The sequence below is a fragment of the Marinobacter zhanjiangensis genome, assembly GCF_014651935.1.
Classification (GTDB): domain Bacteria; phylum Pseudomonadota; class Gammaproteobacteria; order Pseudomonadales; family Oleiphilaceae; genus Marinobacter; species Marinobacter zhanjiangensis.
In genome coordinates, this window is sequence record NZ_BMXV01000002.1 from 230,687 (window position 1) to 461,372 (window position 230,686).

201 protein-coding genes and 5 tRNA genes (1 of these 206 only partly in view) are annotated in these 230,686 nt (G+C 60.3%); 108 read left to right on the plus strand and 98 right to left on the minus strand.

Going from position 1 to position 230,686, the window contains the following annotated elements; translation table 11 throughout:
* The 6 genes from lon to IE079_RS04560 all read left to right on the plus strand — a co-directional run.
* Positions 1–171, plus strand: partial view of an endopeptidase La gene (gene lon, locus IE079_RS04535; RefSeq protein ID WP_189573488.1) — the final stretch only. 2,244 nt of this gene lie to the left of the window's left edge; 171 of the gene's 2,415 nt are visible here — the last part of the coding sequence; the start codon falls outside the window, past its left edge; the stop codon is at positions 169–171.
* Positions 172–407: 236 nt separating this feature from the next.
* Positions 408–680, plus strand: a complete 273-nt coding sequence (gene hbs, locus IE079_RS04540) for a non-specific DNA-binding protein Hbs (RefSeq protein WP_189573490.1) — start codon at positions 408–410, stop codon at positions 678–680.
* A gap of 282 nt (positions 681–962) precedes the next feature.
* Positions 963–2,810: a SurA N-terminal domain-containing protein gene (locus tag IE079_RS04545; protein WP_189573492.1), complete on the plus strand. Its 1,848-nt coding sequence runs from the start codon at positions 963–965 to the stop codon at positions 2,808–2,810.
* Positions 2,811–2,999: 189 nt separating this feature from the next.
* Positions 3,000–4,478: a glucose-6-phosphate dehydrogenase gene (zwf, locus tag IE079_RS04550; RefSeq protein ID WP_189573494.1), complete on the plus strand. Its 1,479-nt coding sequence runs from the start codon at positions 3,000–3,002 to the stop codon at positions 4,476–4,478.
* Complete coding sequence (gene pgl, locus IE079_RS04555) at positions 4,465–5,184, plus strand: 6-phosphogluconolactonase (protein WP_189573496.1); 720 nt, start codon at positions 4,465–4,467, stop codon at positions 5,182–5,184. The genes zwf and pgl overlap by 14 nt, the downstream gene beginning before the upstream one ends.
* Positions 5,185–5,205: 21 nt before the next feature.
* Positions 5,206–5,862, plus strand: a complete 657-nt coding sequence (locus IE079_RS04560; RefSeq protein WP_189573498.1) for a bifunctional 4-hydroxy-2-oxoglutarate aldolase/2-dehydro-3-deoxy-phosphogluconate aldolase — start codon at positions 5,206–5,208, stop codon at positions 5,860–5,862.
* A gap of 45 nt (positions 5,863–5,907) precedes the next feature.
* On the opposite strand, the gene pyk is transcribed toward IE079_RS04560, so the two are convergent.
* Positions 5,908–7,365 carry a pyruvate kinase gene (pyk, locus tag IE079_RS04565; protein WP_189573500.1) on the minus strand — a complete coding sequence of 486 codons (1,458 nt, stop codon included), beginning with the start codon at positions 7,363–7,365 and terminating at the stop codon, positions 5,908–5,910.
* 118 nt (positions 7,366–7,483) lie between these two features.
* On the opposite strand from pyk, the gene edd reads away from it, so the two are divergent.
* Positions 7,484–9,310, plus strand: a complete 1,827-nt coding sequence (edd, locus tag IE079_RS04570) for a phosphogluconate dehydratase (protein WP_189573503.1) — start codon at positions 7,484–7,486, stop codon at positions 9,308–9,310.
* A gap of 21 nt (positions 9,311–9,331) precedes the next feature.
* On the plus strand, positions 9,332–10,813 hold the full coding sequence (gene glpK / locus IE079_RS04575; protein WP_189573506.1) for a glycerol kinase GlpK: 1,482 nt from the start codon (positions 9,332–9,334) through the stop codon (positions 10,811–10,813).
* 19 nt (positions 10,814–10,832) lie between these two features.
* Here the strand turns inward: glpK and IE079_RS04580 are convergent, their stop codons facing one another.
* From IE079_RS04580 to IE079_RS04595, 4 genes are all read right to left on the minus strand, one after another.
* Positions 10,833–12,083, minus strand: coding sequence for an ABC transporter substrate-binding protein (locus IE079_RS04580; RefSeq protein ID WP_189573509.1), 1,251 nt, complete (start codon positions 12,081–12,083; stop codon positions 10,833–10,835).
* Positions 12,084–12,114: 31 nt separating this feature from the next.
* Positions 12,115–13,371, minus strand: coding sequence for an ABC transporter substrate-binding protein (locus tag IE079_RS04585; RefSeq protein ID WP_189573512.1), 1,257 nt, complete (start codon positions 13,369–13,371; stop codon positions 12,115–12,117).
* Positions 13,372–13,557: 186 nt separating this feature from the next.
* A complete protein-coding gene (locus IE079_RS04590; protein ID WP_189573515.1) occupies positions 13,558–14,331 on the minus strand; it encodes an SDR family NAD(P)-dependent oxidoreductase in 774 nt (257 codons plus the stop codon).
* 48 nt (positions 14,332–14,379) lie between these two features.
* Positions 14,380–16,116, minus strand: a complete 1,737-nt coding sequence (locus tag IE079_RS04595; protein ID WP_189573531.1) for a diguanylate cyclase domain-containing protein — start codon at positions 16,114–16,116, stop codon at positions 14,380–14,382.
* A gap of 158 nt (positions 16,117–16,274) precedes the next feature.
* Between IE079_RS04595 and IE079_RS04600 the strand changes: the two genes are divergently transcribed.
* Both IE079_RS04600 and IE079_RS04605 read left to right on the plus strand, forming a co-directional pair.
* Positions 16,275–16,604, plus strand: coding sequence for a TraR/DksA family transcriptional regulator (locus tag IE079_RS04600; RefSeq protein ID WP_189573534.1), 330 nt, complete (start codon positions 16,275–16,277; stop codon positions 16,602–16,604).
* A 46-nt stretch (positions 16,605–16,650) separates the two neighbouring features.
* A complete protein-coding gene (locus IE079_RS04605; protein ID WP_189573538.1) occupies positions 16,651–18,105 on the plus strand; it encodes an SLC13 family permease in 1,455 nt (484 codons plus the stop codon).
* Positions 18,106–18,121: 16 nt separating this feature from the next.
* Here the strand turns inward: IE079_RS04605 and IE079_RS04610 are convergent, their stop codons facing one another.
* Both IE079_RS04610 and IE079_RS04615 read right to left on the minus strand, forming a co-directional pair.
* Complete coding sequence (locus IE079_RS04610) at positions 18,122–19,144, minus strand: polysaccharide deacetylase family protein (protein WP_189573541.1); 1,023 nt, start codon at positions 19,142–19,144, stop codon at positions 18,122–18,124.
* Positions 19,138–19,818: a DNA-J related domain-containing protein gene (locus IE079_RS04615; RefSeq protein WP_189573544.1), complete on the minus strand. Its 681-nt coding sequence runs from the start codon at positions 19,816–19,818 to the stop codon at positions 19,138–19,140. Before IE079_RS04615 ends, IE079_RS04610 begins: the two co-directional genes overlap by 7 nt.
* A gap of 130 nt (positions 19,819–19,948) precedes the next feature.
* Between IE079_RS04615 and ttcA the strand changes: the two genes are divergently transcribed.
* On the plus strand, positions 19,949–20,860 hold the full coding sequence (gene ttcA, locus IE079_RS04620) for a tRNA 2-thiocytidine(32) synthetase TtcA (protein ID WP_189573546.1): 912 nt from the start codon (positions 19,949–19,951) through the stop codon (positions 20,858–20,860).
* Between the two features lie 128 nt (positions 20,861–20,988).
* Here ttcA and IE079_RS04625 read toward each other — a convergent pair whose 3' ends face one another.
* From IE079_RS04625 to IE079_RS04665, 9 genes are all read right to left on the minus strand, one after another.
* Entirely contained in the window at positions 20,989–21,738 is a 750-nt protein-coding gene (locus tag IE079_RS04625; RefSeq protein WP_189573552.1) for a response regulator, read from the minus strand.
* Positions 21,739–21,918: 180 nt separating this feature from the next.
* Positions 21,919–22,638 (minus strand): sensor histidine kinase, encoded by a 720-nt coding sequence (locus IE079_RS04630; RefSeq protein ID WP_189573557.1) that lies wholly within the window; start codon positions 22,636–22,638, stop codon positions 21,919–21,921.
* On the minus strand, positions 22,631–24,283 hold the full coding sequence (locus tag IE079_RS04635; protein ID WP_189573562.1) for a tetratricopeptide repeat-containing response regulator: 1,653 nt from the start codon (positions 24,281–24,283) through the stop codon (positions 22,631–22,633). The genes IE079_RS04630 and IE079_RS04635 overlap by 8 nt, the downstream gene beginning before the upstream one ends.
* The gene (locus IE079_RS04640) at positions 24,280–27,795 is read right to left on the minus strand and encodes a hybrid sensor histidine kinase/response regulator (RefSeq protein WP_189573566.1); all 3,516 of its coding nucleotides are present in this window, start codon (positions 27,793–27,795) and stop codon (positions 24,280–24,282) included. The genes IE079_RS04635 and IE079_RS04640 overlap by 4 nt, the downstream gene beginning before the upstream one ends.
* 38 nt (positions 27,796–27,833) lie before the next feature.
* A complete protein-coding gene (locus tag IE079_RS04645; protein ID WP_189573569.1) occupies positions 27,834–28,337 on the minus strand; it encodes a hypothetical protein in 504 nt (167 codons plus the stop codon).
* 93 nt (positions 28,338–28,430) lie between these two features.
* A complete protein-coding gene (locus IE079_RS04650; protein ID WP_189573571.1) occupies positions 28,431–30,197 on the minus strand; it encodes a sodium:solute symporter family protein in 1,767 nt (588 codons plus the stop codon).
* A gap of 4 nt (positions 30,198–30,201) precedes the next feature.
* Positions 30,202–30,468 carry a DUF4212 domain-containing protein gene (locus IE079_RS04655; RefSeq protein WP_189573574.1) on the minus strand — a complete coding sequence of 89 codons (267 nt, stop codon included), beginning with the start codon at positions 30,466–30,468 and terminating at the stop codon, positions 30,202–30,204.
* Between the two features lie 320 nt (positions 30,469–30,788).
* Entirely contained in the window at positions 30,789–31,496 is a 708-nt protein-coding gene (locus IE079_RS04660; protein WP_189574656.1) for a 3'-5' exonuclease, read from the minus strand.
* 13 nt (positions 31,497–31,509) lie between these two features.
* Complete coding sequence (locus tag IE079_RS04665) at positions 31,510–33,423, minus strand: putative nucleotidyltransferase substrate binding domain-containing protein (protein ID WP_189573576.1); 1,914 nt, start codon at positions 33,421–33,423, stop codon at positions 31,510–31,512.
* A gap of 191 nt (positions 33,424–33,614) precedes the next feature.
* Here IE079_RS04665 and smrA point away from each other — a divergent pair, with 191 nt between their 5' ends.
* From smrA to IE079_RS04695, 6 genes are read left to right on the plus strand one after another with little or no spacing between them, the layout of a single operon-like run.
* The gene (smrA, locus tag IE079_RS04670) at positions 33,615–34,196 is read left to right on the plus strand and encodes a DNA endonuclease SmrA (RefSeq protein ID WP_189573578.1); all 582 of its coding nucleotides are present in this window, start codon (positions 33,615–33,617) and stop codon (positions 34,194–34,196) included.
* Positions 34,197–34,222: 26 nt separating this feature from the next.
* Positions 34,223–34,462, plus strand: a complete 240-nt coding sequence (locus IE079_RS04675) for a lipoprotein (protein ID WP_189573580.1) — start codon at positions 34,223–34,225, stop codon at positions 34,460–34,462.
* The gene (locus tag IE079_RS04680; RefSeq protein ID WP_189573582.1) at positions 34,459–35,094 is read left to right on the plus strand and encodes a methylthioribulose 1-phosphate dehydratase; all 636 of its coding nucleotides are present in this window, start codon (positions 34,459–34,461) and stop codon (positions 35,092–35,094) included. Before IE079_RS04675 ends, IE079_RS04680 begins: the two co-directional genes overlap by 4 nt.
* On the plus strand, positions 35,091–35,648 hold the full coding sequence (locus IE079_RS04685) for a 1,2-dihydroxy-3-keto-5-methylthiopentene dioxygenase (RefSeq protein WP_189573584.1): 558 nt from the start codon (positions 35,091–35,093) through the stop codon (positions 35,646–35,648). Before IE079_RS04680 ends, IE079_RS04685 begins: the two co-directional genes overlap by 4 nt.
* A complete protein-coding gene (gene mtnC / locus IE079_RS04690) occupies positions 35,648–36,343 on the plus strand; it encodes an acireductone synthase (RefSeq protein WP_189574659.1) in 696 nt (231 codons plus the stop codon). Before IE079_RS04685 ends, mtnC begins: the two co-directional genes overlap by 1 nt.
* Positions 36,321–37,376 carry a DUF3080 domain-containing protein gene (locus IE079_RS04695; protein ID WP_189573586.1) on the plus strand — a complete coding sequence of 352 codons (1,056 nt, stop codon included), beginning with the start codon at positions 36,321–36,323 and terminating at the stop codon, positions 37,374–37,376. Before mtnC ends, IE079_RS04695 begins: the two co-directional genes overlap by 23 nt.
* Before the next feature lie 17 nt (positions 37,377–37,393).
* Here IE079_RS04695 and IE079_RS04700 read toward each other — a convergent pair whose 3' ends face one another.
* From IE079_RS04700 to arsC, 5 genes are all read right to left on the minus strand, one after another.
* Complete coding sequence (locus tag IE079_RS04700; protein WP_189573589.1) at positions 37,394–37,915, minus strand: YqhA family protein; 522 nt, start codon at positions 37,913–37,915, stop codon at positions 37,394–37,396.
* 79 nt (positions 37,916–37,994) lie between these two features.
* Positions 37,995–39,779, minus strand: a complete 1,785-nt coding sequence (tfpB, locus tag IE079_RS04705) for a type IV pilus assembly ATPase TfpB (RefSeq protein WP_189573591.1) — start codon at positions 39,777–39,779, stop codon at positions 37,995–37,997.
* Between the two features lie 31 nt (positions 39,780–39,810).
* Positions 39,811–40,161 (minus strand): DUF2069 domain-containing protein, encoded by a 351-nt coding sequence (locus IE079_RS04710; protein ID WP_189573594.1) that lies wholly within the window; start codon positions 40,159–40,161, stop codon positions 39,811–39,813.
* A gap of 41 nt (positions 40,162–40,202) precedes the next feature.
* Entirely contained in the window at positions 40,203–40,817 is a 615-nt protein-coding gene (gene wrbA / locus IE079_RS04715) for an NAD(P)H:quinone oxidoreductase (RefSeq protein WP_189573597.1), read from the minus strand.
* 37 nt (positions 40,818–40,854) lie between these two features.
* Entirely contained in the window at positions 40,855–41,208 is a 354-nt protein-coding gene (arsC, locus tag IE079_RS04720) for an arsenate reductase (glutaredoxin) (RefSeq protein WP_189574661.1), read from the minus strand.
* Between the two features lie 94 nt (positions 41,209–41,302).
* Here arsC and IE079_RS04725 point away from each other — a divergent pair, with 94 nt between their 5' ends.
* The 17 genes from IE079_RS04725 (at position 41,303) to IE079_RS04805 (ending at position 60,197) form a co-directional block, all read left to right on the plus strand.
* On the plus strand, positions 41,303–41,785 hold the full coding sequence (locus tag IE079_RS04725; protein ID WP_189573599.1) for a TlpA family protein disulfide reductase: 483 nt from the start codon (positions 41,303–41,305) through the stop codon (positions 41,783–41,785).
* Between the two features lie 56 nt (positions 41,786–41,841).
* Positions 41,842–45,324 carry a DNA polymerase III subunit alpha gene (gene dnaE, locus IE079_RS04730; protein ID WP_189573601.1) on the plus strand — a complete coding sequence of 1,161 codons (3,483 nt, stop codon included), beginning with the start codon at positions 41,842–41,844 and terminating at the stop codon, positions 45,322–45,324.
* A gap of 132 nt (positions 45,325–45,456) precedes the next feature.
* Positions 45,457–46,410, plus strand: coding sequence for an acetyl-CoA carboxylase carboxyl transferase subunit alpha (gene accA / locus IE079_RS04735; RefSeq protein WP_189573603.1), 954 nt, complete (start codon positions 45,457–45,459; stop codon positions 46,408–46,410).
* Complete coding sequence (tilS, locus tag IE079_RS04740; RefSeq protein WP_189573605.1) at positions 46,394–47,704, plus strand: tRNA lysidine(34) synthetase TilS; 1,311 nt, start codon at positions 46,394–46,396, stop codon at positions 47,702–47,704. Before accA ends, tilS begins: the two co-directional genes overlap by 17 nt.
* A 140-nt stretch (positions 47,705–47,844) precedes the next feature.
* Complete coding sequence (pyrG, locus tag IE079_RS04745) at positions 47,845–49,470, plus strand: CTP synthase (protein WP_189573607.1); 1,626 nt, start codon at positions 47,845–47,847, stop codon at positions 49,468–49,470.
* Between the two features lie 35 nt (positions 49,471–49,505).
* Entirely contained in the window at positions 49,506–50,351 is an 846-nt protein-coding gene (gene kdsA, locus IE079_RS04750) for a 3-deoxy-8-phosphooctulonate synthase (RefSeq protein WP_189573610.1), read from the plus strand.
* A 71-nt stretch (positions 50,352–50,422) separates the two neighbouring features.
* A complete protein-coding gene (eno, locus tag IE079_RS04755) occupies positions 50,423–51,718 on the plus strand; it encodes a phosphopyruvate hydratase (RefSeq protein WP_189573613.1) in 1,296 nt (431 codons plus the stop codon).
* A 221-nt stretch (positions 51,719–51,939) separates the two neighbouring features.
* A complete protein-coding gene (locus IE079_RS04760; protein ID WP_189573616.1) occupies positions 51,940–52,212 on the plus strand; it encodes a septum formation initiator family protein in 273 nt (90 codons plus the stop codon).
* Positions 52,213–52,245: 33 nt separating this feature from the next.
* Positions 52,246–52,956 (plus strand): 2-C-methyl-D-erythritol 4-phosphate cytidylyltransferase, encoded by a 711-nt coding sequence (gene ispD, locus IE079_RS04765; RefSeq protein WP_189573619.1) that lies wholly within the window; start codon positions 52,246–52,248, stop codon positions 52,954–52,956.
* A 24-nt stretch (positions 52,957–52,980) separates the two neighbouring features.
* Positions 52,981–53,460, plus strand: a complete 480-nt coding sequence (gene ispF / locus IE079_RS04770; protein WP_189573622.1) for a 2-C-methyl-D-erythritol 2,4-cyclodiphosphate synthase — start codon at positions 52,981–52,983, stop codon at positions 53,458–53,460.
* Positions 53,457–54,485, plus strand: coding sequence for a tRNA pseudouridine(13) synthase TruD (truD, locus tag IE079_RS04775; RefSeq protein WP_189573625.1), 1,029 nt, complete (start codon positions 53,457–53,459; stop codon positions 54,483–54,485). The genes ispF and truD overlap by 4 nt, the downstream gene beginning before the upstream one ends.
* A gap of 160 nt (positions 54,486–54,645) precedes the next feature.
* Complete coding sequence (gene surE / locus IE079_RS04780) at positions 54,646–55,395, plus strand: 5'/3'-nucleotidase SurE (protein ID WP_189573628.1); 750 nt, start codon at positions 54,646–54,648, stop codon at positions 55,393–55,395.
* Positions 55,392–56,048, plus strand: coding sequence for a protein-L-isoaspartate(D-aspartate) O-methyltransferase (locus tag IE079_RS04785; RefSeq protein WP_189574663.1), 657 nt, complete (start codon positions 55,392–55,394; stop codon positions 56,046–56,048). Before surE ends, IE079_RS04785 begins: the two co-directional genes overlap by 4 nt.
* Entirely contained in the window at positions 56,045–57,001 is a 957-nt protein-coding gene (locus IE079_RS04790) for a DUF368 domain-containing protein (RefSeq protein ID WP_227712323.1), read from the plus strand. The genes IE079_RS04785 and IE079_RS04790 overlap by 4 nt, the downstream gene beginning before the upstream one ends.
* Positions 57,002–57,342: 341 nt before the next feature.
* Positions 57,343–58,089 carry a peptidoglycan DD-metalloendopeptidase family protein gene (locus IE079_RS04795; RefSeq protein WP_227712324.1) on the plus strand — a complete coding sequence of 249 codons (747 nt, stop codon included), beginning with the start codon at positions 57,343–57,345 and terminating at the stop codon, positions 58,087–58,089.
* 320 nt (positions 58,090–58,409) lie between these two features.
* Positions 58,410–59,417 carry an RNA polymerase sigma factor RpoS gene (gene rpoS, locus IE079_RS04800; RefSeq protein ID WP_189573631.1) on the plus strand — a complete coding sequence of 336 codons (1,008 nt, stop codon included), beginning with the start codon at positions 58,410–58,412 and terminating at the stop codon, positions 59,415–59,417.
* A gap of 207 nt (positions 59,418–59,624) precedes the next feature.
* Positions 59,625–60,197, plus strand: a complete 573-nt coding sequence (locus IE079_RS04805) for a chalcone isomerase family protein (RefSeq protein WP_189573634.1) — start codon at positions 59,625–59,627, stop codon at positions 60,195–60,197.
* A gap of 102 nt (positions 60,198–60,299) precedes the next feature.
* On the opposite strand, the gene nth is transcribed toward IE079_RS04805, so the two are convergent.
* Genes nth through metG form a run of 8 tightly spaced genes read right to left on the minus strand, consistent with a single transcriptional unit; the run spans position 60,300 to position 68,474 of the window.
* Positions 60,300–60,947 (minus strand): endonuclease III, encoded by a 648-nt coding sequence (gene nth / locus IE079_RS04810; RefSeq protein WP_189573636.1) that lies wholly within the window; start codon positions 60,945–60,947, stop codon positions 60,300–60,302.
* A 22-nt stretch (positions 60,948–60,969) separates the two neighbouring features.
* Positions 60,970–61,686 (minus strand): electron transport complex subunit E, encoded by a 717-nt coding sequence (locus tag IE079_RS04815; protein WP_189573638.1) that lies wholly within the window; start codon positions 61,684–61,686, stop codon positions 60,970–60,972.
* Position 61,687: 1 nt separating this feature from the next.
* A complete protein-coding gene (rsxG, locus tag IE079_RS04820; protein WP_189573641.1) occupies positions 61,688–62,380 on the minus strand; it encodes an electron transport complex subunit RsxG in 693 nt (230 codons plus the stop codon).
* 4 nt (positions 62,381–62,384) lie between these two features.
* Complete coding sequence (rsxD, locus tag IE079_RS04825; protein WP_189573643.1) at positions 62,385–63,431, minus strand: electron transport complex subunit RsxD; 1,047 nt, start codon at positions 63,429–63,431, stop codon at positions 62,385–62,387.
* Positions 63,428–65,242, minus strand: a complete 1,815-nt coding sequence (gene rsxC / locus IE079_RS04830; protein ID WP_189573645.1) for an electron transport complex subunit RsxC — start codon at positions 65,240–65,242, stop codon at positions 63,428–63,430. The genes rsxD and rsxC overlap by 4 nt, the downstream gene beginning before the upstream one ends.
* Positions 65,242–65,820, minus strand: a complete 579-nt coding sequence (gene rsxB / locus IE079_RS04835; RefSeq protein ID WP_189573647.1) for an electron transport complex subunit RsxB — start codon at positions 65,818–65,820, stop codon at positions 65,242–65,244. Before rsxB ends, rsxC begins: the two co-directional genes overlap by 1 nt.
* 13 nt (positions 65,821–65,833) lie before the next feature.
* Positions 65,834–66,415 carry an electron transport complex subunit RsxA gene (gene rsxA / locus IE079_RS04840; protein WP_189573650.1) on the minus strand — a complete coding sequence of 194 codons (582 nt, stop codon included), beginning with the start codon at positions 66,413–66,415 and terminating at the stop codon, positions 65,834–65,836.
* A 19-nt stretch (positions 66,416–66,434) separates the two neighbouring features.
* A complete protein-coding gene (gene metG / locus IE079_RS04845; protein WP_189573654.1) occupies positions 66,435–68,474 on the minus strand; it encodes a methionine--tRNA ligase in 2,040 nt (679 codons plus the stop codon).
* A gap of 181 nt (positions 68,475–68,655) precedes the next feature.
* On the opposite strand from metG, the gene apbC reads away from it, so the two are divergent.
* From apbC to IE079_RS04865, 4 genes are all read left to right on the plus strand, one after another.
* A complete protein-coding gene (gene apbC, locus IE079_RS04850; protein WP_189573657.1) occupies positions 68,656–69,756 on the plus strand; it encodes an iron-sulfur cluster carrier protein ApbC in 1,101 nt (366 codons plus the stop codon).
* A gap of 126 nt (positions 69,757–69,882) precedes the next feature.
* Positions 69,883–70,449 (plus strand): dCTP deaminase, encoded by a 567-nt coding sequence (gene dcd, locus IE079_RS04855; RefSeq protein WP_189573660.1) that lies wholly within the window; start codon positions 69,883–69,885, stop codon positions 70,447–70,449.
* Positions 70,450–70,608: 159 nt separating this feature from the next.
* The gene (locus IE079_RS04860) at positions 70,609–71,220 is read left to right on the plus strand and encodes a YjaG family protein (RefSeq protein WP_189573663.1); all 612 of its coding nucleotides are present in this window, start codon (positions 70,609–70,611) and stop codon (positions 71,218–71,220) included.
* A gap of 58 nt (positions 71,221–71,278) precedes the next feature.
* On the plus strand, positions 71,279–72,574 hold the full coding sequence (locus IE079_RS04865) for a valine--pyruvate transaminase (RefSeq protein ID WP_189573666.1): 1,296 nt from the start codon (positions 71,279–71,281) through the stop codon (positions 72,572–72,574).
* Here the strand turns inward: IE079_RS04865 and IE079_RS04870 are convergent.
* The 3 genes from IE079_RS04870 to purM all read right to left on the minus strand — a co-directional run bounded on the left by IE079_RS04870 (position 72,538) and on the right by purM (position 75,149).
* Entirely contained in the window at positions 72,538–73,302 is a 765-nt protein-coding gene (locus tag IE079_RS04870) for a DUF3108 domain-containing protein (protein WP_189573669.1), read from the minus strand. The two genes, IE079_RS04865 and IE079_RS04870, sit on opposite strands and share 37 nt — an antisense overlap.
* Before the next feature lie 111 nt (positions 73,303–73,413).
* A complete protein-coding gene (gene purN, locus IE079_RS04875; protein ID WP_189573672.1) occupies positions 73,414–74,079 on the minus strand; it encodes a phosphoribosylglycinamide formyltransferase in 666 nt (221 codons plus the stop codon).
* A 5-nt stretch (positions 74,080–74,084) separates the two neighbouring features.
* Positions 74,085–75,149, minus strand: a complete 1,065-nt coding sequence (gene purM / locus IE079_RS04880) for a phosphoribosylformylglycinamidine cyclo-ligase (protein ID WP_189573675.1) — start codon at positions 75,147–75,149, stop codon at positions 74,085–74,087.
* A gap of 239 nt (positions 75,150–75,388) precedes the next feature.
* On the opposite strand from purM, the gene IE079_RS04885 reads away from it, so the two are divergent.
* From IE079_RS04885 to IE079_RS04900, 4 genes are read left to right on the plus strand one after another with little or no spacing between them, the layout of a single operon-like run.
* Positions 75,389–76,525: a DUF2066 domain-containing protein gene (locus IE079_RS04885; RefSeq protein WP_189573679.1), complete on the plus strand. Its 1,137-nt coding sequence runs from the start codon at positions 75,389–75,391 to the stop codon at positions 76,523–76,525.
* 24 nt (positions 76,526–76,549) lie between these two features.
* On the plus strand, positions 76,550–77,107 hold the full coding sequence (locus IE079_RS04890; protein ID WP_189573682.1) for a CDP-alcohol phosphatidyltransferase family protein: 558 nt from the start codon (positions 76,550–76,552) through the stop codon (positions 77,105–77,107).
* Complete coding sequence (gene hda / locus IE079_RS04895; RefSeq protein ID WP_189573686.1) at positions 77,104–77,799, plus strand: DnaA regulatory inactivator Hda; 696 nt, start codon at positions 77,104–77,106, stop codon at positions 77,797–77,799. The genes IE079_RS04890 and hda overlap by 4 nt, the downstream gene beginning before the upstream one ends.
* 48 nt (positions 77,800–77,847) lie before the next feature.
* A complete protein-coding gene (locus IE079_RS04900; protein WP_189573689.1) occupies positions 77,848–78,183 on the plus strand; it encodes a YqcC family protein in 336 nt (111 codons plus the stop codon).
* On the opposite strand, the gene IE079_RS04905 is transcribed toward IE079_RS04900, so the two are convergent.
* Complete coding sequence (locus IE079_RS04905) at positions 78,170–80,251, minus strand: putative bifunctional diguanylate cyclase/phosphodiesterase (protein ID WP_189573692.1); 2,082 nt, start codon at positions 80,249–80,251, stop codon at positions 78,170–78,172. The genes IE079_RS04900 and IE079_RS04905 overlap by 14 nt on opposite strands.
* A gap of 82 nt (positions 80,252–80,333) precedes the next feature.
* The gene (nadC, locus tag IE079_RS04910; RefSeq protein ID WP_189573695.1) at positions 80,334–81,179 is read right to left on the minus strand and encodes a carboxylating nicotinate-nucleotide diphosphorylase; all 846 of its coding nucleotides are present in this window, start codon (positions 81,177–81,179) and stop codon (positions 80,334–80,336) included.
* A gap of 292 nt (positions 81,180–81,471) precedes the next feature.
* Between nadC and IE079_RS04915 the strand changes: the two genes are divergently transcribed.
* Both IE079_RS04915 and ampD read left to right on the plus strand, forming a co-directional pair.
* On the plus strand, positions 81,472–83,829 hold the full coding sequence (locus IE079_RS04915) for a DUF1631 domain-containing protein (RefSeq protein WP_189573698.1): 2,358 nt from the start codon (positions 81,472–81,474) through the stop codon (positions 83,827–83,829).
* Between the two features lie 93 nt (positions 83,830–83,922).
* A complete protein-coding gene (gene ampD / locus IE079_RS04920) occupies positions 83,923–84,501 on the plus strand; it encodes a 1,6-anhydro-N-acetylmuramyl-L-alanine amidase AmpD (protein WP_373296175.1) in 579 nt (192 codons plus the stop codon).
* Positions 84,502–84,508: 7 nt separating this feature from the next.
* Here ampD and IE079_RS04925 read toward each other — a convergent pair whose 3' ends face one another.
* The 5 genes from IE079_RS04925 to IE079_RS04945 all read right to left on the minus strand — a co-directional run bounded on the left by IE079_RS04925 (position 84,509) and on the right by IE079_RS04945 (position 91,063).
* Positions 84,509–85,066, minus strand: coding sequence for a cob(I)yrinic acid a,c-diamide adenosyltransferase (locus tag IE079_RS04925; RefSeq protein WP_189573701.1), 558 nt, complete (start codon positions 85,064–85,066; stop codon positions 84,509–84,511).
* An 18-nt stretch (positions 85,067–85,084) separates the two neighbouring features.
* A complete protein-coding gene (locus IE079_RS04930; RefSeq protein WP_227712326.1) occupies positions 85,085–86,044 on the minus strand; it encodes a ketopantoate reductase family protein in 960 nt (319 codons plus the stop codon).
* Positions 86,045–88,897 (minus strand): valine--tRNA ligase, encoded by a 2,853-nt coding sequence (locus IE079_RS04935; protein WP_189573704.1) that lies wholly within the window; start codon positions 88,895–88,897, stop codon positions 86,045–86,047.
* 203 nt (positions 88,898–89,100) lie between these two features.
* Positions 89,101–89,583 (minus strand): DNA polymerase III subunit chi, encoded by a 483-nt coding sequence (locus tag IE079_RS04940; RefSeq protein WP_189573709.1) that lies wholly within the window; start codon positions 89,581–89,583, stop codon positions 89,101–89,103.
* A complete protein-coding gene (locus IE079_RS04945) occupies positions 89,570–91,063 on the minus strand; it encodes a leucyl aminopeptidase (protein ID WP_189573711.1) in 1,494 nt (497 codons plus the stop codon). The genes IE079_RS04940 and IE079_RS04945 overlap by 14 nt, the downstream gene beginning before the upstream one ends.
* A 192-nt stretch (positions 91,064–91,255) precedes the next feature.
* Here IE079_RS04945 and lptF point away from each other — a divergent pair, with 192 nt between their 5' ends.
* Both lptF and lptG read left to right on the plus strand, forming a co-directional pair.
* Entirely contained in the window at positions 91,256–92,365 is a 1,110-nt protein-coding gene (gene lptF, locus IE079_RS04950) for an LPS export ABC transporter permease LptF (RefSeq protein ID WP_189573713.1), read from the plus strand.
* Complete coding sequence (lptG, locus tag IE079_RS04955) at positions 92,352–93,413, plus strand: LPS export ABC transporter permease LptG (protein WP_189573715.1); 1,062 nt, start codon at positions 92,352–92,354, stop codon at positions 93,411–93,413. The genes lptF and lptG overlap by 14 nt, the downstream gene beginning before the upstream one ends.
* Positions 93,414–93,421: 8 nt before the next feature.
* On the opposite strand, the gene IE079_RS04960 is transcribed toward lptG, so the two are convergent.
* Positions 93,422–93,958 carry an RDD family protein gene (locus IE079_RS04960; protein ID WP_189573717.1) on the minus strand — a complete coding sequence of 179 codons (537 nt, stop codon included), beginning with the start codon at positions 93,956–93,958 and terminating at the stop codon, positions 93,422–93,424.
* A gap of 144 nt (positions 93,959–94,102) precedes the next feature.
* On the opposite strand from IE079_RS04960, the gene alaS reads away from it, so the two are divergent.
* The 7 genes from alaS (at position 94,103) to IE079_RS04995 (ending at position 101,598) form a co-directional block, all read left to right on the plus strand.
* Complete coding sequence (alaS, locus tag IE079_RS04965; RefSeq protein WP_189573719.1) at positions 94,103–96,733, plus strand: alanine--tRNA ligase; 2,631 nt, start codon at positions 94,103–94,105, stop codon at positions 96,731–96,733.
* Positions 96,734–96,940: 207 nt separating this feature from the next.
* Positions 96,941–98,176, plus strand: coding sequence for an aspartate kinase (locus IE079_RS04970; RefSeq protein WP_189573721.1), 1,236 nt, complete (start codon positions 96,941–96,943; stop codon positions 98,174–98,176).
* 184 nt (positions 98,177–98,360) lie between these two features.
* A complete protein-coding gene (csrA, locus tag IE079_RS04975; RefSeq protein WP_189573723.1) occupies positions 98,361–98,561 on the plus strand; it encodes a carbon storage regulator CsrA in 201 nt (66 codons plus the stop codon).
* Between the two features lie 169 nt (positions 98,562–98,730).
* Positions 98,731–98,820, plus strand: a tRNA-Ser gene (locus IE079_RS04980).
* 158 nt (positions 98,821–98,978) lie between these two features.
* A tRNA-Arg gene (locus IE079_RS04985) sits at positions 98,979–99,055 on the plus strand.
* A gap of 387 nt (positions 99,056–99,442) precedes the next feature.
* A tRNA-Arg gene (locus IE079_RS04990) sits at positions 99,443–99,519 on the plus strand.
* 615 nt (positions 99,520–100,134) lie between these two features.
* Entirely contained in the window at positions 100,135–101,598 is a 1,464-nt protein-coding gene (locus IE079_RS04995) for an alpha/beta hydrolase (RefSeq protein WP_189573727.1), read from the plus strand.
* A 161-nt stretch (positions 101,599–101,759) separates the two neighbouring features.
* Here the strand turns inward: IE079_RS04995 and IE079_RS05000 are convergent, their stop codons facing one another.
* A complete protein-coding gene (locus IE079_RS05000; protein WP_189573730.1) occupies positions 101,760–102,299 on the minus strand; it encodes a DUF2058 domain-containing protein in 540 nt (179 codons plus the stop codon).
* A gap of 105 nt (positions 102,300–102,404) precedes the next feature.
* Between IE079_RS05000 and dbpA the strand changes: the two genes are divergently transcribed.
* From dbpA to IE079_RS05020, 4 genes are all read left to right on the plus strand, one after another.
* On the plus strand, positions 102,405–103,781 hold the full coding sequence (gene dbpA / locus IE079_RS05005; RefSeq protein ID WP_189573733.1) for an ATP-dependent RNA helicase DbpA: 1,377 nt from the start codon (positions 102,405–102,407) through the stop codon (positions 103,779–103,781).
* 240 nt (positions 103,782–104,021) lie between these two features.
* A complete protein-coding gene (locus tag IE079_RS05010; RefSeq protein WP_189573736.1) occupies positions 104,022–104,273 on the plus strand; it encodes an OadG family protein in 252 nt (83 codons plus the stop codon).
* A 42-nt stretch (positions 104,274–104,315) separates the two neighbouring features.
* Complete coding sequence (gene oadA / locus IE079_RS05015) at positions 104,316–106,121, plus strand: sodium-extruding oxaloacetate decarboxylase subunit alpha (protein WP_189573739.1); 1,806 nt, start codon at positions 104,316–104,318, stop codon at positions 106,119–106,121.
* Between the two features lie 13 nt (positions 106,122–106,134).
* A complete protein-coding gene (locus tag IE079_RS05020; RefSeq protein WP_189573741.1) occupies positions 106,135–107,457 on the plus strand; it encodes a sodium ion-translocating decarboxylase subunit beta in 1,323 nt (440 codons plus the stop codon).
* A gap of 61 nt (positions 107,458–107,518) precedes the next feature.
* Here IE079_RS05020 and IE079_RS05025 read toward each other — a convergent pair whose 3' ends face one another.
* From IE079_RS05025 to imuA, 3 genes are read right to left on the minus strand one after another with little or no spacing between them, the layout of a single operon-like run.
* Positions 107,519–110,638: an error-prone DNA polymerase gene (locus IE079_RS05025; protein WP_189573744.1), complete on the minus strand. Its 3,120-nt coding sequence runs from the start codon at positions 110,636–110,638 to the stop codon at positions 107,519–107,521.
* Positions 110,639–110,650: 12 nt separating this feature from the next.
* A complete protein-coding gene (locus tag IE079_RS05030; protein ID WP_189573748.1) occupies positions 110,651–112,069 on the minus strand; it encodes a Y-family DNA polymerase in 1,419 nt (472 codons plus the stop codon).
* A gap of 3 nt (positions 112,070–112,072) precedes the next feature.
* Positions 112,073–112,771: a translesion DNA synthesis-associated protein ImuA gene (imuA, locus tag IE079_RS05035; RefSeq protein ID WP_189573752.1), complete on the minus strand. Its 699-nt coding sequence runs from the start codon at positions 112,769–112,771 to the stop codon at positions 112,073–112,075.
* A gap of 108 nt (positions 112,772–112,879) precedes the next feature.
* Between imuA and IE079_RS05040 the strand changes: the two genes are divergently transcribed.
* Positions 112,880–113,221: a 4a-hydroxytetrahydrobiopterin dehydratase gene (locus tag IE079_RS05040; protein ID WP_189573755.1), complete on the plus strand. Its 342-nt coding sequence runs from the start codon at positions 112,880–112,882 to the stop codon at positions 113,219–113,221.
* A 46-nt stretch (positions 113,222–113,267) separates the two neighbouring features.
* Here IE079_RS05040 and IE079_RS05045 read toward each other — a convergent pair whose 3' ends face one another.
* The gene (locus tag IE079_RS05045; protein ID WP_189573758.1) at positions 113,268–114,056 is read right to left on the minus strand and encodes a universal stress protein; all 789 of its coding nucleotides are present in this window, start codon (positions 114,054–114,056) and stop codon (positions 113,268–113,270) included.
* 154 nt (positions 114,057–114,210) lie between these two features.
* Complete coding sequence (locus IE079_RS05050) at positions 114,211–115,071, minus strand: AraC family transcriptional regulator (protein WP_189573761.1); 861 nt, start codon at positions 115,069–115,071, stop codon at positions 114,211–114,213.
* Between the two features lie 279 nt (positions 115,072–115,350).
* Between IE079_RS05050 and IE079_RS05055 the strand changes: the two genes are divergently transcribed.
* Complete coding sequence (locus tag IE079_RS05055) at positions 115,351–118,497, plus strand: hypothetical protein (RefSeq protein ID WP_189573764.1); 3,147 nt, start codon at positions 115,351–115,353, stop codon at positions 118,495–118,497.
* Between the two features lie 93 nt (positions 118,498–118,590).
* Here the strand turns inward: IE079_RS05055 and IE079_RS05060 are convergent, their stop codons facing one another.
* Complete coding sequence (locus IE079_RS05060) at positions 118,591–119,337, minus strand: substrate-binding periplasmic protein (RefSeq protein WP_189573768.1); 747 nt, start codon at positions 119,335–119,337, stop codon at positions 118,591–118,593.
* An 81-nt stretch (positions 119,338–119,418) separates the two neighbouring features.
* On the opposite strand from IE079_RS05060, the gene IE079_RS05065 reads away from it, so the two are divergent.
* Positions 119,419–119,874 carry an acyl-CoA thioesterase gene (locus IE079_RS05065; RefSeq protein WP_189573771.1) on the plus strand — a complete coding sequence of 152 codons (456 nt, stop codon included), beginning with the start codon at positions 119,419–119,421 and terminating at the stop codon, positions 119,872–119,874.
* A 9-nt stretch (positions 119,875–119,883) separates the two neighbouring features.
* Here the strand turns inward: IE079_RS05065 and ggt are convergent, their stop codons facing one another.
* Positions 119,884–121,608 (minus strand): gamma-glutamyltransferase, encoded by a 1,725-nt coding sequence (gene ggt / locus IE079_RS05070; RefSeq protein ID WP_189573774.1) that lies wholly within the window; start codon positions 121,606–121,608, stop codon positions 119,884–119,886.
* Between the two features lie 163 nt (positions 121,609–121,771).
* Between ggt and purU the strand changes: the two genes are divergently transcribed.
* From purU to pyrF, 12 genes are all read left to right on the plus strand, one after another.
* Positions 121,772–122,626, plus strand: coding sequence for a formyltetrahydrofolate deformylase (gene purU / locus IE079_RS05075; protein WP_189573777.1), 855 nt, complete (start codon positions 121,772–121,774; stop codon positions 122,624–122,626).
* 75 nt (positions 122,627–122,701) lie between these two features.
* Entirely contained in the window at positions 122,702–125,323 is a 2,622-nt protein-coding gene (gene gyrA, locus IE079_RS05080) for a DNA gyrase subunit A (protein WP_189573780.1), read from the plus strand.
* Positions 125,316–126,398 carry a 3-phosphoserine/phosphohydroxythreonine transaminase gene (gene serC / locus IE079_RS05085; RefSeq protein WP_189573783.1) on the plus strand — a complete coding sequence of 361 codons (1,083 nt, stop codon included), beginning with the start codon at positions 125,316–125,318 and terminating at the stop codon, positions 126,396–126,398. Before gyrA ends, serC begins: the two co-directional genes overlap by 8 nt.
* A gap of 2 nt (positions 126,399–126,400) precedes the next feature.
* A complete protein-coding gene (pheA, locus tag IE079_RS05090) occupies positions 126,401–127,498 on the plus strand; it encodes a prephenate dehydratase (protein WP_189573786.1) in 1,098 nt (365 codons plus the stop codon).
* Positions 127,499–127,556: 58 nt separating this feature from the next.
* The gene (gene hisC, locus IE079_RS05095; RefSeq protein ID WP_189573789.1) at positions 127,557–128,678 is read left to right on the plus strand and encodes a histidinol-phosphate transaminase; all 1,122 of its coding nucleotides are present in this window, start codon (positions 127,557–127,559) and stop codon (positions 128,676–128,678) included.
* Positions 128,668–130,917 (plus strand): bifunctional prephenate dehydrogenase/3-phosphoshikimate 1-carboxyvinyltransferase, encoded by a 2,250-nt coding sequence (locus IE079_RS05100; protein WP_373296178.1) that lies wholly within the window; start codon positions 128,668–128,670, stop codon positions 130,915–130,917. The genes hisC and IE079_RS05100 overlap by 11 nt, the downstream gene beginning before the upstream one ends.
* Positions 130,917–131,606: a (d)CMP kinase gene (cmk, locus tag IE079_RS05105; protein ID WP_189573792.1), complete on the plus strand. Its 690-nt coding sequence runs from the start codon at positions 130,917–130,919 to the stop codon at positions 131,604–131,606. Before IE079_RS05100 ends, cmk begins: the two co-directional genes overlap by 1 nt.
* A 172-nt stretch (positions 131,607–131,778) precedes the next feature.
* Positions 131,779–133,470 carry a 30S ribosomal protein S1 gene (rpsA, locus tag IE079_RS05110; RefSeq protein ID WP_189573794.1) on the plus strand — a complete coding sequence of 564 codons (1,692 nt, stop codon included), beginning with the start codon at positions 131,779–131,781 and terminating at the stop codon, positions 133,468–133,470.
* A 200-nt stretch (positions 133,471–133,670) separates the two neighbouring features.
* Complete coding sequence (locus tag IE079_RS05115) at positions 133,671–133,967, plus strand: integration host factor subunit beta (protein ID WP_189573796.1); 297 nt, start codon at positions 133,671–133,673, stop codon at positions 133,965–133,967.
* A gap of 104 nt (positions 133,968–134,071) precedes the next feature.
* Complete coding sequence (locus IE079_RS05120; protein WP_189573798.1) at positions 134,072–134,374, plus strand: lipopolysaccharide assembly protein LapA domain-containing protein; 303 nt, start codon at positions 134,072–134,074, stop codon at positions 134,372–134,374.
* Complete coding sequence (gene lapB, locus IE079_RS05125; protein WP_189573800.1) at positions 134,374–135,543, plus strand: lipopolysaccharide assembly protein LapB; 1,170 nt, start codon at positions 134,374–134,376, stop codon at positions 135,541–135,543. The genes IE079_RS05120 and lapB overlap by 1 nt, the downstream gene beginning before the upstream one ends.
* 65 nt (positions 135,544–135,608) lie before the next feature.
* Positions 135,609–136,313 carry an orotidine-5'-phosphate decarboxylase gene (pyrF, locus tag IE079_RS05130; protein WP_189573802.1) on the plus strand — a complete coding sequence of 235 codons (705 nt, stop codon included), beginning with the start codon at positions 135,609–135,611 and terminating at the stop codon, positions 136,311–136,313.
* A 500-nt stretch (positions 136,314–136,813) separates the two neighbouring features.
* Here pyrF and IE079_RS05135 read toward each other — a convergent pair.
* Both IE079_RS05135 and IE079_RS05140 read right to left on the minus strand, forming a co-directional pair.
* Positions 136,814–136,889: transfer RNA gene (locus IE079_RS05135), tRNA-Asn, on the minus strand.
* 123 nt (positions 136,890–137,012) lie between these two features.
* Positions 137,013–138,197: a pyridoxal phosphate-dependent aminotransferase gene (locus IE079_RS05140; protein ID WP_189573806.1), complete on the minus strand. Its 1,185-nt coding sequence runs from the start codon at positions 138,195–138,197 to the stop codon at positions 137,013–137,015.
* 143 nt (positions 138,198–138,340) lie between these two features.
* On the opposite strand from IE079_RS05140, the gene uvrB reads away from it, so the two are divergent.
* The 3 genes from uvrB to IE079_RS05155 all read left to right on the plus strand — a co-directional run bounded on the left by uvrB (position 138,341) and on the right by IE079_RS05155 (position 142,333).
* Positions 138,341–140,368: an excinuclease ABC subunit UvrB gene (uvrB, locus tag IE079_RS05145; RefSeq protein ID WP_189573809.1), complete on the plus strand. Its 2,028-nt coding sequence runs from the start codon at positions 138,341–138,343 to the stop codon at positions 140,366–140,368.
* Positions 140,369–140,482: 114 nt separating this feature from the next.
* A complete protein-coding gene (locus IE079_RS05150) occupies positions 140,483–141,289 on the plus strand; it encodes a hypothetical protein (RefSeq protein WP_227712327.1) in 807 nt (268 codons plus the stop codon).
* Positions 141,290–141,316: 27 nt separating this feature from the next.
* On the plus strand, positions 141,317–142,333 hold the full coding sequence (locus tag IE079_RS05155) for a peptidoglycan -binding protein (RefSeq protein ID WP_189573812.1): 1,017 nt from the start codon (positions 141,317–141,319) through the stop codon (positions 142,331–142,333).
* On the opposite strand, the gene rimI is transcribed toward IE079_RS05155, so the two are convergent.
* The gene (rimI, locus tag IE079_RS05160) at positions 142,330–143,463 is read right to left on the minus strand and encodes a ribosomal protein S18-alanine N-acetyltransferase (RefSeq protein ID WP_189573816.1); all 1,134 of its coding nucleotides are present in this window, start codon (positions 143,461–143,463) and stop codon (positions 142,330–142,332) included. The genes IE079_RS05155 and rimI overlap by 4 nt on opposite strands.
* Before the next feature lie 191 nt (positions 143,464–143,654).
* On the opposite strand from rimI, the gene IE079_RS05165 reads away from it, so the two are divergent.
* Positions 143,655–145,148: a RimK family ATP-grasp domain-containing protein gene (locus IE079_RS05165; protein WP_189574682.1), complete on the plus strand. Its 1,494-nt coding sequence runs from the start codon at positions 143,655–143,657 to the stop codon at positions 145,146–145,148.
* Between the two features lie 4 nt (positions 145,149–145,152).
* Here IE079_RS05165 and IE079_RS05170 read toward each other — a convergent pair whose 3' ends face one another.
* A complete protein-coding gene (locus IE079_RS05170) occupies positions 145,153–146,298 on the minus strand; it encodes a cation diffusion facilitator family transporter (protein WP_189573818.1) in 1,146 nt (381 codons plus the stop codon).
* 444 nt (positions 146,299–146,742) lie between these two features.
* Here IE079_RS05170 and IE079_RS05175 point away from each other — a divergent pair, with 444 nt between their 5' ends.
* Complete coding sequence (locus tag IE079_RS05175) at positions 146,743–147,816, plus strand: quinone-dependent dihydroorotate dehydrogenase (protein WP_189573822.1); 1,074 nt, start codon at positions 146,743–146,745, stop codon at positions 147,814–147,816.
* A gap of 283 nt (positions 147,817–148,099) precedes the next feature.
* Here IE079_RS05175 and rmf read toward each other — a convergent pair whose 3' ends face one another.
* Positions 148,100–148,312: a ribosome modulation factor gene (rmf, locus tag IE079_RS05180; protein ID WP_189573825.1), complete on the minus strand. Its 213-nt coding sequence runs from the start codon at positions 148,310–148,312 to the stop codon at positions 148,100–148,102.
* 330 nt (positions 148,313–148,642) lie between these two features.
* Between rmf and rlmKL the strand changes: the two genes are divergently transcribed.
* The gene (rlmKL, locus tag IE079_RS05185) at positions 148,643–150,820 is read left to right on the plus strand and encodes a bifunctional 23S rRNA (guanine(2069)-N(7))-methyltransferase RlmK/23S rRNA (guanine(2445)-N(2))-methyltransferase RlmL (protein ID WP_189573853.1); all 2,178 of its coding nucleotides are present in this window, start codon (positions 148,643–148,645) and stop codon (positions 150,818–150,820) included.
* Between the two features lie 6 nt (positions 150,821–150,826).
* Here the strand turns inward: rlmKL and IE079_RS05190 are convergent, their stop codons facing one another.
* Positions 150,827–151,369, minus strand: coding sequence for a hypothetical protein (locus IE079_RS05190; protein WP_189573855.1), 543 nt, complete (start codon positions 151,367–151,369; stop codon positions 150,827–150,829).
* A 620-nt stretch (positions 151,370–151,989) separates the two neighbouring features.
* On the opposite strand from IE079_RS05190, the gene IE079_RS05195 reads away from it, so the two are divergent.
* On the plus strand, positions 151,990–153,285 hold the full coding sequence (locus tag IE079_RS05195) for a M18 family aminopeptidase (RefSeq protein WP_189573857.1): 1,296 nt from the start codon (positions 151,990–151,992) through the stop codon (positions 153,283–153,285).
* A 106-nt stretch (positions 153,286–153,391) separates the two neighbouring features.
* Here IE079_RS05195 and IE079_RS05200 read toward each other — a convergent pair.
* A tRNA-Asn gene (locus tag IE079_RS05200) sits at positions 153,392–153,467 on the minus strand.
* Between the two features lie 82 nt (positions 153,468–153,549).
* Here IE079_RS05200 and IE079_RS05205 point away from each other — a divergent pair.
* On the plus strand, positions 153,550–154,560 hold the full coding sequence (locus IE079_RS05205; protein ID WP_189573859.1) for a YheT family hydrolase: 1,011 nt from the start codon (positions 153,550–153,552) through the stop codon (positions 154,558–154,560).
* A 24-nt stretch (positions 154,561–154,584) separates the two neighbouring features.
* On the opposite strand, the gene IE079_RS05210 is transcribed toward IE079_RS05205, so the two are convergent.
* On the minus strand, positions 154,585–155,262 hold the full coding sequence (locus tag IE079_RS05210; protein ID WP_189573861.1) for an arylesterase: 678 nt from the start codon (positions 155,260–155,262) through the stop codon (positions 154,585–154,587).
* Positions 155,263–155,329: 67 nt separating this feature from the next.
* On the opposite strand from IE079_RS05210, the gene IE079_RS05215 reads away from it, so the two are divergent.
* Positions 155,330–156,049: an ABC transporter ATP-binding protein gene (locus IE079_RS05215; RefSeq protein ID WP_189573864.1), complete on the plus strand. Its 720-nt coding sequence runs from the start codon at positions 155,330–155,332 to the stop codon at positions 156,047–156,049.
* Positions 156,049–158,535, plus strand: coding sequence for an ABC transporter permease (locus tag IE079_RS05220; RefSeq protein ID WP_189573867.1), 2,487 nt, complete (start codon positions 156,049–156,051; stop codon positions 158,533–158,535). The genes IE079_RS05215 and IE079_RS05220 overlap by 1 nt, the downstream gene beginning before the upstream one ends.
* 70 nt (positions 158,536–158,605) lie before the next feature.
* On the opposite strand, the gene IE079_RS05225 is transcribed toward IE079_RS05220, so the two are convergent.
* The 4 genes from IE079_RS05225 to IE079_RS05240 all read right to left on the minus strand — a co-directional run bounded on the left by IE079_RS05225 (position 158,606) and on the right by IE079_RS05240 (position 162,850).
* Entirely contained in the window at positions 158,606–159,400 is a 795-nt protein-coding gene (locus IE079_RS05225) for a substrate-binding periplasmic protein (RefSeq protein ID WP_189573870.1), read from the minus strand.
* Positions 159,401–159,624: 224 nt separating this feature from the next.
* Complete coding sequence (locus IE079_RS05230; RefSeq protein WP_189573872.1) at positions 159,625–160,809, minus strand: iron-containing alcohol dehydrogenase; 1,185 nt, start codon at positions 160,807–160,809, stop codon at positions 159,625–159,627.
* The gene (locus IE079_RS05235; protein ID WP_189573875.1) at positions 160,806–161,366 is read right to left on the minus strand and encodes an SCP2 sterol-binding domain-containing protein; all 561 of its coding nucleotides are present in this window, start codon (positions 161,364–161,366) and stop codon (positions 160,806–160,808) included. Before IE079_RS05235 ends, IE079_RS05230 begins: the two co-directional genes overlap by 4 nt.
* A gap of 215 nt (positions 161,367–161,581) precedes the next feature.
* Positions 161,582–162,850 carry a M48 family metalloprotease gene (locus IE079_RS05240; protein WP_189574685.1) on the minus strand — a complete coding sequence of 423 codons (1,269 nt, stop codon included), beginning with the start codon at positions 162,848–162,850 and terminating at the stop codon, positions 161,582–161,584.
* Between the two features lie 221 nt (positions 162,851–163,071).
* On the opposite strand from IE079_RS05240, the gene IE079_RS05245 reads away from it, so the two are divergent.
* The 9 genes from IE079_RS05245 (at position 163,072) to IE079_RS05285 (ending at position 174,670) form a co-directional block, all read left to right on the plus strand.
* A complete protein-coding gene (locus IE079_RS05245) occupies positions 163,072–163,554 on the plus strand; it encodes a PaaI family thioesterase (protein WP_189573878.1) in 483 nt (160 codons plus the stop codon).
* Positions 163,551–163,985 carry a PaaI family thioesterase gene (locus IE079_RS05250; RefSeq protein WP_189573881.1) on the plus strand — a complete coding sequence of 145 codons (435 nt, stop codon included), beginning with the start codon at positions 163,551–163,553 and terminating at the stop codon, positions 163,983–163,985. The genes IE079_RS05245 and IE079_RS05250 overlap by 4 nt, the downstream gene beginning before the upstream one ends.
* A gap of 163 nt (positions 163,986–164,148) precedes the next feature.
* A complete protein-coding gene (gene htpG / locus IE079_RS05255) occupies positions 164,149–166,041 on the plus strand; it encodes a molecular chaperone HtpG (protein ID WP_189573884.1) in 1,893 nt (630 codons plus the stop codon).
* Positions 166,042–166,224: 183 nt separating this feature from the next.
* On the plus strand, positions 166,225–166,446 hold the full coding sequence (locus IE079_RS05260; protein WP_189573887.1) for a DUF2835 domain-containing protein: 222 nt from the start codon (positions 166,225–166,227) through the stop codon (positions 166,444–166,446).
* A gap of 402 nt (positions 166,447–166,848) precedes the next feature.
* Entirely contained in the window at positions 166,849–169,020 is a 2,172-nt protein-coding gene (gene katG, locus IE079_RS05265; protein ID WP_189573890.1) for a catalase/peroxidase HPI, read from the plus strand.
* A gap of 111 nt (positions 169,021–169,131) precedes the next feature.
* On the plus strand, positions 169,132–170,097 hold the full coding sequence (locus IE079_RS05270) for a tRNA dihydrouridine synthase (RefSeq protein WP_189573893.1): 966 nt from the start codon (positions 169,132–169,134) through the stop codon (positions 170,095–170,097).
* A 199-nt stretch (positions 170,098–170,296) separates the two neighbouring features.
* Entirely contained in the window at positions 170,297–171,640 is a 1,344-nt protein-coding gene (locus tag IE079_RS05275; protein ID WP_189573896.1) for an acetyl-CoA C-acetyltransferase, read from the plus strand.
* Positions 171,641–171,692: 52 nt separating this feature from the next.
* Positions 171,693–173,810 carry a 3-hydroxyacyl-CoA dehydrogenase NAD-binding domain-containing protein gene (locus tag IE079_RS05280; protein WP_189573899.1) on the plus strand — a complete coding sequence of 706 codons (2,118 nt, stop codon included), beginning with the start codon at positions 171,693–171,695 and terminating at the stop codon, positions 173,808–173,810.
* Between the two features lie 146 nt (positions 173,811–173,956).
* Positions 173,957–174,670: an SIMPL domain-containing protein gene (locus IE079_RS05285; protein WP_189573901.1), complete on the plus strand. Its 714-nt coding sequence runs from the start codon at positions 173,957–173,959 to the stop codon at positions 174,668–174,670.
* Here the strand turns inward: IE079_RS05285 and IE079_RS05290 are convergent, their stop codons facing one another.
* The 4 genes from IE079_RS05290 to IE079_RS05305 all read right to left on the minus strand — a co-directional run bounded on the left by IE079_RS05290 (position 174,671) and on the right by IE079_RS05305 (position 178,253).
* Complete coding sequence (locus tag IE079_RS05290) at positions 174,671–175,666, minus strand: patatin-like phospholipase family protein (protein WP_189573905.1); 996 nt, start codon at positions 175,664–175,666, stop codon at positions 174,671–174,673.
* An 87-nt stretch (positions 175,667–175,753) separates the two neighbouring features.
* On the minus strand, positions 175,754–176,146 hold the full coding sequence (locus IE079_RS05295) for a PaaI family thioesterase (protein WP_189573907.1): 393 nt from the start codon (positions 176,144–176,146) through the stop codon (positions 175,754–175,756).
* Between the two features lie 243 nt (positions 176,147–176,389).
* Positions 176,390–177,070: a YrhK family protein gene (locus IE079_RS05300; protein WP_189573910.1), complete on the minus strand. Its 681-nt coding sequence runs from the start codon at positions 177,068–177,070 to the stop codon at positions 176,390–176,392.
* Positions 177,071–177,152: 82 nt separating this feature from the next.
* A complete protein-coding gene (locus IE079_RS05305) occupies positions 177,153–178,253 on the minus strand; it encodes an endonuclease/exonuclease/phosphatase family protein (RefSeq protein ID WP_189573913.1) in 1,101 nt (366 codons plus the stop codon).
* 407 nt (positions 178,254–178,660) lie between these two features.
* Here IE079_RS05305 and IE079_RS05310 point away from each other — a divergent pair, with 407 nt between their 5' ends.
* Positions 178,661–179,395, plus strand: coding sequence for a PRC-barrel domain-containing protein (locus tag IE079_RS05310; RefSeq protein ID WP_189573916.1), 735 nt, complete (start codon positions 178,661–178,663; stop codon positions 179,393–179,395).
* 170 nt (positions 179,396–179,565) lie between these two features.
* Here the strand turns inward: IE079_RS05310 and IE079_RS05315 are convergent, their stop codons facing one another.
* Positions 179,566–180,876 carry a DUF2254 domain-containing protein gene (locus IE079_RS05315; protein ID WP_189573919.1) on the minus strand — a complete coding sequence of 437 codons (1,311 nt, stop codon included), beginning with the start codon at positions 180,874–180,876 and terminating at the stop codon, positions 179,566–179,568.
* Between the two features lie 217 nt (positions 180,877–181,093).
* Here IE079_RS05315 and IE079_RS05320 point away from each other — a divergent pair, with 217 nt between their 5' ends.
* On the plus strand, positions 181,094–181,681 hold the full coding sequence (locus IE079_RS05320; protein WP_189573922.1) for a nucleoside 2-deoxyribosyltransferase: 588 nt from the start codon (positions 181,094–181,096) through the stop codon (positions 181,679–181,681).
* 4 nt (positions 181,682–181,685) lie between these two features.
* On the opposite strand, the gene IE079_RS05325 is transcribed toward IE079_RS05320, so the two are convergent.
* The 5 genes from IE079_RS05325 to IE079_RS05345 form a co-directional block, all read right to left on the minus strand.
* Complete coding sequence (locus tag IE079_RS05325) at positions 181,686–182,603, minus strand: hypothetical protein (RefSeq protein ID WP_189573925.1); 918 nt, start codon at positions 182,601–182,603, stop codon at positions 181,686–181,688.
* A gap of 137 nt (positions 182,604–182,740) precedes the next feature.
* Positions 182,741–183,049 (minus strand): BON domain-containing protein, encoded by a 309-nt coding sequence (locus IE079_RS05330; protein WP_227712329.1) that lies wholly within the window; start codon positions 183,047–183,049, stop codon positions 182,741–182,743.
* Positions 183,024–186,734 (minus strand): AsmA family protein, encoded by a 3,711-nt coding sequence (locus IE079_RS05335; protein WP_189573931.1) that lies wholly within the window; start codon positions 186,732–186,734, stop codon positions 183,024–183,026. The genes IE079_RS05330 and IE079_RS05335 overlap by 26 nt, the downstream gene beginning before the upstream one ends.
* Before the next feature lie 136 nt (positions 186,735–186,870).
* The gene (locus tag IE079_RS05340) at positions 186,871–187,374 is read right to left on the minus strand and encodes a Mut7-C RNAse domain-containing protein (protein ID WP_189573934.1); all 504 of its coding nucleotides are present in this window, start codon (positions 187,372–187,374) and stop codon (positions 186,871–186,873) included.
* Complete coding sequence (locus IE079_RS05345; protein ID WP_189573937.1) at positions 187,371–188,048, minus strand: hypothetical protein; 678 nt, start codon at positions 188,046–188,048, stop codon at positions 187,371–187,373. Before IE079_RS05345 ends, IE079_RS05340 begins: the two co-directional genes overlap by 4 nt.
* A gap of 365 nt (positions 188,049–188,413) precedes the next feature.
* On the opposite strand from IE079_RS05345, the gene IE079_RS05350 reads away from it, so the two are divergent.
* On the plus strand, positions 188,414–188,833 hold the full coding sequence (locus tag IE079_RS05350; protein WP_189573940.1) for a universal stress protein: 420 nt from the start codon (positions 188,414–188,416) through the stop codon (positions 188,831–188,833).
* Between the two features lie 156 nt (positions 188,834–188,989).
* Here the strand turns inward: IE079_RS05350 and IE079_RS05355 are convergent, their stop codons facing one another.
* The 9 genes from IE079_RS05355 to IE079_RS05395 form a co-directional block, all read right to left on the minus strand.
* Positions 188,990–189,685, minus strand: a complete 696-nt coding sequence (locus IE079_RS05355) for a hypothetical protein (RefSeq protein ID WP_189573943.1) — start codon at positions 189,683–189,685, stop codon at positions 188,990–188,992.
* Positions 189,686–189,854: 169 nt separating this feature from the next.
* Positions 189,855–190,634, minus strand: a complete 780-nt coding sequence (locus tag IE079_RS05360) for an SDR family oxidoreductase (RefSeq protein ID WP_189573946.1) — start codon at positions 190,632–190,634, stop codon at positions 189,855–189,857.
* A gap of 130 nt (positions 190,635–190,764) precedes the next feature.
* Positions 190,765–191,430, minus strand: a complete 666-nt coding sequence (locus tag IE079_RS05365) for a cupin domain-containing protein (protein WP_189573949.1) — start codon at positions 191,428–191,430, stop codon at positions 190,765–190,767.
* Between the two features lie 148 nt (positions 191,431–191,578).
* Positions 191,579–193,774 (minus strand): OsmC domain/YcaO domain-containing protein, encoded by a 2,196-nt coding sequence (locus IE079_RS05370; protein WP_189573952.1) that lies wholly within the window; start codon positions 193,772–193,774, stop codon positions 191,579–191,581.
* A 148-nt stretch (positions 193,775–193,922) separates the two neighbouring features.
* On the minus strand, positions 193,923–194,384 hold the full coding sequence (locus IE079_RS05375) for a universal stress protein (protein WP_189573955.1): 462 nt from the start codon (positions 194,382–194,384) through the stop codon (positions 193,923–193,925).
* On the minus strand, positions 194,356–195,975 hold the full coding sequence (locus IE079_RS05380) for a BCCT family transporter (RefSeq protein ID WP_189573958.1): 1,620 nt from the start codon (positions 195,973–195,975) through the stop codon (positions 194,356–194,358). Before IE079_RS05380 ends, IE079_RS05375 begins: the two co-directional genes overlap by 29 nt.
* A gap of 93 nt (positions 195,976–196,068) precedes the next feature.
* The gene (locus tag IE079_RS05385; protein ID WP_189573961.1) at positions 196,069–196,926 is read right to left on the minus strand and encodes a universal stress protein; all 858 of its coding nucleotides are present in this window, start codon (positions 196,924–196,926) and stop codon (positions 196,069–196,071) included.
* Positions 196,916–199,312: a Lon protease family protein gene (locus tag IE079_RS05390; protein ID WP_189573964.1), complete on the minus strand. Its 2,397-nt coding sequence runs from the start codon at positions 199,310–199,312 to the stop codon at positions 196,916–196,918. The genes IE079_RS05385 and IE079_RS05390 overlap by 11 nt, the downstream gene beginning before the upstream one ends.
* Before the next feature lie 99 nt (positions 199,313–199,411).
* The gene (locus tag IE079_RS05395; protein WP_189573967.1) at positions 199,412–199,891 is read right to left on the minus strand and encodes a GNAT family N-acetyltransferase; all 480 of its coding nucleotides are present in this window, start codon (positions 199,889–199,891) and stop codon (positions 199,412–199,414) included.
* A gap of 292 nt (positions 199,892–200,183) precedes the next feature.
* On the opposite strand from IE079_RS05395, the gene IE079_RS05400 reads away from it, so the two are divergent.
* Genes IE079_RS05400 through IE079_RS05410 form a run of 3 tightly spaced genes read left to right on the plus strand, consistent with a single transcriptional unit; the run spans position 200,184 to position 205,928 of the window.
* Positions 200,184–201,605, plus strand: a complete 1,422-nt coding sequence (locus tag IE079_RS05400) for an efflux transporter outer membrane subunit (RefSeq protein WP_227712330.1) — start codon at positions 200,184–200,186, stop codon at positions 201,603–201,605.
* The gene (locus IE079_RS05405) at positions 201,602–202,819 is read left to right on the plus strand and encodes an efflux RND transporter periplasmic adaptor subunit (RefSeq protein WP_189573974.1); all 1,218 of its coding nucleotides are present in this window, start codon (positions 201,602–201,604) and stop codon (positions 202,817–202,819) included. The genes IE079_RS05400 and IE079_RS05405 overlap by 4 nt, the downstream gene beginning before the upstream one ends.
* The gene (locus IE079_RS05410; protein ID WP_227712331.1) at positions 202,812–205,928 is read left to right on the plus strand and encodes an efflux RND transporter permease subunit; all 3,117 of its coding nucleotides are present in this window, start codon (positions 202,812–202,814) and stop codon (positions 205,926–205,928) included. Before IE079_RS05405 ends, IE079_RS05410 begins: the two co-directional genes overlap by 8 nt.
* A 70-nt stretch (positions 205,929–205,998) precedes the next feature.
* On the opposite strand, the gene IE079_RS05415 is transcribed toward IE079_RS05410, so the two are convergent.
* From IE079_RS05415 to IE079_RS05425, 3 genes are all read right to left on the minus strand, one after another.
* On the minus strand, positions 205,999–206,271 hold the full coding sequence (locus IE079_RS05415) for a TIGR02647 family protein (RefSeq protein ID WP_189573981.1): 273 nt from the start codon (positions 206,269–206,271) through the stop codon (positions 205,999–206,001).
* A gap of 85 nt (positions 206,272–206,356) precedes the next feature.
* Positions 206,357–207,322 (minus strand): zinc-binding metallopeptidase family protein, encoded by a 966-nt coding sequence (locus IE079_RS05420; protein WP_189573984.1) that lies wholly within the window; start codon positions 207,320–207,322, stop codon positions 206,357–206,359.
* A 123-nt stretch (positions 207,323–207,445) separates the two neighbouring features.
* Positions 207,446–209,035, minus strand: coding sequence for an ABC-F family ATPase (locus IE079_RS05425; protein ID WP_189573987.1), 1,590 nt, complete (start codon positions 209,033–209,035; stop codon positions 207,446–207,448).
* Positions 209,036–209,396: 361 nt separating this feature from the next.
* Between IE079_RS05425 and IE079_RS05430 the strand changes: the two genes are divergently transcribed.
* Complete coding sequence (locus tag IE079_RS05430) at positions 209,397–210,062, plus strand: hypothetical protein (protein ID WP_189573990.1); 666 nt, start codon at positions 209,397–209,399, stop codon at positions 210,060–210,062.
* A gap of 8 nt (positions 210,063–210,070) precedes the next feature.
* Positions 210,071–210,223 carry a YdhR family protein gene (locus tag IE079_RS05435; RefSeq protein WP_265013630.1) on the plus strand — a complete coding sequence of 51 codons (153 nt, stop codon included), beginning with the start codon at positions 210,071–210,073 and terminating at the stop codon, positions 210,221–210,223.
* Between the two features lie 65 nt (positions 210,224–210,288).
* Here IE079_RS05435 and IE079_RS05440 read toward each other — a convergent pair whose 3' ends face one another.
* The 3 genes from IE079_RS05440 to IE079_RS05450 all read right to left on the minus strand — a co-directional run bounded on the left by IE079_RS05440 (position 210,289) and on the right by IE079_RS05450 (position 212,118).
* Positions 210,289–210,552 (minus strand): CsbD family protein, encoded by a 264-nt coding sequence (locus tag IE079_RS05440; protein WP_189573993.1) that lies wholly within the window; start codon positions 210,550–210,552, stop codon positions 210,289–210,291.
* Between the two features lie 136 nt (positions 210,553–210,688).
* Positions 210,689–211,873: an AI-2E family transporter gene (locus IE079_RS05445; RefSeq protein ID WP_189573995.1), complete on the minus strand. Its 1,185-nt coding sequence runs from the start codon at positions 211,871–211,873 to the stop codon at positions 210,689–210,691.
* 14 nt (positions 211,874–211,887) lie between these two features.
* Complete coding sequence (locus IE079_RS05450) at positions 211,888–212,118, minus strand: DUF3185 family protein (RefSeq protein WP_189573997.1); 231 nt, start codon at positions 212,116–212,118, stop codon at positions 211,888–211,890.
* Between the two features lie 476 nt (positions 212,119–212,594).
* Between IE079_RS05450 and IE079_RS18765 the strand changes: the two genes are divergently transcribed.
* The 3 genes from IE079_RS18765 to IE079_RS05465 all read left to right on the plus strand — a co-directional run bounded on the left by IE079_RS18765 (position 212,595) and on the right by IE079_RS05465 (position 214,050).
* The gene (locus IE079_RS18765) at positions 212,595–212,909 is read left to right on the plus strand and encodes a matrixin family metalloprotease (RefSeq protein WP_227712332.1); all 315 of its coding nucleotides are present in this window, start codon (positions 212,595–212,597) and stop codon (positions 212,907–212,909) included.
* A 303-nt stretch (positions 212,910–213,212) separates the two neighbouring features.
* Entirely contained in the window at positions 213,213–213,419 is a 207-nt protein-coding gene (locus tag IE079_RS05460) for a cold-shock protein (protein WP_189573999.1), read from the plus strand.
* A 424-nt stretch (positions 213,420–213,843) separates the two neighbouring features.
* Positions 213,844–214,050: a cold-shock protein gene (locus IE079_RS05465; RefSeq protein WP_189574001.1), complete on the plus strand. Its 207-nt coding sequence runs from the start codon at positions 213,844–213,846 to the stop codon at positions 214,048–214,050.
* A 92-nt stretch (positions 214,051–214,142) separates the two neighbouring features.
* Here IE079_RS05465 and IE079_RS05470 read toward each other — a convergent pair whose 3' ends face one another.
* The 4 genes from IE079_RS05470 to IE079_RS05485 form a co-directional block, all read right to left on the minus strand.
* Complete coding sequence (locus IE079_RS05470; RefSeq protein ID WP_227712333.1) at positions 214,143–214,658, minus strand: DUF2141 domain-containing protein; 516 nt, start codon at positions 214,656–214,658, stop codon at positions 214,143–214,145.
* A 93-nt stretch (positions 214,659–214,751) separates the two neighbouring features.
* Positions 214,752–215,876 (minus strand): NAD(P)/FAD-dependent oxidoreductase, encoded by a 1,125-nt coding sequence (locus IE079_RS05475; protein ID WP_189574005.1) that lies wholly within the window; start codon positions 215,874–215,876, stop codon positions 214,752–214,754.
* Positions 215,876–217,195 (minus strand): SAM-dependent methyltransferase, encoded by a 1,320-nt coding sequence (locus IE079_RS05480; protein ID WP_189574007.1) that lies wholly within the window; start codon positions 217,193–217,195, stop codon positions 215,876–215,878. Before IE079_RS05480 ends, IE079_RS05475 begins: the two co-directional genes overlap by 1 nt.
* Positions 217,196–217,385: 190 nt before the next feature.
* Complete coding sequence (locus tag IE079_RS05485) at positions 217,386–218,372, minus strand: fatty acid desaturase (protein WP_189574010.1); 987 nt, start codon at positions 218,370–218,372, stop codon at positions 217,386–217,388.
* A gap of 365 nt (positions 218,373–218,737) precedes the next feature.
* Here IE079_RS05485 and IE079_RS05490 point away from each other — a divergent pair, with 365 nt between their 5' ends.
* Positions 218,738–219,148, plus strand: a complete 411-nt coding sequence (locus IE079_RS05490) for a hypothetical protein (protein ID WP_189574012.1) — start codon at positions 218,738–218,740, stop codon at positions 219,146–219,148.
* A 129-nt stretch (positions 219,149–219,277) separates the two neighbouring features.
* Here IE079_RS05490 and IE079_RS05495 read toward each other — a convergent pair whose 3' ends face one another.
* The 7 genes from IE079_RS05495 to IE079_RS05525 all read right to left on the minus strand — a co-directional run bounded on the left by IE079_RS05495 (position 219,278) and on the right by IE079_RS05525 (position 225,429).
* On the minus strand, positions 219,278–219,955 hold the full coding sequence (locus tag IE079_RS05495; RefSeq protein ID WP_189574014.1) for a glutathione S-transferase family protein: 678 nt from the start codon (positions 219,953–219,955) through the stop codon (positions 219,278–219,280).
* Positions 219,956–220,003: 48 nt separating this feature from the next.
* A complete protein-coding gene (locus IE079_RS05500; protein ID WP_189574016.1) occupies positions 220,004–220,420 on the minus strand; it encodes a phosphoglycerate mutase family protein in 417 nt (138 codons plus the stop codon).
* A gap of 60 nt (positions 220,421–220,480) precedes the next feature.
* Positions 220,481–221,794 carry a D-amino acid dehydrogenase gene (locus IE079_RS05505; RefSeq protein WP_189574019.1) on the minus strand — a complete coding sequence of 438 codons (1,314 nt, stop codon included), beginning with the start codon at positions 221,792–221,794 and terminating at the stop codon, positions 220,481–220,483.
* Positions 221,795–221,866: 72 nt separating this feature from the next.
* Positions 221,867–223,051, minus strand: a complete 1,185-nt coding sequence (locus IE079_RS05510) for a M24 family metallopeptidase (protein WP_189574021.1) — start codon at positions 223,049–223,051, stop codon at positions 221,867–221,869.
* A 319-nt stretch (positions 223,052–223,370) separates the two neighbouring features.
* Complete coding sequence (locus IE079_RS05515; RefSeq protein WP_189574023.1) at positions 223,371–223,529, minus strand: PFL_1563 family small protein; 159 nt, start codon at positions 223,527–223,529, stop codon at positions 223,371–223,373.
* A 185-nt stretch (positions 223,530–223,714) separates the two neighbouring features.
* Entirely contained in the window at positions 223,715–224,005 is a 291-nt protein-coding gene (locus IE079_RS05520) for a hypothetical protein (protein WP_189574026.1), read from the minus strand.
* A 224-nt stretch (positions 224,006–224,229) separates the two neighbouring features.
* Positions 224,230–225,429 carry a serine hydrolase domain-containing protein gene (locus IE079_RS05525; protein WP_189574029.1) on the minus strand — a complete coding sequence of 400 codons (1,200 nt, stop codon included), beginning with the start codon at positions 225,427–225,429 and terminating at the stop codon, positions 224,230–224,232.
* Between the two features lie 363 nt (positions 225,430–225,792).
* On the opposite strand from IE079_RS05525, the gene IE079_RS05530 reads away from it, so the two are divergent.
* A complete protein-coding gene (locus tag IE079_RS05530; protein WP_189574032.1) occupies positions 225,793–226,116 on the plus strand; it encodes a thioredoxin family protein in 324 nt (107 codons plus the stop codon).
* 206 nt (positions 226,117–226,322) lie between these two features.
* On the opposite strand, the gene IE079_RS05535 is transcribed toward IE079_RS05530, so the two are convergent.
* The gene (locus tag IE079_RS05535) at positions 226,323–226,931 is read right to left on the minus strand and encodes a Crp/Fnr family transcriptional regulator (RefSeq protein WP_189574034.1); all 609 of its coding nucleotides are present in this window, start codon (positions 226,929–226,931) and stop codon (positions 226,323–226,325) included.
* Between the two features lie 104 nt (positions 226,932–227,035).
* Here IE079_RS05535 and IE079_RS05540 point away from each other — a divergent pair, with 104 nt between their 5' ends.
* From IE079_RS05540 to IE079_RS05550, 3 genes are all read left to right on the plus strand, one after another.
* Complete coding sequence (locus IE079_RS05540) at positions 227,036–227,656, plus strand: hypothetical protein (protein ID WP_189574038.1); 621 nt, start codon at positions 227,036–227,038, stop codon at positions 227,654–227,656.
* A 397-nt stretch (positions 227,657–228,053) separates the two neighbouring features.
* Complete coding sequence (locus IE079_RS05545; RefSeq protein WP_189574041.1) at positions 228,054–228,488, plus strand: hypothetical protein; 435 nt, start codon at positions 228,054–228,056, stop codon at positions 228,486–228,488.
* Positions 228,485–228,964: a hypothetical protein gene (locus IE079_RS05550; RefSeq protein ID WP_189574043.1), complete on the plus strand. Its 480-nt coding sequence runs from the start codon at positions 228,485–228,487 to the stop codon at positions 228,962–228,964. The genes IE079_RS05545 and IE079_RS05550 overlap by 4 nt, the downstream gene beginning before the upstream one ends.
* A 201-nt stretch (positions 228,965–229,165) precedes the next feature.
* Here IE079_RS05550 and IE079_RS05555 read toward each other — a convergent pair whose 3' ends face one another.
* Positions 229,166–229,705: a cytochrome b gene (locus tag IE079_RS05555; protein ID WP_189574045.1), complete on the minus strand. Its 540-nt coding sequence runs from the start codon at positions 229,703–229,705 to the stop codon at positions 229,166–229,168.
* Positions 229,706–230,271: 566 nt separating this feature from the next.
* Here IE079_RS05555 and IE079_RS19080 point away from each other — a divergent pair.
* Positions 230,272–230,511, plus strand: coding sequence for a T6SS effector amidase Tae4 family protein (locus tag IE079_RS19080; RefSeq protein WP_227712335.1), 240 nt, complete (start codon positions 230,272–230,274; stop codon positions 230,509–230,511).
* Positions 230,512–230,686 lie beyond the last annotated feature (175 nt).

Consider the following 230,686-nt stretch of genomic DNA (forward strand, 5'->3'; position numbering starts at 1 on the left):
AACATCAAGGAGTCGCTGGAGATTCTCCCGGCGAAGTGGATCGACGAAGTGCTGGATATTGCGCTGGAATACACACCGGAGCCGCTGGCCAGCACCACACCGTCCCAGGGCCAGGGTGCGACCAGCCGCGATGACGACAGCGAATCCGGCGAACGGATAAACACACATTAAAAGCTGCGTGCTTTGTTGACATGCCGGAGAGCCCGTTGGTATAACTGTTTCGCCGTGAAGCAGCCATTACCAAGGGCTCCCGCGCAATCACAACCTATTCCGTGGACCGGTTAACACCCGCAGGGAATAACGAAAGCGAAAAATGGCATTCCCCGACCGCTTGTGCGATAGTCGGGAACGTTTCAGAAAAATAAACAGACCGAGAACTCTCCAACCTGAAATCGAAGGGGTTTAGTGTGAACAAGTCCGAACTTATTGATGCAATTGCAGAGTCCGCCGATATTTCCAAGGCCGCCGCAGGCCGTGCACTGGATGCCATGACCGGCTCCATCACCGGCGCTCTGCAGAAAGGCGACCAGGTCACCCTGATCGGCTTTGGTACGTTCTCTGTGAAAGAGCGTGCCGCCCGCACTGGTCGTAACCCGCAGACTGGCGCTGAGATCAAGATCCCGGCTTCCAAGGTGCCCGGGTTCAAGGCAGGCAAGGCTCTGAAGGACGCCGTCAAGTAACGGACTCCTTCGGCAGGTGGTGCCGGCATTTCATGACCCGTGCTGCCCTGCTTGATTCAAGGCGCATTCCATTCCGGGTGCGCCTTTTTACGTTCAGTCAGCTAACGACTCCTGGTCAGGTTGTGGTTTGAAAGGGCCGGGACGATTCAGAGGCTCCCTCGGCCGGGCAGTTCCGACAGGCTGCCAGCTGACTGATTTTCCATACGAACACTGAAAGAGGCCTGACGCCGAGCCTGATACCAGCGGGATGGTACAAGCGGGTGCGAGCGATCCGGGAGGAACATGCTTCAAGACATTCGGGACAACGCCCAGGGCACCATCGCCAAGATTATTATCGCCGTATTGATTGTTTCCCTGTCCATCTGGGGTATGGATGCCATCGTTGGCGGTTTCAGGGGGGAGCCGGAAGTGGCAACCGTAAACGGTGAGGAAATCACCGAGCGGGAATACCGGCGTATGGTGCAGATCAACACCCAGCAGCAGCTAAGGCAGATGGAAAACCCGGATCCGACCCTGCTGGACGAGGACCAGATCCGTAAAGACGTCCTGGAAAGCATGATTCAGGCCGAAGTACTTGCCCAGGAGGCTGGCGACCAGGGGCTGGCGCTGAACAATGCCAGTGTTGACCAGCTCATCGTGGGTATGTCCCAGTTCCAGGTCGGCGGCGAGTTCAGCCAGCAGCGCTTTACCTCGTTCGTCAGTAACCTCGGCATGAGCCCTACCGAGTTCCGTGAACTGCTCAAGCGCGACTATATCAGCAACCAGATCCGTACAGCGGTGGTTCGCGGCGGTATTGCGCCGGCGGAGTCCGCCCGTCGCTTACTCGCCATTCAGGGCCAGAGTCGTGATTTCCGCCTGTTGCGTCTGGACGGCGATTCCGTGGCTGATCAGGTCGATGTCACCGAAAGCGATGTGGAGCAGTGGTACGAGGAGAACCAGTCGCAGTTCATGCAGCCGGAGTCGGTGGATGTGGAGTATCTGGTGCTGTCCCTGGATGACGTGATGGATGATGTCGATGTCCCGGAGGACGAAGTGCGTCAGCGTTTCGACCAGATGACCGACCAGCTGGCCGGGGAAGAACGCCGTAGCGCCCATATCCTGATTGAAGACGGCGACAACGCCCGGGAGCGTATCGAGACCGTCCAGCAGCGCCTTGAGGAAGGTGCAGATTTTGCCGATCTGGCACGGGAGTTCTCCGACGATCCGCTGTCGGCGGAGCAGGGCGGCGATCTGGGTTACCTGATGGAAGGGGACCTGGGCGGTGACTATGATGAAGCGCTGTTTTCACTGGAGGAAGGTGGCGTGGCCGGCCCGGTGGAAACCGATTACGGCACCCATTTCATCAAGTTGCTGGACATACGCCAGGGCGACGCGCCGGACTTCGAGGAGCAGGCTCCGGAAATCCGCGAGCAGCTTGCACAACGCCGGGCCGGTGAGGGATTCTCCCGCCAGCGAACCGAGCTGGCAGACCTGGCGTTCTCCTCGGAGGATCTGGAATACCCGGCGGAGCAGTTTGATCTGGAGCTGCAGACCCGTAGTGGCGTGACCCGTGAGATCAATCAGGCGCCGTTTGACCACGCCGGGCTGATTCGACAGCTTTTCTCCGGTGACGTGCTGGAAGACGGTTTCAACACCGAGCTGATCGATGTCAGTCAGACAACGGCGGTCGTCGCCCGGGTGACCGAGCATCATCCGCAGAAACCCCGGCCACTGGCAGAAGTGGCGGGCCAGATTCGCGATCGCCTTGAGCGGGAGCGTACTCTGGAGCTTTTACAGGAGGACGCCCTGTCAATCCTGAGCCAGCTGCGCAACGGCGAGACGGCGCCGGAGGGTGAAGGCTGGACCTCATACGATGATATGGTCCGTGACCAGGCTGATCTGGCACGACCGGTTCTGTCGGAGGTGTTTTCCCTGCCGGCACCCGGCGAAGATGCATTCACATTCGGTTCCGCCGAGGTGGGCTCGGACATGGTGGTTATTGCCCTGTCCGGCGTCAGCGACGGTGAAGTGGATGAGAACAGCGAAGAGGTGAAGAACATGAGCCAGTTCCTGGCCCAGATGAACGGCCAGCAGGAATACCAGGCCTATGTCCAGACGCTTCGCAACCAGGCGGAAGTCGAGCGCCCCTGACGGCTGGAGATCTGACCACGGCAAGTGAAAAAGGCCCGCCCCGGAAGGTTCCGGTGGCGGGCCTTTTGTTATGGGGATACGCTGATGTCATCGTGAACTGGAAATCGGGCAAGACGGTTGTCATGATTTTTGTATGGTAACTGTGAAAAACATGACAACTGTCGGCCCGGAGCCGAAGGAGGCACCACTATGGTGAGCCCGGACACTGCTTGTGACCTGATTCTGTTCGGGGCCATGGGAGATCTTGCCTCGAAGAAGCTGTTTCCCGCGCTGTACCAGCTTCATCGTGCCGAACTGCTGTCTCCGGGCACCCGTATACTGGCGTTGGCGCGACGGGACTATACGCTGGATGAGGCCAGACAGGCGATCCGCGAGCGGCTGTCGGAAAAGCTGGATCCTTCGGAGATCTCTCCGGCGACCATGGAGGCTTTCCTGGCCCGCGTATGCTATGAAAATTTCGACTTCTCCAGCCGTGAGGGGTATACGGCAATGGCGCAATGGCGCAGTGAGGGCCCAACGGAAAATACCCTGATCCTGTATTACGCCACGCCACCGGGCCTCTATGCCACCATTACCGGCCACCTGGCCAGTCTCGACTGCTGTGATCAACACACCCGCGTGGTGGTTGAAAAACCCATCGGCCATGATCTGCCTTCCTCCCGGGAGTTTAATGACCAGCTGGCCTCGGTCTTTCGCGAAGAGAATATCTTTCGCATCGACCACTATCTGGGCAAGGAAACCGTCCAGAATCTGATTGCCCTGCGCTTTGCCAATAACCTGTTCGCCTCCCAGTGGGATCAGAACCATATTTCCCATATCGAGATCACGGTGGCGGAGAGTGTGGGTATCGAAGGCCGCTGGTCCTATTTCGACAGCACCGGCCAGTTACGGGATATGTTGCAGAGCCACCTGTTGCAGCTGTTATGCCTGTTGGCCATGGACCCACCGTCGGACCTGTCCTCGGACAGCATCCGCGACGAAAAGGTCAAGGTGCTCAAGGCGCTCTCGCCCCTGACCCAGGAGCGCATTCCGACCCATCTGGTCAGGGGGCAGTATACCGCCGGCACTGCCGATGGCCGGCCTGTGCCCGGCTACCTGGAAGAGGAAGGTTCGGCAGGCCACAGCGATACCGAAACCTTTGTGGCCCTCAAGGTGGAGATCGAAAACTGGCGGTGGGCCGGCGTTCCCTTCTATATCCGCACCGGCAAGCGGCTGCCGGAAAAACGTTCGGAAATCATCGTGCACTTCAAGCCGGCGCCGCACTATATCTTCGACCCGGACCAGAAGCATCTTGCCAATAACAAGCTGATTATCCGCCTGCAGCCGGACGAGGGCATGGCCCTGCAGATCCTTACCAAGGCCCAGGGGCTCAGCCGGGGTATGCGCCTGCGCCAGGGCCCGCTGGATCTCTCGTTTGCCAAAGCCTTTGATACTGACCGGATTCCGGATGCCTATGAACGGCTGTTGCTGGAGGCCATGAAAGGCAACCAGTACCTGTTTGTACGCCGCGATGAGGTGGAGCATGCCTGGCGCTGGATAGACCAGCTGCTGGACAATTGCGAGGAGTGTGGCGCTCATACCAAACGCTATGCGGCGGGAACCTGGGGGCCCGTCGCTTCTATTGCCATGATCACCCGTGACGACCGGAGCTGGTATGAAGACGCCTGAACAGACACTGCTGCCAGGGGTCACCCTCCATGCCAGTGACGACCCGGTAGTGCTGGCAACGGAGCTGGCCGAACAGGTGGCCGCCCGCCTGCGTCAGTCAATCGGGGCGAACGGTGGTGCACTGATGGTGGTTTCCGGCGGGCGCACGCCGGTGGACTTTTTCCAGGTGCTTTCCGGCCTGGCTCTACCCTGGGAACGGGTGACCATTCTGCCCTCGGACGAACGCTGGGTATCCGCTGACAGCGATGAGCGCAATAGCCGGCTGATCCGGCAGCAGTTGTTGCAGGGGGCGGCGGCCAGTGCCCGGCTGATCGAGCTGGTGGAAGACACCGACCGGTCGCCGGATCAGTCTGCGGAGCGGGCCTCTGACCGGCTTTGCCTGCTCGACTGGCCCGCAGACGTGGTGGTACTGGGTATGGGCGAGGATGGACATACAGCGTCACTGTTCCCGGACGCGCCCGAACTGGCGCCAGCTCTGTCGGACAACGCTGCGCCGGTACTGGTGACAACGCCGCCCTCCCAGCCCACGGCAAGGTTGACCCTGAGCGCCAGGGCCCTGTCCGGGGCGGCAATGACCGTGCTCCTGATACAGGGCGAAGGTAAACGAGCCGCTCTGGAGGAAGCCGTTTCCATACCGCTGGCCATCGGACCCATGCCGGTTCGCTATTTCTTCCAGCAGCCATTGCAGGTTTTCTGGAGCCCCTGACCCCGAAAAGAGGACCATACCATGCCCGGACCGCCACAAGACCCGTTGCAACGCATTCACGCCGTGCTGGCCATGGGGCCATTGGTGCCGGTGATCACCATTCACCGTAAAGAGGATGCCCTGCCTCTGGCCGAGGCTCTGGTAGAAGGCGGCATCCGGGTGCTGGAAGTGACACTGCGCACGCCGGAGGCGTTGCCCGCCATCGAGATACTATGCAAGCATCTGCCGGCGGAGGTGGTGGTGGGGGCCGGCACCGTGACCGATCCGGACAGCTATCGGCAGGCGGAAAGTGTGGGTGCCCGGTTTGTGGTCAGTCCGGGCATCACTCCCCGGCTGCTGGATTATGGACTGAGAGCCAATGCGCCACTGCTGCCAGGGATAGCGACCGTATCGGAACTGATGCTGGGGTATGAGCTGGGGTATCGTGCCTTCAAATTCTTCCCGGCGGCTGTGGCAGGGGGGCTGGAGGCCCTGAAAGCAATGGCGGGGCCATTTCCGGATGCGGTCTTCTGTCCCACGGGGGGCATTCGCCGGGATACTGCCAGGGAGTATCTGGCCCTGAGTAATGTGATGGCGGTGGGCGGCACCTGGCTGACACCGGAAAATCGGGTCAGCGAGAGTGACTGGCCGGGTATCGCCAGACTGGCCCGGGAAAGCCTGGCCAGCTGCCTGAGCTGAAGCGTACCGGAATAGCCGGTTGGTTCCGGCCATTCCACGGCGCCATCAGCGGATATCATCGTTCACGCGAACGATTTTCATGGTGTTGGTGCCACCCTGGGCATTCACATAGTCACCCTTGGTCAATACCACCAGGTCTCCCGGGCTGACGATGCCCCGGTCCTGCAGTTGCCGGACAGCCAGGGCATTGGTCTGCTCCGGCGCCACTTCAGCGGAGTCGAAAGGCACCGTCTGCACGCCCCGGTAAAGGGTCACCTTGTGCTGGGTGGTGAAGTGGCGGGAAAACGCAAAGATGGGCATCGCCGACTTGATACGGGACATCAACAGCGGTGTGGCCCCGGTTTCGGTGAGGCAGATAATGGCAGTGACACCCTGCAGGTGGTTGGCTGCATACATGGCGGACAGGGCAATGGCCTCGTCCACCCGTTCCATGCTCTCGTGCATCCGGTGGCCCGACTGGCGCATGGAAGGATGACGTTCGGCCCCCTTGCAAATTCGGTCCATGGCTTCCACCGCCTGCACGGGATAGTCACCGACGGCGGTTTCGGCGGACAGCATGACCGCGTCGGTATAGTCCATGACGGCATTGGCCACGTCGGAGACTTCGGCACGGGTCGGCATGGGATTGTCTATCATGGACTCCATCATCTGGGTGGCGGTGATGACCACCCGGTCCAGGGCCCGGGCACGGGCGATGATGTGTTTCTGCACCGCGACCAGTTCGGCGTCGCCGATTTCCACCGCCAGGTCACCGCGAGCCACCATGACCGCGTTAGAAGCGGTGATCACGGCATCCAGGGCGTCGGTATCGTGAGCCAGTTCAGCGCGCTCGATCTTGGCCACCAGGCCAGCCTGGGAGCCGGCTTCCCGCAGCAGCTGGCGGGCGATGTGCATGTCCTCGGCGGTGCGGACAAAGGAAACCGCCACATAGTCTGCACCCAGTCTGGCCGCGGTGACGATATCTTCCCGGTCCTTGCTGGTGAGGGCATCGGCGGAGAGGCCGCCGCCCCGTTTATTGAGACCCTTGTTGTTGGACAGGGGGCCACCGATGAGCACGGTGGAGGTGATGCTGCGCTCATCAACAGCGGTGACTTCCATCTCGATGCGACCGTCGTCCAGCACCAGGGTGTCGCCGGGGGTGACGTCCCGTATCAGCTGTTCGTAGTCGATGCCGACACACTGGGCGTCGCCGGCCTCCTTGTCCATGGCGGCGTCCAGCACAAAGGTCTGGCCGGCCTTCAGGGTCACCTTGTTGTCGCGGAACCGGGCGATCCTGAGCTTGGGGCCCTGGAGGTCCGCCAGGACGGCCACGAAACGCCCGCAGCTGGCTGCCGTCTCCCGTACCCGGCGGGCCCGTTCACAGTGCTCTTCGGCACTGCCATGGGAAAAATTGAGACGGCAGACATCCAGGCCGGCGTGAATGATCCGCTCAAGAGTTTCAGGGGAATCGGTGGCGGGGCCGAGGGTGGCGACAATCTTGGTGCGCCGTAGCTGCTCTGGCATAGCGTATCAGTTCCTTTTCTGGGGCCTGCCCGGAAGGGTGACCTGCAGGTGATTGCTGTTGGTCATCAACCCTTCATGGTAGTGTCAAATTGTAACAGAATGGTGAAGGAGAGCATCGATGCACCCCACCGTACAGCAGGTAACCGACCGGATTATCCATCGCAGCCGCGACAGCCGGCAAGACTACCTTGGGCGTATGCAGGATCTGGGTCGCCAGTCACCGCACCGGGCGGCGCTGTCCTGCGGCAACCTGGCCCATGGTTTTGCCGCCTGCCAGCCCGGTGAAAAGCAGACCCTGAAGCTGATGAATCAGGCCAACGTAGCCATTGTATCGGCCTACAACGACATGCTCTCCGCTCACCAGCCCTATGCCGGGTTTCCGGACGTGATCCGGGAGGCGGCTCACGGCATGGGTTCCGTGGCCCAGTTTGCCGGCGGCACCCCGGCCATGTGTGACGGGGTTACCCAGGGGCAGCCCGGCATGGAAATGAGCCTGGTCTCCCGGGACGTGATTGCCATGAGCACCGCCGTCGCCCTCAGTCACAACATGTTTGATGCCACCCTGTTGCTCGGGATATGCGACAAGATTGTGCCGGGACTGCTGATCGGTGCACTGAGCTTCGGCTACCTGCCCACGGTGCTGGTGCCAGCGGGCCCCATGCCGTCGGGCCTGCCCAACAAGGAAAAGCAGCGTATCCGCCAGCTTTATGCCGAAGGCAAGGTGGGCCAGGACGAATTGCTGGAAGCGGAAAGCCAGTCCTATCACAGTCCGGGTACCTGTACCTTCTACGGCACCGCCAACAGTAATCAGTTATTGGTGGAGGTCATGGGGCTGCACCTGCCCGGTGCGGCCTTTGTGAACCCGGGGACTCCCCTGCGGGAGGCCCTGACCCGGGCCGCCACCGAACAGGTGGTGCGGTTGTCCCGGCCCAACGGCGGTGAGCTGGGTCTGGCGCACATGGTGTCGGAAAAGACCATCGTTAATGCCCTGGTGGCGCTGCTGGCCACAGGGGGTTCCACCAACCACACGCTGCACTGGGTCGCCATTGCCCGGGCCGCGGGTATCCTGATCGACTGGGATGACTACTCGGAACTGTCCCGCGTCACTCCACTGCTGACCCGGATGTATCCCAATGGTCAGGCGGACGTAAACCATTTCCATCAGGCCGGGGGCACGGCCTTGCTGATCCGCGAACTGCTGGATGCGGGCCTGTTGCACGAAGACGTGGAGACAGTGGTGGGCCATGGGCTACGTGCGTATACCGAAATACCCACTCTTGAACACGGCCAGCTGGTCTGGCGGCCGGCACCGGCGGCCACCAGGGACGCCGGCGTACTGCGTCCGGTATCCGAGCCCTTTGATAAGGAAGGGGGGCTGACGGTGGTGCAGGGCAATCTGGGGCGGGGCATAATCAAGACATCGGCGGTCGCGCCGGAACACCGTGTGGTTGAGGCGCCAGCCCGGGTGTTCGACGACCAGTCCGCGGTGGCCGATGCGTTCGACCGGGGTGAGCTGGATAAGGATTTTGTGGCGGTGGTCCGCTGGCAGGGGCCGGCCGCCAATGGCATGCCCGAGCTGCACAAGCTGACACCCTACCTGGGCAGCCTCCAGGACCGGGGTTACAAGGTTGCGCTGGTTACCGATGGCCGCATGTCCGGGGCCAGCGGCAAGGTACCGGCGGCGATCCACGTCTATCCTGAAGCGGCCCGGGGTGGTGTACTGGCACGAGTGCGCGATGGTGATATGATCCGGGTGGATGCCAGCAGCGGCGAACTGTCGGTGCAGGTGTCCGACCAGGAACTGTCTGCCCGCGAGCCGGCGACGGCGGACCTGTCCGCCAACCAGCAGGGGCTTGGCCGGGAACTGTTTGCCTGGTTCCGTACCGGGGCTTCGGAAGCGGAGCAGGGAGCGACCCTGTTTTTTCAGCCTCAACCATTCCGATAACAAGAAGGAGAAAACCCGCACATGACCCAATATCTGCTGTCGATCGACCAGGGGACTACCAGTTCCCGGGCCATTCTGTTCACCCTGGAGGGGCGCATACATGCCGTGGAGCAGCAGGAGTTCGAGCAGATCTATCCGGACAGCGGCTGGGTGGAACATGATCCCGAAGCCATCTGGGAGTCGGTGAAAGCCACCTGCCAGGCGTTACTCGACAACAGTGGCGTGGACACCAGTCAGATTGCCGGCGTGGGCATTACCAACCAGCGCGAAACCACGGTGCTGTGGGACCGGCAGACTGGCAAGCCCGTCTACAATGCCATTGTCTGGCAGGACCGGCGCACCGCCGGATTTTGCCAGCAACTCAAGGCTGATGGTCACGAGCCGGAGGTGACCGGTCGCTCGGGCCTGATTATCGATCCCTATTTCTCGGCCACCAAGATCCGCTGGATACTGGACAATGTCGAGGGCGTCCGTGAACGGGCGGAACGGGGTGAGCTTGCCTTTGGCACCATCGACACTTTCCTGCTCTGGCGATTCACCGAAGGTCGCTCATTCCTGACCGATGCCACCAATGCCTCCCGCACCATGCTGTTCAATATCCATGAGCAGCGCTGGGATCCGCAGCTGCTGAAGCTGTTCGGTGTGCCGGAAGCATTGCTACCGGAGGTTCGGGACTGCGCCTCGGACTTCGGCACAATTGCCGGGGGCCTGCCGGCAGCGGGCGCAACCATTGGTGGTGTTGCCGGCGATCAGCAGGCGGCGCTGTTTGGTCAGACCTGCTTTGCCGAGGGCACCGCCAAGAGCACCTATGGCACCGGCTGCTTCCTGATTCTCAATACGGGCGAACGGGCCCTGAAGTCGGAACACCGGCTGCTGACCACGGTGGGCTACCGGCTCAATGGCAAGACCACCTACGCCCTGGAGGGCAGTATCTTTATAGCCGGTGCGGCGATCCAGTGGCTGCGGGACGGCCTCAGCCTGATCCGTATGGCGGATGAATGCGAAATGCTGGCCGAGCAGACCCCTGTGGACCATGGCGTCTACCTGGTGCCGGCGTTTACCGGTCTGGGCGCACCCCACTGGGACCCCAAGGCCCGTGGCGCGATGTTCGGGCTGACCCGGGACACCGGCATCAAGGAGATAGTCACCGCTGGCCTGCAGTCCGTCTGCTACCAGACCAAGGACCTGCAAAAAGCCATGGAAGATGACGGTGAACGTCCGGTGGCCCTGCGTGTGGACGGCGGCATGGTGGTCAATAACTGGGTGCTGCAGTTCCTGGCGGATATTCTCGGTGCCACCGTGGACCGGCCCGAGGTCATCGAGACCACGGCGCTTGGGGCCGCCTTCCTCGCCGGCCTGCATGCCGGTGTTTACCAGGGGCTGGACGACATCAAGCAGCTCTGGCGTTGCGAGCGGCGGTTCGAGCCGACCATGTCCAAGGTGGACCGTGACCGGCTCTATGACGGCTGGCTGGAGGCGGTGCGGCGGCTGCAGGCGAACTGAGCCGCCGCCGGCAAGGGAGTTACTGCAGCGTCAGGGGCGCGCCGGCCTCCCGTCGGGCTTCCTGCCACTGCTCCAGCGTCCTGGCGGCCTTTTCCCCGGGCACTGTATCGAGGATCTCGTAGAAGCCGCTGTTGTATTCGTCTGCCAGTACCTCCTCCCGGGAGGTCATGCGCACAAGATACACCGACTGGACGTTCTGGTGATCAAACGTACGCCACTGCTGTTCGTCTTTCAGTAACGAGTAGCGATGGCCCTCCAGTGCCTTGATCACATCGGCCGTGTTGGTTGTGCCGGCCCGCTCTACGGCATCCCTGTACTGATACACAATACTGTAGGCCGAAGCCGCTGCCGATGACGGTCGCATGCCGTTTTGCCGGGAAAAAGCCTCGACGAACCGGATGCCACGTTCGTAGTCCTTCTCATAGGGCAGGTTCCAGAACCACGGCGCCGCACCGATAATGCCCTCCATCAGTGATGGCCCCAGTTGCAGGGCCGTCCCCAGGCTGGTGTTGGGCCAGACGATCTGCATCCTGTCCTTCAGATTCATGTCGTGGGCGATGTTCACCGCGCGGACCATGTCGCCGCCCCCGAGGATAAGCACCAGCACGTCCGCATCACTGGCTTCGGCCTGCTCGAGGGCGGCCTGGAAGTCACGTGATGTCGCATTGGGGAAGGGCGTGCGGGTGATGGGGTGACGTTCGGTGTCTTCTGTGCCGGATGCGCGGCGCATGGACTTTTCCACCGAGCGGCCCCAGGAATAGTCGGCCGCAATGTAGAAATAGTCTTTATCCCGGAACTGCTCGGACAGGTACTGCCCCATGGCACTGGCGGTCATCCAGGCGTTGTAGGATTCGCGGAACATGTGGGTGTGGCCGGCGGCTCCGGTGGTGGCATTGGCATAGGTGAGCGTGCCGAAATAAATTCTGTCCTTCTCCTTTGCGGCTTTGCCTGCTGCGATGGCGACAGCCGAAGATACCCCGCCGAACAGCATCTGGACATTTTCCTCGTCCACCATTTCCCGCACATTGGCTGCGCCTTGTCCGGGGTCGAGCCGGGTATTGCGGATCACCAGCTCCAGAGGTCGTCCGAGGACACCCCCGGCTTCATTGATTTCATCAACGGCCAGAAAAGCCCCCATCCGTTGCTGCAGGCCCAGGTATTCATAGCGGCCACTGGCGGGGTAGTTCAAACCGATCTTGAGTACGTCCTGTGCGCTGGTGATCTGGCTGGCGCAGAGCAGCGCCAGAGCCATGAGAAAGCGTTTGGTCATGTGGTCTTCCATCTCCTTGCATGGTGGGTTTTTACTGCAGTGTCAGGGGCATACCAGCTTCGCGACGGTCGGCTTGCCACTGCTCAAGGGTTCGTACCGCTTCTGCACCCGGCAGGGTGTGAACGATTTCGAAGTAGTCGCTCGAGAACTCGTCGGCCAGCACCTGTTCACGTGGGCGGATTCGTACCACATAGGTGGATTGCACGTTCTGGTGATCAAACGCCCGCCATTGTTGCTCGTCCTTCAGAAAGGTGTAGCGGTGGCCCTCAAGCGCCCTGATAACCGCATCGGTACGGGTGGTTCCGGCGCGCTCCACCGCATCCTTGTACTGGTAGACAATACTGTAGGCGGATGCCGCTGCCGATGACGGACGCATCTCGTAGCGGCCGGAGAAAGTGTCCACAAAGGTCTGACCACGTTCGTAGCCTGCCTCGCCTGGAAGATTCCAGACCCAGGGCGCGGCACCGATTACCCCTTCCATGATGCTGGGGCCGACCTGGTTGGCCATGCTCAGGGTGATATTGGGTACCACGATCTGCATCTTGTCATGAAGGCCCATGGAGTAGGCGATGTTAACGGCTCGTACCATGTCGTCGCCGAACAGCACCATTGCCAGCACATCGGCATCACTGGCGGCCGCTTCCTCAAGGGCAGCCTGGAAGTCACTGGTCAGGGCATTGGGGAAAGGGGTCGTTACGCCGGCGTGCTGGCTGGTATCTCCGGTACCGGTGAACTGTCGCAGGGATTTTTCCACCGACCAGCCCCAGGTGTAGTCGGCGGTGATGTAAAAGAAGTTCTTGTCGGAGAAATTCTCGCTCAGGTAGCTGCCCAGCGCCTTGGCGGACATCCAGGCATTGAACGGCTCGCGGAACATGTGGGTGTGGCCCGCGCTGCCGGTGGTGGCGTTGGAATAGGTCAGGGTGCCGAAATAGATCCGGTCCCGTTCTTTCGCGGCTCTGCCGGAGGCAATGGCCACCGCAGAGGAGGATCCGCCAAACAGCATTTCCACGCCGTGATTGTCGATCAGGTCAGCGGTGTTGGCAGCGCCACGATCCGGATCACCGCGTGTGTTACGGATGACCAGCTCCACCTGCCGCCCGAGAATACCGCCCGCGGCATTAATCTCTTCCACCGCCAGGAAAGCGCCCATGCGTTGTTGCAGTCCCTGGTCCTGGTAACGCCCCGACTGGGGATAGTTCAGTCCGAGCTTCAGGACCTCCGCCATCGCGGGCAGGCTGGTCAGTAATAACGCGAGGAGGACAGGTAGTGAACGAACCCTGATCGGCATAAAGACATCACCTTTTCTGTTGTATTTGTCAAAAAATGCAAAATACCCGGACGGCACACCAGTGTTATCGCTGGCGGGAGGATTGGCAATGTGACCATCGTGGCAAATTGTGGCTGACTGTTACTGTCGGTAAGCAAGCGTAACCCGGTCATTGCAACCGGATTACGCAGGGCACGGCATGAGGTGCTAGCCGTGAGCCCCCATACCGCCATCCACACGGTACTGGGCGCCGCTGATAAAGGTTGACTCATCGGATGCCAGGAACAGCACCAGGTTGGCGACGTCGATGGATTCACCGTAGTGCCCGAGGGGAATATCCTTTTCGAGGGCAGCCTTGGCCTCTTCCCCGTGGCCGGGCTGGAAACCCTCTTCCAGAGATCTCATCATGCGGGTGTTGATGGGGGAGGGATGCACCGAGTTCACCCGCACGCCGAATGGCCCCATCTCCAGGGCGGCGGATTTGGTGACGCCAACAACGGCGTGTTTGGAGGCGACATAGGGAGATACCCCCGGACTGCCCATCAGGCCCGCCACAGAAGACATGTTGATAACAGAGCCGCTGCCCTGTTGCTGCATGACCTTGAGAACCTGTTGCAGGCCGAGGAACAGACCCCGGACATTCACCGCCAGCACCTGGTCAAAGTCCTCGATCTTCTGATCGGTGATCGGGGCGACCTTGCCCTCGATGCCCGCGTTGTTGAAAAACACGTCGATGCGACCGAAGCGCTCCATGGCCTTGCTGACGTAGCTCGCCACGTCGGCTTCCTGTGATACGTCGGCGGCCACCGTGAGCACGTCGCCCAGGTCCTTCAGTTCCTCGGCTGCTGTATCGAGATCCGCCTGCTTCAGGTCCACCAGCACCACGCTGGCGCCTTCCTCGAGAAAGCGTCGGGCGGTCACCTTGCCGATGCCGCCGCTGCCTCCGGTAATGATGGCTACCTTGTTCTTTAATCGTGTCATACCTTGTTCTCCTCTGGTTTACGGCGTCTGGTGGCTGTCCGGTCTGGCTTAACCTGACTCCACCTCTGTCTGCTCGGGCTCCGGTCCGGTCAGCCGGAACCGGTTTCGGCCGGCAGCCTTGGCCCGGTACATGGCCTCGTCGGCGGCTTGCATCAATGGTTCCACTTCCTCGCCATCCAGGGGGTAGAGGCTGATGCCGATACTGGAACCGACTGGCAACAGGGCGTCGCCATGCCGGTAAGGGCGCGCGTTCACCTCGATCAGGCGCGAGGCAACACGCCGGGCATGGTCAACACTTTCCAGCTCCGGCAGCAATACGATGAACTCGTCGCCACCCAGCCGGGCCAGGGTGTCATCTTCCCTCAGGCAGCTTTTCAGCCGGCGTGACAGTTCGGTCAGCAACAGGTCACCGACGGCATGACCATGAGTGTCGTTCACCTGCTTGAAATGGTCCAGATCGATAAACATGACCGCCAGCATCTGTTGCTTGCGGTGGGCATGGCGAATGGCGTGCTCCAGCCGGTCTTCCAGCAGTCGCCGGTTGGGGAGACCTGTCAGGGCATCATAGTACGCCAGCTGACGGATATGCTCCTCGTTCTGTCGGTTCTGGGTGATGTCGGTAAACAGGCCCGCATAATGGCTGACCTGGCCGTCGTCATCGCGGATAGCGGTGATGGTGAGCAGCTCCAGGAAAAGCTCACCTGTCTTGCGACGGTTCCATATTTCGCCGCGCCAACACCCGGTACGCTCCAGGGTCTCCCACATGGCGCGGTAGAAGGCGGTATCGTGACGACCGGACGACAGTATGGCGGGGCTTCGGCCAATCACCTCTTCCGGCTGATACCCGGTGAGCTGGGTAAAGGCCGGATTGACGAACTGGATGCGCATTTGCGGGTCGGTAATCAGGATGCCTTCCAGGGAGGCATCGATAACCCGCTCGGCCAGCTGAAGGTGTTGCCTTGATTGGGCCAGCGCCTTGTCACGTTGCTCCAGGGCCTCACGCAGGTCCTCCAGGTACATGTGTTCTGCCCCGGCGATCAGGTCTGCGAAGCCCAGCAGGCCGGTGAGGTTGCCTTCGTCGTCGGTCACCCCCAGGTGCCGGATACGGTTGTCCAGAAGCAGATCCCTGGCCCGGATCAGCGGTTCATCCTGGCCAACGGTCAGCAGCGGCCGGCTGGCCAGGCTGGAAACGGGCGTGTCGCCGGGGTAGTTGCTGATGAAACGCAGTATATCCCGTTCCGTCAGCACGCCGGCGCCACTCTGGTCGCAGAGGATCAGGGCCGCGTCGTGATGGGTCCGGTGCATGCGGCGGGCCGCCTCGGACAGCTTCAGTTGCCCCTCAAGCATCAGCGGGCTCTGGCGCAGGGCAGAGTGCACTTCACGCAGTCGCAGGTAGGGCTCCAGGCCCTGGTTCATGGCAATATCACTCTGGGTAAGGATGCCGATAATCTGGTGCTGGTCATCCTGAACCAGAAAGTGTCGCAGATTCTCCCGGCGAAAACGCATGGCGGCTTCGGCGATACTGGTGCCTGGGGTGAGCGTGGCCACGGGTGTGCTCATGGACCGGGCGATGGGCAGTTGCATGGAATCCGGATCGGCAAAGTTCACCAGCAAGGCATCGTGTTCGGTCCAGATCCCTACCGGTTGGCCATCTGCCATGATCACGATCGAGCTGCAGGCATGCTCGGACATCCGCCGTGCTGCCTCACGTAAGGGTGTCTCCGGGGAACAGTGCACCGGTTTGCCGGATCGCATGATGCTCTCGATGGGAAGGTGGTTGGCCATGATGGTTCCGCTCTGGTTGTCGTTGTTGCCTTGGTTGAGACTAGTGTGTGGCCACCTGGATGAACGGATTTTGACGGCTATCAATTGCTCAGCCATTCTTTGGGGTAAGCTTGCAATCTTTTACGTTCTCCGGGCATCGAACAGGAGGTACCAACCTGATGGCCACTACCCGTAAAGAAGAACTGGAACGCCTCAAGCAGGAACTGACTGCTCGGCTGGAGCGCTATGAGGCCCATCAGCACCGTGAGGACGGCAAGCTGGAGGCGGATTTCTCCGAGCAGGCGGTACAACGCCAGAATGACGAGGTGGTTGACTCCCTGGAGTCCGAGGTCCGGGAAGAGCTGCGGCAGGTGATTCATGCTCTCGACCGGCTGGAAGACGGCGAAGGGGACCTGTGCCAGCGCTGCGGCAACACCATCAACCCGGAGCGGCTGAAGGTTCTGCCCTGGGCGTCACTGTGCGTGCGCTGCGCCGAGGAGGATGAGTAGCTCCGGCCAACCTGTGCTTTCAGTTCCGGAAGGAGTGTCTTGAACTATGTCCCAGACAGGCGACGATACCGACGAAAGAATGCCCCGAAGCCAGCTTATCGGTCTGTTTGTCGGGTTGGCTCTGCTGGCCGTGACCCTGATTCTGCCCCCGCCCGGCGACCTGTCCGGTTCCGCCTGGGCGGCGCTGGGCCTGATGATGCTGATGGCCGCGTGGTGGGCCACGGAAGCCATTCCCATACCGGCAACTTCGCTGGTACCCATCGTGCTGATCCCGGCTCTGGGGCTGGGCACGGTCAGGGATGCCACCACGCCCTACGCCAATCCGATCATATTCCTGTTCCTGGGTGGTTTTACCCTGGGGCTGGCCATGCAGCGCTGGAACCTGCACCGGCGTATCGCCTTGCATATTCTGCTGATGGTTGGCACCAGTCCCCGGCGCCAGATCGGTGGCTTCATGCTGGCCACCGCGTTTCTGAGCATGTGGGTGTCCAATACCGCCACTACCATCATGATGATGCCCATCGGTCTGTCCGTACTGAGCATGATGGACACGGGGGATGATGACAGCAGACACCGGTTTTCGGTGGCATTGCTGCTGGCAATTGCCTACTCGGCCAGCGTGGGCGGCATCGCGACCCTGATCGGTACGCCGCCAAATGCCTTGCTGGCGGCTTATCTCACAGATCAGCAGGATATTCCGGTCGGCTTCGCCCAGTGGATGATTATCGGCGTGCCCATCTCGCTACTGATGTTGCTGGTGATCTGGTGGTGGCTGACCCGGACGGACTTCCGGATGGACAGCTCCGCCAGCGCGGGCAAGGCGATCAGGGAAGAGCTCGGCACTCTCGGGGCCATGAGTCAGGCCGAAATACGGGTGGCTATTGTGTTCGGGCTGACCGCTGCCGCCTGGATATTCCGGCCCCTGCTGGCGGATACCCTGTCGTGGGTGAGCGATACGGTGATCGCCATATTCGCCGCGGTGATGCTGTTCCTGCTGCGTTCGGGGCAACGTGACGGCCAGGCATTGATGGATTGGGACACTGCCCGGGAACTGCCCTGGGGTGTATTGCTGCTGTTCGGTGGCGGCCTGGCACTCGCCGGCGTGATCAGCAGTTCCGGGTTGGCGGAGGCCATCGCTACAAGTCTGTCCGTGCTGGAGGTATTGCCGGCCCTGTTGATGGTGGGGCTGGTGGTTGCGGTGATCATCTTCCTGACCGAGGTTACCAGCAACACCGCCACCGCGGCCGCCTTTCTGCCGCTGCTTGGCGCGCTCGCGGTAGGCCAGGGCGTTTCGCCCCTGCTGCTGACAGTGCCGGCGGCGATTGCAGCCAGTTGCGCCTTCATGATGCCGGTGGCGACGCCCCCGAACGCCATCGTCTTCGGCAGTGGGCATCTTGCCATCAGCGATATGATACGGGCCGGCCTGGTACTGAACCTGATCGGCATTGTGCTGGTCACCCTGTTGGGTTACCTGTTACTGGGCGTGGCCTTCTCCATGTAGTCGGCCCGCAGGGCGTTCAGTCCTCGGGCTGGCTCAGGTCGACCCACTGCTGGGACAACCAGTAGAACCGGCCCTGTCCCGCCGGATAGGTACAGTTGTAACGAAAGCGTCGGGTGTCGAATGCTTCGGGAGCCTGCACTGATACGGTCTGACCTTCGATATCCGCCGGAATGCGACCCTGACCGGAGGCAAAACAGGTGAGGGCGGAAGCGTTCAGTTCTTCCGGCAGGGTCAGGGTGAGCCGGGGCGGGTTGTCTGCCACGATGCCATCCGGCAGTTTGCTGAAGTCCACCGGCAGGGCCCGGCTGCGGAGCTTGTTGTCCAGACTCTCCAGCTGGCCATAGGCCGTCGCCATGGGAAAGCGTGGCAGGCGCCCGGGGTCGGAGTCAGCACCGATGGCGCCGGACTGCTGGCCGTACCCGAACCACTCCCGCTCCTCCACAAGCGTTTCGACACCGGCGTCATATTCACCGTAAGGGTAGGCAAACATCGGCTCGTTCACGCCCAGCCTGTCCTGCAGCATGCTCTGGGCCTGGTCCAGGGAGTCTGTGACGCGCCGGCGCCAGTGTTCCCGGGTTTCCTCCGGCCGTTGCGGCAGGTGACCATGATCATGGCTGTGGTTAGCGATAACTACGCCCGGCTGCTGGCTGGCCTGTGCCAATTGGTCCCAGGTCATGTAGCCCTCGCTGCCAACGGCCCGGGTATTGACGAAGATGGTATAGGGGTAGCCGGATTCCTCCAGCATCGGCATGGCCGTGCTCCATACCGATTCATAGGCGTCGTCGAAGGTGATGGCCACCTGCTGCTGGTCCTTCAACTCTCCCGCCAGAGCGGCTTTGGTGGCTGAGTCCAGCGGCACCACCTCCAGCTCCAGTTGCTGTATTCGCTCCAGTTGCTTGCGGAAAAGGTCCACCTCGGTGCTGGTGCTGGCCGGGGTCTGGTCGCTGACGTGGTGGTACTGGAGTACCACCAGATCCGCTCTGGCCGGCAGGGCCGCGATGGCAAGAAGGGAGGCAGTGGTCAGATATCGGCTCAGCATGGGGTCTCTCCGTAGCGGAAGTAATGGCGCAGAGTGGCGAACGCCTCGTTCAGTTGCTGGACCTGTTCCGTATCGCCGCCCCGGTCCGGATGGGATTGCATCACGGCGCGACGGAAACGGTGCTTGACCACCGAAAAGTCGGCCGGCAGGGCGTCGAAACCCAGTACGCTGGCAGCGTCTGCCGCGCTCTGCCGTACCGGGTGCTGTTTGACACGCCCGGCCCAGAAGTCATCCACCATGCGCAGGATGTCGCTCTCCGGCATCTCGTACTGGTTCAGGTCGAGGTAGAAGGCCCTCAGAGGGTCACCCCGGTCGGGCAGGCCGGTGCCTGACACCACGTCGGATTCTGTCAGTGAAATGGACAGCGGTGAAATGGTCAAAGTTTCACCCCTTTCGGCCAGCTCGTCCCGCAGACGGTAGAGCACATGAAACAGCAGAAAGTGGACCGGGTAGAGGGCCGCCGGGTTGGCATAGTCCACGGCTTCCAGAATCTGCCAGGGCGGTGCCTGCAGTTGCCGGATCAGTTCCAGTTCCGACAGGCCGCCACGGGCTTTGCGCAGGCACGCCTCAACTGCCGCACCGAGCAGCTGGATATGGCCCTCCAGTGCCTCGCGCGTGGCCTTGCTGGTATCCATCGGGGCATGGTCATGGGGGGTGTTGTTTGGCTGAGTCATGGCAACATGGTATGCCAGCGGTGAATCAATCCCAAGTATCGTGGCTTTTACGGGTTGGCGAAACCTGACGGGGAAGGGTTGCCTCCGGTATAATCGCCGCCTGTTTATTAACCATGACCACAGGTTCTCTATGTCTGATGTGACAACGGCGGAAGCGGTATCCACGGCGCCGGCCAGCGAAGCCGAACGCAAGCGCAAGCTGGAGATGAACAAACTCCAGAAACGGTTGCGGCGGGACGCCGGGCAGGCCATCCAGGATTTCCGGATGATCGAATCCGGTGACCGGGTGATGGTGTGCCTGTCCGGTGGCAAGGATTCCTACACCATGCTGGATATCCTGATGAATCTGCAGAAGAGCGCCCCGGTGAACTTCGAGCTGATTGCCGTCAACCTGGACCAGAAGCAGCCGGGTTTCCCGGAGCATGTCCTGCCGGACTACCTGTCAAAGCTGGGCATCGAATACCACATCATCGAGAAGGACACCTACAGCATCGTCAAAGAGAAGGTGCCCGAGGGCAAGACCACCTGCGGTCTTTGTTCGCGTCTGCGCCGGGGCATCCTCTACAACTTTGCCGAGGAACATGGCATCACCAAGATTGCCCTGGGCCACCACCGGGACGACATGCTGGAAACCCTGTTCCTGAACATGTTCTACGGCGGCAGGATGAAGTCCATGCCCCCCAAGCTTTTCAGTGATGATGGCCGTAACACGGTGATCCGTCCGCTCGCCTACAGCCGCGAGAAGGACATTGCCCGCTATGCGGCGCTGCAGGAATACCCGATCATCCCCTGCAACCTGTGCGGTTCCCAGGAGAATCTCCAGCGCCAGGTGGTCAAGGACATGCTCCAGCAGTGGGACAGGCAGCACCCCGGTCGCATCGAAACCATGTTCCGGGCCATGTGCAATGTGGAGCCTTCGCACCTGGCCGATACCAGCCTGTATGACTTCGAGAATGGGCGTTCAGTGGCGGGGTCCCAGCCGGCGGTGCAGACCGCCGAGCCGGAACGGGACTATGGCCGTCTGGATGTGCTCAACCTCTGACGGTCAGCCGGGCGAGCTTTCCGTCACCAACTGTCCGTCACCAACTGTCCATCACCAAAAAAGGGCGACCACTGGTCGCCCCTTTTGTCATCGCCAGATAGCGGCCAATGGCTGCCCTGATGCCGCGCTCAGCCACCCCCATTGCCACCAATCAGCTCCATCAGCCCGCCAATCATCTGGCTGATCAGGCCCAGCTGGGTGTTCAGCCCGTCGACGGTTTCCGACACGCTGTTGATCTGCAGGCCAAGGAACAAGGCCACCAGCACGAACACCAGGGTGGTGAGCATCCATAGCCGGCGCATCCTGCCAACACGGGTTTCCAGTTCTTCCTGGAACCGGGCGTCCACACGGGCCATGTGCTGTTTCATGGCGCGGATGTCCTCGTTGGCTTCCTCGTAGGCGATTTCCAGGGTGGACAGGCGGCCTGTCAGGCGTCGCAGGTAGGACTGGTCGGCCACAGTCTGGTAGGGGCTCAGCTCAGTGGTGGCAAAATCCTGCTCGTCGTCACTGTCGGCCAGGATGGTGTCGATCATCTGGACCAGCTGTTCCCGCTCCACCTGCTTGCCGATCACTCCGGCGGCGCCCCGGGCCTTGGCGTCCTGCAGATAGCGGTCGGCGTTCTGGGAGGTGTACATGAACACCGGGATATTCTTGCTGTCCGGTCGGCTCTTGAATTTTTCCAGAGCCTCGAAGCCATTCATGCCTGGCAGCAGGTGGTCCAGGAAGATCAGGTCAAAGTGCTCGTGCTGCACCATGCTCAGAGCTTCTTCAGCCGAGCTGGCGCCCTTGCTGGTGAGATCGGCTTTTTCCAGCAGCCGGGCAAGGATGATCCTGGCGGTGGAGGAATCATCGACGATAAGTGCGTTGCCACGGGGCATTGTGTTCTCCCTGTCTGTACGAGGGCCCTCGTGTTGCTGCAATGTGCAGCGTTAGCGGATCCTTGAGGGCTCGCCACACGTTAATGGGCGCTGACGGGCAATTCAAGTAGCCGGTTGCCAAATTGTGGCACAGGTCGGTGAAAGCTGCCCCCACCCGCTGGCAGCGTGTTACAGGGTCCTTCAGGGCAGCCATACCTCGAACACGCCACCGCCCAGTTCGCCATCATTGTGAAGCCGGATCTGACCCCGCCGGCCGCCGTTGTGATGCAGGTTGGCAATGGCGGAGGCGAAATAGAGGCCAAGGCTGGTGGAGCCGGTGCTGAAGTCGGGGGCACGCAGCAGTGCCTCGCCGGTTTCCCGCATGGATTGCGGATAGCCATTGCCGTCATCCTCGATGCTGATCACCAGCCAGCCATCCTGCTCCCGGGCGCCCAGGCGCAGCCGGCTGCGGGTGTAGCGAATGGCATTGTTGAGGGAGCTGGTAATAACACCAGCGATCAGTTCAGCGTCGAAGAAGCCCACCGCACTGTCATCCGCCACGATCTCGTAGTCGATACCGTAACCGTCCAGCAGTGCCTGGTGGCGGGCAAGCTGCTCGTTGAGGAAATCGCCCACATAGTGCTCATCACTGTGTGCGGAGAGTCGTTGTTCCCCCAGTCGGTAGACCCCCAGTAACTGTACCAGGTCGCTGTGAACCCGTTCCGCCTCGTACTGGAGAATGTTCAGCTTGGGGTGCTCTTCCGGTGACCCCTGTTGTTCCTTTCTCAGGTCGTCCAGAGTGCTGAGCAGCATGCCCAGGGAGTTTTTCATGTCATGCACCGCGGAGGCGATGACCATGGAAAAGTCCGGAACTTCGATCTCGCGCCGGTTGTTGGCGCCGGAGTGCGACTGATCACTCATTCAGATTCTCCACCTTTCGTTTCATGGCCTGATAGCGACGGTACTGGCGATGCTGGGGGGGCAGGTTCTCCAGGGCATCCATGCAGCGACGGCACTGGGCAACGGCGTGCTGTGGGTTGATGGTCGTATCCTTGCTGTCCAGTTGTTTCATGCGTATCTGGATCAGGTTCAGATTGAGAGCGGCATGATTGGGTACCACATCCAGCGCCTGCTCGAAATGCCGGGCCGCTTCCCCCAGGGCACCCTTTTCGTAGGCCTGTATACCCTCACGGTTCTGGGTTCGGGCCTGCAACCTCTGCTGCAGGCCGACCGGTTCGTCAATCAGGCTTTCAATCTGTTCGATGATGTCGGTCTGCCCTTCGAACTTCTGGGCCAGAGTCCCCAGCAGTTGCTCGGCCTCACGGTTCTGGCCGACCCGGTACATGGTCTTGGCCAGGTCGAGCCCGGCGTCGGCGGACAGACTGTCCTCCGGTAACGCCTCCCGGGCCTTTTCCAGGAAGGCCATGGCCTTGGTGCGGTTACCCCGGGCCGCCACGATACGGGCACGGACCAGCATCGAGCGGGGTCCGATATCCGGTGTTTCAGGAAACCTGCGCTCCAGATTCTTGAGCACATTCACCGCCTCGTCGGCGTATTCCTTGCCTTCGCCGGTGGGATCGCCTTCGCTCAGGTCGGTCAGGGAGCGACCCAGTTCCAGATGATGGTCGGGGTTGTCGTGAACCGACCAGGTGCCCAGGTTGACTGTGCGGCGCCAGGCGTCGGTGGCGGTGTCAATATCATGGTTTTGGGTGGCCAGTTTTGCCAGGTCCCGTTGCCTCAGCAGGGCATTGGGTGAGAGTTCCGCCGCCCGTTGCAGGATCTTCTGGGCCTGGCCGGGCTTGCCGGTGCGCTGCAGGCTTTCCGACAACAGGTCGTAGGCTTCCAGGAGATCAGGGTGGTCTTCGATCAGCGATCGCAGCGCGGTGATGGCCTCGTCATGGAAGCCCTCGGCGACCATGACGCGGGCCTTGCCGAGCCGTGCCCAGGACAGGGAGCGCTGGTCCAGAATCTCGTCGTAGATCCTGCGAGCCTGGCCATAGTCACCCACCTTTATGTAAAGCTCCGCCAGAGTCTTGTAGATCCAGGAGCGATGGCGATGGTGATGAGGCAACAGGGCGTGACATTGCTGTATCGCCTCGGGATAGTCCTCCAGGTCCATGGCTTTGGTGATTGGCAGCAGGGCCTCCCGGCGCTCCGCCAGGGCACCGAGACGTTTGGACAGCATGGCCTGGTTGATGGGCTTGGTGAGATAGGCGTCCGGGTGATATTCCCGGGCGCCCATTACCATTTCCCGGGAGGTTTCCGCCGTCACCATCAGAAACAGCGAGGAATGCCGAAGCAACTTGCGGTGGCGCAATTCCTCCAGCACATGCTGGCCACTCTTGCCGTCACCCAGGTTGTAATTGCACAACAGCACGTCGAAATGGTCGTAGGCGCAGCGCTGCACCGCAACGGAACCATTGTGGACCATATCAATCTTGTCTGCCCCCATGGAGCGCAGCATCTGGCGCATGGAATTGCGGAAGTTTTCGAAGTCATCCACCACCAGAAAGCTGAGTTTCCTGAAGCTGGCGGGGACGCTGGTTTCACCGAACGGGTTATTCATGAGCGCTTCTTGATCAGTTTGTTGACCAGAGCCCGGAGTGCGGCGGGCTTAACTGGTTTGTAGAGAATATGGTAGCCACGATGGCTGGCATCTTCACGGGCTTCCTCACCAAGATAGCCGGTAATCAGTATTCCCGGTACCGGTTGATCGAAATCCGTCCTCAGGCTGTCCATGGCATCCAGGCCGTTGCGGTCATCATCGAGCTGGTAGTCCCCGAGCATCATGTCGGGTATTTCGCCGGCCAGTGCCTGCCGTGCACCTTCCAGGCTGAGGGCAGTGGTGACGCGGCAGTCCCAGTTGCCCAGCAGCGCCTGCATGCCCTCCAGTATGTGGGGGTCATTGTCGATACACAGGACATGCAACCCCTTCAGTGCCGACAAGCCACGGCTGCCGCTGCGGCTGGGGGCGGGCGGGGCCTGCCGCTGCTGCGGTGCTGCCCTCGGCACGGTGACCGTGAAGGTGCTGCCCCGGCCGACCTGAGAGTGGACGTTGACCGGGTGGCCCAGCATCCCGCTGATGCGGTCGACAATGGCCAGCCCCAGACCCAGGCCCTTCTTGTCACGACCCTGACGCAGGCGCCGGAACTCCTCGAAGATGTGGGCCAGCTGGTCTTCCGGAATGCCGGGGCCGGTATCCCATACCTCGATGCGCAGATAGCCCTTGAGGCGACGACAGCCCATGAGGATGCGGCCACCACTCTCCGAATAGCGGATGGCATTGGACAGGAAATTCTGCACCACCCGCCGTAGCAGTTTGGCATCCGAGGTTACCCAGGTGGAGCTGGGCACAACGGTGAGGGTGAGATTCTGCTCGGCGGCGATGGCACTGAACTCGGTGGCCAGGTGGCGCAGCATGTCATTCACCGGGAAGCTGGTGATATCCGGCTCCAGGGCTCCCGCGTCAAGCTTCGAGATGTCCAGCAGGGTGCTGATGATTTCCTCGGCGGCGCCCAGGGAGCTATCCAGGTGGCTGGCCAGCTCCCGGGCCTCATCGGTGATCACCTTGTTCTGCAGGGCCGAGGCGAACAGGCGCGCGGCGTTCAGGGGCTGCAGCAGATCATGGCTGGCGGACGCCAGGAAGCGGGTCTTGCTCTGGTTGGCCTGCTCCGCCACTGACTTGGCTTTCAGCATCTGTTCGTTGATGACCTGCAGCTCCTGAGTGCGCTCCTTGACCCTTTGCTCCAGGTAGATATTGGTTTCCTTGAGCGCCTGCTCAGTCCGGCGCATGGCGGTAATGTCCTGGAAGGTGGTGACATAGCCACCGCCGGGAATCGGACTGCCCTCGATCTTCAGCACCGTGCCGTCCGGGCGGTGCCGCTCGTTGGACATGGGGCGTCCCTGCCTCATGGCGTTGCACCGGTGCTCGATGATTTCATCGATACGCCGGGCTGGCAGGTTCGCGCTGGTCAGGTTGTACCGCATAAGATCCTGCACCGGTCTTCCGGTCCGCACATAGCCCTTGGGATAGGAAAACAGCTCCAGGTAACGGCGATTCCACACCACCAGCTGCTGCTGGTGATTGACCACGGAAACCCCCAGGCTCACGTTTTCGATGGCAGACTGCAGTAACTCGCGGCTGAAGGTCATGGCCTGGGAGGCTTCATCGACGATGCTGACTACATCTTCGATCTGCATGTCGCGGCCGGTGAGCGTGGACTCCAGCACTACCCTCGCAGTGGAAGCGCCGATCACCGATGCCAGCTGACGCTCGATATGGCGCATCAGATGGCTGCTGGCCGGCCGTTGTGGTGACAGCCGCATGGCGTTACGACGTTCGTAGTTGGTGAACAGTGCCTTGGCCCGTTCCTCACCCATAAACCGTTCCGTGAGCGCCTGCAGGTCGGCGGTGAGTACTTCGCCCTGCCAGACCTGCTGCTGGGAGGTCTCCGCCCGTGGATCGGGCTCGTGAAAGAAGGAGGCGATCTGGATCTTTTCCCGTACCCGCTGGCGGGTGGTCAGGGACAGCAGCACGTAGACCAGGGTGTTGATGCCCAGGGACCAGACGATGCCGTGGCTGGTGGGGTCCAGCTCAAGACCCAGCAGGGCGGTGGGACGGGTCCAGCTCAGGCCCCACAGCCCCTGATCGATGAGGGTGTCGCCGAGCCAGCCGGTAGAGGCGAGGGCCGGAATCAGCAGGGTATAACACCACATGGCAAAGCCCAGGGCCAGGCCCCAGATGGCGCCGTTGTAGTTTCCCCGTCGCCAGAGGATGCCGCCGATCAGGGACGGCCCGAACTGGGCTGCTGCGGCAAAGGAAAGCAGGCCGAAGGCGGTCAGGCTGTAGTCGGCACCGGCAAGGCGGTAGAAGCCATAGGCGGTCATCAGCACCAGGAAGATGGTCACCCGGCGGATGCTCAGCAGCAGGCGGCTGAGATCCGCCCGCCGGCTCATGCGGGGTTGAAAGAACTTGAGCAGCCCCGGCATGACGATCTCGTTGCTGACCATGGTGGCGATGGCCACCGAGCACACAATGACCATGGCGGCGGCTGCGGAGCCGCCCCCGAGGAAGGCCAGTATGGCCAGCCACGTCTGTTCCTCCACAATCGGCAGGGTGAGGATCAGCATGTCCGGGTTGACGCCCTCGGTGCCGGAGTGAAGCAGTCCGGCAGCTGCGATGGGCAGTACGAAGGCGCTGGCGATCATCAGGTAGGCCGGCATGGCCCAGCGTGCGGTGTTGAAATCCCGGTAGTCGGCGTTTTCCACCACCATGACGTGAAACTGCCGTGGCAGACACAGGATCGCCAGCATGGCCACAATGGTCTGGGTGATGAAGGCAGGTGCTTCCACGCCATCCCAGGTCAGCTGGCCTACCAGGTCGGCGCTCTGCACGCGGCTCAGCAGGTCGCCAAACCCGCCGAACATGCCATAGCCAACGAACAGCCCCACGGCCACGAAAGCCACCAGTTTGATCACTGACTCGAAGGCCACGGCCTGGATCATGCCCCGGTGATGTTCCGTGGACTCGAGATGCCGGGTGCCGAACAGCACCGTGAATGCCGCCAGTACCAGGGTGATATACCAGGCGGAATCGCTCCAGGCGGCCTGATGCACCGAGTTCCCGGCGCCGCTCTCGGACAGCACGCTGAAGCCCAGGGAAATGGCTTTCAGCTGCAGGGCAATATAGGGCACGCTGCCGACCAGGGCGAAGATGGCGATCAGTGCCGCCAGTGACTGGGATTTACCATAGCGGGAGGCAATAAAGTCGGCAATCGAGGTGCTGTTGCTGCGCTTGCTGATGGTAATGATCCGCCGCAACAGCGGCGTACCGAACAGAAATACCAGCAGCGGGCCGAGATAGATCGGCAGGAAACCGAAGCCTTCCTGGGTGGCGCGACCCACGGCGCCGTAGAAGGTCCAGGAGGTGAAGTAGACCGCCAGCGACAGAGCGTAGATATGGCGCCGGGCAATCCGGTTCCGGTAAAGGCCCGGGTGACGGTCACCGGCCCAGGCAACCGCGAACAGCAGGGAGATGTAGGCAATGGAAATGACTACCAGCAGCCAGACACTGATCATCTCCGGTTACTCCCTGGTGTAGAGGGGCATTGACAGGTTCAGTCGCATACTTCCTGCAGCAGGGTCTCGTCCGTTCCCAGGCGACGGGCCTCGCTGGTATTCGGGCTGCCGTCTTCGTTCAGGGCCACCAGTTCGCGGCTGGGGCAGTTCAGCAACCAGCTTCCTCTGGAGACACGGTCACCATAGGTCTGCCGGAAATAGTAGAGCTGGAAGCGAACGGTATCAGGGTTGGCCCGGTTGCGGGTGATGCTGCTGGTATCCAGCACCGTGATGCGATTGATCTGGGGGAACGCGAAGCTCCAGGGGCGCCAGAACTCCGCCTTCGATTCGGTGGCCACGACCACGGATTCCGCCGGCATGCGGGCGGTCATCTGGTCGTACCAGTTGTATTCCATATAGATCTGATAGCCCATCATGCCCAGCCCGGCGAACACCGGGATCAGCCAGCGGGGGGCCTTTTTGGCGGTCGCCGCACGGATGGTCATGGCAATGCCCGCGGCTGCCAGACCACAGACAACGGTTGCGACAAGATTCCAGAACATAGTGTTTCCTTAAAAAAACGGGCCTCCTGAATAGGAGGCCCGTTCCGGATCAACCCGTTCAGATATGACTCTGAATACGGGGCTTATTATGTCTTAGTGATCCACTGCCTTGCCAGCACCGCGCGGATAGCGAACGCTTTCCACCAGTTCCTGGATTTCCACCGGCGGCTCGTCAGTGGCGTTAGACACCACGAAGGCCACGATGAAGTTCACCAGGGCACCAATGGCGCCAATGGACAGCGGGGAGATACCCAGTATCCAGGCGTCGGCGGTATCCGGCAGGTTGTTGGTGCCCGGAATGAACAGCCAGCCCTTGTACATGAAGATGTACGTCAGGGTGAAAACAAGGCCGGCCAGCATACCGCTGATAGCACCCACGTTGTTAACCCGCTTGGAGAAGATACCCATCATCAGGACCGGGAACAGCGAGGCGGCGGCAATACCGAAGGCCAGTGCCACCACCTGCGCCGCGAACCCTGGAGGGTTGGCACCGAGGTAGGTGGCCACCACTATGGCGACGGCCATGGATATCCGCGCCGCCAGCAGTTCCCCTTTCTCTGTTATGTTCGGGTTGATCGTTCCCTTGATAAGGTCATGACTGATCGCCGACGAGATAGCCAGCAACAGGCCTGCCGCCGTAGACAGGGCTGCCGCCAGACCGCCGGCAGCGATCAGGCCGATCACCCAGCCGGGCAGATTGGCAATCTCCGGGTTCGCCAGCACCAGGATGTCCCGGTTGTAGGAGAACTCGTTGCCTTCCCAGCCGCGCTCCTCTGCTTCCGGAGCAAAGTCTTCGGTCGGGTTGTAGTACTGGATGCGGCCATCGTTGTTTTTGTCCTCATAGGTGATCAACCCGGTGACCTCCCACTCCTGGATCCACTGCGGACGCTCATCATATTCGATGGGCTGCGCCGAGGTGCCTTCCGGATAGATAGTGGTCATCAGGTTCAGGCGTGCCATGGAAGCCACAGCCGGAGCGGTCAGGTACAGCAGGGCGATGAATACCAGGGCCCAGCCAGCGGACCAGCGGGCGTCAGCCACCTTGGGTACGGTGAAGAAGCGGATGATGACGTGGGGCAGACCCGCAGTACCGATCATCAACGTCAGGGTGAACAGCATCATGTTGAGCTTGTTCGGCACATCCGTGGTGTAGGAATCGAACCCAAGATCGGTAATGACCTGGTTCAACTTCTCCAGAATCGGCAGGCCGGACTGGGTGTGCTCCGAGAACATTGCCAGCGGCGGAATCGGATTACCGGTCAGTTCGATGGCAATGAAGATCGCCGGAATGGTGTAGGCAAGAATCAGCACACAGTACTGGGCCACCTGGGTATAGGTGATGCCTTTCATGCCACCCATTACCGCGTAGATGAAGACCACAACTGCGGCGATCATCAGGCCGGTGGTGGAGTCCACCTCCAGGAAACGTGAGAAGGCAACACCGGCACCGGCCATCTGGCCGATAACGTAGGTTACCGAGGCCACAATCAGGCATACCACCGCTACCAGCCGTGCATTACTGCTGTAGAAGCGATCGCCGATGAATTCCGGCACCGTGAACTTGCCGAACTTGCGCAGGTAGGGAGCCAGCAGCATCGCCAGCAACACGTAACCGCCGGTCCACCCCATGAGGAAGGTGGAGTTGGCGTAACCGCCGGCGGCGATCAGACCCGCCATGGAGATGAAGGATGCCGCTGACATCCAGTCCGCGCCGATGGCGGCGCCGTTGGTGATGGGGTGTACGCCACCACCGGCCACGTAGAAATCGCTGGTGCTGCCGGCCTTGGCCCACACCGCGATCGCGATATAAAGGAGGAACGAGCCCCCGACGAAGATTAGGTTAATCGTAAATTGATCCATCGGGTTATTCCTCCTCTTCCAGGCCAAATTGCTTGTCGAGCCTGTTCATACGCCAGGCGTAGAAGAAGATCAGCGCAATAAAGGTCAGGATGGAGCCCTGCTGGGCAAACCAGAACCCGAGATCAGTGCCACCGATGGGAATGCCGGCGAGCACGGGGCGTAGCAGAATGGCGAAGCCGTAGGATACGAGGGCCCACACGATCAGGCATCCCAGTATCAGACGCAGATTCGCCTTCCAATACTGAACAGCATTGCTGTTTGCGTCAGACATAACAGGTCTCCTGTTTTGTTTTTGTAGGGTTTAGACGCTTGTAAATTGAAGAAGAGTCAAAGCCATTACGACCAACGTCCTGCTCGCGAGCGATCAGGCCCTGGCCGAAGCTTTCCTTGCACTGCAACCAGGAGAAATTGTTATTCAGGGTTTATTCTCCTGCTGGTTACCAACACCGACTTTACCTGTCAGGAAGTTAATGGATATTGGCAAAAGGTCTAAGTGAGTGGGAGAGGCCCGCAAGTTGTTGTCGTGCGGCCATTTGTCGGAGTACATAAAGGGCCGGCGGAGGCGGCATATTGGCCTGAGTGCGAACTCTTTCACATGCGGTGGAGGGTTTTCAGGCGCTGGTAGTATCGGAGCTTCTGGTGGAGCTCATCCAGCGTGACCACACCTTGCCGGCGGGCCTCGCGAAAGGCAATCAGGGTCAGTTCGGCGGTAGCCAGGGCATCGGCGGCGGCGTGATGTCGGGCGGCAATGTTCAGGCCGAAGTGTTCGGCCCAGTTGTCCAGCCGTTTGATGCCCTCCCGGGCCTTGGGGAAAAAGGCCGGCATCAGTTCCGCCACGTCCAGCCACTGATGAGTCTGGGTGTAGCCCAGTTGCTGGCGCAGGGCCTTTTCCAGAAACTTGCGGTCAAAGGCAGAATGGAATGCCAGAATCGGGTCGCCATTCATCCATTCCAGCAGCCTCAGCAGGGCATCACGGGTTTCGTGCCCCCGGGTCAGGGCTTCGGGGCCGATGCCGTGGATAAGCACGGTCTCGCGGATATCCAGCTCGGGCCGTCGCAGGATCAGGTCGAACTGATCCGACAGGGGGATGGCCATGCGGTCAACGGCAACCGCGCCAATGGCGATGACCTTGTCCTTCGCCGGGTTCAGTCCGGTGGTTTCCAGGTCAAGGACAATGAATCGCAGGTCGTCCAGGTGCTGACCTGACGCGGTTTTGGGTGCCGTCAGATGGTCGAGGTCGTGGTGCTCGGCCGGTCCGGTCAGCTTCTCGTTCAGCCATGCTTTCAGGTCGTCCAGCATCGTATTTGCCATCCTACAGCTGGTAAGTGACTTCCAGCTTCTGCTGGAGGCGCTGTGCCTGGCGGAAGGATTCCCGCAGGATGCGGCGGTCCAGGGGGTTCAGGTTGTCCGGGTTGATGTAGTTCGACAGTTCCTCGCCCTGTTGCAGCTGTTCCTGATGGGCCCGCATGCGGATGGCCTGGATCAGGCTGTACGCCTCCTGCCAGGCATTGGCGTCCTTGGCATCGAAGACGCCCTTTTTGGCCAGTTCCTCCATCCGCCCCAGGGTGTTGGCGGTCGCCACACCATTGGCCAGGGCAAACACCCGCACCGATTCCACGAAGGGAGCCAGGCCCTGGCGTTTCAGGTCAAGGCTGCGGCGGTCACCGTCAGGGGCATAGCGGAAGCCCCGGAAAATAGTCAGCGGTGGCTTACGCTGGAATGCGTTGCCGGCCAGCATCTTCTGGAACAGGGCATTCTTGCGGATACGGGTCAGTACCTTGTCCAACAGGTCCTGCAAGGGCTCTATCGGGCCATAGATCGCGCGCATATCCAGGAAAATCGATGAGTACACCAGATTCTGCGGGGTCGAGGCGTCGATGAACCTCAGGAACCATTCGTCCCACTCCTCGGTACTCAGGCACAGCTTGGGATTGCTGGCCATGATGTTGCCCTTGCACCAGGTAAAGCCGCACTCGGCCAGCTCCCTGTTGATGGTTTCCGCGAAAGGCAGGAGTTTTTCCCTCACCTGATCCGCGGTCATGCCCTCCGGTGTGGTGAACAGTATGCCGTTGTCCTGATCAGTGAGCAGGGTCTGCTCCTGGCGGCCTTCACTGCCGAAGGTGAGCCAGGTGAAGGGAATGCCGGGGTCGTTCTTTTTGAGGTTGAGTTCCAGCACCCGGCGCACGGTAATGTCGTTGAGAGTGGTAATGATCTTGACCACCTGACCGGAGTCGGCACCATGGGCGAGCATGGCGTCCACCAGGCGGGACACATCCTCCCGCAGTGCCACCAGTGTCTGCAGCTGGGGCGCGGTGCCTATTGCCCGGGCCAGGTGCACCAGATCGACCCGCTGCAGGGCAAACAGGTCCCGCTCGGAGACTACGCCGATCAGGCGGTTGTCCTCATCCACCACGCAGATATGGGCAAAATGGTGCTCCGCCATCAGCATGGCCGCCTCGAAGGCATCGGCAGTGGCGGGCAGGTGGTGCGGGTTGGTCGTCATGACCTGGCCGATGGGGGTCTCAAGAGTGCAGGTTTCTTCCGCCACCAGCGTACGCAGGTCGCGCAGGGTGAATATCCCTTTCGGGAAGCGCTGGTCGTCGGTGATGATGATGCTGCCTACGCTGTTGTCATGCATCTTGGCGACAGCCTTGCGTACCGGCATGTCCGGCGAGCAGACGATGGGGTTGCGCAGGGCATAGCGCTCCAGCGGCGTGTCCAGGGAATTGGAAGACCCCAGCGATGCCATGGCTCCCGACTGGATACGCTGGTTGACCTGATCCAGCAGGCTGCTGACACCCCGCAGGCAGAAGTCCCGGAAGTTGGCGCTTTCCGAGAACAGGGTGACGAATTCCTTGTGGTCCAGGCTCAGGCAGAAGGTGTCCCCCGCCGCCCGGTGCAGGGTCTGGGTAGGCCGCTCCCCGACCAGTGCCGCCAGGGGAAAGCATTCGCCCTGGCTGATCTCGAAGGTGGTTTCCGGCTCGCCGGTCTTGGCGTTGATTCGCTCCCCCTGAATCCGGCCCTGCTTGACCACATTCAGGGTACGGACCGGTCCGTCCTCCGGCGACAGCACTGTATCGCCGTCGGCAAAGAAGCGGAGCACAGCGTGTTCGGCAAACAGGGCCAGATGGTTGTCATCCATGCCCGAGAACGGCGCGTGTTCCCGGAGAAAGGCCATGATCGACCGGGTGTTCTGGGGCAGTGAGGCTTCCTGTTCCTGGGTCATGAACTCGACTCGCTTTTTATTGTCATTCCTGAAAGTGTAACCGATTACCGGGTGGCTCCGATGTCGGTCTTTGGTCGTATTATAACCAGACCCTTCGGCTGTCGTCCGTTGCTGCTTTATGCCATTGATGCCCAGTGGTAAAGTTCTGATCAACCGTGCTCAGCGAATTAGCCAAGCGGGACACTGGTACCATGACGTCAAAAGATGAGCGACTGCTGTTCCTGGAACAGATGAAAGATGTCCGCCGCATCCGGCGACCCAACCGGGCGCAGGTGTCCACTCCGAAGGAGCTGACCCCCGGGCACCTGGAGCGCCAGCGTGCCGCTGTGGATGCCCGGTCCCCTGACGCCAACCCACTGACAGCGTCGGACGTTGACCCCCTCACTGCTCAGGATATTCTCAGCTGGCAGCGGCCAGGGGTGCAGCACGGGGTGTTTCGCAAGTTGCGGTTGGGCCAGTATCCAATTGAAGCGCGCCTGGATCTGCACCGCATGACAGTGGAGCAGGCCCGCCGGGAAGTATTCGGTTTCGTCAAGGATTGTGTCAGGTACGGCCTGCGGTCGGTGATTATCCTGCACGGCAAGGGTGAGCGGAATCCGGACGGTATTGCCCAGATCAAGAGTTACCTGGCCCGATGGTTGCCGGAACTGGACGACGTGCTGGCGTTTCATTCGGCCCAGAAGCATCACGGCGGAACCGGCGCGGTCTACGTTATGGTCCGCAAGAGTGATCAGCAAAAGCAGCGTAACCGGGAAATCCACGGGGCGCGATAAAGGTTGTTCTGACAGGTGAGAGTGGTATGAAAAAACTGTTTGTTGCGGCATTGGCCGTAGTGGTACTGGCCGGTTGCCAGGGCCGTGCGCTCTGGAATGACAATGGCAAGGTGGAAGAAGCCACCACTGACCGGGAGGTCTGGGATGACAAGGGGCAGGTGGAAAGATCCACCAGCAACCGGGAGATCTGGGACTCCAACGGCAAGATGAATACCGAAGGCCGCAAGATCTGGCACGATTCCGAAGGCAACCCGGTGATCCAGTGACCGGATCCTTTGACGTAACCCGCTACAGCCGGGCGGCCGGGGAGATCTGCCGGGCGGGTCAATTCCTGTACCAGCGGGGCTGGTCGCCGGCCACCAGCAGCAATTATTCGAGCAGAGTCAGTGATCGCCATGTGGCCATTACCGTCTCAGGCCGTCGCAAGGGCCAACTGACCGGAGCCGATATCATGGTGGTGGACCTGGATGGCAGCCCCGTTCAGAGTGACTGCCGCCCGTCGGCGGAAACCCTGCTGCACACGGTGATCTATCGTGACCGCCCTGACATTGGCGCGGTGCTTCACACCCACTCGGTCAAGGCCACCGTGCTCAGTCGACTGGTGGCAGAAGGTGAGGCCGTGGTGCTGGAAGACTACGAGCTGCAAAAGGCCTTCGCCGGCGTCGACACCCATGAGGGCAGGGTGACCGTGCCGGTGTTTGCCAACACCCAGGACATGACCTCCCTGGCCGCGGATACCAGCCGCTGGCTGGCGGATAACCCCGGCCAGCCGGGCTATCTGATCCGTGGCCATGGCCTCTACACCTGGGGGCGGGACATGCCCGAATGTCTGCGTCATGTGGAAGCTTTTGAATTTCTGTTTGAATGCGAACTTGAAACCATGAGGGTCCGTGGATGACTACCCTGAGTATCTTTGACCAGAACCAGCCGGACACCCCGGAACAGGTGGTGGAAAATCCCGCCGATATTGCCCGCCTGCTGGGAGAGCAGGGCATTCGTTTCGAGCGCTGGCCGACCCGGGCATTGCCGTCGGACGCCAGCCAGGACGATATCCTCGACGCCTATGCCGATGAGGTGGAACACCTGAAGCGCGATGGCGGGTTTGTCACCGCAGACGTGGTCGGGCTGACACCGGATAACCCACAGAAGGACGCCTTCCGCCAGAAATTCCTGGATGAGCATACCCACAGTGAAGACGAGGTGCGCTTCTTTGTGCACGGTCAGGGGCTGTTCTATCTTCATCTGGGTGAACGGATCTATGCGATTTTGTGCAGGCGCAATGATCTGATCAGTGTGCCCCACGGCACCCGTCACTGGTTCGACATGGGGCCTGAGCCGGCATTCACCTGCATTCGCCTGTTTACCAACCCGGAAGGCTGGGTGGCGGAGTTCACCGGTGAAGATATTGCCAGCCGGTTGCCCCGATACGAGCAACTCGCCGGAGCGGCATGATGATTCGCGTGATCCTCACCGATATTGAAGGCACCACCAGTTCCATCTCCTTCGTACACGAGGTGCTGTTTCCCTATGCCCGCAAGCACATGGGTGAGTTCGTCCGTGACTGGCGGCACGAAGACCCGGCGGTGGGCGAGCAGCTTGATGTGGTGGCGGAAGTGTCCGGTTGCGATCGCGACGATATTGATCAGCTGGTTCAGACCCTGGAGCAGTGGATCGACGAAGACCGAAAGGAAACCGCCCTCAAGACCCTACAGGGAATGCTGTGGGAGCAGGGCTACCAGCATGGTGCTTTCGATGGCCATGTCTACCCGGACGCCGCTGAATACCTGCGCTTCTGGCATGACCGTGGCCTGCGGCTCTATGTGTATTCATCAGGCTCGGTGAAGGCCCAGAAGCTGATTTTCGGCTTCTCCAGCGAAGGCGACCTGACTCCCTTTTTCAGTGGTTATTTCGATACCAGCGTCGGTGGCAAGAAGGAGAGCGCCTCCTATCGTAATATCATCGACAGGCTGGGCGTGGAGCCTGAAACGGTTCTGTTCCTGTCGGATGTGGATGCCGAGCTGGAAGCCGCCGAGGCCGCTGGTCTGAAAACCTGCTGGCTGGTGCGGGAGGGCAACCTGCCGGAAACCGACCGTCGCCCGGTGGCCCGGGATTTCCGTGAGGTTGATGCGCTGCTCCAGCGCCATTGAGCGCAGCCTCCCGGCGCTGCTCATGACGCTGGCGCTGGCGGGTTGCAACCCGTTCAGCGCCCCCGAATCCATGATGGACGAGTACGTAGAGCGAACCGCCCGCGTGCTCGACCAGTCCTACCAACTGACCCCCATCCCCGCCACCGATCCACTGCCCCGGCGCCGGGAGCGCGTGCTCGACATGCCCGCAGTGGAATTGGGGATGCTCGATTTCCTGTCTCTGTTCGGCTGCGAATTGCAGGTGGTGGCGGGTGAGCGTGCCTCCGTACTCGGCCGGGTGATGCAGCCAGCCAACCGCCTGCGCTACGAGGTGCGCTTTATCAACGCGGCTCAGGAATGCCTGCCGGAAATCGACGATAAGGAGCTCAGGTCAGACGTCGCGAAGGCTGTCGAAAGCAAGCGCAAATCGCTGCCCGTGGCTATCTGGAATGCCACCTGGGGCGTGGAGGAAATAGAGGGCCTGTTCACCCGAACGGAAGGGCTATACCCGCTGGCGCCGGGCGCGGGAACCGCCAACCTGTCGACGGACCTTGAGTCACTCAATGCCATGCTGATGCCTCTCTGGCAGGGCCATACGGATGTCAGCCTTGAGCAGCTGGGCGCTATCCACCAGCAATGGCAGAGCCACCAGGCCGCCGGGCAACTGATCCTGGCTGCCCGCATGCTGATCACCCGTCTGGATGACACCAGCGACGTGATCGAATCCCGCCTGAACGGACGGCCCCTGTGCCTGGACGGCAAACCCAACAACCAGTCGGATATTGTCCAGAACACGTTCTTCAGCGTGTTCATCGAGCGGGTCCAGCCCTACCTGGCCCGGGTACGCCGGGGCCGGGATGACATTATCCGGCCCCTGGAAGAACTGGCGGAACAACAAAAGACCGTCATGCCTGAGGCCTTCGGGAGCTGGTATGGGCAGTACCTGAAACTTGATGGTGACTCGCTATGGGCCCGGCTCGACGCCAGTCAGCAACGGCATGTTGAACTGTGGCAGCGGCAACTGGAGCAGTGTGGGTTACGGCCCGGGATGTAGAGTTCCACCTTACCCGATTATTTGTGACCGCTGTTGTGACTTTTCCCCATCAGAAACAGGGACGCGGCCAACGCCAGTACCGACAGGGCCAGGTAGATACCGTCCAGCGGGGTCAGGAAGCGGATATCCACAACGGCACGGAAGAATTCGATAATCACCGCCAGGATAACCACGCGAACGATCTTGTCCTTCAGCTCGTCAAAGGACTGAACATTGAAGGGGTGGCTCCGGCCGTCCTCTTCCGAGGCTTCGATGGGCGAGATAAACAACCGATAGATACCCAGCCCGAAAATCAGCAGTACCACGGCGATCAGATAGATGTCGACTGCAATGATAATGTCCGTCACCAGGAACTCATGGATGTCAGTCGCACCCGATCCCAGGTAATAGTTAACGGTGGCGATAACCAGCTGGACGATGTCCAGGGTGCCGACAATAAACAGCGTCAGTGCACCGAGAAGGCTGGCCATTACCGCGATGAGCACCAGAAAGCGGGAATTCCACAAAAACTGCTCAAACTTCTTCTCCAAGGGATTCATCGATGGTTGCTCCTGGGGGCGCCGCTATTAGGTTTCTGTCTGTTGAACTGGCTGCGTCTCAGCTCAGCTGGATACTTCACTACCGCTGACTCTCCGGCGTAACCCGCAGAATCTCCTCAATGGTGGTCAGTCCCGCGGCCACCTTTTGCGCCCCGCTCAGCCGCAGTGACTTCATGCCATCCTTGTAGGCATCCAGCCGCAGCTGTTCCAGCTCGCTGCGGTCGTTGATCTGGCCGGCGATGGTGCGGGACAGGCCCAGGATCTCGTAGACGCCGGCGCGGCCGAGGTAGCCGGTGTCCCGGCACTCCAGGCAGCCTACGGGCTGGTAGACCCGCTTGGGTTTGGGTGCCTTCCATGGGCGGGTCAGGGCGGTCCAGGCTTCCTCCTCCAGTGGCCCGGGCTTCTTGCAGTGCGGGCACAGCAGTCGCACCAGGCGCTGGGCCATGGCGCCGATGACCGTGGCGCGGATCAGGTAGGGCGGTATGCCCAGTTCCAGCATCCGGGTGAACGCACTGGGGGCGTCGTTGGTGTGCAGGGTGGACAGTACCAGGTGGCCGGTAAGGGCGGCCTGTACGGCCATTTCCGCGGTTTCCAGATCGCGGATCTCGCCGATCATGATGATGTCCGGGTCCTGCCGTAACAGGGCACGCACGCCGGAGGCGAAGGTCAGGTCGATGTTGTGCTGTACCTGCATCTGGTTGAACGCCGGCTCCACCATCTCGATGGGATCCTCGATGGTGCAGATGTTCTGGTCCGGCGAGGCCAGCTGCTTCAGCGTGGAGTAGAGCGTGGTGGTCTTGCCGGAACCGGTGGGCCCGGTGACCAGTACGATGCCGTGGGGGCGGCTGGTCATCTCGTGCCAGCGCTCCCGGTCCTCGGCGGAGAAGCCGAGCTGTTCGAAGGTCTTGAGCAGCACTTCCGGGTCAAAGATCCGCAGCACCATCTTCTCGCCAAAGGCCGTGGGCATGGTGGCCAGGCGCAGTTCAACTTCACTGTTGTCCGGCTTGCGGGTCTTGATACGGCCATCCTGGGGGCGGCGTTTCTCCGCCACGTTGAGGCGGCCGAGGATCTTCAGGCGACTGGTAACCGCCACGCCCACCTGTTCCGGAAACTCATAGACGTTGTGCAGCACGCCATCAATGCGGAAACGCACACGGGTGACCTCCCGCCGGGGCTCGATATGGATGTCGCTGGCCCGCTGTTCGAAGGCGTATTGCAGCAGCCAGTCGACAATCTTGACCACATGCTGATCGTTGGCGTCGTGGCTGGTGCCCTGGCCGATATCCAGTAGCTGCTCGAAGTTGTGCAGGTTGCCGGAGCCACGAGCCTGCTGGCCGCCGGCCTTGTTGACCGAGTTGGCAAGCTGATAGAACTCCACCGTGTAGCGGCGGATGGACTCCGGGTTGGCCACCACGCGCTTGAGGGGCCGCTGCAGCACGTGGCGCAGGTTGGCTTCCCAGTCGCGTTTGAAGGGTTCCGCGCTGGCAATTACCGCTTCATCGTCGGTCACCTCCACGGCCAGGATGTGATGGCGCTGGGCAAAGGCGTAGGACATGGCCCGGGCGATGGCCGGGGCATCAATCTTGAGGGGGTCAATGTGGTAGTAGGGCTGGCCGGCCCATTCCGACAGCCAGCGGGTCAGCCGTTCCAGGTCCAGGGTGCGATGGTCGCGCAGGCTGGTGAGCCCGGCAATGGCGATCACTTCCAGCGGGTGCCTGGCCTCCACGCTGGCGCCCAGGTTGGCAGACAGTACGCGCTCGGCGTCTTCGCGGTCGACTTCACCAGTGTCCGCCAGGGCGTTGCACAGTTCCCGCAGGGTCAGGGTGTGCTCCGGGCGGGTCTCGCGGGCCAGGGTTTCTGCCATGAACTACCTCATGTCTGGGGTCAGGGAGCGATCAGGGCCGGTTCACCTTAAGGTGAACCATGGCGACAGTAAACAGTGACCCGCTGAGCACGGCCATCACTACGGGCATCGGCGCCCCTTCGCTCAGCCAGGCGCTGACCACCGCCTGAGTAAAGTAGAAGATCAGCACAAAGCTCATCCAGATATAACCGCGGTTGTGGCCTCTGAACACCACCCCGGCAAAGGGCAGCAGCGGCAGCAGTTTTACCGCCAGCATCAGCGGCACCGATACGTCGTCCACCTGGTCGGGCCAGAAAGTGGTAACAACCAGCAGCACCAGGAACAGAGTATAGAGCCCGGCGGACAGGGCACGGGTCTTTTTTGCGTTTTCAGAATACAGCATGGAATGTCCTGACAGGGTAGCAGGTGGTTGGTTCCGGCGGATCAGTCCGCAAGTTTGGTGGCCAGCCGGGCGAGGCGTTCGCCGAAGGTCTGGCAGATGGCCTTTTCATCATCCGTTAGTGGATTCTCCGCTTCGGTGCCACCCCAGTGGGATGGCCCGTAGGGCGTGCCGCCCGCACGAGTTGTGGCCAGTGCTTTCTCACTGTAGGGCACGCCGCACAGCACCATGCCGTGGTGCAGCAGCGGCATCATCATGGTGAGAATGGTCGACTCCTGACCGCCATGGAGGCTGCCGGTGGAGGTAAAGGCACCGGCGGGTCGTCCGGCGAGTGTGCCACTGGCCCACAGATCACCGGTACCATCGAGAAAGTACTTCAGCGGTGCGGCCATATTGCCGAACCGTGTCGGGCTGCCGATGGCCAGTCCGGCGCAATCGGCCAGATCGGCGCGGGTTGCCCAGGGGGCGCCGTCATCCGGCACGGCCGGTTGCGAGGCCTCGGTATCCGGTGATACCGACGGCACGGCGCGGATCCGCGCTTCGATACCGTCAACCCGTGCAACGCCCCGGGCAATCTGACGGGCCAGGGCTGCGGTCTGGCCCGTGCGGCTGTAGTAAAGGACGAGTACGTAGGGCAGCTCTGGCTGGCCGTTGGGCATGATGGACTCCTCGAGTCAGGGCGGTGAGTGCGAAACGTCAGAGCAGGGTGAGAACCTGCTCCGGTGGGCGCCCCATGGCAGCCTTGCCCCGATGGGTGACAATGGGGCGCTCAATCAGCTTCGGGTTCGCGCTCAGAGCCTGCAGCAATTGCCCGTCGGTCAGCGACGGATTGTCCAGACCCAGTTCCTTGTATTCGCTTTCCTTTACCCGGATGATATCCCGCACGGAGCAGCCCAGGGCGTCCACCAGTACCGCCAGTTCGTCAGGCGTCGGTGGGGTTTCCAGATACTTCAGCACCTCCGGCTGGAGACCGTTTTCCTTCAGCAACGCCAGGGTCTGGCGGGACTTGGAACAGCGAGGGTTGTGAAAGATGCGGGTGTGTTCAGGCAAGGTTCTGGTGTCAGCCATGTCGGTTTTCTGTTCTCTGCCAGTGGTAACCATGGAATACATACGCGAAAGGCTGCCAAGTCTATCAGGAGGAGTGATGGGGAAGCACCCTGTTGTCCGGATTCTTGCCTCTGTTCTGGCGCTGGTGCTGGTGGGGTGCAGTGAGCCGGAGCCGCCATCCGCTGCCGGCGCCGGTAACCCGGCGTTCGCCACCGCGGCGGGAGAGTCCATCGAATGGGCCTCATTGCGGGGCGAGTGGGTACTGGTCAACTACTGGGCCGAGTGGTGCAAGCCCTGCCTGGAGGAAATTCCGGAACTGAACGACGTTGACGCCCACGAAGGCATCACGGTGCTGGCCGTGAACTTTGATGGTGTTTCCGGCGAAGAGCTGGTGGAGCTTGGTCAGCGCATGGGCATCGGTTTCACCATGCTGGCGGATAATCCGGCGCCGGCACTGGGCTGGGATATGCCCCAGGGGCTTCCCGCCACCTTTGTGGTAGCGCCGGACGGCGAGCTGAAGGACACCTTGATGGGGGCGCAGACAGAAGCGGATCTGATGGCCCTGATGAAACGGGACTGAACGAGCCCCATGCGATAGAATCCCCCTTTGGAACGATCACCGGGAACACGAGTTTTATGAGCCAGAATTTTGTCCACCTCCGCGTCCACTCCGAGTATTCCATGGTGGACGGGCTGATCCGGGTCAAACCATTGATCAACCGGGTGAAGGAGCTGGGCATGCCCGCCGTGGGGCTGACCGAGCAGTCCAATATGTGCTCGCTGGTGCGCTTCTACAAGGCCGCCATGGGCGCTGGTGTCAAGCCCATCCCGGGGGCGGACCTGTGGCTGGAGAATCCGGACGAGCCGGACAACCCCTTCCGTCTGACCCTGCTGGCGCAGAATCAGGACGGCTACCTCAACCTCACCGAAATCATCTCTCTGGGCTATACCGAAGGTCAGCGCTTCGGGAAGCCGATTATTCGCCGGGAGTGGCTGGAAACCCGCCGTGACGGCCTGATCGCGATCTCCGGTGGCAAGATGGGCGACGTCGGCAAGGCCCTGCTGGCGGGCAAGCCGGAACTGGCCCGGGAACGCCTGCGCTACTGGATGGAGCTCTACCCGGACAGCTACTACCTGGAACTGCAGCGCACCGGTCGCGCCGGTGACGAGGATTGTCTGCACGTCTGTGTCGAACTGGCGGCGGAAGCCGGCTGCCCGGTGGTGGCCACCAACGACGTGCACTTCCTTGACCAGGAAGACTTCGAGGCCCATGAGGCCCGGGTCTGCATCGGCGAGAGCCGGACCCTGGCGGACCCGCGCCGGGATCGCCGCTTCAGCGATCAGCAGTACCTGCGCAGCGCCGAGGAGATGGTCGAGCTGTTCGAGGACATTCCCGAAGCCATCGAAAACACCGTGGAGATTGCCCGCCGCTGCAGTGTGCCGGTGCGCATGGGTGAGCACTTCCTGCCCAACTACCCGATTCCCGATGGCATGACCATGGACGAGTTCTTCCGCAAGGTGTCGGAAGAAGGCCTGGAGGATCGTCTTGCCACCTTCCTCAGCCCTGATGACCCGGAGTATGACGAGAAGCGGGCCACCTACTACAAGCGGCTGAATTTCGAGCTGGATATCATCATCCAGATGGGGTTCCCGGGCTACTTCCTGATCGTGATGGACTTCATCAAGTGGGCCAAGAACAACGGCGTACCGGTGGGCCCGGGCCGGGGTTCCGGTGCCGGCTCGCTGGTGGCCTATGCCCTGCTGATTACCGACCTGGACCCGCTGCAGTATGACCTGCTGTTCGAGCGCTTCCTTAACCCGGAGCGGGTCTCCATGCCCGACTTTGATGTGGACTTCTGCATGGAAGGCCGCGACCGGGTCATCGACTATGTAGCCGACAAATACGGTCGCGAGGCGGTATCCCAGATCATCACTTTCGGCACCATGGCCGCCAAGGCGGTGGTGCGGGACGTGGCGCGGGTACAGGGCAAGTCCTACGGCCTGGCCGACCGGCTGTCCAAGATGATCCCCTTCGAGCCGGGCATGACCCTGGAGAAGGCCCTGGAGCAGGAAGAACCGCTGCGTGATTTCCTGGGGCAGGACGAGGAGGCCCAGGAAATCTGGGAAATGGCCCTCAAGCTGGAAGGCATCTGCCGTAACGCCGGCAAGCACGCCGGCGGCGTGGTCATCGCGCCCACCAAGATCACCGATTTCTCGCCCCTGTACTGTGATGATGAGGGCGGCAGCCTGGTAACCCAGTTCGACAAGGGGGATGTGGAAGACGCCGGCCTGGTGAAGTTCGACTTCCTGGGGCTGCGGACCCTGACCATCATCGACTGGGCCCTGAAGATGATCAATCCCCGCCGTGAAAAGCGGGGTGAACAGGCACTGGACATCAATGACATTCCCCTGGACGACGTACCGTCCTTCGACATGCTGAAAAAGGCGGAAACCACCGCCGTGTTCCAGCTGGAATCCCGGGGCATGAAAGACCTGATCCGGCGCCTGCAGCCGGACTCACTGGAAGACATGATTGCCCTGGTGGCGCTGTTCCGTCCCGGCCCGTTGCAGTCCGGCATGGTGGATGACTTCATCGACCGGAAGCACGGTCGCCAGCCGGTGTCATTTCCCCACCCGGACTACCAGTATGAGGGCCTGAAACCGGTGCTGGAGCCCACCTACGGGGTTATCCTGTACCAGGAGCAGGTCATGCAGATCGCCCAGGTGATGGCCGGGTACACCCTGGGCGGCGCCGACATGCTGCGCCGGGCCATGGGCAAGAAGAAACCCGAGGAAATGGCCAAGCAGAAGGCCATCTTCCTGGACGGCTGCGCCAACAATGGCATCGACAAGACCCTGGCGGAGAACATCTTCGACCTGGTAGAAAAATTTGCCGGCTACGGCTTCAACAAGTCCCACTCGGCCGCGTACGCCCTGGTGTCCTACCAGACCCTGTGGCTGAAGGCCCACCATCCCGCGGAGTTCATGGCGGCGGTGCTTACCGCTGATATGCAGAACACCGACAAGGTGGTGACCCTGGTGGAAGAGTGCCGGGCCATGGGGCTCGACCTGGTGCTGCCGGACGTAAGCACCTCCGAGTACACCTTCACGGTCAATGACGAAGGCCAGATTGTTTACGGTCTCGGCGCCATAAAGGGATTGGGTGAAGGCCCCATACAGAGCATTGTGGAGGCTCGCCAGGAGGGTGGTGCCTATAAGGACCTGTTTGACTTCTGTTGCCGGGTGGACCTGAAAAAGGTCAACAAACGCGCCCTGGAAGCGCTGATCCGCGCCGGTGCGGTGGACAAGCTGGGCCCCGGCCGGTCGCAGATGATGGCCAGCATCGACAAGGCCATCCAGCAGGCGGGGCAGCAGTCACGCAATGAATCCGCCGGCATGACCGACATGTTCGGCGATATCCTTGGCGGTGACGAAGGAGTCGATCCCTTTGCCGACGTGGCCCATGTGCGGGAGTGGACGGAGAAGGTACGGTTGAAGGCTGAAAAAGACACCCTCGGTCTTTACCTCACCGGTCACCCGTTCGACGAATACGAGAAGGAAGTGCGCCGTTTCGTGCGCTCGGCGATCGCCGATGTCCAGCCAGCCCGGGCGCCGCAGCGGGTGGCGGGCCTGATCGTGGCCCAGCGCACCATGAAGACCCGCACCGGCTCCACCATGTGCTTTGTCACCCTGGACGATCGCAGTGGCCGCATCGAGGCGACCCTGTTCTCGGAGGCGTTCAACGAGAACCGGGAGCTGCTGCAGTCGGACCAGGTGATCGTGCTGGAAGGGCAGGTGAGCCACGACGACTATTCCGGGCAGATAAAGATGCGGGTCAGTTCCGTGATGGACGTGGCCACGGCCAGGCAGTCCTTCAGTCGGGGGCTGCAGCTGCGACTGGACGCGAAGCAGTTGCAGAATGGCCTGCTGGACAAGCTCGACAGCACCCTGCGACCGTTCCGCAGTCAGGGTAGCCCGGTGTGGATCGAGTACGTGAGCGATAACGCCAGTACCCGTATCGAACTGGGGGAAAACTGGCGTGTGCAGCCGGACGACAACCTGCTGTACGAGCTGAAATACCTGGTGGGAGATAACCAGGTGGAACTGGTCTATGATTAAGGCTGACTGAAGGTCAGGTGTCACACTCAGACCAAGGTCCGCTTTTTTAACGGCCCCTGCGTTGTTATCGTTACCCTAAATTCCAAGCTGGTGCCTCTAGCTGGCGCTGAACAAAAAAGTTGATGGAACACCATGAACCCTAATTACCTGGACTTCGAACAGCCCATTGCCGACCTGGAAGCCAAGATTGAAGAGCTGCGGATGGTGGGCAACGACACCGAAATCAACATCACTGACGAGATCAACCGGCTCAGGACCAAGAGCGTCAATCTTACCGAGAGTATCTTCTCGGACCTGAAGTCGTGGGACGTGGCCCGTCTGGCCCGGCACCCCCGTCGCCCCTATACCTTTGACTACCTTGACATGATGTTCGAGGATTTCGACGAACTGCATGGTGACCGCACCTATGCCGATGACAAGTCGATTGTCGGTGGTACCGCCCGCCTTGACGGCAAGCCGGTGATGGTGATCGGCCACCAGAAGGGCCGCGAGGTTCGCGAAAAGGTGCGCCGCAATTTCGGTATGCCCCGGCCCGAGGGCTACCGCAAGGCCCTGCGCCTGATGGAAATGGCCGAGCGCTTCCGCATGCCGGTACTGACCTTTATCGACACGCCGGGAGCCTACCCGGGTATCGGTGCCGAGGAGCGCGGCCAGAGCGAGGCCATCGCCCGCAACCTGGCGGTGATGTCACGGCTGAAAACCCCGATCCTGTCCAGCGTGGTGGGCGAGGGTGGCTCCGGGGGCGCCCTCGCCATCGGTGTCTGTGATCATCTGTACATGCTGCAGTATTCCACCTACGCGGTTATTTCCCCGGAGGGCTGTGCCTCCATCCTCTGGAAGAGCGCGGACCATGCCTCAACGGCCGCCGAGGCCATGGGTGTGACTGCCAACCGTCTGAAAGAACTGGGTATCGCGGACACGGTTGTCAAGGAACCGCTGGGTGGCGCGCACCGTAACCCCCAGGAAATGGCCGACAATCTCAAGGAAGAACTGCTCAAGGGACTGCACGAATTCGGCAGCCTCAGCCAGGAAGAACTGGTGGCCCGGCGCTACGAGCGCCTGACCCGCTATGACACAGGGCGGTAAACAGCCGCCCGACGCCTTTCCGCCGGAATTGCTGGCGCCCCTGGAGGCGCTGGCGGCTTCCGGGCCCGTCAGGGTCGCCCTTTCCGGCGGCCTCGACTCCATTGTCCTGCTCCACCTGGCCTGTCATGTGTTTGCTCGTCGGCCGGAAATCCTGTCAGCGATTCATGTCAATCATCAGCTGCAGCCCGATGCGTCACACTTCGAATCCCGGTGCCGCCAGATCTGCGAGCAGCTGGGTGTGCCGCTGGAGGTGGTCCGTGTCCGCGTGGACGACAGCCCGGGCAGTATCGAAACCCGGGCCAGGGACGCCCGTTACCGGGTGTTTTCGGAGCGGCTGGTGCCGGGTGAAGTCCTGTTGATGGCGCACCACCAGGATGATCAGGAAGAAACCCTGCTGTTCCGTTTCCTGCGTGGCTCGGGTGTGCGCGGGCTGGGGGGGATGCCGGCGGAGCGGACCCTGGGGCGTGGGCGGCTGGTCCGGCCCTGGCTGCAGGTGCCCCGCCGGCTGCTGCGGCAACAGGCCCTGAGTGCATGCTGGTCCTGGGTGGAGGACCCCACCAATGCCGACGACGGGTTCGATCGCAACTTTCTGCGACACCGGATTCTTCCGGTGCTGCGTGAACGCTGGCCGCAACTGGATCGCCGCCTGCTCGCGACCGCCCGGGCCTGTCGCGAGAGCGCCGAGCTGGCAGATCTGCTGGCGGAGTCCCACTATCAGCAACTGGAGGCAGGCCGGGACCGGCTCAGCCTGTCCGGGGTCAGGGCGTTGCCGTTGGTGGCCTGCCGCAATCTGTTGCAGTGGTGGCTGGGTGACTCTCTGGACCGGTCACTGGGGGACAGCGAGATCCGTGACCTGCTGGACTCATCGGACGACGCCAGCCCGGAGATCCTGGCGGGTGAATTTGCCCTGCGTCGGTTTCAGGACCATATTTACCGGGTGCCCCGGGTGCGGGCGCCACTGGTGGGCGATCAGCCGTTGCTGGCGAATGAGTGGGTGACGGATGGCGATTACTGTCTCTGCCTGCGTTGCCATGGTGATATTGATAAAGTCCCGCAACTGCGGCTCGGCCACCGCCGTGGTGGCGAGCGACTCAGGCCGGGTCCGGAAGGTCAGAGCCGGCCCCTGAAGAAATGGCTTCAGGAGCAACAGGTGCCGCCCTGGGAACGGAACCGGTTGCCACTGGTGTTCCAGGGCAACGGTGAACTGGTGGCGATCGCTGACCTGTGGTCTGCCCCGGACGTGGCGGGAGACGAGCCGGAAAATGGCTGGTGGCTGGATATACGGCAACAATGAGGGAGTCGGTCCGGTGGGCGCCTGGATAACTTTTTGCGTCCGCCGCGGATTGAGCAGCCGGGGGCTTTCTGGTAATCTGACGTCCCATCTCGAGATGACAATCTCCCTCCGATACTGAACCTGATAATCACGGAATCTGCATGACGCGTTATATTTTCGTCACCGGCGGTGTTGTGTCCTCATTGGGGAAAGGGATCGCGTCAGCCTCCCTGGCGGCAATCCTGGAAGCGCGTGGCCTGAAGGTCACCATTCTCAAGCTGGACCCCTATATCAATGTGGACCCGGGCACCATGAGCCCGTTCCAGCATGGTGAGGTCTTCGTTACCGAAGACGGTGCAGAAACCGACCTGGATCTGGGCCACTACGAGCGGTTTATCCGCACCCCCATGACCCGCCGCAACAACTTCACCACTGGTCGGGTATACGAAGAGGTGATCCGCAAGGAGCGCCGGGGGGACTATCTCGGTGGAACCGTGCAGGTGATTCCCCATATCACCGATGAAATCAAGCGTCGTGTGGTGGAAGGCGCCGCTGGCGTGGATGTGGCGCTGGTGGAAATCGGTGGCACCGTGGGTGATATCGAGTCGCTGCCCTTCCTGGAAGCCTGTCGTCAGCTCAAGGTGGAAGTCGGCCCGCAGCGCGCCCTGTTCATGCATCTCACCCTGGTGCCCTATATCGCCACCGCCGGCGAGATCAAGACCAAGCCCACCCAGCACTCCGTGAAGGAGATGCGCTCCATCGGCCTGCAGCCGGATATCCTGCTGTGTCGTTCCGAGCACGAGGTGGATGCGGGTTCCCGCCGCAAGATCGCCCTGTTCACCAACGTGGAAGAGCGGGCGGTTATTCCCCTTGAGGACGCCAGTTCGATCTATGCCATACCACGCAAACTCCATGATTTCGGTCTGGATCAGCTGATTATCGAGCGTTTCAATCTCAAGGCCGGTGAAGCCGATCTTGGCGAGTGGGACGCGGTGATGGACGCCATTACCAATCCCCAGCAGGAAATCACCATCGCCATGGTGGGTAAGTACATGGAGTTGCTGGATGCCTACAAGTCGCTGATCGAATCCCTGCTGCACGCCGGCATCAAGACCCGCACCAAGGTTCGCATCGAGTACATCGACTCCGAGGACATCGAGCACAATGGTACCGGCGTGCTGGACAGGGCCGATGCCATCCTCGTGCCGGGTGGCTTTGGCGAGCGGGGCGTGGAAGGCAAGATCACCACCGTGAAGTACGCCCGGGAAAACAAGGTGCCGTATCTGGGCATCTGCCTGGGTATGCAGGTGGCAGTGATTGAATATGCCCGTAATGTCGCTGGCCTGGAAGGCGCCCATTCCAGCGAGTTCCGCGAAAATTCCCCGGCACCGGTGGTGGGCCTGATCACCGAATGGCTGGACTCGACCGGCAAGCGCGAGGAACGCACCGAGGAATCGGATATCGGCGGAACCATGCGACTGGGTGCACAGGACTGTGTAGTGACCGAAGAGTCCACCATCGGCCAGTGTTATGGTCGCAAGATTATTCGCGAGCGTCATCGCCATCGCTATGAGGTGAACAACCATTTCGTGCCTCAGCTGGAGCAGGCCGGCCTGAGAGTGGCCGGTCGTTCCACCGATGGCAAACTGGTGGAAGTGGTGGAAGTGCCGGATCACCCCTGGTTCGTCGCCTGCCAGTTCCATCCCGAGTTTACCTCCACCCCCCGTGACGGACACCCGCTGTTCACCGGGTTCGTGGAAGCCGCACTGAAACACGCCGGGCGCTGAGGCCCCGGCGCTGGCCCATTCAAGGACACGCTGCCATGGCTCAGAACACCGTTTCGGTCGCCGATCTCTCCATCGCCAATGACCAGCCGTTCGTGCTGTTCGGCGGCATGAACGTACTGGAGTCCCGGGACCTGGCCTTCGAAGTGGCCGACGCCTATGTTGATATCACCCGGCGCCTGGGCATTCCCTATGTGTTCAAGGCGTCCTTCGACAAGGCCAACCGGTCATCCATCAATTCCTTTCGTGGACCCGGGCTCGAGCAGGGCCTGCAGTTGCTGGCCGACATCAAGGCGAAATACCGGGTTCCTGTCATTACCGATGTCCATGAGCCGTGGCAGGCGGAACCGGCCGCAGAAGTCTGTGACATTATCCAGCTACCCGCCTTCCTCAGTCGTCAGACCGATCTGGTTGTGGCCATGGCGAAGACCGGCGCGGTCATCAATATCAAGAAAGGCCAGTTCCTGGCGCCCCGGGAAATGGCCCACATCATCCGCAAGTGCGAGGAAGCCGGCAACGACCGGCTGATTCTCTGTGAGCGCGGCACCAGCTTCGGCTACAACAACCTGGTGGTGGACATGCTCGGCTTCGGTCAGATGAAGGCGCTGGGTGTGCCGGTGTTCTTCGACGTGACCCATGCCCTGCAGATGCCCGGTGGCCAGTCGGATTCCGCTGGCGGTCGTCGTGCCCAGGTGGTGGATCTGGCCCGGGCAGGCATGTCCCAGGGGCTGGCGGGACTGTTCCTGGAGGCGCACCCGGATCCCGACAGGGCCCTGTGCGACGGCCCCTGTGCCCTGCGACTGAACCAGCTGGAGCCGTTCCTGAAGCAGATGAAGGCCATGGATGAACTGGTCAAGGGCTTTGAACCCCTCGATACGGCCTGAGGTTGCCCGCGGGCAAGGCCATGATTTTCTGTTTGATACCTTAAGTCAGATATTTCCGGAGATTGAAAAGCATGACCAAAATCGCTGATATCAAGGCCCGCGAGATCCTGGATTCCCGCGGCAACCCGACCGTGGAAGCCGACGTAATCCTCGAGGATGGCACCCTCGGCCGGGCCTGCGCGCCTTCCGGTGCCTCCACCGGTTCACGGGAAGCGCTGGAGCTTCGCGATCAGGACAAGGGTCGCTATCTGGGCAAGGGTGTCACCAGGGCGGTGTCTGCCGTCAAGGGTGATATCCGCAACGCACTGGTAGGCCGGGACGCGGCAGATCAACGGGCGCTCGATCAGATCATGATTGATCTGGACGGCACTGACAACAAGGCCAACCTGGGCGCCAACGCGATCCTCGCGGTCTCCCTGGCGGCGGCCAAGGCAGCTGCCATCTCCCTGGGCAAGCCCCTGTACGAGCATATTGCCGATGTGAACGGGTCTGCCGGCCAGTACTCCATGCCGGTACCCATGATGAATATCCTCAACGGCGGCGAGCATGCCGACAACAATGTGGATATCCAGGAATTCATGGTGCAGCCGGTATCGGCCACGAACTTTGCCGAAGCCCTGCGCATGGGCGCCGAAATTTTCCACAGTCTCAAGAAGGTACTGAAGAGTCAGGGCCTCAATACCGCCGTGGGTGACGAGGGTGGCTTTGCTCCCGATCTGCCGTCCAACGAAGCCGCACTGGCGGTGATCCAGGAGGCTGTGGAGGCCGCCGGCTACAAGCTGGGCACGGATGTGACCCTGGCTCTGGACTGCGCCTCCTCCGAGTTTTACAGGGATGGCCAGTATCAGCTTGCCGGCGAAGGCAAGAACTTCGACTCCGCCGGTTTCACCGACTACCTGGCGGGTCTGTGTGAGCGTTATCCCATCGTCTCCATCGAGGATGGCATGGACGAGAGCGACTGGGACGGCTGGAAGGTGCTCACCGACAAGCTGGGCAGCAAGGTGCAGCTGGTGGGCGACGACCTGTTTGTGACCAACACCCGCATTCTCGAGGAAGGCATCGGGAAGGGTGTCGGCAACTCCATCCTGATCAAGTTCAACCAGATCGGCAGCCTGTCCGAGACCCTGGACGCCATCAAAATGGCGCAGGATGCCGGCTACACCGCGGTGATCTCACACCGCTCCGGTGAAACCGAGGACACCACGATTGCCGATCTGGCCGTGGCGACCTGTGCCGGACAGATCAAGACCGGCTCGCTGTGTCGCTCCGACCGCGTAGCCAAGTACAACCAGTTGCTGCGTATCGAGGAAGCTCTTGGCGGAAAGGCCGCCTATCGTGGCCTTAGCGAGATCAAGGGTCAGGGTTAACATGAAATAACAGTCGTTAGTGCATGATTGCGCTGACTAGGCTAGACTCTTTGAGCCGTCGGTGGTTGCGGGTTATCCTGCTGCGCCGACGGTTTTGTGGCTTCAGGGCAGGGAAGTGCCGGAGTAAAGGGCCAAGCGTCCTTTGCCACCGCATGGCCCGTTGGCACACTGGTAATAATGGCGAATAACGCTCCGGACCAATGGAATAACGGAATCGTACAATGAAGGTGCTCTGGTCCATTATGGTGATACTGATTGTCCTGCTACAGGTGCGCCTGTGGGTAGGAGAAGGCAGTTATGCCCAGGTCTGGGGCCTGAGCGAAACCATTGACGAGCAACGCCGTGAAAACGCCAGGCTTGCGGCCCGGAATGAACGTCTCTTTGCCGAAGTGCGCAACCTGGGCTCGGCTCAGGGCGCCGTAGAGGAACGTGCCCGCAAGGACCTGGGGCTGATCCGCGATGATGAAACCTTCTTCCTGGTCTTGGAGCCCTAGTGTTAAGGCACACTAAAAGGTTCCCTGTTGTCTATGAATGCCCACCGTTTCTGGTTGGTCGTGCCTGCCGCCGGCATTGGCCAGCGCATGCAGTCTGCCGTTCCCAAGCAATACCTGACCCTCGCTGACCGATTCCTGCTGGATGTCACGCTTTCACGCCTGCTTGCCGCCTGTGCCTGGGAAGGCTGCGTGGTGCCGCTGCATCCGGAAGACCGGTGGTGGCGCCACAGTGAGAGTGCAGCGGACGGCCGTATCGAGACCTGCGCCGGTGGAGCCGAGCGGGTTGACTCGGTGATCGCGGCGCTGCGTCATCTGGAGGGCCGTGCCGGCGACCAGGACTGGGTGCTGGTACACGATGTGGCACGGCCCTGTGTTCACCGGAGTGACCTGCACCGACTGAGAAACGAGCTGGCTCCGGATAGCGTTGGTGGACTGCTGGCGGCTCCGGTCTCCGATACCGTCAAGCAGGTGGCGCCTGGCTCTGACCGGGTCAGTGGAACGGCGGATCGACGCCAGTTGTGGCGAGCTTTTACGCCTCAGATGTTTCGTTACGGTGATCTGCTGCCGGCCCTGGAAACGGGTGCGCGCGAGCATGCCGGAGCTATCACCGATGAAGCATCCGCCATGGAACTGGCCGGCTGGCGGCCCCGGGTTGTGGCGGGGCGTACCGACAACATCAAGATTACCGTACCGGAGGACCTGGCGCTGGCCGAGTTTATTCTCGCCCGCCAGGACGCCGGGTAACTCCATTCAGTTCAGGCAGGTGTCATGAGAATAGGCCAGGGTTTTGATGTCCATGGGTTCTGTGAAGGCTCACAGATCATCATCGGTGGTGTCCCCATCGCGCACGATAAGGGCCTCAGGGCTCATTCCGATGGAGACGTACTGCTCCACGCCGTTGCCGATGCCCTGCTCGGGGCGGCGGCACTGGGTGACATTGGCCATCTGTTTCCGGACACCAGTGCCGAGTGGGCAGGCGCCGACAGCCGGGTCCTGCTGCGGGAAGTACGCCGACAGATCGCCGAGCGCGGCCTGAGAGTGGTTAACCTTGATAGCACCATTATTGCCCAGGCGCCGAAGATGGCTCCCCACGTGGATGCCATGCGCCAGCACATTGCCGAGGACCTGGGCATCGCCATGGACCATGTCAGCGTCAAGGCAACCACCACTGAAAAACTGGGCTTCACCGGCCGCGGGGAAGGCATTGCCTGTCAGGCCATCTGTCTTCTGGATGAGCAACGTTCATGAGTGGCTGGCAGCTCGAGTGGCCTGTTCCGGGGGGGAAGCCCGAAGCTTCGGCCCACCTCAAACATTATCCCGGGGACTTCCGGGTGACCGAATTGCTGGATACCGGTGGTCCGCTAAAGGAGCTGGAGACTCAGCAATCCCTGACGGTCCCGGGGCAGGGCGAGCACCTGTTGATCTACCTGGAGAAGACCGGCGACAACACGCCCTGGGTGGCCCGGCGTCTGGGTGAGCTTGCCGGCTGCGGTGATAGCGGCGTGGGCTATAGCGGGCTCAAGGATCGCCATGCGGTGACACGCCAATGGTTCAGTGTGCAGCGCCCCGGCATGGAGGCGGAGGATGAGGCCTTTATCCGGACGCTTCAGTCGCACTGGCCGGTGCTGGCGGTGGCCCGCCGCGGTCGCAAGCTGCGGCGGGGAGAGCATCATGGCAACCACTTTGATATACGCCTGCGAGCGCTGACCGGCGACCCGACGATACTGGAACAACGGCTCAACATGGTGTCCCGCCAGGGTTGCCCCAACTATTTCGGTCTGCAGCGGTTTGGTCACCACGGCAGCAACCTGGACAGGGCAGTGGCCATGGCCGAACGGCCTGTCCGTCGGCGCCGTGGGCGCAAGTCGGTGGGGGGCCGGGACGGGCTGTATTTTTCCGCTGCCCGTTCCTGGCTGTTCAACCAGGTTCTGGCCGAGCGGGTCAATCAGGAAAACTGGTTACAGCGACTGGATGGTGAACCCGACGAGGTTCCCACCGGCCCCCTGTGGGGTGACGGCGGCACGGTAGCCGGGGGAGCACAGGGCATGCTCGAGCGTGAAGTGGTCGCCCGCTCTCCGGCCGTCGAGGCAGTATTTGCGAGCACACGGATGGCCCCGGAGCGCCGCCCGCTGATTCTGATGCCGTCGGACCTGGCGTGGTCCCTGTCGGAGCAGGAGGGCGACCGGTTTCTGGATCTGTCGTTCACCCTGGCCCCCGGTCAGTACGCCACTACCATGCTCTCGTCCGTGGTCACGCTGCTGTCAGGGTCCTGAGCGAGTTACCCGTTTTTTTGCGAGGCAATTTGCCAGAACGGCAGGTTCATGACACAAATGTCATCGTTTATCCGTTAGAATCCTGACCTGGGTTTTTACACTATTGCGGTGCCAGCAGCCACAGGCGCCAACACAACATTATGCGGAGAGACTGGAAATCGTGCGTATCTTGCTGTCGAACGATGATGGGGTTTATTCCCCCGGCCTGGTGGCCCTCCATGCAGGCCTGGAAGGGCTGGCGGACATGGAGGTGGTTGCACCGGACCGTGACCACAGTGGTGCCAGCAATTCCCTGACCCTGAATCGTCCGCTGACGGTGGATCAGCACCCTGGCGGTTTCCGCTCCGTGGACGGTACGCCCACTGACTGCGTGCACCTGGCGGTGAATGGCCTTTTTGACGAGCCCTTCGACCGGGTGGTTTCCGGCATCAACACCCACGCCAACCTGGGTGACGATATTATCTACTCCGGCACCGTTGCCGCCGCCACCGAGGGCCGCCACCTGGGCCTGCCGGCTATCGCGGTTTCCCTGGTCAACAATGGCCACTTCCACTACGAAACCGCCGCCCGGGTGGTACGCACCTTACTGGAGCGGGATAACTGGCCCGATCTGGGTGGCCGCTGCATTCTGAACGTGAATGTGCCGGATGTGCCCTGGGAGTCTATCGCCGGGTTCCGGGTAACGCGCCTTGGCCATCGGGGTCGTGCCGAGGGGGCCGTCCCCATGACCTGTCCCCGGGGCAAGGCCCGCTACTGGATCGGCGCTGCGGGCGAGGGCGCGGATGCCGGGCCGGGCACGGATTTTCACGCTGTCGGCGAGAACTACGTGTCCATTACGCCAGTCCATATCGACATGACCAAGCATGATGCCTTGTCATCATTGAGGAGCTGGGTGGAGGCCGGAAGCTGATGGTGGCTATCGACGGAATCGGTATGACTTCACGCCGCACCCGCCTGCGGCTGATTCAACGGTTGCGGGAAGCCGGCATCCGGGACGAACGGGTACTGGGTGTGATGGAGGAAGTGCCGCGACATATCTTTGTGGATGAAGCCCTGTCCCACCGCTCCTATGAAGATACCGCACTACCCATCGGTAACAACCAGACCCTTTCTCAACCCTACATCGTGGCACGCATGACCGAGGTGCTGATGAGCGCCAACCCGAAAAAGGTGCTAGAGCTGGGGACCGGGTCCGGTTACCAGACCGCCATCCTGGCCAGGCTCTGTGACGAGGTGTACAGCGTTGAGCGGATCAAGGCCCTGCAGGATCAGGCGCGGGAGCGGATGCACCTGCTGAAGCTGCGTAACGTGATGCTGCGGCTGGCCGACGGCCCCATGGGCTGGCCGGACCGGGGCCCGTATGACGGTATTCTCGTTACCGCAGCGCCCCGGGTGTTGCCGCAGGAACTGCTGGACCAGCTGGCAGACGGCGGTGTCATGGTGGCACCGGTCGGTGAGGAACGGCAGGTACTGGTCAAGGTAACCCGGGAGGGGGATCAGTTCCACACCGAGGAAATGGAACCGGTGCGGTTCGTCCCTCTGCTGGGTGGAGTGGTTCGTTGAAAGGACTCCGGCAACATGCAGGAATCTTTATCCGCGGCGTGGCCATGGGCGCCGCTGATGTGGTGCCGGGGGTGTCCGGCGGTACCATCGCCTTCATTACCGGCATCTACTTCCGACTTCTCGGAGCCATTGGTGCGGTGCCTTCCGCGTTCTTTCTGTCCTTTGTCAGGGGGCATTGGCGCCGGTTCTGGCACGAGATCGACGGAACCTTCCTGGTAACGCTTCTTGCCGGCATACTGGTCAGTATTGCCACCCTGGCCAACCTGATTACCCGCGCCCTTGATACCTATCCCGTTGCCCTGTGGAGTTTTTTCTTTGGCCTTATTGTGGCGTCTGTGTGGCATGTGCTGGGGCAGATGAATGAACGTCGCTGGTGGCTGGCCATTCCGGTGGCGCTGGGGGCGGCCTTTGCCTGGTGGGTAACAACCCTGTCGGCCAGTCAGGTCGACCCCGGGGCACTGGTGTTTTTTCTCTCCGGTGCACTGGCCATCTGCGCCATGATCCTGCCGGGGTTGTCCGGCAGTTTCATCCTGTTGATTCTGGGTATGTACGGGCCGGTTCTGGCCGCGGTGCGGGAAGTGGATCTGGCCCTTATCGGGCTGTTCCTGGGGGGCTGTCTGGCCGGGTTGCTCAGCTTTGCCCGTTTGCTGGGCGTGGTCCTGCGCAAGGCTCATGATCTGGTGTTGGCGATATTGACCGGTTTCATGGTGGGGGCCCTGAACCGTGTCTGGCCCTGGCAAGAGGTGGTCCGCTGGCGCACCAGCAGCGGTGGAGATCAGGTACCCCTGGAGCAGGTCAGTGTCTCGCCAATGCGTTATGCAGAAGTGACAGGCGAGCCTGCACAGATTACCGTAGCCATTGTGGCGGTACTGGCCGGTCTGGCCATTGTTCTGGCTGGTGAGTGGTTGTCCAGGCGTACCGCCCGGACATCATTGGCAGCATCAGGCATGTGATTTGCTGCCGCTTTTTGCGAAATCCGGGCGATGCAGTTGTGCGACTGGTCACGCAAGGTCTGAGATGAGTGTTACTTTATTGGTGCTTTATCTGTTTCTTTCGGTAACACCCTGCGGCTCCCGGTAACCTGGACATGTTCACAAAAGATGCAATAAATTAAAGGTTTACGGGACCATTGAGAGGATTGTTCCGGCCTGATAGATAATTTCGAGATAAAAACGATATCAATATATCCGTGAATTATAGCATCAGTCAGTGCAAGCCGGGTTCAGCCACCTGCCCGTGCCCTCGCGCCGTATGGATACGAGCCCTTCTGCTGCTGATCCTGGCATCTTTTGCAGTGACCACCCTGACAGGGTGTAACACCTCCGCTATTTATGGTGATCGCAATTACAACCCGCCCGTTTACTGGGGTCGCCACGTGGTCGAGAAGGGAGACACCCTGTACAGCATCGCCTGGCGCTATGGGCGTGATTACCGGGAGCTGGGCAATGCCAACGACATCGACCCGCCATACACCATTCACCCGGGCGAGGTGATCCGTCTTGACCGCAAGGGGCGTGTTCCGGCCAATGCGCCCAAGGTTGCCTCTCGCCCCTCTTCTTCTTCCGGCCGTTCCCGGCCTGCCCCGAGCCCGGAACCGGAGCCCCCACCAAAGGTTACCCGGCAGCCGGATCGTAGTGCCGACCTGTCGACGCAGAGCCAGACCGTGTCCGACATCAACTGGCGCTGGCCACACGTTGGCACCGTAATTGCAAAATATTCCACATCCGGGAAAGTCAATAAAGGTATTGATATTGCCGGTAATTCCGGCGACCCGGTCCGGGCCGCTGCTGAAGGAAACGTGGTTTACGCCGGTAACGGCCTGCTCGGGTACGGTAACCTGATTATCATCAACCACAATGAGCACTACCTGAGTGCATACGCCCATAACCGGCGCATCCTGGTCAAGGAAGGGGAGAATGTGAAGCAGGGGCAGACCATCGCCGAACTGGGGAGTACGGGTACTGATGGCAACAAGCTTCACTTCGAGATCCGCAAAAGCGGTAACCCGGTGGATCCGTTACCCTACCTTCCGCCGCGCTAGGGGACCAGCCTGTTGACAGCGGCGGGTTGATAAAGCTTAACCTGTGATAATGTTGGGAGGTAGCAGAACGTGACATAGTGGGCTTGTTCTTTCTGCGAGATCGGACGAAAGCACGGAGCCACAGAAGAACACAGTGAATTGTCAGTCGCTAACCGGCTGGCCCGAAACGAATTGTCCTGAATCCAGAAGAATCGGAATCGATAACAACGGGGCCCGCAACAAGAAGAATGAGCGGGCGACAATCTGGCAGGCCCGGGAGTGTGAGCATTCCGGTGTCGGGAACTTGCTGACAGGATCATTTGAAAGGCGGGGCTAGAGTTATGTCTGCAGAACCTGAAGAGATGATAATCGATCGTGTTGCTGATGTAGAAGATACCGACGAAGAAGCGGAAACTCAGGAGGTTTCCGCGGAAAACACCTCCACTACCGAGACCACTGCCGCACCTGCGGCCGAGCAGGACTTCACCCCTCACGGTCGATATTTCGGTAACCAGAAGCAACTGGATGCCACCCAGCTTTACCTCAATGAAATCGGTTTCTCGCCATTGCTGACCCCCGAAGAGGAAGTCTACTTCGCGCGTCTGGCCCGCAAGGGAGAGGAGTCTGGCCGCAAGCGAATGATCGAGAGCAACCTGCGCCTGGTGGTCAAGATCGCCCGCCGCTATGTAAATCGGGGGCTGACCCTGCTTGATCTGATTGAAGAAGGCAATCTGGGGCTGATCCGTGCCGTGGAAAAGTTTGACCCGGAGCGAGGTTTCCGGTTTTCCACCTATGCTACCTGGTGGATCCGTCAGACCATTGAGCGGGCCATCATGAACCAGACCCGCACCATTCGCCTGCCCATCCATGTGGTAAAGGAGCTGAACCTTTACCTGCGTGCGGCCCGGGAACTGACCCAGAAGCTGGACCACGAGCCGTCGGCGGAAGAGATCGCCAACCTGGTGGACAAACCGGTCAGTGACGTGGAGCGAATGCTGGGGCTGAACGAACGCGTTGCCTCAATGGATACGCCCATCGGTGCGGGCGGCGAAAAATCCCTGCTGGATACGGTGGCGGATGAGGGCGCCCATGATCCGGCGGACATGTTGCAGGACAATAACCTGTGTAGCTGTCTCGAGAACTGGATTGACCAGCTCAGTGACAAGCAGCAGGAAGTCCTGTCCCGCCGCTTCGGCCTGCGGGGCTATCCCACCAGTACGCTGGAAGAAGTGGGTCGTGAAATCGGACTGACCCGGGAGCGTGTACGGCAGATCCAGGTGGAAGCCCTGCGCCGGCTTCGGGAGATCCTCGAGAAGGAAGGTCTGTCGAGCAACCTGCTGTTCAAGTAATGCCCGACTCAGTATCGTAAAGCCGGCCACGGGCACGCCCGTGGCCGGCTTTTTTGTGATGGAAAATTTGTGATCCGGGTTACTTCAAGTAGTCTCGGACAGGTTTGAATCTCGGTTATCATATCAGCACTATCCCGATGGGTGGGGTACCCCCTGAGGTTTGCGTCTTACCGCTTGTCTCTCAATAATCAAAAACAGGAGTTAACGATGGTTTCACGTTTGATGGCCGTGCTGTGCGGGCTTTGCCTGAGTGTTCTGGTTGCGACCAATGCCGCCGCCGTGGAAGTTGAAGGCGTCAATGTCAGCGAATCGAAGACCGTGGGTGGCACCAGTCTCGTACTGAATGGCGTCGGCGTCAGATCCAAGTTCTTCATTGACCTGTATGTGGCGGCGTTGTACCTGCCGTCAAAGTCATCTGATGAGGCTGCTATCCTGACCGCCGACGAGACCCAGGCAATCGTCCTCCACGTGGTTTCCGGACGCATCAACAGCGACAACATGACCGAAGCGACCCTTGAGGGCTTCGAGAACGCTACCGACGGTAACGTGGCACCCATTCAGCAGGAAGTGGACGAACTGCTGACGGTTTTTGCTGACGAGATCAATGAGGGGGACACCTTTGAACTGGTCTATGTGCCGAACGATGGCGTTCGTGTGATCAAGAACGGCCAGTTAGGCAAAACCATCGGCGACCGCGCCTTCAAGGAAGCCTTGTTCGGTATCTGGCTGGGTGACGAGCCGGCCCAGGGCAGCCTGAAGGACGATATGCTGGATGACTGACTGTTGAATTCTTGTCAGGCCAGAAGAAAGGGCGACCGATTGGTCGCCCTTTTTCGTTCCGGTGCCCCATGGCTACCCGGATATCGGGCATCGAGGCAGTCGTCAGGCCTGCTCCAGGTATTCCCGCTTGTACCTGAACTCGCACAGATCCTCGATAATGCACGCTCCGCACTTTGGTTTGCGAGCGGTGCAGGTGTAGCGGCCATGAAGAATCAGCCAGTGGTGGGCGTCCAGCAGGAATTCTTTCGGCACCAGGCGCATCAGGCGTTTTTCCACTTCCAGTACGTTCTTGCCGGGGGCGATACCGGTGCGGTTGGATACCCGGAAAATGTGGGTGTCCACCGCCATGGCCGGTTCGCCGAAGGCGGTGTTGAGCACCACGTTGGCAGTCTTGCGGCCGACGCCCGGCAGCGCCTCCAGCTCCTCCCGGGTAGCGGGCACCTCGCCGTTATGGCGGTCGATCAGTGCGCGGCAGGTTTTGATAACGTTCTCCGCCTTGCTGTTGAACAGCCCGATGGTCTTGATGTACTCCTTCAGGCCATCAACGCCCAGGGCCAGGATGGCTTCCGGGGTATTGGCCACCGGGTAGAGCCTGGCGGTGGCCTTGTTGACGCCCACATCGGTGGCCTGGGCTGACAGGATAACCGCAATCAGCAGCTCGAAGGGCGTACTGTAGTTCAGTTCCGTGGTGGGGCTGGGGTTGGCCTCCCGCAGCCGGGTAAAGATCTCGATACGTTTTTGTTTGTTCATGGATAACAGTGATAATGGGTGATCAGGAAATATGGCCGGTCACGCGCACGCGTTTGCTGCCTGCGGTGATGGCATCGGTATCGCGGGCCTTGCGCCTTTGCTCAAGTTTGTTGTCGATGCCGTTCTTCAGGGCAATCAGCAGCCCCAGGCCCACAAACGCGCCTGGTGGCAGCACCATGAACAGCATATCCGGATAGTCACGGAAGATGTTGAGGGTCCAGTCGGCAGCCGTCGGCCCGAGCAGCAGGTCCATGTCGGTAAACAGGGTGCCCTGGCCGATCAGCTCTCTCATGCCGCCCAGCACAATCAGCACCGCAAGGAAGCCCAGCCCCATCATGGCGCCGTCCAGCAGCGCCGGCACGGGGGAGACCTTGGAGGCAAAGGCGTCCGCGCGCCCGAGGATCGCACAGTTGGTGACGATCAGCGGGATGAAGATGCCCAGTATCTGATACAGCTCATAGGTGTAGGCCTGCATAAGCAACTCCGCGCAGGTCACGAACGAGGCGATGATCATCACGAAGGCGGGCAGACGCACCGATTCGCTGACAAAATTGCGGATCAGCGATACCGCCAGGTTAGACCCCATCAGCACCAGCAGCGTGGCAATACCCAGGCCAAGCGCATTCACCACGGTGCTGGTCACCGCCAGCAGGGGGCACAGCCCCAGCACCTGCACCAGGGCGGGGTTGTTGGTCCAGAGACCGTCTCGAATGATCTCGGCGCTGGTCTTGGTGCTCATGTCAGCGTTGCTCCCTGATCCGTTGGCGCTTGCCCTGGCCCTGGCCCTGCGGCACGGAAGGTAGAGTTGCTCCGGCCATGGACAGAATTTCCCGGCGATTCTTGCGGAAGTAGATCAGCGTATGCTGGACCGCCTTGACCACGGCTCGCGGAGAGATGGTGGCGCCGGTGAACTGGTCAAACACTCCGCCATTCTTCTTGACGTTCCATTTGCGCGGTTCCGGGTTGCCCAGGGAACGTCCTTCAAAGGACAACACCCAGTTGGATTTCTTCAGTTCAATGCGGTCACCGAGGCCGGGGGTTTCCCGGTGACTGGTTACCCGTACGCCAAGAACCTCGCCCTGAAGGTTAACACCAACCAGCAGTTTGATGTCGCCGGAATACCCATCCGGCGCCACGGCAGGGAAGATAAGTCCGATTGGATCCCCGTCACGACGCGCAACCCAGGCCTTCATGGGGCCCTCGATAGCCAACCGCTCGCCCGGCGGCAAGGTAATGGTGTCTTTCAGTAACTGGTTGTCATGTTCCGACTCCGGAATAATCTCGTAAAGCGCGGCGGCTTCGACCCGGGCAACCTGTTCCTGGATGCGACCTTCCGTCAGCTGGTGAGTGAGGGCAATTGTGCCCCCGGTGACAATGGCGAAAAGGCCCAGACCAATCGCGCTGCGCCGGATCGATTGTGCCAGTGCTGCCATGGAGTTACCCCGTCTTGCCCGGAATGCCACGCCGGGGCTTATGGTGGCCGTAGGTGCGTGGTGGCGTGTAGTGGTCGATAAACGGTACCGCAAAGTTCATCAACAGAACGCTGAACGCCACCGCGTCCGGATAATTGCCCCAGCTGCGGATGGTGTAGATCAGCACGCCGATACAGGCGCCATAGATTAGCTTGCCCTGGTGACTGGTGGCGGCGGAGACCGGGTCGGTGGCGATAAAGAACGCCCCCAGCATGGTGCCGCCCGCCAGAAGGTGCAGTGACAGGGGCGTGTACACATCCTCATTGGCGCCGAAAGCGAGACTCATCAGGGCCAGCCCGGCCAGCAGGCTGACAGGAATGTGCCAGGTGATGATGCGCAATGCCACCAGCGCCAGGCCGCCCAGCAGAAAGGCGCCATTCACCCACTCCCAGCCTCTGGCCACACCGGCGCCGAAGGTGGGGTGTTGCAGTACTTCCTGTGCAGTATGACTGGCGATCTTGTGCTTGTACTCGTCCAGTGGTGTGGCCATGGTGTAGGCGTCCACAGCGGTTTGCTGACCGGCAAAGATGATATTGAGGGTTTCGCCGAAGCCCGGGGCATTGGCCAGCATGGCCGCCTCGGCCCAGTTGGTGGTCATGGCCACCGGAAACGCTACCAGCACCAGCGCATAGCCGACCATGGCGGGGTTGAACGGATTGGCCCCGAGCCCGCCGTAGAGTTGTTTGGCAAGCACGATGGCGGAAATAACGGCCACGGCCGATACCCACCAGGGCGTGAACTGCGGCAGCGACAGCCCCAGCAGCAGCCCGGTGACAGCGGCGGTGTTGTCCTTCAGGAAAAAGCTCACCGGCTTGCCACGCAGCATCAGCATCGTGGCTTCCGCCCCCAGGGCGAGCAGCACACACCAGACCACATTGATCAGGTTGCCCCAGCCAAAGAACAGGGTCTGTGCCAGTAACCCGGGCAGGGTCGCCAGCATCACAATCAGCATTACCTGTGAGGTGGATCGTGCCCGGTGGGCATGGGGTGATGACTGCTGCACCAGGCTCATTCGCCGGCCTCCGTTTCCAGCTGTTGGCGGGCCTCGGTCAGGGCTTCCTCGGCGCGCTTGACCCGGTCGACGTTCTTGGCGACGGCCCGCTCCAGCTTCTCCACATTGTCAGCCTCGGCGACCCTGGCTTCTTCCAGCATGCTCTCCATGGTTTCCAGTTTGCCACGGGCCTGGTTCAGCTGTTTTTCCAGCGCGCCGATATCGGGCTTCTCTGCCGATGCTTCCGCGGTGGTGGCAGCCTTTGCGGCCGTGCCCGCGCCGGCTTTCTTGCGGTCCAGGGCCTGCTGGACCATGGCAGTCCTCGCCGAACGCTCGTCTTTGGCATCACCGTCGGCCACGGGCTTCTCCGCTTCGGCCTGTTTCCTCTGTTGGGCCTCGGCAGCGGCACGGGCGCGTTCCTGGCGGCGTTGTTCCTTCTCTTCCTGCTCCCGTTCCAGACGAGCCTGGCGTGCCTCGAAACGCACCCGGGCGCGGTCCGCTTTCAGCTGTTCCGCCTGCTGGGTGCGGATCTCGCCCTTGGCGTAGCGGTAGTACTGCACCAGGGGAATAGAGCTGGGGCAGACGTAGGAGCAGACACCACATTCAATGCAATCGAACAGGTTCAAATGCTCGGCACGGTCGAAGTCCCGGGCCTTGGCGTGCCAGAAAAGCTGTTGTGGCAGCAGCTCCATGGGACACGCCTCGGCGCACATGCCACAGCGGATACAGGGCTGCTCCGGGGGCGGTGTGGACAGCTCCGGTTCGGTGGCGGCGATCACGCAGTTAGTGGTCTTGACGACCGGAACGGCGGTGTCCTCCAGGGTGTACCCCATCATCGGGCCACCCAGAATCAGCCGGTTGATACGCTCAGGGTCAAACCCGGCCAGTGTCAGCAGGTGGCTGATGGGTGTGCCGATCAGGGTGTCAAAATTGCCGGGCTCGGAGACGCCGTCGCCGGTCACGGTGGTTACCCGGGAAATCAGCGGCTCGCCGCGGAATACTGCCCGGGATACGGCGACCGCGGTACCCACGTTCTGGCAGATGACACCAATATCCGCCGGGATACCGCCACTGGGCACCTCCATGCCGGTGAGGATCTGAATCAGCTGTTTTTCGCCACCGGACGGGTATCGGGTGGCGATCACCACCACCTCCGTGTGGGTGCCCTCGGTGGCCTTGCGCATGGCCTCGATGGCCTCGGGCTTGTTGTCCTCGATGGCAACCACGCAGCGCTCCGGGCGCAGGATCCAGGCCATGATCTTTAGGCCCTTCTGGATCTCGTTGGCCCGTTCGCGCATTGTCATGTCGTCGGCGGTAATGTAGGGCTCGCACTCCGCGCCATTGAGTATCAGAGTGCTGACCTTGCGGTCCCGCGGTGGTTGCAGCTTGACGTTGGTAGGGAAGCCGGCGCCACCCATCCCGCTGATGCCGGCCTGGCGGATCCGCTCGAGTACGGCCTCCCGGTCGAGGGAGTGGTAGTCGGCCACCGGGCTGAGCTCGCACCAGGTATCGTTGCCGTCAGGCTCCAGCACAATACACCAGTCCGCCATGCCCGAAGGGTGGGGGACCGGCAGGCGCTCGATACCGGCGATGGTACCCGAGGTGGGAGCATGGACGGGAACGCCGATGCCGGCCATCACGTCGGCAATCTTCTGGCCCTTGAGTACCTGATCGCCAGGCTCGACGACCGGTTCCGCGGGCTCTCCGATGTGTTGCTGCAGAGGCAGCACCAGCCGCTCCGGCAGGGTTGCCGGGCGGATCGGCCTGCTCGTGGACTGATGCTTGTTCTCTGCCGGGTGAATGCCCCCGGGAAAACTCCACAGCTGGGTCATCAGGCACTGGCTCCGTGGCGGTCGGTGGCAATAAGGCCTGGCCCGGGTGGCTGCCAGGTCCAGCTGCGGATATCTTCGTTCACTGTCACCATGTCAATGCAGTCTACCGGGCAGGGCTCCACACACAGGTCACAGCCGGTGCATTCGCTCTCGATCACGGTATGCATGTGTTTGGCAGCGCCGAGTATGGCGTCCACCGGGCAGGCCTGGATACATTTGGTGCAGCCGATGCACTCGTCCTCGCGAATCACCGCTACCCGCTTTTCCTGCTCCACGCCATGCTCGGCATCCAGTGGTTGCGGCTCAATGTCCAGCAGGTCTGCAAGAGCCTTGATGGTGCCTTCGCCCCCCGGCGGGCACTTGTTGATGGCATCCCCCTGGGCAATGGATTCGGCATAGGGACGACAGCCGGGGAAGCCACATTGCCCGCACTGGGTCTGGGGCAGCAGGGCGTCGATCTGGTCGACGAGGGGATTACCTTCCACCCGGAAGCGTTCCGCCGCAAACCCCAGCAGGGCACCGAACACCACGGCAAGAGCAAGCAAAACCACAACGGCTATGAGAATACCGGTCCACATGACATCCACTCCGTCAGACGCTTACCAGGCCTGTAAAACCAAGGAACGCCAGCGACATCAGGCCCGCGGTGACCATGCCGATGGCGGCACCCTGGAAGGCAACAGGCACATCCGCAACCGCAATGCGCTCCCGCATGGCGGCGAACAGCACCAGCACCAGAGAGAAGCCGGCAGCGGCGCCAAAACCGTAGAGCACGGATTCCACGAAATTGTTCTGCCGGTTGATGTTCAGCAGGGCCACGCCCAGTACCGCACAGTTGGTGGTGATCAGGGGCAGGAAGATGCCCAGCACCCGGTACAGCAGCGGGCTGGTCTTGCGTACCACCATCTCGGTGAACTGTACCACCACGGCGATCACCAGAATAAAGGTAATGGTGCGCAGAAACGTCAGATCAAGGGGTGCCAACAGCCAGGTGTAGGCCAGGTAACTGCACACCGAGGCCAGGGTCAGGACGAAGGTGGTGGCCAGCGACATACCCATGGCGGTTTCCAGCTTCCCGGACACGCCCATGAAGGGGCACAGGCCGAGAAACTGAACCAGCACGAAGTTGTTCACCAGTATGGTGCTGACCAGGATCAGCAGGTATTCGCTCATCCGCCCTTTGCTCCGCTATTCACATGACCCGCATGCCGGGCGTGGCGCCGGAATCGGGTGACAGAATGAAAATGTCCTTGCCGCCAGGGCCCGCAGCCAGAACCATGCCTTCCGACAGCCCGAACTTCATCTTGCGGGGCTTGAGGTTGGCGACCATGACCGTCAGCCGGCCTTCCAGTTCCTCCGGCTTATAGGCAGACTTTATACCTGCAAACACGTTGCGCTCGCCATGCCCCATATCAAGGGTAAGGCGAAGTAGCTTGTCGGCGCCTTCGACGTGCTCCGCTCTGACAATTTTTACCACCCGCAGATCCACCTTCGCGAAGTCGGGAAACTCGATTTCGTCAGCCACCGGTTCCAGGTTGCTGGCGCCGGCAGTTTCGGCGGGTTGACCGGTCGCGGCGGCCAGTTCCTCCTTCGAGGCGTCGATCATTTTCTCGATCTGGGCCATGTCCACCCGGTTCATCAGCGGCTTGAACTTGTCGATGGGGTGGTCTTGCAGAAGCTCGTCGCGGGTGTTCCAGGTCAGCCGGACGTTGAGGAAGCTTTCCGCACCCTCGGACGTTTTCGGCAGTACCGGCGCGAGGTAGGTCATCAACAGGCGGAACATGTTGATGGCATTGGTGCAGATGGCCTGGAGCTTCTCATCCTGGCCTTCCTGTTTCGCGATGACCCAGGGCTGCTCGTCGTTGACATACTGGTTGGCGATATCCGCCAGTTCCATGATGCGACGCATGGCGCGGCCAAATTCCCGGGCCTCGTAGAAGTCCGCAATTTCCTCGCCGGCCGCGATAAAGGTGGCCAGTTTGTCGGTTTCGGTGACCCGGCCCAGGCGGCCGTCAAAGCGCTTGGTGATGAAGCCGGCACTGCGGCTGGCGATGTTCACCACCTTGCCCACCAGGTCCGAGTTTACCCGTGCCGCGAAATCCTCCAGGTTGAGGTCCATGTCATCCACGCCGGAGGTGAGCTTGGCGGCAAAGTAATAGCGCAGGTATTCCGGGTTGAGGTGGTCCAGGTAGGTGCGGGCCATGATGAAGGTGCCGCGGGACTTGGACATCTTCTTGCCATTGACGGTGACAAAGCCGTGGGCCCAGACCGCTGTAGGGGTGCGCAGGCCGGCATCGTGGAGCATGGCGGGCCAGAACAGGGCGTGGAAATTGATGATGTCCTTGCCGATGAAGTGGTACACCTCGGCCTCGGAGTCCGCCTTCCAGAAATGCTCGAAGTCGATGCCCTGACGGTTGCACAGGTTCTTGAAGCTGGCCAGGTAGCCGATGGGGGCATCCAGCCAGACATAGAAATACTTGCCCGGGGAGTCCGGAATCTCGAACCCGAAATAGGGCTTGTCGCGGCTGATGTCCCATTCCTGCAGGCCGGCGTCCAGCCATTCGGCCAGCTTGTTGGCGACCTGCTCCTGCAGGGTGCCGCTGCGGGTCCATTTGCGCAGGAAGTCCTCGAAGTCCGGCAGTTTGAAGAAATGGTGCTCGGACTGTTTCTCCACCGGGGTGGCGCCGGATACTGCAGAGCGCGGATTGATCAGCTCCGCCGGGGTGTAGGTGGCACCACAGGCCTCACAGTTGTCACCGTACTGGTCCTCGGTCTTGCACTTGGGGCAGGTGCCCTTGATGAACCGGTCCGCCAGGAACATTTCTTTCTCCGGATCGAAGAACTGGGTGATCTGGCGGGTGGCAATGTGACCGTTTTCCTGGAGCTTCCGGTAGATGAACTCGGCAAACTGCCGGTTCTCATCGGAATGGGTGGAGTAATAGTTGTCGAAGCGGATATTGAAGCCGGCGAAATCCTGCTGGTGCTCATCCCGGATCCGGTCGATCAGCTGTTCGGAGGTGATACCCTCGCGCTCGGCACGCAGCATGATGGCGGTGCCGTGGGCGTCATCGGCGCAAACGTAGTAGCAGTTGTGGCCACGCATCTTCTGGTAGCGCGCCCAGATATCCGTCTGAATGTATTCCAGCAGGTGGCCCAGGTGGATCGGCCCGTTGGCATAGGGCAGGGCGCTGGTAACCAGAATATCGCGCTGTTTGGCACTCGCTTGCGTCATGGTGATATCCGAACCTCGGTGATCTTTGTGAGAAAGCTTGCGGGATTCCTTCAGTGGTTCCCCGGTGAAGCTCCGTATGGTCAGAAACGGGCACAAATGATACCTTTCATGCCGTTACTTTTCATCTTCCCGGGCGGTGTTTTCCCTGTCGTGCCCGGAACTCTGATCCACGGAGCAGACCATGGCCGAGATTTCCCGTACAGCTCTTGAAGCGGCGGTTCGCCAATACCGCGATCCCTACCTCGAGAAAGACCTCTATGAGCTGAATGCCGTCAAGGCCCTGGAGGCTGATGAATCCGGCCAGGTCAAGGTTACCGTGCAGTTGCCCTATGCCAGCCAGGGCATTGCCGGCGGGCTGAAACAGATTGTCGCCACCAACCTGGAAAATGTTGAGGGGGTTACCGGTGCGGACGTGCAGGTCAGCCAGCATATCCACGCCAACAAGGCCCAGCGGGACCTGCAATCCATCGGTGGTGTGAAGAACATCGTTGCCGTGGCTTCCGGCAAGGGCGGCGTCGGCAAATCCACCACCGCCGTCAATCTGGCCCTGGCCCTGGCCGCCGAGGGTGCCCGCGTGGGCATCCTCGATGCCGATATCTATGGCCCCAGTGTGGGCATGATGCTGGGCATTCCCGAGGGTCAGCGCCCGAAAACCGAGGGTGACAAGTACTTCCTGCCGGTGGAGGCCCATGGCGTTCAGGCCATGTCCATGGCGTTCCTGGTCACCGACAAGACTCCCATGGTCTGGCGCGGGCCGATGGTCAGCGGCGCGGTTCAGCAGTTGCTGACCCAGACGTTATGGAAAGAGCTGGACTATCTGATTGTCGATATGCCCCCGGGCACCGGTGACATCCAGCTCACCCTGGCCCAGAAGGTGCCGGTGACCGGAGCCGTCGTGGTGACCACACCCCAGGATATTGCCCTGTTGGATTGCAAGAAGGGCATCGAGATGTTCCGCAAGGTGGATATCCCGGTGCTGGGTGTGGTGGAGAACATGAGCGTCCACATCTGCAGCAACTGCGGTCACGAGGAAGCCCTGTTTGGTCATGGTGGCGGTGAGCGGGTCGCCGAGGACTATCAGACCGAGCTGCTCGGCCAGTTGCCCCTGCACCTGACCATCCGCGAGCAGACCGATGGTGGCACGCCCACCGTGGTGGCGGAGCCGGATTCCGAAGTGGCTCGCCGCTACCGGGATATCGCCCGCCGCCTGTCCGCAGGGCTTTCGACCCGTGCCCGCAACGACAGTGGCCCTATTCCCAGCATTTCTGTCAGTGACGACTGACGCCAACAGCGTTCTTTGCCGCCGGGGAAACAGACAGGTAAACTATGGCGCCCGGATTCAGGGGGTGTTTGGCGGTCCCCCGGGGCCCGTACGCATCAGCGCACTGACAGGAAAGAGACGGCATCAATGAGTATCAAATCCGACAAGTGGATTCGCCGCATGGCGGAACAAGAGGGCATGATCGAGCCCTTCGAGCCCGGCCAGGTGAGAGAAACGTCCCGCGGGCGGGTGATTTCCTATGGCACCTCCAGCTACGGCTACGACGTGCGCTGCAGCAACGAATTCAAGATCTTTACCAATGTGCACTCCGCCACGGTGGACCCGAAGAACTTCGACGACAACAGCTTCGTCAATTACACCGGTGATGTGTGTATTATCCCGCCCAATTCCTTCGCGCTGGCGCGCACGGTGGAGTACTTCCGTATTCCCCGCCAGGTGCTCACCATCTGCCTGGGCAAGTCCACCTACGCCCGCTGCGGTATCATCGTGAACGTCACGCCGCTGGAGCCGGAGTGGGAAGGCCAGGTGACCCTGGAGTTCTCCAACACCACCAACCTGCCGGCCAAGATCTATGCCGATGAGGGTGTGGCGCAGATGCTGTTTTTCGAGTCCGACGAGGAATGCGAGACCAGCTACAAGGATCGTGGCGGCAAGTATCTGGGGCAGACCGGAGTGACCCTGCCCAAGACCTGAGCCCTCGGCTGTGGTTGTTTCTGGCGGGCCCCGGTGGCCCGTTTTCTGGTTGTAGACTGCCGTATTGTCGGGCGGCGGGCGATTCATGGTCTTTAATGAAACAGTGCGCCATCTGGTCAGCGAATTGACCAAATCGGGCACTAGCAACGGGAGTCGCACGTGAACGCAAACCAGTTTCTGAAAGCGGTGGAACAGCTCCAGGGCTGGCGTCAGACGGCCTTCCTGCTGGCGCTGGCGGAACGGGCATTCCCCAACTATGCGCTGTTCAGTGAGGCTATCGGCACCAAGGCCGGTGGCAAGATGCGCCAGTTGCTGGATACCGGCTGGGAGCTGTTCGAGGAGAAATCGACGGAAAACACGATTCCGCGGTTGCTGGCCAGGTTGGAGAACCTGAGCCCGGAGGTGGACGCTTACGATGCCTATGGTGTGTATCCGGCTTTCGATTTCTGTGTATTGCTGGAAGAAGCCCTGCTGAGTCGTCTGAATCCGTCAAAGCACCGGGCCACCGAAGCCTCCCGGGTAGCAACCGGCACGGTGATGAACTTCATTATTTTCTCCGAAGGTGACGACCTGGACGATAGCGAGCTGGTGCGCCTGCTGGACAGTCACCCGCTGATGAAGGAAGACAAGATGTTCCAGCGGGACCTGATTCTCGGCCTGAAGCGTCAGCGGGTCCCGAAAGAGCACTATCTCCGGGAACTGCAGGATCTGGCGGCCAATGACGGTGTCAGTAATCTCGGCATTACCCTGGCGGATGATGAGATGGAATAGTGGCGCCATTCAGGGCTGCGGACGTGTAATCAGTTACAGAACAACCGGGTAAGTTGTCATGAAACTCTCTGCTTTTGGTCGCAAGTTTACCGCCGATGCCGGCATTACCTCCCTTATGGATGACCTGGGCAACGCCCTGGCGTCCGGTGACGACATGATCATGATGGGCGGCGGCAATCCCGGCCAGGTGCCGGAGATGCAGCACCGGCTGACGGAAATCCTGGCGGACATGACCCGCGACCCCGAGTCCATGAAACGACTGGTGGGCATTTACGACCCGCCCCAGGGTGAGAAGCGGTTTATCGCCTCGCTGGCGGAGTTGCTGAACCGGGAGTATGGCTGGCAGCTGACCGAAGACAACATTGCCCTGACCAATGGCAGCCAGGCCGCCTTTTTCATGCTGTTCAACATGTTTGGCGGTGACTTTGGCGACGGGGTACGCAAGCAGATACTGTTGCCCCTGGCGCCGGAGTATATCGGCTACGCCGATGCCGGTATCGCCCCGGAGCTGTTCCGGGCGGTGGAGCCGGAGATCAGTTTCACCGGCGCCCACGAGTTCAAGTACCGGGTCGACTTTGATGCCGTGGAAGTCACTGGCGAAACCGGCGCCATCTGCGTATCCCGGCCCACCAATCCCACTGGCAATGTGGTGACCGATGATGAGCTGGCAAGGCTGGAACAGCTGGCCCGCAGTCACGACATTCCGCTGATCGTGGACGGCGCCTATGGCACGCCGTTCCCCAGCCTGATGTACGTGGATGCGGAACCCCGCTGGAATGACCAGATGATCCTCTGTCTGAGCCTGTCCAAGCTGGGGCTGCCAGCCGCCCGCACCGGCATCGTGATTGCCGCCCCGGAGATCATCAGCGCCCTGTCAGGCATCAACGCCATCATGAATCTGGCCACTGGCAGCTTCGGCGCCATGCTGGCGGAGCCTCTGGTGAGGAGCGGTGAGATCCTGTCACTGAGCCGTGACGTGGTCTGTCCCTTCTATCACGCCAAGATGAAGCGGGCGGTACAGGTGTTTACCGATGCCCTGGGGGACGACTGCCGCTGGTACGTTCACAAGCCGGAAGGGGCGATGTTCCTCTGGTTCTGGTTTCCGGACCTGCCTGTGTCCAGCCTCGAGCTGTACCAGCGGCTGAAACGGCGTGGTGTGCTGGTGGTGTCCGGCCACTACTTCTTCCCGGGCCTGCCGGAGAATGACTGGCGGCATCGCCATGAGTGTATCCGCGTGACCTATTCCCAGGACGACGACCGGGTGGCCGAAGGCTTGCGCCTGATCGCCGACGAGGTCAAAACCATCTGGGCGGAGCATCAGGGCAGTTCGGCATCTTCCAGGTTGACCTCGTAACGGCTGCCATCCGGCTCCACCTGCACCAGCCGGACCAGCAGGTAATCCAGTTCCGGAGCGAACCACATCAGGGTTTCCCGCTCGCTGTCTTTGTCCCGGACCTTTTCCACCTTGAGGGTGGCCATTTCGCCCAGTGGTGTGTCCGTGGCTTCCTCTCCGATCACCGCAAAGCGGTCCTGGTCATAGTCCCCGTCGTCGGCAACGGTGTAGGACATCTCCCGCTTTCCGGCTTTCAGGTCCTGTCGCATCTGCAACTGGAACCCCAGGGGATCCAGTGCGTTCTCCGCCATGTCCATGGTGAAGCTGTCACCTTCGTAACTGCCGCTGATGCTGTCTGCTGCCCAGTTGAAGTTCATGGCACGGCTGCGGTTGGACACCATGAGGCCTTTCAGGGCATAGCGGTATTCCAGGGGCCGGATACGGCCATTTTCCCAGCGGAAAGTGACCGACTCGGTGATGTCGGCAATGAAGGAGTCCACGTCAAACCGGTAGAGCCAGGTGCCGTCCGCCTGCTGTTCAAGGGTGCGGATGGCCGACCCGTCGATGGAAAGCCCCTTGTCCATGCTGGCGCCGTAGGTGGCGGACATGGGTGTTAGGTCAGGCTGCTGAGAGCCGGAGGAGCTGTGTCCGGTGGTTTCCGCCAGTGCGCTACTGCTGATGCCAAGCAGCAATACGGCACACGTTACCAGGATTTTTCCGGGGTGAGGGCGATTATCGACTGCGGTCACTGAGGACTTCCTCTACTGCCAGGGTTTCCCCGAGTGTATCGATTGTCCCCCGGTGTTCCCATGACCATTCTGTCACCCGCAATGGTTATCCGGAACACGGGGTTGTCGTACTCAGGCGGCGGGTAGCGTGAGTGCCTCCGGCACCGGGACGTCGTCGAACAGTATGCGGTCGTTGCCGGCCAGCTGCAGGCGGCCTTCGCAGAACCATCGGATAACGATGGGGTAGAGTAAATGCTCACGAGCCTGTACCCGCTCTGCCAGGGTCTCCGCGGTGTCGCCAGGCCTGACGGGCACCTCGGCGCGGGCAATCACCGGGCCACCATCCAGATCTTCCGTCACGAAATGAATGGACACGCCATGCACCTCATCCCCGGCATCGAGCGCCCTTTGATGGGTGTTCAGGCCGCGGTATCTGGGCAGCAGGGAGGGGTGTACGTTGATCATGCGCCCCTGGAAGGCGCGTACGAAGTCTTCGGTCAGGATGCGCATGAAGCCGGCCAGAACCACCAGATCCGGCTGGCGACGCTCCAGTTCGAGTCGCAGAGCGTTATCAAAGGCCTCCCGGGTCTCATATCGGGTGTGATCCACGGTGAAGGTTTCGATGCCTGCCTGCGCGGCGCGCTCAAGGGCGAAGGCCTGAGGCCGGTTACTGCCCACGGCGACAATGTCTCCGGGGAAGTCCCGCTCCCGGGAGGCTTCGATCAGCGCCTGCAGGTTGGTGCCGCTGCCGGATGCAAGAACCAGGATGCGGGGCTTGTCTACCGGATCTGCCTGCATACCGCTCATTCCTCCATCAGGCCCGGAGCATAGCGCACCCGCGCCGGGTCAGAGGCATCACCCCCCGCCTCGATGGTGCCGATCTGCCACGCGTTCTCACCCAGGGCGCTGAGGGTATCCAGTGCCAGCGCTTTCTGATCTTCGGGTACGCAAACAATCATGCCTACACCGCAGTTGAAGGTGCGGTACATTTCCGCGTCCGCCACGCCACCGTTGTCCTTCAGCCACTGGAACACTGCCGGCAATTGCCAGCTGGTGGTATCGATGGCGGCAATGGTGCCGTCGGGGAGTACCCGGGGAATGTTTTCCGGAAACCCCCCACCGGTGATGTGAGACATGGCGTGAACATCAACGGTTTTAATCAGTTGCAGAAGGTTTTTGACGTAAATTCTCGTCGGTGCCATCAGGCATTCTGCCAGGGTCTCATCGCCCATGGGCTGATCCAGGTCGGCATTGGCCACGTCCAGGATCTTGCGGATCAGTGAATAGCCATTGGAGTGGGGACCAGAGGAGGCCAGGGCAATCAGGGCATCGCCGGGCTGTACCCGGGTGCCATCGATCACGTCGTCCCGCTCTACCACACCAACGCAGAAGCCGGCCAGATCATAGTCATCACCTTCATACATGCCCGGCATTTCCGCTGTTTCACCACCCACCAGGGCGCAGCCGGCGAGCTCGCACCCCTTGCCGATACCCTCTACCACATTGGCGGCCACCTCCACATTGAGCTTGCCGGTGGCATAGTAATCCAGGAAAAACAGCGGTTCGGCACCACCGACGACCAGATCATTGACACACATGGCCACCAGGTCGATGCCGATGGTGTCGTGGCTCTGCAACTGCATGGCCAGACGCAGCTTGGTGCCGACCCCGTCCGTGCCGGACACCAGCACCGGCTCCCGGTAACCGGTGGGCAACGAGACCATGGCGCCGAAGCCACCTAGGCCCCCGAGCACTTCCGGACGGCGGGTACGCCTTGCCGTGTCCTTGATGCGGTCTACCAGATCGTTGCCGGCGTCAATATTCACGCCGGCATCGCGGTAGGTGAGGGAGGGCTTCTGTTCGCTCATGTTAGGATCAGCCATGTTGGTCGGTAATGGTAAGCGCGGAATTTTACCAGTTGCCGTGAATGGCTCCAAATATGATTGGCCGCACGTCGGGGCTTTCCCGGATACTGCGCCGGCGTCTGGTTGCTACTCAGGCTATCGGCCTTCGTGTATTCTAGTGTTCCTTCTCACAGGCCCGCTGACAATCGAAAAACATGTCTGAAGGGACACTGGTGTCCCGTCCGTGTATTGCAGGGAGAATCATGGCTGTAACGCATAAAGAGAACCGTCTGTTTCGGGGTGTCGTCATCGTGGTGGCCCTGCTGTGGTCATTGGTGCCGGTTTCCGGGGCCCATGCTGTTGTCGTCAGCGACCTTTACCAGGCGACGGTCCCGGTTTCCGGGCAGAGCGAGTCTCAGCTGGCAAAGGCCCATCAGGCTGGCCTTGAACGGGTACTGGTGCGGGTTTCCGGTGACCGGAATGTGACCGGTCGGGACGGTATGGAAGCTCACCTGGAGGATGCCCGGTCGCTGCTTGAAAGCTCTCAGATGGTGTCCGGCGACAATAACGATGACCGTCTGCAGATGACCTTTTCAGCCCGGGCCGTGAACCGTGTTCTGGCCGAAACCGGCGCGCCGGTGTGGGGTATGAACCGACCGCTGACCCTGGCCTGGATTGCCGTTCAGGATGGCGGCGACCGGGGCCTGCTGGTAGAGACCGGCGAGTCGTCGGAACAGGGCTGGTCGGCACTGATCAGGGATCGTGCCAGCGTCCGCGGCCTGCCGCTGGTGTTGCCACCGGCGGACCGGGCTTCCGATCGCACCTTGTTGTCCGAGGTCTGGGGTCAGTTCATGGGGCAGATTTCCCGGGCTTCCTCCGGCATTGATCATGATCTGCTGGCGGTGGTGCGTGTCATTCGTCGCAATGGTGGCTGGCAGGCAAGCTGGCAGTACCGGGGGCGGGGCATTGAGCAGTCCGGTTCGGTGACGGCCGACAACCCGTCAGCGCTGGCCAGTGCTCTGGTGGATACCCTGGCCGGAGAGCTGGCTTCCCGCTATGCGGTGACAGGTGGTGCCATCAATACCGGCCCCTATCTTCGCCTGGCGGTGGAGGGTGTTCGTTCACCCTCGGACTATGCGGCCATCAAGCGTGCCCTGTCACAGCTGAATCCGGTGGAGTCCGTGGGAGCCATGACCGTGACCCCGGACAGGATCGTGTTTCGCGTAGAACATACCGGGGAAGTCGCCCAGCTCCAGCAGAACATCGCCCTCGACGATCGTTTCCGGGCACTGGATGGCGACAGCGGTGACCGTTCCGGGCAGGAAGCTGATACGTCGCCAATACTGAGCTATCGCTGGCAGAGTGCCGCAGTGGCACCCTCCGGAGAGGCAGACCAATAAACCGGAGTCAGGAAGAAGGACCCGATGTTGAATCGCTGGCGGTGGATACCCAATGGACTGACTTTTCTGCGGATTCTTCTGGTGATCCCGTTCGCCTGGATGCTGGCGGACGACAATCACCAGGCCGCTCTGGTGCTGTTTTTCGTGGCGGCCGCCACCGATGGGCTGGATGGTCTCCTGGCGCGGGTATATGGCTGGAAAAGCCGGCTGGGGGCGATCGCCGATCCGTTGGCCGACAAGCTGCTACTGGTTGTCGCCTACCTGATGCTCAGTGTTACCGGCGTGCTTCCCATGTGGTTGTTCGTGCTGGTTCTGGGGCGTGACCTGTTGATTGTCGGAGGCGGATTGCTGTTCCACCGTCTGATCGGTCCGTTTGAGGTCCGGCCCAGCGTGTTCGGCAAGCTGAACACGCTGGTGCAGATTCTCGCGGCTCTGGCGGTGATGTTCTGGGAGGCCGGCCTGGATCTGCCCGCCAGACCCCATGAAGTCGCCATCTGGGCGGTGGCGTTCATGGCCCTGGTGAGTGGGCTCCACTACGTTGGTTCCTGGGGTATACGCGCGGCCAGGAGCAGGGTGTCATGAGCGGTACACAGCTGGCGCTGGGGGTGCGTCTGAGAGACGATGCCCGCTGGGCCAATTTCCACGGCGAACGCAACGCCACGGCGGCATCGCTGATTCGTGCTGCCTGTGGTGACCCGGCGCATCCGCTGCTGGTGATCTGCGGTGATGAGGATACCGGCAAGAGCCACCTGCTGCAGGCGGCCTGCCATGAATACGAAAACACCGGGCGCAGTGCCTCGTGTTTCAGTCTTGCCGAATTGCGGGAGCTGGGGCCACAGGCGTTGTCCGGGGTTGAAGCCATGGAACTGATCGCCCTTGATGATGTGCATCTGGTTATTGGGCTGCCCGAGTGGGAGGAAGCCCTTTTCCACCTCTATAACCGGGCCAGGGACCTGGGCCATCAGATAATGATTACCCTGAACGACACTCCGGCCGCTCAGGCGTTCAGCCTGGCGGATCTGCGCTCACGCTTTCAGGAAGGGTTGCTGGTCCAGCTGGGCACCTACCGGGATGACGATCGGGTGACCATTGTGCAGGCCAGGGCTGAACAGCGGGGGCTGGTGCTGAACGACGAGGTGGCCGGTTTTATCATGCGTCGTTCTTCCCGGCGCCTGGGGGTATTGTTATCCATTCTTGACCAGCTTGACGAGAACTCCCTCCAGGCTCAGCGGCGGCTGACCATCCCTTTCGTGAAGTCGGTCATGGGGTGGTAAGATGCTTGCCGATTGTCCGTGCCGCCTACCGAGAGAGGAACCCCGCCCATGAGCGCATCCACAGAGCTGTTTTCAGAAGTGGCCGATCGCCTTCTGGGTGTCGAAATAGAAATGCGCCGGATCGAGGTGTGGTCCACCGAGCCACCCTCCGCAGAGGCTCTGGCCAGCAGCCAGCCATTCTGCATTGATACCCTGGAATTCACCGAGTGGTTGCAGTTCGTGTTCCTGGAGCGCATGCGCTTCATCGTGGAGCAGGGGCATGGGCTACCCGGGGTTTCCGGTATTGCGCCGATGGCGGAAGAGCACTTTCGTGGCCGCTCGGAATCCGGTGATGGCCTGGTTCGTGAGCTCGAAGCTATTGACACACTGCTCAGCGATTCCTGACCGCCGGGTTGTCCGGTATTTCCGGCAGTAGCCGGCGCCCCTGACGCACTTCGGCGAACAGGTCGGCGAGTTGGTCGCTGGATACCGGTGGGCTGAACCGGTGCCCCTGGAACAGATGGCACCCCGACTGTCGCAGGAAACGATCCTGCTCCTCGCTCTCCACGCCGGCGGCCGCCACCGTCAACGACAACTGCCGCGCCAGGCTGATCAGCGTGTGAGTGATGGCTGCGGTGTTCTCGTCGCCGGGCGCCCGATGTAACAGGGCGGAATCAATCTTGACCTGATCGAACGGCAGCTCCCTCAGCAGGGTAAGCGATGACAAGCCGCTGCCGAACCGGTCCAGGGTCAGGCCTATACCAATGGCCTTCAGCTTGTGCAGCACCGCCGCCGTTTCCTCCAGGCGGTCCGACAGGATTCTTTCATCAATCTCGACCATCAGCAGAGCCGGATCAATACGGGTGTCGGTAATCGTGCGCTGCAGTTCATCCGCCAGGTGAGGGTGATTGTACTGGCGGGAGGACAGGTTGATGCTGATGCGCACCGGGGTGCCGCTCATGGTCTGGATGGCGCGGGCCTGCAGGCAGGCATTGTTGCAGATCCACTCACCGATGGCGTGGAGCTGTCCGCTCTGTTCCGCCACTTCCAGGAAGTCTTTCGGCGTCAGCAGGCCGCGCCCGGGATGATTCCAGCGCAGCAGGCTTTCCAGCCCTACAATCTCGCCACTGCGGGCATCAAGCACCGGCTGATAATGCAGCACCAACTCGCCCGCACGGATACCGGCACGCAGCTCCTGTTCCAGGGACATCTGTCGCTGAACTTCCTGGTTCATTTCTTCGCTGAAGAACTGGATATTGTTGCGGCCGGCCTTCTTGGCCCGGTACATGGCCATATCGGCGTTCTTGAGCAGCCGCTCGTAGCTGGTTCCGTCATCGGGGGCCACGGTGATACCGATACTGGAGGTAATGACCAGTTCACCGCCGGGCACGGTCACCGGCTCGGTGATGGCTTCGAGAATACCTCTGGCAACCTTTTCGCAGCCCTCCGCTCCACTGACATGGCGAAGCAGCACGGCGAACTCGTCGCCGCCAAGGCGGGCGATGGTGTCTTCCTCACGCACATTCTCCTTCAGCCGCTGCGACAGGGTTTTCAACAGAGTGTCGCCGGCATCGTGGCCCAGGGTGTCGTTGATGCGCTTGAAGTGATCCACGTCCAGGCCGATCAGCGCACAGTTGTGGCCATGACGGTCGGCGCTGGCCAGGGCCCGGCGGCAGCGGTCCTCGAACAGACGGCGGTTGGCGGTACCGGTCAGCACGTCGAAGTGGGCCAGGTAGTGCAGCTGATCCTGGGTCTTGCGGATCTCGGATATGTTCTGCCCGATCAGAATCAGCTGCTGGCGGTCATCTTCCTCATCGTGCAGCAGGTTCAGGTTCCAGAGAATGATGTGGTCGGTGCCGTCGTAGGCCTGTATACCGGTTTCCAGGATTTCCCGGTTATTGGCGCCCGCGCCCAGCGTCTTGAGGATTTTCCAGCTCATTTCGTCCCGGTATTCCTCCGGGATAAAGGTCTCGATCAGGTGACGGCCCACGGCCTCGTCGCGGCTGTAACCGAACAGTGTTTCGGCCGAGGCGTTCCACTGGCGGATGCGGAAACCGGAATCGATCAGCATGATGGGGGTCGCCGCGGTATCGAACAGCGCCCGGAAGTGCCGCGAGGACCGACGGAACGAGCGCTCTGCCTGCTGGCGTACGAAAATTTCGTCGCGGAGTTCCTGGTTGATGGCCTGCAGTTCGCGGGTGCGCTCCTCCACCACGTCTTCCAGGCGAGACTCGATCCGGCGGCGTTCCCGCAGCAGTGCGCGTACGTAAACAAAGGTGCCGGCCAGAATCAGCATGGCGGGCCCGGCGGACCACAGGAACTGCATCAGGGCTTCCCGCTCGATAGGCACTTTCGGTGCCGTGAGGAGCATCAGGGGGCTCAGAGCCAGTGCCAGTACCACCAGGCTGACAAGGCTGTCGGCAACGATGGCTAACCATCGTTCTCGGTTTTGTATAGTCCTGGATCTGTTCACGTATCCCTACCTGTGCCCGGCTTTTCCGTTTCGCCCGATTATCATTTGACGTCAGCCCGGGTGAGGGCTGGCCGAGTGTCCCTTAGCGAAGTCTCATGGACAGATCGATGGCTTCCACATCCTTGGTCAGTGTCCCTATGGATATATAGTCGACACCGGTTTCTGCAATGGGTACCAGGGTGTCCCGATTGATGCCGCCGGACGCTTCCAGACGACAGGTTCCCGCGGCCATCCGCACGGCGGTTTTCATGTCCGCCAGGGAAAACTCGTCCAGCATGATCACATCCGCACCGGCCTCCATCGCCTGCTGCAGCTCGTGCATGTCTTCCGTTTCCACTTCCACCGGCCGCCCCGGGGCTATCTGCCGTGCCTGCCGGACCGCTTCGGCAATGGAGCCACAGGCGGCAATGTGGTTTTCCTTGATCAGGAACGCGTCCCACAGGCCTATACGATGGTTATAGCAGCCTCCGCAGGTCACTGCGTACTTTTCTGCCAGACGCAGCCCCGGCAGGGTTTTGCGAGTATCCAGCAGCCTCACTCCGGTATGGGCCACCTGATCGGCGAACTGCTGGCACCGGGTGGCAACGCCGGACAGGGTCTGCAGCCAGTTCAGGGCCGATCGCTCACCGGTGAGCAGACTGCGGGCCGGACCTTCGCAGGTGAACAGGGTCTGATCCGCTGACACCTGCTCACCGTCCGACACATGCCAGGTGACCGTGACCGCCGGATCGATCTGGCGGAAGACTTCGTCGACCCATGCCTGTCCGGCAACAACCGCCGGTACCCGGGTGATGACCCGGGCCTGGGCCAGCCGGTACTCCGGGATCAGGGCTGCGGTAATGTCACCATCACCGATATCTTCCCGCAAAGTCAGGGCCACGGACTCGATACGGGACTGACGCAAAAGCTCGTTGGACAGGGGTGTCATGGCAAAGGGTTTCCGGTTGGTCGAATCGGGCCGCTGATTGTATCGGCCGGGCCGTTCACTGGAAACACCCTGTGGCTTTTTCGAGCGTTCCAGGCGGTGACGTTGTACGTCAGTTCTTGTTGAATGGCGACCAGTCAGATCACTTCTGAGGCCTGGAATACGGAGCCGCCTGTCAGAATTGTGATGCCGTTCCGGTGTTCACAAATGGTGACAAAAACTGACACATATTGACGGAGTGTAAGCCTATGATAGCAAGTGAAGTGTTAACCAATGTTAAACGGGGCCTGATGTCATGGCACAGCAAAGCAAGGTAGTCAGTCTCAGAGAAGCGCAGGGACCGCGTGTCGAGTTACCCCCTGCGCTGATTCGTCTGAGGGATGCCTCTGCGCGCACCCTCAGCACGGTGATGTCGGAATTTTTCGACAGTGCTGATGATGTGCTGTTCGGCATGGCGGATCGCGCCGGCTCCAACCAGGACCAGATCGCCTACTTCGACGCCATGCGGGAGTTGCGCCTGCGTCGCAAGGCCATGACCAACACCATGCTCGGCTGGGTGGCACGGGCTTTCAACGAAATCGGCCGTTTTGATCCCATGCCCCGTAGTCGGGGTCTGGAGGAGGTGGACCAGGATTCGCTGTCACTGCTCGATGACGGTGAACTGGAACAGAAAGTGGCCATTGACAGCCTGATCAACAAGCTGGCTACCCGTTACGCTGAGCCGGTTCGTCTGCTCAGCGTCCGGTTTGCTCATGTTTCCGGACACCGTGAGCTTGCCGACCGCCAGATGCCCCTGAGCCCGGAAGTGATCTGTACAGGCCTGGGTGAAGCCAGTGGCGAGCTGGACATCGACATCCGTGCCCGCCTGGTGGTTCTCAAGCTGTTCGACCGGCTGTTGGTGGATCGCCTGAGCAGCCTCTACCAGGATGCCAACCACCTGCTGGTGGCTGAGGGTGTGCTGCCGGACCTGAAGCGCCCGCCTGCCGCAACGCCGCAAAACCGGGCGGCTCCAGGGCGCTCGGTGCCGCCGTCCCGCTCTGGTGGTGCCACCAATACTGGCGTTACCGGCGCCGACCGCGCCGAGGGTGAGTCCTCGGTGACTTTCTCCGAACTTACCGCATTGCTGCACGGCAGTGATGGCGGTCAGGCGGGTTCGGGCCATGGCGTGTCCCAGGGAGCCAGTGGTGCCGGAGAACTGGGCACCGGCGACCTGATGAGTCAGTTGGGGGGGCTGCAGGGCTCCGCCATGACCAGCGAGAATGGCCAGGTGGTCCCCCTGTCTGAACTGCTGGCGCGGGCACTGAATCGTGGGCCTGGCCGCAGCTTGCCGGTTAACCAGGTGGATGGCGATGTCATTAACCTGGTGGCCATGCTGTTCGAATTCATCCTGGACGACCGCCAGTTGCCTGCGGTGATGAAGATGCTGATCGGCCGTCTGCAGATTCCGGTGGTCAAGGTCGCCCTGATCGATCGCAGTTTCTTCAACCGTGGTGGTCATCCCGCCCGCAAGCTTCTGAACGAGCTGGCCATGGCGGGTATTGGCTGGACACCCCGTGGCGACAACCAGCGTGATCCGCTGAAGGAAAAGGTTGAAAGTGTCGTTGAGCGGTTGCTGAACGAATTTACCGACAATGTGGGCCTGTTCGACGAGCTGCTCAAGGATTTCCAGCACTTCATGGACCTGGACCGTCGTCGCCGTGAACTGGTGGAACAGCGCCTGCGTGACGCGGAAGAAGGCAGGGCACGGCACGAGCTGGCCCGCGAGAAGATCAGAACGCTGCTGGATGGTCTGCTGGAGACCTATGACGTGCCAGACCGTGCCCGGGCGATTGTCAACGAGCCCTGGCGCAAGTACCTGGAGTGGTTATTCCTGCGGGAAGGCGAGAAGTCGGTGGCCTGGCAGGAAGCCACCGACCTGACCATCCGGCTCGCCTGGAGCCTGGACCCGCAACCGGTGGAAGAGTCCACCCGGGATGATCTTCTCAAGGCGATTCCCGGCATTACCGATGCCCTGCGCAACGGGCTTCATGAAATCTCCTGGGACCCGTTTGCCATTGATGCGGCAATTCGTGATCTGGAACTCGCTCATGTGGACGTACTGCAGGGGCTGGTGACGCGGCCCCCGCAAACGCCCCCCGAGGAAGAGCTGCCTTCCGGTCCGGCGGATGAAGTGGCCGCCGATCCGCTGCCGGAAAACGCCGGGGCGGACATGGCACCGGTTGCCGAGCCGGATCAACCTGCAACGCTGAAGGCAGACGAAGCCCCGCAAACGTCAGATCCGGTTACCGAACCGGCTGTTGCCAAGGCCGGTACCACCGAGGTACCCGAAAAGCCGGCGGAAACCGCACCAGCCACAGCCGCTGGGGAACCAGACCCGGTGTGGATGGAAAAGGCCGCCGGCCTGCGGGTGGGCTGCTGGATGGAAATGCCCCGGGACAATGGTCGTCTGCGTTGCAAGCTGGCGGCGATTATCCGGGCGACCGGCAAGTACATCTTCGTCAACCGCAACGGTGCCAAGGTAGCCGAGTATCTCCAGGGTGAGCTGGCCCAGACCTTGTCGGAAGGCAAGATCACCCTGCTGGATGATGGCCTCATTTTCGACAGGGCGCTGGAGTCGATTATCGACAATCTCCGTCACAACCGCCGGGACTGACTGAGCTGAGCGTGAGGGCGAACTGCACTCGCCTCGGCGGGACCTTTGTGGTTCAATCCGGGGATCCATTTCGTCGTAATCCGCAGGAACTCCGTGTCTGAACCCGAATACCCCCGCTTTCCTTCCGAGCTGAGGCAATCCGGCCGCCTTCCGCAGGCCCGCTGGTGCCCGTCACCCAATTTCGGCCCCCGGCCGGATCAGGACGACATCTCTCTGCTGGTGGTTCATAACATCAGCCTGCCGCCGCAGCAGTTCGGTGGTTCACACATCGAGGACTTCTTCTGTAACCGGCTGGATACGTCAGCCCACCCGTACTTTGAGGAAATCGGCGGCATGAAGGTGTCGTCCCACCTGCTGATTCGTCGTGATGGTGAGTTGCTGCAGTTTGTCAGTCTGCGGGACCGGGCCTGGCACGCGGGGCGATCGGTGTTCTGCGGGCGGGAGGAATGTAATGATTACTCAATCGGCATTGAGCTGGAAGGGGCGGACCATATTCCCTACACGGCTGACCAGTACCGTCAGTTGACGGAGGTCACCCGTGAGATCATGGCCGCCTGGCCGGCAATAACGGAAGACCGCATAGCCGGCCACAGTGATATTGCCCCCGGGCGCAAGACGGATCCCGGTCCCGCCTTTGACTGGCGGCATTTCCGCCGGTTGCTGGGCAGCTGAGCAGCGCTCAGATTTCGGAGCGTTGCTGTTCCCAGAGTATTTCATCGCGGCCATTGCGCCGTGCCAGTACCCTGGCCACCACGAACAGCAGGTCTGAAAGACGGTTCAGATAATGACGGGCATCGGGGTTGATCGAGTCTTCATGACTGAGAGCCACCACCACCCGTTCCGCCCGACGGCAGACAGCCCGGGCCAGGTGGCATTGAGCCGCAGCCATTGAGCCCCCGGGCAGCACGAAGTTCCTGAGCGGGGGCAGGTCCGCGTTGTGGCCGTCCATGGTGTCTTCCAGCCACTGGATATGTTGTTCACCAATCACCCTGCTACCGGGGATGGCGAACTCGCCGCCCAGGTCGAACAGGTGGTGCTGGATGCGGCGCATGGCGTCAGCCAGTTGTTCCTCACCGTCCAGTTGCTCGACCAGCAGGCCGATATGGCAGTTGAGTTCGTCAGCGGTGCCCATGGCTTCCACCCGCTGGGCATTCTTGGCGATGCGGTTGCCGTCGGCCAGGCCGGTGGAGCCATCGTCACCGGTGCGGGTATAGATCTTCGAAAGTCGGTTGCCCATGAAGGAACTCCGGAACGGTCAGTGGGAAGGATGAGATACCAGCTGTTTTACTCTGTCGGTGAGCATCTGGTTCACTGGTGCCGCCAGCCCCAGCTCCCGGGAGCGCCTGGCCACATAGCCGTTAATGTAGTCGATCTCGGTAGCACGGCCGCCCTGGAAGTCGCCGCGCATGGACGAGGTATTGGCAGACGTATTCCTGGCGACCCGTTCGATGTCGTCCCGCAGTTCCTCGGGCGAGTGGGGCGGCAGCCCCTCGGCCCTGATCAGGTTGGCCAGTTCTTCGCAAAGGGCGTCGATGTGGTCGAGGAACAGCGATGACTCGAGTATGTCGCCATTGCGGCAGTCCAGAATCGCGGTGAACGGGTTGATGCCGGCGTTCACCGCGAGTTTGCCCCACAGCCGTTCCAGAATGCGTTCTTCCCCCCGCACTTCCAGGCCTGACCGGGACAACTGACGGATGACCGTTGCGGACAGGCCGACGGCGTTCCCGGTCAGGGCACCGATCCAGGTATGCCCGCGGGCAGCGTGGACAACCCGGTCCGGCGCCGGGCGATTGGCCGCCTCGGTGGTGCTGGCGGCCAGCACGGGGCGTCGGGGCCAGCGGTCGGCGACTTCCTGCTGGCTGCCCAGGCCATTCTGGAACAGCACAATGGGACAGGATTCGGGCAGACGGTCGATGATCTCCGCCAGGGCGTCGACGGTGTCTCCCGCTTTGGTGGTGACCAGTAACAGCGTGGTCCCGGACAGCCCGGTCAGCCAGCGGCGAACGATGGTGTGTTCCCGCCCATCGCTGTCCTGGAGGCGGTAGTTGAGCCTGAAGGAGGACAGGGTGGTGGCGTTGCGCGGCACAAAACCGGTGGTGTCGGCGGGCAGGTAAGCGGCCCACAGGCGACCGAGGGCACCGGCGCCGAGGATGGCGATGTTTTCATCCTCGACACCGGACTGGGAAGGCTTGCTGGACGTGCGTGAAATTGGCACCTATATGGCCTCGATCTCGCGCCGCTGCTCACTCAGGCGCCGCTGGCTGCCCCGGGCATCGTGGAGTTTTTCCTGCTCCTTCTCCACCACCTCGGCCGGCGCCTTGGCGGTGAACTTTTCGTTGCCCAGCTTGCCTTCCAGGCGGCCGATTTCCTTCTGCAGGCGTTCCAGTTCCTTGTCCAGGCGCTTGAGCTCGGCATCCTTGTCGATCAGGCCGGCCATGGGCACCAGTACTTCCATCTCGCCCACCAGCTGGGTAGCGGACATGGGGGCCTTGTCGCCTTCGAACCACTCCAGTTTCTCCAGCTTGGCCAGGGACATCAGGAACTGACTGTTGTCGTTCATGCGCCGGCGGTCTTCGTCGTCCTGCCCGCGCAGCAGTACCGGAATCTGTTTCGCCGGGGAAATGTTCATTTCGCCGCGGATATTGCGCACCGCCACGATCACGCCCTTGAGCCACTCAATGTCCTTGGCGACGGCGGCATCCTGCTTGCTGCTGTCCGGTTCCGGGAAGGGCTGCAGCATGATGCTGTCGCCGCTCTTGCCGGCCAGGGGCGCGATGCGCTGCCAGATTTCCTCAGTGATGAACGGCATGATCGGGTGGGCCAGCCGCAGCACGGCTTCCAGCACCCGCACCAGGGTACGGCGGGTGCCCCGTTTGGCCTCGGCACTGGCGTTGTCGTCATTCAGCGCCGGCTTGGACAGCTCCAGGTACCAGTCGCAGTATTCGTTCCAGATGAACTCGTACAGGGCATAGGCCGCCAGGTCGAAACGGTACTGGTCCAGATGACGGATAACATCCTGCTCGCAGTTCTGCAGTTCGCTGGTGATCCAGCGGTCTGCCAGGGAGAGCTCAACCGGCTCGTCGTTGACGCCGCAATCCTGGTCCTCGGTATTCATCAGCACATAGCGGGCGGCGTTCCACAGCTTGTTGCAGAAGTTGCGGTAGCCTTCCAGGCGCTTCATGTCCCAGTTGATGTCGCGCCCGGTGGTCGCCATGGCGGCCAGGGTGAAGCGCAGGGCATCAGTGCCGTGGGCGGAGATACCCTCCGGGAATTCCTTCTTCGTACGCTTGCTGATTTTCTCGGCCAGTTTCGGCTGCATCAGATTGCCGGTGCGCTTGTCCAGCAGGTCATCCAGGCCGATACCGTCGATCATGTCCAGGGGGTCGATTACGTTGCCCTTGGACTTGGACATCTTGTCGCCATGCTCGTCACGGATCAGGCCGGTGACATAGACGGTATGGAAGGGCACCTGGGGCGTGCCGTCTTCGTTCTTCATGAAGTGCATGGTCATCATGATCATGCGGGCGACCCAGAAGAAGATGATGTCGAAACCGGTGACCAGTACATCCGTGGGGTGGAAGGTTTTCAGGCGTTCGGTGATTTCCGGCCAGCCCAGGGTGCCGAAGGTCCAGAGGGCGGAACTGAACCAGGTGTCCAGTACGTCCTCGTCCTGCTGCAGTGCCAGATCGTCGGCCAGGCTGTACTTCCGGCGCACGTCGGCCTCGTCGCGGCCCACGTAGATGTTGCCTTCGCTGTCGTACCAGGCTGGAATCCGGTGCCCCCACCACAGCTGGCGGGAAATGCACCACTCCTGGATGTCCCGCATCCACGCGAAGTACATATTCTCGTACTGCTTGGGCACGAACTGGATGCGGCCGTCTTCCACCGCCTCGATGGCGGGCCTGGCCAGGGTTTTGGCGTCCACGAACCACTGATCGGTGAGCATGGGTTCGATAATCAGGCCGGACCGGTCGCCCCGGGGCACGCTCAGAACATGGTCCTCGATCTGCTCCACCAGACCCAGGGCTTCCATGTCGGCCACAATCCGGTTGCGGGCGTCCTCGCGGGTCAGGCCGGCATAGGCCTGGGGCATGGTGCCGTCCAACTCGGTGTTTTCGGTGCCATCGGCATTGAATATTTCCGCCACCGCACGGATGTTGGCGTCGTGACTCATGACGTTGATCAACGGCAGGTTGTTGCGTTTGCCTACTGCATAGTCGTTGAAGTCGTGAGCCGGGGTGATCTTGACGCAGCCGGAGCCCTTTTCCGGGTCCGCGTGGTGGTCGGCCACAACAGGAATGCGGCGATTCACCAGCGGCAGCATGACATGCTTGCCGATCAGGTGCTGGAAGCGCTCGTCGTCCGGGTGCACGGCTACGGCGGTGTCACCGAGCATGGTTTCCGGGCGGGTCGTGGCCACGATCACGTAGTCCTTGCCGTCCTCGGTCTTTTCGCCGTCGGCCAACGGATAACGCAGGTGCCAGAAAAGACCTTTCTCTTCCTTGTTCTCCACTTCCAGGTCGGAGATCGCAGTGTGCAGTTTGGGATCCCAGTTCACCAGCCGCTTGCCACGGTATACCAGGCCGTCGTCGTGGAGGCGAACGAACACTTCCTGCACGGCCTTGTAGAAACCATCGTCCATGGTGAAGCGCTCGTTGCTCCAGTCCACGGAGGTGCCCAGCCGGCGCATTTGCCCGGTAATGGTGCCGCCGGACTGTTGCTTCCAGTCCCAGATGCGTTTGACAAAGGCTTCGCGGCCCAGGTCGTGGCGGGTCTTGCCTTCCTCATCAGCCAGTTTGCGTTCCACTACCATCTGGGTGGCTATACCGGCGTGGTCGGTGCCTACCGTCCACAGGGCGTTACGACCCTGCATCCGGCGATAGCGGGTAAGGGTATCCATGATGGTGTGCTGGAAGGCGTGCCCCATGTGCAGGCTGCCGGTCACATTGGGCGGTGGGATGGCGATACTGTAGGGCTGGCCTTCACCGCTGGGGCGAAAATACCCCTTGGATTCCCAGTTTTCGTACCACTGGCGCTCGATGTTTTCTGGCTGGTAGGTTTTTTCCATGGGTGTCTTCTGGTGACCGTCTGGTTGATTCGCGAGGGAAATTGGAGGGCACGATTATACATGCTCGCCGGGGTTGCGGCGAATGGGCCAAAGCTGTGCATTGGCGGGCGTTTGTAAGGTCTCACTGCGCACGTCTGTGCCGGTAGAGCCGGACCCGCGTGCTTCAGCTGCGGTGCAGGCCCCGCAGACAGGTGTGGTGGGCTTTATGTTTTTCTTTGATCATGAACCCTCGGTTCAATACCCAGGGCCCTGAGCTGTTTGAATTGCGAACGAGCCGTATTCAGGGTTTCCGGGTCATTGTGCGCTACCAACGCCAGTCGCCTGAACCGGTCAGCGTCTGCGGGGAGCTTTGCTGACAGGACCACCACGGTGTCCCAGTCATCGGCCACAGGCTCGCATAACAGGATGCCCACCGGGTCGGAGCAGCGGGTGGCAGAGTCGGGGACAATGCTGTGGGGAATGAACGCCTCCGGGGCGAAGTTCCACAGCAGATCGTCCAGCTCCTCGGCGTGGCCGTACTGGTCGCAGACAATACAGACCCGGTCGCCCTGCTGCCAGGCCTTGTCCACCAGGCGGACCGCATGGAGGTTGCGGTCCGCCGGAGTGGCCCCGGCGAGGATGTGAAACCAGTAGGAACGGTTTCCCTCCTTGCCCGCCGTTCCGGATGGGCCGTTACTTTCCGGCATGGGACATCAGGTAGTCGACCAGCAGAGGCACCGGACGCCCAGTGGAACCCTTGGCCTTGCCGGATAACCATGCCGTGCCGGCGATGTCCAGGTGTGCCCAACGGTAGTCTTTGGCAAAGCGGGACAGGAAACAGGCGGCGGTAATGGTGCCCGCCGGGCGACCGCCGATGTTCTGCATGTCGGCGAAGTTGCTGTCCAGCTGGCTCTGGTACTCGTCCCACAGGGGCAGGCGCCAGGCCCGGTCACCGGCCCGCTCGCCAGCGGCCAGCAGCTCGTCAGCCAGGTCGTCATTGTTGGCCAGGAGGCCGGTGGCCTGGTGGCCCAGGGCGATAATGGCAGCGCCGGTAAGGGTGGCCATGTCCACCACCACTTCCGGGTCGTACTTCTTGACGTAGGTGAGGGCATCGCACAGCACCAGGCGGCCTTCGGCATCGGTGTTGAGAATCTCGATGGTCTGGCCGGACATGGAGGTGACAATGTCGCCCGGACGGGTGGCAGTGCCGCTGGGCATGTTCTCGGCGGCGGCGACAACGGCGACCACGTTGATTTTTGGCCTGGTTTCGGCGATCGCCTGCATGGTGCCGAACACTGCTGCGGCGCCGCCCATGTCGTATTTCATCTCATCCATGCCTTCGCCGGGCTTGAGGCTGATACCGCCAGTGTCGAAGGTGATGCCCTTGCCGACCAGTACATAAGGCTTGTCTTTCGCCTTGCCGCCCTTGTATTCCATCACGATCAGGCGCGCGGGCTGGGCGCTGCCGGCGGAAACCGAGAGCAGACTGTTCATGCCCAGTTTCTTCATCTGTTTTTCGTCCAGCACTTCGGTCTTGATGACCTCATGCTCCCGGGCCAGATCCTTCGCCCGGTCGGCCAGCCAACTGGGGTGACAGACGTTGGGCGGGGTGTTGCCCAGGTCGCGGGTGAAGTTCATGCCCCGGCCGGTGGCCAGGCCCAGGTTAAACGAATCCTTGAGGGCCTTGCCGGCGCCTGAGGCCAGCACGGTGACTTTGGCCAGCTTGCGCTTTGGCGGCTGCTCACTCTTGAACTCGGTGAAGGTGTAGAATTGTTCTTCCAGGGTACGGCCAATCAGGCTCAGCCTGGCGCCTTCGGAGGTTGTGGCCTCCTCGCCGTTGAGTGGTGTGTCGGCAAGCGCGACGATCGCATCTTTGGCCGGGCTGTCCTTGAGGACACCTGCCGCCGCGATAAGGGCCTTGCGATAATCGGCGGGTTTCCGGTCCTGGTCCTTGCCGGTACCGACCACCAGTAACCGGCTCCAGGGGGCGTCTGGAGTGGGAACAAGCAGCGTGCTGGCATTCTTGCCGGATATATCACCGTTATTGTGCAGGGCCTTCAGCTGTCCGCCCATGATCTCGTCGGCCTGAGTGGTCGAGGCGGGCCAGTCGCCTTTTTCCGGTACGGCCACGACCAGACATTCGGTTCTGGCACTGCTGATTGCTTTGCTGCTCAGGGTGAAACTCATGGCGACTCCTGATGGTTGTCGGCAGGTTGAAAGGGATATTCCTATAGCATCGGGGTCTGCTCCCGATTTATCAAGCGTGTAGATGCATTTCCCGATTTCGGGGAGTTGCTCTGTACCCTGTCATTTGTGGTGCAGGTTCCATAGAATAGCGCCCATTCATTACGCTGGTCACAGCCCATTGCGAGGCCTTTCTTGAGCATCATTTTTCGCTACCTGACCCGCCAGACCCTGGCCACCATGCTTGCCGTTTCCGGTGTGCTGCTGATGGTGTTCATGAGCGGCCGGTTCATCAAGTACCTGGCTGAGGCAGCCGCCGGCGAGCTGTCGGCTGACGTGCTGTTTGCGATCATGGGCTATCGTTTTCCCGGCTTTCTCGAGCTGATCCTTCCCTTGGGTTTCTTTATCGGCATTCTGCTTGCCTATGGCCGGATGTATCTGGAAAGCGAGATGACGGTGCTGTTTGCCTGCGGCGTCAGCGACCGGCAGGTGCTTGGCCACACTCTGGTTGCGGGGTTCGTGGTCATGCTGCTGGTCGGTGCCATGAGCCTGTGGGTAACCCCCTGGGGCATGAAAAATGTCGATCGCATCTTCAACGAACAGAGCCAGGCCACAGAGTTCGAGATGCTGACGCCGGGGCGCTTTCAGAGCCTGGATGATGGCGGGCGGGTGACCTACACCCGGTCGCTCAGTGATGACAGGCGCATGCTCCAGGGTGTCTTCATCGCCGAGTATTCGGAAACCGATGAACAACTGAGCCTGGTGGTGGCTGACGAGGGTTCGCAGTTCGTGGACGATGAAACTGGCAGCCGCTTCCTGGTGCTGGAGAACGGAGCGCGCTTCCAGGGACTGCCCGGCGAACTGGACTACTCGGTGACGGAGTTCGAAGCCTACGGGCTCAAGATAGCCGAACAGGACGCCCGGGGCAGCATTGACGAAGAGGGGCTGAGTACCGCGGCGCTGATGCGATCCGATGACCCGGAACTGCGGGCGCTGCTGCACTGGCGCTTTTCGCTGCCACTGATCGTACCGGTGGTGACCCTGCTGGCGGTGCGGCTGAGCCGGGTGAATCCGCGCCAGGGGCGGTTCTTCCACCTGCTGCCGGCCATGATGATCTATATCCTCTACCTGGGCCTGCTGATTGTCGCGAGGGATGCGCTGGCCTCCGGCAGGGTGCCTGAATGGATCGGCATGGCCTGGGTACATGTGCTGTTCCTGGCGCTCGGCCTGTGGCTGCAGTTTGGTCCGGCCTGGCTGCGCCGGCGCCGGCTTGAGCGTGAAGGAGGTGCCCGTGCGCAGGCTTGACCGTTACATCATGGGCAACGTGGGTGGCGCCATGTTTCTGGTGATGCTGGTGGTGTTGTCGCTGGACCTGATATTCGGTTACATCGCCGAGCTAGAGGATACCCGCAACGATTACCAGGCGTTCGAGGCGGTCATCTATATGCTGCTGACCCTGCCCCGACGCATCTACGATTACCTGCCCCTGGGCGCCTTCATGGGTTGCCTGGTGGGGCTGGGGGCGATGGCCAGCTCATCGGAGCTGACCGTGATACGGGCCGCGGGAGTCTCCATCAAGCGGATTGTCTGGTCGGCCATGAAGCCGGCGCTGGTGGTGGTGCTGATTGGCCTGGTTATCGGTGAGTATGTGGCGCCCCCGGCGGAGCGCATGGCCCAGAGCCAGAAGGCGGTCGCCCGGGGCGGGGCCGGCAATATTGCCGATTCCGGCGGCGTCTGGCACCGGGAAGGGGATACCTTTATCCATCTCAATGCTGTCAGGCCCGGAGGGGAGCTTCAGGGGGTCGCGCTATTTCGCTTCAACGACGACCGCTGGCTCGTATCCGCCAGTTACGCGGAGTCCGCGACGTACCAGGGCGGTTACTGGCAGTTGCAGGATGTCCGCAAGACCTACCTGTCCCGGGACAATACACGCCAGGAGCGGGTGGCGCAGGAACGCTGGGAAAGCGGCCTGACCCCGGATGTGCTCAGCGTGCTGGTGGTCAAGCCCGAAAACCTGCCCCTGAGCGGGTTGTTCACCTACGCCAGTTACCTGGATGAGCAGGGACTCAACTCCGGCCAGTACTGGCTGGCGTTCTGGAAAAAGGTGCTGATGCCATTGGGCACCGGGGTGATGGTGATTGTCGCCATTTCGTTTATCTTCGGCCCGCTGCGTTCCGTCACCATGGGGTTCCGCGTGTTCACCGGGCTGATTGTTGGCCTGCTGTTCAAGTACATGCAGGATCTGCTGGGGCCCATGAGCCTGGTGTTCGGCTTCAACCCGGTGCTGGCGATTCTCATACCCATTCTGATCAGCGGTGCCGTCGGCGCCTGGCTGATGCGCCGGGCGGGCTGAGCAGGTTTTCAGGCCTTGTTCTGCTTTGGTGTTGCTACTACTACGCTATTGGACGCCCGGTCAGTCAGGGACAGGCCGTTGATCGGGTAGAACAGTGCGATGATCGCGGGAGCGGTCAGAAGCAGGGTGACAGAGCCGATGTAATAGCCGGCCAGCATGGCAAGAAAAATGACGGCCGCCGCCGTGCCATACCGAAGCAGCGCCTGGGTCCAGCTCACCGATGTGCCGTCGAGGTTCTCGATGCGAATGCGCCAGACCTGCATGCCCAGGGTCTGGCCGACACGGGTCCAGAAATAGGCAAAGAACACGTAGAGCACCAGGAACAGTACGAAGGTCAGCCCCGGGTCACCGGACAGCTGACCGGCTTCCGCCATCTTTTCGTAACGCTCCCAGCCGGTCACCCAGCCCGCGATCATGGTGTAGATCCAGGTGGCTACCAGCAGCACGGCGATGCAGATCAGGCCGTCATAGATGATGGCCAGTGCCCGCTTGAGCGCGGAGGCGGGTGGCGGCAATTCCTCGGCGTCATGAAAGCGACGGGGCATGGGGGCTCCTGTGTGGTTTCACGTTTTTCCTGATTTCGGCGTGTGCTAGAGTAGCGGATTTGCACATGCATGTAATCAATTGCGGCCCCGGGGACGATTGCCCCGTGTTTCTGGCCCATGTCTCTCGAAAGGTATCAAAGGTCTATGAAAACCGCAGAGTTGCGTCAGGCGTTTCTCAAGTATTTTGAACAGCAGGGGCATACCATTGTGCCCAGCAGTTCGCTGGTTCCCCACGACGACCCCACGCTGCTGTTCACCAATGCGGGTATGAACCAGTTCAAGGATGTCTTCCTTGGTCGCGAGGAGCGCGATTATGTTCGTGCCACCAGCTCCCAGAAGTGCGTCCGGGCCGGGGGCAAGCACAATGATCTGGAAAACGTGGGTTATACCGCCCGTCACCATACCTTCTTCGAGATGCTGGGCAACTTCAGTTTCGGCGACTATTTCAAGCGTGAAGCCATCCACTTTGCGTGGACCTTCCTCACCGGGGAGCAATGGCTGAAATTGCCTCAGGAGAAGCTCTGGATCACGGTCTACGCGGACGACGAGGAAGCCTTCAATATCTGGAATCAGGAAGTCGGTGTTCCCGCCGAGCGCATTATCCGCATCGGTGACAACAAGGGTGCCCGTTTCGCTTCCGACAACTTCTGGCAGATGGGTGACACCGGCCCCTGCGGCCCCTGCTCGGAAATCTTCTACGACCATGGCCCCGATGTGGCCGGCGGCCCCCCCGGCAGCCCCGAGGAAGACGGCGATCGCTACATCGAGATCTGGAACGTGGTCTTTATGCAGTACAACCGTACCGCCGACGGCGAGATGCTCCCGCTGCCCAAGCCCTCGGTGGATACCGGCATGGGTCTGGAGCGCATTACCGCCGTGCTGCAGGGCGTGCACAGCAATTATGAAATCGACCTGTTCCAGGACCTGCTGAAGGCGGCGTCCGACGTGTTGGGCGGTGTCGCCACCACCGAGGCGTCCCTGCGGGTAGTGGCGGACCATATCCGGTCCTGTGCCTTCCTTATTGCCGATGGCGTCATGCCGTCCAACGAGGGCCGTGGTTCCGTGCTGCGCCGGATCATTCGCCGTGCCGCCCGTCACGGCAACAAGCTGGGTGCGTCCGGCCCGTTCTTCCACAAGCTGGTGGGCGCGCTGGTGGATCTGATGGGGGATGCCTACCCGCAACTGCGCAGCAGCCAGAAGCAGATTGAAAAGGTGCTGCTGCAGGAAGAAGAGCAGTTCGCCAAGACCCTCGACAAGGGGCTGCGCCTGCTGGAGCAGGATATCGCCGGCCTCAAGGGTAGCGAAATTCCCGGGGAAACCATCTTTACCCTCTATGACACCTATGGCTTCCCGGTGGACCTGACCAATGACATTGCCCGCGAGCGTGGCCTGACCCTGGACTACGAGGGTTACGAGAAGGCCATGGAACGCCAGCGTGAGCAGGCCCGGTCGGCGAGCAAGTTCGGTATCGATTACAACGCCGCCGGCATCAAGCTGGAAGGCAAGACCGAATTTACCGGTTATGAGCATATCGACGGCCACGAAACCATCCGTACGGTCCTGGTGGGTGGTGAGGAGAAGGCTGCCGAGGCCGGTGACGAAGCGGTCATCGTGCTGGAGCGAACACCCTTCTATGCCGAGTCCGGTGGTCAGGTAGGTGACACCGGTCTGCTGACCTGGAGTGGTGGCCGCTTCCAGGTGAATGATACCCGCAAGGAAGGTGACAACCACCTGCATATCGGCACCGTGGTAGAAGGCGACTTCACCCCCGGGCAGGAGGTGGACGCACGGATTGATCACAAGCGTCGTGAAGACACCAAGAAAAATCACTCCGCCACGCACCTGATGCATGCCGCGCTGCGCAATGTGCTGGGCGAGCACGTGAGCCAGAAGGGCTCGCTGGTGGATCCGGACAAGCTGCGCTTCGATTTCTCTCATTTCGAGCCGCTGACGGAGGAGCAGCTGTCGGAGATTGAGCGTCAGGTTAACGAGGAAATTCTGGCCAACACGCCGGTCCAGACTGAGCTGATGGATATCGAAAGCGCGAAGGACAAGGGTGCCATTGCCCTGTTCGGCGAAAAGTACGGCGACACTGTTCGGGTGCTGAGCATGGGTGCCGACGATTACTCGGTCGAGCTCTGTGGCGGCACTCATGTCGCACGTACCGGTGATATTGGCCTGTTCCGCATCACCTCTGAAAGCGGCGTCTCCGCCGGCGTCCGCCGTATCGAGGCGGTGACCGGATTTGGTGCCCTGCGCTGGGTCAGCAAAACGGAAGAAACCCTGGATCGTGTCGGCAAGCTGGTCCGGGGTAACCGTGACACCGTGGTGGACAAGGTACAGGCGGTCATCGATCGCAATCGCCAGCTGGAAAAAGAGGTCGAGCAGCTCAAGGGCAAGCTGGCCAGTTCTGCCGGTGCCGATCTGGCGGGCTCCGCGGTTGACGTCAAGGGGCTGAAAGTGGTGGCTGCGCAGCTTGATGGCGCTGATCGCAAGTCACTGATGGAAACCGCCGATCAGCTCAAGAACAAGCTGGGCGAAGGCGTCGTGGTGCTGGCCAGTGTTGAGGATGGCAAAATTACCCTGGTGGCCGGGGTCACCAAGTCCGCGACGTCTCGTATCAAGGCCGGCGACCTGATGAAGCACCTTGCCGGACAAGTGGAGGGCAAGGGCGGCGGCCGCCCCGACATGGCCCAGGGTGGCGGCAACAACCCGGCTGCGCTGCCGGCTGCACTTGAGGGCGTGGCCGGCTGGGTAGAGGAAAACGCCGGCTGATTGAAATGTGAAATCGCCGGCTCGCGGCTGTCTTTTGATCGACAACCGTGTGTATAATTCGGCGGTTTTTTCGGCCGGGCACGCGGATGCCCGGCCTTCGGGGCGGCCCGATTCCGACACTGGTGTTCCGTATAGGCAAGTCGCACACGGAACACTGGCCGGGGTCGGGCCGCTTGGTATCCCTGACCGGATAATTTCAGGAAGAACATGGCTCTGCTGGTTCAGAAGTTCGGAGGTACATCCGTCGGCTCGGTCGAGCGGATCGAGGCGGTTGCGGACAGGCTCTGTCGTTCGCGGAATGACGGCCACGATGTCGTGGTCGTGGTGTCTGCCATGAGTGGTGAAACCAACCGCCTGATCGCCCTGGCTAACGATATCATGGAGGAACCCACTCCCCGCGAGATGGACGTGCTGGTGTCTACCGGCGAACAGGTCACCATTGCCCTGCTGTCCATGGCCCTGCAGAAGCGGGGCTGCGAGGCCCGCTCATACACCGGTTCCCAGGTGCGCATCCTTACTGACAGCGCCCACACCAAGGCCCGCATCCAGGACATAGACGAGCGCAATATGCGTGGCGACCTGGACAAGGGCCGAGTGGTAGTTGTGGCGGGCTTCCAGGGTGTGGACGAACACGGCAATATTACCACCCTGGGCCGCGGCGGGTCGGACACCACGGCCGTGGCACTGGCTGCGGCGCTGAAAGCGGACGAGTGCCAGATTTACACCGATGTGGATGGTGTCTACACCACCGATCCGCGGGTAGTGGACGCCGCCCGTCGGCTGGATCGCATTACTTTCGAGGAAATGCTTGAAATGGCGAGCCTAGGCTCCAAGGTCCTGCAGATACGGGCCGTGGAATTTGCCGGCAAGTACAATGTGCCTTTAAGGGTGCTATCTTCCTTCAAGGAGGGCGAGGGCACCCTGATTACCTTTGAGGACGAAAGCACCATGGAACAACCGGTTGTTTCCGGCATTGCATTTAACCGAGACGAAGCCAAACTGACCATTTCGGGCGTACCTGATACACCCGGCATTGCGCTTCGTATACTCAAGCCGGTGAGCGATGCGAACATCGAAGTGGACATGATTGTCCAGAACGTCGGTGCGGACAATCACACGGATTTTACGTTTACCGTGCATCGCAACGATTTCCGTCGTACCCGCGAGATTCTCGACAAACTGGCCAGTGAACTCGGTGCCCGTGAAGTGGCCGGTGATGACAGAATTGCCAAGGTCAGTATTGTCGGTGTTGGTATGCGGTCTCACGCCGGTGTGGCCACTCGCATGTTTGAAGCGCTGTCCAATGAAGGCATTAATATCCGGATGATCTCCACCTCTGAAATCAAGATATCGGTGGTGATTGACGAAAAGTATCTTGAGCTGGCAGTCAGGGCGCTACACAGCGCGTTTGAGCTGCATACAGCCGAGTCAGAGGCCCGATAAAAGGGCGGATAAACAGGTCGGTCCGCCAGGGTCTCGTTATAAAAAGGGAACCAAAGTCGCTCTTGAGTCGTCATACTGTTGCCTGTAAGGGATTGTTCGACTTTTGAGCCGGTAGATTCCCGTATAAATTAGTAACTAATTGTTCAAGTCGGAACAGGTAGCTCTGGAATAGGGAGTAAAGGACATGTTGATCTTGACCCGCCGCGTAGGCGAAACCCTGATGGTCGGTGACGAAGTCACCGTGACTGTGCTGGGTGTGAAAGGAAACCAGGTACGTATCGGTGTGAATGCCCCGAAGGAAGTGGCTGTACACCGTGAAGAAATCTATCAGCGCATCCAAAGTGAAAAGGGCGATCCGGAAGGCCCGGAACCCGGCAATAGCTGATTGAGGTACCGGGGCCCGCAGGGGCCCTTGCCCTACGGATAGCCGCCGCGACCTCAGGGTGTGGCGGCTTTTCCGTTGTGGTTTCAGGGGATGGCTCAGGCAGTCAGAAAAAATCTGTGTCAACCCTATGAAAACAGAAAAATTATGGTAGTATACGCGCCGTTGTCACGGAGAGGTGGGTGAGTGGCTGAAACCAGCTCCCTGCTAAGGAGCCGTACGAGCAATCGTACCGAGGGTTCGAATCCCTCCCTCTCCGCCATTTCCTTTTTGGTCAATAAAGGAAAGAATGATGGCAGGTTGAGATAGCAATCAACAGATGCGCGGCTGTAGCTCCCCGGAGCGCCGGCCGGCTGGATAAAGCACCTGGCCACGAACCAGGCGGTCGGAAACCCGACCGAGAAGAGCAGAGTTTGATGCGCGGCTGTAGCTCAGCTGGATAGAGTACCTGGCTACGAACCAGGCGGTCGGAGGTTCGAATCCTCCCAGCCGCGCCATTTATTTGCACAGTCTCATCGTAAACCCGGAGAACGCGACATACTCCAGAGCACGATGGGATTCGAACCGAAAGAGGTTCGACCGTAGTGCGCGGCAGCGCACGGAGGAACGCCGGAGCAACGCGACGGCGGCCCCGATAGGGGTGAGGGCCGAAGGCCCGCATAATCCTCCCAGCCGCGCCACTTATTAGCACAGTCTCATCGTAAATCCGGAGAACGCGACATACTCTGGAGCCCGATGGGATTCGAACCGAAAGAGGTTCGACCGAGATTTAACAAGTTTTGATGCGCGGCTGTAGCTCCCCGGAGCGCCGGCCGGCTGGATAAAGCACCTGGCGACGAACCAGGCGGTCGGAGGTTCGACCGACATTGCTAAAGTTTTGATGCGCGGCTGTAGCTCAGCTGGATAGAGTACCTGGCTACGAACCAGGCGGTCGGAGGTTCGAATCCTCCCAGCCGCGCCACTTATTTGCATAATCTCATCGTAAACCCGGAGAACGAGACATACTCCGGAGTTCGATGGGATTCGAACCGGAAGAGGTTCGACCGTAGTGCGCGGCAGCGCACGGAGGAACGCCGGAGCACAGCGACGGCGGCCCGTAGGGAAGGGCCGAAGGCCCGCATAATCCTCCCAGCCGCGCCATTTATACAAAGACGCCTCAGTCTGGAGCTCCCCTCCTGCTGAGGCGTTCTTCGTTGTGCACTGGGAGGATTTGAACCGATAGAGGTTCGACCGGAGTGCGCGAAGCGCACGGAGGAACGCGGGAGCGTAGCGACGGCGGCCCGAAGGGAAGGGCCAAAGGCCCGCATAATCCTCCCAGCCGCGCCATTTACATAAAGACGCCTCAGTCTGGAGCACCCCTCCTGCAGAGGCGTTTTTCGTTGTACCCGGGAAAAGTTGTCCACAGCCCGCCCACCTCTGCCTATCGTTTTCGCCTGCCAGTACGAACTGAACTCTATGACAATGAATTGCTTCTTGCGCCGTTAACAAACATATCCTACTTTGTTACACACGGTTACAAAATCGTGTTCCGCTGAGCAAAATAAGATGAACTACAACAAAAATGTGGAGTAACGAAATGGGCTATAACAAACACGTACTGGCGCTAGCCTGTGCCGCTGCAGTAGGACTTGCGAGCCCTGTACTGCAGGCCAAGAACGCCAACGACAACCAGGGCAAGGGCATTGGCTGGGGGGTCAATAAAGACCTCGTTCGGGACCATGACAGCCGGGAGTTTACGGTTGCGGAAGATCTTTCATTTGATGCGCAACCAGGGGCTTCCGCTTATTCGGGAACCTATGAAGGCGTTCAGGGTCCGGCTGTCTATGCAGCTGAGATTCCTGATGGCTGGGATGGCGATGGCCTGGTTATGTATACCCATGGTTATCGTGGTGAAGGCGAGACGCTCGGGGTTTCGGTACCGGATCTGGCGTGGCGTGCAACGGTTCTTGCTGCGGGCTATGCGTGGGCAGCCTCTTCATATTCTGCCAATTACTATGATGTGCGCGCAGGTATCGAAGACACCAACAAACTGGCCCTGGAGGTCATGGATTACATTGAAGCTGACTTTGATACTGGCTATTTGGCTCCCGACCAGATTCTGATCTCCGGTTATTCCCTGGGTGGTCACACAGCGGCAGCGGCCGTTGACCGGGAGAACATGGAGAGGACGGCCTATCCAGTGAACTATGAAGGCGCGCTACCGTTCTGCCAGGCCGAACAGAATCAGTTTCAATGGCTCGGCGATTACACTCGCGTGATTCAGGAGCTTTCTGGCTTCGGTGATACACCCCCCGAAGAGTATCAGGATACCTTGCCCAGCATGCTGGTAGCACTTTTCGAGACTGACGGTGGAGGCAATATTACCTGGGAGCCAGCGAACCAGAATGGCGAACGAGCCAAGCAGATCGCCATGGATCTTACCGGTGGCGAGCGTCCAATATTTTTCGACCATGGTTTTCCCAATCCTGGCCTTCAGTACGCAGTGCTTGGCACCGGCGGTCGGGAAGGTGATATCAATGGAATTCTGGCCCGAAATTACTACGACAACACCGATCGGGTTTATCGCTGGACTGACGGTCCGCGCTTTACCGGACAGGAACGGGCGTTTACCGCGAAAGTCGGTCGCTTCCAGGCAGATCTGGGCGTTAACCCGCTCCAGGACGACGGTGTTCGCTGGCTGCCTCTGGTGCAAGGGGATTTCGATGTTCCCGTTCTGACCATGCACACACTAGGTGACTTCTATGTGCCTTTCGTCCACCAGCAGTTGTACCGTGAGGGTGCGATCGAAAATGGCGCTGAAGACTTGCTTGTTCAGCGGGCTATCCGTGCGCCAAGTCACTGTGACTTCACAGCAAGTGAAATCAGTACTGCACTGGTTGATTGGTTGAGTTGGGTTAACGAAGGCGAAGCGGCCAAACCGGATGGAGATGAGGTTCTTGATCCTGCAGTTGTCGCCGATCCGGAATATGGCTGTAAATTCACTGTCAACGACGGCACTCAAGGGCGGGCTGCCCTTGGGCTTCCGCCCTGTGGAAGCTGATCAGCGAATTCCTTCACCGGAATGAACCGGACAGGGACGCTGACTGCGTCCCTGTCTTTTCAGCGTAAATACATCAAAATGACCAGAATTTCGTCATCTTTATCGGGGCCTCTTTGGACGCTGATCCCTATAGATGTAAACTGCCCCTTAAGGCCGGTTGATTACCACATCAAATCATCCGGAATCTCATATCCCGCGTACGGATCGTCCTCATCCTGATCCGCCTGCTGCGCCCGATCATGCAGCACCACCACGGCGTCTGCATCCCTTTCCATAATCTTGCGGGCCACCGGCTCCGGGACCACTTCATAGCGTTCATCCATGAACACCACGGCAAGGCGTCCCCGTGACAGCTGGTCAGTCATGGTGTCGTCCACCAGGATTTTCTTGATCTTCTTGCCGTGGACAAACTGGTAATCCGTCTGGCAACGACTGCGATCAAGGCGGTTGGTTTCCACCAACTGACGGATCTGGGCGGTAATGGCCTTGCGGCGGGCTTCCTCATTGCGTTGCTCGTTGAGCTGGCGATCCCTTTCGGCTTTCTCCTCGCGGGCCTGCTGGGCACGGAGTTTGGTTTCGTCCTGCTGGACAGCGCCCTTGGGTTGTTGCTTGCGCTGCTTCTTCTTCTCTTTCTGATGGGCCTTGAGCTTCTTTTCGTCCGCAAGGCCCGCCTTGAGTAGTTGGTCCTGGAGTGATGCCATGTCTGCTTCCGTTGTCGGCGGTTCTGAATTGAAGGCGAGTTTCCGGTATTATAAGCGGCTCAAGGCCCTTGCCGTAACCTCCATTCTCGCTATCCGGATTTTTCCATGACTGCATTTCAGATACCTGGCCTGTCCAGCGCCATGCTCGACAACCTGACGGCGCTCGGTTTTGAAGCACCGACACCGATACAGCAGGTGACGATTCCTGCGGTGCTGGAAGGTCGTGACGTGATTGCCATGGCCCGAACGGGTTCCGGTAAGACCGCCGCCTTTGGTATCGGGATGGTTGAGCGGCTTGATGTAAAGCGTTTTGCCGTACAGGGACTGGTGCTGTGCCCGACCCGTGAACTGGCAGACCAGGTTGCCAGTGCACTCAGGGAGCTGGCCAGGGCCCGGCATAACATCAAGGTGCTGACCCTGTGCGGGGGTACGCCGATCGGCCCGCAGATTGGCTCCCTCAGTCATGGCGCCCATATCGTGGTGGGTACACCCGGGCGAATTCAGGACCACCTGGACAAGGAGACACTGTCCCTTGACCAGGTTCAGATGCTGGTGCTCGACGAGGCAGACCGCATGCTGGATATGGGCTTCCAGGATGCGGTGGAATCCATCGTGTCCCGTTGCCCGCAGCGGCGTCAGACCCTGCTGTTCTCTGCCACCTGGCCAGACCAGATTCGCCGGTTGAGTGGCCGCTACCAGCGTGATCCGGTCAGTCTGACGGTTACCGACGATAAAGAGCTCGCGCCCGCCATCACCGAGCGGTTCTATGAACTCTCTTCCGGCCAGGAGCTGGACGCGCTCAGCGGACTCCTGTCCGAACAGCAGCCTTCGGGGTGCCTGGTGTTCTGCGCTACCAAACAGGACTGCGATACGGTTGCGGCGGGGCTTGTGTCGAAGGGGTTCAGTGCCAGTCCGCTCCATGGTGATATGGACCAGAAGGAACGGGATCTGGTGCTGATCCGTTTCGCCAACCAGAGCTGCACGGTGCTGGTGGCGACGGACGTGGCGGCCCGCGGGCTGGATATTGATGACCTGCCGCTGGTGGTCAATCTGGAGCCGGCGCGTTCGCCGGAAACCCATACCCATCGCATCGGCCGCACGGGTCGTGCCGGCCGGGAGGGGTTGGCGGTGACCTTTTTAACGCCTGCCCATGCCCACAAGATCACCCGGCTGGAGCAGGCAACCGGTGAGGCGATCGAACCGCTTCCGGCCGATGAACTACTCAATGTTCCGGTTGCACCCCCGGCCACACGATACGTCACCCTGTGCATTTCCGGCGGCAAGAAAGACAAGGTAAGGCCGGGAGATATTCTGGGAGCCCTTACCGGGGAGGCGGGCCTGCCCGGTAACGTGGTGGGCAGGATCAATATTCAGCCGTTCCAGAGCTTTGTGGCAGTGGAAGCCGCGATGGCTGAAAAGGCCCGCAGGCGTCTGGAGGAAGGTCGTGTGAAAGGCAGGAAATTCCGGGTAAAAGTCGTGTAACCGGGGGCTTTGATCACCAGAGTCATCATGCAACACTGATACGTGGTTTTGCCAATTGCATTTTGTGAAGTGCTGAAAAAATGCGGTTTTGCTGGGGGCGAGTTTGTTGCCCCCCTGTGAATAAAACGGTAAATTACGCAGGATTTTGCCTCCGGCAATGGTTTTCATTCTGGCCTGGACAGGGCCTGAAAGCCACTGCCAGAGGAAAAATCATCTAAATCAACACAGGTAGCACATGTTATGAGTGAGCTGATGTCACAGGCGATCGACCTGATGATCGCAGGCATGGGTTTCGTGTTCGTATTCCTGGTTATCCTGGTATTCGCAACGCTGCTCATGTCGAAAATCATTGGCCGATTCGCGCCGCCCGAGCCGGCAACCCCGGCCAGGACGCCACGTGCCAAAGCGTCTGCACCCGCCGCGGTTGATCCCGACACGGCGGAAGCAATCAAGAAAGCCATTGCACAATACCGGTCACGCCACAAGAAGTGACCGGCGCAGAACACTAGAACCTTTTTACAGAAGGCTGACACGATGACTGACACCAAGAAACCACTGGGGATTACCGACGTTATCCTGCGGGATGCGCACCAGTCCCTGCTGGCAACTCGCATGCGCCTGGACGACATGCTGCCGATTGCCGAGAAGCTCGACAAGGTAGGCTTCTGGTCATTGGAATCCTGGGGTGGAGCAACCTTTGACTCCTGTATCCGCTACCTGGGCGAGGATCCGTGGGAGCGGATCCGTGAACTGAAAAAAGCCATGCCGAACACGCCACAGCAGATGCTGCTGCGCGGTCAGAATCTGTTGGGTTACCGCCACTACGCAGACGACGTGGTAGACCGGTTCTGTGAACGTGCCGCCGAGAATGGCGTCGACGTGTTCCGGATTTTCGACGCCATGAACGATCCCCGTAACATGGACCGTGCCATTCAGGCCGTTCGCAAGACCGGCAAGCATGCCCAGGGTACCATCGCCTATACCACCAGCCCGGTGCACACCGTTGACATGTGGGTAGAGCTGGCGAAAGAAGTGGCCGACATGGGCGCGGACTCCATCGCCATCAAGGACATGGCCGGCATCCTCAAGCCTTACGTGGCTTACGAGCTGGTCAGCCGCCTGAAGAAAGAGCTGGATGTTCCCATCCACATGCAGTGCCACGCCACCACCGGCATGTCTACCGCCACGGCCGTCAAGGCCGCCGAGGCCGGTATCGACAACGTGGATACCGCCATCTCTTCCATGAGCATGACTTATGGCCACTCGCCCACTGAGGCAGTGGTAGCCATCCTCGAGGGCACTGAACGTGATACCGGGCTGGATCTGGAATTGCTCGAAGAAATTGCCAGTTACTTCCGCCAGGTTCGCAAGAAATATGCGAAATTCGAGGGCAGCCTGCGCGGCACTGACTCCCGTATCCTGATTGCCCAGGTGCCAGGTGGCATGCTGACCAACATGGAGAATCAGCTCCGCGAGCAGAACGCTACCGACAAGTTCGATGAGGTTCTGGCGGAAATTCCCAAGGTTCGTGAAGACCTGGGCTTTATCCCGCTGGTAACCCCCACCTCCCAGATCGTTGGTACCCAGGCGGTACTGAACGTGCTGACCGGTGAGCGCTACAAGTCGATCTCCAAGGAAACCGCCGCCATCCTCAAGGGTGAGTACGGTGCGGCGCCGGCCGATTTCAACAAGGAACTGCAGGAGCGTGTGCTGGATGGCAAGGAGCCTGTTACCTGTCGTCCGGCTGACCTGATCGAGCCGGAAATGGACAAGCTGACCAAGGAACTGAAAGAGCTGGCCGAGGAAAAGAACTTCAAGCTTGCGGAAAACGAAGTGGATGATGTTCTGACCTACGCCCTGTTTCCACAGATTGGCCTGAAGTTCCTGGAAAACCGCGGCAACCCGGATGCCTTCGAGCCGGTACCCTCCGCCGAAAGTGCTGCCGCTGCCTCCGCGCCGGCGAAGTCTGCCGACGGTCCGGAAACCTATACCGTGTCGGTCAACGGCAAGGAGTATGTGGTCGGGGTCACCGAAGGTGGTGAAATCAGCCAGATTGAAGCCAAGGGTGGTGCCGCCGCCGGTGGTTCTGCACCTGCTGCAGCCGCTCCCGATCCCGCTGCCGGTGAGGGCGAGCCCCTGCTGGCACCGCTGGGTGGCAACATCTTCAAGGTTCACGTTTCGCCGGGTGATCAGGTAGAAGACGGCGATGTGGTGATTATCCTCGAGGCCATGAAAATGGAAACCGAGGTTCGCGCCAACAAGTCCGGCACCGTCGGTGAAGTCTTCGTCAAGGTCGGCGATGCCGTATCTCCTGATGATGAAATGCTGACAATCGCATAAGGGCCAGCATTCCATGGATAAATTACTAACGCTCTGGACAGGCAGTGGCCTGTTCAACATAACGGCCGGCCAGGTGGTGATGATCGCCATCGGTCTGCTTCTGTTGTTCCTTGCAATTCGCAAGGGCTTTGAGCCGTTGCTGCTGGTGCCGATTGGCTTCGGCGGCATTCTGGCGAATATCCCGGAGGCGGGCCTGGCCCTGTCTGCGGCGGAAAATGCGGTTCATATCGCCAAACCGGAAGTGCTGGCCGCTATCGCTGGCATTCTGGATGTTTCCTATGAAGCGGGTCAGGCGGTGACGCCGGAAATCCGGGACGCCTTCAAGGCCGCCTTCAAGGATGCGGACTATTCCACCCTGAGTATGGCCAATGCGGCCGCCCAGGACTTCGGCTATGCCAACGGTATGCTGTACAACTTCTATACGGTTGTTATTGGCAGCACCATTGGTCCTCTGCTGATCTTCATGGGCGTTGGCGCCATGACCGACTTTGGTCCGCTGCTCGCCAACCCGAAAACCATGCTGCTGGGTGCGGCGGCGCAGTTCGGTATCTTCGGTACCGTGATCGGCGCGGCGCTTCTGGACTGGTTTGGCATTCTGGATTTCACCATTCTGGAAGCTGCGGCCATTGGTATCATCGGGGGCGCTGATGGTCCTACGTCCATCTATGTATCCAGTGTTCTGGCCCCGCATCTGATCGGCGCAATTGCGGTCTCCGCCTATGCCTACATGGCGTTGGTGCCGATGATCCAGCCGCCCATTATGAAAGCGTTGACCTCCGAGAAAGAGCGGGCCATCAAGATGAGTCAGCTGCGTCCGGTGAGCAAGAAGGAGAAGATTGTCTTCCCGCTGGTGGTGCTGATTGCGGTGGTTCTGTTCCTGCCGGATGCGGCGCCGCTGCTGGGTATGTTCTGCTTCGGTAACCTGATGAAGGAATGTGGCGTGGTGGAGCGTCTGAGCGATACCGCCCAGAATGCCCTGATCAACATTGTCACTATCTTCCTGGGGCTGTCCGTTGGCTCCAAGCTGATGGCGGACAAGTTCCTGGATGGCCAGACTCTGGGTATCCTGGCGCTGGGTATCGTGGCCTTCGGTGTGGGTACTGCCTGTGGTGTTCTGATGGCGAAGCTGATGAACGCGATGGTAAAAGAGAAGATCAACCCGCTGATCGGTTCTGCCGGTGTATCTGCGGTGCCGATGGCAGCGCGGGTATCCAACAAGGTTGGCCTTGAGGCCAATCCGCAGAACTTCCTGCTGATGCACGCCATGGGTCCGAATGTGGCTGGTGTTATCGGCTCTGCGGTAGCGGCCGGTGTGATGATCAAGCTGCTTGGCTGATTGTTGACTGGCAGTGGATTGAAAAAACCGGAAGGCTTTACGCCTTCCGGTTTTTTTTGGCCTACTGAAAATCACGGGAACCCACTGGCAAGGTACTTATAAGATGACTCAGGTCCGTCAGCTTCCCGGCCATGACATGAACAATATCGCCTTCCCGTTCCACAATGCCTTTCACATGCAGTAACCGTGAGGTCAGCAAAGGCTTGCGCTGCTGGCGGGCAGTATTGAGCCAGACCACCACATTGATGTTGCCGAACTCGTCTTCCAGGGTGACAAAGGTGACACCGGAAGCGGAACCCGGTCGCTGGCGGCCGGTGACCAGGCCGGCGACCTGGACCGGGCGGTTGGGTTCGGCGGTTTTCAGTTGTTCGGCGTTCAGGCAGTTGCGCAGCTGGCCCTGTTCCCGTAGCAGGGCCATGGGGTGGCGCTGCAGGCTCAGGCCCTGACTGGCGAAATCCGCCAGAATGTTCTGGCCTTCCGAGGGGGCGGGCAGATCGGTATTGTCGCCCTCCGCCAGATAGCCAGGGTCATCATCGGTGTCGGACACCCACAGGGGTGCGGCGGCTTCATGCCCCAGCAACTGCCAGTAGCTCTGGTGGCGGTGGCCGCTGATAGTCTCAAGGGCATTGGCGCCGGCCAGCAGTTCCAGGTCCCGCTGGGGCAGGGCGGTGAGCTGGCGCAACTCCCTTATGTTCCGGTAGCCCCCGGATGGTCGCTGCTGGCACAGGGCCTCGGCACTTTGCCGGTTCAGACCTTTTATTTGCCGCAGGCCGACACGTAAATGCTGTTGAGGGCCCTCCAGGGTGTAGTCCCATTGGCTGTGGTTTACATCCGCCGGCAACACGACCACGTCATGACGACGGGCGTCCTGGATCAACTGGGAGGGAGAGTAGAACCCCATGGGCTGGCTGTTCAGCAACCCGCAATAGAAAGCCGCCGGGTGATGACGTTTGAGCCAGGCCGAAACATACACCAGCAGCGCAAAACTGGCGGAGTGGGATTCCGGGAAGCCGTAGCCACCAAAGCCGCAGATCTGCTGGTACAGCCGCTCGGCGAAGTCTTCACTGTGCCCCTTGGCCAGCATGCCGTTGATCAGTTTGTCCCGGAAGGGGGTCAGGTCGCCGTGGGACTTCCAGGCTGCCATGGCCCGGCGTAGCCTGTCCGCTTCGCCGGCGGTAAAGCCGGCGGCCACCATGGCCAGCTTGATCACCTGCTCCTGGAAGATGGGCACTCCCAGGGTGCGTTCCAGCACCCCCCGGACTTCCTCGTTGGGGTAGCTGACCTCTTCCAGGCCATGTTTGCGTTTCAGGTAGGGGTGCACCATGTCCCCCTGAATGGGGCCGGGGCGAACAATGGCCACTTCGATCACCAGGTCGTAGAACTTCTCCGGTTTCAGTCGGGGCAGCATATTGATCTGGGCCCGGGATTCCACCTGGAACACGCCGATGCTGTCCCCGGTTTGCAACATGCCGTAGGTCTCGTCGTCTTCCCGGGGGATTTCCTGCAGGGTAAGGGGCTGGCCGTTCTCCCCGGGAATCAGCGCCAGCGCCTTGCGAATGGCAGTCAGCATGCCCAGGGCCAGCACATCCACCTTCATCAACCCCAGGCTTTCCAGGTCGTCCTTGTCCCACTGGATCACCGTGCGGTCTTTCATGGCGGCGTTTTCGGTGGGCACCAGGTCCGCCAGTGGGCCCGAGCCGATCACGAAACCGCCCACATGCTGGGACAGGTGGCGGGGAAAGCCCAGCAGGGTATTCACCAGGGTGAAAAACTGGTTGGCAACACGTTCGTGCCGGGTCAGGCCCTTGTCGAGAATCTGCCCGCGCCAGTCGGTTTCCCGGTCCCGCCAGTCTATGCCGTTGAGCAGCTGTTCCACCTGTGCGGGATCAAAGCCAAGGGCCTTGCCCACGTCGCGGATGGCGCTACGGGGGCGGTAGCGGATCACCGTGGCGGCCAGGGCGGCCCGTTCACGACCATAACGCTGGTAGATGTACTGGATGACCTCCTCGCGGCGTTCATGCTCGAAATCCACGTCGATATCCGGGGGTTCGCCACGATCTTTGGAAATGAAGCGCTCGAACAGCAGCTCCACCTGCCGGGGATCCACTTCGGTGATGCCCAGGCAATAGCACACCGCCGAGTTGGCGGCCGAGCCGCGGCCCTGGCACAGGATGCCCTGGCTGCGGGCGAAGCTGACGATGTCGTGGATGGTGAGAAAGTAGTGTTCGTACTGCATCTCATGGATCAGCGCCAGCTCCTTGCGGATCAGGGCCTGGACGGGCAGTGGTGTGCCCGCCGGAAAGCGCCGCTGCTCCCCCTGGCGGGTCAGTTCCTGCAGCCAGCTGGCGGGCGTCTTGCCCGGCGGCACCAGCTCTGACGGATATTCGTAGCGCAACTCAGAAGGACGGAAGCCGCACTGATCGGCAATGATCAGGGTTTCCTCCAGCCAGGCCTCGGGAAACAGGCGTTTCAGCACAGGCAGTGGCCGCAGGTAGCGCTCTCCATTCTGGAACAGGTGATGCCCGGCCTGTTCCAGACAGGTGTTGTGACGGATCGCGGTCAGCACATCCTGCAGGGGCTGGCGTTGCCGGCAATGCATGTGCACGTTACCGGTGGCAACCACGGGGCGCTCCAGTTGTAGTGACAGGGCCCGGATACGCTGGATGGTTTGCTCCTCGCCGGAGGCCAGGGTCCGGCTGGCCGCCAGCCACAGCCGCTCCGGAAACAGGCCGAGCAACCATTCGCCGGTACGCCGTGCGTTGGCAAATCCGGCTTGCTCCGGTGCCGGTGGCAGCCACAGGCACAGGCAATGGTCCAGGGCGTGGTTCTCCAGATCCTCCGGTAGCAACTGATAACGGCCTTTTGGGGCCCGCCGTCGGGCAGTGGTGATCAGCCGGCAAAGCTGACTGTAGCCCAGCCGGGTGCGGGCCAGCAGGATCACCCTGGCCGGGGTCATGTCCGGGGTGGTTGGTTCCAGCTGGAAATAACTGCCGGTAATCAGGGCGACGGGGCTGCCCTTCAGGGCCTGACAGGCTCTGGGGATGCCGGCCACGGAACAGGCATCGGTGATGGCCAGAGCCCGGTATCCCAGCGCCAGGGCCCGCTCCGCCAGTTCGTGGGGGTGGGAGGCTCCGGTGAGGAAGGTGAAGTTGCTGAAGCAGTGCAGTTCGGCGTAATTCATGGTTATCCTGCGTTATCCGAACCAGCCATGAACGAACCAGCTCTGCTGGTCGTCCCGGTAGACCCAGGCCAGTTGCCCGCTGGGCAGGCGGGCAATGTAGTAGTCCCGTAGCACCCGGGCTCCGTCCCACCAGCCCCCGCTGATGCGCTCCGGGCCCCCGAGCCACGCTTCCGGAGTGGCTTCCAGGGGGGTGGGTTGGGGCAGCAGCCATAATGGGCGCAGGGGTAGCTGATCCGAGCCCTTGCTGTGGTGATGGGGCCCGGCGGTCAGGCTGCGGGCGCTCCAGGCTCGTTCCGGCCGGTGATCAGCCGCCGGAGCCAGATGTTGCAGGGCCGACTCTCCCAGGCGGGCCTGCAGGCGGCTGACCAGGGTGTGCCAGGCTTCCCCCTGATCGGTGGTTTCACCCAGCAGGTCGGTGTGGCTGGTTGCCTGCCGGTCCAGAAAACGGGTGACTTTCAGCTCCAGGGTTTCCACCGGTGCCTGCAACGGGTGCTGTTCCAGTCGTATCCGGAGCAGGTTGATAAAGGCTTCTGCCCGGTGCTCCGGCCCGGTGGTGCGTACCCGAAGCCGGCTGGGTTCCCGTCGGTAGTGGTGCAGTATCAGCAACAGGCTGTCGGTGTCCTGCTGCCGCCACTGCAGGTCACTTTCCAGTTCCGACAGCATTCGTTGCAGGGCGAACAGCAATCCCTGGGCCTTTTCCACCGGCAGCCCGAAGTCGGCTCGCTGCCGGAAGTAATGGGGCGGCCGCCAACTGGTTTGCGGGTCCGGGCGCTGCCCCTGCAGTCGCTGCACATAAGCCAGGGTTTCCGGTGTCAGGCGGCGGGCCAGCTCCACCGCGGGCAGGTGGAAGACCTGGCCCAGTGTGGTCAGCCCCAGGCGGGTCAGGCGTTGCAGGGTACGATCGTCAAAACCGGCGTGGGGCAGTGGCAGCGCCTCCAGCTGCCGGTGCATCTGCGACGTTTCCCCGGTACAGCATTGCATCCCGGCCCGGGCGAGCAGGCGGGCAGACAGGGGTGTCGGGCCGGTGGTCAGGGAGGCGTTCAGCTGCCTTTCCTCCAGGGCCTGTTGCAGCTGCTTTTGCAGTGGTTCCAGGCCGTCATACAGCCGCTGGACACTGCCGGCTTCCGCCAGCAGGCCATCCGGGGGGTAGAGGGTAATGCGGTCCATGTAGCGGTAAAGCCAGTGGGCCTGCTGCTCCAGGATGCCGGCCTGACGGGTATCGTCGGCGTGGACCATGACCAGTTCCGGGGCCAGGTTAAGGGCAGTTTTCAGGGCCGTGCCGGGATGCACGCCCAGTTGCCTGGCCCGGGGGCAGGCCTGTATCACCTGCCGTGTGCCATGGGACAGCACCGCCAGTGGTGACGGGTCCTGGCGGGAGCGGGCAACATGGTCCAGCAGCAGGTGCCGGAAGTGCAGATACAGCCAGATCATGGTTTACCCCGGTGCCGGTCCGCCGGACCAGGGGCCGCGAATAACCAGGGCGGAGCCCTCCTGGGCAACGCAGCCCGATCGTGCCTGCAATGGCAGGGTGCAGCCCTGACCGGGCCAGCCCCCACGGCGCTTGAGGACATGGATTCGCAGGCCCAGCTGGTGGTCAGGCTCCAGCGCCAGGCGCAGGGCTGCAGGTGAACTCTGGCAGGCCTGTCGCCGGGACTGGAACAGGATGCAGCTGCCATGCCCGGCCTCAGCTGCCAGCTGAAGCCGGCGCACATCCCGTGCTGCCAGGGTGTCCGGCCAGGCCATGACCAGTCCGGTAACGGGGGATCGCAGGCAGTTTTCCAGGGTCCAGAGCAGGTCCGGGCGGGTATCGGCCCGGACCATGATCAGCTGGTCCAGATCGACGCCTTCCCGGGCCAGGGCCGGCGCATAGGGCGTCAGGGGAGGGTTGACCCAGAATACCGTCTGTTTGCGGGTAGTCACCCGCCTGAGCAGGGGAAGTACCAGTTGCAGTTCGCCAATACCCGGTGCATCCAGCAGGCACTCACTGAGAGCGCCCCGAGGCCACCCCAGGCCATCGAGCTGGTTGTCCAGCGCTTCAAAGCCGGTCTGTTCCGGGTCGGGTATGGTTGCAAACTGGCGATGGCCTCGCCACAGGCGGGCATCATCGAGCAGGGTGTTCAGCAGGTCACTCATGGCTTAATCCAGTACTGTTTAAATATACAGTATTATTAACTGGAGAGGATTTCAACCATGGTGCTGAGCTGTTACCGTGCCAGATAACACCAACACAAGGAGTTGCTTATGACCGCACTGGAAAAGCAGCAATGCGAGGCCTGCCGGGCCGATGCACCGACCGTGTCTGCAGACGAACAGAGCGCCCTGTTGAGGGAGGTGCCCGACTGGGACATTACGGAAGTGGAGGGTGTTCACCAGTTACGCCGGGAGTTCCGGTTCAAAAACTTCGTCCAGGCTCAGGCTTTTACCAACAAGGTGGCGGATCTGGCTGAGGAGGAGGGGCACCACCCGGCCATACTGCTGGAATTCGGGAAAGTGACGGTACGCTGGTGGACCCACAAGATTGGCGGTTTGCACCGCAATGACTTCATCATGGCGGCCCGCACTGACAGGCTGTTCGAAGGTTAGGGGATTTCCGGCCGGTGCCAGGTAGCTGGCACCGGTACATTCCCGATTACGGTATCAGCAGCACCGGGTGATGGCTTTCCCGCACCACGGTTTCCGAGGTGTGGCCGAGAGGGAGTTGTTCCACGGGCGTGGTGCCACGCTTGCCAATCAGCGTCAGCGCCGGCTGGCTGTCCCGGATCAGTTGCAGCAACTCCCGGGCCGGATGCCCGTTGAGGACCCGGGCATGCACCGAGGACTTGCTGTTGGCGATATCGTGAACCTTCCTGTCCACCTCGTCCGCTTCCGGAGGGGCGTCATCCGGACGTACCCAGAGCACCCGTCCTTCCTGGTCACCACTCACCAGTTCCCGGAACAGTTCTTCGCAACGTCCGGCGTTCTCCGAACCGTCGGTCGCCAGAAAAACCGGAGCCTGGGGCGAAGAGGGTTTGCCCTCCACCGGCAGGATCAGCAGGGGCCGTTTGGTCATACGAGCCAGGTTCATGGCGTTGTTGCCCATGAACAGTTCGCGACCGGCCGAATGATGCGTGCTGCAGCAGATAACGCCATCCGCGTTCTTGTGTCGTGCCAGTTCCAGAATGCAGGAAGCGACAAAACCGTGGCGGACCTCGAAGTCTGTCTCAACCTTCCACTCTTCAGCGTACCGCCGGGCCAGTTCCCTGAGCTTACCTTCAACGGCACCGTCACTGTCTTCAATGTGTTTGCGGGTATGGGGTTCAATGACATAGGACAGGGTCAGCTTCCTGGTCCCAAGCCTTTCCAGTAGGGGAGGCAGCTGTTTGACGGCCTGCTCCCAGTTGTCGGAATAGTCCACGCTCAGAATCAGATGGCTCAGCATTTACGGTGCTCTCCCTAAAGGTTGTCAGGTATGAATGCCTGGCAGAAGACATAAAGAGTATTTTCAAAGGCTTTCCGGGGTCAAGGCCAGTGTCGCGCAGTAGATCAGCGAATTAACCGCACGGCACACCAGGGCAACTTTCTTACAGGGAACACTAGCAGATTGTCGGGGCAGCGCTATTGATTCCGGACAAAGTACTGAACCCCTGGGCTGACAACCAGGGGTCGACATAAAAATGCACACCCCCGTTGGCCCTGAGCAGGCGGGACGGCATGATGCCGATCATGCTGTGAAAGGTATTGGAGAAGTGAGCCAGGTCGGAAAACCCGGAGGCGACTGACGCCTGGGTAAATGTCTGCCCCTGAGCAATGGCCAGGGTGGTTGCGTGCAGGCGGTGCCACTGGCGGTACTTGCCGGCGGAAATGCCCAGGTACTGGCGGAAAAGCTGGATGACCCGGGGCACGGACAGGCTGACGGTGGCTGCCAGGTCTTCCGTGGTAATGTTCCGGGTGCGGCCACCGCGGAGCATGCTGACCGCCCGGGCCACCCTGGGATCGACACCTTCCGGCTCCAGCCGGCAGGTGTCCGGCAACCCCAGTTTCACCAGTATGCCCGATACCGTCTGAGGTGACAGGGGGGTCCTGAGGATCTGTCGGGCCAGGTCAACCAGCTGATCTTCCCCGGAGAGGGGCCAGAGAATACCGCAGGTCTGCTGGCCCGCGGTTGTCGCCAGCGCCTTCAGGTCGTGCTGGAAAGGGTCGAGAAACAATACCATAAGTGATGGACTGTCACTCTCGAGCCAGACCGGCAGACCGGGCCTGATCAGGCAGGCACGGGTTTCCACTACCTCATGGGCATGGGTCTGCCGGTGAACCCGCAGATTGCCCTCCACACCTACCAGCAGGGCGGCACTGCCGTAGCTGCGATAGCGTGGTTCAATGCCGGGGCCGGCGTAGAGGACGCGATTGTCCCAGATATAGATGTGTGCAGGCACATTGCAGGCCGGAGATTTCACAGGGGTCCCTCCATGGGATAAAAGCGGTTCCGAACTCCCTTGAATATCTTCATATCCTACCCGGTATTCGCAGAAAGTGAGGTCACACCCACGTGACCAAGTGCTCAGATGGTACTGAATTATCATTGCGCACAAATGATGCGGTAATCCCCACGGGTATCCTGCAGGTTCCAGTATCAAGGCGGTGCCACACACCGCTTTCAGAAGTATGGATAAGCAAATCAAGGTGGCCAGGGAGCAGTAGGCTGCCTTTCAGGGAGAGTTCAATGGAGAGTTCCAATGAATAAAACAATCAAACGACCGCTTATGAAAGGGCGGGCCTCGGCATGCCGTTACTATATGTCGGGCCTGGCCCTGGCAATGGCAGCTGCCAACGCACCGGCAGCAGTTCTGTTCGAAGAAAATTTCTCGGATGGCCTTGGCGCCTTCACTGATCAGGGGCGGGTCTACACCATGACCGCGGGCGAGGCAGCCATGCGTGGTGGCGGTTCCAGCGATACCCTGGTCCGCTCCGGTCCGATCGCGATCAATGGCGCCAGTGATCTGACCCTGTCGTTCTACCGTGACATTTCCGGCTTTGACACGGGCGAATCACTGACCGCCTTTGTGTCCACCGATGGCAGCACCTTCCAGTCCATTCAGTCCGTCGGCAGTGGGTCCGGCGTGGTTACCGTTGATATTGGTGACGTGGCGGGTGGGCAGGACCAGATCTACCTGCAGTTCGCTATCAATGCCTCGAGCTTCTTCGAGCGAGCTGGCCTTGGCAGCATCCTGCTTGAGGGCAGTGGTTCCGGGAATCCCGACAATCCGGATAACCCCGACAACCCCGACAACCCCGATAATCCCGATAATCCCGATAATCCGGGGGGTGACGACGAGCCCATGCCAGAGGCTGGCGATTTCGTGACCTTCGAGTCCGGCCACGTCCGTCCCATGGCGCTGTCTTCCGACGGCAACCGTCTTTATGTCGTCAATACACCGGATAACACCGTTCAGGTGTTCGATGTATCCGGGGCTTCCCCGGCGCCGGTCGAAACCATTCCGGTGGGCATGGAGCCGGTTTCCGTTACCCTTCGCAACGACGGTGAGCTGTGGGTGGTCAACCACTTGTCCGACAGTGTCAGCATCGTTGATGTATCCGGTTCCACTGCCCGCATCAGGAACACCCTGCTGGTGGGTGACGAGCCCCGGGATATTGTATTTGCCGGCGCTAACGACCAGTGGGCCTTCATTACCGCGGCTCACCGTGGCCAGAATGTTCCGTTTGATCCCGAGCTGACCACCCCGGGCATCGGTCGCGCCGATGTGTGGGTGTTCGACGCCGACAGCCCTGGCACCCAGCTTGGCGGTGAACCAGCCACCATCCTCAACATGTTTGGCGATACCCTGCGCGGCCTGGCCCGTAGCCCGGATGGCAGCAAGGTCTACACCGCCGTGTTCAACTCCGGTAACCAGACCACGGTTCTGGACGAGGAAATCCCTGATGGTGGCCTGGACAAGCCGGGTCCCCGGCGGGCCGCGGATGGTACGGAACAGCCCCGCACCGGCCTGATCGTCGAGTACGACGGCCAGAACTGGATGGGTCCGGGCGATCCCGTCAATGGTGACGCCCCCCGGGCATGGAATGAGTACGTCAAGCTTGAACTGCCGGACTATGATGTGTTCGAGATCGATACCACCGGTTCCGTACCCCGTGTGGCCTCCCGCACCAGTGGCGTAGGCACCACGCTGTTCAACCTGGCGGTCAACCCGAGTAACGGCAACGTCTATGTCTCCAACCAGGAAGCCAATAACCTGACCCGTTTCGAGGGCCCCGGCCTGGCCTCCACCACCGTCAATGGTAACTTCGTGCAGAGCCGCATTACCGTGGTGGATGGTAACAATGCCCGGCCGCGCCATCTGAACAAGCACATCGACTACACCACGGCGCCTGGCAGTGGTACGGCGAGCGAGAAGGAGCGCGCCGTCGCCATTCCGCTGCAAATGGCGATATCGTCCGATGGCGATGAACTGTTCATGGCCTCCATGGGTTCCGGCAAGCTGGTGCGCTATGACACCGGCGCCCTGGAAAGCGACAGCTTCCAGCCCGAAACCAACGATCAGCTGGTGGTCAGTGGTGGCGGTGCCACCGGCGTGGTGCTGGATGAAGCCCGTGGCCGAGCGTTCGTGACCACCCGCTTCGACAACGGCGTGTCGGTGGTGGACGTGGATGGCACCATGAGCGAGCTGGCCCACGTGACCATGGCCAACCCGGAACCCCGGGAGGTGGTTGAGGGCCGTCGCTTCCTGTACGACGCCACCTACACCTCCAGCCGTGGCGATTCTTCCTGTGCTGGCTGTCACGTCTTCGGTGACATGGACCATCTGTCCTGGGACCTGGGTAATCCGGACATAGCATCCAGGGACAATCCCAATGAGTATAACGAGAATGTACCGGCCTTCGGTCGCAACCTGACCTTCCATGCCATGAAAGGCCCCATGTCCACTCAGAGCCTGCGTGGCCTGAAGGGCAATGGGCCCATGCACTGGCGTGGAGATCGCACCGGCGAGGACAGGCCGCGGGGTGAAAGCCTGGAAATGGCGGCCTTCAAGGAGTTCAACGAGGCTTTCCCGGGGCTGGTGGGTCGCGACTCCGAGCTGACCGAGCAGGAAATGACCCGGTTCGCCGAATTTGCCCTGGAACTGACCTATCCGCCCAACCCGATTGCGGCGTTGGACAACAGCCTGAGCCCGCGCCTGCAGGAGGCCATGGAGGTCTATAACACCGTGAACTCCGACTTCGTGACCAACTGTAATGGTTGTCACACGCTGGATGCCGACCGGGGCATGTTCGGTACCGACGGGACCATGTCTGCGGAAGGTGGAGATGTTGATGAAGACATGAAGATCCCGCATCTGCGGAACATGTACCAGAAGGTCGGCATGTTTGCCAAGAATGGTGCGGATCGTCCGGAAAGGGGGCCCCAGATTCGTGGCTTCGGCTTCGATAATCAGGGCGCTTCCGGTTCCATCGACAACTTCCTGAGCGCGCCGGTATTCCTGTTGCTGGGTGAAGAGCGTCGTCTGATGGTTCAGGACCTTTCCCTGGCGTTCCCGTCAGAAATGAACCCCATCGTGGGTCAGCAGGTTACCCTGAACCCGGACAACCGCAATCGCCCGGATGTTCAGGCCCGCCTGGACCTGCTTATTGAGCGGGCCCTGGTGACCAGTCCGCGTCCGGAGTGTGACCTGATGGCGACGGCGGTACTCAATGGACAGACCAGACGTTGGGTGTTCAACGCCAACGAGAAGTTTGTACCGGGTGATCGTGCCACACCGTCTTTGACACGCAGTGAACTGCTGGCTCAGGTGAACGACGAGAACACCCCGGTGACCTTCACCTGTACGCCTCCAGGCAGTGGTGTTCGCAACGTGGCAAGCAACTGACCCACCGGTCAGCTTACTCTCAGGCAAAGGCCTGAACGACAAACCCCGGCCATTGTGCCGGGGTTTGTCGTTGTAGAGTGGGGCATCTGCACGCTATTCCTGCCCGATGGTCTCCGCTTCATCCTGCATGTCTCGCCAGGCTCTGTTCAGGTCTTCGATCATTTTGCCGGTACCACCAGCCTTCCGCGAGAAAACCAGTGTGAGCGGCCATTTCAGCAGGTCATCATGCCTGAGCCCGGACATGGGCGACGTTTCCAGGATGTTGTCCATGGGCGACTGGAAATTGATAAGGTAGTCCCCCCGCTTGAAGGCCAGCATGCGGATAGCGGAACGGTGACCCGGCGCGATGGTGACCAGGGTGTCCGGGTCGTCTTTCAGGTGATCGAGCAGGCGCCAGTAGGTGTAGCCCCGGATCAGGATCAGGCGCTTGCCCTGGAGGTCCTCAAGGCCTGAAACGGGAGTCGCGTCCGCCCGGGAGTAGGCGTTGAGACGGATGCTGCCGGTATGGAAGTCGGTTTCGTGGGTGTAGGGTGCAAGTTCGGGCACACCCGCGGACCCCAGCCACATATCGATATCGCCTTGCTCGAGGTAAAGGTAGACCCGCTCGATGGGCAACTCCTGCCAGCGGATGCCATACCCGGCCCGGTCGGCAATGTCTTCGGCGAGGTCGATAAAGGTGCCTTCCGCCTGTCCGGAATCGTTGGTGTAGGCCAGGGGCGGGAATTCGATAAAGGAACCCCGGATCACGGGGCGATCCGCGCCATGGGCAGCGGGTACCAGGCAGCCGGACATAGCCGCCGCGAAAGTCACGGCATTCAGGATGGTACGGAGTGTGTTCATGCAAGGAACGAAATCATTGGACTTGTTGTATGGTTAGGGTGGCGACATTTCCCGGATTTGTAAACTATTGGAAAAAGGCTAATGACTACAGAGATTTTGCGTAAACGTACGGCCTATGCATCGTTTGACGAGATTACCACACGCTGGGCGGACAACGACCTTTATGGACATGTCAATAATGTGACCTATTACGCCTGGTTTGACAGCAGTGTGAACCGGTACCTGATCGAGGAGGGTGGGCTGGACATCCACAATGGAAGGGAAATCGCCTATGTGGTGAGCTCCTCCTGTGACTATTTCAGTCCCATTGCCTACCCGGAGCGGGTAGAGGCGGGGCTCAGGGTGGAAAAGCTCGGCAACAGTTCGGTGGTCTACAACATTGGTATCTTCCGTCAGGGCGAGAGGGAAGCCTGTGCGGTCGGCCGTTTTGTTCATGTATTCGTGGATCGCACAACCGACCGTCCGGTGCCGGTTCCCGGAGGCGTCCGGACCGCCCTGGAAAAGCTGACTGCTGAGGCAGACAACAACTCTGGCTAGCCCCGGGCTTCAATAGCCCCGGGCGCTGGAGGTGCTGCGCCGCGGATCTGCCGCCCCCCACAGTGCCCCGTTTTCGTCAATCAGGACGCTCTGGATGGCGCCCATGGCAGAGCCGGGCGCCACTGTGTGCCCCATAGCCTCCAGCAGGTCGATGGTGTCGGGACTGATGCCCTGTTCGATACGGATTTCATCCGGCAGCCACTGGTGATGGATACGGGGCGCCGATACTGCCGACTGGATGTTCAGGCCATGGTCGATCACGTTCATGATGACCTGCAGTGTGGTGGTAATGATCCGCGAACCGCCGGGGCTGCCGGTTACCAGCAGGTTTTGCCCGTCCTTGCGCACGATCGTGGGCGACATGGAGCTGAGCATCCGCTTTCCGGGCTCGATGCGGTTGGCTTCACCGCCAATCAGGCCATAGGCATTGGGTATGCCCGGTTTGGCGCTGAAATCATCCATTTCATTGTTCAACAGGAAGCCGGCTCCGGCCACGGTAATACCTGAGCCATAGCTGAAGTTTATGGTGTAAGTGTTTGAAACGGCGTTGCCCCACCGATCCACAATGGAGAAGTGGGTGGTTTCGTTGCTTTCATAAGGCAGGGGGTCGCCGGGGGCAATCCGGTCAGACGGAGTGGCCCGCTCCGGATCGATGCCATCTCTCAGGGCCTTTGCATAGCCCTTGCTGGTAATGCCGTCCAGGGGCACTTCCACATAATCCGTATCCCCCAGGTATTCGGATCGGTCCGCGTAGGCCCGCTTCATGGCCTCGGCCATCAGGTGGATGGTGCGGGCCGAGTTGTGGCCGTAATTGCCAATCGGGTAACCCTCGAGAACATTCAGTATCTGCACAATGTGGGCGCCGCCGGAACTGGGGGGCGACATGGAAAAGATGTCGTAGCCCCGGTAGTTACCTGCGACGGGCTCCCGGGTCACGGGCTCGTAGGCGGCCAGGTCTTCAAGGGTGATCAGGCCACCCCCGCGCTCCATTTCCTCAACAATCAGGCGGGCGGTCTCACCCTGGTAGAAATCCCGGGCGCCGTGATCCGCAATCCGTTGCAGGGTGGCGGCCAGGTCCGGCTGCCGGAAACGCTCGCCGGGCTGCGGGGCGCTGCCATCGTCGCGGTAGAAGGTGGCCCGGGTGGCAGGCCAGGGCTGCAGCCGATCGCGGGCCTGTTCCAGCCCCTCGGTGAACCGGTGTGGCACCTCGAAGCCGTCTCGGGCCAGAGCAATGGCTGGCTTCAGGGCTTCGGCCAGAGTAATGGTGCCGTATTCCTCCAGTGCCAGGGCCAGCCCCGCCACCGTGCCGGGAACACCAGAGGCCAGATGGCTGAAGCGGCTGCGCCGGGTAACCACGTTGCCTTCACTGTCCTGGAACATGGTGCGGGTGGCCGCCGTTGGCGCGGTTTCCCGATAGTCAATGGCCTGCACCGGACCCTCATCTCCGGGTGCGTAGAGCATGAAGCCACCGCCACCGATATTGCCGGAACGGGGTTGGGTAACGGCCAGGGCAAAGCCGGCGGTCACTGCGGCATCTACTGCATTGCCGCCGTTTTTCAGCACCGTCAGTGCTACCCGGGTGGCGGTGGGGTGGCTGGTGGCTACCATGCCATGGCTGCCGGGTACCGGGTGGTGGCGCTCTCCCTCCAGAATAGCCTGGGCGCTGCAGGTGCCGGAGAACAGGGCCACCAGCAGGGTGAGCCACGGAAAGTGACGGTGCAGAATGACAAGCATGGTGCAGGCTCCTGGGCTGTTGATCGGTTGTGAGCCCGGAGCAGAAGCTGACACCTTCGTTCCGGGGCTGGTTTAGGCTATGATAGCCGGTCATTTTCCAATACGGGTAACCGGTGACTCTGAAACCGGCCCGCTGTTTTCAGTATTCCGACAGGACAGGTTCATGGAACACACATACCGTCTGGTGATTTCCTGCCCGGACCGGGTAGGTATTGTGGCAAAAGTCAGTAACTTCTTGTCCACCTACAATGGCTGGATCACCGAAGCCAGCCATCATTCCGACAACCAGGCCGGCTGGTTCTTCATGCGGCATGAAATCAAGGCCAGCTCGATGCCGTTCGGTCTGGACCAGTTTCGTGCCGCGTTCGAGCCCATCGCCCGGGAATTCGAGATGAGCTGGCATATTGCCGACTCGGCCCAGCCCAAGAAGGTCGTGCTCATGTGCAGCAAGGAATCCCATTGTGTGGCCGACCTGCTGTATCGCTGGCACAGTGGCGATCTGAATGTGGATATCGCGGCCGTGATCTCCAATCATGAGGACCTGCGCCGGATGGTGGAGTGGCACGAGATCCCCTACCACTGTATCCCGGTCAGCAAGGAGAACAAGTCGGAAGCCTTTGCGGAGATTGACGGCCTGTTCCGCAGCTACGGGGCGGACGTCATCGTGCTGGCCCGCTACATGCAGATCCTGCCTGCCGAGGTGTGCGAGAAGTACAGCGGCAAGGTGATCAACATTCATCATTCGTTCCTGCCGTCCTTTGCCGGCGCAAGGCCCTACCACCAGGCCTACAGTCGCGGTGTGAAGCTGATCGGCGCCACCTGTCACTACGTGACCCAGGACCTGGATGAAGGCCCCATCATCGAGCAGGACGTGATCCGCATCAGCCATAGTGATGCCATTGAGGATATGGTGCGTCTGGGCAAGGATGTGGAGAAGAATGTACTGGCCCGGGGTCTGCGTGCCCATGTCGAAGACCGGGTCATTACCTACGAAAACAAGACCGTGGTTTTTGACTGAGCCGATGACCCGATTGTGGTAGAATCGGCCGCTTGAATCACAAGACTTCCAGCAAATTCAAAGGAACCATTCTCGATGGGTGAGTTAGCCAAAGAGATCCTGCCGGTCAATATCGAAGACGAGCTCAAGCAGTCCTACCTGGACTACGCCATGAGCGTCATTATCGGCCGGGCTCTTCCCGATGTCCGTGATGGCCTCAAGCCGGTGCACCGGCGTGTTCTCTTCGCCATGTCCGAGCTGGGCAACGATTGGAACAAGTCCTACAAGAAATCCGCCCGTGTGGTGGGTGATGTTATCGGTAAATACCATCCCCACGGCGACTCTGCGGTCTATGACACCATTGTACGGATGGCTCAACCGTTCTCCCTGCGATATCCGTTGGTGGACGGGCAGGGCAACTTCGGTTCCATTGATGGCGACAACGCCGCCGCCATGCGTTACACCGAAATTCGCATGGAAAAGATCGCCCATTCACTGCTGGCGGATCTGGACAAGGAAACGGTTGACTACGTCGACAACTACGACGGCACCGAGCGCATTCCGGAAGTGTTGCCCACGCGGGTGCCCAACCTGCTGGTCAATGGCTCCAGCGGTATTGCCGTGGGCATGGCCACCAACATCCCGCCCCACAACCTGACGGAAGTGGTCAGCGGCTGTCTGGCACTGATCGACAACCCGGACACGACCATCGATGAGCTGATGGATATCATTCCCGGGCCGGATTTTCCCACCGAAGGCATCATTAATGGCCGTGCCGGTATCGTCGAGGCGTACCGCACCGGCCGTGGCCGCGTCTGGATCCGTGCCCGTCACGAGATCGAGCACGACAAGAAGACCGGTCGTGACGCCGTCATTATTACCGAGCTGCCGTACCAGCTGAACAAGGCCCGGCTGATCGAAAAGATCGCCGAGCTGGTGAAGGAAAAGCGTCTGGAAGGCATCACCGAGCTGCGGGATGAATCCAACAAGGAAGGCATCCGCGTGGTGATCGAGCTGCGCCGGGGCGAGAACCCCGAGGTTATCGTCAACAACCTGTTCGCCCAGACCCAGCTGGAAACCGTGTTCGGCATCAACATGGTGGCGTTGCTCAATGGCGAACCCAAGACCCTCAACCTCAAGCAGATGCTGGACGCCTTCGTGCGCCACCGCCGGGAAGTGGTTACCCGCCGCACCATCTACGAGCTGCGCAAGGCTCGCGAGCGGGGCCATATCCTGGAAGGCCTCACCGTTGCTCTCGCCAATATCGACGAGATCATCGAGCTGATCAAGGCTTCCCCCTCCGCCGCCGAGGCGAAGGAAAAGCTGATGGATCAGGGTTGGGGCCCGGGCGATGTGATGGCCATGCTGGAGCGGGCCGGCGAAGACGCCTGCCGTCCGGACGACCTGCCGGAAATCTATGGTCTGCGTGGTGGTCTGTATCACCTGTCTCCGGAACAGGCCCAGGCCATTCTTGACCTGCGCCTGCACCGCCTGACTGGTCTGGAGACCGAAAAGCTCCAGAATGAGTACAAGGACATCGTCGAGAAGATCGCCGATCTGCTGGACATCCTGGGTGACCCGGAGCGCCTGATGCAGGTGATCCGTGATGAGCTGGCGGCCATTGTCGACGAGTACGGCGACGAGCGACGCACCGAAATCATCAGCTCCCGCCGTGACCTGACCGTGGCCGACCTGATCGACGAGGAAGACCTGGTGGTCACTATCTCCCACAGTGGCTACGCCAAGACCCAGGCTGTGGAGGACTACCAGGCCCAGCGCCGTGGTGGTCGCGGCAAGGCGGCCACCTCGATGAAGGATGAAGACTTCATCGAAAAGCTGCTGGTGGCCAACTCCCACGACACCATCCTGTGTTTCTCCAACCGCGGCAAGGTGTACTGGCTGCGGGTATTCGAGATTCCCCGGGCCAGTCGTGGCTCCCGTGGTCGGCCAATGGTGAATATCCTGCCGCTGGGCGACGATGAGCGTATTACCACCTTCCTGCCGGTACGTGACTATCCGGAAGACCATTACGTGCTGATGGCCACTTCCAACGGCGTGGTCAAGAAGACGCCGCTGCCGAACTTCTCGCGGCCCCGCTCCAATGGCCTGATCGCGCTCAATCTGGACGAGGGTGACACCCTCATCGGTGCGGCCATCACCCGGGGCGACGCCGAAGTCATGCTGTTCTCCACCGCCGGCAAGGCGGTCCGCTTCAACGAACAGGCGGTCCGTGCCATGAGCCGGACAGCCCGTGGTGTTCGTGGTATCCGCATGCCGGAAGGTCACCACGTGGTGTCGCTGATCATCCCGGAGGAGGGTGGCGTTCTGCTGACCGCCAGTGAGCATGGCTATGGCAAGCGGACGTCCATTGACGAGTTCCCCACCTACAGTCGTGGCAGCCAGGGTGTTATCGCCATGCAGTGCTCCGAGCGGAACGGCAACCTGGTGACGGCCCTGCAGCTGTTCAACGGCGACGAGATAATGCTCATCTCCGACAAGGGCACCCTGGTACGTACCCGTACCGACGAAGTGTCCGTACTCAGCCGTAACACCCAGGGTGTGCGCCTGATCAAGCTCAGCCAGGAAGACGAACGCCTGGTGGGTGTCGAGCGGATCGCCGAGAGTGATGACGAGGACGTAGAAGAAGCCGAAGCCGGCGAGGGCAGCGCACCGGAAGCCGGCAATGGTGAAAGCAGCGGAGAGTCAGTTGATGAGTAGGGCGTACAACTTCTGCGCCGGCCCGGCGACCCTGCCGGAGCCGGTGCTGCGACAGGCCAGGGACGAAATGCTGGACTGGCGGGGCACCGGCATGTCGGTGATGGAAATGAGCCATCGCAGTGACGAGTTCGTGGAGATCGCCGACACAGCCGAGAAAGATCTGCGTGAACTTGCTGGTATTTCAGAGGATTACAGCGTACTCTTCATGCAGGGTGGCGCTTCCAGCCAGTTCGCCACCGTACCACTGAACCTGCTGGGTGACACTGGCAGAGCGGACTACATCAATACCGGTATCTGGTCGAAGAAGGCCATTGCCGAGGCCAGCCGCTACGCTGACGTGAATGTGGCGGCCTCCAGCGAGGACAGCGGCTTCACCACGGTGCCGCTGCAGGAAACCTGGAATACCCGGGCGGATGCGGCCTACCTGCACTACACCCCCAACGAGACCATCGGCGGACTGGAGTACGACTTTGTCCCGGACACCGGGTCAGTGCCCCTGGTGGCGGATATGTCCTCCACCATGCTGTCCCGTCCGGTGGATGTGTCGAAATTCGGCCTGATCTACGCGGGTGCCCAGAAGAACATCGGCCCTTCCGGTCTGGTCGTGGTCATTATCCGCAAGGATCTGTTGGGCAAGGCGCGGGCGGAAACGCCGACAATGATGAATTATCAGGTGCTTGCCGACAACGGCTCCATGTATAACACCCCGGCCACCTATTCCTGGTACCTGGCCGGACTGGTGTTCAAGTGGCTGAAAGAGCAGGGCGGAGTTCCCGCGATGGAAACACTCAACCGTCGCAAGTCGGGCAAGCTGTATGATTTCATTGATAACAGTGAATTCTATGCCAACCCCATCGAGCCCCGTTTCCGGTCCTGGATGAACATACCCTTTACCCTGGCGGACGAAGCTCTGAACGGCGCCTTCCTCGAAGGGGCCGAGGCCCGTGGGTTGCTTAACCTGAAAGGCCACCGCAGTGTGGGTGGCATGCGTGCCAGCATCTACAATGCCATGCCGGAAGCCGGCGTGGACGCCCTCATTGACTATATGGCCGGATTCGTGAAGGAGCATGGCTGATCATGAGTGATGAGCAGACCCGGCTGGCCGAGCTACGGGACCGGATTGACAGCCTTGATCAACAGATCATGGATCTGATCAGCGCCCGGGCAAGCTGTGCCCAGGAAGTGGCCCATGTAAAAATGGCTTCCCGGCCCGGCGACGATATCTTCTTCTACCGCCCGGAGCGGGAGGCTCAAGTACTGCGCCGTATCAAGGAGGCCAACCCCGGCCCACTGGCGGATGAGGAAATGGCGCGCCTGTTCCGGGAAATCATGTCTGCCTGCCTGGCGCTGGAGCAGCCCATGCGTATTGCCTTCCTGGGGCCTGCGGGCACTTTTACCCAGGCGGCGGCGCTCAAGCACTTTGGTCATTCGGTGATTTCCCAGCCCATGCCGGCCATTGACGCGGTGTTCCGTGAGGTGGAGTCCGGTGCCGCCCAGTACGGCGTGGTACCGGTGGAGAATTCCACCGAGGGTATGATCAACCACACCCTGGACATGTTTATCTCGTCGCCGCTCAAGATCTGTGGCGAGGTGCAGCTGCGTATCCATCATCATCTGATGAGCTCCCCGGGCAGTGGCAACCAGCCGCTAACCCGTATCTACTCCCATCAGCAGTCCTTTGCCCAGTGCCGGCAGTGGCTGGATGCGCACCAATACGGGGTAGAGCGGGTAACCGTGAGCAGCAACGCGGAAGCGGCCCGTCGCGCGGCGAGCGAGCCGGGTACCGCAGCCATCGCCGGTGACATGGCGGCCGAGCTGTATGGTCTTGAAATCATGGCCGGCAAGATCGAGGACCGGCCCGACAATACCACCCGTTTCCTGATTGTAGGTCGGGAGGCCGTGGGTCCCAGCGGGCAGGACAAGACCTCCATCCTGGTGTCCATGCGCAACCGCCCCGGCGCCCTGTATCAGTTGCTGGAGCCGTTTCACCGGGCCGGCATCAGCCTGACCAGGATCGAAACCCGGCCCTCACCCAGCGGCACCTGGGCCTATGTGTTCTACATTGATTTTGAAGGCCACATGGACGATGCCGCCATCAGCAAGCTGCTGGAGGATCTGGAAGAGGATGCCGTTGAACTCAAACGACTGGGGTCCTATCCCGCCGGAGTACTCTGACCGGCACAGGGCCGGTTGGAATCAGGATGCCCAGGGTACTGACCCGGAGGATTTGGACATGTCTATCGACTATCAGACGCTGGCGGTGGAGGGTGTGCAAAGCCTGACCCCCTATCAGCCAGGCAAGCCCATCGAGGAATTGGCGCGGGAGTATGGCCTGGCGCCGGACGAGATCGTCAAGCTGGCCAGTAACGAGAACCCGTTGGGCCCCAGTCCCGTAGCCCTTGAGGCGGCCCGGGAGGCGCTGGAAGAGATGTGCCGTTACCCGGACGGCAACGCCTTTGCCCTCAAGCAGGCCCTGGCCCGCTACCTGGAGGTGGCGCCGAGTCAGTTGACCCTGGGTAACGGTTCCAATGATGTCCTGGAAGTTATCGCCCGTTGCTTTGCCGGGCCGGGAACCGAAGTCATCTACTCACAGCATGCTTTCGCGGTATACCCTCTGGCCACCCTGGCCATTGGTGCCAGCGGCGTGGAAGTGCCCGCGAAGAACTGGGGGCATGACCTGGATGCCATGGCCGATGCGGTCACCGACCAGACCCGCCTGATCTTCGTGGCCAATCCCAATAATCCCACCGGTACCGTGGAAGGGGAGGCTGCCATCCGGGCGTTTCTCGACAAGGTGCCGCCCCGTGTGCTGGTGGTGCTGGATGAAGCCTACTGCGAATATCTTCACGGCTCAGACGACGAGGTGGATGGTATTGGTCTGCTGCAGCAATACCGCAACCTGATCGTTACCCGTACCTTCTCCAAGGCCTGGGGGCTGGCCGCTCTGCGGGTGGGTTATGCCGTATCGTCGCCGTCCATCGCGGATATCCTGAACCGGGTACGTCAACCGTTCAACGTGGATACCGTTGCCCAGGCTGCTGCCACGGCGGTACTGGGTGACCAGGACTACCTGGAGCGCTCCCGGGAAGTGAACCGTCTGGGGCTCCAGCAGCTTGAGGCAGGCTTCTCAGAGCTGGGGCTGGAGTGGATTCCCTCCGCCGGTAACTTTGTTGCGGTGGACGTGGGCGACAAGGCCCAGGACGTGTTTGAAGGTCTGCTGGAGCAGGGCGTTATCGTCCGTCCGGTGGCGGGCTACGGCATGCCCCGTCACCTGCGGGTGACCGTGGGGCTACCCGAGGAAAACGAGCGTTTCCTCCGGGCCCTGGCGCGGACGCTGGCCAACCATGGAGCCTGAGGTGTCAGCACCATCAGCCCGGGTAATGCCGTTGTTTGATCGTATGGCCGTTATCGGCCTTGGCCTGATAGGTGGTTCCCTGGCCCGTGCCGCCCGGGAGTCCGGGTTGGTCGGTCAGGTCCTGGCTGCTGACCGCAGTGAGGACGAGCTGGCCCGGGGCACCGAACTGGGCGTTATCGACGGCTACGGCCCCATAGAGGAGGTTGTATCCGGCGCAGATCTGGTCGTGGTCGCGGTTCCGGTGCGTGCCACCCATGAGGTGCTGGAACAGATCCGGCCTTTCCTTGCACCGGGTGTGGTGCTCACGGATGTGGGTAGTACCAAGGGCAGTTTCGTGGCGGCTTTGCACGAAGTGCTGGGCGGGTGGTCGCCCAGGGTCATACCTGGCCACCCCATCGCCGGTTCCGAAAAAAACGGCGTTAGCGCGGCACGGGCCGATTTGTTTGCCGACCATAAGGTCATCCTGACGCCGCCGGAGGATGTCGATGCCGACGCCCTGGCCAGACTGACCTCCTTGTGGCAGGGCTGTGGCGCCACAGTACTCACCATGTCGGTGGCACGTCATGATGAAGTACTGGCTGCCACCAGTCATTTGCCCCATCTTATAGCGTTTTCCCTGGTGGATACCCTGGCCGGGGAGGATCAGAACATGGAAATCTTCCGTTATGCGGCGGGGGGCTTCCGGGACTTCACCCGTATTGCCGCCAGTGACCCGGTTATGTGGCACGATATCTTTCTGTCCAACCGGGAGGCTGTGCTACGGGTGATTGATCATTTCAATGACGATCTGGCGCAGTTGCGTGACGCCATCGATACACAGGATGGCGACTCGCTGCTACGGGTTTTCAGTCGTGCCAGAGCGGCACGTAACCACTTTTCCAAAATGCTTTCAGGGCAGGCCTACGTGACAGATATGAGTCAGAAACCGGTGAGGTTCCGGCTTCAGCCGGGTGGCAGTGTGACCGGAGACATCCGGGTGCCGGGAGACAAATCCATCTCCCATCGTTCCATCATGCTGGGGGCGCTGGCCGACGGCATCACCGAAGTGGAAGGCTTTCTGGAGGGCGAGGACAGCCTGGCCACCCTGCAGGCGTTCCGGGATATGGGCGTGACCATCGAGGGACCTGAAAACGGTCATGTACGTATCCATGGTGTTGGCATGACGGGCCTACAGGCACCCCGTGGCCCCCTTTACCTGGGCAACTCCGGTACCGCCATGCGCCTGTTTACCGGGTTGCTGGCAGCGCAGCCTTTTGATTCCGAGTTGACCGGTGATGCCAGCCTGTCCCGCCGGCCCATGGGCCGGGTGGCCGACCCGCTGCGGGCCATGGGTGCGGTGATCGACACGGGTGAGGGCGGAACACCGCCTCTTAGAATCCGGGGCGGGCAGAAGCTGTCCGGCATTCACTACGACATGCCGGTGGCCAGCGCCCAGGTGAAATCCTGCCTGTTACTGGCGGGGCTCTATGCCGACGGCATGACTTCCGTGCATGAGCCGGCGCCCACCCGGGATCATACCGAGCGCATGCTGGAAGGTTTCGGTTATCACGTTCACCGGAATGCCGCCACCGCCAGTGTTAACGGTGGCGGCAGGCTCACCGCAGGCGCGATCGATGTGCCTGCGGACATCTCCTCCGCGGCCTTCTTCCTGGTGGCCGCCAGTATCGCCGAGGGCTCGGACCTGACCCTTCGCCACGTGGGCATGAACCCGACCCGCACCGGGGTGATCAATATCCTGAAGCTGATGGGCGCGGACATCGAGGTCTCCAGCCAACGTGAAATTGGCGGTGAGCCGGTGGCAGACCTGCGGGTGCGCAGTGCACCGCTGCGGGGCATCGATATTCCCGAGGATCAGGTGCCCCTGGCCATTGACGAGTTCCCGGTGCTTTTCGTCGCCGCTACCTGTGCCGAGGGCCGGACGGTTCTTCATGGCGCTGAAGAGCTGAGGGTGAAGGAGAGCGACCGCATCCAGGTGATGGCGGATGGCCTGAGGGCCGTCGGAGTGGAAACCACCGTAACCCCTGACGGTATTGTTATCGATGGTGGCCAGACCATTGGCGGCGGGGTGGTGGACAGCCATGGCGATCATCGCATTGCCATGGCCTTCGCGGTGGCCTCCCTGCGTGCCACCGGCGAGATTCAGGTCAATGATTGCGCCAATGTGGCGACCTCGTTTCCCGGCTTTGTCGAGCTTGCCCGGCAAACCGGCATCCGCATCGATGCCCAGGAGGAACAATAATGCAGTCCGTTTCCGACAACACCGTGCCGGTGGTCACCGTGGACGGTCCGGGCGGTTCCGGCAAGGGCACCATTACCCAGATGCTGGCCCGCCGGCTTGGCTGGCACCTGCTGGACAGTGGTGCCCTGTACCGGCTGACGGCACTGGCCGCCCTGCGACAGGGGGTCGCCCTGGACGACGAGCCCGCTCTGGTCAATGTGGCAGCAGGGCTTGATGTGACATTCGAGCCGACCCCGGAAGGGGAGCCCGTACGCGTGATCCTTGATGGCGAAGACGTCACCCGGGACATCCGTACCGAGCGCACCGGCGACGGCGCCTCCCGGGTGGCGGTGATCCAGGCGGTGCGGGATGCCCTGTTGCAGCGCCAGCGTGACTTCCGCAAGGCTCCCGGGCTGGTGGCCGATGGCCGTGATATGGGTACGGTGGTCTTTCCTGACGCACCGGTGAAGGTGTTCCTGACCGCCAGCGCCGAGGAAAGGGCACAACGGCGCTATCTCCAGTTGAAGGAGTCCGGTGCTGATGTTAATATTGACCATCTTTTAGACGAGATCCGGGCTCGTGATGAACGGGACATGAACCGTTCCGCAGCCCCGCTTAAACCTGCAGAAGATGCGCAAGTCATTGACTCTACGGGTTTAAGTATCGAAGAGGTGCTATCAAAGGTTATGGCCCTGATGGGTCAGGCCTGATTGCACCTTTTTGCTATTTCTGTTGTATATCCGAGCAGTTTACGGCGGAGATAGCGGTTTAAGGATCCGGCAATGGTGTGAATGCCAGCCCCTTGCCATGACCGGGTTTTTGCTAACAGACCGTGCTGCTGGCCGTGCGGATGAAACTTGCGTTGAATACATAGGACACATAATGAGCGAGAGCTTTGCTGATCTTTTCGAAGAAAGCCTGAAAGAAATTGACATGCAACCAGGTTCCATCGTCCAGGGAACCGTGGTGGATATCGACAACGACTGGGTCACCGTTAACGCCGGGCTGAAGTCCGAAGGCGTTATCCCCGCCTCCCAGTTCCTGAACGAAAAAGGCGAGTTGGAAATTGCTATCGGCGATGTTGTCGATGTAGCTCTCGACGCGGTCGAGGACGGTTTCGGTGAAACCCGTCTGTCCCGCGAAAAGGCCAAGCGCGCCGAAGCCTGGAAGGTACTGGAAAAGTCCTTCGAGGCCGAAGAAGTTGTCAAGGGCATGATCAATGGCAAGGTCAAGGGTGGTTTCACCGTCGACCTCTCCGGTATCCGTGCCTTCCTGCCGGGCTCCCTGGTAGATGTTCGTCCGGTTCGCGATACCGCGCACCTGGAGAACAAGGAACTGGAATTCAAGGTTATCAAGCTGGACCAGAAGCGTAACAACGTGGTGGTTTCCCGCCGCGCCGTTCTGGAAGCTGAAAACAGTGCCGAGCGTGAAGCGCTGCTGGAAACCCTGACCGAAGGCATGACCCTGCAGGGTATCGTCAAGAACCTGACCGACTACGGCGCGTTCGTGGATCTGGGTGGCGTTGACGGCCTGCTGCACATCACCGACATGGCCTGGAAGCGTATCAAGCATCCGAGCGAAATTGTTAACGTTGGCGACGAGATCACCGTCAAGGTTCTCAAGTTCGACCGTGAGCGCAACCGTGTATCCCTGGGTCTGAAGCAGCTGGGTGAAGATCCCTGGGTTGATATCAAGGGTCGTTATCCGGAAGGTACCAAGGTTACCGCCCGCGTCACCAACCTGACTGACTACGGCTGTTTTGCCGAGCTGGAAGAGGGTGTTGAAGGTCTGGTACACGTGTCCGAAATGGACTGGACCAACAAGAACATCCATCCGTCCAAAGTCGTTCAGGTAGGCGACGAAATCGAAGTCATGATTCTGGACATCGACGAAGAGCGTCGTCGTATCTCCCTGGGCATCAAGCAGTGCATCCCCAACCCCTGGGAAGAGTTCTCCGCGAACTTCAACAAGGGCGACAAGGTATCCGGCAAGATCAAGTCCATCACTGACTTTGGTATCTTTATCGGTCTGGATGGCGGCATCGACGGTCTGGTTCACCTGTCCGACATCAGCTGGAACGAAACTGGCGAAGAAGCCGTTCGCGAGTACAAGAAGGGTGATGAGGTTGAAACCGTTATCCTGTCTGTTGATCCCGAGCGTGAGCGTATCTCCCTGGGCATCAAGCAGCTCGAGAGCGATCCGTTTGCCGAGTTTGTACAGCTGAACGACAAGGGCTCCATCGTCCGCGGTACCGTGTCTGCGGTAGACGCCAAGGCGGCCACGATCGCTCTGAACGAGGAGGTTGAAGCCGTACTGAAGGCCTCCGAGATCAGCCGCGACAAGGTGGAAGATGCCCGTAACGTGCTGAAGGAAGGTGAAGAGGTTGAAGCGAAGATTATCAGCATCGATCGCAAGAACCGTGTTATCAACCTGTCCGTGAAGTCCAAGGACGTGGAAGATGACAAGCAGGCGCTGGAAGGCGTCCGCGCGAAAGCAGCTGACAGTTCCAATGCGACCACCATTGGTGATCTCATCAAGGAACAGATGCAGCAGCAGAACGCCAACAAAGAGTGATTAAATCCTCTTGAAGGCAAAAAAACGGGCTCTAAGGGCCCGTTTTTTTTGTCTTTTTTTCAGTATTAGCTAAACTGGGAATGTCCCTGCCTGTTGCCCAATTCATTGGTCGGGTTAGCTGGAACCCGGTTGATCAGGGCGGGTGGGATCAGGAAGCTGAACGGCGGGCTTCGTAATAAAAATGAAAAGGGATGGGCCTCATGACAAAGTCTGAACTGGTCGAACTGATTGCTTCGAAGCAGACTCAGCTGTCTGTGAAAGACGTGGAACTGGCAGTAAAAACGATTATCGAGCACATGTCGCAATCACTGGCGGACGGGCAGCGGATAGAGATTCGCGGATTTGGCAGTTTTTCCCTCCATTATCGGGCGGCAAGGACTGGCCGGAACCCGAAAACCGGAGAGGCGGTTCAATTACCGGCAAAGTTTGTTCCACACTTCAAGCCGGGCAAAGAGCTACGTGAGCAGGTCAATGACAGCATGAAAAAGGGCTTTTGACGGTTTTCTCTCTTGCTTTACGTGTGGCAAGCCACCCGAACCCCGAATTCGGGTACAATTGGTGTGGTTCGATTTGAATTCCCAATACCTGGAGCAGGGGTGCTATGGCAGGGTTTCAGAAGATTATTCTCCTTCTGGTTGTGATACTGGTTGCCGTTGCGGTGCTGGTGTTTTCCATGAACAACCAGATGGCCGTCTCCCTCAATTTCCTGTTCTTCGAAACCCAGCCCAGGGGCGTTGCCGTCTGGCTGATTCTTGGTTTCATATTCGGCCTGCTCCTCGGGGTGGTCCTCACTCTTATGGCAACCGTCCGTGTTTCCGTTTCACGGCGCCAGCTACGTAAGCGCCTGGACAAGGCCGAGCGGGCCCTGGAACAAAACAGAGCCCCTGATGACCGGGCGATCTGATGGATATGCTGTTTCAGTGGCTGCTACTGACAGCGGCCGTTGCCGCTGGCTGGTTTATCGGGCGTTATTTTCGTTCGGATCAGGGCACTGTGCGGGACATCTCGGACGAGACCTCTGTCCGCGAGCGGCTTCAGTTCCTGTTTACCAACTACTCTGACCAGGCCGTTGAAAACTTTGTCCAGTCTCTGGCTGTCAACAAGGACACGGTTGGCCTCCACCTGTCCATCGGCGCTCATTTCCGCCACAAGGGCGAAACCGACCGGGCCATTCTGATCCACCAGAACCTTCTTGCCCGTCCGGAGTTACCCGGACACTTTTCGCCCCAGGTCACGTTCGAGCTGGCCCGGGATTACCTGGCGGCTGGCCTTCTGGACCGTGCCGAGGCGCTGTTTCATCAGCTGATGGATGACCGTGACTATGGCGAGCGCGCCGCCCGTCAGCTGATCGAGCTGTACCAACAGGAGCGGGAGTGGGGCAAGGCCGCTCAGGTGGCCCGCACTCTGATGAAGGGGACCCTGGATCCTCAGTTGGCACGTCAATTGGCCTACATCACCTGTGAGCTGGCGAATGAAAGTCTGCAGAAGGATGACCGTTGGGGTGCCCAGAAGCAGGCTCGCGAGGCCCTGGCCATCGACCCTGACTGTGTCCGCGCCAGCTTTATTCTGTCGAATCTGCAGGCCCGTCAGGGCAATTACCGCGAGGCGGCCAGCATCTGCCTGAAGGTGTTTGAGCAGAATCCCGAGTTCGGACCCGAGGCCATTGATCGTTTCATGAAGCTGGAGCGGGCCCACGGTGATGTGGGCCGTAATGTGAAGAAACTTCGCAAGCTCTATGAACTGCACCAGGGCGCCAGCCTGTTACTGGCGCTGGCGGAAGCGGTAGAGCAATCCTCCGGCCGTCAGGCGGCCATTGATCTGCTGAGGCGTGAACTTGAGGCCAGGCCCAGTGTCCGTGGTTTGCTGAGACTGGTGGAGCTTTCCGGTTACGAGCGCGGGCTGGCGACGGGCGAGGGGCGTCTGGTCAGCCGTATCGGCCAGCTGATCCTTACCAATCGCCCTGTCTACCGTTGCGTGAACTGCGGTTTCTCCGGCCAGCAGCTGCACTGGTTGTGTCCCAGCTGCAAGGAGTGGGAGACGGTCCGTCCGATTCAGGGAGTGGAGGCAGAGTAGGGCGTTTTCTGCCATAATCCCCGCCCCCACCGGAGTTTTCCACCGTTCGGACAAAGGAGCCCTTGATGACCGCTGCCCTCGGCCCCCGCATTGTCGTTGCCCTCGATTTTCCTTCTGAAGCCCCGGCCCTGGCCCTGGTGGACACCCTGGACCCGACTCTGTGCCGCCTGAAGGTAGGCAAGGAGCTGTTTACCCGCTGCGGTCCGGAGCTTGTGCGCAAGCTGCAAGACCGGGGTTTTGAGGTGTTCCTGGATCTGAAATTCCATGATATTCCCAACACGACATCAGCTGCTGTGGCGGCTGCGGCGGAGCTGGGTGTGTGGATGGTGAACGTCCACGCCTCCGGTGGCGAGAAGATGATGTTGGCCTGTCGGGAGCGGCTGGAAGCCTTTGGTGAAGATCGTCCGCTGCTGATTGCGGTAACGGTGCTGACCAGTATGGGCGCTGATGACCTGGCAGGTATCGGTATCTCGGGCTCACCGGCGGATCAGGTAAGCCGCCTTGCAACGCTGACCCGCAACTGTGGTCTGGATGGGGTGGTGTGTTCGGCTCAGGAGGCGCCGGTTCTCAAGCGTGAGCAGGGTGCGGATTTCAGGCTGGTCACACCGGGGATCCGGCCTGCAACGGCAGAGCGTGGGGATCAGCAGCGTGTTATGACGCCTGCTGAGGCTGTTGCTGCTGGTAGCGACTATCTGGTGGTTGGTCGGCCTGTTACCCAGGCTGCTGATCCTTTGGCTTCATTGCAGGCTATCGTTTCTGAGATTTCCTGAATTCTGGTGTTGGATCTCGTAGCCTGCTTTTCGGTGCCATGCGGGCCAGGTCGAGACCCTTTTCCGGGGGACGCCCGGCAAGTACGTCCCTGTAGGGCTTGACGAAAACCGTCCCTGGTTTTCGACACCCCCGGAAAAGGGTCTCAACTTGCCCCTTGCGAACCCTCGGTGATAACGCCTTGGGAAGTCGTCTTCAATAACTCTTCTGACATCGTTCTTGTCACTTTACTTGGGAATTCCTCCTTCCCTTGAGAAGGTTTTCCATAGCGATATCTGTAAGGTCCGAGCAGGACAGGTTGAGAACACTTTCCGGGAGCGTCGGCAGCCAGGGATGGCTGCCGTCGAGCCCTACATGGACGTACTTGCGGGGCGTCTCCCGGAAAGTGTTCTCAACCTGGCCGAGTCTGGCACCATATTGGAAGGCTGCAAGGCCGAACTCCATAAAAAACAGACAATAAAAAAGCCGCGTCTGAATAATCAGAGGCGGCTTTCCGGAATAATGGCTCCCCGAGCTGGGCTCGAACCAGCGACAAACGGATTAACAGTCCGTTGCTCTACCAACTGAGCTATCGGGGAACAGTCGATGTCGACGAGGCGCGTATATTAAAGAGCCGTTACCACCCCGTCAACCTTTTCAGCGGACTTTTTGGTGACCCCCGAGGAACCCCTCAGCTGCCACCGGTCAAACCGCAATAACGATCAGGACAGCGCCTTCTTCAGGCGGGCCACCGCTTCCTTCAGCACATCCATGCCGGTGGCAAAGCTCAGACGCATATGGCCCGGAGTGCCAAAGGCCGACCCCGGTACCAGAGCAACGCCGGCGCCCTTGAGCAGGACTTCCGCCATTTCCACATCGGTGGTCACATTCGGGGTCTTTTCGATGGCGCCCTTGAAGCTCGGGAACACATAGAAAGTGCCGTCGCCCTCCAGGCATTCGACACCCGGAATCTCGTTCAGCGCCTTCACCAGATAATCGTGCCGCTCCCGGAACGCCTTGACCATCTCGCCCACGCAGGCCTGATCACCTTCCAGCGCTGCCAGGGCTGCAGCCTGGGAGATAGACGCCGGGTTGGAGGTGCTCTGGGACTGGATCTTCTTCATGGCGCCGATGATCTTCGCCGGGCCCGCGGCATAGCCGATACGCCAGCCGGTCATGGAGTAGGCCTTGGAGACACCGTTGAGCACGAACGTACGGTCGTAAAGCTCCGGCGTGGCATTGAGAATGTTGCAGAACTCGTGACCAGTCCACAGGATCGGTTCGTACATGTCGTCGGTGGCGATCATGATATCCGGGTGCTTCTTCAGCACCTCGCCAATGGCCTGCAGTTCCTCCAGGGAATAGGCCATGCCGCTGGGGTTGGACGGGCTGTTGATCACAAACAGCCGGGTGCGGTCGGTGATCGCGTCTTCCAGTTGCTTGGGGGTGATCTTGAAACGGGTGTCGGCACTGGTCTCGAGGATCACCGGCTTGCCTTCCGCCACCAGCACCATGTCCGGATACGAAACCCAGAAGGGGGCCGGGATAATGGCTTCGTCACCGGGGTTCAGTGTGGCAAGTGCCAGGTTGAAAAAGCTCTGTTTGCCGCCACTTGATACCAGTATCTGGTTGGGCTCGTAGTCCAGACCATTGTCCCGCTTGAACTTGGCAATGATCGCTTTCTTCAGGGCGGGAGTACCATCCACGGCGGTGTATTTGGTCTGACCATTACGGATCGCCTCAATGGCGGCTTCCTTGATGTGATCAGGGGTATCGAAATCCGGCTCCCCGGCGCCCAGGCCGATGATGTCCTGGCCGGCTGCTTTCAGCTCGGCGGCCTTGTTGGTAACGGCAAGGGTGGGGGATGGCTTGATGGCCTGTACACGGGTGGAAAGTTGAAGGTCCAAACTTGCGCTCCTTAAAGATGCGTCTGAGAGGGCTGCAGCGGTGGTAAGCGGGCCTTACTCCGCTTACACGAGCTGTTTAACCCATGGATGTTACCATGAGAGTTTGGCAACGATAAGTTTCCCGCGAGGGTGGAGGTAATTCAGTGCCCAGGTTCAGAGTGGATTCTCCCTATCAGCCAGCCGGCGATCAGCCTGCCGCGATTGAGGGGCTGGTGGATGGTATCGAGTCGGGGCTGGCCCACCAGACCCTGCTCGGGGTAACGGGATCCGGCAAGACGTTCACCGTTGCCAAGACGGTGGAGAGAATCCAGCGCCCCACCATCGTGATGGCTCATAACAAGACCCTGGCGGCGCAGCTTTACGGGGAGTTCCGGGAGTTTTTCCCGGACAATGCCGTGGAGTATTTTGTCTCCTACTACGACTATTACCAGCCGGAAGCCTATGTGCCGTCCTCCGATACCTTCATTGAGAAGGACGCCTCGGTGAACGAACACATCGAACAGATGCGGCTGTCCGCCACCAAGGCGCTGCTGGAGCGGGACGATGCCATTATCGTGGCCACGGTGTCCTCCATCTACGGCCTGGGTGATCCCCAGTCCTATCTCAAGATGATGCTGCACCTGGATCGTGGCGACGAGGTCGACCAGCGCACCATCCTCCATCGTCTGGCGGAACTGCAATATACCCGCAACGACGTGGAGTTCCACCGGGCCAACTACCGGGTGCGGGGGGACGTGATCGACGTGTTCCCGGCGGAATCCGAGAAGGAGGCCATCCGTATCGAACTGTTCGATGACGAGGTGGAAAACCTCAGTTACTTCGATCCGCTGACCGGGGAAGTACTGCGACGGGTGCCCCGCGTCACCATCTACCCCAAGACCCACTACGTAACGCCCCGGGAAACCGTGCTCGGGGCCATCGAGCACATCAAGGTGGAGCTGGACGAGCGCCTCAAGCAACTGCGGGACAACAACCGCCTGGTGGAAGCCCAGCGACTGGAAGAGCGCACCCGCTACGACATCGAGATGATGCTGGAACTGGGCTACTGCAACGGCATCGAGAACTACAGCCGCTACCTGTCGGGGCGGAATCCCGGGGAGGCGCCGCCTACGCTGTTTGACTACATTCCCCCTGACGCGCTGCTGGTGGTGGATGAGTCCCACGTGACCATTCCCCAGATCGGTGCCATGTACAAGGGTGACCGCTCCCGCAAGGAAACTCTGGTAGAGTACGGCTTCCGGCTGCCATCGGCGCTGGATAACCGGCCCATGCGTTTTGACGAGTGGGAGCGGATTGCCCCCCAGATGATCTTTGTGTCGGCAACGCCATCGAAATACGAAGCAGAACACGCCGGCCAGGTCGTGGAGCAGGTAGTGCGTCCCACCGGGCTGCTGGATCCGGAAATCGAGGTTCGTCCTGCCTCCAATCAGGTGGACGACCTGCTGGGCGAGATTCACGACCGGGTGGCGGTCAACGAGCGGGTGCTGGTCACCACGCTGACCAAACGCATGGCGGAGGACCTCACCGATTTCCTGATGGAGCACGACGTGCGGGTTCGCTACCTGCATTCGGACATCGACACCGTCGAGCGGGTGGAGATCATCCGCGACCTGCGCCGGGGCGAGTTCGATGTGCTGGTGGGTATTAACCTGCTGCGGGAAGGACTGGACATGCCAGAGGTCTCCCTGGTGACCATTCTGGATGCGGACAAGGAAGGCTTCCTGCGGTCCGAACGGTCCCTGATCCAGACCATAGGCCGGGCCGCCCGAAACATACACGGCAAGGCCATCCTCTATGGCGATGTAATTACCGGCTCCATGCAGAAGGCGATCGACGAAACCGCCCGCCGTCGCGCCAAGCAGCAGGAGTTCAACGAGGAACACGGCATTACGCCCCAGGGTCTGAACAAGAAGATCGCCGATATCATGGAGGGTGCCCAGGGTGGCGGCCGCGGCCGTCGTCGCGCCGAAAGACCGGGCCAGAAAGCCGCCGAAGAGGCGGAACACTATCAGGTCAAGGCCAAGGGCCGATCGCCCGAGGAACTGCTCAAGGAAATTACCCGGCTGGAGGACGACATGTACAAGGCTGCCTCTGATCTGGACTTCGAGGCCGCCGCCCGGCTTCGGGATGAAATTTCCGAACTCAAGGAGGCAGCGGTGCGCCTGGGATAATGGCGCCATCGTAATCTTGCATTCCTGTCAATCACTTGTCAGTCTTGAATGACAGCCCCGGCAGCATGTCATGGGCTGACTTCCCTGATCCCTCAAACAGCCAGACGGAAGACCATGAGTAACCTCAAGCGCACGCTTTTCTGGATGACCCTGTTCCTGGCAGTGGTAGTGGCGGTTTGTGCCGCGCTCTACCGGCCACTGCAGACGGCCTTTATGGCCAACTGGGTATTCAACCTGTTGATTGTACTGGTACTGCTGATCGGTATCGTATTGACCTACCGACAGGTGCTGGTGCTGCGGCCGGAGCTGCGCTGGGTGGCCCAGTTCCGCACCGGCCACTCCGGACTTTCCGTGCTTGAGGAGCCCCGCCTGCTCAAGCCCCTGGCCCGGCAGCTGGGGGAGGACGCCAAGCGAGACCAGTTCACCCTGTCCACCATGTCATTGCGAACGGTGCTCGATGGCATCCATAGCCGCATGGACGAGCAGCGGGAAATCACCCGTTATTTCATCAGCCTGCTGGTGTTCCTGGGCCTGCTGGGTACTTTCTGGGGCCTGCTTGGCACCATCAACGCCGTGGGCGCCGTGATCACCGGGCTGGACATGGGGCAGGAGGACTTCGGAAAGGTCTTCGGGGATCTGCAGGCCGGTCTGCTGGAGCCGCTGCAAGGCATGGGCACCGCCTTCAGTTCCTCCCTGCTCGGGCTGGGCGGTTCACTCATTCTCGGCTTCCTGGATATACAGGCCGGCCACGCCCAGAACCGCTTCTATGACAGTCTGGAAGAGTGGCTCACCGGTGTTACCAACCTGGTGGATGCCGCAGACGGTGGCGATGAGAGCAGCGCGGCCCAGCGCGAGGAACTCCGGCGGGTGTTGGCAGAGAACCAGGACCTCAAAGACCAGTTGTCCGACAGGGAGCAATAATATGGTGGCTTCCGGGAGCAACGCGCCATGATCGGCTCTCGCCGCCGCGCCCGTTCGCCCATCAACATCTGGCCGGGCTTCGTGGACGCCCTGTCGGCGCTGTTGATGCTGGTCATCTTCATGTTGCTGGTGTACGTGGTCAGCCAGCTTTACCTGTCCCAGACCCTGTCGGACAGGGACTCGGAGCTTGCCCGTCTCAATAGCCGGCTGGCGGAGATTTCCGCCATGCTTGGTCTGGAAGAAGACCGCAACGACGCCCTGACACAGGAAATGCAGCGGGTCCAGCAGCAGCTTGGCGAATCCCTGGCGCTGAATGATCAGTTGGAGGTGGAGCTGGAAGAAACCCGGGAGCAGGCCATGGGCCGGCAGAATGACCTGGAGGCGGCTCTGGACCAGGAAGAGCGCCTGGCGGCCAGTCAGCGCGCGCTGCTGCAGCAATTGTCGGATCGTATCGGCGCGTTGCAGACCCAGCTTCGGCAAATCACCGCAGCGCTGGAGCTTCAGGAAGAACTGACCGCAGAAAAAGAGGCGGAGCTGGAGGAAGTCGGCCGACGGCTCAATACCCTGCTGGCGGAGCGGGTTAACCAGTTACAACAGTATCAGTCCGAGTTCTTTGGTCGTCTGCGGGAAATTCTGCAGGATAACGAAAATATCCGGGTGGTGGGGGATCGCTTCCTGCTGCCCTCGGAACTGCTGTTTGCCTCCGGGTCCGCCAGTCTCGGACCATCCGGTCAGCAGGAACTGGACAAACTGGCTCAGGTGCTGCTGGAGGTCGTGGAAAAGATTCCGGACGACATCGACTGGATCCTGCGGATCGATGGCCATACCGACCGTATTCCCATCAATACACCGGCCTTCCCTTCCAACTGGGAGCTGTCCACGGCCCGTGCCGTGGCGGTGGTACGTTACCTGGCGGAGCAGGGTGTCCCGCAAGACCGCATGGCAGCGGCCGGGTTCGGTGAGTTTTTCCCGGTGGCCGAGGGTTCCTCCGAGGAGGCCCTGAGGAAGAACCGTCGTATCGAGATCAAGCTGACCGACCGCTAACGCGCAACCTCCTGGGCGGTTCTTTTCGGGCCGACAATCACCGCCGCTTGTAGCGGCTGATTGCGCCCGTACCGGGACATGCGGTCGAACACCTTGCGGTCCACCGGCACATACTGCTTGTCGGCAATGGTCTCGCCGTCCTCCACGTCCACCTCGGGGTCGTGGAGGTACACGAACTGGTCGTCCACGGCACAGACCGTGACCCAGTGAGGCACGCGGCTGCGGTTGAGCTGCCAGGTGCTGATCAGGATCACCGGTACCTGCCCCCTGAGCAGCGCCCGCTCGAGCTCTTCCAGGGTCAGGGGGTCATGGTGCAGTTCGATGCCAGTCTCGCCGATATCCTGCAGGAACCCTTCGTGCACAAGCTCCAGTACCCGTTTCTTGTCGTTGCTGCGGACGGTTTCCCGGAACAGCGGGCCCTCCTGGCTGACCCAGGCGATGGCCTCGAAGCCGCGCTTCCAGGCGGCCAGCGCCAGCCCGTGGGGGCCACAGCCCCCGTGCCCGGCGAGCATGAAAATGGTGGTGGCTTCCCGCCACATTCGCAGTTCTTCCAGCGTGGTCATCGGTTGCCCGTCGTGCACTGCCGCCATGGCCATGATCAGTGACGCCGGCCCGCAGGTGAAATCCGTGGTCTGGGGGTAGTAGGGCACTTCAGGAAACCGCCCCTGAGGCTCGTAAAACAGGATGCGCCGCTCGAACCGCAGGGCATCGGCATGATCCTCGTAATAGTCCCGCAGGGTACCGAACTCCCGGTAGCCCAGCCGACGATACAGCGCAATGGCGCCGTGGTTGTCGGTACGCACTTCCAGCCGCATGATGATCCGGTCTGCCTCCGCCGCCTGCTGTTCCGATTCGTGGATCAGGGCCTCGCCCAGACCACGGCCACGCATTTCCGGTGCCACGGCGATGGAGTAGATCCGCGCCAGGCGGGTATTCGCCTTCATCAGCACCAGGCTGTAACCCACCAGTTCGCCTTCGGCCTCCGCCAGGATGACCCGGTCCCGGGGCATGTCGATGAACCGCCGGAAACTGCGACGGGAGATACGGTCGTCGTCGAAGCATCGGTTTTCAAGGCTTACCAGGGCATCGGTATCGGCCAGGGTGGCGTTGCGAAAGGTCAGGTCAGCCATATCGGTTAACAGCTCGGACTGTGGATGGTGGTGGCGCGACGATTATGGGCCACGGCAACGCCCGGGAATAGCGTTCGCCCATGCGTAAAATCACGCACATGGTGGCAATTGTGGTCCGCTTTGTCTGGCTATACTGTAGCGCGATTCCGGCAAGTCTGTGGCCGGTCACCCTGTTTGGCCGGAGGGCCTTCATGTCACGTCTGCTGCTTGTGGTTGACCATGCCCGGGACTGGGCACCCTATTATCCCAGCGAGGATCTGCTGACCTTCGATCAGTACCTGCAGTTTTCCGCCCCGGCCCACAGCCGGGTACGGGTGATCAATCTGTGTCAGAGCGCCCGCTACCTGAGCCGGGGATATTACTGTTCACTGCTGGCGGAGGCCCGCGGTCACCATGTCGTGCCTTCGGTGATGACGCTCAATGACCTGGGGCGCAAGGGGCTGTTCTCGCTGCAGCTGGAGGAGCTGGACCCGTCGGTGATCCAGTGGCTGGATGGCGCCGCGCCGGTGGAAACCGGCAGCAAGGGTGGTCGCAGCATCCGGGTCAGTACGTTTTTCGGGCAGGCGGAGGTGCCGGAACTCAAGCCCGTGGCCCGGGCGCTGTTCGATCGCTTTCCCTGTCCGATCCTGTCGGTGGAATTCCGCCACCGCCGGGGCAAGGGCTGGCAGATCGAGTCCATGAAACCGGCGGCACCGGCTGACCTGACGGAGCCGCAGCAGGACCTGTTTGCCGCTGCTCTGGACAGGTTCAGCAGTGTGGTCTGGCGCAAACCCCGGACCCGTCGCCGCTACCGGTTTGATCTGGCCATGTTGGTCAACCCGGAGGAAGAAATGCCACCCAGCGACCAGGTGGCACTGGCGCGTTTCGAAAAGGCCGGGCGCAAGCTGGGCATCAATGTGGAACAGATCGGACGCCGGGACTACATGCGCCTGCCGGAGTATGATGGCCTGTTCATCCGGGAAACCACGGCGATCGATCATCACACCTATCGCTTTGCCCGCAAGGCGGAAGCGGAAGGTCTGGTGGTGATTGATGACCCGGTGTCGATCCTGCGTTGCACCAACAAGGTGTTCCTCGCGGACCTGCTGCGGACCAACCGGGTACCGACGCCGAAGACACTGATCCTGTCGAAGGACCAGAAGGATGCTGTGGCTCAGGTAGTCGAGCAGCTTGGTTTTCCCGCAGTGGTGAAAATCCCCGACGGCGCTTTTTCCCGGGGCGTGCTAAAAGCGAAGGACGAAAAGGAGTTGAAGGAAGCCCTGAAAACCCTGTTTCGCCAGTCTGCCCTGGTGCTGGCCCAGGAATACCTGTACACCGATTACGACTGGCGCATCGGGGTGCTCGGTGGGCGGGCGATCTACGCCTGCAAGTACTACATGGTGAAAGGGCACTGGCAGATCTACCAGCATGGCGAGGCCAGGCAGGTGGACAGCGGCGACTTTGATACCCTGCCCACCTACGAGGTGCCCCGCAATGTGGTGCAGGCGGCGCTGAACGCCACCCGGCTGATCGGTAACGGCCTGTATGGCGTGGACATCAAGCAGTCGGGCAATCGCGTGGCGGTGATCGAGGTGAACGACAACCCCAGTATTGATTCCGGTGTTGAGGATCGTTTCCTGGGTGGGGAACTCTACACCCTGGTGATGCAGGAATTCCTGACCCTGATGGAGGCGAAGCGGCGTTAGGCTATCATTTTCCAACCGGTTGCCAGAGTTTCAGGCTCGCCAGCCAGGATGGGTGCCCGAGCCTGTCCATGACAACGTCGTGGGAGGGGATCGCGTGCCCTGGCTCGTCAACGAAAATCTCCACATAGAGCTGGTTGTCCAGGTAGTGAAGGCGCAGGTGATGCCGGACCCGGGCCAGTTCCGGCAGATGCTCGCGGAACAGCTCGTGGACTTCGCGGCGGGCTGGCAGCTGCTCGCTGGTGATGATGCCCTGCTGGTCGTTTTCGGCATCGATATGGAAGTTGATATCGCGGATCTGTGGTTGTGCCTCGCGCAGGCGACGAACAACCTGCATACCGATCTGGTGGCCTTCCGATACGCTGATTTCCGGTTTCACCACCAGATGTATGTCCACCAGGATGTCACTGCCCATCCGGCGGCTGCGAAGGTCATGCACATCGCGAACCCCCTCGGTACCGCAAGCGACGGCCCTCAGGCGATGGGTATCCTCGTTCGAGAGCCCGGTGTCCACCAGTTCCCGCACACTGCTCCAGGCAAACTGAAAGCCGACATGGGCAATGATGACGGCAATGATCACCGCGGCCACCGCATCCAGCCATGGGAAGCCTGCCATCGCACCGACCGCGCCAACCAGCACAACAATGGAGGAAAATGCATCCGTGCGACTGTGCCAGGCATTGGCGATAATAAGATCGGAGCGGATACGTTCACCCACCTTTCTGGTGTAGCGGAAGATCCATTCCTTGCTTGCCACCGATAGCAGGGCAACGACCAGTACCGGCCAGCCCGGAACGGCCAGTTCTCCGGAGGCAATGATCCGCCAGAGGTTATCCCAAGCCAGCGCCCCGCCGATGGCAATCAGGAAGCTGCCAAGAATCATGGTGCCGAGGGTTTCGAAGCGCTGGTGCCCATAGGGGTGGTCCGAATCCGGTTCACGCCGGGACACCTTCATTACCGCCAGCACCACCAGGTCGGACGCCACGTCGGTAAATGAGTGGATACCATCCACAAACAGGGCCTGGGAATGAAACAGCCAGCCACCGATGCATTTCAGCAGTCCCAGCACCGCATCCAGTACCATGCCGATAATGGTGACGCGGGAGGCGGCGCGGAATTCCCCATCGAGTCGATGCTGGTGGCTGGACGACATGTAAACTCCTGTAAAAGGGTCCCGGCAATGTGTTCCGGATCACAGACCTGTGTTTGTTTTATGCACAAGAGGTGGGCGTTACCAGTGCATGACGAAATCTTAGCCTAACCGTCTGTTTTTTGCTTTGACATCTATAAATAACTGAAAATAAAGACAAATATAACTGTACAAAAAATGATCAATTTGCAGGGGGCGGCTTGAGCCAAGGGATCTGATCGGTTGAAAGGGGATTTTCAACAGGGTTATCCACAGAAATCGTGGAAAAGGTCACAAGACCTTCACCATACAGTCATTTAGGTGACACCAGTATGCAACAGAAGCGACTGTGGAAAAGTTCCGCTATACTCGCAGCTCGTTTTTGGGGCGCGAAATAGTACCGGAGGTTTCCAGCTGTTCACGCTCTTTGGTTGTTTTTGACGACGCCAGGTACATTCAGGATCACAAATGTATACGCTACTTCGCAAGATACTGTTCGCTTTGCCACCGGAAACCGCCCATCGGGTTGCCCTGACCGGTCTTGATCTGGCGGCGGGCAGTGGGCTGCTGAAGCCACTGGTTCCGCCCCCCGCGGATCTGCCGGTAAACGTAATGGGGCTGGACTTCCCCAACCCGGTGGGCCTGGCGGCAGGGCTCGACAAGAACGCCGACCACCTGCAGGGGCTGGGTGCCCTGGGCTTCGGCTTTATCGAGGTGGGCACGGTGACGCCACAGCCGCAACCGGGCAATCCGGCACCGCGCATGTTCCGGCTGCCGGAGCACGAGGCCATCATCAATCGTATGGGCTTCAACAACGAGGGCCTTGACCATCTGGTCGGTAAAGTGGCGAACCGTCGCTATTCCGGTGTGCTGGGCATCAACGTGGGCAAGAACAAGATAACGCCGGCGGAAGAGGCGGAGGCCGACTACCGTAAGGGCATTGCCGGGGTCTATGACCACGCCGACTATATTACCGTTAATGTATCCTCGCCCAACACACCGGGGCTGAGGGACCTGCAGTTTGGTGACTCCCTGAAACGGCTTCTGGAGGCTATCAAGCAGGAGCAACGGAATCTGCATGGCCAAAGCGGCCGCTATGTTCCGGTGGCGGTGAAAATTGCACCGGACATGGACGACCAGGAAATCGTGTTTGTTGCCAACGCTCTGCGGGAGGCCGGAATCGACGGCGTAGTCGCCACCAACACCACGGTTTCCCGGGACCTGGTCAAGGGGCATCCCCATGGCGAACAAGCCGGTGGGCTCAGTGGGAAACCGGTGCGTGAGGCCTCACTGAGGGTTATCCGGGGGCTTTATCAGGAGCTGGGCGAGGACATCCCCATCATCGGCGTAGGAGGGATCAGTGACGGTGAGAGTGCGGCCGAGAAGATCCGTGCTGGAGCAAAGCTGGTTCAGATCTATACCGGCTTCATCTACCGTGGTCCCGGACTGATCGGGGAAGCCGTGGAAGCAATCCGGGTGCTGCGTGATCAGGCGAGCCGAGAAGGGATCAGGCAGGGAGCAGAAAAAGAAAGGGCCCGCTGAGCGGGCCCGTGCGGGGAATAAACCCCGTGGCGACATAACGGCTTTCTATTTTCGGGTCGGGTGGACCCGATTTGAGTTTCCGGCGTTTGTTGGAGGGGAGCCGGTGCGCCCCTGTACTAAAGCCAGATTTTCAATATGTTTTCGTCGTCTCGTCGACGACCCTGGAAGTTCTGGTTTTGTGTCCGCCTGAAAGCGGCTTGTCTCTGGTGTTGCTCGAAAAAACGTCCAGTAGAGACACTCTTCCAGCCCGGAGCACGCGGGGTATTTCTGATCAGGGTAACCTTCAGGTCGTTCCGTTGGCGGCGAGCCTGTGAATACCGGAAACGCCGGTCATGCCCTCCCAGTTGTCGGTGCGTCCTTCCCGCCAGCCATTGAGCCACTCCTGTCGGGATTCTGGCTGATCCAGCGGGCAGCTGTCCTTGGATTTACCGGACACGCCGGCCTGATATCCCCGCTTGAATGCGCGAGCGTACATGTCTCTTTTCTGTCTTTTCATGCTGTTCCTCACCTACATGGATTTACAGAACAAGCGTGTACACGTCTGTCGTTGCTGGCTTTCGAAACCCCTTTAAAAACAAATCATTGTTGATTTGTGGGCTTTCGGTCCCGCACTGACAGTCAGGATCCTGAGACGGGGAACCCTTTCGGTTTTCCCCTTGTTTGACGCGTCAATTACACCCTATGACGAATGCGGCAACCGAGTACAGTATTTATTTCATCTATATGACCCGATCTTTATGTTTATGTGAAATAACCCGCTGTCGGTTACCATGCGCTACCTTGAAAACAGGCGCGCTGGCGCCGGGTCGACTTTCCGGAGGTTTCCGTGGCTGAGCACTATGAGTATTTCGTAACCTGTCCCCGGGGGATCGACGGTCTCCTGCAGGATGAACTGGAGTCTTTTGGCCTGAAGCCCCTGAAGACAGCGCCCGCCGGCGTGTGGGTGCAGGGCGGCCTGGCAGAGGGCTATCGCGCCTGTCTGTGGTCGCGCCTGGCGAACCGGGTGCTTTTGCACCTGGCAACCGTGGATGCGCGCTCCAACGAAGCCCTGTATCAGGGCGTCTACGATATTCCCTGGGAAGATCATCTGAAAGTGGACGGCAAGTTCCGGGTGATGTTCGCCGGCACCAATGAACTGATCCGCAATACCCAGTATGGCGGCCAGAAAGTGAAGGACGCCGTGGTCGACCGGTTGCGGGGCAAGGGCACCGTCCGCCCCAGCGTGGATTCGAAGGACCCGGATATCACCCTGTCAGCACGCCTGCATCGGGGGCAGATGGAGCTGGCCATCGACCTGAGCGGCGACAGTCTTCACATGCGGGGCTACCGGACCGAGAAGGGTATTGCCCCAGTGCGCGAGAACCTGGCGTCGGCGCTGCTGTTGCGGTCCGGATGGCCGAAGATCGCGGATAATGGCGGTGATTTTATCGACCCCATGTGTGGCTCAGGCACGCTGGTGATCGAAGCCGCCCTGATGGCCCTGGACCAGGCGCCTGGCCGGTTACGCCCGCGATTTGGCTTCGAGCGCTGGCTGGGGCACCAGCCGGAGCTCTGGCTGGAACTGCGTCAAGAGGCGGAACGCCGGGCCTGGGAAGGCAAGCAGGGCCGGCTTCCCCGCTTTACCGGTTATGACCAGGACAGTCGGGTGATCGCTACCGCCTGGCGCAACATCGCCCGCGCCGGGCTGGAGGGGCTGGTGCATGTAGAAGCGCGACCGGTGGAGGATTTCCACCGTGACAACGAGTGGGGCAACGAAGGGCTGGTGCTGGTCAATCCGCCCTACGGTGAGCGCCTGAGCGACCGCAAGGAACTGGGTGTGCTCTACCAGCAACTGGGGGAGCGTGTCCGTGAACATCTGCCTGGCTGGCGCCTGGGGGTATTTACCGGCGTGCCGGAACTGGGCCACGCCATCGGCCTGCGCAGTCACCGCCAGTACCGTCTCTTCAACGGCAAGCTGCCGGCCCAGCTGTTGTTGTTTGAGATCAATGACGACAATACGGTACGACCCAGGGATGTGACGCCTCCGGGAGAGGTTCGGGCGAAGATCAGCCACCCGGAGCGGGCGCAGATGCTGGAGAACCGGCTGAAAAAGAACCTGAAAACCCTGGGCCAATGGGCCCGCAAGCAGAACATCCAGTGTTACCGGCTTTATGATGCGGACATGCCGGAGTTTGCCCTGGCCATCGATGTCTATGGCGACCATGTGCACGTGCAGGAGTATGCGGCGCCGAAATCCATCGATGAGAAGAGTGCGCAGGAGCGTCTGTCGGAGGCCATGGCGGTCATTCCGGAGGTGCTGGGTGTGCCGGTGGACCGGGTGATCTGCAAACAGCGTCAGCGCCAGACTGGCACCCGCCAGTACGAGAAGCAGGATGCCAGTGGCGAGTTCATGGAGGTGGATGAGCTGGGCAGCCGCCTGAAGGTGAACCTGCGGGACTATCTGGACACCGGCCTGTTTCTGGACCACCGCCCGGTTCGTCGCTGGATTCGCGACCATGCCCGCAACAAGCGCTTCCTGAACCTGTTCTGCTATACCGGCGCGGCCACGGTGCAGGCAGTAGCCGGGGGCGCCAGCCGTTCGCTGAGCCTGGACATGTCCAACACTTACGTGGAATGGGCCCGGGACAATCTGGCGCTGAACGGCGCTGATCCGGACAGGCACCGTGTAGAGCCGGCCGATTGCGTGAAGTGGCTGGCGGACAAACCGTCGGCGGACCAGCGTTTCGATCTGATTTTCATGGACCCGCCAACGTTTTCCAACTCGGCGCGGATGCGGGGCGTGCTGGATGTCCAGCGGGACCACGGCATGCTGATCCGTCAGGCGATGGCGAGGCTGACCGGTGACGGCTTGCTGATTTTTTCCACCAATTTCCGTCGTTTCAAGCTGGATGAGGATCTGGGCGAGCTCTATGAGCTGGAGGACGTCACGGCGTCAACGCTGGACCGGGATTTTCAGCGTAACAGCCGGATACACCAGTGCTGGCATATCCAGCACAAGGCCTGACCGGCTTTACCACTCTTCTTCGTCTATGCTGCCATCGCCGTCATTTTCGGGAGGGTGCTCCTGTGCCTCCACAAGCCCTTCCTGTTGCGCCAGCAGGAGCAGGGCGTAGACGCCGTTTTCCGGCAGCTGGGGTTCCAGGCTTTGTTCGAACATGAGGTCCCTGCGCTGGTCTTCCAGGGTTTCCCGGTCGATGCCGGGGATCAGTTCTTCCACGGGGGCCAGTTCAAAGGGCACGGGCATCTGGATGGCATCGAAGATGAGGTCGACGAGGGTTTCATCGGGATCGAGGCCGTCGGTGTAGACGGTCTTGTCGGGCAGGTCTTCGTGCAGCGCCCGCGCGAGTTCGATCAGCGGCACGCCCTGTTCCCGCAGATAGAGAAGCTCGTCATCGGCCAGTTCGGCGTCCTGGGGTAGCCAGCTTTCGTCCGGTTCAATCACCACGGTTTTCATGCGGCCATCTTCGAGGCTCCAGGCGATAGCCGTGGGGAAGAACAGCTCGTCGTTCTGGAAGAACTCGATATCGAGAAAGTTGGGGATGCCCTGCGGCATACAGTCTCCTAAGTATTAAAAAATCAGCGACTCTGGACGAGAATTCTACACGAGAGTTGAAGTGGGGTATCGGTCGCCGTACTCGGATCGTCGAGCTCTATGACCGCCATGGAAGGCGGGAATGCCGATTTTGCAGGAGCAAAAATCGGCCTTGGACGTACTTGCGGGGCGTGTCCGGGGAAAGGCTACCCAATAGCGGGCCGACAGGGAAGCATAGAGCGGAAGTTCCTTGGAAACCCACTCTAACTCAAGACTGATGATTGGGTGCATTGGGCCTGGAGCCGGTATAATTTTCCGGGACACGCCGTGAATACCTCCGTGTAGGCTCTTCAAAAACCTTTACGGCTTATTGCTCCTGCGTCGCCGTAAAGGTCCAGGGCTGGCCATCCGTGGCCAGCCCGTGAAACGCTCTCGCGTTCCACCCCTGTTTTTGAAGGTCTCGAAAAATCGTCCCGCCACCTGCGCCCCCAGACTTTGTGATAACTCGAACATTGTCTGCCCCCTCAGGTCCTCTGACATTTTCGGGACTCGGGATACGCTAAAGCCCTCGGTAGAGAGGGCACCGGTTCTCGTGCGATACTTCGGCCAACTGAATTCCCGCTACGAGTCTTTAAGAACCTATGGAACACACCAGCTTCAACCAGAATTTGCTCGACTTCCTCTCCACTTCGCCAACACCCTGGCATGCCACCCGGAACATGGCCAGAACACTGGACAAGGCCGGGTTTCAGGCGCTGGACGAGCGAGAAGAGTGGGATCTCAAGCAGGGGCAGGGCTACTACGTGATTCGTAATGGCTCATCCATTGTGGCCTTCCGTACCGGCAAACGCTCGCCCCTGGAGGCCGGCATTCGCATGGCCGGGGCCCATACGGACAGCCCCTGCCTGAAGGTGAAGCCCAACCCCGAAATGCGCCGCAAGGGCTTTTATCAGGTAGGCGTGGAAGTCTACGGTGGGGTGCTGCTTAACCCCTGGTTCGACCGTGATCTGTCTCTGGCTGGTCGGGTCACGCTGCTGGACAAGCAGGGCCGGGTGCAGGACTGCCTGGTGGACTTCCGGCGGCCGGTTGCCTTTATCCCCAGTCTGGCTATTCACCTGGACCGGGAGGCCAACAGCAATCGCACCATCAATGCCCAGACGGATCTGCCACCGGTGCTGATGCAGGCGCCTGAGGATGACAAGACGGCTTTTACCGAGCTGCTGGAAGCACAGGTCAAACAGGAGCATCCGGAGCAGAAGATCGGCAAGATTCTGGGTTACGAGCTCAGTTTCTACGATGTTCAGCCGGCCAGCCTGTCAGGTCTGCGGGATGAGTTTATTACCTCCGCCCGGCTGGATAACCTGCTGAGCTGTCACATTGGCGTGCAGGCCCTGCTGGAAGCCTCAGGTGACGAGCCCGCGCTGCTGGTCTGTAACGATCACGAAGAAGTGGGCAGCATGTCGGCGGAAGGTGCTCAGGGGCCATTCCTGTCGTCGGTGCTCGATCGTTGGTGCGGGCCGGAGAATCGTAGCCGGGTGATTGCCCGGTCCATGATGATTTCAGCCGACAACGCCCATGGGGTGCACCCGAATTACATCGACCGCCATGACGAGAACCATGGCCCGCTGTTGAACCAGGGCCCGGTGATCAAGGTAAACCACAACCAGCGCTACGCCACCAACAGCCGCTCGGCGGCACTGTATCGTCATATCAGCGACGAACTGGGTGTGCCTCACCAGACCTTTGTGGTGCGCAGCGACATGGGCTGTGGCAGCACGATCGGACCCATCACCGCTGGTAATCTGGGTGTGACCACCCTCGATATTGGCGTGCCCCAGCTGGGTATGCACTCCATCCGTGAGCTGTGCGGCACCCGGGACGGCTATACGCTGTACCAGGTGCTCACGGCCTTTATGGGCTGGCCGGAGGTGAACTGAGTCCGGGCACCCTGCGATAGCCCCGGTTCTGCTATGGGCTGATAGCGGGTAGTCCGGACATAAAAAAAGCCGCCAACCTTGTAAAAGGCGGCGGCTTTCCTGAATATGGCTCCCCGAGCTGGGCTCGAACCAGCGACAAACGGATTAACAGTCCGTTGCTCTACCAACTGAGCTATCGGGGATTGGCGTCGAGATGGCGCGCATATTAAGGGCTTTGGGGGGTGGGGTCAAGCCCCTGAAAACACAGGAATCGAAAAAGTATCCATGTCTGAATCAGCGGTCTCTGACAGCGACGAAACGGCCTTCACTGAGCCATCACCGGTGGCTTCCTATCGGGCACCATTGTGGCTCAGAAGTGGTCACGCCCAGTCCATCTGGCCGAGCCTGTTTCGGCGGGTGGCGTTGCGTGATCCGTTGGTCGAGTCCATACCGACACCGGACGATGATGAACTCTGGCTGGACTGGTATCGCCAGGGGTCCGACCGGCTGGTGGTGATTTCCCACGGGCTTGAGGGTCACAGCCGCAGGCCTTACGTACTGGGGCTGGCACGGGCGCTGTTGTCCGAGGGCTGGGATGTGCTGGCCTGGAATTTCCGCTCCTGTGGCGGGGTGATGAATCATCAGCCGCGCTTCTACCACAGTGGCGCCACAGGCGATCTCGGGGTTGTGGTGCGGCACGGCCTGGCTCAGGGCTACGGCGCCGTGGCCCTTGCCGGGTTCAGCATGGGCGGAAACCTGACCCTGCAGTACCTGGGTGAACAGGGCGAGCAAGTGGACAGCCGCATCGCCGGTGCGGTGACCTTCTCCGTGCCTTGTGACCTGGCCGGGGGGGCCGATGTGCTGGCCAGGCCCAGCCGTCGTCTGTATATGTCACGGTTCATTAATGACCTGAAGCCGAAAATGGCTGAAAAGGCGCAGCGTTTCCCGGACCAGATCTCTATGGACGGGTATGACGATATTCGTAATTTCCACCAGTTCGACGAACGCTACACGGCACCCCTGCATGGTTTCGAGAGCGCCCGGGATTACTGGTGCAGGGCGTCCTCGCTGTATCGCCTGAAACATATCCGGGTTCCGGCGCTGGTGGTTAACGCCGCCGACGATCCGTTTCTGTCGGCGGACTGCTTCCCCACCTCCCGCGAGGTGCTGGGCCCCTTTACCGCACTGGAGGTCCCCCGGCACGGCGGGCATGTCGGCTTCGTGCAGCATCATCGGGATGGCTGGTACTGGTCGGAGCAGCGAGCGGTGGATTTCCTGCGGCCGCTGGCTGACTGAATCCAACTTACCCGAAATTAACGGTTACCGGCTGGCTGCAGTGGTTTCTTCCAGCAGTGGTTCCAGGTGGGGCCACACATTATCCAGCAGCCGGGGCTGTGCTTCTCCGGTAGGATGGATGCCATCGTTCTGCATCAGGTTGTCACCGTTGTAGATGCCGTCCAGGAAGAAGGGAACCAGGGCGGTGTCATACTGGTCGGACAGCTCCGGGTACATGTCAGCGAACAGACGGGTATAGCGGGGGCCGTAATTGGGCGGAATCTGCATGCCCACCAGTAACACCCGGGCACCGGCATTCTTGGATGCCTCGATCATGGCCGACAGGTTGTCGCGGATGACTGGCGGCTGGAAGCCCCGCAGACCATCGTTGCCTCCCAGCTCGATAATGACAATGTCCGGCTGGTGCTTGTCCAGCAGGTCCGGCAGACGGCGGACGCCGCCATCGGTGGTCTCGCCGCTGATACTTGCGTTGACCACCTGCCAGTTGTCACGGCCCTTTTCGTCCAGGCGTTTGCGGAGCAGGTTCACCCAGGCGGTGTCGGTTTCGACACCGTAAGCGGCGCTGAGGCTATCGCCCATCACCAGCAGGGTATTGGCGGTGGCGCCAGCGGGCAGGGCGACGGCCAGGATAGCTAATAGCCAGAAAACGAAAACCGTTGATCTCTGGCCGGAAAATACCGTACCAATAGGCTTAGCGAACATTGAACGTCCTTTCTTCGGCAAATGCAGGGTAAGAGGGGCAAACACCAAAACAGTTCCCGGAGTACTCGTGACCGACCTTTCCAGCCGATACAGCCAGCCTTCCGAAGTCATCCTGACGGCAAGCAACCTGACCCAGCGTGTTGACCTGGGTAGAGATACGCTCACCATCCTGCAAGGGGTCACCCTTGAAATCAAGCGTGGTGAATCCGTGGCGATTGTCGGTCGCTCCGGCTCCGGCAAGACCACGCTGCTGGGTCTGCTGGCCGGCCTGGATACGCCTACAGAGGGCGAAGTGGTACTGGAAGGCAGGGCCATCAGCCGCCTCAGTGAGGATGACCGAGCGGCCATGCGGGCCCGCCGGGTCGGATTTGTGTTCCAGTCGTTCCAGCTTCTGCCGGCGCTGACGGCACTGGAGAATGTGATGCTGCCCCTGGAGCTGGCGGATTTTGACGATCCCGCAGCCCGCGCCCGGGAACTGCTGGAACGGGTGGGTCTGGGTGACCGGCTGACGCACACGCCCCGCCAGTTGTCCGGCGGCGAACAGCAGCGGGTGGCCATTGCCCGGGCCTTTGCCTGCGAGCCGGTGATCCTGTTTGCCGACGAACCCACCGGCAACCTGGACAACCAGACCGGCCAGGAGATTCAGGACCTGCTGATGGCACTGAACCGGGAGCAGGGCACCACACTGGTCATGGTCAGCCATGACGAGACCCTGGCGGCCCGTTGTCAGCGCCGTCTGACCATTGAAGCCGGGCATCTGGATACCGGGCAGGAGGTGTCAGCCTGATGTCTGTCAGAAAATCCATCGGTTCGGTGGCGCGGGACTGGCGCCAGCGGGATGTCAAAGTAGTGCTCAGTGCCCTGGTGATTGCCGTTGCAACGGTTGCCATTATCGCGCTGTTTGCCAGCCAGCTGCAGCGCACGCTGATCACGTCTGCCAGTTCATTCCTGGCGGGGGATCGCCAGCTGGAAGCGGAGCACGGTGAGCCAATCCCCGCCGAATGGCGCCAGGAGGCCCGTTCCCGGGGGTTGGGAACCGCCAGGATGGTGGAGTTTTCCACCATGCTCAGCGGCGGCAACCGCTTTCAGCTGGTCTCCATCAAGGCAGTCAGTGATGCCTACCCGCTGCGAGGCCAGGTTGAAGTCCAGAAGACGGCCGATGGAGAGCGGCAACAACTGGAGAGCGGGCCGGGCCCGGGCGAGGTCTGGGTGAATCCACGGCTGATGCGCCTGCTGGAGCTGGAAGTGGGTGACAGCGTCGAGGTTGGCAACCTCACCCTGACCGTATCCGGGCTGTTGCTGCGGGAGCCGGACGGTGGTTTCAACATGAGTGCTCTGGCACCCCGCGTGATGATGCACGCGGACGACGTGCCGGCCACTGGCGTGATCCAGGAAGGCAGCCGGGTGGAGTACGTTAACCTGTTCGCCGGTGATGAGTCGGCGCTGGAAGGCTATTACCAGTGGCTACAGCCCCGTCTCGGGCCCTCCCACGAATGGGAGAGCATCCGGGACGGTGCCACCTTGTCTGACTCGCTGGAACGCGCTGAGCGATTCCTGCTGCTCGGGGGCAGTATCGCGGTCCTGCTGGCGTCGGTCGCCGTGGCGGTGGCCAGCCGGCAGTATGCTGTGGGCCAGCGCGACACGGTCGCGCTATTGAAAACCCTGGGGCTTCCGGGGCGGCACATTGGCCGCATGTACCTGGGGCGGCTGCTGGTCTGGGGCATAGTTGGCACGCTCGGAGGCCTGCTGGTGGCGCTGCCGGTGTATGCTTTCCTCAACAACCTGATGGCCAGGGTGCTTGAGCAGGATGTGCCCTTTACCGTGGATGTACCGGCCCTGGCGCCGGCACTGGCCACGGCCGTGGTGTCGCTGTTTGCCTTCGCCTATCCGCCCATCCGCCGCTTGCGGCATGTGCCCGCCATGCGGGTGTTGCGGAGTCAGCCGGGTGAGTCCGATGGTCGGGCCTGGGTGGACATTGCCATCGCCGTGGTCGCCATTTTCGGTCTGGTCTGGCTATACGCCCGCGAGGTCATGCTGGTGTTGTCGCTGATCGGCGGGCTGGTGGCTTTGTTGGGCATCCTGGCCCTGTTGGGCTGGGTGATGGTCATGAGTCTGCGCCGGGTAAAAGGAGGCGGCAATGCCTGGCGGCTGGCGCTGGTGGGACTTTATCGCCATCGTCGCTCGACCCTGGCCCAGATCGCCGTGTTCGCCATGACGCTGATGCTGGCCAGTACCCTGATTCTGGTGCGCTCTTCGCTGCTGGCGGACTGGCAGGCGCAGTTGCCGGAACAGACTCCCAACCATTTCCTGATCAATATTGCCCCGGACGCCGTGGATGAGGTGGAGTCGTTCTGGGGAGAACGGGGCCAGGAGCTGGACACCCTGTATCCCATGGTCCGGGGCCGCCTCACGGAAATCAATGGCGAGCCCGTGCGCCAGGTGGTAAGCAAGGATGACAGCGTCAACGCCCTCAACCGCGAGCTGAACCTGACGTGGATGGATGAAATGCCGGAGGACAACCGGGTTGTGGAAGGTGCCTGGCGCAATGACCAGCAAACAGACGGTGTCTCGGTAGAGGCGGAACTCGCATCGGAGCTGGGTGTGGAAGTGGGCGATGTGCTGGGCTTTACGGTGGGATCGGAAACCATCGCCGAGCCCATCACCAGCATCCGCACCGTGCAGTGGGAGAGCATGAAGCCCAACTTCTATATGGCATTCCCGCCCGGGGGCGCTCTGGAGGGTCTGCCAGCTACCTGGATAACAAGCTTCTACCTGCCACCGTCGCAGAAGTCAGCCCTGAACGACTTTACCCGGCAGTTCCCGACGGTGTCCCTGCTGGAGGTGGACCATATCATCGAACGTATACAGCAGATCGTGCGGCAGGTAACCCAGGCCATCGAGGCCATACTGGCGCTGATCCTGGCGGCCTCGCTGGTGGTGATGGCTGCGGTGGTCAGTGCCACTCTGCAGGACCGTCAGCGGGAGGGCGCGCTGCTCCGTACCCTCGGCGGGCGACAGTCGTTGCTGGTTCGCAGCACCATGCTGGAATTTGGTCTCGCCGGTCTGTTCGCGGGCATCCTGGGGGTGATGGCGGCCGAAACCGCGGTATGGGCCCTGCAGTACCGGATGTTCGGCGGTGACTTTCGCTGGCACTGGCAGGTGGCGCTGCCAATCCCCCTGATCAGCGCCGTGGTGCTGGCAATCCTGGGGCGTTGGCAACTACGGCCGGTGCTGCAGGTCAGCCCGATGTTGTTGCTGCGGCGGCTGGAGTAACAGTGTCCCGTCTGTCGAATTCGTTAGTCTACTGCGTGACGGGACACCAGGGGCGCGTGTGCGCCCCCGGTCAGCGGTACTGGTCGAGAATTTCGTCCAGTTCCCCGCTGGCCTTCATCTCCGCCAGCTGCTCATTGAACGTCTCCGCGAATGAGGACCAGTCAGGTCGCACCATGAGACGGTAGCCGAACTCGCTGATGGCCTGGTCGCTGTGCCGGAATTGGCCCTGCCAGTCGTTCTGCCGAATGATCCACTGACCGACGAGCAGGTCGGCCACCCCCGCGTCGATGCCCCGGCCATGGAGAAGAAACGTGAAGATATCCCGATCCTCGGACACTTCGTACCGTTTCAGGGTGCCGTTTTTGAACAGCGGTTCCAGCTGAGGGTACTGGTACCCCAGTGGCGTTACCAGCGTGACGTCGCTCAGCTTGTCCAGACCCTGAAACCGGAAGTCTGAATCCCTGGTGGTAAAAAATACCTCGCGCACGGGCACGATGGCGTCCGTGAACACGAACTTCTCGGGATTCTCCGTCCATTCGCGGGCCCGGGGGGTGGCATCGATATGGCCCTCCAGGAGCAGACTGTCGACCCGTTTACGGGGAATCTCCAGGGCTTCCACCCGGTAGCCCATGCGCTCTGCGATACGGGTGACGACATCGTAGGCGATGCCGCTGTATTCGCGATCCGGACTGACGATCAGGTAGGGTGGGTAGCCGCCGGTTGACACGTTCAGCCGTAGTACAGGTGCCTGACTGTCTGCCCCGTCATCGGCCTTCTGGCTGGCTGGTTCGGCGGACGCTGCAGTGGTGCACAGCAGAGAGAATGCGGTGGCGGCAAGCCAGCGTTGCAAAAAAGGTCGGCACATAGGCGGCAAATACCCTGTGGAGGCCAGTATTCCCTACGAGGGGAACCGTTTCCTCGTTGTGGTCTGACATCCGTGCCCGGAGTTCTGACTGAGTGCGTCCGTACAAACAATCGATGGTTGCAGGCTTCTGGTCGGGTATTGACGCGGAACCTGACCTTTGCGCGAAAGGGGCAATTGTTGCCGCTTTCGCTGTGCGGATCAAGGTCAGGAACGGGTTGGCAATGCTATCCCCAGGCTTTTTTGAGTATTTCCTGGATATCTTTCAGCGATGCCTCCCGGGGATTGTAGATGATGGAACCATCATCCAGTGCCTGCCGGGCAATCTGGTCAAGCTGACCCTCCTGTACCTTGCCGGTTTCCCGCAGGGTTCGCGGCAATTCGCAGTGATGGTGCAGCTCGTCCCTCAGGTGCCGGATCGCCGAAATGGTGGCTTCGGCACGGCGGGAGGCAGGAGTGGCAGTCCAGACCTCTGGGCCTTCCAGGAACAGCAACAGCTCGGACAGGGGCTCGCGAATCTCCTCCAGGTTGTATTCCAGCACATAGGGCAGGTACAGGCTCATGCACAGGCCGTGGGGCAGGTGGGTGAGGGCCCCGGTGGCGTGGCCGAGGGCGTGGACCAGCCCGACCATGGAATTGGAAAAGGCTATGCCGGCCATGGTGGAGGCTTCCGCCAGGTCCAGGCGACCCTGTTCGTCTCCGGGGTTGTCCATCACCTTCATCAGGGATTGGCCGATCTTTTTCACCGCAGCGGTCGCGTAGGCGTCGCTTAGCGGATTCTTGGACAGGCAGGTGTAGGCCTCGGTGGCATGGGTCAGCGCATCCATGGCGGTGGCTGCCGTGATGTGTGGCGGCAGCGTGAGCGTCATACGCGGGTCGATAATGGCCGCGTTGGGCAGCAGGAATGACGACGTGAACGGCAGCTTTACGGAGCGCTCCCGGTCCGCGATGACCGCCACCGAGGTCACCTCTGAACCGGTGCCCGCCGTGGTGGGGATGACAAAGAACGGCCGCAGGGGGCGGGTCAGCACGCCGGCACCACTGTACGCGGCTATATCATCGCCGCCTTCCGAAACCAGGATGTTGACTGCCTTGGCGGTGTCAATGGAAGATCCGCCACCAATGGCAATCAGGGCGTCGCATTGCTGCTGACGGTAGAGATTGGCGATGTCACGGACAATGGTAGTTGAGGAATCTGGCGGAACCTCGTCATAGATGGCCGCAATGGTGACCTCGCTTTCCTGGCAGGCACTGATCACCGGATCCAGCAGGCCGGCCGCCCGCACACCCTGATCGGTGACGATCATTGGCCGGGTGGATTCGATGGCGGTCAGCTCGTAGGGCAAGTGTTCCAGGGCGGCATGGCCAGCAATGACCTTGACCGGACAGAAGAACTCGTAATAGCGGCTCATATCGGTAGTGCCTCCTTTCTCAGGTCGCGGAGCATGCTGAAGGCAACGCGACGGTAGACGCCAATGGCACCGGGCACCTTCTGCAGCAATCCCAGATCATCCGGGTATTCTTTCACTGCCCGGCTGGCGATCAGCCGGGGCAGGATGATGGACTCCATCCGGTCAAGAACCCGTGTCATGCGTACAGCGAGGCTGATATCACCGTCCACCACCATACGGTCGTTGGCGAAGGCCTCGGTGGTCTTCTCCTGGAACGACAGCACCAGGAAGGCGTGGGCCATGTGCTTGAAGCGTATGGACAGATCCACCTCGCCGTCATAGTTGGGCCCCAGGTAGCGCAACCGGCCTTCGCCGGTGTGCTCGAGCACCAGTGAAGGGCCGGATGGCAACACCATCATCTGAAAGATGAGGCCGTTCGGCAGCAAACGGGCATCATCCATTACCTTCCGGTCCACCTGCGAAATGGCCTCCAGGGCGTGGCCCATGAACCGGAACATTGCCTGGACATAATGTCGCCGCGCCCTGAGGCCGGCTGAGCGGGAGAGCTTTTCGAACATGGGCGGTACCTGTGCAGAAGAAGAGGAGGAACCAACGGGAATACCGGAAGGAGTCCCCCAGACTTTTCAGAATAAGGTAATCTCCTTTTAGAGTGATTGGCCCGCCAAGTCAATGGGCGGCAACCAGGTCTGTTCCCCAGCGGTGAGGGTAAGAAGATTCTGCTGAGAACAGCTCCGGCAGGGCCCACGGCCCCACCGGACATTGTTTAGTGGCATTACTGCAGGTTGGAGAGCTTGCGACGAGCCTCGTTGCCCAGCTCGCCCTCGGTTTTGGCCACTTCATTATAGTAGGCCGCTGCCTTGTTCCGATTGCCCCGCTGGGCGGCAATGTCGCCCAGGCGCAGGATGGCAATGGTCGTTGGCACCACTTGGGCAGACGCTTCCAGATCGGCCTGGGCCCCGTCGAGGTTACCGCCATCCAGGCGGTTCAGGCCCCGAAACAGGCGGTAGCTGAACATTTCCGGATATAGCTCCACGGCGCGGTCGAGGTCTTCCTTCGCTTGCCCGGGATTGTCCAGTGCATCCTGAATGCGCCCCCGTGTTGCATAGAACGCGGCTTCACGGGGTGCCATTTCGAGGGCCTCGTTCACCTTGGCAAGTGCTGTCTGGTAGTCCTCGTCGACAGCCAGTTTGATGGCTTCATCGTGCAGATCGTAGGCCGGCTGCAGGCGTTTGGCTTCCGCGATCATGCGCTGATATTTTTCCTGGCCACGATAGCCGCCATCGTATTTCGCGGCCAGCTTGCGGTTTGCATCGACCCGGGCCTGAGACGGCGGGTGCGTGGCAAACAGGCCTTGAATGAAGCCTGGATTCTGGCCCTCGGAAAGCCTGACAAAAATTTCCTGCAATTCAGCCGCTGCCATCGGATCGTAGCCGGCTTCGACCATGTACTCGATACCATAGCGATCCGCTTCCAGCTCGTGGGACTGACTGTACTGGGCCAGGGCCACCTGGCTGCCGACAGCGGCACCGCCCATGATCAGGCCACCCCACTCATTGTCACTCAGTGCCATGCCAAGGCCAGCCATGCCGGCGCTAAGCAGCATACCCTGCTGCATACGCTGGACACTGTGGCGGGCGGCGGCGTGGACAATCTCGTGGCCAAGCACGGATGCCAGCTGCGCTTCGTTCTCCAGCTCGGTCAGCAGGCCCCGGTTGATGGCGATCTTGCCACCGGGCAGGGCCCAGGCATTGGGCACGCTGCTGTTCAGCACGGCGAACTCGTAGGGCAGATCGGGGCGATCACTGACGGCCGCCAGCTTGTCGCCCACTTCCTGCACGTAATCGGTCAGTTCCGGGTCCAGATAGAAACGACCGCCCTGGGTCTGGATGGTGGGCTGGTAGTTTTCCTGCCCCATTTGCTGTTCCTGGCCCTCTCCGATCAGCGAGAGTTGTGATTCACCGGTCACCGGGTTGGTGGCACAGCCGCTGACCAGCGTCACCAGGGCGATGATTGTGAATACAAAGGCCGTCCTGGCTTTCATGAGATATTGTTGGATCACTTGGGTCTCCTTGCCTGTTTACTTCTATTATTGACCTGTGAAAGGGTCCTGGCCGTGCATTTCCGGGCCCTGTGTGTGCCAGGGACATCAAGGAACGGTTCCCCGTCATGATAGCGGAAACTGTCGCCTTGGGCAGGCCCCATGTTCAGGGCGCTTGCGAAATGGGGTATGATCCGCGCGTTTTGCAGACCACAAGGATTGCTATGACTGATGTTGTGACAGATAAAGTACTTGGGGATCGCGTGGAGCGGTTCATCAAAACCCTTAATCAGGCTCAGGAACTGGGGCTGACCGTGGTCGATGCTTCCAGTGGGCAGTTGACCCTTCAACTTCCGTACAGCGAAAAGATCATTGGCAACCCGGAAACCGGTGTTATTCATGGCGGCGCTATCACCACACTGATGGACACTACATCAGGCTCGGTAATGATCTGCGCCCTGGATGATTTCGAGTTGTGCCCGACGCTGGACCTGCGGGTGGATTACATGCGGCCAGCGGAGCCGGGCAAGCCGGTCCATGCCCGCGCAGAAATCCGCAAGATGACCCGCAATATTGCGTTTACCCGCTGCGAAGCCTATCAGGATAATGGTGAAGTCATCGCCACCTGTGTCGGCACTTTCATGCGTATCGGCAAGGAAGCAACGCCGAAATCCTTTCGCGACATGATTACAGGAGCCAGGCAATGAACATGGCAGAGGTGTTGCGGGAAACCCGGGAGACCGGTGACTTCGCCCCGCTACTGAAGAGCATTCCCTACGCCGGGTACATTGGCCTGAAATGCGAACGTTTTGGCGATGACCTGATCTTCCGCCTGCCCCGCAAGGACTCGAACCTCGGGAATCCACTGCTGCCGGCCATTCATGGTGGTGTCATTGGTGGCTTCATGGAAGTGTCCGCGGCGATCTACCTGATGATGTCCCAGGACACCTTCCGCATGCCCAGAATCGTCGACTTCTCCCTGGACTATCTGCGTGCCGGCCTTGACCGGGAAACCTACGCCGAGTGTCAACTCACCCGCCAGGGTAACCGGGTCGCCAATGTGACCATTACGGCCTGGCAGAAATCCCGACGTGAGGCCATAGCTACGGCCCGGGCCCATTTTCTGCTGGACCGGTAAAGTCGGCGCCTCCCGGTCCCTGGTGTCGCAGACAGCACACCGAGGGCTTGAAAAGCCTCGCGGGGCCCCCAACGTTGAACTCACGTAATAAAACACCAGCACCGTGTCGTAATAACCGCGGTGCCACTTGTATTTGTGTGCCAATAGCAGGAGACACCCCACCATGACGGTTGAAACCCGGAAAGAAACCCTTGGTTTTCAGACCGAAGTGAAGCAACTGCTTCAACTGATGATCCACTCCCTCTATTCCAACAAGGAAATCTTCCTGCGGGAGCTGATCTCCAACGCCTCCGACGCGGAAGACAAGCTGCGCTTCGCGGCGCTCAAGGACGACAGCCTCTACGAGGGTGATACCGATCTGAAAATCCGCCTCGACTATGACGCCGAGGCCGGTACCGTCACCATCACCGACAACGGTATCGGTATGAGCCGCGACAACGTCATCCAGAACCTGGGTACGATTGCCAAGTCCGGTACTGCCGAGTTCCTCAAGCAGCTGTCCGGCGATGAGAAGAAAGACAGCAAGCTGATCGGCCAGTTTGGTGTGGGCTTCTACTCGTCCTTTATCGTTGCCGACCGGGTGGAAGTGTTCACCCGCCCTGCCGGCGCTCCGCAGAGCGAGGGCGTGCACTGGGAATCAGCCGGTGATGGCGAGTTCACCATCGAGAATGTGGACCTGCCGGGCCATGGCACCCGTATTGTGCTGCACCTCAAGAAAGACGAGAAGGAATTCGCAGACGGCTGGCGCCTGCGCAACCTGGTCAAGAAATACTCCGACCATATCTCCTTTCCGGTGGTCATGAAGGCCGAATCAGAGGAAGAAGGCAAAAAGGACGAGGACGAAACCGTCAACGACGCCACCGCCTTGTGGACGCTGCCGCGCAACGAGATCAAGGATGAGGAGTACAAGGAATTCTATAAGCACGTTGCCCACGACTTCGAGGACCCGCTGACCTGGTCCCACAACAAGGTGGAAGGCAAGCTGGAATACACCAGCCTGCTGTACGTCCCCAAGCGGGCACCGTTTGACCTGTATAACCGCGACGCTCCCCGTGGCCTGAAGCTGTATGTGCAGCGTGTGTTCATCATGGACGACGCGGAGCAGTTCCTGCCCCTGTACCTGCGCTTCACCAAGGGTGTGATCGACTCCAACGACCTGTCGCTCAACATTTCCCGCGAAATCCTGCAGAACGACAGCACCGTGGAGTCCATCCGCAATGCCATGACCAAGCGGGTGCTGGACATGCTGTCCAAGCTGGCCAAAAAGCAGCCGGAGGACTACCAGACCTTCTGGAACGAATTCGGCACCGTGCTCAAGGAAGGCCCGGCGGAAGACTTCGGCAACCGCGAGAAGATTGCCGGCCTGCTGAGGTTCGCGTCCACCCATACCGGCGACAGCACCCAGAACGTCTCCCTGGACGACTACATCGCCCGCATGAAGGAAGGTCAAAACAAGATCTACTACATCACGGCCGACAGCTACACCGCCGCCAGCAGCAGCCCGCACCTGGAAGTGTTCCGCAAGAAGGGCATTGAAGTACTGATCCTGTCCGACCGCATTGACGAATGGATGATGGGCTACCTCAGCGAGTACGACGGCAAGCAGCTGCAGGACGTGGCCCGTGGTGACCTGGATCTGGGTGAGGTGGAAACCGAGGAAGACAAGAAGGAACAGGAAGAGGCATCGAAAGAGCACGAAGGCCTGATCGAGCGCCTCAAGACCGCCCTCAATGACCGGGTCCAGGAAGTGCGCGTGACCAAGCGCCTGACCGACTCACCTGCCTGCCTGGTGGTCGGCCAGTTTGACATGGGCGCCCAGATGAAGAAGATCATGGAAGCCGCCGGTCAGAAAGTACCGGACAGCAAGCCCATCTTCGAGGTCAACGTGGACCACCCGCTGGTGCAGCGCCTGGAAACCGAACAGGGCGAAGAGCGCTTCAACGAGCTGTCTGCGGTCCTTTTCGACCAGGCCACCCTGGCCAGTGGCGAGCAGCTTGATGACCCGGGGGCCTATGTCAGCCGGCTTAATCGGCTGCTGCTGGAGCTGTCGAACTAACGGCTCCGACAAGCCTCCAAAGCACGGGTATACTCCATAGCTCTGGGGTGTGGCTCGGGATCCTTTTATGGGACCTTCAAAAACAGGGACGTTTTTGAAGAGCCTACAGGGACGTATTCACGGCGTGTCCCATAAAAGGATCCCGAGTCACACAAACTCCCGGATTCAAGTACTCAACTAACCATGCAACAGATAATAGTGGACATTCATGTCAGCCCTGACGAGTGGATCAAGCTTTACAACGGGCAGGCGACCGATGTCCGTACGACGGCCCGGGACGGACGCTCCGTTCGTTTCCCGGCCCGTATTCTCTCCCGCTTCTACCTCCGTGATGGCATTCACGGCACCTTCCGCATCCTGTTTGACGACCAGGGCAAGTTTTCGTCCGTGGAACGGCTTGGGTAGCAGTTGTCTATCCCGCTATCCGTCGCTACCAGGGTCGATAAACAAAAACTTTTGTTATAGTGCCTTTAATTAATTTTAACTCTGTCTCGTCGTCCGGTTATTGTTTCGGTGTACCGGTTAAAGCAGGAGTTGCCCTATGTCAGTCAGTACCCGGATCGTTTCTGTATTGTGGAGAGAGACGACAAGCATTCTGGGTGACTACTTTCTCAATTACGCCATGGCCCAGGGGCGCAATCCTGTAGAAGGAAACCCGGTTGGCGATGTCCCCATAGGGTCTCGCTATGACGACGTTAGGAAAGATTCAAGCAGGCTTTGATACATGGCCTATATTGAACGATGCCCCAATGAAACAGAGGATCTGCCCATAACGCAGATGCGAACGCAGTAAATCAGGAGAGACAGATGAGCGACAATAACAGTGGTGGAAAATGCCCGGTAATGCACGGGTCCAACACGCAGGAGAGAGCAGATGTTGTGGCCTGGTGGCCGGAGAACCTGAACCTGGACATCCTGCATCAGCATGATAATAAGACCAATCCCATGGGCGAAGATTTCGACTATCGGGAAGAGGTCAAAAAGCTCGACTTTGAAGCGCTTGAAAAAGACATGCATGAGCTGATGACCAACAGCCAGGAATGGTGGCCAGCGGATTGGGGCCACTATGGCGGTCTGATGATTCGTCTGGCATGGCACGCTGCCGGCACCTACCGCCTCGCCGACGGTCGGGGCGGCGCAGGAACCGGCAACCAGCGTTTTGCGCCGATCAATTCCTGGCCCGACAATGTCAGCCTGGACAAAGCGCGTCGTCTGCTTTGGCCGCTCAAGAAAAAGTACGGCAACAAGATCAGCTGGGCCGACCTGTTCGTTCTGGCCGGCAACGTTGCTTACGAATCCTTTGGCCTGAAGACCTTTGGCTTCTCCTATGGCCGTGAGGATATCTGGCACCCGGAGAAAGATATCTACTGGGGCGCGGAAAAAGAGTGGCTTGCGCCGTCAGACAGCCGTTACGAAGATGTCGAAAAGCCGGATACCATGGAAAACCCCCTTGCAGCGGTACAGATGGGTCTGATCTATGTAAATCCGGAAGGCGTGAACGGCGTACCGAACCCGCAGAAAAGCGCCGAGCAGGTACGCGTGACCTTTGCCCGCATGGCAATGAACGACGAAGAAACGGCTGCCCTCACTGCCGGTGGCCACACCGTCGGCAAGACCCACGGTAATGGTGATGCAGAAAAACTTGGACCAGAGCCAGAAGGCGCCGATGTGCATGAGCAGGGCCTGGGCTGGTACAACCCCGATCTGCAGGGTAAGGCAACCAATGCGGTAAGCTCTGGCCTTGAGGGTGCCTGGACCACCAATCCGACCGTCTTCGACATGGGTTACTTTGACCTGCTGTTCGGCTATGAGTGGGAGCTGACCAAGAGCCCTGCCGGGGCGAACCAGTGGGAGCCGGTGAATATCAAGGAAGAAGACAAGCCGGTTGACACCACCGACCCGTCCATCCGCCGCAATCCAATGATGACTGATGCGGATATGGCGATGAAGGTGGATCCGTCGTATCGCGCGATCTGCGAGAAGTTCATGGCGGATCCCGAGTACTTCAAGGACTGTTTCGCCCGTGCCTGGTTCAAGCTGACCCACCGGGACATGGGGCCAAAGGCCCGTTACATCGGTCCGGGCGTACCGGCTGAAGACCTGATCTGGCAGGATCCGGTTCCGCAGGGCGACACCAACTACATTGAAGAAGTGGTCAAGGAGAAAATCGCCGAGGCTGGTCTGAGCCTTGATGAACTCGTCTCGACGGCGTGGGACAGTGCCCGTACCTACCGCGGCTCTGACATGCGCGGTGGTGCCAACGGTGCCCGCATTCGCCTGGCTCCACAGAAAGACTGGGAGGGCAATGAGCCGGAACGCCTGGCCAAGGTGCTGAAGGTGTACGAGAAAATCTCTGCCGATACCGGTGCAAGCATCGCAGACGTGATCGTACTGGGTGGCAATCTGGGCATCGAGATAGCTGCGAAGGCTGCAGGACACGACGTTCACGTGCCGTTCCTCAAAGGCCGTGGTGACGCCACAGACGAGATGACGGATGCCGAGTCCTTCGAGCCGCTGGAGCCACTGGCTGACGCCTTCCGCAACTGGCAGAAGAAGGATTACGTGGTCAAGCCGGAAGAAATGCTTCTGGACCGCGCCCAGCTGATGGGTCTGACTGCGCCGGAAATGACCGTTCTGCTCGGTGGTATGCGGGTGCTGGGCACCAACCACGGTGGCACCAGTCACGGTGTCTTCACGGATCGCGTTGGCCAGTTGACCAACGACTTCTTCGTGAACCTGACCGATACCGGCAACCTCTGGGAGCCCACTGGCAAGAACTCGTACAATATCGTGGATCGCCAGAGCGGCAACAGCAAGTTCACCGCGACCCGTGTGGATCTGGTGTTTGGTTCCAACTCCATTCTCCGCTCCTACGCCGAGGTGTATGCCCAGGATGACAACGAAGAGAAGTTCGTGAAGGACTTCATCGCTGCCTGGACCAAGGTCATGAACAACGATCGCTTCGACGTTCAGGCCTGAAACTGATCCGGCGCCCTCAGGGGCGCCGGTTTTTCCTTCTGTCATCTCCCCCGCATTTTCCTTACAATTGCCTCCCGCTTAGATCCTGATCAATTCATTCCGGGAGCATCCATGCGAATTACCCTGGCCCCCATGGAAGGCCTGGTCGACGCGCCAATCCGTGAAACCCTGACCGGGGTGGGCGGAATCGACCGCAGTGTGACCGAGTTTATCCGGGTCACCCATGGCATGTTGCCTCCCCGTATCTTCTACAAGTATGCCCCTGAACTTCATCACCAGTGCGAGACCAGTGCAGGCACACCTGTGGCCATTCAGTTGCTGGGTTCCGATCCGGAGATGATGGGACTGCACGGTGAGCGGGCGGTTGAACTGGGTGCCCGCCAGGTGGACATCAACTTCGGCTGCCCGGCCAAGACCGTTAACAAGCACAAGGGTGGCTGTGTGCTGATGCGCGAACCGGAGCTGATGCACGCGATTACCGCTGCCGTGCGCAAGGCCGTGCCCGAACACATCCCGGTGACCGCCAAGATGCGCCTGGGCTATGACGATCGCTCCATGGGCATCGCCTGCGGTCAGGCCCTGCAGGACGCTGGCGCCGCCGAGCTGGTGATCCATGCCCGCAGCAAGGTGGACGGCTACCGGCCACCAGCCTACTGGGAAGACATCGCCCGGGCCCGGGAAGCTCTCTCCATTCCGGTCATCGCCAACGGTGAAATCTGGACCGTGGAACAGTACTGGCGCTGCCGGGAGGTGTCCGGCTGCGACGAGGTCATGATCGGGCGCGGTCTGATTGCCCGCCCCGACCTTGCCCGCCGGATCAAGGCCAGCCAGAACGGGGAAACCATTGCCCCCATGACCTGGCCGGAAGTGGTGGCCCTGGTCGAGGATTACGCCGCCGCCCTGCAGACCCGGCTGGAGGATCGCTTCGTCACCGGCCGCATCAAGCAGTGGCTTAACTACCTGCGGACTGGTTTCCCGGAAGCCGAACAGCTATGGCCCCGGGCGCGGAAAATCCGCGAAGTGACGCCCATGCTGGCATGCCTTGACGGCGATAGGCGTAATCTGAAAGTCGCCTGATCCGGCGCCGTTCCTGTCGATCACGGATTGCTCCAGCACCCTCTGATGACTTCTCTGTCTTTATCGTAATCTTCGCCAAAGCGCCGGTGGTTATTCACCTTTCGCCGGACTCTCCGTGAATTCCGCCTTGAAGTTATGCTCACCCGGGTCAAAGGTTACAGGTAGACATTCCGCTTGTTCAGCTGACGGAGGTAAGCCGATGACCGCTACAAAGGAAAAGGAAAGCTCCACCCCAAAGGCAACCAATAAGCGGGGTACAAGCGCAAGGCGCGTGTACCTTGTTGATGGCGCCAGAACGCCGTTCCTGAAAGCCAGGGGGCGGCCGGGGCCTTTCTCGCCGGTCGATCTGGCGGTTCAGTGCGGCAGGCCCTTGCTGATGCGACAGGGAATACCCGCAGACGCCTACGACCAGGTGATCCTGGGTTGCGTGAACGTGATCCCGACGGAGATGAACCCTGCCAGGGTCGCGGCGCTCCGGCTGGGCATGGGAGAGGCCATGCCAGCGTTTACCGTGCAGATCAATTGCGGCTCCGGAATGCAGTCCCTGGATACCGCCTACAAATACATCCGTGAGGGCGGCTCCGATCTCATCCTCGCCGGAGGTACCGAAGCGCTCAGTCATGCCCCCATGGTGCTGAGTCGGGATGCGGTGGAATGGCTGGCAGACTTCAACAGCGCATCGTCACCCGGCGATTACGCCCGCCAGGTGACGGGCTTTTCGCCCGGTGATTTCAAACCCGAGATCAGCCTGGAGCAGGGACTCACCGATCCGATCGCGGGCCTGAGTATGGGGCAGACCGCCGAAGTGCTGGCCCAACAGTTCAATATCAGCCGCAAGGCGGCGGATGAATACGCGGTGAGCAGTCACCAGCGCCTGGCCAGGGCTGCCGATGAGGGGTGGCTGGATGATGAAGTGATACCGGCGGTCGCGCCCGACGGTACGCTCTACAAATACGATGACGGCGTCCGGCCTGACAGCTCGGTGGAGAAGCTTGCGGGTCTCAAGCCGGTCTTCGAACCTCCCCATGGGAAGGTAACCGCGGGCAACAGTTCCCAGGTCACCGATGGCGCGAGCTGGATGATACTCGCCTCGGAAGAAGCGGTGAAAAAGTATGGCCTGGAGCCGAAGGCGGTCATCGTCGACAGCGAGTGGTCGGCGCTGGACCCGAAAATCATGGGACTAGGCCCGGTACTGAGTGCCAGTGCCATTCTCAGGCGCCAGGGCAGTGGCCTGAATGATATCGATCTGTGGGAGATCAACGAAGCCTTCGCGGCGCAGGTGCTGGCCTGCCTCGAGGCCTGGGACGATCCGGAGTTCAGTCGCGCCGCGTTCGGAACCGACAAGCCCTTGGGGCGCCTTGATCCGGAACGCCTGAATGTGGACGGCGGCGCCGTGGCGATCGGCCACCCGGTGGGCACCAGTGGCAACCGCATCGTACTGCATCTTATGAATGCCCTGCGCCGCAAGGGGCTGAAGCAGGGCATCGCCACGGAATGCATTGGCGGCGGACAGTCCGGGGCGATGATGATCGAAGCTCTGTAATGCCGACTTGTTCTTTATCCGGACAGTCTCACATGAGAATCAGGAGGACACGATGACCGGCCATATTCTTCAAGCACTGTCGGCCCGCGAAATGGAAAGGGGTCCCAGTCAGCAGACAGATAGCCCGCAATGGAAACACTGGAAACTGGCCGAGGGCGAGCAGGGCATTGTCTGGCTGACCTTCGACAAACAGGATACCTCCGCCAATGTGGTCTCCACTGAGGTACTGGAGGAACTGGAAGCCATTCTCGAGAAGCTTCACCTGCAGCCCCCCAAGGGCCTGGTGATTCGCTCCACCAAAGCCAGCGGGTTCTGCCTGGGCGCGGACATTGGCGAGTTCCGCAAGCTGGAATCCCGGGATGAGGCTGCAGAAAAGCTGGCCCGCGCCCATGAGGTGGTGAATCGTCTCGACAATGCGTCCTACACCACGGTAGCGGTGATCCACGGCGCGTGCCTGGGCGGTGGCCTTGAACTGGCACTGGCCTGCAACTACCGCATTGCCGTACCAGGGGCCAAACTCGGCTTCCCGGAAGTGAAACTGGGGCTGCACCCCGGACTGGGCGGCACCGCCCGACTCACCCGCCTGATCGACCCCATGGAAGCCATGACCCTGATGTTGACCGGCAAGACGGTGCCCCATCAGAAGGCCGAAAAGCTGGGTATGGTCGACCAGGTGGTGGAGGAACGCCATGTGGCGTCAGCGGTTGCCGCCGCCGTTGCCGGTGACATTGATCCTGCCGGGCACGGCCTGCGGGGCAGGGTGCTCAGTACCCGGCCGGCGCGGCAGCTGGAAACACGGCAGATGCGTTCGAAAGCCGCCGAGAAGGCGCCGCCGGAACACTACCCGGCACCTGAAGCGCTGATCCGGCTGTGGGAAGAACACGGTGGTGATGATGAGGCGATGCTGCGCGCAGAGGTGGACTCCTTTGCCGAGCTGCTGATGACCGACACCTCCCGGAATCTGGTGCGGGTGTTCTTCCTGCAGGAAACCATGAAAGGCCTGACACGCACAGAGGCAGAACCCGTTAATCACATTCATGTGGTGGGTGCCGGTGAAATGGGCGCCGACATCGCCGGCTGGTGTGCCTACAACGGGCTGTCCGTCACCCTGTTCGACATGGAGCCTGAAAAAGTGGCGGCGGCAGTGGCCAAGCTGGCCGATCTGTGTAACCGCAAGCACCGCACACCAGCGCAACGCCGGGATATTCTTGATCGTCTGACGCCGGATTTTGGTAACCACGGTATCGAACATGCGGATCTGGTGCTTGAAGCGGTACCGGAAAAGGTCGAGATCAAGCAAAAAGTGTACGAGGAAGCCGAGGCTCGGATGAAAGATTCGGCTATCCTGGCTACCAATACCTCCAGTATTCCCCTGGAGACTCTTCGCGACAAGCTGAAGGATCCCGGCCGGCTGGTGGGTCTGCACTTTTTCAATCCGGTGGCGATGATGCCGCTGGTGGAAGTGGTCAGCCATGACAAGGTCAAACAGGCTATCGTCAAGCGGGCGATGGCCTTTACCGGTCAGATTGATCGCCTGCCAGCGCCGGTAACGACGGCTCCCGGCTTCCTGGTGAACCGGGTACTGACACCCTACCTGGTGGAAGCCATGGTCATGCTGGACGAGGGCATTGCCGCCGAAACCATCGACCGGGAGGCGGAGAAGTTCGGCATGCCGGTCGGTCCGGTGGAGCTGGCGGATCAGGTTGGTCTGGATATCTGCCTGAGTGTTGCCAATATGCTTCGCGACAGGCTGGATACGCCGATGCCCCCGCCGCCGGCATGGCTTGAGGAGAAAGTGGAAAACGGCGACCTCGGCAAGAAGACCGGCAAGGGGCTGTATCATTGGAAAAAGGGCAAGGCCGAGAAAGAGAGCAAGGTGGCGGACGCGCCCGATGACACCATTGACCGGCTATTGCTGCCGATGCTGAATGCCTGCAGGGCGTGCCTGCGAGAGCAGGTTATCGAGAGCGAGGATCTGGCCGATGGCGCCATGATCTTTGGCACCGGCTTTGCGCCTTTCCGGGGCGGGCCCATGGCCTATGCCCGTAAGTGGGGGTCGGCGGATATCCGTCAGGCGCTGGAAGCCCTGGCCAATCGTTATGGTGACCGCTTCGGTCCCGACCCCGGCTGGGCAGAGGATGAAAGCGGGCGTTCGTCGGAACAGTCCTGAAAACAGGCTGCCCATCAGACCCGGCCGTCACTCTGGCGCCAGATACAGTCGCCAGGACCGGGGTCAGCCCGGTATGTTGTCGGCGTTATTGAGGTGATCGTTGCGGGACATGGTCGGGCGGGGATCCGGCAGAAAAAGGAAAGGCTATGAAGGTTCTGGTATCAGTGGTGATTGGTCTGAGTCTGATCGTTGCGGCCTCATTGCTGAGGGACGGGCTAACGGAACTGCGCACGGGTGACCGCTATGTCACCGTCAAGGGGGTCGCCGAAAAAGAGGTCACCGCCGACCTTGCCCTGTGGCCCATCCGTTTTGCGGCCAGCGGAAATACCCTTGAAGCCGCTCGGGAGAAAGCGCGCAGCAGCCGTGATGGAGTTATGGCCTTCCTGTCCCTTCAGGCGATCAGCGAGGAGGCTGTGGAGCTTCAGCGCATGGATGTTGTGGACACCCAGGCCAACAACCCCTATCAGCCGGAAAACGGCGCCCGCAAGGTCATTATCACGCAGGTGTTGATGGTGCGCACCGATGAGGTGGACAAGGTTCGGCAGGCGGCCCGGAACGTGAGTGACCTGGTGGATTCCGGCGTTGTCCTGTCCTCCGATTACGGTCCTGCCGGCCCGACCTATCTGTTCACCCGTCTGAATGACATCAAACCGGAAATGATTTCCGAGGCGACACTGGCCGCCCGCGAGTCGGCCCAACAGTTTGCTCGGGATGCGGATGCCGAACTGGGCGGCCTGCGCCGGGCCAACCAGGGCGTTTTCCAGATTCTCGCCCGGGACCAGGCTCCGGGGGTAACGGCGGACCAGCAGCCGTTCAAGACGGTGCGGGTGGTGTCCACCTTTGACTACTACCTGCAATAGTCACCCTGACAGGGAATCCAGTGATTCGCCGGTGTACTGCTGCCTGAGCAGCGCCACCGCCGACTCACCAAAGTGATCGAACCAATAGTCTCCCAGGGATTTCAGGTTGCTGATGTTCTTGCTGGAGACATTGTCCATGTCATCCGACACCGTCAGCGGGAAACCGGGCATCTTCGCGAGAGGCGAATTTACCCGGATATACTGCCCGGGGCTGCAGAAGGTCATGGCCTGATAGGCCGATACCTGCTCGTCGCCCAGTAAGCTGATGATCTTGCCTTTGGTGAACCAGCCGATCGCCCCCCAGCTTTGGGAATCCCGGCCAGAGGTATACCGGGTGGGTTTTCCCGTGCCCACGGACAGCACCTGGAGGTTATCCAGGCGGGCCCCGTCGCAATGGCGAAGCGCCTCGGCCATGGCGCAGACACTGGGGTTGTTACTGATAACACCACCGTCAATGAGCCAGTCCTGGTCGCCGGTCTCCAGGTAGCGCACTCGCTTGGTGGGGAAGTAGGTGGGGGCGGCAGAGGATGCATCCACCACCTCGCTGCTGCGGAGTTTCCGGTACTCGGGTCTGGTACTTTTCAGCACCACCGGATGGTTGCATTCCACGCCGTGGGCGATTGCCAGAACGTGCTTTCCGTCGGGCACATCCGCCAGGGTGCGGGTACCGAAATAGTCCCTCAGCACTTTTGTCTTGCCTTTGGCTTCGTACTTGGGGGCATTGATGCCGTCAAGTTCGAACCAGCCCTTGTTTTCGGAAAAGATCCTGTTCGCCAGTTTCGGATTATACAGCTCGGAGATGGTCTCCATGGTGAGATCCGTGGTGGCCAGGGCCACCGCAATAATGGCTCCGGTACTGGTGCCGGCCCAGAGGTCAACGGTGGACTTCAGGTCCAGGTTATCCTTTTGCAGTTCCTTTTCCACCAGGGTCAGAAACCGGGCGGTGGCAGCCCCGCGGATGCCTCCGCCGTCCAGCGCAAGAATGGTCTTTTTCATGACACCCCCTTTCGGTGGCAACCTTCCAGGGCTGCGTTTCCCATGGATTCCCGGTGAGGATCGCCAAGGATGCGGGTCATGTCGCTATCAGGGAGATCCGCTGTCGGATCTGATCCGGAAGATAGCGTAGTTGCCGTTGGCCTGGGCGACAAGAACGTCATCCACAAACAGCCGGGATTCAAGGTTGGCAATGGTCTTGCCCTTGTTGACCATTTTGGTCTGGCACACCACCTTGCCTGCAAACACCGGTTTGAAGTAGCTCATCTTGATCTCAATTGTGGCACATACCTGTCCTTGTTCCAGCGTGGGATAGAGGGCAGAACCCATGCCGGTATCGGCCAGTGCATAGAGCACGGCACCATGTGCAACATTATTGGTGTTCATATGCTTGTCGCCAATTCGGATACTGTTGGTACTCCAGCCTGGCTCGCTTTTCTCCATGACCATATCGATAAGGTCCGGAAACGGGTGTTTCATCATGTGCCGTCAGCCTTGTTGGGGTGTCGTTATTGTCGGTTGATCACGGCGGTGCCACTGCAACGGTAAAGAGGATAGCCTGCAAAGGATTCCGGGCAAAGGCTACCTTGTCCTTATACATGCGGGGCATTGATGCCGTCCAGCTCGAGCGAGCCCCGGTACGGTGCAGGGTTTGCTCATCGGCTTTGCTGGCTTTGCTTCTCGCGTAGCCGTGTTGACTGCGAGTCGGTGTTGTTCAGAGGTCGCCTAGGCGTGATGGTGATGCATTCGATAGGCGCGATAGAAGTTGGCCACGCCTCCCGCAAGGAACAGTACGCTGGCAAAAATGAACTGACCGGCCAGGTAAATAAACAGTTTTTGCGTCAGGTTGGATTGGTCGACAGACCAGAGGTAGGGAATCGAGGGGACCAGAAACAGAATTGAGCCAATGACGAAACAGATGGCGACCGCATTCAGGAGTTGCAGGCCAATCAGCGTGCCTGCCTCGGTAATCTGAGTCACGCTTATCGTGGCGCCGGCCGCAAACAGGGCGCTGCCGATGATGAAACCCCAGGCCCCCCAGTCTTCCTTCAAAACGCTGGGCAAAAAACAGATGCTGCCTAGCAGGAAAAGCGCACTGGCGATGACGTAGCCTGTCAAAGTAAGGAACTCCAGAATCGTCTTGCTGCCGCGTTGCCTGTTGATCCGGTAGAAAATGAGCGTTTCGGCGAAATCGTGCAGGGAAACCGCCAGATAGATCAGCGAACCGATGATGAACAACCAGGCGCCTGCCGCGGAATACTTCTGGAACGTGGGCAGGAAAAAGACGCTGCCTACAACGAAGCAAAGTGCTCCGAAGATGTAGGTCGAGGCATTTACCCCTTCCCAGAAAAAGCTCGTCGACCCTGACTTGTAGCTACGTCTTCGATTCGTAATGTGATGGGCCATGAAAACCTCACCCCGCATCCATATATGTCCCGGCTACCTCCCTTGATATGGCACTACATTGCTTCTTTGGTGCCACGCCTGATTAGCCACGGTCCTTTGCAGCCTCTATTGCCTGCTCCGCCTCCCTGATGATTGCCCTTTCTGTCTGAGGCGCAGGCATTGCACCACGTCCACTGATACGGCAGAGCCGCCCCACAAACGGATAGTGGTCGGATCCGAACGCTGACAGTCGCTCCAGGGACAGCGTAGCGAACCCTGCCTCGTGGAAAATGTGGTCGAGTGGCCAGGACATCCACCAGGACCTCGCATTGAACGTTGGAAGATACCCGTAACCACGGCGAGGCTCCTGAAGGTTCCCGATCTGGCGCATTTCCTTGACGGCAGTCTCCCAGGGGGTCGCATTGAAATCACCCGCGACGATCCCCGTCCGCTCGCTCTCTCGTAGAAGTAACGCTGCCTTATAGAGTACCGCGTCACGGCCTAACGTCGTACCTGGCTGAGACGGTAAGGGTGGGCGTGGGTGAACCCCGAGAAAGTCCACCGTTTCTCCACTGGCCAGCGTGACACCGGTGACAACGTGGGGGGTGTCCTGTCCAGCCAGGAATCTGATCTCCGGAGATTCAAGAGCCAGGCGGGAAAACAGATGAATGCCGAAGGTTGAGTCCGAAACGTGGGAAACAGTATGGGGCATGGTCTCCTCCAGCGGAGCCAGGGCCTGATTCCACTTTTCATTCGTCTCCATGGCCAGAAACAGATCTGGCTGTACCTCACGGACCAGATCAAGCAGACGGCCGTCAGGGTCACTGCGCATCTTGACGTTTGCGATCATGACCGACATGGCGCTTCCGGATGGGCATTCAGTTACCGGGAAGTCCTGCCCCGTCTGAAAGTAAGGGTACAAGACAACCCCATGGTAGCCGAGAGCACTGACAATAAGGATGAGCGCCAGGCCCGCGATTTTCCGGAAATACCGGAAATAAAGTATCACTGGGACTGCCAGGATCAGCAGCGCTATCCCCGCTTGCAGCCGGGGAAAATCCAGAATGCGAATCCACCAGCGATTGGACTCGATCAGAGGAACGAAGCTCAGCGTCGCGAGCAGCAGAACGATCAGAAACACTAATCCGAACGCGACCTTGTGTTTTACTCTTCCCTGCCGGGTGTTTTCCGAGTCTTGTGTCACAGCACTTCTCCCTTGCTGGCAGTCCGTCAACTGACCCGTTCCGCGTGCTCACCGAAAGCAACCGGCTGGCCTCCATCTTGCTCTGCTCCGGCGTGTTCCTGCCGGCACTGCCTGATTTCCCGAAAACACCATCCACTATCTTCGTTGTCAGTACTGACTCGTGAATAGCCCCGGGTGATGCACTCCGATGGGCCTTTCGTTCGACCCGCTATCAACAGCTACGACACCATGTTCGCCAACGAACAGATAGCGGGGGAACTCTCGCATATTCTCGATCTTGGAGCAGCAAGGAAATAGCCCATACAAGGAGCTGCCCCCTGAGGTGGCGCACAGACAGTGACGTCCTCATCTCCGAAGACATTTCGCAGCATCCTGACACAGGAAAATGTGCAAAAGAGGAAAACCTTATGAAACTTCCGCAATCCGTTTCCATTCTAGCCCTCGCAATTGCCTCCGTCACGGTATCGGCTCAAGCGGAAACAAATACCGGCAATGTAACCGCTATCAGCGAGTGGAATTATGACACCATCTATGAAGAGGGTGGCATGACAGCTGACAGCTTAATGGACGCAGAGGTTATCAGCGCGGATGATGAAGAAATCGGTAGCGTCGAGAACATACTTCTGAACGACAAGAACCAGATCGTTGCCGTTATCGCTCAGGTTGGCGGCTTATGGGACATTGGCGATACACACGTCCTGGTGCCATGGGAAGAGGTTGAAGTTAGCGAGGATGGCGTCTCGATTCCCGTCCATGAAGACAATGTTGATAACTATGGTCTGTTCGAAGAAGAGTATGTGACGAAGGACGATCTTTCTTACGTATCTCAAATAGACGATGACCCCACTGCTGGTTTCAGGATCTGGAAACTTACCGACCTACTGGATGACTATGCAAGTGTCGGGGAAGGTACCGGCTATGGTTACGTCGACAACGTGCTGTTTACCGAAGACGGGGAAGTCCAGGCTGTCGTCGTTGAAGCCGATAGCGCCTACGGTGGCGATACCTATGCCTACCCCTTCTATGGATTCGGTAGTGGATGGGATCCCAGCTACGCTACCTACACGCTTCCCTACGATGAAGCCGATCTGGACGATGCAACAGCGTTTGACTACGACGAGTACGATGGCTTGTGGGATTAACATCGCCAAGCCTGCATGCAGCAGGTAGCCGAACGCAACTGAACTAGTGTTTTGGTAAGGGGAGAGACCATCTCCCCTTTTTTGCTGGTTTATCACATGTTGTGGAAGGACAGTGCAACCAACGGATGGAAGTGCTCTGCATCGCGTTACCCAAGAGGTATCCTCTGTATTCAACCCAACAGTTTATTGTACTCCTCATGCCTGTCGACGATATTGGCCAATTGTTCCAGGGGGGCTCTGAGGCGCAGATACTCGGCTTCCTGTAAATCGAGTGAAGTAATGGCAAGACCATAGGTGTTGGCCCCGAAGTCCCACAGTAGGCCATGCCAACGCTCGTCCACCAGGCGGGCAATCCAGCCAAGCGCATTGAGAATCGCCACCTGGGTGGTATTGTCCTTACTCCCATAGCGACTCAGCTCCTGGAACGCCCCCAGCAGGTAGTGCTCAAATCCTGGCTCCCGGGCCAGTAACCGCAGGTCCTGCTGGCTATAGAAGGCGTTGCGGTCCGCACTGAAGTGGGACAGCCTCACGAGGAGGACGGACATGTGGTGAATCGAAGCGGCGGCCGTGTAGGGGTCGTTATTCGCTGGTGGAAGCGCCCTCAGGCCGATTTCGGCCACTTTGCGAATGCCAAAACCGATGTCCTGCCAGCTTTTGGGCTCGTCATCAACGTGGACAAGATCGGTGTAGCTCTCCGGTTCTGCTGCGCTGGCGTTATCACCGATCAGTGTCATAAGCGGCAGGCCTTCCAGTACGAAGTCTCCTACAGCCACCTCCAGACGCACCACCAGATCGTCTGAAACGGCCTTTGCTATCAGGCTGTCGAGCGCAATCGTGACCACGTAACCGGAAATGGGCGAGGTAACCATGACTCCCGGTTTTTTCCATGCAGGGTCATTCTGACTGATGTATTGGCGCATTCGATTGACGTCCCGCTTCAGCATATGATCTATGGTCGCTCTCGTCTCGTCAGCAATATAGCCAATCAGGTTGTTGACCCGAAGCCAACTCGCGGTGTGATTCAGGAGAAAAACAAAGGCAGCGATTCCCGCCAGCGCCCACAGCACCGCAAGGAGGGGTGTCCCGAGCAATTGGTAAGCTTTTTCTTCACTAATGATCAGCGTGGCCGCAACACAGAAGGTGAAACCGCTGCTGAAAAGCGCCAGAACATGCTGCGTGGCCCGGCTGGAGACAAAGTCCTGTAGCACCCGAGGTGAGAACTGAGCCGAATACGTCGTCAGCACAATGAGAATGGCGGAGAATGTGATCGTTGTCATTGTGAGGATGCCGCCTGCCAGCGAGTTCAACATTTCAGTGGTGCGACTCAACGAAAGCGGCGCAATACCGAGCAGCGAGGTATCAGGGGTTAACTGGTAATCCAGAAGAACGACTGCAATAGCGAAAATGAGCGCAACAGCATTATAGATGGCTGGAATAAACCAGAAGCTTTCCTGAATGGCCTTGATACGCGCTTCATTCATGTTGGGTCCTTCCTGAATGAGATCCTTGTACCGAGAGTTTAACTATAGCCACTACTGATGCAACTGGCACAACGGTACCCCTGGCCAGGTGCAACAGCGTTACGATGTATCAGTAGACCTTATGGGCAGTCAAAGTCTCATCGACATGCTGCGAGGTACTCGGATAAGCTATTTTATAGTGCTGTATACCTGCGAGCCCTGGCCAGGGAGACCTGCATTGCCTTCCCCTCAAACGTTCGCTGTCTACCTTGCCGGCCCGGAAGTGTTCCTTGAAGAGGCGCAACGGAAGGAGATTATTGCGGAGAAGCAGCGGATTCTCCAAAACCTTGGCATGACGGGCCTGGATCCCATGGACAATGAACTGGCCCAGCCTGAAGACGCGCCTGCGATGGCCAGGGCACAGGAAATCTATCAGGCCAACGTCAACCTGCTGCACCGGTGTGATGGCGCACTGGTCAACCTGACGCCGTTCCGGGGGCCCAGTGCTGACGCGGGCACCGTATTTGAAACCGGCTACCTCGCCGCCCTGGGGAAGCCCATGATGGGTTACACCCTGTACCCGGGAGACTACGAGGAACGTGTGGCCCAGCCGGGTGCTGCCGGTCTGGATGAGTTCGGGTGCTCAGTGGAGGACTTCGGGCAGGTGGACAACCTGATGATTGAATCGGCGATCCTGTCACTGGGTGGCCGGGTGATTCGGAGTGCTCGTAAAGTCCGGGAAGGCGAACTGGCATTTGATCGGGAGGTATTCCGTATTGCGGCGACGGCCCTTGCCGAGAAGCTTCGGCAAGGGCCGTCGGGGTGACAGGCTAGCCGGCTTCTTCCTCATAATGAGGGTAGGAGTGCTTCAGCGTGGCATGATTCAGCAGCATCTCTGCTTTCAGGTTTTCGCCGGAGGCATCATAGATACGTGAACGAACCCAGTAGGACTCGGTGCGTTTGCTTTCGGACAGGGCGACGATTTCCCGCCGGATCAGGTAGTCCTCGCCGACAAACAGCGGGCCATCAACCATGCGGATTTCCTGATCGGCAAACAGCCCAACCACCGGCTGCTTGACCGGAAAGGCGGCGTCCTTGCTGGTGTATTCTGCCAGCACGCTGACCATTTCAAGTGGAATAATCGGGCGTTTCCAGGGAGTGGCGTCTCCGTCACGATACCAGCTTGAGTCTTCGGTAATCTTCTCCAGTTTCTGGTTCAACGAGAAAGGATACAGGTTGCCCATGTTCTGGTCCGGATCCATACGCACCGGTTCGTCGTCCGCGCCCTTCATGCCCACGTGCAGGTCTGACAGGATCACCAGTTTCTCCGGCTCGCGCAGGCGCGCCATGCGCTGATCCAGCAGGGTATCGCCATCGTCCGGTCCGAGACTGGCACTGGCCTCCAGCACCGGGGTGCCATCGGCCTTCTCCGCCCAGGCCCTGACTTTGTTAGCGCCGGGTTCGGGGCGTTCAATAAAGGCCCGGACACTTTCTCCCTCGACCACCATGTTCTGGAAATGGGCGGAGAAACACCCCCGTTCGAACCAGTCCTGCCCCCAGACAGCGGCGAGCAACGGCACGAACTGGCTGAAATGGGTAGGGCCTTCAATGGGCCCCGCCGTAAAGCCAAGCTTTTCTGCCATGTTGTCGTCGTGGATGGAGGTATGGCCGCTGTATTCCTGATCCGCCAGCATCTGCCGGGGCTCCCGCAGGGGGCCACAAAGATAGAGTGGGGTATCAAAGCTCATGGATCGATCCTTATTGTCGAATATTGCCAATACAAGGTTTGCGTTCGCTCTATTATGCCAGCGCTCAACCATACGTTATCCCCGTGAATCACCAAAGAGGGTCGGCGATCCCGCCGGGTTGGACAAGCGGGAAAAGGTTATTTCACCTCAATCCGGTTGCTGACCTGGTCGATCTCGCTGTGCTCTCTTACCAGGTCTTCCGTCCGCTGTCGCTGGGTGGCTTTTTCCACAAAGCCTTCGAGCAGGATACGGTCCTCACTGACAGTAACGTCAATGGCAGACCCGGCAAGGTCCGGTGCTTCCAGCAGCACGGCCTTTAACCGGACTGCCTCGGCGGCGTCCTGCTGAGTGTTTTCGCCCGCAAAACCGGCGCAACCGCTGAAAACGATCATGCCCGATACCAGCACAACGTTTAGCCAGTCAGATCTCACCATTGCCGGTTTCATTGCTGCCATCCTCCTCGCTGTCGATTGCCTCACCGGCGCGGCTGACCAGTCCGTCGCAATAGGGAACCTCATTGCCTGATCCCACGTCCAGCAGGGGCAGTAGGGCCACGACAGGGCTGGCGAGTGCAGCGAGTGCGACGCTGGTCCCTGCCCGCAGTGCAAGGCTGCCTTCGTTCAACCCGGGGGCAATGTTGTTAAGGGTGCCGCCGAGCTGTAGCGGCGTACCGGCCGAGAGCGGGCTCATGTCCTTTGGGTGGGCATGGATGACCAGATCCAGTCGTTCCGTGTCCATGCTCACTGTTCCGGTGCCGGTGAATGTGGTATCGGTGGTATCGACGGCAAGGGTATCGAGTCTGATCAGACCTTCCCGCGCTTGCAGGTCCATGTAGGCGCAGTCTATGGGTATGGGATCACGCACAGTTAACCAGCTCAGGAATGCTTCAGCGACGTCAAGCCCCGCCAGTTCGACCATCAGGGCATTGAGCCTGCCTCCGGTCATGAGCATCACCAGGCCACCATCCGCCGACCCCAGCAGGTCAGCCACGGAAGCCCCGGTCACCCAGAACTTGCCCTGGCCGCCGACAGTGCCGACAGTGCCTTCGGCAATGGACCATTCGCGCAGTGCCTCGCTGAGATTGACCGCTTTCGCCTCCAGTTGCAGGGTGCCTTCCGGTGGGGCCGGGGTGGTATCGAGGTCAAGGCTGAAATCCACGTGGCCATCGCCGACACCGAAACGAACCGGATCGAGTACGGCCAGGCCTTCGTTCAGCGTAAAGTCGATAACAACGTTGCTCAGTGGTATGCCCGCCGCCCGCACCGATTCTCCGCGGTAATGGACATCGGCTGTCAGTTTTCGCCAGTCGTCGGACACGAGGGGTTCATCCGGCAGGATATAGCGGTCGCCGGACGTTTCGGCGGAGTCTGTCGACCCGGATGTTCCGGGCTCCGCGCCAACCAGCCCACCGAGATCCTCGATATCCACGGATCTGGAGTTCAGGTCAGCTGTCAGTCGGGGCGGTCGGGAGTCCGTATCAAAGAATATCTGGCCACCGATGTCACTGTTGCCGACTTCGCCTGTGAGACTGGTGAATGCCCAGCGCTGGTCCTTGAGTGACAGGTCGCCAGACACTGAATACCGGGGCAGCTCCGGCAGGGGCAGCCCCAGCAGGCGGGTCAGGCGCTGGGGATTGGGCCCTTCCAGCTCAAGCCGGAGATCCAGCCCCTTGAGTGCCAGTGGTCGGAGTATGGAGCCCCGGATGTCGATCTGGCTGCCCACGATATCGCTCGACAGATCAAGGGCGTAAGGGCGTTCCGGGTCGCGGGCGTCCAGCAAAGGATCGCCTCGAAACGTCAGGGAAAAGGGCGCGCTGTCGTATTGGCCTTCGCCGTCAACATGGAACGCCTGCTCACCGGAACCCAGCCCCCGGGTCTGCAGGTTGAAGGTCATGTCCGTACCGGCCGGGCGATCGGTGAATTGCAGCGCGGACGGCTCGAAGGCAAGTCGGCCGATAGAGGGCAGAAGCACATCCTGGCGCTGCTCGCCAGGGGCTGCCTCGGTGATTTGCAGGTCGAGCTCGCCCGACAGCTTGCCCAGGCGCTCCTCCATCGCAGTGAATGTATCGCCCAGCCGGCCCAGGGCGATGTCATCAAACCGGGCCCTGATGACCCCGGAAGCTGGGCGGTCAGTGGCGTCCAGTACCAGGGTGCTGTCCCAGGAGCCGCCGGCGATATTAAAGGTCAGGGGTGTGATTTCGAGATTGCCTGACCGCAGGCTTGCAGCCACGTCCAGATTCGCCAATTCCATTTCGTTGGTCAGCACCAGCGTGTCCGCTTGCAAGGCGAGTTCGCCATTGAAGGCCCGCAGGGCTGCCAGCGGCGACCCATTATCGGATGCGCCGGCACTGCTGGTGGAAGTAGCGGGGTTTTCGTCGCCGGCGATAAACCGGGCAAGCTCGATACGCCCCGCGTTCAGGTCGATGTCGACCCGGGGCGGGTCGGCGTTGGTGAAGTGAACCTCGCCAGCCAGTTCAGTGTCACCGAGGGTGCCATCCAGGGAGGTGACGGACCAGCGCTGATTGTCACGACTCACACGGCCGGACAGGCGGTATTCAGGCAGCGGTGGCAGCACCGGCCCGACCCATTGCTCAAGGTCCCGTCCATCAGTGCCCTTGAGTACCAGTTTGCCGGTAAAGGTCGCAGGGGAGATGATCGCCCCCAGCCGGGTATCAGCCCAGGCCGTTAGCTGGCCGGATTGCGCGTGTGCCTTCAATGGATACGCCGCCAGGCCGTCCAGCAGCCGGGGAAACGGGGCTCCCTCGAGCGTCATGTCCAGCGGCTTACCCTCGAACCGGCCGGCGACCGAAAGCACGGGTGCAGGAGGCTCGCCAGCCCTCTTCAGAGTGAAGTCGAGATCGCTGACAGGCCCGGCCAGCTGTTCCGTTGTCTGATAGGTCGCCAGGGCCTTGCGAATTGCCAGGTAATTCAGCAATACCCGGGGTTTCAGGGAAGGCGATTGTGCAATCTGGTCAAGGCTGAGGTCGAACTCGGCATCAAGAATATGGCCCGCTTCCTGGTCCATACCCAGCTCTTGCAGGTCAACGCCGCGGCCATTGATCTGGGCATCGGCGGTAATGAAGTCCGGGGTGCTGGTCAGGCTCGCGGTGGCCTCGATGCGACCTCCGGCTATGCCGAAGCTCAGATTTTCGAGTATCAACCTGTGCCGGGCCAGGTCGACGTTGGCCTCGATATTGTCCAGGGTGACCGGCTGCAGACTCATCTTGCCCACCGTCAGCCGCAGGTTGCCCGCCATTGCCGGTAAAACCGGTATTGAAATGCCGGTCTCATCGGATGGTTCCGGTGGTGTCGGCATGGCGGCCAGAAATTCGGGAACGTTGATGGAGGGCGAGTGCAGCTCACCGTCCACAATAGGCGGACTGGTCCCGGTATCCAGATCCAGCTGACCGGTGATCTCGACGTCGTTTACCCGGGCCTGGATATTGCTCAGTTGCCATTGGCCATCGGTGAACCCCGCAAGGTAATCGGCAGACAGTTCTACAGGCAGCCCCTGGCCCTCGTCACCAGTGCCAGGGCTGGCCACGGCCTCCACTGAAATACTGTCCCTGGATACTTGCAGAGAGGGCAGCGACAGAACCCTCGCGGTATCGGTTCCCGGGGCCAGATAACGAATCTCTGCTTCCGACACGTTAAGCTGCCGGATCGTGACGGGTGGGCCGCCGCTGTCAGGGTCTTTATCGCCCGTTTCCCCGGTCTGCCCCGATGACGTCATGGCCGGCAGCAGCCAGTTGCCGGGCTTTTGATCTCGGTCTTCCAGGTACAGGGTGGGGTTCGTTATGTCGACCTCGTCCAGCACCAGATCCCCACTGATCAGGTTAGTGACCGAGGGCGTGATCTCAAGCTTCCGGATCGTGAGCATCTCGGGCGCCTGCGCCCAGTCAGCGTTGGCGAAGGCAAGTTGTTCCAGTTCGATATGAGGACGGGGCAGCAGGCCCAGGTACACGTCACCCCTGATCTCCAGGTTGCGACCGGTGGCTGCTTCAACACGTTCGGTGATGGGGGCTTTGAGGAAGTTCCATGGCATCAGCGTCACCACCACAACGGTGACGACAAGCAATGCAACTATGCCTGCCAGCACCCATCCCAGAGTCTTGAGCAGTGCTTTTGGCATTGTCGGGTAGTCCTTTGGTATTTTACTCAACATAGTCAAAGGGGGCCGCGTTGACCAGTTAGCGGTCTTTGAATGCAGGCCTCTGATGGAGGCTCGGCGGTGCGGTACTGACGTATCAGTCACCGATGAAACGACATCAGCCTTCCGGGGTCTGGCCCCGCAGCTCGGGAAACAGGTCTGCCAGGGCTCGTTGCATCCGCTTGACGTGACTGCCAGGCCAGTAGATGCGGCCACAGCCAGGGCAGGCGAGGAAGGGGCCGGGCATGCTCCGCGAACGCTGCGGCACCCTTGTATCAATCTCATGGGGGGTAGCGGATCGCAGCCGGGAGTTGCAGATCAGGCAACGGTTAAAAAGATCAGCTGTTGGTTCGATGTCGTACTCGTCCGACACTTCGCCAAGCTGTTCCAGTGGTTTACTGGAGGAGAGTAGCAGGCCCCGGTGAGGGCGGAGGTAGGTGATCAGGTGCCGGTCCCGGGTCAGCAGGATGCGGTCCTCGTTGTCGGCAATGGCCACCAGATCATGATCGTCAATGCCCGGCTGATAGACCGTATCGAATCCCAGTGCCCGCAGCCAACGGGCCAGACGGCCAAGCATGGCGTCTGCCGCGAAGGCCGGCGGGGCGTGGTGAGACGACGTCACAGGCCCAGTTCATCACTGAACAGGACGTTGCCGAGACCCAGCACGATCCGGTCGACGGCGTCCTCTGCAGAATCCCCATCTGGTTCAGTGTCTGATTCCTGGCGAACCGCGTGAAGCAGGTCCAGCAGCCGGATCATCAGGTCCACCGGTGCGAACTGATCTGGCGAATCGGTAATCGACTGGTGAACGTAGCCAAGCGCATTATCGACGATGACCGCCCGGGAGTGACCCATACCCTCCGTGGTGAGGTGGCGACAGGATTCATACCGCTCTTCCCGTTCCAGTCGCAGGGCCTCCTTGCACACTTCCCGGGACTGTTCGGGCGATGACGGGTCACGTACCAGCGCGGCCAGCCGGAGTTCCACGGTGCCTTCCTGACGCTGCTCCTCGTATTCGTGCTGTACCGTGTCCCGAGCCTGGGGCAGGAATTTCCGGATGGCGTTGTGCCTCGCCTCTTCAAGCTCGGCTTTCTCGGCGGTGTTGATCAGCGTGGAGACGAGCTGGAGGCAGTGGACGAGATAATCCCATAATTCGATGGGAATGCGGTCCGGTTCGGTCGGTAATACGCGGCATACAGAGGAGAATTCGAAATAGAGACTGGTGATCTCATGTTCCGGGAATCCAGAGCAGTGGATGATCCGTGCCAGCCCCACCCGGTCCATGTCGGCCAGCAAATGCGGAGCCAGTAGCAGGACGTAGTGTCGGGCACCTGTGGACAGCGGCTTATCGATAGCGACGACCTCTGTTTCTGCCGTGTTTCGTGGGACACGTTCCAGTATCAGTCTATACCGCTCTTTGAGCCGTGACAAAGTGAACCCGGATGACCCGCGCGGTTTGACCCGCAACCAAAGCCAGGGAAAGCTCGCGAAGTCGTAAACATGGGGCTATAACTTCATCGACGGCGGTCTACCTGCAACCAATGACGATGGCCCTCTTGATTCAGGTCAGGTGGGTAAGCCTCTTGAACAGGTTAGCATTGTCCATCAAGCTGTCTGTCATACAGGTTTTTATGCACCGGCCGGAGAAGAAGGAGACGGCTATGTACAAAAAAGTATTGGTACCCGTTGATATTGCCCACCTGGACCAGATTACCAAAGCGCTGAACACATCCATTGATATTGCGAAGCACTACAAGGCCACCCTGCATTATGTGACGGTGACCAACCGGACACCATCGTCCGTGGCTCACAATACCCGTGAGCTGGAGGACGAACTGCGCCTGTTTGCCGAAGAGCAGGGCAAGGACCACGGCATCGACACCACATACTCGTTGATAGAGACCCCGGATACCGCGGTTGAACTGGATAAGAGGCTGGAACAGGAGGTCGAGAAAACCGGCGCAGACCTGATCGTTATGGCCTCCCACAAGCCGGGCATTGGCGACAAGCTGCATTTCATCCACTCGAATGCCGCCAAACTGGTCAGGGATACGGATATTTCGGTGTTTGTCGTACGTTGATGGCCGATTGTTCCGTCGTCTGACGGTTTGAATACCTTTGCAGACCGGGACACGGGCGTTCCGGCCTCTGCTGGCGTATCCCCCCGCGTGTCCCAGCCGGCGTTACTGCCACTGTACAGTCAGACTGCTTGCCACTGATGATATCGGTGCCCCCCTTCAGTTGACGTTCTGATCGTTCCCGGACGGTGCTTGCGGGTTCACCAGATCGTAAATGCGAAGCGCAAAAATGGTATAGAGGGCGCCAAAGAGTGAAACCAGGACAGACAGCACGCTGGAGGTTGCCCAGTACACCAGGCTGCCCGGACTGAAGAGATACTCGAGCAATACGTACGGCGAATACAGGGCAACGGTAATCAGGATGAACCCGCCCGCCAGAAACCACATGTGCTCCCCGGTTAGTTGCCAGCTTTTGCCAATGGCATCGACGGGGCCCTCGCCTTTCAGAAGCAGTTCGAATTCGGAGAACGCGAGCCGCGCCGCAAGGAAAATGCCGGGGATGATCAGCAGGAACAGGCCGAACATAACAGCGGAACCAACCAGCACCGTCATCATCAGATAGCGACTCCAGTTGGCCCATGCCATCCGCCATGCGGTGTTGTTGTCGATGGGGTCGCGCCGGAGTACAGACACAATATAGAAAACCAGGCCGGCGGCATAAACCGGATAGATCATCAGCCCGATGATCATCAGTATCAGCTGGTCAGCAAGCGTAATGGCGTCACTGACAATGAAGTGTTGATAGACGGCGGCAAATATCTCGAAGGGTATGATGATGGGCAGGATAATGGCGGCGATCGCAGCAAAGTGATTCCTGAAAAATACGATGCTGTCCGATATCAGTGTGCTGAACATCCGGGGTCCTGCTGTTGACTCGTGTGTCCCTGAGGGAATGAATCGGGACTATAACATGGACGGAAGTGCGGGATAGAGCAGCCCGGCGGTTCCGGACTGACCTGTACATCAGCGGGACGGGCGGGGGTGTTGATGGTCCCCGGCACCGGCCCGAATCAGTCAGCGGCTGCTACGCCAGCCTCGCATAAGCGTGACCACCATCCACGGCAATGGTGTCGCCGACCACGTAATCGCCTGCTCTTGAGGCGAGGTAGATGGCTGCACCTGCCATATCCTCATCGTTGCCAACGCGCCCCAGTGGCGTCTTTCTGGCAACCTCATCGGCCTCATCCCGGGCTGTACGGTTCATCTCGGAGGGGAAGGGCCCTGGCGCGATACCCGATACCACGATGCGGTCTTCAACCAGCCGGGCCGCGATACGGCGGGTCAGGAAAATCAGGCCTGACTTGGAGGCGTGGTAGGAATAGGTTTCCAGCGGGTTCAGGCGAATGCCGTCAATGGAGCAGATATTGATTACCTTGGCCGGCTGGCGGTCTGACGCGGCGGCTTTGAGCATGCCGTGCAGGGCCTGGGTGAGGAAGAACGGTGACTTCAGGTTCAGATCCATCACCTTGTCCCAGCCATGTTCGGGAAACTCATCAAAGTCGGCACCCCAGGCGGCCCCGGCATTATTGACCAGAATGTCCAGGTGATCTTCCCGGGAACTGAGTTCTTCGGTCAGTGCCTTGCAGCCGTCCACGGTGGACAGGTCCATGGGCAGGGAAATACAGCGGCCATTGCCTTGCGAGAGTTCCTCGGCGGCGGCATCGCACTGGTCTGCCTTGCGTGACGAGATATAGACCTTCGCGCCCTGGGCGATAAAGCCGGCAGCAATCATCTTGCCGATGCCCCGGGAACCACCGGTGACCAGCGCCGTGCGGCCTTCAAGGGAAAACAGGTTTTCAAACATCAAGGTTGCTCCAGATTGTCGTTATGGGTAAGTGACCGTGTTTCGGGATCAGGCATGCCGATCAAGGCACGGTCCGGCAACATAGCGAACCCATTCTGACGGTTTCCGGGCTGGATGAGAAGTTGTTGATTTATCCGTTCGGTTGCGCCACCGGAAGATGTCCGGTCTTGACCCAGATAACCGTCTCCTGCTCCACGAACGGGTGGTGCTGGCTCAGATGGGGGCTGCGCAGCCAGGTTCCGGCCGGGTAATGGCCGTGTTCGTCGCGGAATTCACCGGACAGTACGAAAATCTCCTCGCCGCCAAAGTGACGGTGGGGCTGAAAATGTTCCCCCGCCGGCCATTTCACCAGGGCCACATGCTCGTGTTCGAAATCGTGCAGGGGCATGACCTGCAGGCCACCCTGACCGGGTAGCCATGGCGCGGAGTATGTGTCTACCCGAACGGTCTGCAGGTCACGGGGATCAAACTGGTGCAGCTTGACCAGCAGGGTACAGCCTTCACGGGAGAAGGGCGCATGGCCACTGCCGGGCGGATTGCGCAGGTAGGTGCCGGCGGGGTAGTCGCAGGTTTCATCGGAAAAGACTCCCTCCAGTACCAGGATTTCCTCTCCCAGTGGGTGCTCGTGGTGATCAAAGCTGGCGCCGGGCTCATAGCGCACCACGGAGGTAGCGTGCCCGCGCTCAGCCTCCTCCCGGGCCAGGGGCTTGCGCAGAACGCCGCCAGCAGGGCTGGGTACCCAGTCCCGCTGGTTGGTGTCTATCACTACCCGTTTTGAGAAATCCATATTGAGCATTATCGGCTCCGGTCTTTGTTGAACAGGGTGTTACGTGAAAGTAACCCCGGTGGATGCCAAAACCGCTGAACGGATTATTCCCCACCTGGCAGGTGGAGAAGATCGGCGAGTCCGCAACCGGGCAGTAGCCCGGCCCGGTACTCCCGTTCTATTCAGTGACCATGGCCTGACCCTTTCGGGCACGAGCCGCATGCAGTTTCTTGTAGCTCTCGGTCAGGCGCTGATGTTTCTCCAGACCTTCGAGCTGCATGTTGGTGGGCGTCAGTCCCTGGAAGCGCACGGTCCCCTCGACCGAGCCCACTACGGCATTCATGGTGTCGTTGCCGAACATGCGGCGGAAGTTGCCAATGAAGTCGTCCAGCTCCAGCTCGTCGTCCAATACGATTTCCAGCACCGCGTTCATGGCCTGATAGTAGAGGTTGCGTTCAACAGTGTTGTCGTTGAACAGCAGGAAGGCGTCCACGGTGTCCAGCGCGTCTTCATGCTGCTGCAGTGCCAGATAGATCATCAGTTTCAGCTCCAGAATGGTGAGCTGTCCCCAGATGGTGTTTTCATCAAACTCCACACCGATCAGGTTGATGATCTTCATGTAGTTGTCCAACTGGCTCTCTTCCAGGCGTTCCACCAGGTCGGCAAGCTGATCGTCGTCCAGGATGTGCAGGTTGAGGATATCCTCGCGGTAGTCCAGGGCCATGTTGGTGTTGTCCCACACCAGGTCCTCCACCGGGTAGACCTCGGAATAGCCGGGCACCAGGATGCGGCAAACGGGTGCGCCCAGATCGTCGTGTACGGACACGTACACTTCCTTGCCCATCTCACGGAGAATGCCGAACAGGCGGCTGGCCTCTTCTTCGGTAGTGCCCGAGAAGTCCCATTCGCAGAACCCGTAGTCCGCCCGGGCACTGAAGAAGCGCCAGGACACCACCCCGGACGAGTCGATAAAGTGCTCTACATAGTTATTGGGCTCGGACACCGCCTGGCTGTTGAAGGTCGGGGGTGGCACATCGTTCAGGCCCTCAAAACTGCGGCCCTGCATCAGCTCGGTCAGGCTGCGCTCCAGCGCCACCTCGAAACTCGGGTGCGCACCGAAGGAGGCGAATACGCCGCCGGTTTTCGGGTTCATCAGAGTCACGCACATCACCGGATACTGCCCGCCCAGTGAGGCGTCCTTCACCAGTACCGGGAAGCCCTGTTTCTCTAGCGCCTGTACGCCTTCGAGAATATCGGGATATTTCTCCAGCACCGCCAGGGGAACATCCGGCAGCACCAGTTCCTGCTCTATAATCTGTTTCTTTACAGCCCGCTCGAAAATCTCCGACAGGCACTGAACCTCAGCTTCCTGCAGGGTGTTACCGGCACTCATGCCGTTGCTGAGGAACAGGTTTTCGATCAGGTTCGAGGGAAAATACACCAACTTGCCGTCGGACTGTCTGGTGAAGGGCAGGGCGCAGATGCCCCGGTCCACACGGCCGGAGTTGGTATCGATCAGGTTGGAACCCGCCAGCTCGCCATCCGGGTCATAGATGGCCCGGCAATGGTCATCCAGGATACCCGCCGGCAGCTCGTCATTGGGCCCCGGCTGGAACCACTTTTCGTCGGGATAGTGGACGAATTCGCGGCTGGCGATGTCCTCACCAAAGTACTGGTCATTGTAGAAGAAGTTGCAGCTCAGCCGCTCGATGAATTCGCCAAGGGCGGAGCACAGGGCGCTTTCCTTGGTGGCGCCCTTGCCGTTGGTAAAACACATGGGCGAGGCGGCATCGCGGATATGCAGCGACCACACATGGGGCACGATGTTGCGCCAGGAAGCGATCTCGATCTTCATGCCCAGGTCCCTGAGGATGCCGGTCATGTTGGCGATGGTTTCTTCCAGCGGCAGATCCTTGCCTTCGATATAGGTGCGGCTGCCCTCAGGCGTGGTCATCAGCAGGGCCTGGGCGTCTTCGTCCAGGTTGTCGACGGTTTCAATCTCGAAAGTGGGGTTGGTCTGTACCACTTTTTTCACGGTGCAACGGTCGATGGACCGCAGGATACCCTGACGGTGCTTCTCGGGGAGGTCTTCCGGCAGTTGCACCTGAATCTTGAAGATCTGGTTGTAGCGGTTCTCCGGATCAACAATGTTGTTTTGTGACAGGCGGATGTTATCGGTCGGGATATCCCGCGCCAGGCAGTACACCCGCACAAAGTAGGCGGCACACAGGGCGGAGGACGCCAGGAAATAGTCAAAGGGACTGGGCGCGGAGCCGTCGCCCTTATAGCGTATGGGCTGGTCCGTGACGACGGTGAAGTCGTCGAACTTCGCTTCCAGCCGGAGGTTGTCGAGAAAGTTGACGTTGATTTCCATGGCGAGACTACCCGGATCTGAGAATTTGGCGGGCCAGGACTCCGCGTGGGAGTCCTGTGGGCTTGTGGTCCGCCATTATCCAGTTTTCGAGGCCCTTCGTCTCGGTCGTATGGGTACGGATTCCCCGGGGGGGTACCCGGCGCCATGGTCAATCGTCGGTGGAGTCACCGGCGCTGTCGGACTTTCTGATCTCCGGCAGGATCAGCACCGGGCATTGTGCGTTTACCGAGACATACTCCACCGTGGCCCGGCGAAGTGGCCAGTGGCCGCTGCTACCCTTTGAAACCAGAAGAATCAGGTCCGCTTTCAGCTGACTGGCCAGGGCCACCAGTTTTTCGCCGGTATTGCCTGCCACTACATGCAGGGTCGCATCGCAGTTCAGGGGCAGGTACTTGCGGGCGATCAGGTCCAGTGATTTGCGGACTTCGGCTTCCTTGTCCTCCGGTGCCTGTTCGTTTACGTGAGGGAAGAACCCACCGCCTTCAAGGCGGTACACGCTGGCCAGATGCAGTTCACCATCCGGTTCCACCAGGTTCACTGACGTTTCCAGCGCTCGCTTGCCCTCACCGTCGTCTTCCGGGTCAATCGCGATCAACAGTTTCCTGTACATAGTGGTTCTCCTGTGAGTCATCGGATGGGGCTTCCGCTTCCGGCAAGGCCTGCCCACGCACCAGTTCATTGACGCTGTAGCCCCGGTAATCGGCGTGCAGCGCCCGGTAAAGGGCCACCGCCATGAAAATGAGCAGTATGCAGAACGGCAAACCCAGGGACGTAATCACGTTCTGCAGAGCATCCAGCCCGCCGGCCAACAACAGGGTGGCGGCAATAACCCCCTGCGCCGCAGCCCAGAAAATACGCTGGCGGATCAGCGACGGCTGGTCGTCCCGGCGGGTCAGCATGTCTATCACCAGCGACGCGGAGTCGGACGAGGTGGTGAAGAAGATCACGATAATGACCACGCTCAGGGCAGAGGCGACCTCGGCCAGGGGAAAGGTGTCCAGAAAGGCGAAGATGGCCACCGACGGATCTTCCTGCACCTGGGCGGCCAGATCCGCCTCACCGTTCATTTCAACATTGATTGCAGACAGACCGAACACCCCGAACCAGATCAGGGTAAACGTGGTCGGGGCCAGCAATACACCAGCCACAAACTCCCGGATGGTGCGACCCCGGGAGATCCGTGCGATGAAGATTCCGACGTAGGGTGCCCAGGATATGGTCCAGGCCCAGTAGAACAGGGTCCACTGCCGCTGCCAGTCAGACTCGTTGAAGGTTTCGGTCCAGAATGCCAGCCAGGGCAGGGCATGAAGGTAGTCGCCAATGCTTTGCACCATGCCCTCGGCGATGAATACCGAGGGGCCGGCCAATGCCACGAAACCGATCAGCAGGATGGCCAGCCCGATGTTGAGCTGGGACAGGCGCCGGACGCCCTTGTCGAGGCCCAGTGCGACGGATGTGGCCGCGATGGCGGTAATCGTGGTAATCAGCAGAACCTGCACGAAACCGTTGGACGGCACCCCGAACAGATAGGACATCCCGCTGTTCAGCTGTAGTGTGCCGAGCCCGAGGGAGGTGGCCACACCGAACAGGGTGCCCAGCACCGCCACAACGTCCACGGTCCAGCCCAGGGGGCCAAAGGCGCGATCACCCAGGATGGGATAGAACAGGCTGCTGATTCGCATGGGCAGGTTGTGGCGGTAGGCGAAATAGCCAATCGCCAGACCCGGCATGGCGAAGATGGTCCAGGTATGCAGGCCAAAGTGATACAGGGCCAGCGTCATGGCATCGCTTGCCGCCCTTTCGGTACCCGCACCAACCCCATCGAAGGGCGGCTGCGAGAAGTGGGATACCGGCTCGGCCACACCCCAGAACATCAGGACGGTGCCGATACCGGCAGCAAAGAGCATGGTGAACCAGGTGAGGTTGGTATAGTCGGGCCGGCTGTCATCAGCCCCCAGGCGAATGGTTCCGAATCGGCTCAGAGCAAGGGCGACCAGGAAAACCAGCAGTCCGCTGACGGACAGAATGTAGAACCAGCCCAGATTGCGGGCGACCCAGCCGGTCAGCTTGCCAAAGCTGTCCGCCATCTGCTTGTCGAAAGGAATCGCCAGAATGACAAACACAATGGCAATACCGGCGGATGCGAAAAAAACTGCCGGAATGGTTTGCAGGCCAAGTCGACGTTGGAGCGTTTTCAGCACGCGCGCCTCCGGACGATGAGTTTCAACGGGAAAAATGCACGCTACCACAACGGGCACGAATCGGAAGCCATTCTCCCTGCCATTGGCCCTGCGTCAGGGTGTCACGGTGATGGGCAGCTGCATGGCATCAAGTAAGGCATCCGCCTGCGGGTCGTTGAACAAGCGGCAGCTTCGGCTCAGTACCAGTTGTGTCGCATTCTCTTCCCGCAGGGCGCGTATGATTCCGGCGGCGCCCGTCATGGGCAGGAGTCGTATCCGGGTTGTAAGGCCTGTTTGTTGGAGGTCGGACAGGAAGCTGTCCGACAACGGGCTGTCGTCCCCGGTATCGGTTCTCACCAGTATCGTCAGCGGCTGATGATGTCGTCTGGCCAGGTCCGCGCCTGTCCCGACCGCGCGATGATTGGCACCCTGATCATGGTTGAGCAGCACCACGACCCGCCCCCGGGGATGCAGACGGTACTCGCTCCACAGCAACACATCGCCGGGGGCCTGGCGCACCAGGGAGCGCGCTGACGAGCCCAGCAACATACGCGATGTAGCGGACCAGCCGGTACGCCCCATGATCAGCAGGTCCTCGGGCCGGGCCAGGCTCAGTACTTCATTGACGACATGCCCCCGGCACAGCTTCAGGGCCTGATGAATGCCACGCTCCAGCATGACCTGTTGCAGGGCGGCCCGTGCTTCGCGGGCGAGGGCCTGCATTCTTGCCTCGATACGTGAAGTGTCCAGGGGGCGAATCTGCCCGGAACTGCCCCCTATCTCACGGGCAAAACCGTATCCTCCGCTGCGGAGCAGATTGGTTTCCTCAACGAAGATACCCAATACCTCCGCTCCCCGGGCCTGGGCGAGCTCCGCCGCTGCCACCAGCGCTGAACGGCTGGGCGGGGAGCCATCCAGCAGGACCAGCACGCGACCACGATGTTCCCCGGGTGGCTGTCGGTCAGTGACCATCGTCCTGATCTCCTCTGCCATTGTCTGCCTGGTCATCGTGCTTGTGGGCAATCCTGGCGAAGGCGGCCAGGCGATCCGCTACCTGCCGGTTGAAGCTGCCCTCCGGAAACTCACCGTCGGTGCCGGCCACTCCGGGCTCCAGCCCGGTCATCAGTTCGATTGCCTGGTTGATATGGGAGACCGGGTAGATGCTGAAGCGTCCTTCCCGTACCGCCTGTCGCAACTCGCCGTTCAGCATCAGATGTTCGGCATTGCTGGCGGGTAGCAACACACCCTGGCCATTGACCTCGCCGGACTGCTTGCAGACGTTGAAGAAGCCTTCGATCTTCTCGTTAACACCGCCCACCGCCTGCACCTCACCGTGCTGGTTCATGGAGCCGGTAACCGCCAGCGATTGTCGCAGGGGCACGCCAGCGATGGCGGACAACAACACACAGGTTTCCGCCACCGAAGCCGAATCACCCTCGACGCCGCCGTAGGACTGCTCGAAGGCCAGGCTGGCGGACAGGGAGAGCTCCGCCATGGGGGCATACCGGTTGGCCAGGAAGCGGGACAGGATCATGACCGCTTTGCTGTGGATGGGGCCGCCAAGCTTGACCTCCCTTTCGATATCCACCACCTGGCCCTTGCCGGGGCGTGCGGTGGCAGTGATACGGGAGGGTTGGCCGAACATCATGGCGCCGAGCCTGAGCACCGACAGGCCATTGACCTGGCCGGTCTGCTCCCCCTGGACGTCAATCATCACCATGCCCCGGCGAATCTGCTCCAGGCTGCGTTCACGAACACGACTGGCCCGGTATTCCCGTTCATCGATGGCCTGTTGTATATCCGCTGCTTCAATACGTTCTCTTGAGGCCCGGCCGGCCCAGTGATCCGCCTCGCTCAACAGGTCCTTGAGTACCCGGTCATGGGCAGTGAGTTTCTGCTGGTCGTTGGCCAGCCGGCTGGCGTGCTCAATCAGCCGGGCAACAGCACTGCGGTCCAGCTCCCGGGCGCCGACCGTGCGCGCCATGGTGGCGATCATCCGGGCGTAGAGCTGGTAGCTCTCGCCATCACGGTCAACGTCATCCTCGAAGTCGGCTTCCACCTTGAACAGATCGAGGAAATCCGGGTCGTAATGGGACAACAGGTAATACAACATGCGGTCGCCCAGCAGCACCACCTTGAGTGACAGGGGCACCGGTTCCGGTTGCAGGCTGACAGTGCTGACCAGACCGTAGAGGCGTTCCAGGGATTCGATGCGGATTTCGCCGGAGAACAACACCCGTTTAAGGGTCTCCCAGGCCATGGGGTGAGAAAGGATGCGGCGAGCGTCCACCACCAGGTAGCCGCCGTTGGCACGGTGCAGGGAGCCGCCGCGAATCAGTGTGAAATCGGTGTACAGATTGCCCTGCTGGGCCCGGTGCTCGATCTGACCCACCAGATGCTGGTGGTTGGGCAGGTCTTCGTAGATGACCGGCGCGCCTTCGGTGTCCGCGTTATCCACCAGCAGGTTGACGCGGTAGCGGTTGAGCAGACCCGTGGGCACGTTGCTGCTGTCCTGGAAGGCTTCTGCGTGCTCCACCACGTCTTCCCGCACGGCGTCCAGGTGGCTGACAACCTCAGGCAGGTGGGCCCAGCGTTGCCGCAGTTCGTCAAAAGGACCGCCTACGGTGAGTTGCACCATCTCCTCATTGAGGGCGTGGGCCCGTTCCCGCAACTCCTTGCGTAGCCGGGGAACCTGCTGAATGGTCTGTTGCAGCCTCTTCTGCAGTTCTTCCACCTTGGCTTCGACGAGTTCCTTCTCGTTATCCGACAGCTCCTTGTACTGTTCGGGCTCGAGTACCTCGCCATCGCGCATGGGGGCAAAGGTGAACCCGGCCGGTGTGGTCAGCATGGCGATATTGCTCTGCCTGGCCTCCTCCTGAATCTTGTACAGACCCTCTTGCTGGCGCCTGGACAGCTCTTCCTGCAGCTCCTGCATGCGGGTCTGGTATTCCTCGCTCTCGAACGTGGCCGGGATGGCGGTTTTCAGCTCATTGACCAGTTCGTGCATGTCATCCCGGAAGCGGGCGCCCTCGCTGGCCGGCAGCGCAATGGCGCGGGGTTTGTCCGGATTCTGGAAATTATGCAGATGACACCAGTCGGAAGGGACCGGCTGGTCCGCCGAATATTGCCCCAGAAAGCGTTCAACCAGCTCATTCTTTCCGGCCCCGGAAGGGCCCAGTACGAACAGGTTGAACCCTTTGGCCGCCATGCCGGCCCCGAATTCCAGGGCCTTGAGTATCCGCTCCTGGCCAGGGGGCTGGTCAAGATCCTCCAGGGCATCGGTGGTGTCGAAGTCGAGGGTTTCCGGCGGGCAGCGATGGTAAACCTGCTCCTCCGTCAGCGCTTTGGGAAGCGTCATCCAGTTCTCCTTTGTTCCGTGTCGTCATGACAGGGCGTGTCATCTACTCAAAGGGTAGACCAACGGGGAAAATACAAGGTTGTCTGACGTCAATCGGGGTCAGATCTGTTTCCGCATGACATAACGCAGAAAATGAGCGCCGCGCACGGTTGTCCGGCGCTCATCCTCCACTTCAAAGCCATGTCTCTGGAAAAAGGGCCGGGCCACCACGCTGGCCTCGGTATACAGTTCGCTCACACCGAGGGCGATGAGATTTTCCTCGCACTGACGATAAAGGGCGGAGGCAACGCCACGGCGGGCGTAGTTGGGCGCGGTAAAGATCAGGTCGATGTGACCGCCAGGGTCATAGGAGATAAAACCCGCCAGGCTGTCTCCGTCCTCTGCCACCAGGGTATCCAGTGATTCAAGGCGCTGTTGCCAGGAGTCCAGGTCGGGCGTGCGGGACGCCCAGGCAAACCGTTGTGTCTCGTCATAGGCTGTTGCCGTCAACTCGTGGACCGAATCGGTAAACAGTCGCACCAGCGGGCTCAGGTCCTTGATCCTGTATTTACGGATGGTGATATCACTTTCCGGCGTCATGGTCTGTTCCGTATCCTTTCCTGTTCCTCCCCACATTACGATACATACGCCCGGCCGCCTACCAGAGATGACATGAAATCCGGCAATTGAATGATGGCCAGGAGTGCACTGGTCTCCTTTCGGGAGTGCCTGCCAGGCCGGGTTTGGTAAATCAGTCCAAAGATACTGTCAAAATTTTGTAAATGCACCAGATGACAGGGGCTTGCAGGCACTTTCAGTTTGCCATCCGATCCAGCCGGACGGTACCGTTCGTATCCTTGTTGGTTTCATTCATCGCCGGAACAGGGTTGCCATGGTCGCTGCCACAATCACATCGTCTTGCCGGCTTCTTCCAGTGATCGCTGTGGTGTTCCTCACAGCGTGTGCCAGCCAGTCGCAATCCCCTGAACCGCCGCAGGATCTTCCCGTTGAATTTTCCGACAGTGGGCAGCAGGGAGTGCCTGACACCTGGTGGCAGGCATTTGACGATCCGCGACTGGACCGTCTGGTGACATGGGCCCTGGATGACAACCTCAGCCTTCGGGCCGGCTATCAGAGGTTGCTCCAGGCAAGGGCCTTGGCTGATCGGCAGGGTGCAGGGCTGTTTCCGTCTCTTGATGCCAACGCCGGGGCTGAACGGCAGGAATCCGATACCACTGCAACCACCAGCTACAGCGCCGGGCTGGGTGCCAGCTACGAGGTTGACCTCTGGGGGCGTGTGCAGTCGCTGACCGAAGCCGAGGAGCTTCGTGCGTCGGCTACCCTGGCGGATTACCAGGCCGCTGCCATCTCCCTCAGCGGGGAAATTGCCAGTACCTGGTTCCAGTTACTGGAGCAGCGGGCGCAGTACGACCTGGCGGAACGCCAGCTTGACACCAACGAGGATGTGCTGACGGTGATCGAAGCCCGCTTTGGCAGGGGTATGACTAACAGTGCGGATGTTCTGCGCCAGCGCCAGCTTGTCAATGCGTCCGTTGAGCGCTTAAACGAAATTGAAGGGGAGGCCGGTGTCCTGGAGCACCAGCTGGCGGTGTTGCTTGGCCAGCCGCCGGGCCGTAGCAACCTTCCCGGGGGCGATGCCTTGCCGGCGCTGCCGCCCCTGCCGGAAACCGGTGTGCCGGCAGAGCTTATCCAGCGCCGCCCGGATCTGCGCCAGGCCTGGCTGCTGATCCGGGCGGCTGATCAGGACCTGGCCGCCGCCATCAGCAACCGCTTTCCCCGGTTCTCCATCGAGGCGTCTGTCAGCTCACAGGCGAGCGACGTCAGCGATCTTTTTGACAACTGGCTGACCACGCTGGCCGGTAACCTGGTAGCGCCCCTGGTGGACGGCGGCGAGCGGCGCGCCGAAGTTCGCCGTTCCCGTGCCGTTCGTGAGGAGCTGGTGCAGGAGTATGGGCAGGCCGTACTGACCGCCATCCAGGAAGTCGAGGATGCGCTGACCCGCGGGCAACAACAGCACCAGCGCCTGGACAGCCTGAAGGAAAGGCTGCAGCTGGCCGACGCGGCTTACCGGCAACTGCGTAACCGTTATCTGAACGGGGCTGTCAGCTATATCGAAGTACTCGACGCCTTGCGGGAACAGCAGGACCTTCAACGCACCCTGTTAACCACCCGCCAGCAGTTGCTTTCCTCCCGGGTGGCGCTGTATCGGGCCCTGGCCGGGAGCATTGAAATCTCGCAAGAGCAAGAGAGCGAAAAACCACAGGACACCAGCACGGAGAATGACCCGGCATGAGCCACCCCGTTGATGAGAATGTCGTCCGTCCGGAGAGTAACAGGGCTGGCCCGCTTAAAACCGCATTCATATCCTTGCTGATCCTGCTGGTGGGCATTGCCCTGATCTGGCTGATCTTCAAGACAGAGCCCACCGCCACCCGCAAGGATGCGGCCCGGGAAACCGCCATGCTGGTGGATATCCAGACGGTAAGTCGCGGTGATTTCCGGCCCACGGTGGAAGTGATGGGGCAGGTGGCTCCGGCCCGGGAGATCATGTTGGGCTCCCGGGTCGGTGGCCAGGTAATCGGGCAGGCCGAAGGCTTCACCCCGGGCCGTCGGGTAGACGAGGGTGACGTGCTGTTGCGTATCGATCCGGCAGACTACCGCACGGTGCTGCAGCAGCGCCGCAGTGAGCTACAGCAGGCTCGCGCGGATCTGGAACTGGAACAGGGCCAGCAGGCCGTGGCCCGGCAGGAGTTCGAGCTGCTGGGGGAAGAAATCAATGCCAGTAACGAAGCACTGGTGCTTCGCAAGCCTCAGCTGGAGCAGGCCAGAGCCCGGGTGGCTGTCGCCGAGGCGGCAGTGCGGCAGGCGGAGCTCGATCTGGCCCGGACCCATGTCCGCGCGCCATTCCCCGCCCAGGTGCTCAGTCGCGAGGTGGCCCTGGGCTCCCAGGTCAGCACCGGGCAGACCCTCGGCCGGCTGGTGGGAACCGGTGAATACTGGGTGGAGGCAACGGTGCCTCTGTCCAAACTGCGCTGGTTGAGCTTTGATGGTGATCCGGGGGCCTCCGCAGCGCCGGTCACGCTGCGCCATGACACCGTCTGGCCAGATGGCGAGACCCGGGAAGGCCGGTTGCAACAACTGATTGGTGAGCTGGACGCCGACGCCCGGATGGCCCGGGTGCTGATAACGGTGGACGACCCGCTCGCAATGGACCAGGCCCGGGGGCAGCCAACCCTGATTCTCGGCACCCTGGTGCAGGCAGACATCCAGGGGCGACCACTGGAGGATGTGGTACGGCTTGATCGGCACCTGGTTCGCCGTGAAAACACCGTGTGGGTCATGGCCGACCGCCGGCTGGAAATCCGCGATGTGGACATCGTCTTCCGCGACGAATCCTATGCCTACATCCGCGACGGTCTGGAGCATGGCGACCAGGTAATCACCAACGACCTGGCTTCTGTGGTGAAGGGTGCCCGGCTGAGACTCGAGGATGACCGCAATGAGTGACCAGCCGGAACGCAAGGGCTGGGTTGGCCCCATCGAGTGGATGGCCCGCAATTCCATTGCCGCCAATCTGATGATGATTCTGCTGCTGGTGGGTGGCTTCTGGATGGCCTTCCAGGTACAGAAGGAAGTCTTCCCCGAGTTCCAGCTGGATATCGTCCAGGTCACCGTCAGTTACCCGGGGGCTGCACCCGAGGAAGTGGAAAAGGGCATCCTCCTGCCGGTGGAAGAAGCGGTACAGGGTATCCAGAGCATCAAGGAGATGACCTCTACCGCCCGTGAGGGCACTGGCACCATTCAGCTGGAGCTGACCGCCGGCAGCAATCGCATGCAGGCCCTGCAGGATATCGAACAGGCGGTGGACCGTGTGCGCACCTTTCCCGAGCAGGCTGAAGAGCCCAGGGTCCGCCTGCTGACGCCCACCCGCGATGTGATGGAACTGACGTTGTATGGCGACGTCGATATCTGGACGCTGCGGCAACTCGGTGAACAGGTCCGCAACCGGCTGCTGTCGGAAGATGCCATCACCCAGGCTGCCATCAGCGACGTGCCCGGCTACATGACCAGCATCGAGATTTCCCAGCAGACCCTGCGCAAGTACAACCTGACCCTGTCCGATGTCGCCAGCCGGATCGAGCAGTCCAGCGAAGACATTCCCGCCGGTTCCATGGCCACGGAAAACGGCGACATACTGCTGAGGCTCAAGGAACGCAAGCAGTGGGCCGATGCCTTCGAGAGCATCGTCATCCTCAATGCAGCCTCTGGTGGTACTGTCACCCTCGGTGATATCGCAACCGTTCGCGATGGCTTCGAGGAAGGGGGCTTCCACTCCCGCTTCAATGGTCAGCCGTCGGTTGAAATCGAACTCTTTCGCACCGGCGACCAGTCGCCCCTGGACATTGCCGGGGCCGTGGAAGAGGTGATGGACGAACTGGAGGTGACCCTGCCGGAGGCCGTCAAGGTGCGTATCGACAGCAACCGGGCGGAACACTTCGAGGACCGGATGTCCATGTTGCTGGAGAACGGCGTCATGGCAATGGTCATCGTACTGGTGATCCTCAGCCTGTTCCTGGAATATCGGCTGGCGTTCTGGATCATGATGGGCATGACCATATCCTTTGTCGGCAGCGTGCTGTTCCTGCCGGTGGTGGGGGCCAGCATCAACATGATCTCCATGTTCGGTTTCCTCATGGTGCTGGGTATCGTGGTGGACGATGCCATCGTGGTGGGCGAGAACATCTATGAATACCGGGAACAGGGTATGGGCTTCACGGAGGCCGCCATCAAGGGCGCGCGGGACATTGCCGGCCCGGTCACTTTCAGTATTCTCACCAATATCGTGGCCTTCATGCCCCTGCTGTTCATACCCGGCACGACGGGCAAGTTCTGGTGGCCGCTGGGGGTGGTGGTCATCCTGGTTCTGGCCATATCACTCCTGGAAGCCCTGTTCATCCTGCCGGCCCACCTGGCCCACAGCGGGCGCGGCAGTGTCACCATCTACGGCCGCTGGATGCACGGTATCCAGCGGGTGTTTTCCCGGGGGTTCCAGGCCGTGGTCGACAAGGGCTACCGGCCATTGCTGGATCTTTCCCTGCGGTTTCGCTACATCACCCTGAGCATCGCCTTTACCGTCATGGTGGTTTGTGGTGCCTATGCCGCCAGTGACCACATGGGCATGATCATGATGCCGGAGGCGCCAGCGGATGAAATCGAGGCGGGTGTGCGGCTCCCGGTAGGCACCACCTCCCAGCGGGCCGGCGAGCTGGCCATGGCGATTACCGACGATACCCGGCGGCTGTTTGAGGAAAATGACCTGGGCCGCAACGTGGAAGGCATCAAGACCAACGTCCGTGGCCAGCAATCCATTGATGTGGAGCTGGTGCTTTTCCCCGAGGAAGAGCGCGATATGACGGTCAACGAGATCATTGAACTCTGGCGGGAGGAACTGGGCGACTTCAAGGGCGTGGACCAGATTACCTTTGAGGCCGAGCAGGGCCCGGGCAGCTGGCGCGACGATATCAGCGTTGATCTGAGCCATACCGACATCGATATCCTGGCACAGGCCAGCCAGCGTTTCGTCGACGAGCTGGAACAGCTCGGCCAGACCCGTAACGTCAATGACAACTACAGCACCGGCAAACCCCAGTTCGATATCAGCCTTACCGACGAGGGCAGGGCACTGGGCCTGACCGGGGCCGACGTGGGCCGGCAGTTGCGGGATGCCTTCTACGGCAGCATTGCCCTGCGACAGTTGCGGGGCATCAACGAGAATGAAATCCGGGTACGGCTGCCGGAATACCAGCGCCGGGACCTTCACTACCTGGACAATTTCGTGATTCGCACTGCCGGGGGTCAGGAAGTGCCACTGCTGGACGTGGCCGAGATCACCATCAGTGAATCCTTCCGTTCCATCGATCGTCGTGATGGTCGCCGGGTGATCACGGTTGGCACCGATGTGGAACCCAAGTCCGCCACCCGCCAGGTGCTGGACGTGGTTCAGAGTGACCTGCTGCCGCAACTGCGCGCCGACTTCCCCGGCCTGACCTGGAGTTTCCAGGGCAGCCAGGCCGATATGAGAGAGTCCACCGCCGCCCTGTGGGGCGGCTTCGGGCTGGCCATGGGCGCCATCTTCGCGTTGCTGGCGGTGGCTTTCGGCAGCTACCTGCAGCCACTGGTGGTCATGCTGGCGATTCCGTTTGGCGCCGTGGGAGCCATCATTGGCCACATGATCCTGGGAATGGAGCTGTCACTGGTGAGCATTATGGGCATTGTCGCCCTGTCCGGAGTGGTGGTGAATGACTCGCTGATCATGGTTGCCTACGCCAACCGGCAACGGGACCTGTTGGGCCCCGCCCAGGCTATCTACGAGGCGGGTCTGCGTCGCTTCCGGCCCATAGCCCTGACCACACTGACCACCTTCGGCGGGTTGACGCCGATTATCACCGAAACCTCCCTGCAGGCGACCTACCTGATTCCCATGGCAGTCTCCCTGGGCTTCGGCATCGTGTTCGCCACCGCCCTGATCCTGTTCCTGGTGCCCTGCCTGTACCTGGTGCTGGAGGATGTGAAGGCCTTCTTCGGAGTCAGGCGGTCGGCCGGGGCCACCGGGTAGCCGCTTCAGGCTGCCCTGATTCCCGCTGACCCCGGCCTTGCCCGGTAAGAGCCATGGCTGTCACTGCTGGTCAGTGGGCGCCGGTCTCGGATACCGGATCGTTGGTGCGGCTGGTGAGCACTGACAGTGCTTTCTGGACATGCTCAGCCGTTTCCGTACCCAGGGGAGTGAGGTAACCGCCGTCCTTCTGGGTAATCAGTCCCTTCCGGTGCAAGCGCTCGGCGGCGGCCACCATGGTGGGTTCTGCGGAGTGCTGGTGTACCTTGATGCCTTCCTGGGACGACGAATCGTCGAACAGGGCCAGCAGGTTGAGTTCGCTGAGATGATCTTCGGAAAAGGGCATGATGGGTTCCTGTGTTGTTCTGGTTTCAGAGTCGGATACAGGGCACGAGCCGGCGGTGGCCCGCCCCTGCTGTCAGCTATTCGGATCAGAGCCCGAGGGCGCCCCGGCGAAGCCAATCATGGACAAACGCCAGCTTGTTACGGGCATGCTCCGACAGCACAAACGGGTAGAGGTCCGCCAGCCCCATGGAGCGGTTGACGTGGTTGACGCCCACGGTCAGCGCGCCGGCAATGTTAACCAGTCGTCTCGCGTCAGGCTCTGCATAGGGGTCCCAGTCAGGGCCGGGTATCTCACTGGACGACAGGCCAGTGGCCACGAAGCTGTCGGCAATGTCGGTCAGGTGCAGCAGGTGCGCCGCGGTTTCCGCCCAGTCTTCATGAGGATGCGCCGAGGCGTAGCTGGTCAGGTAATACTGCCGCCACTCCGCTGGCGGGCCATTCTCGTAGTGGTATTGAAGTGCTGCCGGGTAATCAATGCGCTCGTCACCAAACATGGCGCGGAAGGCATCAAGAAAGTCTTCCCGCAGGCTCAGGCGCCACCACAGCATGTGGGAAATTTCGTGGCGCATGTGGCCTATCATGGTGCGATAGGGTTCCTGCAGCGCTTCGCGGCGGGTAGTCACCAGGATCGGGTCCACCTCCGCCACGCTGATGGTGACCACGCCTTGCGCGTGCCCCATGGGTACCGGGGTGGGTCCTTCAGCCAGCAGGTGGAACACTGGCGGCGCGCCGGGGTCTTCCGGGCGAAACCAGTGCCAGCGCCCCAGGTTATCCAGTGCCCATCGCTTGGCCGCCTCGGTCTTGGCCCAGTTGGGGATGGCATCGGGAATCGTAGGATCAGGCGCCAGCGCCGTCATGGCGCAGGATCGGCAGAAGGCACCCGGCTCGGGGGCTATCCAGTTACAGCCGATGCGGTCCCGGTTGGCGCAGAAGGGCGGTGTCGGCAGGAAGGCCCGGGCCTGTGGGTCATAGGCAACGGGTGTCCCGTCGGCCGTGGACAGGTTATCGAACCAGAGGGAGCCGGCACCAACCGGATTGGTGAAAACGCGCATTGTTGGGCTCCTTGCAGGGCTTTAACCGCCATAGTGCGGCACAGCCCCGCTTGTCCGCAAGCCGCAGGCGCAAAAGATTGCCCGCAGCCCCCGTAACCGCCCGGAAAACCCGGGGGCCGGCGTTTACACCGCGACGCCCAGGTTCCGCAGGTAGTCGTCGTAGCTGCCACTGAAGTCGGTAACCCCGTCCTCGGACAGTTCGATAATACGCGTCGCCAGGCTGGACACGAATGCCCGGTCGTGGCTGACAAAGATCAGTGTGCCGGGGTAGTGCTCCAGGGCCAGGTTCAGGGCCTCGATGGACTCCATGTCCAGGTGGTTGGTGGGCTCGTCCATGACCAGCACGTTGGGCTTCTGCAGGATCAGTTTGCCGAACAGCATGCGCCCCTGCTCACCACCGGAAATAACCTGTACCGACTTCTCGATGTCGTCGCCGGAGAACAGCATGCGCCCCAGGGTGCCGCGCACGACCTGCTCGCCACCATCGGTCCATTGCGACATCCAGTCAAACAGGTTGTCGTCGCTGGCAAAATCATCACCGTGCTCCTGGGCAAAATAGCCCACCTGGGCCGCGTCGGCCCATTTCACGGTTCCGTCCCGGGGCGCCAGGTCGTCCACCAGTGTGCGCAGCAGGGTGGTCTTGCCGATGCCGTTGGGTCCGATGATGGCCACCCGCTCGCCGGCCTCGATCTGCAGGTCAAGGTTGCGGAACAGCACGTCGTCGTCAAAGCCCTGGCTGACCTTGTCCGCCACCACCGCCTGACGGTGCAGCTTGCGCTGCTGTTCGAAGCGGATAAACGGGCTCATGCGGCTGGACGGGCGGACCTCCTCCAGCTGGATCTTGTCGATCTGCCGGGCCCGGCTGGTAGCCTGCTTGGCTTTGGACGCGTTGGCGGAAAAGCGGCTGACGAAGGTCTGCAACTCGGCGATCTGGGCCTTCTTCTTGGCATTGTCAGCCTGAACACGCTCACGGGCCTGGGTGGCGGCGGTCATGTACTCGTCGTAGTTGCCGGTGAACTGGCGTAGCTCACCATAGTCCAGGTCGGCCATGTGTGTGCAGACACTGTTCAGGAAGTGACGGTCGTGGGAGATGATGATGATCGTGCTGTCGCGTGCGAGCAGCATCTGCTCCAGCCAGCCGATGGTGTTGATGTCCAGGTGGTTGGTGGGCTCGTCCAGCAACAGCACATCAGGGTCGGAGAACAGCGCCTGGGCCAGTAGTACCCGCAGCTTCCAGCCGGGGGCAATCTCGCTCATGGGGCCATTATGCTGCTCCAGCGGAATACCCAGCCCCAGCAGTAGCTCGCCGGCCCGTGGCTCGGCGGTGTAGCCGTCCAGTTCGGCGTATTCGTTTTCCAGCTCACCAACGGCCATGCCGTCTTCCTCGGTCATTTCCGCCTTGCCGTAGATACGTTCACGTTCGGCATGAACCTGCCATAGCCGTTCATGGCCCATGATCACGGTATCCAGCACCGTGTAGTCCTCGTAAGCAAACTGGTCCTGGCGCAGCTTGCCCAGACGCACATCCGGCGACAGCATCACCTGCCCGCTGCTGGGTTCCAGCTCCCCGCCGAGAATTTTCATGAACGTCGACTTGCCGCTGCCGTTGGCGCCAATCAGACCGTAACGGTTGCCACCGCCGAACTTGACAGACACGTTCTCGAACAGGGGCTTGGCCCCGAATTGCATGGTGAGGTTTGCGGTTGCGATCAAAACAGAAAATCCTGGAAGGAAGGGGAGATTGGCCCACGTAAACCGTGGCAATGCCCGAAAAATTGGGTGCGTAGTATACAACCTGGCGCGCTTCAGTCATAGGCTGGCTTGCTTCGCATATTCCCTTACCGGGGACGGAGCGGAAACCACCGGTTTTTCGACGCTGTTCCGTCATTTCGTAGATCAGGTCTCGAAAAAACCCTCTGACATTATTTTACAATCGGTGTCCTGTCCGGAATTTATGGGCGGCTGCCGGAGTGAGGTGGGTCCTGATGCGTGTGTGATCACGCCCCGGACAAGCGGAAAATCGTGTGAGCAACATGCTTTTGAGCAACAAGGGAAAGCCATGGTGGATGTCGGTATGGAACAGGCTGAAAATATCGATCTGGATAGCTGGAGTCTGCCCGGTTACGGCCTGCAGCGACAGAGCTGGGGCGTGCCGCCAAGAGACCGCTGGCAAGTCGAGAACAGATTTCGTCAGACCAGCGCCCGGGCCAGAACCAGCACCCTGTTCAAGCGATTCAACGGCCACTATATGGTTATCCGGTCGCATCGAGGCAAGAAAGAGCTGCCCGAGCAGATCATCGACCTGACCTTCGTGGAGCCACAACCGCGAGAGGTCAAGGATTACCATTATACGCTCTGGTTTGTGGCAACCTGCCTTCTGACCATACCTGCGACCGTATATTCGCTGGTTCCATTCTCCCCGCTGTGGCTCGGGGTGCCGGTGGTTGTGGCTCTGATGCTGATGGTGGCCGCCGTGGGTCTGAGGCGTCACCACTACGACTTTCTGGCACTCAATAGCGACGTCGTACTGTTCCGTGTGGATGCGCTGGCAAGCGAGCAGGCAAAGGTGGCCGCTTTTATTGAAACCGTGTGCGACGGTATTGCCCGCGGCCAACGTGAGCTTCCCCGGGGCAGGCAAAGGGTGCCGCTGGCGGTGGCGGAAATGCGCCGGCTTCATCAGGAGCGGGTAATCACCGGTCGCCAGTATGAAGCCATCAAGAAGAACTGGTTTACCTTTTAGCGGGTGGCATCTACCTGTTCGAGGACGAGACCAGCGCCCGGTCCTATCTGGACATGCACACTCAACGGCTCAAGGAATTCGGTGTGCCGGTGGTCAATGCGAAGGTCTTTCACGTGAACGAGCGGTTGTCGATGATCGATCGTGGCCCCATAGCGACCTGAACGATCATCGAGACTGCCGGTCCGCTGCCGCATCCTGTCGGTTTTCCATCAGATCGATGACTGGTTCATCGCTTATCCTTGCTGTCATCGTCATTGAGCTCACCTAACACGGTGTCATCCTTGTTGCCGCGCTTGCGGTCGTCGCCATTGCTGCCGTCATGCTTCTCGGCGTCGTCATTGACGTCTGCCAGCACAGTTTCGGCCTTGCCGCCATGCTTCTCGGTTTTACCCTTATACTCGGTTTTTTTGTCGCCGCTTGCCTTGCCGGCAACCTCCTTGACCTTTCCCTTGGCTTCGTCCGCGCGTCCTTCGACCTGTTTGCTGTTCATAAGCTGACTTCCTCTTGGTTATTCCGTTCGAAATCTGTCACTCCCCCTGAGCCTTTCGAAACTCCGGGTGAGGTTTCCACAATAGGTGAAACCGGAGGCCTGGTCGGTTCGCTGACACACCAAGACACCGTTTCTTTTACGGCCCGTCATCCGGTGTGCTTAACGCAAATTCCAGACTGGTCTTGATCTCGTTCCAGATAGCAACAAAGAATGCCGTCAGGGGGACCGCGAGCACCATGCCGATAATACCGCTCAGGGCCGTGCCCCAGAAAAACAGGGAAATAACCACGAGTGCAGGGTGCAGGCCCGAGCGGTTGGCCATGATTTTAGGTGTCAGCAGCCAGCTTTCGACCAACTGCACCGCCGCGAACACCACACCGGTCAGAGTCAGCAATTCAACGCCGCCATCCGCCTGCATATAAGCCATGGGCAGGACCACCAGCAGGCCGATCAGGGAGCCCAGGAAGGGAACAATGTTCAGCAACCCCAGAACCAACCCGACAAGCACACCAAATTCCAGGCCGATCAGCGTAAAACTCAGCGCATACAGAATGCCCATGCACAGGGCGATGATCAGCTGGCCCTGAAAGAAGGCGGTGACATAGCCCACGAATACGTCCATCAGATACAGCACTTTCTTCTGCGTTCGCTTATGGAAGACAGACAACAGTTCAGATGCCTGCCCCCTTAGCAACTCGCCGGAAAGCAGGGCGAAGAACAGGAAAAGAGGCACGAAGCTGATACTCGCCAACACTCCCAGGTAGGACATAACGGCCGTGCCCGCATTTTCCAGCACTGGCTGTGAATCCTCTCCGCCCTTGTTCTCCAGGCGGGAGGAAATCATGGCGTTAAGTTCCGGGAAGTTAAGGGAAAAATGTTCCTGCCACCTTGCCAGGGTATCGGGTAAAACGGCCATCAACTGGGTTATCTGGTTGACTAGTGTGGGTACCAGCAAATAAACCAGGCCACCGATAGCCAAGAAGAAAGTCACCAGCAGAAGAATAATGGCCAACACGCGGGGCAAGTGAAGTCTGGTCTTGAGAAAGTCCACCACCGGGTAGAGTACCAGTGCCAGGATACCGGCCACGGACAGCGACAGGAGCAGGTTGTAGAAGGTGTTCAGTATCCAGCCGAACGCCCACATAATGATTCCGGTCAGCGCAGCCAGTAGCATCAGGGACGACAGCACTGCCGTGTAGCGAAACAGGCGAAGCTCAACCGAGTTGAACAGTTTTCTGTTTCTGCCCGGGCGTGCCCCCCTCGGGTTTTGCCCGGCAATCTTCGAGCCGCCATCCAGGGAACCCTGCATGTCGTCAGGCATTGCCTACTCCTGGGTTATTTTTTCGTGGTTTTGCCGAACAGCAGAAGTTCAACACCAGTCATCGCAGAACCAGCGACCGCAGCGGCCGCGCCCAGGAAAAGAAGCCAGGCGGTAGCGTCAGTGAATCCGCCGGTAACAGCCTCGGTTACCTGTTCGCCCAGGCTTTGAGATGACTGATACGCCGTGAAAATCAGGATCAGACCCAGAATAAGTAACGCCAGAGCCAGAATTCGGTTAGTCGGCATTGGTATCTCCTGATGATCGTGCTTTTGGGGGTTCCGTCTCTTATCAGGTAGCCATGTCGAAACAGCCTGAGGTTCCCATCATAGAGAAAGCCCGTTATCCGGTCGGTGCGTTATCCAACTCAACAGTGTTATTCGATCAGCCGGACCACTGCCACCCGATACCCTTGTGCATGGCTGCGAGGCCTTGAGTCGACCGCACGAAAGGCGAGTTGACCCGAATCGGGAAAGCCCAGGGACAATGGCGGCCAGATAACGGTCGAAACGCTTAACATTTTCACCACAGACATCCCCCGAGGCTGCCAGTACCGTACGACGACAACCTGACTACGGATACCACGCCGGTTTGCGGGGATGTCTGCCTCAATCTGCGCGCGAGCGAAGGTTTTGTCAGTGCGGTAGCGCACCTACAGGTTGTCCTGGTCTGGAATTCCCGGGTGCTTTGCCAGTGCTTTTGCCCGGCCGGTGAGAAAAACGACGTGCGCGCTATCGACACGGCCCTGGTCTGCCTGAACCCCGACCAGAACTGGAAAGTAGGGTTTGGCGGCGACAGGGATGGTTACGACATCCGCTATACGCTGATTCATGAAATCGGTCACGCCATCGGTCTGGATCACCCGGGACCCTCCGGTCAGGTGATGGGGTTTCGCTACACCGAGGCGTTCCCTGAGCTGCAGCCCGGTGACCTGCGCGGCGTCCGCCGGCTTTACGGGCATGCCGACGGTGGTGAGCCGGAAAGCGGTCCGGGGATCCGTCTCTCCAGCAGGCCAGCGCTCGGATCATCCCGCCGGTAATGTCCCACCAGCCAGCGTCCGACGCGCGCACGTTCGGAGTTTCATTGTCACCTTGACGGGTGCATGCCCTCGTTATTCCGGTTGCGACCTGAAAAAAAGTTTGGCGAGGCGGCCGGTATGCGTTATTGTGTCTAGGTTGAAAAGATTTGTTACGAGCTTCAAGAATACGACGTTTCTCTGGTTATTACTGGTAGTACACCGTCCTGTCTTTAAGTCTTCATAATTTTTTCCGCACACAGCTGACCAGTCATTGACACGATGCACTGGCGGCAATTCAAATTATTGATTTCAGGATGTTTTTATATGTCTACTACTACCGGCACTGTCAAGTTCTTCAACGAAGCAAAAGGCTTTGGTTTCATCACTCGTGAAAGCGGCCCGGACGTCTTCGTTCACTTCAGCGCCATCCAGGGCAGCGGCTTCAAGACTCTGGCAGAAGGCCAGGAAGTCGAGTTCACCGTAAGCGATGGCCAGAAAGGCCCGCAGGCGGATAATGTTGTTGCTATCTGAATAGCGACTGCATGACCAGAAAGGCAGCTTCGGCTGCCTTTTTTGTTGGTGCGCCAGGCATGACGCGCCACACGCAAAAGGACCTCTCGGGGTCCTTTTCTTTGTCCGCCCGGTAATTCTTGCGGCCAGGACCGGGGGAGGTCTATCTCCTGAACAGGTACCGACATCTGGTCTGGCGCACCTGGGCCCGGTTGACCCGGTTATTACTTATAAAAAAAGATTAGGGAAAAAGGCGGGGATAGGTTACTGTGTGTGGGTAGAAAAGATTTGTTACGAACTTCAAGAATACGACGCTTCTCTGGTTATTACTGGTAGTACACCGTCCTGTTTTCGAGTCTTCATTATTTTTTCCGCACACCGCTGACCGGCCATCGTTCCGATGCACTGGCGGCAACTCAAATTATTGATTTCAGGATATTTATATATGTCTAACACTACCGGTACTGTCAAGTTCTTCAACGAAGCAAAAGGCTTTGGTTTCATCACTCGTGAAAGCGGCCCGGACGTCTTCGTTCACTTCAGCGCCATCCAGGGCAGCGGCTTCAAGACTCTGGCAGAAGGCCAGCAGGTCGAGTTCAACGTCAGTGACGGCCAGAAAGGCCCGCAGGCGGACAATGTTGTTGCTATCTGAATAGCAACCGCATGATCAGAAAGGCAGCTTCGGCTGCCTTTTTTTTGGGGCCCCATTTAATGACGCAGGGGCTGTTAGAGGAGAGTGCCGTTTCAGTATTTCAATCTGATCGTCAGATCCAGATTTTCCCCATCGTACGAAAAGCTGGCGTCCTCGAATGAAGGCGCACTCATTCCGGCTTCGGCGCCGCTTGAAAAACCGTAGCCTTCCGTAGGGACTCCGATAAAGTTAGTGTTGAGCTTGCCGTCCATATTTTCATCATGAATGACGGCCAGGGCATAGGTTCCCGGGGGGACATCCAGAAAATTGCAACGCGCCTGTGTATCTCGAATTTTCATCATCGTTATATTGGTTGCGGACTGCAGAAACTCGGTCGGGAAACCCTCTGGCGATTCGAAAAGCGCGCACGCGATAGTCCCCGTACTGTTTTTGATGTTCGGAACTTTCACATGAATTCCCGGGCAGGATTGGGCAAAGACCATCGCGGGAAGACTTGCAACCGCCAGCACTATCGACAATGCCCCATACCTGACCCGCACGGCGTAACGCATCACCGCCAGCCTGGCAATGGAGGTCAACGCGGACTTCCGCTTGTTTGACTCACTCATCAGTGCCCTCATGACTCCGATCTCCCCGGCCTGGTTGAACCCGTCATCAGACGCCTGGTGGCGGGCAGCTATTCGTGTGCCGGCCCGCTTTTCTCAGACAGCCGCTGTCAGTGGTGGCACTTGCTGGTGTAGGAACCACTTCTCGGTTACCACCTTGCGGGTGAACCAGTGGGAGCGCATCAGTGTGCCTGCCAGGGGTGTCTTGATCCACTGCGGCAATTGCCAGCCGTTATCGTGTTGCTCTGCGCGGTTGCCAAAGCGCTCGGCAATGGCCGCGCCGTAGGGCTGAAGAGATTTTTCTGAATAGTTCTCCGCAGATCGGATAACCTCTGCCGCGAGCAGGGCGGACTCAATGGCTGGCCGTATGCCTTCCCCACTTTGCGTATAGGCAAGCCCGGCGGCGTCGCCGATGAGGAGCACTCCGTCGTCAACCAGCGGACGGTGGGCGTGGTTGTACAGCAAATAGGCATGCCCCTTGAAGCGCCCGGGCAGGTCGGAGGGAATGCGACCGGCTTGCTTCATCTCGTCGACAAAGTGGTGCAGGTGATCCGACAGCTTATGGTTGTCCTCCCGTCCCAGCCCGATATTCAGATAGTTGCCCTTACGGAAAATCCAGGCATAGCCCTTGAGGTCGCGGCAGAACCACAGTTCCGGCGTGTCGCCGCTGGCCTTGCAGGTTTCGGCCTGCCCGGGTGTCATTTCGAATTCCACTTCTTTTGCCGCAACCACTGTCTCGTGACCGCCGGGGCCATCGCCCAGCAGGCGTGCGACGGGGCAGAAGTGGCCACCGGCACCAACCACCAGGGGAGTCTGCCAGCGGCCGTTAACAATCCAGTTTCGGCCTTCACGCTCGATGGATTTGACCGGTTCTCCCAGTACCTTGTCGCAATGGGTCCGCTCCAGCAGGTAATGGTCAAACTCACAGCGGCGGATGCCGTAGCTGACGATGTCGCCATGGTCGTTTTCCACCGGTGCCTGCCCCATCATGCCGATGCGAAAGCGGCGGATGGGTTGCAGGGTGCGGTCGTTGCCGTAGTCCTGAGGATCGATGGCGAGGCTCTCCATGACCGCCGGTGTTACCCAGCCGGCACAGGTCTTGTCTCTGGGGAATGCCTGTTTATCGACTATGAGTACCCGCTTGCCGCTGCCTTCAAGCGTGGTCGCGAGTGTGGAACCTGCCGGGCCTGCGCCGATGATGATCACGTCATAGTCATCCATCAGACGTCCTCCGGGGTTGCGGGGGAGGTATACAGATCCTGCCGGCTGCGGGGAATGTTGTTGTTTTCCCCATGGCTGAACACCACCTGGAACAGCTGCAGGGAACCGACCCGGAAGGCACCAATGGAACCGGAAAGATACATGCGCCAGGCCCGGGCGAAGTGTTCGTCGTACATCTCCGCGACGCGGTCTTCGTTCTGGTCAAAACGTTCCTTCCAGTGGGTCAGGGTCTGGGCATAGTGCAGTCGCAGGTTTTCCACATCCATTACCGAGAAATCATTGGCCTCACAGATACCCATGAACTCTCCGATGCTGGGAGGGTAGGCACCGGGGAAGATGCGTTTTTCGATCCAGGCATTCATCAGCATGGGTCGGTTACGGCCAATGCTATGCAGCAGCGCCAGCCCGTCGGGCTTGAGACTGCGTTTGATGAGATCGGACAGGGCCTGGTAGTTCTCCTTGCCGACGTGTTCCAGCATGCCAATGGAAACAAACGCGTCGTATTCGCCGCTGATGTTGCGGTAATCGTCTTCCACGTAGTCGACCAGATGGTCCAGCTGCTGGCGCTTCGCCTCTTCCCGGGCATAGCGGATCTGCTCGCGGGAAATGTTATAGGCATGGACTGTCACACCGTAATGACGGGCCATGTAGCGGGCCAGCCCGCCCCAGCCACAGCCGGCTTCCACCACGGTCATGCCCGGTTTCAGTCGCAGTTTGCGGCAGACGTGCTCCAGCTTCGCCAGCTGGGCCTGCTCAAGTGTCGCATCCGCTGTCTCGTAATAGGCGCAGGTGTATTGCATTTCAGCCTGGTCGAGCCACAGACGGTAGAACTCGTTGCCAAGGTCGTAGTGGTGATGGATATTCTCTCTGGCCTCGTCGATGCCAGTGGAACGGGGAGCGTGATTTCTCCACAGCGTTTCAAGCCATCTGGGCCAGTTCTGCATGGCTCGGTGGATATGCCGATAAAGGGTTTCCGTCAGGTCCGAGAGATCACCGTCCAGCAGCTGAAGCCGGCCGGCGCTGTAAAGGTCTCCGAAAGCGAGGTTGGGGTTGGAGGCAAGGGAGAGTAACGCCTTGGGATCGGTCAGTTGCAGGGTGAACTCTGCCTGCCCCTCAGCTGGCTCCACGGTCTCTCCATTCCACAACCGGAACCTCACCGGAGGAGAGCCTGCCATTCGCAGTAGCTTGGCAATCATCCAACGTTCGTAACGGTGGGGCTCGCGGTCAACCTGCAGGTCTTCCAGCGGTAATGTCAGTACATGCCCCTGGTTTTCGGTTGGCTGCCCTCGTTCTGTATCCCTTGCGGTACTGTCGTTCATGGCTGCTTGATCCCTTGTTGTGGCTGTCGTGCCTGACTCCGTCTTCGTAAGGAACGTTTATTTGTCAACTCAAGGGGCGCGTCCCGACTGCATGGCTGAGAAACGCCTGACTTCTATCGAGTATAGAAAACATCCAGAACATGTCATCCCGGTAAGGGTGACGATGTCAGCTGGCAAGCATCAGGGCCTCCTAGGGGAAGGCAACCATCTTTTGCTGGCTTTCATCCCAGAGTTTGAGCCGGAAGGCCGTCAGGCTCTGTCTTAACGTCAAAGGCTCTTTGGCGCCCACGGCTGGCACGTCGTTGTAACATTCCGGCAAGCGATAATTGGGAATTCGGGCGTTGAGATGGTGAATGTGGTGATACCCGATGTTCGCTGAAAACCAGCGCAAGATAGTCGGCAATTGATAGAAAGAGCTGCCTTCCATGGCGGCGCGCAGCGGATCCCACTCACTCCTTCGTGCCCAATAGCCGCCTTCAAACTGATGCTGGACGTAGAACAGCCAGATGCCGCCCATACCGGCCAGCCAGATCACGGGTAACTGAATCAGCAAATACGTCTGCCAACCAATCGTCAGGGCGGCAACCAGGAATACGCCGACGATGGCGAGATTCGTGAACACGACGCTCATACGCTGCCTGTGCTGTACTTTTCGGCCCGGCAAACGGTTTCTCAGCAGGAAATTGAATATGGCCCCAAAGCCAAGGAGCATAACCGGATTGCGATAGAGCCTGTAAAGCCAGCGATTGAGCTTCGACGATTGATTGTATTCGCGCAAGGTGAGGGTCCAGATATCGCCAAAGCCGCGGGTATCGAGATTGGCGTAGCTGACGTGATGACGAAGGTGGCTGAGGCGCCAGTCGTCGAATGCGGTAAAAACGAGCACCCCCAGAACGCGCCCTACCCAGGTGTTGGCGCGTTTCGACGGCAGGAACGACTCATGGACGCAGTCGTGGAACAGGATGAAAAGGCGTACCAGAAACGCCGCTGCTACCACCGAAAGTGCCAGTGTCCACCAATAGGAAAAACCGTGCTGGATCGAGAGGATCATTAAATACCACAAGCCAGCGTAAGGGACCAGCGTATTGATGAGCTGCCAAATTGCCTTGCTGCGACTGGAAGCACGGTACGGGTTCAATGCCGGGCGCGGGTCCGGCCACGAGGAATCGGCTTGCATATCGCCTCCATTCGATTTTTGCAGTGCACGGACCTTTCCGGCACTTTTCGCTCGGCGCAAGCAAGCGCCGTTTATTCTGATATTCAGGTTTTGACTTTAACTCCACATTACGACCTTTGAACCTGCCAGACAATGGCTTGCCGAAACCGGGACTGATTGATTTCCGGCATGAACAGCTGAGGCCAGGACCGGCAGGAGGCAAGGCTTCAGGTTGTCCGGGCAGTGTACGGAGCGTTGCGGAGAGGTGGCGCCGGCGGTGAGGCGCTACAATACATTTTCCTGCTTGGTCATTTTTTGCGAGTGGCTGTCACATTCTTTGCGGCTCTGGGCAACCCGCCATACTGTCAATTGGTAGTGGAGATGTCATGACGAAGTCTATCGAGAACCCTCGGCCACAATGGGCCGTGTTTCTCGCGCATATGTTTCTGATACTCGCGGCCTGGACCATCTTTATCAAATACCTGTTCCCGGTCGCCTTTGCTCTGGCCAGCGGGGAGCCTTGGGCAACCTATATCTACTGGGACCTGTGGCCGATTGCTCATATCTGGCTGGCGTGGGCACTGATGGCGGGCCCGCGGTATACACGTGTGCTGGCAACTGGCATGTCCATTGTTGAAATAGTGATAATTGTCACCCTGTTCAGTCGCTTCCTGGCGGACCCGGAGTGGTCCATCTGGCGCACCAACTGGTTTGTGAACAAGGTGTTCGTGCTGGCATCGTTTGTTCTGGTGCTGGGTACTGCTGTGTTCCGCCCAGATGTGTTGAGGGGGAGGTAATGAGGCTGTACGGGGCCTCTGAAAGGGGTTGCTCATCCTTCAGGTTCCGAGGGGCGAATGACCCGGCTCCAGTTCGAGCCGGGTCATATACGTTGGCTTTTCGGGGAGCCAATCCCGGTTCAGGTTGTGTTAAAACCCGTACAACGCCTTCAGGTGCGCCATGAACTCCGGGCGATTCTCTGCGGCGTCAGCGCGAACTTTCTTTACCTGGGGTCTTTCTTCCATGCGCGTGCAGTAGGCATCCAGGCCTGGCACCTCTGACAGTGGGTCCCGGTCCAGGAACGCCCTGCCGACGTTGCGTACGATGGGAAGGTTCAGAATCGCCCCGATATCCGCCTGGGTGAACTGGTCCCCATAGGCATACTCTTCAAACGTGGACAGTTTTGGCAGGGCGGCTACGGCCTTGTCCAGGCTGGTCTCGACTTCTTTTAGCACCGTGGGGTCTGGCTGGGTACGGCTCAGGAGATTCGGAATCAGGCGGCGTGCCACAAGCTCGAAGTAAAGCTCGATGAACTGCGACAACTCCTGCACTTTCGCGATGCCAAAGGGCGTGGCTGGCAACAGGGAGGGGGCAGGGTAGGTCCGTTCGATATACTCGAGAATGGCGCGGGATTCGCTGATGAATCCTTCCGGCGTTTCCAGTGCCGGCACCTTGCCCAAGGGGCTTTTGTCGAGATACTCGGGTTTGTACTTCGGACCCACGCCGGTGTAGGACAGAACTTCTTCAAACGGAACGCCTTTCTCCAGAAGGGCGAGCTTGGGTACGTTATAGTAGTTGCTGGCAGAAAAGCCGTGAAGTCTGATCATTTTTTATTTCCATTGTTGGTGTTTCTGAACGACTCTGCGCCAACATGGTCAGGCGCTATCAGTAGGATGCCGATTTCTGAGTCTGGCGGCACAATAAGGTGCCATAGCTGTTACGGCAAGAACTACGGGCCAGATGTTACCGTCCCTGAAACGGTATGCGTCAAACAGGGTCTGCCAGGATTTGCCCTGCCACAGACCAAACGAGAATTCGAACACCAGGGTCAGTGCCAACCAGCCCAGGCCGATGGCGAACAACTGGGCTGTGTGTTGTGCACCTAGCCAGGGCAGGGAAAACCAGGCGACGACCAGGATCAATACTGACAGGACTATACCACTCAATAGCTGGCCCGCCACAGCGCCAAGGTTCGGCACGAGAATCGCCTCCCGCAGAAGCCCGTTCAGCACGGCGAGCATCAGTATGCCTATCCATACAGCAAGGGCTTTAGAAGTCATTTCAGAGTACATTGATCGCTCCTGCAGGCCGCCAGGCTGCGCCTGAGTATCAGAGGGGCCTGTCGATTTCGCTCAGGTGAAACGTCCGGGGGAGAAGGCGCCAAGGTCGATGGCTGGTGTTTCCCCATCCAGCAACTGGCCGATGATCTCCCCGCAGCCGGCAGACAGCGTCCAGCCAAAAGTACCGTGGCCGGTATTGAGCAGCAGGTTCTTCTGTTGGCCCCACCCCAGTATGGGAGGGCCATCCGGCGTCATGGGGCGAAAGCCGGTCCAGGGCTCCGCGTGGCCAAGGTCGGCGGCGCCGGGAAAGCGTGAGGCGAAGGCTTCCCGTAGTACCTGTAAACGCCGCTGCGGGATGTGGCGCTGAAAGCCGGCCAGCTCCACGAACCCGGTTACCCGAACCCGCTCCCCCAGCCGGGTAATGGCGGCCTTGTAGGCATGGTCCACCACAGTCGAGCGCGGGGCCTTCGCGGCGTCGTCTATGGTGCTGGTGAGGGAATAGCCCTTGACCGGGTATATGGGCAGGCTGAGGCCCAGTGGCCGGGCCAGCTCACGGGACATACAACCGGCACAGAGCACCACCTGGTCGGTTTCCAGGTAGTGGGGGGAATCCCCGTCTTTCACGTCGGGTGCCGACTGCCCCCCGCCCGGGTCCGGGGGATGCCTTTGCAGCCAGGCGCCGCGTATGTGTCCGTCGTCCAGGTACCAGTCGGTGATGCTGGTGCGGTACTGAAAGTGCACGCCGCGGGCTTCACAGGCCTGCGCCAACATCCGGGTAAAGCGGTGGCAGTCGCCGGTGCCGTCAGCGGGCATTAGCAGCCCTCCCGCTACTGCCCCGGGGCCCTGCATGCCCGGCTCCTGTTGCCGGACAGCGTCGGGGTTGAGCCATTCATGTTCAATGCCCAGGCTTTCCAGTCTCCGGGCCTTCTGGTGCAGGGCGGTGCAGGCGGCCTGGTTGTCGGCGACTTCCATCAGGCCTTCGTGCTGCCCGTCGAAGCTTGCGTCGGGGGGCTCTTCCAGCGCCACGAAACAGTGGCGGCTGAACTCCGCCAGTTCCAGCAGGGCGGCGTGGCTGGCGTTATAAAGGCCATGGCTCAGGCTGCAGCGGGCCGACATGGCCAGAAACTGCAGGGTGCGTGGTGACCAGGGGTTGGTGATCTTGAAGGGCCCATAACGGCTGAACAGCCCCCGCAGGGCCTTGCCCACCATGTCGGGCGCGGCCCAGGGATACACATAACCGTAGGATCGCTGGCCGGCGTTGCCCCGGCTGGTCTCCAGAGCCGCCCCTTCCAGCCGATCGACCACAGTCACCTGGTGTCCTCGTCGGACCAGCGCCCAGGCGGTCGTCACTCCCACTACGCCGGCGCCGACGATCAGTACGTTCATCAGACGCTTCCCGCTCTTCCCGGGCGGTCACCCGGTGGCTGTCGCAGACCGTTGCTTGCATGGGGATGATAGTCAGGCACAGTTCGTCAGCTCCCAGTCATTGTGGGTCAGTGGCTCCGCCCCCCGCTCGGTCACCAACACGGTATTGCTCATGCCGATACCCCACTGCCCGGGCAGGCGCAGGCACAGGGGCAGGTGAAAGACCATGCCCGGAGCAAATCGCTGTTGCTGCCCCCGGGCAATGTAGCCGGTCCCTTCAACCCAGCTGGGTGGAAACTGCGCGCCCACGGAGTAACCGAAAACGCCGGAAAAGAAAACCTCCCCGGCCACCGGGGCCAGAGCCACTTCGGCCGCCCGGGCCGCGTCGTCAAAACGGTTGCCGGGGCGCATGGTGTCCAGCAGGGCATCATGAATCCGGTGACAACAATCCCTCAACATGAGCATATAGGCACTGGGCTCACCGGCCACCACTGTTCGCATCATGGGAGCGGTATAACGCTGCCATGCTGCCCCGAATTCCAGGAACACCGGGTCGCCGGGCTGAACAAGGCGTTGCTGGTGATTAAGGTGGATCACACCGATGCGCGGGCCGCTGGTGACAATGGGCTGCAGGCTCATGAACTCGCTGCCTGCCGCCAGCATGGCACCGGCACCGGCGGCGGCAATGGCATTCTCATCGACACCCGGACGTATCATGGCAATCGCGGCCTGCAGGCCGGCCTCGGTAATACGGGCACTGTCCCGCAGGCACTGAATCTCGGCCGCGGTCTTGATCAGGCGGATGCCATCAAGAAGATCGCCACAATCCTGAAAGCGCTCACCTCCCAGATGGGCGGTCAGTTCGTACATCAGTCCATGACGTAGCCCGGCATTCCAGGGGTCGATGCCCACGTGATGGCAGTCCCGGAGTTGCGAGACCAGGGGTGCTACCACAGACGTAACGTCTTCCCAGTCATAACCGGCAATCTCGTCCACCCAGGCCGTGGTGACCGCCGGCCCGGTTTCAATGGAGGGAACCTGCAAAAAACAGTGCTCAGGACGAAAGACCAGAGCGGCATGAACTGACACCTCGAAGGTCTTATAACCGGTGAGGTAATGAATATCGGCGGGGTCGGTGACCAGCAGTGCATCCAGCCCCCGTTCGGCCATGGCCCGGGCTACCCGGCTGCGGCGTTCGGTAAATTCCGCTGGGGGAAAAAAGCGCTCGGTGCCGGCGCTGGATTGGGTGAGGGCGGTGCGATAGGCATTGTGGTCCATAATCCGGGCTCCGGTGGACGCGGGTTTATTACAACACTAGCTCAGATTACGGTGGCCGGGGAAGGTAACGGGAACGGGGACAATTCGGGATCCAACGCTGACCGGATGGAGGCGATATACGAAGCAGGCGTGTTGGGGCATGCACGCCGGAAGTCAGCCCTTGCTTTCTGCCTTGCCCCGCGATGCCAGGAGAGCAAAAAGACAAGACTTGACGCCGCAACCCATTCACCTGACCTGCTGAGTCAGGTGCATGGAAACTGCGGTTCGCTGTTTTAGCAGGTGGGGCTGGAGGTTGCCTTTTTGTCGGCGCCTGTCCCGGCTACTTTCCCAGGTTGATATGCTTTGAACCTGTAGAGCCGTATTGTCCACTTTTACCCTTGACCACATATTCAACAGCCCCGCCGGACTTCAAAAACGCAGCGGTCTGCTCTTCAATGGTAGCAGTCGTTAATGTGGCTTTCGTGGGTTTCTTGCTCATGGTGTTCTCCAGGTTAACTGTCGGCTTTTTCGCCGACTGTAAACGCCCATTATATCCGAAACAGGAAAAAATTGCTGGTGTGAATTTTCAAACCACAATCCCACTATCACCACTACTGACCTGACCCCGAAATAGTCACCAGGACATTGGTTCAGACGTGCCCGACGGCTATTCCGGGGCGCCGGTCATTTCCGGGTCCGGCGGTAGGTTTCAGCGCCACCGAGAAGAAGCGCTGCCGCCGCTCCCAGAGCGCCAACAGCCAGTCCGGTTCTGGCGCCGGAGGACAGGTGATCATCCTGAAACCGACCTCGTACCCGCTTGAGCTGACGGTTGGCGCGCCGCTTGAGCCGTTGTGATCTGGTGGCCGTGTGCTCCTGGTAATACCAGGCTCCGGCGATGAGCCCGAGAAGACTCAGCACCAGTGTTGAAATACCCACAGTCTGGGCAGAGGGTTTCGGAATCTGGCTGGTATCCATAAGGCTTTCTCCTGATTAAACAATTGGATTGCTTTGCTAAACAAACAGGATTACCGCGCGACTTTCCTGCAGAAGTGAAAAGTGTATACCTATCAACGTAGGCGGACTTACCCGTCTTGGCAAGGCTGGCTGTCGCTGGCGAAACTGAGCTGTGGTTCGCTGCCAGCGGGTTTCAAACTCCCGGTGCGTCATGAGTTGCCGTGGTGTTGTCCACCTCGATTTCTCTATGGGCTTGACTCTCTGTCAATCGCCAACTGTACCTGTCTGTAAAAGGCCAAACGCTTTTCACTCTGGTCGCCACCCTGGCGAGCCGACGCCTTCGGCCAGTTGCCATTCGACGCGATAACCAGCTGCCGCTCGGGGTCAATGAAAATACCCTGGCCGAATATCCCCCGCGCCATAAACGCACCATCATCCAGCGTCCACCACTGGTAGCCATAACCATAGTCCGGGCTGTCGGTATCAGTCTGCTTCATGGTTGCCTCTGCAATCCAGCCATCAGGCAGTACCGGCTCTCCATCGGCCATACCTCCGCCCAGGATGAACAGACCGAATCGCGCGAAGTCGCGGGTTGAGGCCTGTATGCAGCAACCACTGATTTCGTGCCCCGTGGATCCCAGCAGCCAGCTTGCATCCTGCTCCATGCCAAAAGGCTTCCAGATTTTCTCCGAAAGATAATCAGACAGGCTCTTCCCGGTGGCTGAACTGACCAGTACGCCGATCAGATTGGTTTCGCCGGTTTTATAGACCCACTTCGTGCCTGGAGGCGCTTCAGATTCCAACTGGCGCATATAACTGACAGTGACATCGACGCCCGGATCAGCTTCGTGGGCGTTGAACAACGCGACGTCGGATTCAGGGTCGGCGTAATCCTCATTCCATTTCACGCCCGATGTCATTGTCAGCAACTCTCGGATCGTGACATTGTCGTAGGCGGAACCTCGGAGATCGGGAATATAGTCCGACACCGTGTCTTCAATACTTTCGATATCCCCGTCTTTCAGGGCGGCGCCGACCAGTGTCGAGGTCAATGACTTGGCAACCGAGAAACTGGTCCAGCGGCCTTCGGGACCGAAATCCAGCCCATATCGCTCAAGCCGTATCTTGCCGTCCTGAACGATCACCAGAGCAGCGGTGCGCTGAGACTCCATAAAGGCATCGATGTCCAGCTCCATATCGAGCGGTGCCCCTTCGGGTAACGGATGGGTGTTGTCACCCGCGGCGATTACGCGCGATTTCGAGAGGATTGGCACTCGGTCCATTGCGCGGAACACGGCATCCCGTTGCTGAACTGACCAGAAAAGAACATCAGTGTCGGTCGGCATGTTCAGGAGCAACCGGCGCATATCCTTGTCAGCCATCGCCCAGAATGTACCGAGCGCAAGCGCCAGCAAAACGATGACTGAAACAATCCATTTTTTCATAAGGCTTCTACTTCTGTTTTTTATTGATGAGGGTCCAGAGGTCTGGAAGGCGCTTGGCTCAATGGCACAAGGCGACCAGGCCCGCCGATGATAGAAGTCACTTCTCCGTTGCTAGCCTATCAGATAGATAACAACAGAGCTTCGCCAGTGTCTGGACTTTTGCGAACACGTTCGCTGAATTTCGGCGGACTTGTCACGGTAAAGCAATCGGATGCTGATCGAAAGATAACGCCCATCGAGCTCTGGCGGTGTCCGGCGATGTTGAGTGGCTTCTTCTTTGGCGGCGCCTGTCCCGGTTATCTGTTCGTTATCTGAGCGTACTTCTGCGATGATGAAGGGCAGGAACTCACCGGGAGGTTAAGCATGCCCTTTGTCAGCCAGTACAGCGCCGAATCACCCACACGTGAACAGATCGATGAGGCTAGCGGGCCGCTGGTGATCGAGTTTGGCACTGGATGGTGCGGCTACTGCCAGGCCGCGCAGCCTGTTATCGCTGAAGCCCTTGAGGCTCATCGCACCATCTCCCATCTGAAGGTCGAAGATGGTAAAGGTCGCCGGCTGGGACGAACCTTTGGTGTCAAGCTTTGGCCGACCTTGATTTTCCTGAAGGATGGTGAGGAAGTCGCGCGGGTTGTAAGGCCCACTGGCCGGGATGCGATTGAGGATGGACTGCGCCGGATTGACTGACCGGCGCGGCTGGAGCAGCACGGAGGGGTGATTGCGGGTGCTACTGAGTCCCAGCCAAGAGCCTTGCTAGCCCTGAATTCGAGAGAACAGCCCGAAAACCGCCTTAAATAACTGAATGTTGATTAGCGTGCTGCGGCTGGCGCCACTGGGCTGTGGCTTGCCTGATGGGCAGAGATGGTAGAGGCTCCTTTTTTCCGGCACCTGTCCTAGTCCGGTTTATTCAGTAACGTCACCCTGCCAGGGTCACGGCGTATCCGGCCCCGCTCTTCCAGCTTCGCCAGCGCTCGGTAGAGGGCTTCATGGGTAAGCCCGATTTCTTCGGCCACCGTTTTCCAGGTCTGCTCCATGCCGACCGCGGGGGGATTTCCGGTAGCCCTGAGGCGAAGCCAGGCCATCACCCGCTCGTCGGCCCGGCGAATATTCCGTAGCGAAAGTGTACTGCGCAGGTGCCTTACCTGCTCGGCAAGAATTCGCGTCAGATGAAGTCCCAACTCCGGCGATTCTGACATCAATTCAAGGAGAGGTTGTTTACGGATGACCATGACCCGCGCATCATCAGTGACCAGTGCATCGCAATGATAGTGAGGGGAAAACAGAGCCGCTTCTGCCAGTGTCTCTCCGGGGCCGGCGACATGCAGGCCCACCACGGATCCGTCTTCCAGGTGTCGGAGCAATCGGACCTCTCCGCCAAGTAACAGGAAGATAGCTTCAGCGGGGTCCCGCTGGCGGAACAGGAAGGCGGATGAGGGAATGTTTCGGATTGTTCGACAGGACTCCGGGACGGCCCGCTCCCAGTCTTCCAGCGTGTAGCTCATCGGTCCGTTCCTCTCAGATGATATGATCAGAATCATATCAGGGGCGTATTAGGGAGGCCTACACTGTTCCGGAGTCCATCTAACCCGAAGTCCGGAGCAATTCCATGAGACGACACTCTTTTCCTCCCCGCATTCTGGCCAGCGCCTTGCTGCTGTGCTTTGCTCCGCTGGTCTTTTCGCAGCAATCGCCTCACTCCCACGACCATGGCGAGGTTCAACATCTGAGTGACAATGGCACCATGAAGTCCGACAGTGATGGCAGGATGCCGGTCGAGAGCGGACAGGACGCCTTTGCCGCGGTACAGGAAATCGTCACGATACTGGAAAACGACCCTGAAACTGATTGGTCGCGGGTAGATATCAACGCGTTGCGTGAACATCTGATCGATATGCACAGGGTCACACTGGACGCCCGGGTCCGCAGTGAAAATGTGGAAGGGGGCGCCAGACATCACATCCGTGGCGACAGTGAGCGCACCGTCGCCGCGATTCAGCGAATGGTGCCAGCTCACGCAGCCTGGATGAATGCCAACTCCCCGTGGTCGGTGGAATCCATCCAGCAGCCCGGGGGAATTGAACTCGTGGTAAGGACATCAGATCCCGGCGATGAGAGGAAAGTCCGGGCACTGGGGTTCATGGGCTTCATGGCCCTGGGCAGCCACCATCAGCCTCATCATCTGGCAGTGGCACGGGGCGAAGCCATGCATACCGACCCAACCCGGTGACACTCTGTACGATAAGGTTGTACAGAGTCCCCAACGATCCGGATTGTGTGCTTACTCGGGAATGTCTGTTCGTTTGCCGTACGTGCTGCGGCTGGCGCAATTGATCTGTGACCCGCCGTGATGGGCAGTGGTGGTAGAGGTTTCTTCTTTGGCGGCGCCTGTCGCAATCATTCTTTTCCCAATCGTTCTTTGGGTGTCCCGGTCTACACTGCCGTCGGATGCGTCACTTTCCTATGTTGCTGAGCGTGGTAATCTTACGCCGCTTTGTAGTGTGTTTTTTTGATCAGAAAGACTGTCTACGGCGCAGGACATTGGCTCCATTGGTTTTGTTTCCTCGCCGCCACATCATTAATGGATTGATTTGCCCATATTCAATCTGGGCTCAAGGAGGATTCCTATGTCTGCACGTCCGGATACGTACACTCTGAAAGTTACCGTTGCCCGGTTGCTAGAACTCTCATATGCACGCAATGAAGGTCTTACAACTCGCATCTTGCGTGAGGTCGGTCCAGCATCAGTCTCCGTCGGAAGTGATGGCACTGCGACATTGAGCGGCAAGGCCGGAAACGTCACGTTTTCCGCTGGTGAAGTGGTGCAATCAATAGGTGTTCAGATTCGGCGGATAGGCGTCAGCATGGACGTAACAGAAGACGGCGAACTGGAATACACAGCGAGATTTCTGTTTGCTGGCGCGCTCGCATTGTCTGCCCGTGGCACGATAGATGTAGAGGAACTCATCCTCTCATGCTCGGGCCTTCTGTGCAGGGCTGCCAGGGCTCTGAAGTCCCGGACTGCCAGTACCGATCGGGAAATTGAGAGGGCGCTCAAATGAACCTGGCTCAACTCCTCCGTGGCACAACGCTTGGGCTGGCGCTTTCGATCGCAGGCTGTGCCGGAACTCCAGAGCAGAAGCCGACAAATGCCGCCCCATTGCAAGTTTCGTATCAGGAAATGGCCGCCGATCTGAATGCAGATCCCAGTTTTGCGACCTATGAGAAGCATCTGTCCCGCAAACTGAGCGAAGACATGGAGCCGGACCTTGGCCCCGATCCTGATGAGCACGTTGAGTTCCTTTCACCTCCGTTCTGGTATGAAGAAGTGCGAAACTTCCATGAAGGAACCCGCGATGGAAAACAGTGCCTGACCGTGAACGGAATCTCGGTTGATGGCGACCCGATAAGCGCAGGCATCGAGTATGTGGATGAGCAGGGGCAAAAAAAAATCAGGGCCGTAGAGATAGCCCTCTTTGAGCAGGTTGGGGAGTTGCCGTTGGAGGTTTGGTGCCCAGTGCGTCCCGATGAAATTTAGAGAATCCGGGAGAGAACTATTTGACTGGATGCGAAAAATAGATCTGTACCGGTTTCCTGAGGAGCGTTAGCGGTGCCTGTTTCCCGAACGTTCGAGCTTTAAAGGAATCAGGATCTTTGCCTTCTTGTGATGGCACAATGCTACCAAACCGGGCGGAAAACTCGCCCTGCGACGGGGAACCAAGACGGTCCATTATACGGGCTAAACCATCCGTTGAAAGACACCGTCTTTGCGCAGCCAATGGCGCAGAGCTGCCGCGATATGGCCGGCAATCAATACAGCCAGCGTTATCGCAAGCCATCCATGTATATAGAACAGGCGGGAGGCCAACTCCTCGTCCTGGGCGACAAAAGGCATCGCGGGCAGTCTGAAATCGCCCACTATGGTCAGAGCCGGAAACGCCGTGACACCGGCCCAGCCAAATAATGGTGTCAGCACCAGTAGTATGTAGATGAGGTGATGCATGCTCCTGGCCGCCATTTGTAGTGTGCGGGGCATTGTCTCCGGATAGGGCGGGCTTTTCATTCTGACTTTCACTATGATCCGCACGATCATCAGTAATAGCACGCTGAAGCCAATGGCTTTGTGCACACTGTACAACGTGTTCGTCAGCGCCCCCCAGATCTCCGCTTCCGCACGCGAAGCCATCCAGAGCCCAACGGGTATCAGCGTCAGAACCAGCAGGGCCATTAGCCAATGCAGTACTCGCCAGCCTGCGGGGTATTTCTGAATCTGTGGCATACGCTGTCCCTCTGTTGTTGTTTGCCGCCGCACAACGAACGCGGTTCTGGATCGACATATCGTTCCAGTCAGAATAGAGAACTTTAACGGCCCGGGTCCCCCGAACGTTCCTTTCCTGCCATGGCACAATGCTACCAAAACGGGCAGGGCTATTAGCCTGTTTGATTTCTGTCCACGTCGCCATGGGCGATGTTGAGTAAATAGCACACTTCGGACATAGTTGCCGACTGGACTTTAACCTGGAAGGGACTTCCTGAACGTGGCTACATCCCGGAATCAAGCCCAACCATCCTGAACCGCCTGGGCCTTTCACCCGACGAGTGGCTAGGGGAAGCCTGCGAGTTTGAGGCCCGTTACGTCCGAAACCTGCGGACGGAGCAGGGCAGGCGACGACGAGCAGCCTGATCGGGCGCCCTCATCCAGCAATCCATCCGTACTGGCACCCTGCCAGGAGCCTTGCTCGGCTTGAATTCGAGGGCGTTGGGTGAAAATCACCCGAAATGACTAAATATTGATCAGGCGTGCTGTGGCCGGCGCCATTGAGCTGTGGTTCGCCGCGAAGGGGAGTGAGGTTTGAGCCTTCTTCTTTGGCGGCGCCTGTCCTTGCCAAAAGAGGCAAGGCTTTCAAGGACTATTGGCAAAGAGGCAATGAGACAGATGCCAACCGAAGTGGCGACCATATTGATTTATGGAACAAGAGTGAAATCACCAGCTCGTCGATGCTATATCGGTCCTTTGCCGAATTCTTCGGTATGGTTTCAGACTTGAATAACAGTAAGAAGATCTGGTTCTGGGAGGTTAAGTGATGTCCCAAGGTAAGCGGGCGTTCCTGTCTGCTGGTTTCGTAGCTATTGTGACATTGGTGTCCGGTTTTCTGGTGTTTTTATATAGCTACAATGCCATTACGGATACTGTTCTGACGGACGAGCAACGTTTGGAAGGGTCAAGATTCGTCTTCTCTGTCACATTGCCTAGTTATCT

What these genes read in the sequence shown, in the direction of transcription:
- IE079_RS04545 (WP_189573492.1), top strand. Translation starts at nt 963, where the DNA reads ATGCTTCAAGACATTCGGGACAACGCCCAGGGCACCATCGCCAAGATT.
- zwf (WP_189573494.1), top strand. Translation starts at nt 3,000, where the DNA reads ATGGTGAGCCCGGACACTGCTTGTGACCTGATTCTGTTCGGGGCCATG.
- pgl (WP_189573496.1), top strand. Translation starts at nt 4,465, where the DNA reads ATGAAGACGCCTGAACAGACACTGCTGCCAGGGGTCACCCTCCATGCC.
- IE079_RS04560 (WP_189573498.1), top strand. Translation starts at nt 5,206, where the DNA reads ATGCCCGGACCGCCACAAGACCCGTTGCAACGCATTCACGCCGTGCTG.
- pyk (WP_189573500.1), bottom strand. Translation starts at nt 7,365, where the DNA reads ATGCCAGAGCAGCTACGGCGCACCAAGATTGTCGCCACCCTCGGCCCC.
- edd (WP_189573503.1), top strand. Translation starts at nt 7,484, where the DNA reads ATGCACCCCACCGTACAGCAGGTAACCGACCGGATTATCCATCGCAGC.
- glpK (WP_189573506.1), top strand. Translation starts at nt 9,332, where the DNA reads ATGACCCAATATCTGCTGTCGATCGACCAGGGGACTACCAGTTCCCGG.
- IE079_RS04580 (WP_189573509.1), bottom strand. Translation starts at nt 12,083, where the DNA reads ATGACCAAACGCTTTCTCATGGCTCTGGCGCTGCTCTGCGCCAGCCAG.
- IE079_RS04585 (WP_189573512.1), bottom strand. Translation starts at nt 13,371, where the DNA reads ATGCCGATCAGGGTTCGTTCACTACCTGTCCTCCTCGCGTTATTACTG.
- IE079_RS04590 (WP_189573515.1), bottom strand. Translation starts at nt 14,331, where the DNA reads ATGACACGATTAAAGAACAAGGTAGCCATCATTACCGGAGGCAGCGGC.
- IE079_RS04595 (WP_189573531.1), bottom strand. Translation starts at nt 16,116, where the DNA reads ATGGCCAACCACCTTCCCATCGAGAGCATCATGCGATCCGGCAAACCG.
- IE079_RS04600 (WP_189573534.1), top strand. Translation starts at nt 16,275, where the DNA reads ATGGCCACTACCCGTAAAGAAGAACTGGAACGCCTCAAGCAGGAACTG.
- IE079_RS04605 (WP_189573538.1), top strand. Translation starts at nt 16,651, where the DNA reads ATGTCCCAGACAGGCGACGATACCGACGAAAGAATGCCCCGAAGCCAG.
- IE079_RS04610 (WP_189573541.1), bottom strand. Translation starts at nt 19,144, where the DNA reads ATGCTGAGCCGATATCTGACCACTGCCTCCCTTCTTGCCATCGCGGCC.
- IE079_RS04615 (WP_189573544.1), bottom strand. Translation starts at nt 19,818, where the DNA reads ATGACTCAGCCAAACAACACCCCCCATGACCATGCCCCGATGGATACC.
- ttcA (WP_189573546.1), top strand. Translation starts at nt 19,949, where the DNA reads ATGTCTGATGTGACAACGGCGGAAGCGGTATCCACGGCGCCGGCCAGC.
- IE079_RS04625 (WP_189573552.1), bottom strand. Translation starts at nt 21,738, where the DNA reads ATGCCCCGTGGCAACGCACTTATCGTCGATGATTCCTCCACCGCCAGG.
- IE079_RS04630 (WP_189573557.1), bottom strand. Translation starts at nt 22,638, where the DNA reads ATGAGTGATCAGTCGCACTCCGGCGCCAACAACCGGCGCGAGATCGAA.
- IE079_RS04635 (WP_189573562.1), bottom strand. Translation starts at nt 24,283, where the DNA reads ATGAATAACCCGTTCGGTGAAACCAGCGTCCCCGCCAGCTTCAGGAAA.
- IE079_RS04640 (WP_189573566.1), bottom strand. Translation starts at nt 27,795, where the DNA reads ATGATCAGTGTCTGGCTGCTGGTAGTCATTTCCATTGCCTACATCTCC.
- IE079_RS04645 (WP_189573569.1), bottom strand. Translation starts at nt 28,337, where the DNA reads ATGTTCTGGAATCTTGTCGCAACCGTTGTCTGTGGTCTGGCAGCCGCG.
- IE079_RS04650 (WP_189573571.1), bottom strand. Translation starts at nt 30,197, where the DNA reads ATGGATCAATTTACGATTAACCTAATCTTCGTCGGGGGCTCGTTCCTC.
- IE079_RS04655 (WP_189573574.1), bottom strand. Translation starts at nt 30,468, where the DNA reads ATGTCTGACGCAAACAGCAATGCTGTTCAGTATTGGAAGGCGAATCTG.
- IE079_RS04660 (WP_189574656.1), bottom strand. Translation starts at nt 31,496, where the DNA reads ATGCTGGACGACCTGAAAGCATGGCTGAACGAGAAGCTGACCGGACCG.
- IE079_RS04665 (WP_189573576.1), bottom strand. Translation starts at nt 33,423, where the DNA reads ATGACCCAGGAACAGGAAGCCTCACTGCCCCAGAACACCCGGTCGATC.
- smrA (WP_189573578.1), top strand. Translation starts at nt 33,615, where the DNA reads ATGACGTCAAAAGATGAGCGACTGCTGTTCCTGGAACAGATGAAAGAT.
- IE079_RS04675 (WP_189573580.1), top strand. Translation starts at nt 34,223, where the DNA reads ATGAAAAAACTGTTTGTTGCGGCATTGGCCGTAGTGGTACTGGCCGGT.
- IE079_RS04685 (WP_189573584.1), top strand. Translation starts at nt 35,091, where the DNA reads ATGACTACCCTGAGTATCTTTGACCAGAACCAGCCGGACACCCCGGAA.
- mtnC (WP_189574659.1), top strand. Translation starts at nt 35,648, where the DNA reads ATGATTCGCGTGATCCTCACCGATATTGAAGGCACCACCAGTTCCATC.
- IE079_RS04695 (WP_189573586.1), top strand. Translation starts at nt 36,321, where the DNA reads ATGCGCTGCTCCAGCGCCATTGAGCGCAGCCTCCCGGCGCTGCTCATG.
- IE079_RS04700 (WP_189573589.1), bottom strand. Translation starts at nt 37,915, where the DNA reads ATGAATCCCTTGGAGAAGAAGTTTGAGCAGTTTTTGTGGAATTCCCGC.
- tfpB (WP_189573591.1), bottom strand. Translation starts at nt 39,779, where the DNA reads ATGGCAGAAACCCTGGCCCGCGAGACCCGCCCGGAGCACACCCTGACC.
- IE079_RS04710 (WP_189573594.1), bottom strand. Translation starts at nt 40,161, where the DNA reads ATGCTGTATTCTGAAAACGCAAAAAAGACCCGTGCCCTGTCCGCCGGG.
- wrbA (WP_189573597.1), bottom strand. Translation starts at nt 40,817, where the DNA reads ATGCCCAACGGCCAGCCAGAGCTGCCCTACGTACTCGTCCTTTACTAC.
- IE079_RS04725 (WP_189573599.1), top strand. Translation starts at nt 41,303, where the DNA reads ATGGGGAAGCACCCTGTTGTCCGGATTCTTGCCTCTGTTCTGGCGCTG.
- dnaE (WP_189573601.1), top strand. Translation starts at nt 41,842, where the DNA reads ATGAGCCAGAATTTTGTCCACCTCCGCGTCCACTCCGAGTATTCCATG.
- accA (WP_189573603.1), top strand. Translation starts at nt 45,457, where the DNA reads ATGAACCCTAATTACCTGGACTTCGAACAGCCCATTGCCGACCTGGAA.
- tilS (WP_189573605.1), top strand. Translation starts at nt 46,394, where the DNA reads ATGACACAGGGCGGTAAACAGCCGCCCGACGCCTTTCCGCCGGAATTG.
- pyrG (WP_189573607.1), top strand. Translation starts at nt 47,845, where the DNA reads ATGACGCGTTATATTTTCGTCACCGGCGGTGTTGTGTCCTCATTGGGG.
- kdsA (WP_189573610.1), top strand. Translation starts at nt 49,506, where the DNA reads ATGGCTCAGAACACCGTTTCGGTCGCCGATCTCTCCATCGCCAATGAC.
- eno (WP_189573613.1), top strand. Translation starts at nt 50,423, where the DNA reads ATGACCAAAATCGCTGATATCAAGGCCCGCGAGATCCTGGATTCCCGC.
- IE079_RS04760 (WP_189573616.1), top strand. Translation starts at nt 51,940, where the DNA reads ATGAAGGTGCTCTGGTCCATTATGGTGATACTGATTGTCCTGCTACAG.
- ispD (WP_189573619.1), top strand. Translation starts at nt 52,246, where the DNA reads ATGAATGCCCACCGTTTCTGGTTGGTCGTGCCTGCCGCCGGCATTGGC.
- ispF (WP_189573622.1), top strand. Translation starts at nt 52,981, where the DNA reads ATGAGAATAGGCCAGGGTTTTGATGTCCATGGGTTCTGTGAAGGCTCA.
- truD (WP_189573625.1), top strand. Translation starts at nt 53,457, where the DNA reads ATGAGTGGCTGGCAGCTCGAGTGGCCTGTTCCGGGGGGGAAGCCCGAA.
- rpoS (WP_189573631.1), top strand. Translation starts at nt 58,410, where the DNA reads ATGTCTGCAGAACCTGAAGAGATGATAATCGATCGTGTTGCTGATGTA.
- IE079_RS04805 (WP_189573634.1), top strand. Translation starts at nt 59,625, where the DNA reads ATGGTTTCACGTTTGATGGCCGTGCTGTGCGGGCTTTGCCTGAGTGTT.
- nth (WP_189573636.1), bottom strand. Translation starts at nt 60,947, where the DNA reads ATGAACAAACAAAAACGTATCGAGATCTTTACCCGGCTGCGGGAGGCC.
- IE079_RS04815 (WP_189573638.1), bottom strand. Translation starts at nt 61,686, where the DNA reads ATGAGCACCAAGACCAGCGCCGAGATCATTCGAGACGGTCTCTGGACC.
- rsxG (WP_189573641.1), bottom strand. Translation starts at nt 62,380, where the DNA reads ATGGCAGCACTGGCACAATCGATCCGGCGCAGCGCGATTGGTCTGGGC.
- rsxD (WP_189573643.1), bottom strand. Translation starts at nt 63,431, where the DNA reads ATGAGCCTGGTGCAGCAGTCATCACCCCATGCCCACCGGGCACGATCC.
- rsxC (WP_189573645.1), bottom strand. Translation starts at nt 65,242, where the DNA reads ATGACCCAGCTGTGGAGTTTTCCCGGGGGCATTCACCCGGCAGAGAAC.
- rsxB (WP_189573647.1), bottom strand. Translation starts at nt 65,820, where the DNA reads ATGTGGACCGGTATTCTCATAGCCGTTGTGGTTTTGCTTGCTCTTGCC.
- rsxA (WP_189573650.1), bottom strand. Translation starts at nt 66,415, where the DNA reads ATGAGCGAATACCTGCTGATCCTGGTCAGCACCATACTGGTGAACAAC.
- metG (WP_189573654.1), bottom strand. Translation starts at nt 68,474, where the DNA reads ATGACGCAAGCGAGTGCCAAACAGCGCGATATTCTGGTTACCAGCGCC.
- apbC (WP_189573657.1), top strand. Translation starts at nt 68,656, where the DNA reads ATGGCCGAGATTTCCCGTACAGCTCTTGAAGCGGCGGTTCGCCAATAC.
- dcd (WP_189573660.1), top strand. Translation starts at nt 69,883, where the DNA reads ATGAGTATCAAATCCGACAAGTGGATTCGCCGCATGGCGGAACAAGAG.
- IE079_RS04865 (WP_189573666.1), top strand. Translation starts at nt 71,279, where the DNA reads ATGAAACTCTCTGCTTTTGGTCGCAAGTTTACCGCCGATGCCGGCATT.
- purN (WP_189573672.1), bottom strand. Translation starts at nt 74,079, where the DNA reads ATGCAGGCAGATCCGGTAGACAAGCCCCGCATCCTGGTTCTTGCATCC.
- purM (WP_189573675.1), bottom strand. Translation starts at nt 75,149, where the DNA reads ATGAGCGAACAGAAGCCCTCCCTCACCTACCGCGATGCCGGCGTGAAT.
- IE079_RS04885 (WP_189573679.1), top strand. Translation starts at nt 75,389, where the DNA reads ATGGCTGTAACGCATAAAGAGAACCGTCTGTTTCGGGGTGTCGTCATC.
- IE079_RS04890 (WP_189573682.1), top strand. Translation starts at nt 76,550, where the DNA reads ATGTTGAATCGCTGGCGGTGGATACCCAATGGACTGACTTTTCTGCGG.
- hda (WP_189573686.1), top strand. Translation starts at nt 77,104, where the DNA reads ATGAGCGGTACACAGCTGGCGCTGGGGGTGCGTCTGAGAGACGATGCC.
- IE079_RS04900 (WP_189573689.1), top strand. Translation starts at nt 77,848, where the DNA reads ATGAGCGCATCCACAGAGCTGTTTTCAGAAGTGGCCGATCGCCTTCTG.
- nadC (WP_189573695.1), bottom strand. Translation starts at nt 81,179, where the DNA reads ATGACACCCCTGTCCAACGAGCTTTTGCGTCAGTCCCGTATCGAGTCC.
- IE079_RS04915 (WP_189573698.1), top strand. Translation starts at nt 81,472, where the DNA reads ATGGCACAGCAAAGCAAGGTAGTCAGTCTCAGAGAAGCGCAGGGACCG.
- IE079_RS04925 (WP_189573701.1), bottom strand. Translation starts at nt 85,066, where the DNA reads ATGGGCAACCGACTTTCGAAGATCTATACCCGCACCGGTGACGATGGC.
- IE079_RS04935 (WP_189573704.1), bottom strand. Translation starts at nt 88,897, where the DNA reads ATGGAAAAAACCTACCAGCCAGAAAACATCGAGCGCCAGTGGTACGAA.
- IE079_RS04940 (WP_189573709.1), bottom strand. Translation starts at nt 89,583, where the DNA reads ATGCCGGAAAGTAACGGCCCATCCGGAACGGCGGGCAAGGAGGGAAAC.
- IE079_RS04945 (WP_189573711.1), bottom strand. Translation starts at nt 91,063, where the DNA reads ATGAGTTTCACCCTGAGCAGCAAAGCAATCAGCAGTGCCAGAACCGAA.
- IE079_RS04960 (WP_189573717.1), bottom strand. Translation starts at nt 93,958, where the DNA reads ATGCCCCGTCGCTTTCATGACGCCGAGGAATTGCCGCCACCCGCCTCC.
- alaS (WP_189573719.1), top strand. Translation starts at nt 94,103, where the DNA reads ATGAAAACCGCAGAGTTGCGTCAGGCGTTTCTCAAGTATTTTGAACAG.
- IE079_RS04970 (WP_189573721.1), top strand. Translation starts at nt 96,941, where the DNA reads ATGGCTCTGCTGGTTCAGAAGTTCGGAGGTACATCCGTCGGCTCGGTC.
- csrA (WP_189573723.1), top strand. Translation starts at nt 98,361, where the DNA reads ATGTTGATCTTGACCCGCCGCGTAGGCGAAACCCTGATGGTCGGTGAC.
- IE079_RS04995 (WP_189573727.1), top strand. Translation starts at nt 100,135, where the DNA reads ATGGGCTATAACAAACACGTACTGGCGCTAGCCTGTGCCGCTGCAGTA.
- IE079_RS05000 (WP_189573730.1), bottom strand. Translation starts at nt 102,299, where the DNA reads ATGGCATCACTCCAGGACCAACTACTCAAGGCGGGCCTTGCGGACGAA.
- dbpA (WP_189573733.1), top strand. Translation starts at nt 102,405, where the DNA reads ATGACTGCATTTCAGATACCTGGCCTGTCCAGCGCCATGCTCGACAAC.
- IE079_RS05010 (WP_189573736.1), top strand. Translation starts at nt 104,022, where the DNA reads ATGAGTGAGCTGATGTCACAGGCGATCGACCTGATGATCGCAGGCATG.
- oadA (WP_189573739.1), top strand. Translation starts at nt 104,316, where the DNA reads ATGACTGACACCAAGAAACCACTGGGGATTACCGACGTTATCCTGCGG.
- IE079_RS05020 (WP_189573741.1), top strand. Translation starts at nt 106,135, where the DNA reads ATGGATAAATTACTAACGCTCTGGACAGGCAGTGGCCTGTTCAACATA.
- IE079_RS05025 (WP_189573744.1), bottom strand. Translation starts at nt 110,638, where the DNA reads ATGAATTACGCCGAACTGCACTGCTTCAGCAACTTCACCTTCCTCACC.
- IE079_RS05030 (WP_189573748.1), bottom strand. Translation starts at nt 112,069, where the DNA reads ATGATCTGGCTGTATCTGCACTTCCGGCACCTGCTGCTGGACCATGTT.
- imuA (WP_189573752.1), bottom strand. Translation starts at nt 112,771, where the DNA reads ATGAGTGACCTGCTGAACACCCTGCTCGATGATGCCCGCCTGTGGCGA.
- IE079_RS05040 (WP_189573755.1), top strand. Translation starts at nt 112,880, where the DNA reads ATGACCGCACTGGAAAAGCAGCAATGCGAGGCCTGCCGGGCCGATGCA.
- IE079_RS05045 (WP_189573758.1), bottom strand. Translation starts at nt 114,056, where the DNA reads ATGCTGAGCCATCTGATTCTGAGCGTGGACTATTCCGACAACTGGGAG.
- IE079_RS05055 (WP_189573764.1), top strand. Translation starts at nt 115,351, where the DNA reads ATGAATAAAACAATCAAACGACCGCTTATGAAAGGGCGGGCCTCGGCA.
- IE079_RS05060 (WP_189573768.1), bottom strand. Translation starts at nt 119,337, where the DNA reads ATGAACACACTCCGTACCATCCTGAATGCCGTGACTTTCGCGGCGGCT.
- IE079_RS05065 (WP_189573771.1), top strand. Translation starts at nt 119,419, where the DNA reads ATGACTACAGAGATTTTGCGTAAACGTACGGCCTATGCATCGTTTGAC.
- ggt (WP_189573774.1), bottom strand. Translation starts at nt 121,608, where the DNA reads ATGCTTGTCATTCTGCACCGTCACTTTCCGTGGCTCACCCTGCTGGTG.
- purU (WP_189573777.1), top strand. Translation starts at nt 121,772, where the DNA reads ATGGAACACACATACCGTCTGGTGATTTCCTGCCCGGACCGGGTAGGT.
- gyrA (WP_189573780.1), top strand. Translation starts at nt 122,702, where the DNA reads ATGGGTGAGTTAGCCAAAGAGATCCTGCCGGTCAATATCGAAGACGAG.
- serC (WP_189573783.1), top strand. Translation starts at nt 125,316, where the DNA reads ATGAGTAGGGCGTACAACTTCTGCGCCGGCCCGGCGACCCTGCCGGAG.
- pheA (WP_189573786.1), top strand. Translation starts at nt 126,401, where the DNA reads ATGAGTGATGAGCAGACCCGGCTGGCCGAGCTACGGGACCGGATTGAC.
- hisC (WP_189573789.1), top strand. Translation starts at nt 127,557, where the DNA reads ATGTCTATCGACTATCAGACGCTGGCGGTGGAGGGTGTGCAAAGCCTG.
- IE079_RS05100 (WP_373296178.1), top strand. Translation starts at nt 128,668, where the DNA reads ATGGAGCCTGAGGTGTCAGCACCATCAGCCCGGGTAATGCCGTTGTTT.
- cmk (WP_189573792.1), top strand. Translation starts at nt 130,917, where the DNA reads ATGCAGTCCGTTTCCGACAACACCGTGCCGGTGGTCACCGTGGACGGT.
- rpsA (WP_189573794.1), top strand. Translation starts at nt 131,779, where the DNA reads ATGAGCGAGAGCTTTGCTGATCTTTTCGAAGAAAGCCTGAAAGAAATT.
- IE079_RS05115 (WP_189573796.1), top strand. Translation starts at nt 133,671, where the DNA reads ATGACAAAGTCTGAACTGGTCGAACTGATTGCTTCGAAGCAGACTCAG.
- IE079_RS05120 (WP_189573798.1), top strand. Translation starts at nt 134,072, where the DNA reads ATGGCAGGGTTTCAGAAGATTATTCTCCTTCTGGTTGTGATACTGGTT.
- lapB (WP_189573800.1), top strand. Translation starts at nt 134,374, where the DNA reads ATGGATATGCTGTTTCAGTGGCTGCTACTGACAGCGGCCGTTGCCGCT.
- pyrF (WP_189573802.1), top strand. Translation starts at nt 135,609, where the DNA reads ATGACCGCTGCCCTCGGCCCCCGCATTGTCGTTGCCCTCGATTTTCCT.
- IE079_RS05150 (WP_227712327.1), top strand. Translation starts at nt 140,483, where the DNA reads ATGAGTAACCTCAAGCGCACGCTTTTCTGGATGACCCTGTTCCTGGCA.
- IE079_RS05155 (WP_189573812.1), top strand. Translation starts at nt 141,317, where the DNA reads ATGATCGGCTCTCGCCGCCGCGCCCGTTCGCCCATCAACATCTGGCCG.
- rimI (WP_189573816.1), bottom strand. Translation starts at nt 143,463, where the DNA reads ATGGCTGACCTGACCTTTCGCAACGCCACCCTGGCCGATACCGATGCC.
- IE079_RS05165 (WP_189574682.1), top strand. Translation starts at nt 143,655, where the DNA reads ATGTCACGTCTGCTGCTTGTGGTTGACCATGCCCGGGACTGGGCACCC.
- IE079_RS05170 (WP_189573818.1), bottom strand. Translation starts at nt 146,298, where the DNA reads ATGTCGTCCAGCCACCAGCATCGACTCGATGGGGAATTCCGCGCCGCC.
- IE079_RS05175 (WP_189573822.1), top strand. Translation starts at nt 146,743, where the DNA reads ATGTATACGCTACTTCGCAAGATACTGTTCGCTTTGCCACCGGAAACC.
- rmf (WP_189573825.1), bottom strand. Translation starts at nt 148,312, where the DNA reads ATGAAAAGACAGAAAAGAGACATGTACGCTCGCGCATTCAAGCGGGGA.
- IE079_RS05190 (WP_189573855.1), bottom strand. Translation starts at nt 151,369, where the DNA reads ATGCCGCAGGGCATCCCCAACTTTCTCGATATCGAGTTCTTCCAGAAC.
- IE079_RS05195 (WP_189573857.1), top strand. Translation starts at nt 151,990, where the DNA reads ATGGAACACACCAGCTTCAACCAGAATTTGCTCGACTTCCTCTCCACT.
- IE079_RS05205 (WP_189573859.1), top strand. Translation starts at nt 153,550, where the DNA reads ATGTCTGAATCAGCGGTCTCTGACAGCGACGAAACGGCCTTCACTGAG.
- IE079_RS05210 (WP_189573861.1), bottom strand. Translation starts at nt 155,262, where the DNA reads ATGTTCGCTAAGCCTATTGGTACGGTATTTTCCGGCCAGAGATCAACG.
- IE079_RS05220 (WP_189573867.1), top strand. Translation starts at nt 156,049, where the DNA reads ATGTCTGTCAGAAAATCCATCGGTTCGGTGGCGCGGGACTGGCGCCAG.
- IE079_RS05225 (WP_189573870.1), bottom strand. Translation starts at nt 159,400, where the DNA reads ATGTGCCGACCTTTTTTGCAACGCTGGCTTGCCGCCACCGCATTCTCT.
- IE079_RS05230 (WP_189573872.1), bottom strand. Translation starts at nt 160,809, where the DNA reads ATGAGCCGCTATTACGAGTTCTTCTGTCCGGTCAAGGTCATTGCTGGC.
- IE079_RS05235 (WP_189573875.1), bottom strand. Translation starts at nt 161,366, where the DNA reads ATGTTCGAAAAGCTCTCCCGCTCAGCCGGCCTCAGGGCGCGGCGACAT.
- IE079_RS05240 (WP_189574685.1), bottom strand. Translation starts at nt 162,850, where the DNA reads ATGAAAGCCAGGACGGCCTTTGTATTCACAATCATCGCCCTGGTGACG.
- IE079_RS05245 (WP_189573878.1), top strand. Translation starts at nt 163,072, where the DNA reads ATGACTGATGTTGTGACAGATAAAGTACTTGGGGATCGCGTGGAGCGG.
- IE079_RS05250 (WP_189573881.1), top strand. Translation starts at nt 163,551, where the DNA reads ATGAACATGGCAGAGGTGTTGCGGGAAACCCGGGAGACCGGTGACTTC.
- htpG (WP_189573884.1), top strand. Translation starts at nt 164,149, where the DNA reads ATGACGGTTGAAACCCGGAAAGAAACCCTTGGTTTTCAGACCGAAGTG.
- IE079_RS05260 (WP_189573887.1), top strand. Translation starts at nt 166,225, where the DNA reads ATGCAACAGATAATAGTGGACATTCATGTCAGCCCTGACGAGTGGATC.
- katG (WP_189573890.1), top strand. Translation starts at nt 166,849, where the DNA reads ATGAGCGACAATAACAGTGGTGGAAAATGCCCGGTAATGCACGGGTCC.
- IE079_RS05270 (WP_189573893.1), top strand. Translation starts at nt 169,132, where the DNA reads ATGCGAATTACCCTGGCCCCCATGGAAGGCCTGGTCGACGCGCCAATC.
- IE079_RS05275 (WP_189573896.1), top strand. Translation starts at nt 170,297, where the DNA reads ATGACCGCTACAAAGGAAAAGGAAAGCTCCACCCCAAAGGCAACCAAT.
- IE079_RS05280 (WP_189573899.1), top strand. Translation starts at nt 171,693, where the DNA reads ATGACCGGCCATATTCTTCAAGCACTGTCGGCCCGCGAAATGGAAAGG.
- IE079_RS05285 (WP_189573901.1), top strand. Translation starts at nt 173,957, where the DNA reads ATGAAGGTTCTGGTATCAGTGGTGATTGGTCTGAGTCTGATCGTTGCG.
- IE079_RS05290 (WP_189573905.1), bottom strand. Translation starts at nt 175,666, where the DNA reads ATGAAAAAGACCATTCTTGCGCTGGACGGCGGAGGCATCCGCGGGGCT.
- IE079_RS05295 (WP_189573907.1), bottom strand. Translation starts at nt 176,146, where the DNA reads ATGATGAAACACCCGTTTCCGGACCTTATCGATATGGTCATGGAGAAA.
- IE079_RS05300 (WP_189573910.1), bottom strand. Translation starts at nt 177,070, where the DNA reads ATGGCCCATCACATTACGAATCGAAGACGTAGCTACAAGTCAGGGTCG.
- IE079_RS05310 (WP_189573916.1), top strand. Translation starts at nt 178,661, where the DNA reads ATGAAACTTCCGCAATCCGTTTCCATTCTAGCCCTCGCAATTGCCTCC.
- IE079_RS05315 (WP_189573919.1), bottom strand. Translation starts at nt 180,876, where the DNA reads ATGAATGAAGCGCGTATCAAGGCCATTCAGGAAAGCTTCTGGTTTATT.
- IE079_RS05325 (WP_189573925.1), bottom strand. Translation starts at nt 182,603, where the DNA reads ATGAGCTTTGATACCCCACTCTATCTTTGTGGCCCCCTGCGGGAGCCC.
- IE079_RS05330 (WP_227712329.1), bottom strand. Translation starts at nt 183,049, where the DNA reads ATGAAACCGGCAATGGTGAGATCTGACTGGCTAAACGTTGTGCTGGTA.
- IE079_RS05335 (WP_189573931.1), bottom strand. Translation starts at nt 186,734, where the DNA reads ATGCCAAAAGCACTGCTCAAGACTCTGGGATGGGTGCTGGCAGGCATA.
- IE079_RS05350 (WP_189573940.1), top strand. Translation starts at nt 188,414, where the DNA reads ATGTACAAAAAAGTATTGGTACCCGTTGATATTGCCCACCTGGACCAG.
- IE079_RS05355 (WP_189573943.1), bottom strand. Translation starts at nt 189,685, where the DNA reads ATGTTCAGCACACTGATATCGGACAGCATCGTATTTTTCAGGAATCAC.
- IE079_RS05360 (WP_189573946.1), bottom strand. Translation starts at nt 190,634, where the DNA reads ATGTTTGAAAACCTGTTTTCCCTTGAAGGCCGCACGGCGCTGGTCACC.
- IE079_RS05365 (WP_189573949.1), bottom strand. Translation starts at nt 191,430, where the DNA reads ATGCTCAATATGGATTTCTCAAAACGGGTAGTGATAGACACCAACCAG.
- IE079_RS05370 (WP_189573952.1), bottom strand. Translation starts at nt 193,774, where the DNA reads ATGGAAATCAACGTCAACTTTCTCGACAACCTCCGGCTGGAAGCGAAG.
- IE079_RS05375 (WP_189573955.1), bottom strand. Translation starts at nt 194,384, where the DNA reads ATGTACAGGAAACTGTTGATCGCGATTGACCCGGAAGACGACGGTGAG.
- IE079_RS05385 (WP_189573961.1), bottom strand. Translation starts at nt 196,926, where the DNA reads ATGGTCACTGACCGACAGCCACCCGGGGAACATCGTGGTCGCGTGCTG.
- IE079_RS05390 (WP_189573964.1), bottom strand. Translation starts at nt 199,312, where the DNA reads ATGACGCTTCCCAAAGCGCTGACGGAGGAGCAGGTTTACCATCGCTGC.
- IE079_RS05395 (WP_189573967.1), bottom strand. Translation starts at nt 199,891, where the DNA reads ATGACGCCGGAAAGTGATATCACCATCCGTAAATACAGGATCAAGGAC.
- IE079_RS05400 (WP_227712330.1), top strand. Translation starts at nt 200,184, where the DNA reads ATGGTCGCTGCCACAATCACATCGTCTTGCCGGCTTCTTCCAGTGATC.
- IE079_RS05405 (WP_189573974.1), top strand. Translation starts at nt 201,602, where the DNA reads ATGAGCCACCCCGTTGATGAGAATGTCGTCCGTCCGGAGAGTAACAGG.
- IE079_RS05410 (WP_227712331.1), top strand. Translation starts at nt 202,812, where the DNA reads ATGAGTGACCAGCCGGAACGCAAGGGCTGGGTTGGCCCCATCGAGTGG.
- IE079_RS05415 (WP_189573981.1), bottom strand. Translation starts at nt 206,271, where the DNA reads ATGCCCTTTTCCGAAGATCATCTCAGCGAACTCAACCTGCTGGCCCTG.
- IE079_RS05420 (WP_189573984.1), bottom strand. Translation starts at nt 207,322, where the DNA reads ATGCGCGTTTTCACCAATCCGGTTGGTGCCGGCTCCCTCTGGTTCGAT.
- IE079_RS05430 (WP_189573990.1), top strand. Translation starts at nt 209,397, where the DNA reads ATGGAACAGGCTGAAAATATCGATCTGGATAGCTGGAGTCTGCCCGGT.
- IE079_RS05440 (WP_189573993.1), bottom strand. Translation starts at nt 210,552, where the DNA reads ATGAACAGCAAACAGGTCGAAGGACGCGCGGACGAAGCCAAGGGAAAG.
- IE079_RS05445 (WP_189573995.1), bottom strand. Translation starts at nt 211,873, where the DNA reads ATGCCTGACGACATGCAGGGTTCCCTGGATGGCGGCTCGAAGATTGCC.
- IE079_RS05450 (WP_189573997.1), bottom strand. Translation starts at nt 212,118, where the DNA reads ATGCCGACTAACCGAATTCTGGCTCTGGCGTTACTTATTCTGGGTCTG.
- IE079_RS05460 (WP_189573999.1), top strand. Translation starts at nt 213,213, where the DNA reads ATGTCTACTACTACCGGCACTGTCAAGTTCTTCAACGAAGCAAAAGGC.
- IE079_RS05465 (WP_189574001.1), top strand. Translation starts at nt 213,844, where the DNA reads ATGTCTAACACTACCGGTACTGTCAAGTTCTTCAACGAAGCAAAAGGC.
- IE079_RS05470 (WP_227712333.1), bottom strand. Translation starts at nt 214,658, where the DNA reads ATGAGTGAGTCAAACAAGCGGAAGTCCGCGTTGACCTCCATTGCCAGG.
- IE079_RS05475 (WP_189574005.1), bottom strand. Translation starts at nt 215,876, where the DNA reads ATGGATGACTATGACGTGATCATCATCGGCGCAGGCCCGGCAGGTTCC.
- IE079_RS05480 (WP_189574007.1), bottom strand. Translation starts at nt 217,195, where the DNA reads ATGAACGACAGTACCGCAAGGGATACAGAACGAGGGCAGCCAACCGAA.
- IE079_RS05485 (WP_189574010.1), bottom strand. Translation starts at nt 218,372, where the DNA reads ATGCAAGCCGATTCCTCGTGGCCGGACCCGCGCCCGGCATTGAACCCG.
- IE079_RS05490 (WP_189574012.1), top strand. Translation starts at nt 218,738, where the DNA reads ATGACGAAGTCTATCGAGAACCCTCGGCCACAATGGGCCGTGTTTCTC.
- IE079_RS05495 (WP_189574014.1), bottom strand. Translation starts at nt 219,955, where the DNA reads ATGATCAGACTTCACGGCTTTTCTGCCAGCAACTACTATAACGTACCC.
- IE079_RS05500 (WP_189574016.1), bottom strand. Translation starts at nt 220,420, where the DNA reads ATGTACTCTGAAATGACTTCTAAAGCCCTTGCTGTATGGATAGGCATA.
- IE079_RS05505 (WP_189574019.1), bottom strand. Translation starts at nt 221,794, where the DNA reads ATGAACGTACTGATCGTCGGCGCCGGCGTAGTGGGAGTGACGACCGCC.
- IE079_RS05510 (WP_189574021.1), bottom strand. Translation starts at nt 223,051, where the DNA reads ATGGACCACAATGCCTATCGCACCGCCCTCACCCAATCCAGCGCCGGC.
- IE079_RS05515 (WP_189574023.1), bottom strand. Translation starts at nt 223,529, where the DNA reads ATGAGCAAGAAACCCACGAAAGCCACATTAACGACTGCTACCATTGAA.
- IE079_RS05520 (WP_189574026.1), bottom strand. Translation starts at nt 224,005, where the DNA reads ATGGATACCAGCCAGATTCCGAAACCCTCTGCCCAGACTGTGGGTATT.
- IE079_RS05525 (WP_189574029.1), bottom strand. Translation starts at nt 225,429, where the DNA reads ATGAAAAAATGGATTGTTTCAGTCATCGTTTTGCTGGCGCTTGCGCTC.
- IE079_RS05530 (WP_189574032.1), top strand. Translation starts at nt 225,793, where the DNA reads ATGCCCTTTGTCAGCCAGTACAGCGCCGAATCACCCACACGTGAACAG.
- IE079_RS05535 (WP_189574034.1), bottom strand. Translation starts at nt 226,931, where the DNA reads ATGAGCTACACGCTGGAAGACTGGGAGCGGGCCGTCCCGGAGTCCTGT.
- IE079_RS05540 (WP_189574038.1), top strand. Translation starts at nt 227,036, where the DNA reads ATGAGACGACACTCTTTTCCTCCCCGCATTCTGGCCAGCGCCTTGCTG.
- IE079_RS05545 (WP_189574041.1), top strand. Translation starts at nt 228,054, where the DNA reads ATGTCTGCACGTCCGGATACGTACACTCTGAAAGTTACCGTTGCCCGG.
- IE079_RS05550 (WP_189574043.1), top strand. Translation starts at nt 228,485, where the DNA reads ATGAACCTGGCTCAACTCCTCCGTGGCACAACGCTTGGGCTGGCGCTT.
- IE079_RS05555 (WP_189574045.1), bottom strand. Translation starts at nt 229,705, where the DNA reads ATGCCACAGATTCAGAAATACCCCGCAGGCTGGCGAGTACTGCATTGG.